This is a genomic window from Roseibium sp. AS2 (assembly GCF_038900065.1).
Classification (GTDB): Bacteria; Pseudomonadota; Alphaproteobacteria; order Rhizobiales; family Stappiaceae; genus Roseibium.
The window spans coordinates 344225-574910 of sequence record NZ_JBBMQN010000003.1 but is presented as its reverse complement, the minus strand read 5'-3'; the positions used below and the strand labels follow the sequence as shown (position 1 = coordinate 574910).

Sequence of the window (230686 nt, the reverse complement as noted above, 5' to 3'; positions counted from 1 at the left end):
CTTCTGGTCGTCGTCGCCGAACTGCTGATCGTGATCGGCCGGTTCGTGTTTTCCTACGAGCAGGCCTTCCTGGCGGATCTCGTCAGGTTCTGGTACGCGGCCCTGTTCCTGTTCGCCAGCGCGTATACGCTCCTGGAAGAGGGACATGTGCGGGTCGATGTTTTCTACGCAGCCCTGACGACCCGCACCAAGGGCTATATCAACGCCATCGGATCGGTGGTTCTCGGGATGAGCCTGTGCACGGTCATCCTGGTCATCGGCATGGGCGGCAAACAGAACATCATCAACAGTCCCATCCTGACCTATGAAGTCACGCAGGCCGGTTTCGGTCTGTACGTGAAGTATCTGATGGCGGGTTTCCTCGGCGTGTTCGCCGTTTCCATGATGGTTCAGTTCGTGGCCTATTTCCTGGACGCAATCGCCGACATTGTCGGTGAACCGGGCGGCCGGGATCACGAAAACCATTCTGTTCAATAGCGCCAGACTTTAGCGCCTGACGAGACCGTCCGATATGGAACTTTTCTTCCTTCTTCTCCTTGTTGTCCTGATGGCGTTCGCGCTGGGCTCAGGGTTCCCGGTCGCCTTCGCCCTGCCGGGATCGGCCATCCTGACCATCGGCATCGCCGCCGGGTCGGGGTATCTGTTCGCGGGGGACGCGGGCGCTTATTTTTCCCATGGCGGGCCGGGCCAATGGCTCAGCGCCGGGGTGACCAACTTCCGCGGCATCTACTGGGAGGCCGAACGCGATACGCTGATCGCGATCCCGCTGTTCGTCTTCATGGGCATCATGCTGCAGCGCTCCAAGATCGCCGAAGACCTGCTGGTGACGATGGCGCGGCTGTTCGGCCCGGTTCCGGGCGGTCTCGGGATCTCGGTCGTTTTCGTGGGCGCATTGCTGGCCGCGACCACGGGTATCGTCGGCGCCACCGTTGTGGCCATGGGGCTGATTTCCCTGCCGGCCATGCTGCGCAACAACTATTCGGTGCCTCTGGCGACGGGAACGATTGCGGCGTCGGGCACGCTCGGCCAGATCATTCCGCCCTCCATCGTCCTTATCATTCTGGCTGATCAGCTGGCCAGCGCGGTCGATCAGGCGGGCTCGCTGCGCCAGGCGCTGTTCAAGTCGAGCACCGGCGAACTGTCCATGCCGTCGGACTTTTCCGTCGTCTCGACAAGTGCCGGCGAAATGTTCCTGGGCGCGTTCCTGCCCGGCCTGGTCCTGGTCGGACTGTACATGCTGTTCATCCTGGGCTTCGCGCTGCTCAACCCGAAATCGGCTCCGGCTGTCCACGAGGAAGGCACGTTCACGCGCCAGTTCGCGGTCAAGGTCGTTCTCACGCTGGTGCCGCCGCTGGCGCTGATCTTTCTCGTGCTCGGCTCGATCATCGCCGGCGTCGCCACCGTCAACCAGGCCGGCGCGATCGGTGCTGTCGGTGCCATGGTGATGGCCGGATACCGGCTGCGGGACGGCAAACGGGGCGCCTATACGCCTGCGATCATGGTCATCCTGGCGCTGCTCGGCCTGGCCGTGATCATCAGCTTTCTCGGCGCGGTCAACATCAAGCTGATCCAGACCAGCGACGATCTTCTCGCGCTGGTGCTGGCACTCATCGCCGTCTCGCTGCTGGTGATCGCGATTTTCTGGTCCGGCTGGCGGACGCTGAAACTGGAAAACACCCTGCGCGGCGTCATGGTGGAAACCGCCAAGACCACGTCGCTGGTGTTCATCATCCTGCTCGGTGCCGCCATGCTGACATCCGCCTTCCGGGCGTTCGGCGGCGAGGACCTGGTAAAGGACTTCCTCCAGGGGCTTCCCGGCGGGTTCTGGGCCCAGTTCCTGATCGTCATGCTGGTGATCTTCATCCTCGGCTTTTTCCTCGATTTCATCGAGATCGCCGTGGTGGTGGTGCCGATCGTGGCGCCGATCCTGCTGGCGGATCCGTCCGCCAACGTCACTGCGGTCTGGCTCGGCGTGATGATCGGTCTCAACATCCAGACCTCGTTCCTGACCCCGCCCTTCGGCTTCGCGCTGTTCTACCTGCGCGGCGTGGCGCCGGCCGTGGTCAAGACGCTGGACATGTACAAGGGCGTGATCGCCTTCATCTGCCTGCAGCTTGTGGCACTGGGGATCGTCGGTCTTTACCCGCAGCTGGTGAACTACCTGCCGAACCGGTCGTCGCTGCTGTCGGAAACCGCACCGCCGCCGAAAAATCCGCGTCTGCAATACTGCATGGAAAAGCTCGTCAACGAGCAATACCAGGCGAATGGCAACGGCATTCTCTCCGCCATCGGGACGGCGGAAGCCATCGACATGAGCTATCTGCCGGAGGACCTGAGGGACGACATGTCCGAAGGGTTCGGAAAGGCCCGCGAAGCGCTGCCGCTGATGGAGGCGATCACGGAAGCCGAGGCCCAGGTCGCGGCGGCTGCAGGCGACTACAAGCCGGTCCATGTGCGCGTCAGGGCGCTGGAACGGGATGCCCGGCGGATCGATGAACAGATCGAGGAACTGAAGGTGATCGTTCAGCGATCCGGTGACAATGCGGTCTATACGGCGGAACAGGGCGCGCGCGCGCAGGCGCGCATCGAAGAACTGAACGTCGAGCACGATGCGATCCTGGCGCAGATCCCGGAGAGCTGGGAGGACACCTACCAGACGTTCTCCAAGATCCAGAAGGCCGAGAACACGGCCCGACTGACCTACCGCCGGACCGTCGATCAGGCCTATGAACCGGTCATCGAGCTGAAGGCCGTCCTGGCCGATGCGGACATCGTCGCCCAGTTCGGGCCGCAACTCGAAGCGTTGAAGGAACAGGTGCTTCAACTGGAGCCGGAGGCGGCGGTCGATGCCATCGCCGAAATGCGCTCCAGAATCGGCAGTGCCGAAGGCACCGGTGACATCCGCAAGGGATTGTCGGACGCGCGCAAGATCCTGCGCAGCCGGCAGCCGGATGCGCAGGAGGCGCTTGCGGAGATCGACAAGTCGATCGCCGCGCTCGAGGCCGATCTTGTCTGGCGTCAACGGGCCGCGGAAGAAATCCTGCCGCCGCTCGAAGCCTATGACGCTGCCGTCGGCACCACGATCGGCCTGCGCGCACAAGACCGCCTGCCGGACGACCTGGCACTGGACGTGGCGGGCTGCCTGTCCGGGCACAGGGATGTCAGCCTGAGTTTCTGACGGTGTCGGCCGAGATCATGGCCGAAAACGAGGATGAAAACGGGAGGAGCGATCCTCCCGTTTCTGCGTGCGGACCGGCACGCGGTCATCCCCTGTCGGTGAGCGTCGGTTTCTCCCCGACGGCAGCGAGGATCGCCGGACCGAGGACCGGAAGACACCCCCTTCACGGCGATCATCCATCTGCCAAGCGGACCAAGAGCCTGAGCGCCGCTCCAGCCTCGCTCCTCATGACGGCCGTTCTTCCAGATCACAATAGCTGCCCACCCCCCGGGCCTCCCCCGGCAAGCGCAGCGCGACCGGGGGTCCAATCGTTTGCAGAGCGGCCGGAAGGCTCGACGCGGTTACCGCCTGTGGGCACGATCGAACCTTGTGCCGGATGCGACGTGGGTTGGATCCCCGATCAAGTCGGGGAAGGCCGCCTGTGGGCGGGTGGCCCTTTGCTTGGAAGGCCGCGTTGGGAGTGGGGAAGTCTTTGCCTGGAAGGCCGCCTGGGGGTGGGGAGGCCTTTGGCCTAGAAGGCCCACTGGGGGGGAAGGCCTTTTGCCTGAAGACCGCCTCAGGGAGGGCGGGCGTGTGGGGGACTGCTGCAGAGTCCTGTCAGCTCCACTTCACCTCGCAGGCGAGCATGTAGCCGGAGCCGTAGATGGTGCGGATATGAGCCGGCTCGTTCTTGCGGTTGAGCTTCTTGCGGATGCGCGAGATACGCACGTCGATCGACCGGTCGAGACTTTCATCCCGGCCGCCGTGTTCCAGCAGGTAGTCCCGGGTCAGAACCCTTTTGGGGGCGCGCAGGAGCGCTTCCAGCAGCGTGGCCTCGCCCGTGGAAAGGAACGTTTCCTCACCTTCCGGAGAGGTCAGACAGTGGGAACACGGTTGATAGCACCAGCCCTCGAAACGGGCCATTTCCACGTGGGCCTGCGGTGGCGACGGGTCAGCCGAGCGGCGCAGGATGGAGCGGATCCGGGCGACGACCTCGCGCGGATCGAACGGCTTGACCACATAGTCGTCGGCCCCCAGTTCCAGCCCCATCACCCGGTCCGTCGAATGGCCCCGGGCGGAGAGCACGATGATCGGAACCGAAGACCGGCGCCGGATCTCGTTGATCAGGGCCATGCCTTCCATATCGGGCAATCCGAGATCGACAATGCAGGCGTCGGGGTCTTCGAGGTCGAGCGCCGCCAGCATCTGCGCAGCGGTCGAAAAAACCTTGCCCGCCATGTCGAACTGCAGCATGGCATCGAGCAGCAGATTGCCGATCTCCGGTTCATCGTCGACGATGAAGACGGTACGTTTTGCTGCTGTCGCGAGACGTGTCCGCAAGATCGTTGTTACCTTTTCGTTGCGAGAATGCGCTGCAGGGTGTCTGCAAGTTGATCATCAGCGAAGGGTTTCGCCAAGACCGGAAATTCACATGTACTGTCCTGACCGGCGAGGGCGGACCAGTCGGCATAGCCGGACATGAGGGCGATGCCGAGATCGGTTCGTTTGCGCCGGATCTCGCGGGCCAGTGCCAGGCCGTTGATCTGGCCGGGCATGATGATGTCGCTCAGGACGCCGCGCAGGTCCGGCAAGTCCAAGGCGAGCGCGCGGGCATCGTCGGCGCTTTCGGCCTGAAGCACGCTGTAGCCGAGGTTCTGCAACTGGTCTGTAACCGTGCTGGCGACATCGGGATCGTCCTCGACCAGAAGCAGAAGCTCGCCCCGGCCGCGTTTGACCGCCGCGGCGGCACCTGCCTCCGACCCGGTTGCCGCCGGAGCCGCGCGCGGGACAAGCGGCAGATGAAGCGTCAGGTAAGTGCCGACCCCGAGTGCGCTGCTGACCTGGATCGCACCACCGGACTGGCGGATGAAACCGTAGACCATCGACAGGCCCAGGCCACTGCCCGTGCCGAAATTCTTGGTGGTGAAGAATGGCTCGAACACTTTCAGCCGGGTGTCCTCGTCCATGCCGCTGCCGGTGTCGCCGACAGTGATGCGGGCATAGGCGCCGGGCGCTGTTCCCAGATCGTCCGCGTCCTGCGGCGGCAGTACGGTCTGGTCCAGTGACATCGTCAGCACGCCGCCTTCCGGCATTGCGTCGCGGGCGTTGAACGCCAGATTTATGAGCGCGGTCTCCATCTGGGTCGGGTCGATGCAGGCGGCGATGTCCGTGTCCGTTGCGCTCAGCTTCAGCTCGATCGAGGACGGCAGGGATCCCTCCAGCAGCCTGCCCGCACTGGCGATCACATCGGCAAGCGCCACTGTCTGCGGATCGATCGCCTTGCCGCGGCTGAACGCCAGCAGCCGCTGAATGAGGTCCGAGCCGCGTTTGGTCGCTTCCAGCATCGGCGACAGCTTGCCGTCCAGCGTGTCCTTGGCCACCGCTCCCTCCATCCGGCTCAGGCTGAGCAGGTTGCCCATCAGGATCGCGAGCAGGTTGTTGAAGTCATGGGCGAGGCCGCCGGTCAGCTTGCCGACCGCATCCATGCGTTGGGATTGCACCAGTGCGGCTTCCGCCTGCTTCTGGTCGGTGGCGTCCAGCGAAAGCACGAAGATGCCGAGCGTGCGGCCATCCTGGGTCATGTCGGGGATCAGGGTGGAACGCATGTAGGCACTGGTGCCGTCGGGCCGCTTGCGCTCGTATTCATAGCTGACCGCGTTGCCCTGAAAGGCCCGTTCGATATGCGGTTCCAGGATCTTGAAGAGGTCCGCGCCGACCACCTCGGAGGCCGGGCGTCCGGTGATGGAGGCGACGGACTGGCCGAACCAGTCGGCATAGCGGCGGTTGGCAAACCGGAACACCGGACCGGGCGACAGATAGGCGATCAGCGCGGGAATATTGTCGGTCACCAGGCGCAGCCAGTCCTCTGACTGGCGCAGCGCACGGGTGCGTTCCTCGACCGTGCGCTCCAGCTTCTCCTGACGATGCCGGTCCACGGTGACATCGGAATAGGTCGTGACGAAGCCGCCCCGGGGCAGGGGCGTGCCGGAGACCGCGATGACCTGGCCGTTAGGGCGGATGCGTTCGAAATAATGCGGCTCGAACAGTTTGGCCCGTTCCAGCCGGCGGGCGATCTTGCCCTCGATATCGCCGGGTCCGTATTCGCCGCGCTCGGCGTTCACCCGCAGGAAAGCTTCCAGATGGGTGCCGCGGCGTGCAAGCTTTTGCGGGAAATCGAGCATTTCCCACAGGCCGCGGTTCCAGGCAATAAGCTGGAGATCGGCGTCGAAAACCGAAAAGCCCTGATTGATGTGATCGAGCGCGGCCTGCATCAGGTCGAGCTGCGTTTTGAGCTGCTGTGTCTCCTCCATCGCGCAAGACTAGAACAAAACCGGAGTGGACTGAACTGGTTTGGCATAGTCCGAATGGAGACAGGCCGGTCGGTCAGGGAGCGTCAGGGAGCGTCCGGGGGCGACCGCAGCCGGCAGGGCTATTTCGCCGCGCTGATCGCGTAGCGGTGCTGGGCGGCGCGTTCGAGGCCTTTCAGGAACGAGAAGTCACGGGATTGGGCCCTGTGGATGGCGCGCAGGTTCGTGTCGACGCGAATGTCGGAGAAGCCCGCTTCCTGCAGCAGGCGGGCCACTGCGTCTGCCCGGGCACCTTTGGAAAAATACACCCGCGCCAGAATGCTGCGGTGGATCTCCCTCATGTCCGCAGGACCGGATTTGGGGCCGGAGGCGGGGTTGGCGGGCATGCGTTTTTCCAGAAAAGCTGCAAGACCTGCGGCGAGCCTTGAGACGAAACCGGCGTTCACGAAATCGCCGTCCACGATCAACAGCCGGCCACCCGGTTTCAGCACCCGGTGCCACTCTCTGAAGGCGGCGGGAGGATCGACCAGGGTCCAGACCAGATGACGGCAGACGAGTGCGTCGTAGTGATCCGCGGGTTCCATGGTCCGCTCGGCATCGCCGAGGACGAAGCGGATTGCACGCTGTCGGCTCTCTGCCTTGGTCCGGGCGCGCTCCAGCATCGGGCCGGCCCAATCCATCCCGGTGACCTGGAAACCGAGGTCGACCATGAGATGGGACAGGACGCCGGTGCCACAGGCCAGATCGAGTGCGGTGCGGCCTTCGCCCGCCCCCAGATGACGCCGCAGCAGTTTTTGCCAGGCGACCCGCTCGTTTTCAGAAAAAATTTCGTGGCCGGCCTGTGTGTCGAATGTTGCGGCCCGCTTGCCCCAGTAGTCCTTGATTTCCTCGCGTAAATCGAAATTCGACAGCATGTCCATTTCACTCGGTACGGGCCTGGCTGGAATGGTTCCAGAAGATAATTGTTGACTCAAATATTCAGCAAAAATAGGAAAAAACAAGAGTATAAAACTCAAGTTTAACAATCGATCCGAGGTTGATGTGAATTTCAAGTTCCAGATAGCCGCTGCCGCGCTTGCTGCTGCGGTTTTATTCCCGACGGGCCTGATGGCTGCCGACACCGTGACCGTGACCGACATCGCCGGGCGCAGTGTCGACGTGCAGGTGCCGGCTGAAAAGGTCATCCTCGGCGAAGGGCGCCAGATCTATTTCACCGCGGCGCTCGACACGGATGCGCCTTTCAAGCGGGTCGTCGGCTGGCGGGACGATTTCGAGAAAGCCGACAATGACGGCTATCACCAGTATCTGGAAAAATATCCGCAGATGGCCGACCTGCCGACCTTTGGCGGCATGAAGAACGGCACGTTCGATATCGAACAGGCGGTCGCGCTCGAGCCGGACGTGATCATTCTGAACATCGATGCCAAGGCCGCGACGGAAGACGGCGGTTACATCGAGAAGCTGGCGAAAGTCGGCATCCCGGTCGTCTATGTCGATTTCCGTGACAAGCCGATGGAAAATACCGAGCCGTCCATGCGCCTGATCGGCAAGATCTTCGGTGAGGAACAGAAGGCCGAGGACTTCATCGCGTTCCGCGCAGCGGAAATCGAAAAGGTCACCGGCAAGCTGGCGGAGCAGAGCAACCTGACGCGCCCGGTCGTATTCGTTGAGCGGGCCGGCGGCTATTCCGACGATTGCTGCATGTCCTTCGGCAACGAGAACTTCGGCAAGATGGTGGAAATCGCCGGCGGCGTGAACATGGCCGGAGACATCATCCCGGGTACGTTCGGCACGGTGAATCCGGAACAGATCATAGCGTCCAATCCGGCGCATGTCGTCGTCACCGGTGCCAACTGGGAACTCTATGTGCCCGGCGGCAACTGGGTGGGTGTCGGCAGCGGCGCGGATCCGGAAGTTTCGGCCACGAAACTGGCCAATCTCATGGAACGCCCGGGCTTCACCGGTATCCAGGCGGTCCAGGACAACAACGTCCATGCCATCTGGCACCAGTTCTACAACAGCCCCTACCAGTTCATCGCGATCCAGCAGATCGCCAAGTGGCTGCATCCGGACCTGTTTGAAGACATGGACCCGAATGCCACCTTCCAGGAACTGCATGAGCGTTTCCTGCCGGTCGACTACCGGCCCGGCTATTTCGTGTCGCTGAAAACGGATGGCTGACATGCCGGTGGCCGACACGGTTGCAGCCGGAACAGGGCGCGGTCTTTACCGCGCCCTTGCCTTTCGACGGGTACTGCTGATCTGCGGTCTGATGATCGCGCTGGCGACCACCTTCTGCGTCGATCTTGCGCTCGGGCCGGCGCGCTATCCGCTGAAGGAAGTGCTCGGCGCGCTGTTCTTTCCGGGGGAGGCTGCGCTGCAGACGCGGGTCGTGATCTGGGATATCCGCATGCCGATCGCGCTGATGGCGGTGTCCGTCGGCGGCTGCCTGTCGCTGGCCGGCGCGCAGATGCAGACGATCCTCGCCAACCCGCTCGCCAGCCCGTTCACACTCGGCATTTCGGCGGCAGCCGGTTTCGGCGCGGCCCTGGGGCTGGTGGCGGGCGTCGCGATCTTTCCGGCCGCCGTGCAGTACATGGTGCCCATCAACGCCTTCATCATGGCAATGGCCGCCTCGCTGTTCATCTATGCCTTTTCCACCTTCCGGGGTGTGAGCGTGCAGACCATCGTGCTGCTGGGCATTGCCCTGGTGTTCACGTTCAACGCGCTGCTGTCGCTGCTGGAATATCTGGCCTCCGAACAGGCGCTGGCGGCGGTGATCTTCTGGACCATGGGCTCGCTCACCAAGGCGACCTGGACCAAGGTCGGTGCCACTTTCGCTGTGCTGATCGTGTGCGTGCCCTTCTTCGCCCGCCATTCCTGGGCACTGACGGCCCTGCGGCTCGGTGACGTCAAGGCGGCGAGTTTCGGCGTCAACATCCGCTCGCTGCGCCTGAAGACCCTGATCGGCGTCAGCCTGCTGGCGGCCATTCCGGTGTCCTTCGTCGGCACCATCGGTTTCGTCGGCTTGGTCGGGCCGCATGTCGCGCGCATGCTGGTCGGCGAGGATCAACGTTTCTTTCTGCCCGCGGCGATCCTGTGCGGCTCGCTGATGCTGTCGGCAACGTCGGTTGTCTCCAAGATGCTGCTGCCGGGCGCGGTTCTGCCCATCGGCGTGATCACGGCCCTGGTCGGCGTGCCGTTCTTCTTCGCGCTTATCTTCGCCGACAGGAAAAACTCATGGTAGCGCTCCGCCTTGACGATCTCGGCGCGAAATACGGCGCACGGAACGGTTCCGGACTGGCTGTCGAAGGCATCTCGACGCCGGAGCTTGCCGGCGGTGAACTGACCGCCGTGATCGGCCCCAACGCGGCAGGCAAGTCGACCCTGTTCAAGCGCATCGCAGGTCTTTTGAACGGGCCGGGCACGGTGCATCTGGAAGGTGCGGGCTCAGCGCCCGGGGACGCCATCCGCTACATGCCCCAGGACACCAGCGCCAATGCGGTGCTGACGGTCTATGAATCGATCCTGCTGGCGGCCAAGCAGGGCGGCGGCTGGCGGGTGCAGGACCATGAACTGACCGCCATCGACCATCTGCTCACGTCGCTTCAGATCACCGATATCGCCTTTCGCAATCTCGGCGAGTTGTCCGGCGGGCAGCGCCAGCTCGTCTCCATCGCCCAGGCGCTGGTGCGGGACCCGGAAGTGCTGTTGATGGACGAGCCGACGTCGGCGCTGGATCTCTACCGGCAGGTGGAAGTGTTGAGCTACATGCGCGACCTCGCGCGGAGCAAGAACATGCTCGTGCTGATCGCCCTGCACGACCTCAACCACGCGCTGCGCTACTGCGCCAGCACATTGGTGATCGCCGGCGGCAAGCTGGTTGCGGCAGGCCCCAGCAGAGACGTGATCACACCTGAATTGATGCGCGACATCTACAGGGTCGAGGCGCGCATCGAGACCTGCTCGCGCGGCGAGGCGCATATCATCATCGACCGGTCGGCGGCGTGAGGCGGAAAGAGACAATCGCTTCCGCTGCGCGCTCTAATCGTTTCAGAAAGAAGGACATTCACCTCAAATGGACCGCCGCTTCCTTAAAGTGCTCTATCGCAAACGCGCCGTCGGGACACGACGGTTCCAAGGTGCCATGCGGAGGTATTGTCTGATGGCGTTGCTGCTGCCGGTGCCGGCGATCGCGGAGCCCGTACAAATCCCCGGCCCGCAGGGGCATCTCGAGGCGGAGATGATCGCCGTGAAGGGCGCGGAGCATGCCGTCGTCATCATCCCCGGATCGGGGCCGACGGACCGGGACGGCAATTCGGCATCGATGGGGCTGTTCTCCGACAGCTACAAGATGATTGCCGAAGACCTGTCCCGCCTCGGCGTGGCCTCCCTGCGCATCGACAAGCGCGGCTTTTTCGGCAGTGCGTCCGCCCTGTCCGATCCGAACGACGTGACCATCAAGGCTTATGCGGAAGATGCGCGGCGCTGGGTCGACAAGGCGTCCGGCCTTGCGCCCTGCGTCTGGCTGGCCGGTCATTCGGAAGGCGGTCTTGTCGCGCTGGTGGCGGCGCAGGCCGCGCCAGAATCCCTTTGCGGGCTGATACTGCTGGCCGCGCCGGGACGTCCGATCGGGCAACTGATGAGGGAGCAGTTTGAATCCAACCCCGCGAACGCGCCGCTCCTGCCGGAGATCGAGGCAGTCGTCACGGATCTGGAAGCAGGCCGTACCCGGGATCCGGCATCGTTGACACCGATCCTGCGGCCGCTTTTTTCCACCGGATTGCAGCGCTACATGATCGACCTGTTTTCCTATGATCCGGCGATTGCCGCAAAGGACTGGCACGGCCCCGTGCTGATCGTTCAGGGGGAGGCGGACATCCAGGTTCGGCCCGAAGACGCAGACCTCCTCCAAGAGGCTCTGCCGCAGGCGCGGCGCTTCGATCTGCCCGGCGGCACACATATGCTCAAGACCGATGTGGCGGGGCAACCTTTCGTCACCTACACGGACCGCACGCTGCCCCTGCACGACGATCTCGTGCCGGGCATCGTCCGGTTTCTGGAAGAGTTTTCGAAACCTTAGGGCGGGGTCCGTCAACGGTTCATTGCTGGGATCGGATCAGGTCAGCTCTTTCGCACCGGCCGGTGTATCGATCTGAGCCCGGTAGCGGATTTCGCGACCCTTCACGATCCTGGGCGGGTGATCGACCGCAAGGACGCGGTACAGTTTTTCGATGGTGGCGGGGTCCGGATGCTCGAGCGTGAGTGTACGAAGGCGTGCGCCCAATTCGGGTATGTCGTCCATCGACGTCGGGTTGCCGCGGTGGTCGATCAGCGATGGCAGGGCGCCGTCGGCAGGAAGTGTACCGTCTCCGGGGATGGTAAAGGCGAAGGCCGGATCTTCCGGCGGCAGGGGAACCTCGTTGCCGAAGACCGTGCCATGTGCGGCGACAATCGCTTGCAGATCATTCGTTGCTGCAACCCAACCCCGCAGCCGCCTTCCCTCGTCCCAGTCCTGCCTCACCGCGTCCTGATCGTCCAGACCGAACCAGCGCGCCCGTCCGGGTGTTTTGCCGTCCGGGTCGAGCGCGACTATCTCCAGATAGACCCCGTTGCCGAGCTGAAGCCGGTGATTGTGGGTGCCCATGTAGTGGTGGCGGGTTCCGAAGGGCACGTCGAGAGCCAGACAGTCGCGGACATGGGCGACTCCTTCACGGAGTGTCGGGGCAATCACGGTGATATGGTCAAGCTTGAGCATTCGCGGCGGGCTCCAGGGCGGCAGGGCAAGAAGATATGACCCCATTACAGCGCCTCTGGCCAGAGCGGAGACCGGCCTAATCTTCTGTAAATGCCGCTCCCACCCTTGCATTGTCCACTGCGGATGAATAGCTCCGGAGCAAGGAGCTTCTCATGAAACATTTCTCGCTGCTCGACCTGTCGCCGGTGCCGGAAGGCAAGACCGCCGCCGACGCGCTGACCAACACGGTCGATCTGGCCCGCGCGGCGGAGAAGGCCGGCTATCACCGCTACTGGCTGGCCGAACATCACAACATGCCGGGCATCGCCAGCGCGGCGACGGCTGTCGTGATCGGCCATGTCGCGGCGGCCACAAGCACACTGCGGGTCGGCGCGGGCGGGATCATGCTGCCCAACCATGCGCCGCTGGTGGTGGCCGAGCAGTTCGGAACGCTGGCGACGCTTTATCCCGGCCGGATCGACCTGGGGCTGGGCCGCGCGCCGGGCACCGACATGGCAACCGCCAGGGCGCTGCGCCGTCATATGGCCCCCGAGGATGGTTTCCCGCAGGATGTGGCCGAGCTGATCGGCTATTTCGGGGAGACGCAGGACGGCACTTCCGTGCGCGCCATTCCGGGTGAGGGGACCCATGTGCCGGTCTGGATCCTCGGCTCCAGCCTTTATGGTGCGCAGCTCGCCGCCTATCTCGGCCTGCCCTATGCCTTTGCCTCGCATTTCGCGCCGGACATGCTGGAAGAGGCGCTGGCGATCTATCGGTCCTCGTTCAAACCCTCCGAAACGCTGTCCGAACCCTATGCGATGATGGCGGCCGGGGTCTGCGCGGCGGAGACCGACGAAGAGGCTGTCTATCTGCGCTCCTCGCAGATCCTCGCCTTCGCCCGCCTGCGCACCGGCCGTCCCGGCAAGCTGCCCCTGCCGAGGGATGATCTTTCGGCCGAGATCCCCGCGCCGGTGATGGCGCAGGTCAACCACGCCCTGTCCTGCTCGGCGACCGGCTCTCCCGCCACGATCAGGGACAGGCTGCAGGGCCTGATCGAAAAACACAGGCCCGACGAACTGATGGTCACCGGCATGATCCACGATCCGGCGGCCCGGATACGCTCGTTCGAGATCGCATCGGAGGCGCTGACGGATTTGCGGAGCGTTTCAAAAGTGGCGTGAGCACCGGGTGCCGGCCGGCCGCGGACCTGACCAGCGATGTCGTTCCGGGGCCGGCTTAGGAAACCTCATGTTCAACCGCGAACGGGTCTGACGCGGGATCTTCGGTCCAGCTGTATTCCGCGCATCTTGCAACGTGTCTTGCGGTTTCCCGATCAAGAACGCGGGCAATCACGGCCAGGCTCATGTCCATGCCCGCGGACACTCCGGAGGACGTAAAAAACTTGCCGTCCTCGACCCAGCGCGCCTTGCCGATCCAGTCCACCTTCGGACCGAACTGTACCGCCCAATTGAATCTCATCTTGTTGGTTGTCGCTTTGCGGCCATCGAGAACACCCGTGCGCGCCAGAAGTGCGCTGCCCGTGCAGACGCTCATGACAATGTCCGCCTTTCCGGACGCCGCCCGGATCCAGTCATTGATGGCTTCGTTGACCTCTTCTACCGGCGTTCCCGGACCTCCGGGAACCAGAAGCAGATCATAGTCATCGCTTTCACCGACAAGGTGGTCGACCGCGACCCGCTGGCCGCTCCTGCAGGTGACGTAGCCAGCGGTGTCGCCGACCGTGCTGATGTTGAATTCATTTGGCAACCAGCCGAAAAATTCGAGTGGGCCGAACAGATCCAACGTCTCGAAACCCGGAAAAACGAGTGCGCCAATCGATTTCATCTTGTTTCTCACTTCAGGTCTGGAGGTGCGCGCATTCCGGGTGCGCTTTCAGGAAACGGTCGGTCGATGCCGGGTTCCTGACGAGGTGTTCAACAGGACGTATCGGGCGGCGCAACAGCTCTCCGCCGCAGTTCGGGCAGAGATTGTCGAAGTGGGTTTCCGCGCATTCCCTGCAGAATGTGCATTCGAACGAGCATGCGCGGGCGTCCAGGCTTTCCGGTGGCAGGTCGGTGTCGCAGCATTCGCAGTTGGGCTTCAGTTTCAGCATTTTCCTCTCCCTTGACCAGATGGAACATGCGTAGACTAACAGCCTGCTCTCTGGCATAAATGACAAGATGCCCTCAATTACTGCCAAATCGTCATGAAGACCTCCGCGCCCCGCACAGTCCTGTTTGTGGTGTTCCCGCATATCAAACTGCTGGATCTTGCCGGCCCGCTTCAGGTTTTCGCGGATGCGGTCGCGGAGCCCGAGCGTGATGTCTACAGGATTGAGGTCGTCTCGATGGACGGCCGGTGCATCAGGACCGATACGCCGGTTTCCATTGCCACAGCGGCGATGGCGTCCTGGGCCGACGCACAGATCGATACGCTGATCATCGTTGGTGGCAGTGGCGCGCGCGCGGCGGCCCTGGACCCTCTTGTCGTGGACGAAGTCCTGAGGCTCACGAAAAAGGCGGCGCGCATTGCATCGGTCTGCACGGGCGCTTTCATGCTGGCTGCCTGTGGTCTGCTCGACGGGCGCCGGGCTGTGACACACTGGCGCTCCTGCGATGCTCTCTTGCGGGCGCATCCGTCCGTGCAGGTCGAAACCGACCCGATCTACGTGAAAGACGAAAACATCTGGACATCTGCGGGCGTGACCGCTGGCATCGACATGGCCCTGGCCATGGTGGCCGAAGACCTTGGCCGGCGCGCTTGCCTCTCGTTGGCGCGCGAACTGGTGTCATTCGCGGTTCGTCCGGGCGGTCAATCCCAGTTCAGCACGACCCTCGACAGGCAGATGCTGGATGAAACCGGCCGGTTCGACAGCCTTCATGACTGGATCGCAAGCAATCTCGACAGGGACCTGCGGGTCGAGGCACTTGCTGCAAGAGCCGGCATGAGCCCGCGAAATTTCGCGCGATCATACACCCGGCAAACCGGCCAGACACCTGCCAAGGCCGTTGAAGGCTTGCGCGTCGAAGCGGCTTGCCGGTCGCTTGAGGAAAGCAGCCAGCCGGTGAGCGAGATTGCTCACCAGTGCGGGTTCGGGGACGACGAACGGATGCGCCGAAGCTTCATGCGTCTGCTTCATGTGACCCCCAGCGACTACCGCCAGCGCTTCGCACTTGACCGGATAACAGCCATTGGCGAGTGAGCCACTCAGGAGGGCGGAGGCTCCGGTTCCCGGGCAGGTCGGCATCGTGCCCCAGGCGTTCAGTCCGGTTGCCTGTAGATCCACCATGCCAATGGAACGATCGCGCATTCCAGTGCGGCGTAGAAAATCAGGAGAGGCGAAGGCAGGCCATCAAGGGCGAAGCTGAGCAGCCGCCCGGCGACCAGCCCGCCCGCAAACACCATTGTCGTCAGGATCGCAGCATTCCTGTGCCGGTCCGTGAGGGCGCAGAAGAGCCAGAAAGCCCCGAGCGCCAGATAAAGGCACATCACGGCTCTCAGGATGTGGGCGAAGTTCACACCCGGGTCGGGGACGCCCAGGAAGTTTCCGGCAAACCAGACCGGATCGATTCCATACAAAAGCGCGATCACTGCGACCATGGCGAAGGCCAAGATCAGAAAGCCTTTTTTCAAGTTCATCGTGCACCCCCACATCCCCAGCGAAAAGTCTTTTCGGCCACTATATACATTTTTGTACGCTTTCGGTCCGAACTGGAGCAAGCCGCTGATATGTACCGGCTGCTCGCGGGGTACAGCTGTTTGGTCACGAGGACGGCGCTGGCGGGCTTGCCGTTAGTATGCTGGTGGCGCGAGCCGGACTGCGTGGCGTAGCCTCGAGCTATCCGGATACAAGTGAAAAACAGAGGATGATCGATGGCTGAAACGCTCGGACTGAACCACCTGGGACTTGCAGTCGCGGACCTGAACAAGACCACGGCGTTTTTCGTCGATGTGCTTGGGTGGCGTGAGACTGCAAGGGACGAGAGCTACCCGCGCACCACGATCACCGACGACCAGATGCGGCTGACCCTCTGGCAGGTCGATACGGCCTGTCCTGTCAACGGCTTCGACCGCCGCGGGAACGTCGGCCTGCATCACCTGGCGCTGGAAGTCGCCAGTGAGGCCGATCTGCTAAAGCTCGCCGACAAGGTGGCCGCCTACCCGGAGGTCCGCGTCGAGTTCCTGCCGGAATTCATGGGTACGGGCCCGAGAAAACACATGATGTTTGCCGAGCCGGGCGGTATCCGGTTGGAACTGGTGTGGATGGGGACCTGACGGAGATCCGGGCATCTGTCCGGATCGGGGAGGCTCAGAACGCCAGTTTCAATCCGACCTCGAGACCGTGGTCCTGTGTGCTGGTCCCCATCAGGCCGTTGTAGTCGAGCGATACAGCGGCGCCTTCTCCGAAATCGAACGCCAATCCGGTTTGCAGGAAGGCGGTGTCCCGGTCGAGTGAGGCGCCCGTCGCGGCAAAGTCACTGCCACCTTCGAGGGCGAGGGTGGTCTGCGGGGCCGTGTCGCCAAAGGCATGGAGCGCGCCGACGGCTCCATGCGGACGGGCAAAGGCGTCGCCGGCCATGGCGAAGCGGGTTTGAGCCCGCAAGCCAAGGGTGGAGAGGCCGGCGACCTCGGAAATTGAAGATGCGGTCAGCGCCGCTGCGCCGCCGGTCTGTTCGATGCCGGCCGCATTGCCGTCGAATGGGCCGTGGATGCGTTCACCGACGGCATTCGGGCGCAATCCTGTTGACGGGGCATCGTGTTCGGTCAGGCGCTCGTCCTTTCGGCGCAAGGGCGCAGCCCCTTGCGAGGTTTCAAATCATCGAGCTATCTAAGAAACGAGCGGCGGGGCGAGCTATCCGATTCCGGCAAAGCGGTGCGAAATCAGGATGCTGCGGCAATCCGTCAACAACGAAGTGTCAGCGCCCGAGCGTTGCCGACGGTGTTTCGCCGAACATCCGCCTGTAGTCGCCGGAAAAACGGCCGAGATGGAGGAAACCGTGGCGCATCGCCACTTGCGTGACCGTGGTGTGCGCCGGATCGGACGCTGCAAGCACGGCGCGAACCTTGTTGAGCCGGCATGCGCGGAGATAGGCGACCGGCGAAAGCCCGACATACTCCTGAAAGGCGTAGCGCAGCGTCCGCTCGGAGACACCGAGCACTTCGCAGAGGTCGATGACGCTCGGCAACACGTCCTCATCGAGGCGATCGTCGACGAAGCGCCGGGCGTCTCGCCCGACCTGGAAGGCACGCATACGCTCGTTGTATGACGGCGCAGGGCTATCTTCTGTCGTTGTCGCGATCTCCAGAACGGTCTGCAGCAGATGACGGCGCAGGTGCGCATGGTTCCCGGTTTCACCGCGCGCGGTCGCTTCGCGCGCGGCTGTTAAACACAGGTCGACCACTGTCCTGAATTCACCGGACCGGCGGCTGGTCAACGGCGCCACCCCCATTGGCGGGCGCTCCCAGAAAGCCGGGTCGAGCACGCGTGCACTCATCAAAAATTCCTCCTGGCTGAATCCGATGTAGGCGGTTCCGCTTCCGCCGGGAACATGGACGTCGAATTCAGCATTGCCGGGCAGGAAAAAGATCGTTTCGGTCCGCTCGCCGCAGTGTTCGGAAAAGCGGGTTTTCGGATGTTCCGTGCTGACGGAAAGGGTACAGAAATCGGCCGGTGTCGCACCCAGCTTCTGGACGGACACGTCCTGTTCCTCCCGGACGAACTGCAGATTGCCGATTTCCAGCCTGTCGAGCTTTGCCACCCTGCAGCCGCCCGACAACTGGACGCATTCCATCTCGACCCAGGGCTGAAGCGAGGCCTGGACTGCGGGATTCTCGATTGTCGCCGAATGGTACCGCATGCTGCGCGGGCGGGAGCCGTCTTTCGTACCGTCCGCCATGTTCAGATAAAACCGAAAGCAATCAAGTTGGGGCTCCCAAGATCCGGATTGGTTCCCGGACTATTCTTGTAATTTCTACCATGTCTGCCGGAAATAAACGTGTTCGTCAAATTGGCGTGGACTTGCGACGGCGTGCATTGTCTGGCCACGTTGCACTGCGGTTGCCCGCCTTTCGCAGCTGCAACACGATTGCAACAATTCGACATGATTGAAACATACTGCTGCAAATCCGCAGACCTAGCCTCCTGTCGTCGGTCATGAGGCGGGCTGTAGCGCAATTTCCGGAAATTTCCGGTTGAAGGTTGCGGCGGCAGGGCGTTTCATAGGCGGCAGGGAATGATCCCGGAAAAACCGGGGCGCCTTCAAAGGATCAATCCGCCGTCACGGCATGACCGTGGCCGGGGTGATCCTCCAGAACAAAGATGGAGCATCTTGTCCGCGTTCCTTCGAACGCGGGATGCTCAAGATCAGCGCGCTTTCAGTTTCTGAAAGCGGCAAAGTTGATCGCATAAAAAAGGATGAAGCATCTTGTTCGCGTTCCTTCGAACGCGGGATGCTTCAGGGGAAGAAACGACATATGGTTGGGTCGGCCAGCGCTTCGTCGCGTGGGGAGGACACCTTTCCGAAGATCCTGATGCACAATGCACAGGTGTTCGGGTCCCGGACCGCGTTCCGGGAGAAGGATTTCGGGATCTGGCAGAGCTGGACCTGGTCCGAGGTGGCGGAGGAAATCCGCGCATTTTCCATCGGATTGCAGTCACTCGGGCTCAAGGCCGGAGACAAGATCGCCATTGTCGGCGCGAACCGGCCGCAGCTCTACTGGGCGATGGTCGCCGCGCAGGCGATCGGGGCGGTGCCGGTACCGGTGTATGCGGACAGCGTGGCCGAGGAAATGGCATATGTGCTCGGCCATGCGGAAGTGGTTTTCGCGGTTGTCGAGGACCAGGAGCAGGTCGACAAGCTGCTGTCCATGTCGGACGAGGTGCCGTCACTCAAACACGTCATCTATGACGAGGCGCGGGGCCTGCGGGACTACGACCACACCCACCTTCACCATTACGCATCGGTCCAGGACAAGGGACGGGCACTGCTGGGCCAGTCGGCCTCGCTTGCGGGCGAGTGGGAGCAGGGTTTCGCGTCCGGCAAGGGGGCGGACATCGCCGTGATGCTCTACACCTCGGGCACGACCGGGCGCCCCAAGGGCGTCATGCTGTCCTTCGACAATCTGGTGATCTCGGCGCGCAACGGCAATGTGTTCGACAACCTGAATGAAACCGAGGAAGTGCTCGCCTATCTGCCGATGGCGTGGATCGGCGATCACGTGTTCTCGCTCGCCCAGGCCTTCACGGCCGGCTATTGCGTCAACTGTCCGGAAAACATGGACACGATCGATGTAGACCGGCGCGAGATCGCGCCGACTTATTTCTTCGCGCCGCCGCGGGTCTTCGAGACCATGCTGACCATGATCATGGTCAACATGGAAGACGCCGGCCGCACCAAGCGCGCCATGTTCGACTTCTTCATGGATGTCGCGCGCAGGGCCGGCGAGAAGATCCTGAATGGCGAACAGGTCGGTCTCAAGGACCGGCTGCTTTACAAGCTCGGCGAGTTCTGCGTCTACGGCCCGTTGAAGAACCGCATGGGCCTGACCCGCATGAAGGTCGGCTATACGGCCGGCGAGGCCATCGGGCCGGAGATCTTCCAGTTCTACCGTTCGCTCGGCCTCAACCTGAAGCAGCTCTACGGCCAGACGGAAGCCAGCGTCTATATCACCCTGCAGCCTGATGGCGAGATCCATGGCGACACGGTCGGCAAACCGGCGCCGGATGTGGAGCTGAAGATCGCCGAAAACGGCGAGGTCATGTACCGCTCGCCGGGCGTGTTCGTCGGCTATTTCAAGAATGACGAGGCAACCGCCGACACCAAGACGCCGGACGGCTGGGTGCATACGGGCGACGCCGGCATCATCGCCGACAACGGTCACCTGAAGATCATCGACCGGGCCAAGGATGTCGGCAAGTTGACCGACGGAGCCCTGTTCGCGCCCAAATACATCGAGAACAAGCTGAAGTTCTTCCCAAACATCAAGGAGGCGGTGGCCTTCGGTCACGAGCGGGACCGGGTCGGGGTGTTCATCAACATCGACCTGACCGCCGTCGGCTCCTGGGCGGAGCGCAACAACGTCAATTACGCCTCGTATCAGGAACTGGCCGCACATCCGGATGTCTATGCCATGATCGAAAGCCATGTCGATCAGGTCAACCGGGATCTGTCGCGCGAGCCGATGATGGCGGGTGCCCAGGTCAGGCGGTTCCTGATCCTGCACAAGGAACTTGATGCGGATGACGGCGAACTGACACGGACCCAGAAAGTGCGCCGCAGCTTCATCGCCGACCGCTACGGGCCCCTGATCGAGGCGCTTTACGACGGTTCGGCCAAAAAATACGTCAAGACGGAAGTGACCTTCGAGGACGGCCGCAAGGGCGCGATCGAGGCGACGGTCGAGATCCGCGACATGGCCCGCCATGATGCCGGCCCGGCCACACGGGAGGCCGCCGAATGAATGCTTTTGTCGCCGACAAGGCGCAGACACCGGCAGGTCCGGATGCGGCCGCCGAGCCCGAGGTCCTGCTCAGGGTCGACAACGTGTCGCTGGCCTTTGGCGGGGTCAAGGCGATCACCGACATCTCCTTCGACATCCGCAAGGGAGAGATCCGGGCGATCATCGGCCCGAACGGTGCCGGCAAGACCTCGATGCTGAATGTCATCAACGGCTTTTATCATCCCCAGGAAGGCACCATCACCTGGCGCGGCCGGGAGCGGCGCAAGATGAAGCCTTACGAGGCAGCCAGCCAGGGCATCGCGCGCACGTTCCAGAACGTGGCGCTGTTCAAGGGCATGACGACGCTGGACAACATCATGTCCGGCCGGTCCCTGAAGATGCGCCGCAATTTCTTCTGGCAGGTGCTGTGGCACGGTCCGGCGGAGCGCGAGGAAATCGAACACCGCAGGAAGGTCGAGGACATCATCGATTTCCTCGAAATCCAGGCGATCCGCAAGACCCCGGTGGGGCGTCTGCCCTACGGCCTGCAGAAGCGGGTCGAACTCGGCCGGGCGCTCGCCATGGAACCGGAGCTGCTTCTTCTGGACGAGCCGATGGCCGGCATGAACCTGGAAGAAAAAGAAGACATGAGCCGGTTCATCATCGACGTGAACCAGGAATTCGGCACCACCATCGCCCTGATCGAACACGACATGGGCGTTGTCATGGATCTTTCGGACCGGGTGGTCGTGCTCGACTACGGCAAGAAGATCGCGGACGGTCCGCCGGAAGACGTTCAGGCCAGCCAGGCCGTCATTGACGCCTATCTTGGCGTCAGTCACTAACGAAGGGGGTAACGTGATGCTCTACGACATTTTCATAGATCCCTTCGTGCAGATGTACGACATGCCGGATTTCTTCCTGCAGGTTCTGTGGGAAGGCTTCGTCGCCGGGATCCTCTATGCGCTGATCGCGCTTGGGTTCGTGCTGATCTTCAAGGCCTCGGGCGTCTTCAATTTCGCGCAGGGCATCATGGTGGTGTTCGCCGGACTGACGCTGGTGGGCCTTCACGAGAACGGCGTGCCGGCTTTCCTGGCACTCATCCTGACCATCGCGGTGATGGGGGTTCTGGCCTACGGGGTGGAACGGGTGGTGATGCGGCCGCTGGTCAACCAGCCCGAAATCATCCTGCTGATGGCGACCATCGGGCTGACCTATTTCCTGGTCGGCTTCGGCGAGTTCGTGTTCGGCGGCGAGCCGAAACAGATGATTACCGAGGAACTCGGCCTGCCGACCGGCTCGACCGCGTTCGAGATGGGCGAGCGCGGGCTGATCATCCTGCAGCATATCGACATTGCCGCCGCCGTCATCGCGGTGATCATGGTGACGGCGCTCGGGATCTTCTTCAACAAGACCCGCATCGGCCGGGCGCTCAGGGCGGTGGCCGACGATCACCAGGCGGCCCTGTCCGTGGGGATTTCGCTCAACCAGATCTGGGCGATCGTCTGGTTCGCCGCCGGTCTGGTGGCGCTGGCGACCGGCATCATGTGGGGGGCGCGGTCCGATGTCTCCTTCGCACTGGAGATCGTCGCCTTCAAGGCGCTGCCGGTGCTGATCCTGGGCGGGTTCACATCGATCCCGGGCGCCATTGTCGGCGGCCTGATCATCGGTTTCGGCGAGAAGATCGGCGAGCTTTACTGGGGTGGTCTTGTCGGCGGCGGTATTGAATCCTGGCTCGCCTACATCATCGCCCTGATCTTCCTTCTGTTCCGGCCGCAGGGCCTGTTCGGCGAACGCATCATCGAGCGGATTTAGAGAGCCTTCCATGTTTTATCGCGAAGCGGGACAATTCAAGACCAGCTACAAGGCCGACCAGGCGCTGTTTCCGATCCTGCAGGACCGGATCGGCATGGCCGTCATCCTGATCATTGCTTTCGCGGTCATTCCCGCCTTTGCCAATGATTTCTTCCTGACCTCGATCATGATCCCGTTCCTGATATTCGCGCTGGCGGCGATCGGACTGAACATCCTGACCGGCTATTGCGGCCAGCTGTCTCTGGGAACCGGCGCCTTCATGGGTGTCGGCGCCTATGCGGCCTACAAGCTGACCTCGATCTTTCCGGACGCCAATGTCATCATCATGGTGCTGGTGTCGGGGGTGTTTTCCGCGGCCATCGGGGCGGTGTTCGGCCTGCCGAGCCTGCGCATCAAGGGGCTGTATCTGGCCGTGACGACGCTGGCGGCGCAGTTCTTCCTGGAATGGTGCTTCATCCGCATTCCCTGGCTCTACAACTACAATGCCTCCGGCGCCATCGAAGTGCCGCGCCGGGAAATGTTCGGCTTTATCGTCTCCGGTGCCGAGGCCTTGCCGATCACCCGTTATTTCGTCGTGCTGTGCATCACCGCCGGGCTGGCCCTGCTGATGGCCAACGTTCTGCGCGGACGGATCGGGCGCTCGTGGATGATGATCCGCGACATGGACATCGCCGCCGAACTGATGGGCATCCAGCCCCTGCGGACCAAGCTGATGGCCTTCGCGGTGTCGTCCTATATCTGCGGCGTCGCCGGGGCCATGATGGTGTTCTTCTGGCTGAATGCAGCGGAGCCGTCGTCCTATTCGATCCGGCTGTCCTTCCAGATCCTGTTCATGGTGATCCTGGGCGGGCTCGGCAGCCTTGGCGGCGCGTTCATGGGCGCGGCCTTCATCTGGATCCTGCCGGTGCTGCTGAAATTCGTTCCGGGTCTGTTGGGTATCGACATCGCGGCGGAGACCGTGGAGCATGCCACCTTCATGATCGTCGGCGCGCTGATCATCTTCTTTCTGATCGTCGAGCCGCACGGGTTCGCGCGGTTGTGGCAGATCGTGAAACAGAAACTCAGGGTCTGGCCGTTCCCCTACTAGGCTTGGGGCGACCAGTCTTTTCGTACGTCATCCGGACCCTGGACCAGGCCGGTGAGGAATGGCGCAACAGGTCCGGCGGCGTTTATCGACTTTCGCCGCATGGGAGGAAAAACATGAAAGACTTCAAGCAACTCGCGTTGGGAGCGGCTGTTGCCGTCGGCGTCGGACTGACCGGTCTCATGACACCGGCGGCCCAGGCCCAGGACAGCAACTATGTGCCGCTGCTGACCTACCGTACCGGTCCCTATGCCGGGTCCGGTATCCATATCGCCAACGGCATGCATGACTACCTGAAAATGCTGAACGAGCGTGACGGCGGCATCGGTGGCGTCAAGCTGGAGCTGGAAGAGTGCGAGACCGGCTACAATGCCCAGAAAGGCGTGGAGTGCTATGAAGCCACCAAGGGCAAGGGCGCCCTGGTCTACAACCCGTATTCCACCGGCATCACACTGCAGCTGATCCCGAAAGCCGGTGTCGACAAGATCCCGGTCCTGTCCATGGGCTACGGCCTGTCGGCGGCTGCGGACGGCAATGTCTTCCCGTGGGTCTTCAACGTACCGGACACCTACTGGGACGGCGCGTCGGTTGTGATCAAGTACATCGGCGAGCAGGAAGGCGGCCTGGACAACCTCAAGGGCAAGAAGATCGGTTACATCTTCCTGGATGCCGGCTACGGTCGCGAGCCGATCCCGCTCCTGGAGCAGCTGGCCGAGACATACGGCTTTGAACTGCTGCAGTATCCGGTGCCGGGCGCGGAAATGCAGAACCAGTCCTCGCAATGGCTGAACGTGCGGCGCGACCGTCCGGACTACATGGTCATGTGGGGTTGGGGTGCGATGAACCCGACCGCCATCAAGGAAGCCGTCAAGATCCGTTTCCCGATGGACAAGTTCATCGGCGTCTGGTGGTCAGCGGGCGACGATGACGCAGCGGCCGGCGGCGAAGGTGCCAAGGGCTACAAGGCGATGAACTTTTCCGGCGTCGGCAGCGACTTCCCGGCCCTCGCCGACATCCAGAAGCATGTCATCGACGCGGGCCTGAGCTCGACGGACGCGAAATCCATCGGCGGCACGCTCTACAACCGCGGCGTCCTGAACTCGGTCATCATCGCGGAAGGCATCCGCACCGCACAGGAGCTGACCGGCAAGAAGGTCATCACCGGCGCGGACATGCGCATGGGACTGGAAGCGCTCAATCTCGACGAGGCGCGCCTCGAGGAGCTGGGCCTGAAAGGCTTTGCGCATCCGATGAAGGTGACCTGCGAGGACCATGCCGGCAGCCATCCGGTCTTCATTCAGCAGTGGGACGGCAAGAAGTGGCAGCAGGCTTCGGACTGGATCGAGCCGATGACCGACATCGTCCGTCCGTTGCTGGAAGCAGCCGCAAAGGACTATGCCGAGAAGAACGCGCCTTGGCCGGCACGTACCGAACCCTGCCCGAACTGACGGCAGTCTGCTCCGCCGCGCGACCTGCGCGCGGCGGAGCCTCTCAGGAGAGCACGGAATGGCATTAGCGGATATGGAACAGAGCGGGACTGACACGGCAGCGGAAGCGGCCGAGACGATCCTTGCGGTCAACAATATCGAAGTCATCTACGATCACGTCATTCTGGTTCTGAAAGGTGTTTCGCTGACGGTTCCCAGGGGCGGCATCGTGGCGCTGCTCGGTGCCAACGGCGCGGGCAAGACGACGACCCTCAAGGCGGTGTCCAATCTGCTCGGCGCGGAACGGGGCGAGGTGACAAAAGGCAAGATCCTGTTCGAGGGAGACGAAGTCCAGGCCCTGTCGCCCAACGACCTGGTCCGCAGGGGCTGCATCCAGGTGATGGAGGGGCGGCACTGTTTCGGTCATCTGTCCATTGAAGAGAACCTGCTCACCGGCGCCTATACCCGCAAGGACGGGTACAGTGCGGTGAAGGCCGACCTTGAAATGGTCTACAATTATTTCCCGCGCCTGCGCGAACGGCGACAGAGCCAGGCCGGCTATACCTCTGGCGGCGAACAGCAGATGTGCGCCATCGGACGCGCTCTGATGAGCCGGCCGAAGATGATCCTGCTCGACGAACCGAGCATGGGTCTGGCGCCGCAACTGGTCGAGGAAATCTTCGAGATTGTGAGACAGCTCAACCAGAACGAGGGCGTGTCCTTCCTGCTGGCCGAACAGAACACCAACGTGGCGCTGAAATACGCGACCTACGGCTACATTCTGGAATCCGGCCGGATCGTGCTGGACGGGGATGCCAAGGCGCTGCGCGAGAACGAGGACGTCAAGGAATTCTATCTGGGCGTGGGCGGCGAGGGCCGCCGGTCGTTCCGGAACGTGAAACACTACAAACGACGGAAGCGCTGGCTGGCCTGATCGGCCATGACCCGGGGCCGGAAAGGCGGAAACGATCATGAGCGACACCCAGTTCGACGCGCGCGAGCGGCTTGATCCCGCCGAGCGCGAACAGCAGCTTTTTGCCAGATTGCCGGAGCTGATCGGCCACGCGGTCACCAGGGCTCCGGGCTGGGCGGCCCATCTGGCGGGGCATGATCCCGCCGTGGTCACGGACCGGCGCGCGCTCGCAGCCTTGCCCGTTCTGCGCAAGTCGGACCTTCTGGAGCGGCAGAAAGCCAACCCGCCCTTCGGCGGTTTTCTGGCCGGGGAGCTGACCGGTGCCGCACGGGTGTTCATGTCACCGGGACCGATCTGGGAGCCGCAGGCACCCGGGCCGGATCCCTGGAACGGTGCACGCGCGCTGGTTGCTGCCGGGTTCCGGAAGGGGGACGTCGTGTTCAACGCGTTTTCCTATCACCTGACACCGGGCGGGTTCATTCTGGATCAGGGAGCGATCGCGCTCGGGTGCACCGTCTTTCCGGCGGGGGTCGGCAACACCGACACGCAGGTGGAGGCGATCGAAGTGCTGAAGCCGTCCGGGTTCGTCGGCACGCCGGATTATCTCAAGGTCCTCCTGGACCGCGGCCGCGAACAGGGCAGGGATGTTGCCTCCATCAGGAAAGCCCTTGTGTCCGGTGGGGCCCTGTTTCCGTCCCTGCGGCAGAACTACGAAGACCAGGGCATCCAGGTCGGCCAGTGCTACGCCACAGCGGATCTCGGCGTGATCGCCTATGAAACGGAAGCGCGCGAGGGCATGGTCGTCAACGAGGACTATATTGTCGAAATCGTCCGCCCGGGAACGGGCGACCCGGTTGCGGAAGGCGAGGTCGGCGAACTGGTCGTGACCAACTTCAACAGTCTTTATCCGCTGATCCGGTTTGCAACGGGCGACCTGTCGCGAATTGTTCCCGGCCAGTCGGCGTGCGGGCGCACCAACATGCGGCTTGCCGGCTGGATGGGGCGCGCGGACCAGCGGACCAAGGTCAAGGGCATGTTTGTCGACCCGGCCCAGATCGCCCAGATCGTCGCCACACATCCGGAGATCTACAAGGCCCGCCTGGCGGTGGTCCGGCGCGGCGATGCGGACGCCATGACGCTGACCGTCGAGACCGAGACGCAGGAGAACGGTCTTGCCGACCGCGTCGCCGCGACCCTGCGCGATGTGACCCGCCTCAAGGGGGATGTCGAACTGGTCGCTCCCGGCGGACTGCCGAACGACGGCAAGGTGATTGCCGACGAACGGGAGTACGGTTGAACGCCAGGCGTTCGCTGTTCTCAAACGGTCTCCCGGCCGGCCCGGATTTGATCCCGCATGGCCCGGCATCAGGTGTCCCAGGCGTCGCTTGACGAGCAAGTCGGTTCCGGAACTCGGGCGTGCCCCGTCGTCTCTGGGGTCACCCCGGGCGAAGCGCAACGAAGACCCGGGGCCCATTCGCCTTTCCTCCTGGCGCAGGCTGCGCTTTCGACGGGCCGCTCTGCAAACGAGTAGGCCCCGGATCTCCGCTTACGCAGCGTCCGGGGTGACCGTGATGCGAGGAACGGAGCTGTAAGACACCTGAAGTCAGCGCATGGGGGACTGGATCCCGGGCCTTGACCTGGTTCAGGTTCAAGCCCGGAACGGCGCCGATTTTTATTTCTTCGGCTGACGGGTCGCCCGAAACTGATCCGGCCGCGTCAAGGAGCGTATGAAAAATGCCGCATTGGCCTTGATGGCCGCATGGCCTATGTAAAACCGCAGAGTGACAGAAGCCTCGAGGAATGTCTCCCATATGACCGTTCAACCGTCCGCTGCCCTGGCTGCCGACCAGGAAAAAGAATTCCGGAAAATACACCTGCCGAAGGACCATCCGTCCGTGAAAAGCGGCAAGGTTGGTGTGCTTCTGGTCAATCTGGGTACGCCGGATGCAACGGACTATTGGCCAATGCGCCGGTATCTGCGCGAATTCCTGTCCGATAAACGCGTGATCGAGTGGCCGCGGGCGCTCTGGTATCCGATCCTCTATGGCATCGTGCTGATGACCCGGCCGGGCAAGTCCGGCAAGGCCTATGAGGAAATCTGGAACCACGAGAAGAACGAGTCGCCGCTCAGGACGATCACCCGCAGCCAGTCCGACAAGCTCGCGGAGATCATGGGCGATGCCGGCGGGCAATTGAAGATCGACTGGGCGATGCGCTATGGCCAGCCGTCGATCCCGGACAAGCTGAAGGCGCTGAAAGACGATGGCTGCGACCGGATCCTGGTGTTTCCGCTCTATCCGCAGTATTCGGCGGCCACGACCGCGACCGTGAATGACGTCGTGTGCAAGACGCTGCTGGAACTGCGCTGGCAGCCGGCGATCCGCACGGTGCCGCCCTATCACGACGATCCGGTCTATGTCACCGCGCTGGCGAAATCGGTCGAGCAGCATGTTGCGGGTCTCGACTTCGAACCGGACGTGGTGCTGACCTCCTACCACGGGATCCCGCAGTCCTATTTCAAGCGCGGCGATCCCTACCACTGCCATTGCATGAAAACGACGCGGCTGATGCGCGAGGTGCTCGGCTGGGATACGGACAAGTTGCGGGTGACCTTCCAGTCGCGGTTCGGACCGGAGGAGTGGCTGCAGCCCTATACGGACAAGACCGTGGAACAACTGGCCAAGGACGGGGTCAGGAATGTTGCGGTGATGAACCCCGGTTTCGTCGCGGACTGTCTCGAGACCCTGGAGGAAATCGCAGGCGAAGCCGGCGAGATTTTCGAGGAGAACGGCGGCGAGAATTTCAGCCACATCCCGTGCCTCAACGACAGCGGTCTGGGCATGGACGTGCTGGAGCATATCGTCCGGCGTGAACTGGGCGGCTGGATCGGGACCGGCGGATAACCGGCCAGAGACGGTTGAAGGTCCAAAATCTGACCCATCCAAGGGCGTTGATGCACCGTGCGTGCGGTCACATGCGCGTGCAATATGCGCGGGGGATCCGGAAGACACTCCGGGCCGTCCCGACCGGCGAATAGGCTGGAACAGCTTGTTGATTCAGCGCATAGTGGCGGCGCTATCTGATTGCTTTACGGGAGACGTCCATGCCTATCGCAGGATTAGACATTGTCCTGATCGGCCTTTTGGTGCTGGTCATTCTGGTTTTCTTCGCCGGGGTGAAAACCGTGCCCCAGGGATTCAACTATACCATCGAACGCTTCGGCAAATTCCGGAAGACCCTGAAGCCGGGCCTCAATTTCATCATCCCGTTCATCGACCGGATCGGTCACAAGCTCAACATGATGGAGCAGGTTCTCGACGTGCCGTCGCAGGAAGTCATCACGCGTGACAACGCGACGGTGACCGCGGACGGGGTGACCTTCTACCAGGTGCTCGACGCCGCCCGGGCCAGCTATGAAGTCCTGGGCCTCCAGAACGCGATCCTGAACCTGACCATGACCAACATCCGGTCGGTCATGGGGTCGATGGACCTGGACAGTCTTCTGTCCAACCGCGACGAGATCAACGCCCAGATCCTGCGCGTGGTCGACGCGGCCGCCGAACCCTGGGGGATCAAGATCACCCGTATCGAGATCAAGGACATCAATCCGCCGCGCGATCTGGTGGATGCCATGGGACGGCAGATGAAAGCGGAGCGCGAGAAGCGCGCCTCCATTCTTGAGGCCGAGGGAAAACGGCAGTCCGAAATCCTGAAAGCCGAGGGCGAAAAACAGTCTCTCATCCTGGAAGCCGAAGGCCGCCGGGAATCCGCGTTCCGGGATGCGGAAGCCCGTGAGCGCGAGGCCGAGGCGGAAGCCAAGGCGACGCAGATGGTCAGCGCGGCGATCGCGGCCGGGGACATTCAGGCGATCAACTACTTTGTCGCCAACAAGTATGTCGAGGCGTTCAAGGCACTGGCAACCTCCCGCAACCAGAAAACCCTCATCCTGCCGATGGAATCGACCTCGCTGCTGGGCGCGCTGTCCGGCATCGGTGAAATCGCTAAGGAAGCGTTCGGCGATGACAAGAGGTCTGGCGGCACATCGTCCCGCATTCCGGATACCGGCGGGTCCGGCGGAGAAACCTCGTGAGCCTGACCGAAAACATCATTGCTCTGCTGGGGCCCTGGAGCTGGTTCGTTCTGGGCCTGCTCCTGCTGGGGCTGGAGATCCTGGTGCCCGGCACGATCTTCCTGTGGTTCGGCGTGTCGGCGCTGGTGGTCGGTGTGGTGGCGCTGGTGTTCGGCTTCAGCTGGCAGATCCTTGTCGGACTGTTCATGGTGCTGTCCGTGGTGAGCCTTCTCGCCGGCCGGCGGCTGATGTCCCGGCTGTCGTCGGAAAAGGGCGATCCGGGGCTGAACCAGCGCGGCAGCCGTTACATCAATCGGGAATTCACGCTCGCCGCTCCCTTGAGCGAAGGCGCCGGAAGTCTTTCCATCGACGATACGATCTGGCGGATCACCGGCCCGGATCTACCCGCGGGAACAAAGGTGCGGGTGGACTCCATCGACGGCGTCCGTCTGGTGGTTTCGCGCGCGGAGTGATCATGAGGGCGGGGAAGCCGGTCTGAAGAGCCTGGTCCCAGTCGCGGCTTCGCTCAGGGTTTGTGGCCGAGGGGAAGCGGCGGTTCTTCCGCCTTCAGCAGAATGCCGATCCGCCGGTTGGCGGCCAGATAGGGGTCGTTGGGAAACAGCGGTTCCGTATCCGACTTGCCGACAACCGCATAGAACTGATCCTCGGGCACGCCGTATTCGGAGAGGATCTGCCGGGCGATGTTGGCGCGTTCGCTGGACAGGTCCCAGCCGGTGTAGCTCGGGTTCGCGGACAACTGGCCGGCTGTCGTGTGGCCGGTGATCTCGACGCGGTTGGGCATTCGCGCAAGCACCGGCGCCATCTTGGCGATCAGGCGGCGGGTGGTCTCATAGGGGTATTTCGACCCTTCGCGGAACATCGATCGACCGTCCTGGTCGATCAGCATGATGTTCAGGCCCTCTTCGCTTTCTTCCAGAATGATGTTGTTGGAAATCTCGGTGATTTCCGGCATCTCCTGCCAGGCCTGCCGGAGGGACGCGGCCGCGGTCGCGAACTGGCGGGGCTTTTCGATATCGGCTTCCAGGGTGTCATGGGTGTTGGCTTCCGGTCCCTGCTTGCGCCGCTTTTCATGGCGCTCCTGGGAAAAGTCGGAATCCATTTCCTGCTCGACCTGGCTGATGTCCTTCATGTAGTCCCGGATGGGGATGCCCTCGACCTCGATGATGCCGGTCTTGCGGGAAGTGTCCTTCACGCCGAAGGCCTCCCGCATCGAGCCGGCTACCACCTGCAGCTTCTCCTTGTCCTGAATGGAGAAGGAGATGATCAGAACGAAGAAACACACGAGCAGGGACATCAGGTCGGCGAAGGTCACCAGCCAGTCGGGAGCGCCGCCTCCGCCTTGCGGTTTCTTTTTCTTAGCCATGCCGCGCGTCCGGTTCCGTCTTCATTCTAAGCCGCGTCAGCCAGTTCGGCGCGGGCCTTCTCCGGCAGATAGGCAATCAGCATTTCCTTGATCAGGGCCGGGCTCTTGGACTCCCGGATCTGGCAGACGCCGTCGATGATCAGCGTCTGGCTGAGGTCGTCGACGTCGAACTTGGCGTCGAGCTTGTCCACCAGCGGCAGACAGATGATGTTGGAGACAAGCGCGCCATAAAGGGTCGTCAACAGGGCGATGGCCATGGACGGGCCGATCGCTGCCGGATCGTCCATGTTGGCCAGCATCTGCACCAGGCCGACCAGCGTCCCGATCATGCCGAAGGCCGGGGCCGAATCGCCAAGCGCCTTGAAGACGCGCTTGCCTTCCGAAAGACGCGTCAGCTGCAGGTCGCGCTCGCGCTCCATGGATTCCTTGATGAACTCCAGTTCATAGCCGTCGGCGATATACTGCACGCCCTTGGCAAGAACCGGATCGGATACATCCACGTTTTCCAGGCCCAGGGGACCGGACTTGCGGACGATTTCGCCGAGATTGGTGATTTCCGAGATCAGGTCACGCGGGTTGGCGTTCTTGCCGGCGAGCGCCACCTTGAACCCGGTCACGAAGGCGGTGATGATATCGGAGAGCTGAAAACGGATGAGCGTTGCTGCAAAGCCGCCGCCGAGCACGATCAGCATCGACGGAACGTCGACAAACTGACCGAAACTGCCACCGAGAAAAATAGCAGTGATAACAACGCCGAACGCGCCGACAATGCCGATTAATGTCGCCAGATCCATTCTGTACACACACCAAGGTCTGTGGCTTTCAAGCCAGGGGAACTTGGATGCAGTGTACGGGACCTATGGCTAATCAATTCCTAATGTGGCGCGTGTTCTTCTCACGGACGTTAGGAAATGACCTTTCGTGAGGCGGATGTGACTTCGGCAGTGCCTCAGGCGGCGCCGATCCGCAGCAGATCGTGCAGATGCACGATGCCGACCGGACGCCCGTCCTCGATCACGAACACCGAGGTGATCGACAGGCTGTTCACCAGTTCCAGGATCGAGGCCGACAGCGTGTCGGGGCTGACCGTCTTCGGTGACCGGGTCATGATTTCGCCCGCGGTCTTGCTCAAAAGGTTGGAGCCGACATGGCGGCGCAGATCGCCGTCGGTGATGATGCCGATCAGTTGCCTGAGCTCATCCGTGACACCCAGAACACCGAAACCGCGCTGGGTCATCAACACGATGCCTTCGCTCATCAGCATTTCGGCGGGGACCACCGGGATCCGCTCGCCGGTATGCATGATGTCCCGGGCTGTCTTCAGGCTGGCGCCGAGACGGCCGCCCGGATGAAAGACGCGGAAATCCTGTGCCGTGAAACCACGGCCTTCCAGAAGCGCGACCGCGAGCGCATCGCCGATCGCAAGCTGGATCAGGGCGGATGTGGTCGGCGCGAGGCCGTGAGGACAGGCCTCGGCGACGCTCGGCAACTTCATGACGATATCCGCGGCCCGGCCCAGGGTGCTGTCCTGACGGGAGGTGATGGCGACCAGCGGCACCTTGAAGCGGCGGGTGTAGCTGACGATCCCGGCCAGTTCCTGGGTTTCCCCCGACCAGGACATGGCCAGGACGACGTCCTTGTCCGTGATCATGCCGAGATCGCCATGGCTGGCTTCGCTGGCATGAACGAAAAATGCCGGTGTTCCGGTGGAGGCCATGCTCGCGGCGATCTTGGTGCCGATATGGCCGCTCTTGCCGATGCCGGTGACGATGACGCGGCCGGTGCTCTTGCGGATCAGTTCGAAGGTCTGCCCGAAGGGACCCGAAAGCCCGTTCTTGAGAGCCGCCCGAACCGCGCTCAGACCGGCAATCTCGGTTTCAAGCGTCCGTTCGGCGGACACAAGACACTGGGACAGCTTGTCGATCTCTTCTTCGGACGGCAGGTCGGGCAGGGAATTGGGCATGGAACAGGTCTTTTTTGTTATTGACTGCCTAGCTCTATGCCAGACCTTCCGCCGGATCAAGAACCCGGGATTGTTTAAATGGATTAGATAATGCTCGGGCCGTTGTCCGCACTTTGTAACACCCATTTTGCAAAGAAGAAACGAAGCATTAACCATCCTTGGTCAGTTTGGAGAGGACACGATGTCGACTGGTCCCGGAATTTCATGCACCGTCTCTTGCAAACGCTTCTCTGTCTAGCCGTGTTGCAGACCGCTCCCGCGGCTGCGCAGACGGTTCCTGACGACCTGCGCGGTATCGGCGATCCGGAAGATGCGCTCGCGCCGGAAGAGGCCGCGGATCAGGCGGCGGAGACCGTGGCGCCCAATCCGACGCAAGCGGGGGTCTTCGCCCTGCGCTCCAGTCTCAATTCCGCTGCCGCGGAAACAGGTTCCAGCGGACTGGGCACCAATGGGCGGGTCACCCCGGTGCGGCCGTTCGCGGACAGGATCACCGCCGTTACCCGCGCCGTCCCGCTGTCGGAAACCGGCATAGACGACAGTGTCTTCGGGGGCGATACCACCTTCGATGCGGCGCAGGGCATCCGTCTGGGGAGTTTCACGCTCACGCCGCAACTGTCCGTGTCCACAGGCTGGACCGACAACACCTCGGGCTCGTCTTCGGGCACAGCCGGCGCGCTTTACCTGATCTCCCCGGATCTGTCGCTGACCTCCGACTGGTCCCGGCACGAGCTCGACGTCTCCCTGCGCGGCACCTATTCGGGCTATCCGTCCAATCCGGACGACGACGACACCTCCGTCTTTGCGGCAGCCAATCTGAGGCTGGACATCAGCGAAGCGACCCAGGTGACCACCAGCCTTGCCTATTCCTACACGCGCGAGGAGGACGGCAGCGCCGAGGCCTCGGCGTCCGGTACGGATCACAATCATGCGCTTTCAGCGGATGTGAGCGGGACACGCAGCGTTGGCCGGATCGCGGCGACGGCGGCGATCGGCGCGGACCGGAACCTTTATACAACCGACAGCGGGTCTGAAAGCGGGCGCAACAACACGCTCTATTCGGCCAGCCTGAGGCTCGACGGAAACACCGGCAGCGTGGTGTCGCCCTTCGTGGAAGGCGCCTTGCTGCTCAGGCGGTTCGACGAAACCTGCAGCGACAGCCTTTGCGAGAAACGCGATGCCAACGGCTACCAGCTCCGGGGCGGGGTGACGATCGCTTCCGGTCCCAAGCTGAGCGGCGAACTGGGGGCCGGCTGGCGCATCGAGGACATTGACGACAGCCGGCTGGAGGCTCTGTCCGGCTTTATCGTCGACGCGTCTCTGGTCTGGTCCCCCAGCCGCCTGACCACGGTGACTGCGGGCCTGGGGACCAGTTTCGAGGCAACCGACATCGATGGCGCCAGCGGCTCGATCATCTATTCCGGCGACCTGCGGGTCGCCCACGGCTTCAGCGACCGGGTGGTCGCCGAAACCGGGCTTGGATACAGCTACCGGACCTACGAGGGCGTTTCCATCGAAGAGCAGACGCTGACAGGCTTCGGCGGGGTCACTTTCGCCCTGACCCGGAACGTGGCGCTGACGGCGGATTACACGCACCGGCGGTTCGACAGTTCGCAGTCCGGTGGAGATTATACCGAAAACGCTGTTGAAGCAGGCCTCAGATTCCGGCATTAACTGTACGGTAACCAAATCAAGATCATTCATGGGTCGGGGGCAGACACTGATACGGACCTGGGCGTCAAGGAGGCCCTGATGCTGAGCCATGCACGGCGGATCGCGAAAGAAGTGATGCCTTTTCCCCGAACTGAACATTCCCGACGGCCCATCAACAGTCCGGGCAAAAGTCCGGGCAAGAAGCCGGGCGCCGCCCTGCTGGCGGTCCTGGTGATGTCCATGGTGACCCTGGCGCTTCCGGCCCGGGCCGACCAGGCCTTCGACCGCTTCGTCCGCGGCTTCTGGCCGAAGGCCGAGGCCGCCGGAATTTCCAGGCAGACCTACAATGCGGTGTTTTCCGGCATGCAGCCGGATGACGACACGCTGCGCCTGATGAGCAAGCAGTCCGAATTCGTCAAGCCGATCTGGGACTATCTGGACAGCGCCGTCTCCGACGACCGCGTCGAGAAAGGCCGCAAGCTGCTGAAGGAATACGGCACTGTGCTGCAACGGATCGAGGCCCGCTACGGCGTCGACCGGGAAGCCGTGCTGGCCATCTGGGGCATGGAAACCAACTATGGCGGCTACATGGGCCGTCACAATGTCATCCAGGCGCTGGCGACGCTCGCCTATGCCGCGCCGCGCCGCAAGAGCTTCTGGCAAAAGGAGCTGGTGACGGCCCTCGGCATCGTCCAGGCGGGCCATGTCCGTTTCAAGGACATGGAAGGCTCCTGGGCGGGCGCCATGGGGCACACCCAGTTCATGCCGTCGAGCTGGAAGGCCTATGCCGCCGATTATGACGGCGACGGCCGCCGCGACATCTGGACGTCGATCCCCGATGCGCTTGCCTCCACCGCCGCCTATCTGAAAAAACACGGCTGGCAGACGGGCAAGACCTGGGGCTACGAGGTCAAGCTGCCGGCGGGCTTCGACTATCATCTGGCCGATGGCGACAAGACACTGACGCTCGGCGAATGGCGCCGCTACGGCGTGCGCCGCTCCAACGGCCGGGATTTCCCGCGTCCGTCCGACAAGGGCATCCTGGTTCTGCCGGCGGGGGCCAGCGGTCCGGCTTTCCTGATGCTGCGCAATTTCTATGTCATCAAGCGCTACAACAACGCCACCGCCTACGCGCTCGCGGTCGGGCATCTGGCCGACCGACTCATCGGCGGCGGGCCGCTCGACGGCGACTGGTCCCGGGAGCATCTGCCGCTCAGCCGGTCGGAGACCGCCGAGTTGCAGGCGCTCCTGAACCGGCGCGGCTATCCGGTCGGCAGCGCCGACGGCAAGGTCGGCCCGGCGACCCGGCGCGGCATCCGGGCCTATCAGCAGGCGCGCGGCATGGTGCCGGACGGCTATGCCTCCATCGTCCTGCTGGCGCGTCTGAAGATGGACGGATAACATCCACCGCGGTCAAATGGGTTCCCAATGACCGCGGCTGGTATAGACTGGCTGCAAGGTCCCTTTCCATCCGGAGCCGAGTGTGCGCAGACACAAGCCGTATAGCCGACACATGAAGGCGCGTTGCCGTATCCCGGCAGCGGCGGCCGTCTGCATCGCGCTGCTGGCTGTCCCTGGCGGGCCGGTGAGCGCGCAATCGGCTCCCGACGCAGAGATCATCCTTGCGCAGAACGGCCCGTTTCGCGGGTTCAACCCGTTCGCGCCGCTGCAGCGCCTGTTCGGCGGCGGCGAGCGGCGCTCCAAGCGGCAGGCGCCCCAACAGCAGGCCCCGAAGGTGGTCCGGCCGGCCGGCACGCCGCCCAGGTTCGAGGTCGTGACCAAGGACCCGGATGCGGGCCTGATCCTGGTGGTCGGTGACCGGATGGCGCGCGGTGTCGCCGACGGGCTGAAATTCACGCTCGCGGAAAAACCGCAGATCCGCGTGGAACCTGTGACCGAGGACAAGGCGGGCTTCACCGGCGCGCCGCCGCCGGACTGGGCGACGCAGGTGCTGTCGAAAATCCGCGGCGCCGATGTCAAGGCCGTGGTGGTGATGATCGGGCAGCAGGACATCGGCAGGACCTTTCCGGGCGAGCCGCCCGTCGAGTTCATGACCGCCGAATGGCTGGACATCTATCGCGACAAGGTTGCGGCGCTGGTCCGGGTGGTCCGGCAGGAAAAGAAACCGCTGATCTGGGCCGGTCTTCCACCCAGCGACGACGAGCTCGTCAACGCGGATTTCACCCAGCTCAATTCCTTGTTCAAGGCGGGCGCGCAGGACCGGCGGGTGCGCTATGTGGATATCTGGGACATTTTCCTGGCAGAAGACGGCAGCTATTCGTCCTATGGCCCGGATGTGGACGGCAAGAACACGCGGCTGAGGACCGGTGATCGGATCGGCTTCACCTGGGCCGGGTATCGCAAGGTCGCGTTTTTCGTCGAGCGGGAACTGTCGCGTCTGCTTGGCGGTTACGGCGGACTGGCCTTCGAAGGCGTGGAGGACGATCCGAACTTCATCGTCCTGACCGGTCGCACGACCTCGCCGGAATCCCTGCTTCTGGGCGGCGAGGACGACAAGGCCATCGACCCGGCCAGCGGGACCTACGGTTTCTTCGTCCGGGGAGACCCCCTGCCGCCGATGACCGGCCGCGTCGACGACCCGCGCCTGCCGGCGGAAGGGGCTTCGGCGCTGGAGGAGGTGACGCCGGCCGAGAGCGCCACGGCTCCGCCGGCCGAAGACACCTTCGCTCCCGCCGCGCCCCCGGACCCCGGACTGCACGGCCTCCTGTCCGTCCCGACCGTCCGCGAAGACGACTCCCGGATCTCCGTCACGCTGCAGCCGGCAGGGCAGTGACGGGGGGGATGGGCTCCGGGCGGGGCTGCATGGGGGCATGTGCCGTTTAGCTGGGTGAAGGGGAATTGTTTCGGGCTGCACTGTCATGGGCACGGAAGACAGGTTTTGAGCGACGGTCTGTTGGCAACTTGGGGCGGGGACGTTCGTTGCAGCTTGACAAGCTACCGGAATGGGACCGGGCGCGGACTGGCGGGATTTGCCCACGGACAGGCAAAGCTGACGTTCACCTTGAACGGACCAGTGGCAAATTTCGGCCCATTACGGCCATCTGTTTGGTTTGCAGCGGAAGTCCGCTTCCCGCATCTCGACCATTAAATGTGGCGCGGAAAATAACCGCTTCGGGCTGAGCGCCAATATTCTCGATGTGCCTGCCACTGGCGTACTACATCGCGTTTAAAATCGCCGCTAGAATTGACTTTGCCAATCACAGCCGCTTGCCTCAAGTTTAGGGAAGAAGGTGTCTACGGATCTAGGGGCTATTCACCCCGCCCAATCTGTAAATTCACTGCGTCTGCGATGAAAGTCGGCTTTCAGGAGTGAGACGAAAACGGACGAACGTCCTAATCGGGGCCGCGAAGCGGAGTGACCCGAATTGATCTTCGATGTCCACCTAACGCCAAACCCAGCTCGGCTTCTACCCGAACTCCCAACCACTGACGCATCCCCGAACCCCGAAAGTCTCACGAGACCTGCGGGGCACGGCGTACTTCAAAGCCCTGCGGTCACGGTCGGTTCCTCGACCGGGCAAACCCGGCACGCCTGTTCCCGGATGCCCTTACCGCGGCAGGTCGGTCTCGCCGGTCAGGAATTCGTCGACCGAGCGGGCGGCCTGGCGGCCTTCGCGGATGGCCCAGACGACCAGGGACTGGCCCTTGCGGACGTCGCCGGCGGCAAAGACGTTGTCGATCGAGGTCTTGTAGTCGTCCGTGTTGGCCTTGACGTTGGTGCGGCCGTCGAGCTCCAGGGCATCGCCGGCCTCGGCGATGTAGGTCTCCAGCAGGGGGCCGGAGAAGCCGATGGCGGCCAGCACCAGATCGGCGCGCAGGATGAATTCGGTGCCTTCGATCGGATGGCGCTTCTCGTCGACACGGGCGCATTTGACGCCGGTGACCTTGCCGTCCTCGCCGACCAGCGCCAGCGTCGCGGCGGAGAATTCGCGTTCCGCGCCTTCCGCCTGGCTGGAGGAGGTGCGGAACTTGGTCGGCCAGTAGGGCCAGACCGCCATCTTGTCTTCCTTCAGCGGCGGGATCGGCCGGATGTCGAGCTGGGTGACGGAGAGCGCACCCTGGCGGAAGGCGGTGCCGACGCAGTCGGAAGCGGTGTCGCCGCCGCCGATGACGACAACATGCTTGCCGCCTGCCCAGATCGGCGCGTCGTCGCCGGCCGGCTCGCCGCCGACGCGGCGGTTCTGCTGAACCAGGTAGGGCATCGCCCAGTGGCAGCCTTCCAGCTCCATGCCGCCGACACCGGGGTCACGCGGACGTTCGGCGCCCGCGCACAGAATCACCGCGTCATGGCGCGCCGTGAGTTCTTCCAGGCTGACGGTCGCGCCGACATTGACGCCGTAGTGAAAGGTGACGCCCTCGGCTTCCATCTGGGTGACGCGGCGGTCGATGTAATGCTTTTCCATCTTGAAGTCGGGGATGCCGTAGCGCAGCAGACCGCCGGCCTTGGCTTCCCGCTCATAGACATGGACGGTGTGGCCAGCGCGCGCGAGCTGCTGGGCGGCAGCCATGCCGGCCGGGCCGGAGCCGATGATGGCAACGGCCTTGCCGGTCTTGGTCGCGGACGGCTCGGGCAGGATCCAGCCCTGTTCCCAGCCCTTGTCGGCGATGGCCTGTTCGACGCTCTTGATGTTCACCGGAACGTCTTCCAGGTTCAGCGTGCAGGCTTCCTCGCACGGGGCCGGGCAGATGCGGCCGGTAAATTCCGGAAAGTTGTTGGTGGAGTGCAGGTTGCGCAGGGCAATGTCCCAGTCGCCCTGATAGACGAGGTCGTTCCAGTCCGGGATCTGGTTGTTGACCGGACAGCCGTCGGGGCCGTGACAGAACGGAATGCCGCAATCCATGCAGCGCGCCGCCTGGTTGACGACTTCCGGTTCGTTCAGCGGAATGGTGAACTCACGGAAGTGACGGATACGGTCAGAAGCAGGCTGATACTTCTGTTCCTGCCGATCGATTTCCAAAAAACCGGTTACCTTGCCCAAGGCGACCTCCTTATAACTTTTCGCGTCCACAAGGCGGCTCGATCGGCCGCCGCTCGCGGCCGAGAGCCCTGTTGTTCCGATGCCGGGATTATTCGGCAGCGACCATTCCCAGGCGCTGCTCTTCCATTTCCCGCAGCGCGCGGCGGTATTCGACCGGCATGACCTTAACGAATTTCGGCCTGTAGGCGGTCCAGTCGTCAAGGATGGCGCCGGCCTTGGTCGAACCGGTCAGGTCCGCGTGTTTGGTCAGCATCTGGCGCAGACGCTCGTCGTCGTGCCGGGTCATGTCGCAGGAAAGATCGACGCGGCCCTTGTGCTCGATGTCGCCGCCATGGTGGTGCAGCTTCTCCAGAAGATCGTCTTCTTCGGTCACCGGCTCCAGTTCGACCATGGCCAGGTTGCAGCGGGAGCCGAACGTGCCGTCTTCGTCGAGCACATAGGCAATGCCGCCGGACATGCCGGCCGCGAAGTTGCGCCCGGTCTGGCCGATGACGACGACGACGCCGCCGGTCATGTATTCGCAGCCATGGTCGCCGACACCCTCGACGACAGCCAGGGCGCCGGAATTGCGGACGGCGAACCGTTCCCCGGCGACGCCGCGGAAGTAGCATTCGCCCTCGGTCGCGCCGTAGAGCACCGTGTTGCCGACGATGATCGACTCTTCAGGCACGATCCGGGCATTTTCCGGCGGCCGGACGATCAGCTTGCCGCCGGCAAGGCCCTTGCCGACATAATCGTTGGCGTCTCCGGAAAGGTTCATGGTGACGCCCCGGGCAACGAAGGCGCCGAAGGCCTGACCCGCGGTTCCCTTGAGGTTGACCGTCAGGGTGTCCGGTTTCTTCAGGCCCTTGTTGCCGTAGCGCCTGGCGATCTCGCCGGACAGCATCGCCCCGACGGACCGGTCGACCGAACAGATGGTTTCCTCGATGACCGTCGGCTCCTTGCTGTCCAGAGCCGGTTTGGCGGCGGCGATCAGGCGCCGGTCGAGGATGTCCGAGATCGGGTGATCCTGACGTTCGGTCCAGCGGGTTTTCTCCGGAGCGGCTTCCGGCTGGAAGAAGATCCGGGAGAAGTCGAGGCCCCTGGCCTTCCAGTGGTCCAGCGCGGCTTCCTTGTCGAGGAAGTCGGAGCGGCCGATCAGATCGTTCAAGTCGGCGATTCCGAGACCGGCCATCAGTTCGCGGACTTCCTCGGCAACGTAGAAGAAGTAGTTGATGACGTGCTCCGGCGTACCCTTGAAGCGCTTGCGCAGGACCGGATCCTGGGTGGCGATGCCGACCGGGCAGGTGTTCAGGTGACACTTGCGCATCATCAGACAGCCGGCCGCGATCAGGGGCGCGGTGGAGAAGCCGAATTCATCGGCGCCGAGCAGGGCGCCGACAATGACGTCGCGGCCGGTGCGCAGGCCGCCGTCGACCTGCAGCGCGATGCGCGAGCGCAATCCGTTCAGAACCAGCGTCTGCTGGGTTTCGGCAAGGCCGATTTCCCAGGGGCTGCCGGCATGCTTGATGGAGGTCAGCGGCGAGGCGCCGGTGCCGCCGTCGTAACCGGATACGGTGATGTGGTCGGCGCGGGCCTTGGCAACACCTGCCGCGACCGTGCCGACACCGACTTCGGAAACCAGCTTGACAGAGATGTCGGCCTGCGGATTGACGTTCTTCAGATCGTAGATCAGCTGTGCCAGATCCTCGATCGAATAGATGTCGTGGTGCGGCGGCGGCGAGATCAGGCCGACGCCGGGCGTGGAGTGACGCACCTTGGCGATGACCGCGTCCACCTTGTGACCGGGCAACTGGCCGCCTTCACCGGGCTTTGCGCCCTGGGCGACCTTGATCTGGATCATGTCGGAATTGACCAGATATTCGGTTGTCACTCCGAAACGGCCGGACGCCACCTGCTTGATGGCGGACCGCATCGGGTTCGATGAGCCGTCGGGCAGCGGGTTGAAACGCTCCGGTTCCTCACCGCCTTCACCGGTGTTCGACTTGCCGCCGATCCGGTTCATGGCGATGGCCAGCGTCGAGTGAGCCTCGCGGGAGATGGAGCCGAAGGACATGGCGCCGGTGACGAACCGCTTGACGATGCTTTCCGCCGGCTCGACCTGGTCCAGATCGATCGGCGCGCGGCCGATTTCCTCGGCCGACTTGATGCGGAACAGGCCGCGGATCGTGTAGCGGCCGCTTTCCTCGGTGACATGTTTGGCGAAGGCCCGGTACATGTCCGGCAGGTTCGAGCGTACCGCGTGCTGCAGGGTCGCGATGGAATCGGGCGTCCACATGTGGCTTTCGCCGCGGGTGCGGTAGGCGTATTCGCCGCCGATTTCCAGGGACCGGCGCAGGATCGCGACGTCGCCGAAAGCTTCCTCGTGACGCTGAACGGTTTCTTCCGCGACTTCGGCAAGGCCGATGCCCTCGATCATCGTGGCCGTGCCGAAGAAATACTTCTTCACCAGCTCCGATGACAGGCCGACCGCGTCGAAGATCTGGGCGCCGCAATAGGACTGATACGTCGAGATGCCCATCTTGGACATGACTTTCAGGATGCCCTTGTCGATCGACTTGATGTAGCGCGTGACCACCTCGAACTGGTCGACCTGCTCCGGGAAGTCCATTTCCATATGCATGGACAGCAGCGTCTCGAAGGCGAGATACGGATTGATCGCCTCGGCGCCGAACCCTGCCAGAACACAGAAGTGGTGAATCTCGCGGGCTTCGCCGGTTTCCACAACGAGACCGACCGAGGTCCTGAGGCCCTTGCGGATCAGGTGATGATGAACGGCGGCGGTTGCCAGCAGGGCAGGGATGGCAATCCGGGAGCGGTTTATCAGCCGGTCGGACAGGATGATGATGTTGTAGCCGTCGCGAACGGCTCTCTCGGCCCGCTGGCACAATTCCTCCAGCGCGCCTTCCATGCCGCCGGCACCCTTCTCGGCATTGTAGGTGGTGTCGAGCGTCTTGGCGGAGAACTGGTTGTCGGCGATGTCGCCGATGGCGCGGATCTTTTCCAGATCCTCGTTGGTGAGGATCGGCTGGCGCACTTCCAGACGCTTGGAGGTCGACATGCCTTCCAGGTCGAACAGGTTCGGACGCGGGCCGATGAAGGAGACCAGGCTCATCACCAGTTCCTCGCGGATCGGATCGATCGGCGGATTGGTGACCTGGGCGAAGTTCTGCTTGAAGTAGGTGTACAGCAGCTTGGACTTGTCCGACAGCGCCGAGATCGGCGTGTCGGTGCCCATGGAACCGATGGCTTCCTGGCCGACGGTGGCCATCGGCGTCATCAGAAGCTTGATGTCTTCCTGGGTGTAGCCGAAGGCCTGCTGACGGTCGAGCAGGCTTTCGCCCGCGACCGGTGCGCGCTGGCGCACGCCCGGAAGATCCTCAAGCACGATCTGGGAGCGGTGCAGCCAGTCCTTGTAGGGATTGGCGGTGGACAGCTGGCGCTTGATCTCGTCGTCCGAGACGATGCGGCCTTCTTCAAGGTCGATCAGCAGCATTCGGCCGGGCTGCAGGCGCCATTTGCGAATGATGCGCTTTTCCTCGACCGGCAGCACGCCGACTTCGGAGGACATGATGACAAAATCGTCGTCCGTGACGATGTAGCGGGCCGGCCGCAGGCCGTTGCGATCGAGCGTCGCGCCGATCTGGCGGCCATCCGTGAAGGCGACGGCGGCGGGGCCGTCCCACGGTTCCATCAGGGCGGCGTGATATTCGTAAAAGGCGCGGCGGTTGTCGTCCATCAGCGGATTGCCCGCCCAGGCTTCCGGGATCAGCATCATCGCCGCATGGGCCAGCGAGTAGCCGCCCATCACCAGGAATTCCAGCGCGTTGTCGAAACAGGCGGTGTCCGACTGGCCTTCGTAGGAGATCGGCCACAGTCTGGAGATGTCGTCGCCCAGGAGCACCGAGGACACGGACGCCTGACGGGCGGCCATCCAGTTGACGTTGCCGCGCAGGGTGTTGATCTCGCCGTTGTGGGCGACCATGCGGTAGGGGTGCGACAGGTCCCAGGACGGGAAGGTGTTGGTCGAAAAACGCTGGTGGACAAGCGCCAGCGCGGAGGTGAAGCGCGCGTCGCTGAGGTCGGCGTAATAGGCACCGAGCTGGTAGGCCAGGAACATACCCTTGTAGACGATGGTCCGGCTCGACAGCGAAACGATGTAAAAGCCCTTCGAGACCGCATCGGTTTCGGCGCGGACCGTGTTTGAAATCACCTTGCGCAGGACATAGAGGCGGCGCTCGAAATCGTCCTGGTCACCGCCGTCCTTCTTGATGAAGACCTGGCGGGAAACGGGTTCGGTCGCGGCAATGTCGGGGGCCTTGGACAGGGAGGAATTGTCCACCGGCACATCGCGCCAGCCGATCAGTTCCTTGTCCTCGTCGGCGATGATGCGCTCGATGATCTCTTCGCATCTCGCGCGCAGGGCATCGTCCTGGGGCATGAAGATGAAGCCGACGCCGTATTCGCCCGCTTCTGGAAGCGGCGATCCGGTCCGGGCCATTTCCTCGGCGAAGAAGGCATGGGGGATCTGGATCAGCATGCCGGCGCCATCGCCCATCAAGGGATCGGCACCGACCGCGCCGCGGTGGGTCAGGTTCTCAAGCACCTGGAGGCCGTCGGCGATGATCTTGTGGGATTTCTCGCCCTTCATGTGGGCGACGAAGCCGACACCGCAGGCATCGTGTTCGCGCGACGGATCGTAGAGCCCTTTGTCGGCGGCCGTGCCCAGTCGTTCTGCAAGCGGTGTAGGGATGGCGGGCGTCAGCGTCGCCCCCCCGGCCTGCATGGCTGTGCTGGTCGTCAGCTCTGTTCTCGTCATGTGCGCCCTCACTGTTTACCCCAGTGTCGTCGAGGTTCGAAGCGTCCGGTTTCGTTCGGGTCGCATTCCTTCAAGAATGCGGCTCGGCGAACCCTGGCTCATAATGCCCCGGCTCTGTAATTGTATCTACAGCGTCGGTCCGTGAAAACAAACCGCCGCATTGACGCAGCGGTTGCACCGCTGCCGAAACAAATCGTCTCGCCTTCGTCCGGATCCTCCCCGGATCCGCCGACTGGTCGGCCCGCCCGCCGCGCCTGCCGTGACCTCTTGGCCGCACCGGCATCGCGCAGCAATTGGGACAGTATCCCTGTCCTATTGCAAGCGGCGCGAACATGACAGATTTAACCGGCGTGGGCAAGTGTGTTTCTGCTTCGGCGTATTATAATAGTTTCGCGCGAAAAGTTCCATTCGTGCGTAACAGTCATTTCCGGCGGATTTTTGGTAAGATTGTTGCGTTTGTTAATCTTTGCATCCTTATGCTCGCAAAACAGTCACAGCCGTTTGATTTCCTATTTATCGGCGATACGCTCATTTAAAGTGCATGTCGCGCCGTCGGGAACGGGTGGCGGACGGCATCGAAAAGACAGTACGACCAGAGGAGTTGATTATGAAGCACAAGGCCATGTCCGCGGCGATCGTCGCAGGTGCTGTTGCCACCGCCGTCGCCGGAATCTCCACGACCGTGCCGGCGCACGCCCAGGCAAAGGAAAAATGCTACGGTGTGTCGCTGAAGGGCCAGAACGATTGTGCGGCGGGTCCGGGCACCACCTGTGCCGGAACCTCCACCATCGATTATCAGGGCAACGCCTGGACGCTGGTCCCCAAGGGCACCTGCACGACCATGGACGTGCCGGACGGCCGCCACGGCTCCCTGACCGCCCTCGACCGCGATCTGCCGAAGGCTTGATCCCGGCCGCTATCGCGGCCCGTTTTTCTGGCAGGCGGATCGATTGCCGCCTGCCCGACACCCCGCTTCCGCCCCGGAGCCCTCAAATGCATGCCGAGCCTCAGCCAGACACCGCGACACGCACCGCCGCGGCCATTGCCGCCAATGCGGGGGCGGGCCTGAAGGGCGAGCATGTCCGCGCTGTTCTGGAGACCCGGCCCGAGATCGGCTTCTTCGAAGTCCATGCGGAAAACTACATGGGTGCCGGCGGCGCGCCGCACCGCAATCTGGGGGCGATCCGCCGGGACTATCCGGTGTCCCTTCACGGCGTGGGCCTGTCGATCGGCGGCGTACAGCCGCTGGACAAGGCGCATCTTCAGCGGCTCGCGGCTTTGAACAAACGCTATGAGCCGGGCCTTTTTTCCGAGCATCTGGCCTGGTCCACACACGACACCACCTATTTTAACGACCTGCTGCCTGTCCCCTATGACGAGGCCACGCTCGAACGGGTGTGCGACCATGTCGACGAGGTTCAGGAAACGGTCGGCCGGCAAATGCTGCTGGAAAATCCGTCGACATATGTGGCCTTTGCACAAAGCACCATGAGCGAACTTGATTTCCTGAAGGAAATCGCGCGCCGGACCGGCTGCGGTCTGCTGCTGGACGTGAACAATGTTCACGTGTCCTGCACCAACCATGCCCGGTCGGCGGAAGATTATCTGGCGGAGTTTCCGATGCAGGCGGTCGGTGAAATCCACCTTGGCGGCCATGCCCCCGATACGGATGACGCGGGACGCCCCCTGCTGATCGACGCCCATGACCGGGAAGTCGACGCGGCCGTGTGGGCGCTCTATGACGGGCTCATCCGGCAGCACGGTCCGCTGCCGACCCTGATCGAATGGGACAATGACGTGCCCGCCTGGCCAGTGCTGCTGGCCGAAGTGCAGGCCGCGGAGCGCGTTCTTGCCGGTGCCGCCGACCGGCACCTGAAGCGCACGGGCTGACATGAGCGCGCTCAGGACCCTGCCAGGCGCCGATGCGTCCGGCTTCGCCGAGGCGCTGCTCGATCCCGACAGCGCGCCGCCGGACGGCGTGATCGGGCCGGACGGCATGCCGGCACCCAAACGGTTCAATGTTTACCGCAACAATGTGGTCGTCAGTTTGAGTGAGGCCCTGGGCAAGACCTATCCCGCGGTCAGATCGCTGCTGGGCGAGGATTATTTCAACGCGCTTGCGCGCGCGTTTCTGACCGAACATCCGCCGGTGTCGCCGGTGCTGATCTGGTACGGCGAAGCTTTTGCCGGCTTTCTGGCGGCGTTTCCACCGCTGGAAGCCTATCCCTATCTGGCGGATGTGGCACGGGTGGAGTGGGCCTGGCTGCAGGCCTATCACGCCGGGGACGCCGCGCCGCTCGACCCGTCCAGCCTGGCCGCAGTGCCGCCGGAGAGCATCGGGTCCGTCCGCTTCGCCAGGCATCCGGCCGCCTGTCTGATCGGCTCCGTCTGGCCGGTCGCGGACCTGCTGCGCGCCAACAGGCTCGAACCGGACTGCGATGTGTCCGTGGATCTGGGCAGGTCGCAACCGGTTCTGGTTGTCCGTCCGGACCTCGATGTCTCTCTTGTGGTACTGCGCGCGGGCGCGGATGTGTTCATAAGCGCGCTGTTCAACGGTGAGACGCTGGCGGAAGCGGCTGGAGCGGCCCAGAATGAACATGCAGAATTCTCATTGGCCGACTGTCTGTCGGACTGTCTTTCGAACGGTGCCTTCACGAGCCTGGCAGCGGATGTAACTGACTGACCCCGGAATGAGATCACGTCCGGGAAGGGGGAACAAATGGGTACGTTGATTGGATTTTTCGTGCGTTTGTACACGATGGTGTTCGGTGCTCTCGAGCGGCTGACGAATGGCTGGTTCCTGGGGCTTGCGGCCCGGTTCGTGTTCGCGGCGGTATTGCTTCAGTTCTTTCTGAATTCCGCGATGACCAAGATCGGCGGCAATTTCATGAATATCTTCACGCCGACGTCCGGCGCCTATGCGCAGATGCTGCCGAAGCTGATGGAACAGGTCAGCTATGACACCAGCCAGATCGCCTTTTTCCCCTATGGCCTGATTGTCCTGCTCGGGACCTGGGGGGAATTCATCCTGCCGGTGCTCGTCGTCGTCGGGCTGTTCACGCGCTTTGCCAGCATGGGCATGATCGTCTTCATCATCGTCATGACCTATGTCGACATCACCGGTCACGGCGTGGATGCCAAAACGATCGGCGCCCTGTTCGATGGCAACCCCTATGCGACGATCGCCGATGACCGGCTGCTCTGGATCTTCCTGCTGCTGGTGCCGACCCTGAAGGGGCCGGGGGTGGTATCGCTCGACTGGCTGCTCGGCCGGTCCTACCGCAGGCGTGAAATGTACTACGACTGAGACCGGCCCCGGCAGGTGCAAAATCATGTTGCCGGGCGACCGGCGACCTGATTAAACCGGGGTATGAATTTCGCAAGCGACAATTGGGCGGGGGCGGCGCCGGCGGTGATGTCCGCGCTCGCCCGCCACAATACCGGCTTCGTGCCGGCCTACGGCACGGATCCCCTGACAGCGTCGGTCTCTCGGACTTTCAGTGACATTTTCGACCGTGAGGTTTCCGTCTATTTCGTGGCGACCGGCACGGCGGCGAACGCGCTCGCCCTGACGGCCTATGCCAGGCCCGGTGGCGCCATTTTCTGCCACCGCACGGCGCATATCCAGCTGGATGAATGCAACTGCCCGGAATTCATGACCGGCGGTGGCAAACTGGTGGGTGTCGATGGCGCGGCCGGCAAGATCACCCCGGAAGGGCTGACAGATGCCATGGCCGGGTTCCCGGCGGGCGTGGTGCATCACGGCCAGGTGGCCTCGGTCTCCATCAGCCAGGCGAGCGAATGCGGCACTGTCTATACGCTCGACGAGATCGCCGCCATCAAGGACGTCTGCCGGACACGCTCCGTGCCGCTGCACATGGACGGAGCGCGCTTTGCCAATGCGCTGGTGACGCTGGGCTGCACGCCGGCCGACATGACCTGGAAGGCCGGGGTCGACGTGTTGTCGTTCGGGGCGACCAAGAACGGCTGCTGGTGCGCGGAAGCAGTCGTGTTCTTCGATCCGGATGCCGGCCGGGAGTTTGAATATTTCCGCAAACGCGGCGGACACCTGTTTTCCAAGAGCCGCTTCGTGGCGGCCCAGTTCGAGGGCTATTTCGAGGACAACGGCTGGCTTGTCACTGCCGCCCATGCCAACGCCATGGCCGGCGGACTTGCCGAGGGGATCCGCGGTCTGGGTGGACGGACGGCGTGGCCGGTCGAGGCCAATGAGTTGTTCCCGATCCTGAAGCGTGACCGGTTCAAAGCCCTTCAGGACGCGGGAGCGATGCTCTACGAATGGCCGGCCACCGATCTGCCGGCCGGCCATGCGCCTACATCCGATGAAGTCTGCCTGCGCATGGTCACCAGCTTCGCGACCACCGATGCGGACGTTGCGGCCTTCCTGAAAGTGTTGTCGGAGACGGTCTGAGCGGCGGGTTTCCGGTTCATCGTCCGGCGTGCCTACGGTGACCAGCTCAGGGATGTCTTTTGCTCGGAGAGCGACCAGAGCCTGGCAGCGGCATCCCTGTTCAACGCCAGATCTTCTACCGGGCGCTCCATGATGGGGCCAACCATCTCGAACCTTGTCGGGCCGCAATACATTTCCGGCTTCAACCCCTCCATGGTCGCGCACATGACCTCCGGCCAGGACCCTTTCTCGGCGGATTGCGCGAAGGGGGACATCAACGCCCACAGAACCTTCGTGGTGCGGCTGGTCTGGCCCTGGATCAGGCTCGTGCGTGACGCGCCGGGATGGCAGACACGGACCTGAACGCTCTTGCCCGCAGCCAGGATCCGGCGCTGCAACTCATAGGCAAATACCATCTGCGCCAGCTTGCTCTGGGCGTAGGCGTTCCAGGCGGAGTAATCGGCGTCGAAGTTGAGGTCTTCGAACCGGATTCTCTTCAGCCCCATCTTGTACGCATTGCTGCCGACGACCACGATGCGCCCCCGCGACTGCTCGATCCGGTCGAACAGCAATCCACACAGGAGGAAGTGAGCGAAATGGTTCACGCCGAGCTGGCTTTCAAAGCCGTCTACGGTGATCTGCTGTCTGGCAACCTGCGCGATCGCGGCGTTGCAGATGAGGGCGTCGATCCGGGGTGCGATCTTCGTGACCCCCGCCGCTGCGTCCCGCACTGACGCCAGTACCGCCAGGTCCATGTGCACGAAACTCACTTGGGCATCAGTGCCGAATTCCTGTTTCAGGCGCTCCATGGCGGATTGTGATTTCCCGGCGCTGCGGTTCATCATCACCACTTTCGCGCCCCTGGACAGAAACACCCGCGTGGCCTCGAACCCGATGCCGGCGTTGGCGCCGGTGATGACATAGGTCTTGCCCGCAAGGGAGCCGAGTTGCTCCGGGGTCCAGCCGCCAGATCCAGATGTGTTGTTGTTCATAGCCATGCTCCTGCCGCTGGCGACTGACGATCGTGCGACCGTCGCCTGGTTCATTCCTGAAGTGCAGATAGCTGTCGATGGCGCATGAAAACAGACTGATTAGTCGCAAAAACATGCCCAATCATATCAGTGTCGTTCAATTGCGTTATTTGCAGTGCTAAGTTGGCCGCATGAACAGACAAAAGATAAAACACCTGGTTGAAAACAGGGTCCGCGAGGACGGCATCACCGAAACCGGAGTGAAGGGGGTGCAGCTTTTTCGCGTGAGCAATCCGGTTCGCTGTCTTCCCGCGGTCTACGAGCCCTCCGTGGTGGCGATTGTGAACGGCGCCAAGGAAGCGATACTGGATGGTCAAAGATATGTATATGACAGCAATCAATACATGTGTTGCCCGATTTCCCTGCCGGTGGAAGCCGGAACTCCCGAGGCGTCGCCGGACAATCCGCTTCTGGGTGTGCTGATCTCACTGGACACGAGGGTGATGACGGAACTGGCCATCGAGATGGAAAGTGCGGCAGGTGCCATACGAACACCTTCGACTGGCCCGCTCCCGCAAGGATTGGCGCTCGCACACTGGGACGCGGCATTTACGGACGCGCTGTGGCGGCTGCTGCAGTTGGGCGAGAGCCAGGCTGATACGGCGGTCCTTGGGGATGGCCGGCTTCGCGAGGTATATTACGCCGTATTGAAAGGGGAGGCAGGGATCTCCGCGCGGCGTGCCTTCGGTGTGGGCAATGAAATTGCCCGCGCCATCGAATACCTGTCCATGCATCTGGATGAGACTGTCACCATCGAGGATATGGCCGCGCAGGTGGGGATGAGCCGGGCCGTGTTCCATCGCAAATTCAAACAGGCCACGACCATGTCTCCCATCCAGTTTGCGAAGTCCATGCGGCTGAACAGCGCCGCCACGAAGATCGCCGGGGGCATGACCGTGAACGCCGCGGCTCTTGCGGTGGGCTATGTGAGTTCCTCCCAGTTCAGCCGTGAGTTCAAACGCCTGTACGGGGAGTCTCCCCGGCAATGGAGCCACTCCAATCAGCTTCCTGCGGGCACGACGTGAGGGAGGGATCCGGCACTTGCAGGGACGGTTGGGGGAGGGTCGGTCGTTACCTTGCGAAAATTGCCCGGACAGCGGTCGGTCAGGCTCCGTGCCGAGGGGGATGATCAGAAGGGCCTGAGACCCTTGGATCTGGATTGCATCGAACCGGGCCGGTGACCGCTCAGGGCGTGAAGTGCTTCATCGATATCACCCCGGTCCGCCCCCTGGAGCCGAAACGTGGAGAGGCGCCTGGTTTCCCAGGCGCCTCGTGGGTCATGCCTTTGCCATTGAAGGCGAAAGCTTTACTGAACCGTCGATTCGATCTGCTTGGCCGAACCGGAGGTGATTTCGATCTTGCGCGGTTTCATCGCTTCGGGAATTTCCCGGACGAGATCGACATGAAGCAGGCCGTTCTCAAGGCTGGCGCCTTCCACACGGACATGCTCGGCGATCTGGAACCGGCGCTCGAAGGTGCGCGATGCAATGCCCCGGTACAGGATTTCCCGGTCGGCATCGTCCTCGGGTTTTTCGCCCTTGATTGCAAGAACGTTTTCCTTGGCTTCCACGGACAGCTCGGCTTCGTCAAAGCCGGCGACCGCCATGGTGATGCGGTAGGAATTCTCGCCCGTGCGCTCGATGTTGTAGGGCGGATAGCTCGGCGCGTCCGAGCCGGCGCTGTCGAGCATGTTGAAAAGACGGTCGAACCCGACGGTGGACCGGTAAAGCGGAGAAAAGTCCAAGTGACGCATGTGTCTGTCCTCTCTTTGAGCAACTGATACTTCACTGATAGGCGCAATCCCCTGTCCCCCATCATTGGCGGGACCGGACTGCGGCGCAGACCCGATTGGCGCCTGCAAGACTGAATCTGGGAATTGGGGATTTTCATTTCAAGGGGCAGCCGGGATGGGTGACCTGAACATGAATGTCACCTGAACGGTGCCTTCCGGTTGCGTTCAAGTGGCCCGGTGCATCTTCGGGACAACGTCAGCACGGGCTGGCGGATCAGACAGGAGAGACCCGCATGTTCACCAAAGTTTCGAAATTGTCCGCCCCGATCGCCGGCGCCATTCTGCTGGTTACAGTCGGGTTCGCCAATACGGCTTCCGCCGCTCCCCGGGCCGCCGATGCTCAGGTTCAGTCCGCGCAGGCCGAACTGGTCGTCAAGGTCGACCACCGCAAGGGCAACGGCCGCAAGGACTGGAAAGGCCATCGTGGCAAGCACGGAGACTGGAAAGGGCGTCGCGGCCGCGACGGGGGCTGGAGCGGGCGCCACGGCGGTCGTCACTTCGCCATGGAGCCGCGTCAGATCCGCCGCAGCCTGCGTCATCGCGGTTTCCACAAGATCCAAATCGTGGATCGCCGGGGTCCGGTCTATATCGTCAAGGCCCGGGCATGGGGCGGCCAGAAAATGCGGCTGGTGGTCGACTCGCGGACCGCGCATATCGTTCGCAGCCGTTCCATCGGTCATGGTCCGCGCCGGTATGGCCCGTGGTACTGAGTTCAACCCGCCATCCTCAAACCTTCAGTCCGGTTTCCCGGGGGAATGACCCCGATGGAGCCGGGCTGTGGCTATTGTGGGCAGGCGGCAAGCCCGCTATCACAGGATGGGTCAAACGGCTGCAGGCCGACCGGACGCCAGGCGCTGCCGAAGCCGGTCCGATGCCGGCCACTGCCGGTCAATGCGGCCAACGTCTGTGTTCAGGGAAACGGGTTACCGATTGAAGATCAAATCCTCCGCACTTCAGGAAGACAGCGCGCACGCGACCCTGGCCGATCATCCGGACAACCCGGTACCGGAAGGCGCGCGGGCCGGGTTCGTGACCACGCCGGACGGTATACGGATCCGCTATGCCCATTGGCCGGCAGGGGAAGGCCCGCGCAAGGGCACGGTGACCCTGTTGCAGGGGCGGGCGGAATTTATCGAAAAATATTTCGAGGTGATTGACGATCTCCGCAGACGGGGATTTGCCGTGGTGACGTTTGACTGGCGCGGCCAGGGCGGCTCCCAGCGGCTGACGCGCAATCCGAAACGCGGGCACGTTTCCGGCTTCAAGAAATATCGCGTGGATCTCAGAACCGTGCTGAAGGATGTTGCGCTGGCGACCTATCCCGGTCCGCATTTCGCCCTGGCGCATTCCACGGGCGCGCTCGTGCTGCTTTCCGACGCCGCCCGGCTGCGGACCATGCTGGATCGGGCGGTTCTGACAGCGCCGCTTCTGGGCCTGCCCCCCGGCGCGTGGCTGCCTGGTCTGAACGGCCTGCGCAGACGGGTCCTGCGGACGCTCTCTCTGGGTCTTCTGGGCCGTGTGCCGCTCAAGGCGAAAGCGCCCAGAACATCGTGGTTCATCGAAAGGATCGGCTATCCGGCCGCGCGGGCGCTGTCTCTGGCCGGTTTCGGCAGGGTGTTTGTTCCCGGTGGAAACAAGGACATCTTCGTGCCTTTCGAGACCAATCGGCAAACCTCGGACCGGACCCGGTTCGAACGCTTCAACAAGGTGCTCGAACAGGTGCCGGAACTCGGCGTCGGCGCGCCGACGCTCGGCTGGCTGGGCGCCGCCGGTCGAGCGATGACAGTCCTGAGGCGGCGGGAGGCCGGTCCGAACATGCACCTGCCCTGCCTGGTGATTGCGGCGGGCAAGGACCGGATCGTGTCGACACCGATGATCGAGGACTTCGTTGCCAGAACAAAGGCCGCGGCCTATCTGGAAATCGCCGGTGCGGAGCATGAACTGATGATGGAACGGGATGCCTACCGGGACCAGTTCTGGGCGGCCTTCGATGCGTTCGTTCCCGGTCTGGACGTGGAGCACGAGCTGGACCGCGCGGCACTCTAGGACACGGCCCTTTCAGCTCGTCTCAGGCCGGAACCGGCCGGATCTGGCCGGATCAGGCCTTGGCCAGTTCCCTGAGCAGGATGTCGTGAAACCGCGGGTCGCCGGAGGCCACGATCTGGCCGCCATCGGCCGGAGAACCGCCGGTCCAGGTGGTGACCACCCCGCCGGCGCCTTCGACGATCGGCACCAGTGCGACAATGTCGTAGGCCTGCAGGCCGGATTCGATCACCGCATCGCCAAGTCCGGCGGCCACCATGCAATAGGCATAACAATCGGTGCCATAACGGGAGAGCTGCACCTGTGCCTCGACACGGTCGAAGGCCTGCCGTTCCGTTTCGTTGAAGAGCGCCGGAGTCGTCGTGAAGATCGTCGCGTCATCCAGGCGGTCACGGGAGCGGCTGCCGAGTGTGCGCGACCCGAGCGGTCCGCGATACCAGGCCGTGTCACAATCCCCGAAGAAGCGTTCGCCGATATAGGGCTGGGCCATCATGCCGAGGCTCGGTTTTCCGTGCGTCCTCAGGCCGATCAAGGTGCCCCAGGTCGGCAGTCCGGTGATAAAGGCCCTGGTGCCGTCGATGGGATCCAGCACCCAGACCTGGTCGGCATCGAGGTTTTCCGGCCCGTGCTCCTCGCCGAGAATGCCGTGGTCCGCATAGGTGCGGTTGATCAGCTCGCGCATCGCCGTTTCGCCGTTCCTGTCGGCGATGGTGACCGGGTCGAACCCGGTGTCCCACTTGTTGTCGATGTCGAAGCTCTGGCGGAAATGGGGCATGATCGCACTGCCCGCCGCATCCGCGAGCTGCTCCAGAAACGGGGCGAGTTCATGGGAGCCGGAAACAGGCTGTGACGACATCGAGATCTCCATAAAACGGTCGGCCGCGCATCCGCGGATGTTGCGGCTTTTCGCCTGTATAGCGTGTTTTGCAAAAAAAAGTGTCGGTAAAACCGGCCTGAATGCTCATAGTTTGTTCAGTATGGCCCCATGTGCAGACTTGACCTTTGTGCGGTGCGATGCGATTTTATTGCAGTGCGATACGTTGTGTCGCGCCGCCCTCCTTGGGCGTTTCCTCCCTAGACTCGGGCCGCCTCATTCTTTGAGTGCGGCCTCTTTTTTTGGGATTTTTATTCCGTCTTGTCTATCGGCAGCGTCTATTCGGCGGCAATGGGTTCGGCGGGCAGTGCCGCGTCGGGGATGGACGTCAGTTCACGGGCGAAGCTGCGCAGATTGTGGAACAGATCGGCAAAGCCGGCGGACGGCTCCTGGGTCGTCTCGTCCATATAGAGGCCGCGGTTGATTTCTATCTGCAACGCGTGAAGGCCGCTGGAGGGTCTGCCGTAGTGCTCGGTGATGAAGCCGCCGGCATAGGGCTTGTTCCTGCTGACACTGTAGCCCATGTCCTTCAGCACCGCGCAGGCGAACTCGGTCAGGTCACTGCTGCAGCTGGTGCCGTAGCGGTCCCCGAGAATGAAATCCGGGCGGGTGTCGGTCGCCTGGCATTTGACGCTCGACGGCATGGAGTGACAATCGATCAGCACCGCGTAACCGAAGGTGACGTGAGTCTGGGCCAGCAGGCGCCGCAGGGTCGAATGGTACGGCTTGTAGATTTCCTCGACCCTGTGCAGGGCTTCCGCCACGGGAAGCTTGTGACGGTAGATCTCGTGATTCTCGCTGACGATCCGCGCCACGGTGCCAAGCCCGCCGGCGACCCGGATCGAGCGGACATTGGCATAGGCCGGCAGGCGTCCGTCGAACATTCTCGGGTCGAGTTCATAGGGTTCCCGATTGACGTCGAGATAGGCCCTGGGAAAATGCGCCCGCAGCAGCGGCGCGCCGAGCGGCACGACATGGGCAAACAGATCGTCGACAAAAGCGTCCTCTGACCGGCGGATGGATTTTTCATCCAGCCGGGAAGACGCCAGGAATCTTTTCGAATACTGGCGGCCGGAATGCGGGGAGTTGAAGACGAATGGAATCCTCTGATCGGCGGGACACAGGATATCGAACGCGGGCAGCCCGTTGAAGTCGGCTTCGAAGGGAGCTGTCGAAGAGGGCTGGTCGAGGTCCGTCAAATGGTGTTTCCCGTATGTCGTCCGGTTCGGACGAGCGCCTATGGTGCCAAGGAATCAACACGCAGTCCACAGTCACGGCCTCAAAACCTCAGGAGAACCAATTCTCCCTACCATTCTCTGGAATTCGAGCTATAACCGGCAGTCGGGAAACCCGTACCACAACCGATGATTAAGGGAATTGGTCGACAACGATGCCGCGTATCCTGCTTGCAGAAGATGATGATGACATGCGCCGCTTTCTGGCCAAGGCGCTGGAGAATGCCGGGCACGACGTGGTGTCGTTCGACAACGGCAAGAGCGCATACGAACGGCTGCGCGAGGAGCCGTTCTCGCTGCTTCTGACGGATATCGTGATGCCTGAAATGGACGGGATCGAACTGGCGCGGCGCGCAACCGAACTCGATCCCGACCTCAAGGTGATGTTCATCACCGGCTTTGCCGCCGTCGCTCTCAATCCCGAATCCGATGCACCGAAGGACGCAAAGGTGCTGTCCAAGCCCTTTCATCTGAAGGATCTGGTTCAGGAAGTGGAGCGCATGCTGGAGGATTGAGCCCCCGTTCCGACGGGAGCTGCCGGCACATTCGCAGGACACTCACAAGACTGGGGAATTTTTGACGGTTCGGTGAACAAGGGGGGTTGCACAGTTTGCTGAACCCCGTTATATCGCACTCCACCACGGCGTTGGGGCGCCGGGGACCGAGAAATTCGGGCGTGTAGCTCAGCGGGAGAGCACTTCGTTGACATCGAAGGGGTCACAGGTTCAATCCCTGTCACGCCCACCATTGTTTCGCTGGTTGATGGTTTCAGGCAGCGCGGATTGATCTGACAGACAGGCGCATCTGCTGCCGCTGCTTCCAGGCCGATCCACTCGAATGTGAGCGCCTCTGGCGCTCATTTGGTTTAAAGTAGCAGGACCCTCCGGGGGGACATTGACATGAAGATCAAAAACTCGCTCAAAGCGCTCATGACCCGCCACCGCGACAATCGCATGGTGCGCCGGAAAGGCCGCGTCTACATCATCAACAAGAAAAACCCGCGTTTCAAAGCACGCCAGGGCTGATCCTGTTGCTGCGCCGATCTGCGGCGTCGGTTTGAATTCGCCTTTTGTATCAGCTGCTTGTGTAGACTGATTGTGGAAGGTTCACCGAGCTGAGCAGTTGGCGCACGAAGATGTGTCAAATTCCCGGATTGACCGCCGCATGCAGCGACCCATAATCGCTGCATGCGTATTTTTGTGTTTACCCTTCTTGTCCTTCTCGGAGCGCCTTCTGCCGGCGCCCAGACCGTGCCGGACTTCGGCCCGGAAGCCGCGCCGCCGTCGGCGGAGGACTTCAGCCCGCTTCCGGAAGACCTGCCTGAAGAGGGCGGTCAGGTTGTTGTCGAGGACACCGATCCGGACGAGGAAAAATCGCGTCTGGACGAGCTCTTCACCGATCTTGCCGAAGTGGATACGCCCAAGTCGGCCGAGCGCATCGCCCGCGAGATCCAGTTGATCTGGATGGCGTCCGGCAGCGACACCGTCGACGTGCTGATGTCCCGGGCCGGCAAGGCGATCCAGGCGGAGGACCACGGACTTGCCCTTGACCTTCTGGACGCGGTCGTGATCTTGAAACCGTCCTATGCTGAAGGCTGGAACAGGCGGGCGACCGTTCACTACATGCGTGAGGATTTCGGCAAATCTCTCGTCGACATCGAGCGCACGCTGGCGCTGGAACCGCGGCACTGGGGCGCCCTGTCCGGACTTGCGATCATTCAGCGGCGTCTCGGGTTCGAAACCGAAGCGCTGACGACTTTCCGGCGTGCCCTGGAGGTCAATCCCGGTCTGGAGAACGCCGCCAAGGCGGTCGAAACCCTGGAAAAGGACGCGGAAGGTACGCCTGCATAAGTGCCGGGTGACCGGTCTGGCCCTCGATTGCCGCCTTCGGGGTGCTATGTCGCTCTCATGATGACGACTTTTCTTGTGGCTGTGGCCGGTCTGGCGCTGCTGGCCGCCTATACCCGCTTGCGGACCGGCCGGATCACGCGCCGGCTGACGCCGGACGGCGCCTTTGCAACCGTGGACGGTGTCCGGCTTCACTATCATTTCCTTCCGGGGGGCGGGGAAAAGCCGGGTGCGCCCATGCTGGTGTTCCTCCACGGTGCCAGCGGTAATGCCTATGACATGAGGCTTGCGTTCGAAGCGTCCTTCCGGGGCCGGGTCGCCGCCTTGTTCGTCGACCGGCCGGGCCTGGGCTTTTCCGAACGCGGGCGCGCCGTTCACCGCTCTCCGGACGGTCAGGCCCGGTTGATTGCCGGCCTCCTTGAGGAGCTTCGGATCGACAAGGCGGTGGTGGTGGGTCACTCGCTGGCGGGAGCAGTGACAGCGGCTCTCGGACTGGCGGCGCCGGACCGGGTCAGGGGCCTGGCGTTTCTGGCGCCTGTCACGCATGTCTGGCCGGGCGGTGTCACCTGGTACTACACGCTCGCCGCCTTGCCCGTTGTCGGCTGGTTGTTTGTCCGAACCCTGACGCTGCCGGTTGCCGAGCGGCTGGCGCCGGCGGCCATGACAAACGCCTTTTCTCCGGATCCGGCGCCTCACGGCTATGCCCGGTCGATTCGTCTCCCCCTGCTGTTCCGGCCGGAAAGTTTCCGCGCCAATGCCAGACACATACATGACCTGAAGGGGGCGCTCACAAGCCAGGCGCCGCGCTACCCCGGTCTGACCCGTCCGGCGCTTGTCGTCACGGGCACGGAGGATGCGGTGGTGTGGCCGTCCATCCATTGCGAGGGACTGCTCACCGATCTTCCCGATGCGGAACTCGTCGTTCTGGACAGGGCAGGGCACATGCTGCATCACACGCACACCCAGGCCATCGTCACGGCGCTCGACAGGCTGCTGCTGCGGGTTGAAGCGGACGGCCGGGAAGAGATGCAGGACCGGCCGGCGGCACTGCCGCAGCCGGCATGAAAAAGGCGGCCGGGTGGCCGCCTTTTCAATCTAATCGGTTAGAGCGTCAAATGCCGCCCTGGCCGTCCTTGCCGACAAAGGCAATCCGCAACATGTTGGTGGAGCCGGGCGTGCCGAAAGGGACGCCGGCCGTCACGATGATTCTCTGCCCCGGTTTCGCGAAATCCTCCGAATAGGAGATGCGGCAGGCACGATCGATCATGTCTTCCTCGTTGGCGGCATCCTCGCTGACAACGCAGTGAAGACCCCAGCCGAGGGACAGGCGGCGCGCTGTCGCCAGGACCGGGGACAGCACGATCACCGGACTGGCCGGCCGTTCACGCGATGCGCGCAGGCCCGTGGCACCGGACGTCGTGTAACACACCACAGCCGCGAGATTGAGCGTTTCGGCGATCTGCCGGGCGGCCGCGGAAATCGCATCGGCGCCGGTTGCTTCCGGCTCGGTCCGCTGAGAGTAGATGATGTTGCGGAAGTTGGTGTCCTGCTCCACCTCCCGGGCGATCCTGTCCATGGTGGACACGGCTTCGATCGGAAAGTCGCCGGCGGCGGATTCGGCCGACAGCATGACGGCGTCTGCGCCCTCGAAAACGGCAGTGGCGACGTCGGACACTTCGGCGCGTGTCGGAACCGGTGCCGTAATCATCGATTCCAGCATCTGGGTGGCGATCACGACAGGTTTGCCGGCTCGGCGGCAGGCGCGGGTGATCCGTTTCTGAAGTCCTGGAACCTGTTCCAGCGGCAACTCCACGCCCAGATCGCCGCGGGCGACCATGATGGCATCGGACAGCTCGATGATCTCGTCCAGCCGACCGATCGCCTGAGGCTTCTCGATCTTGGCGAGAACACCGGCGCGGCCGCGGACGATCTTGCGCACTTCGGCGATATCGTCGGCACGCTGCACGAAGGACAGCGCAACCCAGTCGACGTTCTGCTCGAGCGCGGCGATCAGGTCCTTGTGGTCCTTCTCGGTCATGGCGCTGGTTGCGATTTCCGAATCGGGAACACTGACGCCTTTGCGGTCCGACAGCTTGCCGCCGACGACGACTTTCGTGACCGCTCTGGTTGCGCTGGCTTCCGTGACGTTCAGCTGGACCTTGCCGTCATCGAGCAACAGGCGGTGACCCGGCTCCAGTGCCTTCAGGATTTCGGGGTGCGGCAGATGAACACGATTGATGTCGCCGCCGGACGTGTCGGCGTCGAGCGTGAAACTCGCGCCGTTTTCCAGCACGACCGGGCCGTTTGCGAAAGTGCCCACACGCAGCTTCGGTCCCTGCAGATCGGCCAGAATGCCGATCGGCCGTCCAATTTTCTCCTCGACAGAACGGATGCGCTCCACAAGCATCTTCAGACGATCATGATCGGTATGACTCATGTTGATGCGGAACACGTCCGCACCCGAGCGATACAGTTTTTCGATGATGTCTTGTTCTGAGGAGGAGGGTCCGAGAGTTGCCAGTATCTTGACTCGTCGGTTACGCCTCATCGCCCACCTGTCCCCTGCTGCACGGGTTCGGTCAGCTGGACCGTCCAGCTGCTCTGCTCACCCGTGTCTATTTCAAAGAAGCCTGTCCGCTCAAATCCGCGAGCCACGCAGTCCTCAATTCCGCGAATGGTGAATTCCTTTTCCCGGGTGCACATGAATGCCCGGCCACCCCATTCGCCGAATTGGTCATAATCAACTGCGTAGATGTAATAGTATCGTGACACCAGTGCGCCGGGCACCAGAGTCTCGCAGGAATTGGATGCCAGATTCCACCAGCCTTCGGTCACCCAATCGGTTTTGTCCTTGTAACCGATTGCGACCCCGACCTGGCTGTCCGTCTTGTTGCAAAGACGCAGATCAGCCCTGGCATCGTTGCTCGCGGCAGAAAGAAACAACATGGCGAGAGCCCCGGCGCAGGCAACCTTGGCGGGCGCGTTCATACGTGCCCGATCCCTGCCCTGGTACCGTTCCCCAACCTTAAACATATGCAGTCGTTCACTTTGCTGCTTCACAGACATTCGTTTTTTGCGTGGACAAGGGGGACTTGTCAACGTCGTTAACAGGATCAGGAAGCTTTCGCCCAAACTTGTTTTCCCGACCGTCTGAAAATACGCGCCCGATCAGACCATCCCAACCCTTTGTGGTTAGAAATGGGGCGGGAACATGACCGTTTGGTCCGCGAGCGATTTTCGCTGACAATAAAGCGTATACAGGGTTGTACGTTCCCAGGCAAAAGTGCCGGTGACCGGCGTGTGGATCTTTTCCCGCGGGCACCGGAATCTGCAGCCGCCGGCCCGCGGGGCGGTGATTTGGGTCTTGGTTCCGATGCCTGATTGCCGTACACCTGACGGCCTGCATATCGAGAGCCGCACGCATTTCCATGAAGCGAGAGATGAAAGAAACTGCAGCCGAACCCGGTGTGGCTTTTCAGCCAGTCGAATATATCAGCGGGGATCCCGATTCGGGTCTCCTGCTTCTGTGCGACCACGCGCGCAACACGGTGCCGCCCGGTTATGGCGACCTGGGGGTCCCGGCGGAGCAGTTCGAGCGCCATATCGGCTATGACATCGGCGCCCGCGCGGTCACGCTCGAACTGGCAAGGCGCCTGAACGCACCTGCCTGCCTGACCACATATTCCCGTCTGCTGATCGACCCCAACCGGGGAGAAGACGACCCGACCCTGATCATGCGCCTGTCCGACGGCGCGGTCGTGCCCGGCAACGCGCAGGTCGACGAGCGGGAGCGTGCCGGCCGGATCGAGGCGTTCCACAAGCCGTATCACGACCTGATCGACCGGTCGCTCAACACGATGATCGCCAAGGCGCCGCCTCCTGTCATTGTTTCGATTCACAGCTTCACGCCGGTCTGGCGCGGGGTGCCCCGGCCCTGGCACATCACGGTGCTTTGGGACAGCGATCCAAGAGCCGCCCGGCCGATGCTGGATGGTCTGAGAGCTCAGGAGGATCTTGTCGTGGGGGACAATGAACCTTACGACGGCGCTCTCAAAAACGACACAATGTACCGCCACGCAACCAGCCGCGGTCTGGCGCATGCCTTGCTGGAATTGCGCCAGGACCTGATCGCCGATCCGCACGGCGTTACAGAATGGGCCGACCGTCTGGAACCGGTCCTGCGAACCATAGTGACAAGTCTGGACTGCCGCCGCATCCAGCATTTCAAGTCGCGCAGTGACACGGACTGAGTGCCCTGCAAAGGGCGGCGAGACAAAACGAGGAGGCCGCAAGCCATGGATGAACAGACCAAACTGGAACTGGAAGCAGCCGTCTTCCGCCGCCTTGTAGCGCATTTGCAGGGACGAACGGACGTTCAAAACATCGACATGATGAACCTGGCCGGATTTTGCCGCAACTGCCTGTCCAACTGGTACCAGGACGCTGCCGGGGAAAAGGGGCTGGAACTCGACAAGGCGTCGGCCCGGGAAATCGTCTACGGCATGCCCTATGACGACTGGAAAGCCAGGTATCAGTCCGAGGCGACCGCCGATCAGAAGGCCGCTTTCGAGAAAAACAATCCGGCCCACTGAACCATCGCTCAAAATTGCAGGGCGGCAGCTTGACGGTCCCGGCCGACTCTGGCAGGGCACAACACGATTTCAAGAACCGCGGTCAGGGCTCGCCCGTCCGTGCCGTGCAATCCGACAGGTAATAAGAAACAACAAGGAGACTTTAGAACATGTCCGATCCGGGTGGAGTGGCAGCCGATCAGCTGCGGGCATTCGTCGAGCGCATCGAGCGTCTGGAAGAAGAAAAGAAGGTCATTTCCGACGACATCAAGGATGTCTATGCCGAGGCCAAGGGCAACGGTTATGATGTCAAGATCCTGCGCAAGGTCGTCTCGCTGCGCAAGAAACAGCCCCACGAGCGTGAAGAGGAAGAGGCCGTGCTCGACCTTTACCTGCATGCGCTTGGAATGGCCGCCGAAGTGCCGTCCGAAGGCTGAGCAAGAGTAAATCGTGCCAAGCGATCGAGCGGCTTTCGAGCCACTCCAGATAGCTGACAAACAGAGCCCGGCAGTGATGCCGGGCTTTATTGTTTTTGATGAAAGGGTCGTCTATCGGGCGAAGCGCACGGGAAGCACGATCACGGCCGGGCCGCCGTCGAACCGGTCGGTGCGCAGGCCGCCGTAGGGCGTGTGGTCGAAACTGGCCGCAACGAACCGGTTGCCGGGCAGCATGACGTTTTTCAAGGCACGCTGATCGGGGTGCTTGAGCCAGGCGAATGCCTGATGGCGCGTGGTCCCGGCGCCGGACAGGAGTGTCGGCTCCGACTTGTCAGGCAGGCTGGCAAAACCTGAAAGCGGATCGACGATCTGGTCCTGCGGGATCCGCCCGGAGACGGACGGACGCTTGGCCTGGTCCGAACCGGTGGTGGCCGTGCTGCCGGGCCGCGGCCCGGGAGTGTGTTTCTGCAATCCGGCGGAAGGACGCAGCGACCGGTTCAGGACAGGCGGTGTGGCCGCCGCCGATGCATAGGCAAGTGTCGCTCCCGGCCGGGGAGCGGGTGTCGGCGAGGGCACGGATGTTCCCGTCGCCGCGGCAATCGCCGCTACCGGATCCGTCACCGGAGCGGAAACAGGGGCCGGAGAAGAAACAGGATTTGGAACCGGCAATGCCGCGGTCACGGTTTCCGCTTGGCTGTCAGGCTCTGTAGCTGTCTGGCCAAGTGTCGCGGCCGCGGCCCGGGCCGCCGCGCTCAGGCCCGAATTCGGCTTTTGAGCCGGCGCGCGCGCAATCTGGAACCGGGAATTGATGGTCTGGCTCGGCGCTGCCGGCTGGCCTGTTTCCAGGGCCGTGCGTTGGGCGTCGAGCGTGTTTGCAGGTGGCAGAGGCGCCGCGCTGGCAACGGCAACAGGAGCCGCGGTCTGCGGTTGCAGGTCCGGTTCCGTGCCGGCAATGGCAAGCGGCGGCGCGCTGCTGCGAACCTTGCGGCCCGGGACCGGCGGATTGTCGACCACCGGGGATACGCTTGCCGTCTGGGTCGCCTTCGGAGCATTGCCGACCGCGCCGGGCCGGGCTGTTTCATTGCCGTCACGACCACCGCCTCCAAAGAGACGGGCGAACAGATTGCCGTCGCCGGCGCCGTCAGCAGCCGGCTTGACCGGGATCGGTGCGGCCGGGTTGGTCAGGCTCTGGTTGCGGGTGGTGGCTCTGGAAGGACTGTTCGAGGCGACAATCGTCGGCCGGGAGGTTCTCGAACTGCCGGACTTGCTTTGTGCCAGGGCGACCTTGTAGCCGCTGAGCGGCTTGCCGTCTGAAGGAATGTGCAAGGTCTTGCCGTCGGGGAAAACCCTGGCAAGCTGGGAACGGCTCATGCGTGGCCAATGCCGGATCCGTCCGGTATCCATGTGAACGAAAGGGGAGCCGGACCGCGGATAATAGCCAACGCCGCCCACTTCCTTGCGCAGGCCCGCTGCCCGCAGCTTGGACAGGTTCACGCCCGGGATATAAAAATCCATGGCCTTGCCCAGCGTGTGCTGGCTGTTCTTGGCGACGCCGGAAGAGCGCTTGCGGAGCATGTTGTTGGTCGCCGGGGAACGGTAACTGGAAACGACGTTGATGTGATCGCGTGCGCCGACCTTCTGGTAGACCTCCCAGACAAGATCGAGCAGCTCGGGGTCCATCTTGATGATTTCGTTGCGGCGCCAGTCGCGCAGGAAGCGGTTGGCCTCGCGCAGACCCTCGGGCAGGTAGCGTCCGTTCCTCTTGAAGGTGACGGACACACGTTCCTTGGTGTGGGTGTTGTACAATTTGAGCGTACGGGTTTCAGCCTGGGCCGCGGCTGTCAGACAGACCGACACGACCAGAAACGCGCTTGCCGTTGTCACGGCACGCTTCAGCCATCCGACGGCGTCGAAATCAACAAACCGGTTACGCAATCTCTTTCTCGCCGTTTCCGAGGGTTTTCACCCATCCCGTGCTCCCCAGCAGGGAACCAGTTTAGCTGCCGCAAGTTAAGAAGTTTTTACCCTAAATTCACTTGCCTGAAAATCGTGACGGAAATGCAACGCCGCATATTCATTCCGGTACTGCACCCCGGCGATGATGGATATCCGGAGAATGCGTCAAAATATCGTCAATTTCCACCCTGTCGCCTTGATCCTGCTCAAATCAGGCGGCGGCGTCCTTGCCATCGTCCTCGAGGCCGTATTCCTTCAGCTTGCGATAAAGTGTGGACCTTCCGATGCCGAGCCTGCGGGCAACTTCCGTCATGCGGCCTGAATAATGGTTGATCGCAGCCCGAATCAGTTCCTCCTCGATATCGGCAAGCTTGCGGATGTGCCCGTCCTGATCGAGGCTGCGCATGAAGCCGAAGGGAGCGGATTGTTCGAAACCGGCGGGCGCAGGGGCGGCCGGCATCACTCCACTCTGATTTCCGGCCTGACTTGCGCCCAGACTGGCGGCTGAATTATGGGCCTGGGCCGAGGCCGGCGCTGCCGGGCGGGGCGCCTCGGGCGTTGCTGCCGGAAGAGCATGCGCCACCGGCGCGGCCGAATGGGTCGCGGCGGCAACCTGGGGAAAGTCGTTGATCGTCAACTGGGGGCCGTCGCACAGGACGACCGCGCGGAAGACCGAATTTTCCAGCTGCCGGATATTGCCCGGCCAATGATACTCCTGAAGCATGGCAAGCGTGTCGGAGGAGATGGCCGAGACCTGGGGTTTGCCTTCTTCGGCGGTAAACCGCGCCAGAAAATGCCGGGCCAGTGCGGGAATGTCCTCGCGCCGGTCGCGCAGGGGCGGGATCCAGATCGGAAAAACGTTGAGACGGTAATAGAGGTCTTCCCGGAACGCACCTTCCTTGACCTGGTCGACCAGGCGCCGGTTCGTGGCCGAGATCAGGCGGAAATCCACTTTCACCGGACGCCTTGCGCCGATCGGGTCGATCTCGTTTTCCTGAATCGCCCGAAGCAGTTTCACTTGTACGTCCTGGGGCAACTCGCCGACCTCGTCGAGGAACAGCGTGCCGCCATGAGCCTCCTGGAACTTGCCCGCATGCTTGTCGACGGCGCCGGTGAAGGCGCCCTTTTCGTGGCCGAACAGGATCGATTCCACCAGATTGTCCGGAATGGCGCCGCAATTGACCGTGACCAAAGGCTTGGACTTGCGGTCGCTCGACCCCTGAATGGCGCTGGCGATCATTTCCTTGCCGACACCGCTTTCCCCCTCGATCAGGATCGGAATGTTGGAAGCGGCGGCACGCTTGCCGAGATTGATCACCCGTTCCATGGCGGGGGAGTGGGTGATGATGTCGTTGAATGTGAGCGTGCCGGAAGCCTGTTTGCGGATGCGCGTGATCTCGCCTTCCAGAGCGGAGGTCTTCAGCAGATTGCGGATCGACACATTGAGCCGTTCCGGGGCCACCGGCTTGACCACAAAATCCTGGGCGCCCGCATTCATGACGGTGACCACGGTGTCGATGCCGCCATGAGCGGTCTGCACGATCACAGGGGTTGCGTTCTTGTCGCCGCGCAGTTTTTCCAACACGCCGAGCCCGTCCAGTTCCGGCATGACCATGTCCAGAATGATCAGGTCGATTTCGCTGGCCTCGGGGCCGGACATGATACGCACGGCTTCGACGCCGTTTTCCGCGGTCTTCGACCGGTAGCCGAACTTCTTGACGGCTTCCTGCAGCAGCCTGCGCTGGATCGGGTCGTCGTCAACGATGAGAATTTTGCCGCTGATTGCCTGCATAACCTGTGTCACTCGTTCCGCAAATATGTCTCGTTTCGAACCATTCTGGTGGCAATTGGGTAAACAAATCGTCCAGGCGGGGTCAAAAAAGTTTGCCAAGCCTGATTGCGGCGGGACCGGACCAAGCCTACAAATTCAGAACCAGTTTCCTGCCGCAGCCTCCTGCCGGCCACCGTTCACCGGAGTTTACCGCACCGATGCCGCTTCCCGTATTCGCGCCTCAGTCGTCAGCATCCACGGAACTTGAAAATCTTCCGGAATGGGATCTCACCGATCTCTACCCGTCGGTTGACGCGCCCGAGGTGACGGCGGATCTCAAGGAGATTCTCGACCGGGCGAAAACCTTCGAGACCTCCTACAAGGGGCGCCTCGCGGACCTTGCCGGGGACAATGTCGCCGCTCTGGTCACGGCGGTCAGAGCCTATGAAGATCTTGAAGATGTCATGGGCCGGCTGATTTCGTTCGCGGGACTTGTGTATGCGGAAAACACCATTCGGCCCGAATCGCAGAAATTCTATGGCGACGTCCAGGAGCAGATCACCACGGCGGGATCGCATCTTCTGTTTTTCACCCTGGAGCTGAACAAGATCGACGACGCGGTCATGGAGGCGGCGCTCCAGGATGCGCAGTTCGCGCATTACCGGCCATGGGTGGAGGATCTGAGGAAAGGCAAGCCGTATCAGCTGGAAGACCGGGTGGAGCAGCTGTTTCACGAAAAGTCGGTCACCGGCGCGAGTGCCTGGAACCGTCTCTTCGACGAAACCATGGCCTCGCTGTCCTTCGATGTCGACGGCGAGGAGCTGGCGATCGAGCCGACGCTCAACATGCTGGTGAATCCGTCCGCGGAAAAGCGGCGCATGGCGTCCGAGGCGCTTGCGAAAACGTTCGGGGAAAATCTCAGAACCTTCACGCTGATCACCAACACGCTGGCGAAAGACAAGGAGATCTCCGACCGGTGGCGGAATTTCGCTGATATCGCGGACAGCCGTCACCTGTCGAACCGGGTCGAGCGCGAGGTGGTCGACGCCATGGTGGCCGCGGTGCGCGACGCCTACCCGCGCCTGTCGCACCGCTATTACAAGCTGAAGGCCAAATGGCTGGGCATGGACCAGCTCAACACCTGGGACCGGAACGCACCGCTGCCCGACGCGGATACGCGGGTGATCCCGTGGGACGAGGCCAGGCGGACCGTGCTGTCCGCCTATGAAGCCTTCTCCCCGGACATGGCGGAGATTGCCGGCCGGTTCTTCGAAAAAGGCTGGATCGACGCGCCCGCCCGCGCCGGCAAGGCACCGGGCGCCTTCGCGCATCCGACTGTCCCCAGCGCGCATCCCTATGTTCTGGTCAACTACCAGGGCAAGACCCGGGACGTGATGACGCTCGCCCACGAACTGGGCCACGGCGTCCATCAGGTCCTGGCCGCACCGAACGGACCGCTGATGGCGCCGACGCCGCTGACGCTGGCGGAAACCGCGAGTGTCTTCGGTGAGATGCTGACCTTCAAGTCGCTGCTGGCGACGGCGGACAATCCGCAGACCCGAAAGGTCATGCTGGCCTCCAAGGCGGAGGACATGATCAACACGGTGGTGCGCCAGATCGCGTTTTATACGTTCGAGCGCAAGGTGCACACGGAGCGACGCAACGGCGAGCTGACATCGGAGAAAATCGGCGAATTGTGGCTCTCGGTGCAGAGCGAGAGCCTGGGGCCGGCGATCAGTCTGAACGAAGGTTACGAAAGCTTCTGGACCTATATTCCGCATTTCATCCACTCGCCGTTCTACGTCTATGCCTATGCCTTCGGCGATTGCCTGGTGAATTCGCTCTATGCGGTCTACGAGGAAGCGGAAACCGGCTTTCAGGAAAAATACTTCGACCTTCTGAAGGCCGGTGGCACAAAGCATCATTCGGAACTTCTGGCGCCCTTCGGGCTGAGCGCATCGGATCCGGATTTCTGGAAGAAAGGCCTTGCCGTCATCGAGCGGCTGATCGACGAACTCGAAGCGCTCGAAACGGAGTAGCGCATGCAAAAGCCGGCATCGCCGCCGTTTCGGCACACGCCTTATGATGGCTCGAGCCAGCCTTTCACCGTCGGCCTGAAACCGGTGACGGAGGAGACGTGGCTGGAACCCGATCCCAACCTGACAAGGTATCTTGCGGAGAAGGAACACCTTTTCACAAATGCCCTGGAGACGGTGTTCCGGGCCGAACCGGCGACCGACGCCGCGCAGCGCGAGGTCCTGAACCTTGTTGCCGACAACCTCGAGCGCTTTCACACCGGCAGCCATCGGCTGTCCGGGGGGGCCGTCGAAGTGCTCGAAAGCGGGCAGCGTGTCGGCCTCGAGGAGACGCCGGCGCTTTTGACCGCCTCCCGGCTGGTGCAGGAAGACCTCATCCTCATGCGGCCCGGGCCGGACGGCTACCGTCTTGCCGCGGCTTCCCTGTGTTTTCCCTCCTCCTGGTCGCTGGCGGAAAAATTCGGCCAGTCGATGACGGGCATTCACGACAACGTGCCGGGCTTCAATGGCGGCCGCATGGGCCAGATGGTCGCGCGGATCTTCGACAACATGAAAACGGGGCAACTTGTGGGGCGCTTCAACTGGTCGGTCTACCCGGACGGAGACCTGCATCACCCGCGCCCGAAACAGATCCGTCCGGAAATCTCGGGGAGTGCGCTGGCCCGGTTGTTCCTGCGGGTGGAGCGCCAGACCCTGCGCAGGCTTCCCGGAAGCGGCGATATCCTGTTCACGATCAAGATCCATCATGATCCGCTGGCCGCGCTGGCCGCGTCCGAGGATCGCGCGGAACTCGCCCGGAACCTTCGCCGGCAGCTTCTCGATCTCGATGCGGACCAGCTCGCCTACAAGGGGCTGGTCAGCACGCGCGACGCGCTTGCGGAGGCACTCGACGGGCTTTTCGCCGCAGCGCAATAGCGCCGGCGGATCTGGATTTTACCGCGCTTGTGCATATTTAGGCGAAGAGACAGTTTCGGGTGGCCAAGCACGGCGCCCCGACGACGGAGCCCAGAATCGCATGCCGCAATCCAAAGACCGTGAAAGCAACCGGCTCAGCGCCCGCATGGGGCGTTATGCAAGGGTCGGAACCAATATGGGCGGGATCGCCGCCAAGGTGGCCGGGGCACGTCTGTTCGGGATGGAACTCGACAACGGAAAGAACGCGGCGGAACTGGCCGAAGCGCTGGGGGGGCTCAAGGGGCCGCTGATGAAGGTGGCGCAGCTTCTGTCGACCATTCCCGATGTGCTGCCGCCGGAATACACCACCGAACTCGCCAAACTGCAGGCCAATGCCCCACCGATGGGCTGGGCCTTCGTCAAGCGCCGGATGCGCGCGGAACTCGGCGCGGACTGGCAAGGCCGGTTCGAGGAGTTCGGCCGGGAACCGGCGGCGGCCGCCTCGCTGGGGCAGGTACACCGGGCCACCGGCCATGACGGCCGGGTTCTGGCCTGCAAGCTGCAATATCCGGACATGGCCTCCGCCGTCGAAGCCGATCTCAAGCAATTGCAGATGCTGTTCTCGCTGCACCGGCGCATGAGCCCGGCCATCGACACGCGCGAGATAGCCAAGGAGATCGGCGCCCGGGTCCGCGAAGAGCTGGATTATGTCCGCGAAGCGGCGCATATCGCCATGTACCGGCGTATCCTTGCCGATGCCGACCAGATCCGGGTGCCTGAAGTGGTCGAAGAACTGTCGACCAAACGGCTGCTCACCATGGGCTGGCTGACCGGCCAGCCGTTGCTGGACTACAAGGATCACAGCCAGGAAGACAGGAACCACCTGGCCAGGACGATGTTTCACGCCTGGTGGCATCCGTTCAGTCATTTCGGCGTCATTCACGGCGACCCGCACCTAGGCAATTACACGGTCTTCGAAACGGACGGGGCGCCTGCGGGGATCAATCTTCTGGACTACGGCTGCATCCGGATCTTTCCGGACGGGTTCGTCGAAGGGGTTGTCGATCTCTACCGCGGGCTTCTGGAGGGAGACGAGGCACGGGTGGTGTCCGCCTACGAACGGTGGGGCTTCAAGAACCTCAGCAAGGAAGTGATCGAAATCCTCAATATCTGGGCGCGGTTCATTTACGGACCTCTTCTCACAGACCGGGTGCGGTCGATCGCCGATGGCGTCTCGGCGGCCGAATACGGCCGCAAGGAAGCTTTCCGGGTTCATTCGGCGCTGAAGCAGCTCGGCCCGGTGACGGTGCCCCAGGAATTCGTCTTCATGGACCGGGCGGCCATCGGTCTGGGCGGGGTCTTCCTGCATCTGAGGGCAGAACTGAATTTCTTTCAGCTGTTCAACGAACAGATCGACGGCTTCGATGCGGCGGCCGTCCGCGACCGCCAGCATGAAGTGATGACCGCCGCCGGGCTTGCCGGAACCTCGAATGCTGCCTGAGGACGGACAGGCAGGCCGCAGAAATTGCGATGGCAGTCAAAACGTCGCGCGCGGACGGAGCGAAACGGCGAATCCGGTCATTGCCGAACCGGGGCTCTTTATTGTATGTAGGCTGCCGACTTTGGAATTTCCCTGGGGGACATGATGTCTGACGATAACGCACCCGCAATGGACTATGACGCTCACGAGCAGACCTATGAGGGGTTCATCAACTTCTCCAAGATCGGGACGATCGCGGTCCTGAACATTGTTCTGTGCCTGATCCTGTTCGCTTTTGGCGGCACGGCTGCCACCGTGTTCGGCTGGCTGATGCTGATCGCGACCCTGGTCACGACCGTCGTTGGCCTCGCGCTTGGCGCTTCCGGCTGGATCCCGCCGACGGTGGTGTTTGTCCTGACCGGTATCCTGACAATCCTGGCGGTCTGACAGCCGGGAAAACCGGCTGATTGCTGTCACCGGGACAAGGCGCGGCGCGAGCTGCGCCTTTTTGTTTTGCCTGGCCGTGAGAGATTTCGAAAACCACATGCCATGACCCAGTCCGCACCGTCCGAGTTCGTCTATGCGCCTCCGCTGGAGCCCTATCTTCAGGTTCTGCATGCCGATGACGATCTGCTCGTGGTGGACAAGCCGAGCGGATTGCTGAGTGTTCCGGGCAAGGCTGCCAAGCACGCGGACTGTATTGAATTGCGGGCGCAGCAGCGGTATCCGCAGGCGCGCATCGTGCACCGTCTGGACATGGACACGTCCGGTGTCATGGTGCTGGCCATGAACCCTGCGGCTCTGCGGCATCTGGGGTTGCAGTTCGAGCGCCGGAAAACGCGGAAATCCTATATTGCGGAGATCTGGGGACAGCTTGCAGAAGAAACAGGCGAGGTCGACCTGCCGCTGACCTGCGACTGGCCGAACCGTCCGAAACAGATGGTCAGTCACGAGACGGGAAGACCGGCGCTCACGCGCTGGCAGGTGCTTGAACGCAAGGACCACTGCACCCGGGTGAGGCTGTTTCCCCACACGGGGCGGTCGCATCAGTTGCGCGTTCACATGCTGGCCCTGGGCCATCCGATCCTCGGGGACCGGTTCTACGCCGAAGGCGCGGCCCTGTCGGCATGCGGACGGCTGGCCCTTCACGCGGAAAGCCTGGAACTGCACCATCCGGCGGATGGCGCAAGATGGACATTTGACGCTGAAGTTCCGTTCTGAGCGCCGTAAGAACCGGCGCGGAAACGGCCGTGTGTCTCCGTTCTATGGAGCCGGGGTTTCAAAACCCGGATAAAGCTCGTCCATGCGGCTGCCGCAAATAGTGGCGATGGTTCCGGCTTCCTCCTCGGTCAACGGCTCCGGTTCCTGGTAGGACACGACCGGGGTCATGTCCTCCCCCGATGCCGTGATCCAGGTGTTGACCTTGGTGTCCGCGACCGGAGGCTTGATGCCGCGCAGCCCGGAAAAGGCCTCGATTGCCTTGAGATTGCTGTCCAGGTTCCGGACGAGATCCTCATACTGGACGACATGCAGCATTGCAGGCTGGTTTTCTGGAAATCGTTTTTCTTCAAGGCGGCGATGACGTCCGTGTTCTTCACCCATTCCAGGCAGGATTCGATCACGTTTTGCCGGTTTGAAATCCAGCCCTTCGATTTCTGAGACCTGATGACGTCAAAGACGTTGCGGTAAATGTAGATGCATTTGAGGTCGTTGATCAGATCGGCGATCCTGACCACCCGGGTGAATTCGAGCTTCGGAAACTTGACGGCCCAGATCTCCTTGTTCACCAATCTGGTCGCTTCGTCATGGTGCTGTCTGTAAAACTGCACGGCGCCGACGAGCGCATGTTTGCTGAAGTCTCCCGGCAGATCGAGCCCGGCCATCCAGTAGTCCACGTCGCCGCTGAACACGTTCTTCCACTCAACGGCCTGCCTGTCTTCGTTCTTCTGAATGAGCAGCATTTCCTTGTGCGCGAAGTCGCACAGTTCGGCGATCCGGCGACCCGTGAATTCGTCATAACAAATGCCGTTGTCCGAACTGGTGATCAGACGTTGTAGAAATGTGGTACCGGAGCGGGTGGTCGGGGAAGCAACAAAAAGGGGCGCTGACATGGGACCGTGCTGGCTATGGTCACAGAACCGCGCGACCGGATTCGGGAATCGGGTCTGCGGATGCTAGCACGTTTGGTTCAGGCGATCAGCCGCGGCTGAGGCGGCCCAGACCTTCGCGGGCAATCTGGTTGGAATTGTCCAGCGTCATGGCGCGGGTGTAGTTGCGGCGTGCATCCGTCTTTTTTTCCAGCATTTCCAGCGCAAGGCCCCGGTTGGCCCAGGCAACCGAGGAATCCCGGTCGAGATTGACGGCCATGGACAGGTCGGAGAAGGCGGCATTGGGATCGTTCACGGCCAGATAGGAGATCCCGCGGGCTATGTAGGGCGCGCTGGCCTTCGGATTGAGACCGATGGCGGTGGCGAAATCCTCGATCGCGCGCTGATCCTGTTTCTGGGCCTGATAGATCAGGCCGCGATTGTAGAAGGCGCGCGCGTCGCTGCTGTCACGGGTGATGACGGAATTGAAATCCGCAAGAGCGGCACTGTAGTTGCCCTGCTGGCGATAGATGTTGCCGCGGCCGACATAAGCCACGTCATAATCGGGCTTGATGTTGATCGCGCGGGTGTAATCGGAAACAGCCTGGGGGTTCTGGCCAAGGCGCCGGTAAACCAGAGCCCGGTTGGCGTAGGTCTGATAGGACTGCGGGTTGAGCTGCAGAGCGCGGTTGAAATCTTCCACGGCCTTGTCGAGCTTGCCGGCCTGTCCGTAGGCAATACCGCGCGTGCTGTAGGCGGTCGCGTCCGAAGGATTGGCCTCGATCACCGCTGTCAGCGAAGCAATGTTGGTGGAGGAACCTGCGGAGGTGTTGACCGGGACGTCATTGTAGACCCCCGTCGAATTGCAGGCAGCCAGCATTGTTGCCAGGCCCAGCCCAGTGGCGAGCGGCAGAATTTTGCGCATGCGGCCCATTCGATCCCCTACAGTCAAGCGCTCAGACATGCCGTTCCTCTGCCTTCAATAGGGCGGTAATGTGACTATGCGCCGGCAGCATGGGCCATATCCCTAGCATTCTCCGCAAAACGCCAAAAGCCGACCGGGACTTCGGTCGGCCTGATGACAGTCTTGTCGAGAGTGGCGGCCGGAGCCGCCAGACCCGCTCTAGCCGGATTAACGGCGAGCGGCGGGCTTGCCCGGAAGCAGGCCTTCGCGCTGTGCCCGCTTGCGAGCCAGCTTGCGTGCGCGGCGGATGGCTTCAGCCTTCTCGCGCGCCTTCTTTTCGGACGGCTTTTCAAAATGACCGCGAAGCTTCATTTCACGGAAGATGCCTTCGCGTTGCATCTTTTTTTTCAGCGCCTTCAGCGCCTGATCGACATTGTTGTCGCGAACCAAAACCTGCACGCGTTTTTTCCCGTTCTTAATGTGCCGCGGCCAATCCGCAGCTGGAATGGACTATGATTTAAGCGAGGTCTGCCCGACAAACTTATGTGACTGCTCTGGAAACATGCAGTCAACACTCACCGATGCACCGAGCACTTGCCCGTGTACAGTAACCTGATCGCCGCTGACGCGTCGCTCACTTTGGCCAGCTTGATACCAGAGCAGTTGTGATGTGTCCACAGCCATTCGAAAAGAAACAGGCGAAATCGGGCAATGCCGGGCCGGAACGGTGCGCCGGCACGCTGCCAAGGACGGGGCGCAGATGAGTGTGGACACCACTTCGTATCAGGACTAGAGGTGACTGTCTTACCAGAAGAACCTTTCACACAGAATCCGGCGCGGCCCCGGCTGCATTCCTGGAGGAAACAATGGCGCGACAGCTGTCCAGGGTGTCCGAACCGGCAAAGAACGTTTCGCTGTGGCGCAGCGATATTCTGCCGACCCTGTCGCTCGGGCTGCCGCTCGCGGGTGCCCAACTGGCACAGATGGCCATCAATGCGACCGACGTCCTCATGATCGGACGGTTGGGCGCAGAGGAGCTGGCAGCTTCGGTGCTGGCATTCAACTTCTTCACCTTGCTGTGGTTCTTCGGCATGGGGCTGCTTCAGGCGGTCATCCCCATCGCGGCCCATGCGCGCGGACAGCGCAAGCCGCGAGATCTTCGCCGCGTCGTGCGCATGGGGTTCTGGGTGTCGGTTCTGTTCTGCATTCCGGTCTGGGGAATCCTGTTCTTCATCGAACCCATCCTCCTGATGCTCGGACAGAAACCGGAGCTGGCCGCGCTCGCCGAAGACTACATGCGCTATCTGCAATGGACCATGCTGCCGGGGCTGCTGATCATGGCGATTCGCGGGTTTCTGACCGTGATGGAGCGGACGCAGATCGTGCTGTGGGCGACGATCGCCGGCGCCGTCGTGAACGCGATCCTCGACTATCTGCTGATCTTCGGCGAATTCGGATTTCCAAGACTGGGACTGGCCGGGGCGGGGATCGCCTCTGTCTTCAGTGCCTCCGCAACCTTCCTGTTCCTGATGGGCTACGCGCTGCTGCATCCAAAGCTCAGGCGCTACAACATCATGGGAAGGATCTGGCGGTCGGATTGGCCGGTCATTCTGCGGATCGTCCGGCTCGGCACGCCCATCGCGCTGACGATTGTCGCGGAAGGCTCGTTGTTCACCGCTTCGTCGATCATGATCGGCTGGCTGGGGACCCTGCCGCTCGCCGGTCATGGTATCGCCCTGCAAATCGCGTCGCTTACCTTCATGGTGCCTGTCGGCTTTTCGGTCGCCGCAATGACCCGGGTCAGCCTTGCCGCCGGGCGCGGGGACCATCGGGGTATCGGCCGGGCCGGCTGGGCCGCGCTCTTCGTCACCATGGTGTTCATGAGCTGTTTTGCGGTTCTGTTCTGGACGATCCCCGAAATGCTTGTCGGATTTTATCTGGACCTGGACGATCCGCAGGCCCGCGACGTGCTGCGCTATGGTGTTTCGTTTCTTCTGGTGGCGGCGCTGTTTCAACTGGCCGACGGCGGCCAGATCATCGGTGTCAACAACCTGCGCGGCCTCGGCGACACCACCATCCCGATGTTCTATGCGCTGTTCGGCTATTGGGTGGTCGGCATAAGCCTGTCGCTTGGCCTTGGTTTCGCCGCCGGCTGGGGTGGCGTCGGCGTCTGGTGCGGCCTGGCCGGCGGTCTGGCCTCGGTTGCGGTCCTTGCCAATCTGCGTTTCGCGCGCCGGGAAAAACTGGGGCTGATTATGAGCTGAGTGTGCTCAGCCGGTCTTCGCCGAAACCTGGGCCGAAATCCGGGTCGAAATCCGGTTCACATGGCCCATCTTGCGGCCGGCGCGCGTTTGCGACTTGCCGTAGAGATGCAGCCGCGCTGAAGGATCGGCCAGGACAGCTTCCCAGCCGTCCACGTCGGCACCGATCAGGTTTTCCATGACAGCGTCCGAATGGCGCTCGGCGGTGCCGAGCGGCCAGCCGGCCACCGCGCGGACATGCTGGTCGAATTGTGAACACAGGCATGCATCCTGGGTCCAGTGGCCGGAATTGTGCACCCGTGGCGCGATTTCGTTGACCAGCAGCTTCTCGCCGGTGGCGTCCTTGACGAGAAACATTTCCACGCCCATGACGCCGACATAGTCCAGTCCGGAGACAATCCGCTCGGCCATCGATCGGGCCGCGTGTGCCGTTTCCCGCGAAACGCCGGCGGGCACGGTCGAGGTCTTGAGGATGTGGTCTTCATGATGATTGCGGGCAAGATCGTAGCAGGCCGTGTCGCCGTTGACATCGCGCGCGGCGATCACCGAGACCTCGCAGTCGAAGGAAACGAGATCTTCCAGAACGGCCGGAACGGCGCCCAGCCTGTCGAAGGCTCCCGCCGCGTCGGCAGGCGTGCGGATCATCTGCTGGCCCTTGCCGTCGTAGCCGAAACGCCGGGTCTTCAGAACACCCTTTCCGCCAAAGTCCGCAAGGGCCGTTTCCAGATCCGCCTGGGATGCGATTTCGGCGAATCGGGCGATCGGGACGCCGGCGCCGGACAGGAACCGTTTTTCGAACAGGCGGTCCTGGGCGATTTCCAGCGCGCGCGCACCGGGCCGGACAGGGACCCTGGCATCAAGATATGCCGCCGTCTCTCCGGGGACGTTCTCGAATTCATAGGTGACAACGCCGACCGAGCCCGCAAAGAGATCGAGCGCCTCCATGTCGTCATAGGCCGCGACCGTAAAAGTGGTACAGACCTCGAAGGCTGGGCTGTCGGGATCGGGGCACAATACATGGGTCTTCAGCCCAAGACTGGCGGCCGATTGCGCCAGCATGCGGCCAAGCTGCCCGCCGCCGAGGATCCCGATCGTGTCGCCGGGGCGCAATCGTGACATTTCGCTCATGCCGGACCTTCCTGTTCGAACGGGGACACCTTAGCTGAAGATTCTAGTCGGTGTCCGAAGGGGTTTCCGCAACCGCGGCGGTGCGCTCGGCGCGATACGCGTCCAGGGCGGTCGAGATGTCGGGGTCTGTCAGTGCCAGGACGGCCGCGGCCAGGAGCGCGGCATTGGTGGCGCCGGCCTTGCCGATTGCCAGGGTTCCGACAGGAATCCCGGCCGGCATCTGGACGATCGACAGAAGACTGTCCTCGCCCGACAGGGCCCGGCTCTCGACGGGAACACCGAATACGGGGAGGGAGGTCAGGGCCGCCGTCATTCCCGGGAGGTGGGCGGCACCGCCGGCTCCGGCAATGATGAGCTTGAAACCCTGCGCCTTCGCCCCCTTGGCGAATTCATACATTCTGTCCGGGGTCCGGTGGGCCGACACGATGCGGGACTCGTAGCCGATGCCAAGCTGGGCGAGCGTATCCGCCGCGTGTTTCATTGTCGGCCAGTCCGACTGACTGCCCATGAGGATTGCGACATCCGCTTGTGCCATAGTGCGCTCCATTTATCGGCCGGCCCGGAAGAGCCGCGGAGTATAGGCAGGAGACCGCGCATCGCAAGCGCGAATCTCGGCGGAACCGGCAATTGCGGTTTCGCTTGCGGCGGCGTCCGGTTTTCCGCGTGAACGGAGGGGCGTCAGGCGATGATGTCGGGGAACAACTGGTCTTCGAGAACCGAAATCCGGTCCTTGATCATCAGCTTTCGCTTTTTCAGCCGCTGCAGTTGCAAGGCGTCAAGGTTGGCTGTGGCGGCCAGCGCTTCCACGGCCACGTCAAGATCCCGGTGTTCCTGACGAAGCTGGGCGAGTTCCACCCGCAATGCCTCACTGTCCTGTCGCGCCATTCAAGTTCCCCAAAGCAGGACATCAGTCCTAATGCATTTCAGCGATACCGGGCAAGATAACATCTTTGGCAAGCCTGCGGTTGGTTACCGCCCGGGGCGGTGGATTACAAGCCGGGTAATCACCTGAAAAGTTTCGCCTTGGGAGAAGTTGTGAACTGGCAAATCTTTCATGGGAAATTTTTGAGAGATTTGAGCCTGTTAGCCCGGGGCATTTTTTCAGGGTTTCGTAAGGATAATCGCGGGAATGCATAATTCGTCGACAAATCGCCCGGACTATGTGGAATCAACAATCGACAAGCCCGGAATTTCTATGGCAGCATGATCGTGTTGAGCCAACAGACAGGAGGTTTTTCCATGTCAATGCAGTCGCATCTCTCAGAACTCGAGCGCCGTCACGCGGAAATGGAACGCAGGATTGAAGACGCTCTGTTGCATCCGAGTACTGACTCGCTGGAATTGGCTAACATGAAACGAAAGAAGCTCAAGATCAAGGACGAGATCGAGCGAATACGGCAAGACGTGACGCTTCACTAGGCGGACGGACCTGAGGTTTTTTGAAACGCCGCGCAATGCGCGGCGTCTTTTTGTTTATAGACCCTAAAGCGCCCTGGCCTGTTCGCGCAGCGCGAATTTCTGGATCTTGCCGGTCGACGTCTTGGGCAGGTCGCAGAACACGATCTTCCTGGGGGTCTTGAAGCCCGCGAGATGCTCCCTGCAGAATGCGATGAGATCGTTCTCGCCGGTCTTCGCGTCCTGTCTCAATTCGACAAAGGCGCAGGGTGTCTCGCCCCATTTCTCGTCCGGCCGGGCGACGACCGCCACGGCCTGGACGTCGGGGTGCTTGTAAAGAACCTCCTCTATCTCGATCGAGGAGATGTTTTCGCCGCCGGATATGATGATGTCCTTGGACCGGTCCTTGAGCTGAATGTATCCATCTGGATAGATGACCCCCAGGTCGCCCGAATGAAACCAGCCGCCCCGGAAGGCCTTTTCGGTCGCTTCCGGATTGTTCAGATATCCCTTCATGACCACATTGCCGCGGAACATCACCTCACCGAGGGTCTCGCCGTCCGCCGGGACCGGTTCCAGCGTTTCCGGATCGAGCACGGCCAGGTCTTCCAGCGCGACATAGCGCACGCCCTGCCGTGCCTTCTTCTGTGCCTGCCGGTCGGGCGGAAGATCGTTCCACTCGCGCTTCCAGTCGTTGACGACGGCTGGACCGTAGACCTCGGTCAAACCGTAAAGATGGGTGACGTTGAAGCCGGCGGTCTTCATGGCGGCCAGGACGCTCTCGGGGGGTGGTGCTGCGGCGGTGTAGAATTCCACCACGTGGTCAAGCGTCCGTTTCTGGTCCGCCGGGGCGTTCAGCAGGGTGGACATGATGATCGGTGCGCCGCACAGATGCGTGACCGTTTCGTCCGCGATCAGGTCCCACATGGTTTGCGGGCGGACCCAGCGCAGGCAGACATGGGTCCCGGCCACCAGGGACAGCGACCAGGGAAAGCACCAGCCGTTGCAGTGGAACATCGGCAGGGTCCACAGATAGACCGGATGTTTGGGCATCGCCGCGGTGATCACGTTCGCCTGGGCCAGCAGATAGGCGCCGCGATGATGATAGACCACTCCCTTCGGATTTCCGGTGGTGCCGGACGTGTAATTGAGGGTGATGGCGTCCCATTCGTCGTCCGGAAGCGACCAGGAGAAGTCCGGGTCGCCGGATTGCACGACGTCCTCGTAGTCGAGCGCGCCAAGGCGCTCTCCGTCCTGCGGGAACTCGGGATCCGAATAATCGATCACTTTCGGCGACACCGTTGCGAGCGCCAGGGCTTCCTTGACCACCTTCGCGTATTCCCGGTCGGTGATCAGCACCTTGCAATCGGCATGGTCAAGCTGGAAGGCGATGACCGCCGCGTCGAGACGCGTGTTCATGGAATGCAGCACCGCGCCGGCCATGGGCACGCCGTAGTGCGCCTCCAGCATGGGCGGCACGTTGGACAGCATGACGCTGACCGTATCGTTCCGGGCGATGCCGAGGCTGGCGAGCGCCGACGCGAGCCGGCGCGCCCTGCGGTAAAAAGTGCCGTAGTCGGTCCGTTGGGTGCCGTGCACGATCGCCGTCGTCTCGGGAAAGACATCCGCCGCGCGCGCCAGGAAACTCAGCGGGCTCAACGCGGCATAATTGGCCGTGGTCTTGGCAAGGCCCCGTGTGAAAGGGCTGACTGCGGCATCCATGATCATCCTCCCGAGTGTGTCGCTCCGGTATGAAAACCGGAAATGCCCGCCTTCGCAATTCCTCATTGCGAACAGCGCTGTCGCTGGCCGTTTGTGCCAGAGCGTTTTGATCGTGCCTCATCCGGCCTGGCGGCGCGCCGCCGGGAGCGACCGCGGCAGCGGGGAACGGGTCGTCAGATGGGACCTGATCAACACTCTCTGGCCGTGTTACAGCAGCCCGACCGCGCCGTCATAGGTCAGTTTGGCGCCGATCAGGCCCATGAAGACATAGATGATGGCGTAGAAGGTCTTCACATTGACGATTCGCACCAGCCTGACGCCGATGAGGGTCGCAACGAGAGCGACCGGAAACAGGGTCACGGATGTGGACAGATTGGTCGTGTCGAACTGGCCCAGGTAGAAATAGGGCACGAGCTTGATCGCGTTCACCGTGGCAAAAAAGATCACCGCCGTCCCGGCAAAGAGCACAGGCGCCATCCGCAGCGGCAGTGTGTACATCTGGTAGGGCGGGCCGCCGGTGTGGCTGATGAAACTGGTGAAACCGGCGACGGTTCCCCAGAACAGGCCCTTCGGCACGTTGTGGCTGCTGGCGTGCACGGCCTTGCGCTGCTTGAAGACGTAATCCGCGACAAAGGCGAGCGACATCAAGCCGATCAGGAAGAGCACAACGGTATCGCGGACATAGGCGGCGGTTGCCCAGCCGATGCTGATGCCCAGGACGGCGGCGGGCAGCAACAGGGAAAGGCATTTCCAGTCGGCTTGTCCGCGGTAGGCGAGAAGGGCGACCACGTCCATCACGATCAGGATCGGCAGCATGATGCCGGCTGCCTGCAGCGGTGAGATGACCAGGGCCATGATGGGAACGCCCAGCATGGCGAAGGTGCCGCCGAACCCGCCCTTCGACAGGCCGACGAAAAAGACCGCCGGAATGGCGGCTGCGTAAAACCAGGGATCGGTAATGGGGGTCATGGCCGGAATGGGTGTGAGGGGACACTGGGAAGACCGGCAGACAATCACGTTGCAAGGTTTACGTAAAGTCCCGACCTCCTAATTGCCTAAGGCGGGAGGCTTGCTTTTTCAGGTTCGCTTACAGCACTCTATGCAGCAAAAGTCTGGACGGCGTACGGGAGACGCCCGGTGGACGTCCGCGCGGTGATTGGGAGGATTGGTCATGGCAAGCCGGTATCGCGAGACCTATGAGAGCTGGAAGCAGGATCCATCGGGATTCTGGGAGTCGGCCGCCGACGAAATCGACTGGATTTCGACAACCGACAAGGTGTTCGATCCGGATCAGGGCCGATACGGCAGCTGGTTCCCGGACTGGGAATGCAACACCTGCTACAATTGCCTCGACCGGCACGTGGAGCGGGGACGGCCCGGACAGCCCGCCCTGATCTACGACAGCCCGATCACCGGCAAGACCGCAACCTACACCTATTTTGAGCTTCTGGAAGAAGTCGAAGCCCTGGCCTGTGTCCTCGATGACCTCGGGCTGCGCAGGGGCGACCGCGCGATCATCTACATGCCGATGATCCCGCAGGCGGTGATGGCCATGCTGGCCTGCGCCCGGCTTGGCATCATCCATTCCGTGGTGTTCGGCGGGTTCGCCGCGAACGAGCTGGCCACCCGCATCGACGACGCGACACCGAAGGCGATCATCGCCGCTTCCTGCGGCATCGAACCGGGCCGGGTGATTGCCTACAAGCCGCTGATCGACCGGGCGATCGAGCTGGCGTCGCACAAGCCGGAAAGCTGTCTTGTGTTTCAGCGCGAAGAGCAGCTTGCGGATCTGGTGGCCGGCCGGGACCACGATCTCGGCGCCCTGCAGGCGGACGCGATCGCCGCGGGCCGGAGGATCGCACCGGTCCCGGTCAGGGCGACGGACCCGCTCTATATTCTCTACACCTCCGGAACGACCGGTCAGCCCAAAGGCGTCGTGCGCGACAATGGCGGCCATATGGTCGCGCTGAAATGGTCGATGAAGAACCTTTACGACGTCCAGCCGGGCGAGGTGTTCTGGGCTGCTTCCGATGTCGGCTGGGTGGTCGGCCATTCCTATATCTGCTACGCGCCGCTGCTGCATGGCTGCACCACGATCCTGTTCGAGGGCAAGCCCGTCGGCACGCCGGACGCCGGTGTGTTCTGGCGTGTGATCGCCGATCACAACGTGGTGTCGCTGTTCACGGCGCCGACCGCCTTCCGGGCGATTCGCAAGGAGGATCCGACGGGCGCGTTGATCGGCCAATACGATCTCTCCCAGCTCCGTTCGCTGTTCCTGGCGGGCGAGCGCGCGGATCCCGAAACGGTCAACTGGGCGATCGAGCAACTGCAGGTGCCGGTCATCGACCACTGGTGGCAGACGGAGACCGGCTGGTGCATTGTCGGCAATCCGCTCGGTCTCGGCCAGTTGCCGGTGAAGCCCGGCTCGCCGACAGTGCCGATGCCCGGCTACGATGTGCAGGTGCTGGACGATGCCGGCCATCCGCTGGGGCCGAACACGCTCGGCAACATCGTGATCAAGCTGCCGCTGCCGCCGGGGGCGCTGCCGACACTTTGGAATGCGGACGAGCGGTTCTTCGAATCCTATCTCGCCGACTTCCCGGGCTACTACAAGACCGCGGACGCGGGGATCATCGACGACGACGGCTATCTCTCGATCATGGCCCGGACCGACGACATCATCAATGTCGCCGGTCACCGTCTGTCGACCGGGGGCATGGAGGAAGTGCTGGCCACCCATCCGGACGTGGCGGAATGTGCCGTGATCGGCATCGCCGACAAGCTCAAGGGGCAGCTTCCCTGTGGATTCGTCGTGTTGAAGTCGGGCGCGGAACGATCCCATGAGGATATCGAGAAGGAACTGGTGAGACTGGTGCGCGAGAAGATCGGCCCGGTGGCCGCCTTCAAGATCGCGATCACGGTCGACCGCTTGCCGAAAACCCGGTCGGGCAAGATCCTGCGGGGCACGATGCGTCAGATAGCCGACGGCGAGACCTACAAGATGCCTGCCACGATCGACGACCCTGCGATCCTCGATGAAATCAGCGATGCCTTGAAAACACACGGAATTTTCGTCTGATAAATGACGTGACCCTGCCGGTGGCCGATATCGGCCATCGACATGGCGGGTTTTGCAAATTAATGTCGGGCCGCCGCAGCGCGGCCCGTGCCAATGGCGCGGCACGTTCATAATCCAGCAGCCGTGAGGGTTCCGTGTCTTTGGAGAATAAGGTCGCCATCATTACCGGCGCAGCCCGTGGAATCGGGTTTGCCGTTGCCAGGCGTTTCGTCGAGGACGGCGCGAAAGTCGTCATTGCCGATGTGGACGATGACGCCGGTGAGGCCGCTGCCGCGGATCTGAAAGGCCTGGGCGAGGCCATGTATGTGCATTGCAATGTCGCCGAGCGCCTTGACGTGCGCAATCTGGTTGCCGCGACCCTGAACGCCCATGGCGACATCGACGTTCTGGTCAACAATGCCGGTATCGTCGCGGGCGCCGACTTTCTGGACCTCGAGGAAGAGGATTTCGATCGAGTCCTGTCCGTCAATCTCAAGGGCGCCTTCCTGTGCTCGCAGGCGGTCGCGCGGCACATGGTCGAGAAGGTGGAGGGCGGCGGCGAGCCGGGCTGCATCATCAACATGTCCTCGATCAATTCGGTGCTCGCCATCCCGAATCAAATTCCGTACTGCGTCTCCAAGGGCGGGATGTCGCAATTGACCAAGACAAGCGCGCTGTCGCTGGCGCAATACGGCATCCGCGTGAATGCCATCGGTCCGGGTTCGATCATGACGGACATGCTGGCCTCGGTGAACAGCGACCCGGCCGCGAAGAACCGGATCATGTCGCGCACTCCGATGCTGCGGATCGGCGAGCCGGCCGAAATTGCCGGCGTGGCCGCGTTCCTGGCGTCAAGCGACGCCAGCTACGTCACCGGGCAGACGATTTTTGCCGATGGCGGCCGCATGCCGCTCAACTACACGGTCGCGGTTCCCGACGAGGACTGAGTTCGCGGTTGCCGCGTTCCGCGGGCCGTTGCCCCGGCTTCACGCCGGGGATGCCGGTTCAGACCGTCTCGGCCGCCTGTTCGGCGCCGAACTGAAGCCGGGCGAGCTTGGCATAAAGCCCGCCGGCGGCGCTGAGTTCGGCGTGGGTGCCGGTTTCGGCGATCCGGCCATCTTCCATGACGACGATCCTGTCCGCCTTGAGGACGGTTGCCAGCCGGTGGGCGATCACCAGCGTGGTGCGGCCTTCCATCAGCTGATCGAGAGCGGATTGGACAAGCCGCTCGCTTTCCGCGTCCAGGGCGCTGGTGGCCTCGTCAAGCAGCAGGACGGGTGCATCCTTCAAAACGGCGCGGGCGATCGCGATCCGCTGACGCTGGCCGCCGGACAGGGTGATGCCGCGTTCGCCGACCATCGTGTCGTAGCCGTTCGCCATCGCTTCGATGAACGGGGCGGCGAGCGCGGCGCGGGCGGCGGCAACAATCTCGTCGCGGCTTGCGTCGGGCCGCCCGTAGGCGATGTTCTCGGCAATGCTGGCGCCGAAGATCGCGGTGTCCTGGGGAACGATGGCGATATGCCGGCGCAGGTCCCGGGGATCGAGCCGGGTCAGGCCGACGCCGTTCAGGCGGATCTCGCCGGTGTCGGGATCGTAGTAGCGCAGCAGCAGGCTGAACAGGGTCGACTTGCCGGCGCCGGAGGGACCGACAACCGCGACGGTCTCTCCCGGAGCTACGGTCAGGTCCAGCTCCTGCACCACCGGCATGTGCCGGGCGTTGCGATAGGCGAAGGAAACGCGGTCGAAGACGATTTCACCGCGCGGCTTTTCCGGCAAGGGGGCCGGAGAAGCCGGCGCGCCGATTTCCGGCTGGATCTCGAGGAGTTCGGACAGGCGTTCCGCGGCGCCCGCCGCCTGGGACAGCTCGCCCCAGACCTCGGACAGGGCGGCAAGGGACCCGGCGGCCAGAATGGAATAGAGCAGGAACTGGCTGAGTTCGCCGCCGGTGATGCGGCCGGCGAACACGTCGCTCGCGCCGATCCACAGAACCGCGACGATGCTGCCGCCGATGACCATGAGCGCAAAGCCGGTCAGGGCGGCGCGGGCGACGATCGCCTTGCGCGCGGCCTGGAAGGCTTGCTCGACGGCGCTGGCGTAGTGGCCCGCACTTCTGGCCTCATGGGTGAAGGCCTGAAGGGTTCTGACCGAACCCAACATCTCGCTGGCATAGGCGGATGCGTCGGCAAGGGTGTCCTGCGCGAAGCGGGACCGTTTGCGTACCTGCCGGCCGAAACCCAGAATGGGAACAAGAATGACCGGGATCGCGGCCAGAACGATCACGGACAGGCGCGGGCTCGTGACGACCATCATGACCGCCGCGCCGGCGAACATGATCAGGTTGCGCATCGCCAGCGAGGCGCTGGCGCCGAAGGCGGCCTTGATCTGGGTCGTGTCCGCGGTCAGCCGGGACAGGATCTCTCCGGACCGGGCGCTGTCGTAGAAGGCCGGGCTGAGCTGGGTCATGTGGGCGAAAACGTCGGTCCGGACTTCGGAGACCACCCGTTCGCCGAGCCACATGACCAGGAAATAGCGGATCGAGCTGGCCAGCGCGAGGGCGCAGACGACCACGATCAGCACGGCGAAATAGGAATTCACCAGTGCGGGATCGTCGGCGCCGAAGCCGTAGTCGATCATTCTGCGGACGGCCGCCGGCAGCAACAGGGTTATGATCGCAGCGGAAAACAGTGCGGCGATGGCGGCTGCCACCATGAGCTTGTGCCGGAGCAGGTAGGGCAGCAGCCGGGTCAGCGGCCGCAGCGATCCGCGTGCCGGGTTCGGGGTGGACGGCTGATCTGATAGTGGGGCGTCGGCCACAGGGCTCTCCTCGTCGTTCTTTCTCCGTCTTTAGCACGTTCATGTCCGCACTCAATGGCCGAGGCAGGCCTGCGTTCAATTGTCCGCTGACCGGACGCTCTACGCCTGAGCGCGAACAGCCAGGGCCAGTCCGGTCGCCGGAGCGGGCGCTGCAGAGACCGCTTCCGCCCGCCTGCGGGCCTGTCATGTTCCACCGAGGCGGCGGCCCTTGGCCCGACCCTGGTTCGTCTGCCGAGGACAGGTCCAAATTGGAGGATTTAGCCCCTTGTCTTGCCCGCTTCCTTGGGGTATATCCCCGCCTCATGTTTCTGAAGGCGGCGTCCGTGCGCGGACCGGCGGCCTTCATTTCGTTTCGCGTTGACCTGACGGTTTTTCCGGATTTTCGGAAAGCCGCTGTGAAGCGCCTGAGAGGACCGGCCATGAAAGCGGATATCCATCCCGACTACCACACCATCAAGGTCGTCATGACCGATGGGACCGAATACACCACCCGCTCCACCTATGGATCGGAAGGCGACACCCTGACGCTCGACATCGATCCGACGTCCCATCCGGCATGGACCGGCGGTGACCGTCAGTTGATGGACCGCGGCGGCCGCGTGTCCCGCTTCAAGAACAAGTTCGCAGGCTTCCTGGGTTCCTGAACCTTCGAAACGCGACAGTTCAACACGAAAGACCCGGCCTCGCGGCCGGGTTTTTTGTTTGACGGCGACGGGCTTCAGTTCTCTCCCAGCGGCCATGGCCGGTCGTCCCTGCTGGCGTCATGGACGGGACGATTGACCTCCCGCACCGCAGAGATCAGGCACGGGTGTGATGTATCCGTCCGATGACAGCCCGCCTTTCGTCTCGAATGGCGCTGCTTTGCAGGAAAAAGGCGCGGGACCCGGCAAGCAAAAAGCCGCCCGGGGGGCGGCTCAGCTTGCTGACAAACTCTCAGTTGGTCCTTCCGGACAAGTGCAGCGACGCTGCGCGCTGATCCGGGACCCAGCGTGTCAGCGCGAGCGCAAGCGAGCACAAAACCAAACAAGGCTCTGAAATTTTGGATAAAGACGCGCCTGCGGCGCGAAGTAACCGCTGGATCCCGGCTCTGGCCATGCAGCTTTCGCTGCAGACCGGCCGGAATAACCCGGTGAGTTTGTCTGCAGTCAGAGCCGCCCGGGGGCGGCTTCGCAATTCGATGACCCGGTCAGCTCAGGCGAGCTTGCCGAAAGCTGCGTGCAGCTTGCTGATCTGGGAGGCCACCGGATTGTCGTTGTTGGCCTCTTCCACCGGTTCCTCGGACTTGCGGTACAGCATCGTGTCGAGATGAACAATGCGCTCCTGAAGCCGGGTGGACCGTTCGATCAGCTCGCGCAGGTTTTCCGGAAGCTCGTCCCAGGACGGACCGCCTGTTGCGCTTGAGAGCTTGTCGAGGCGCACCTTGTTCTTGTCGCTGCCTGCCTGTTCACGCGACATCTCGCCTTCGTTCACCGCGCGCTGCAGCAGCAGCCATGAGGCAAGCTGCATCAGGCGCGTCGTCAGGCGCATGGACTCGGTTGCATAGGAGAGCGAGGCGGGCCGCGGAAGTTGCTTGGCCTCGTCCCGGCCGCCGCCATCCAGGTACATCGCGGTTTCCTCAACCAGCGACATACCTTCCTGAAACAGGGTCTGGAAGTTGTCGGAGCTGGCAAGATGGTGCGCGATATGCACTGCGCCAATGGGTTCGCCGGCTTTTTTTGTGTCTTCCGTCATTGGATTGCTACGCCTCAGTTACACTTTCCGGTTGACCCGCATCTCTTCCTGAGCTGTCCCGGGATATGACACCCCGTTTCAAGTGTTCCTTTTTGGAACGATGCCGGTCTTCATGCCTGTTATCCAGCAAGGCGCGTGCCAGTCGGATGGAATATGGCGGTTAACCAGAACCCGGACAGGATACTATGAGGCGGGAGCAAAAAAAAGAGCCGCGAAGGGCGGCTCTGAGTCTTTAACAGGGAGGCGTCAAACAGAGTGGACAGGAGCCACTCACATCCAGATGACTGGATATGAAAATTTATACTTTGGAAAGATTAACAAGAAGTAAATGATTAAATTCAGAGCTATGATATTTACCATAGTTGCCGTGTGGATACTGAAATTTCCGCAGATATTGGAATAATTTGGGAGCCTACTTGTCAAAAATGGCGTTCGCCGCATGGCGAATAGTGCCGCGTTGCTCCAGCTCCCCTTGCGTACGTTTAATTTCTCCGGTCAGAGCCTCGATGCGATCTCTCAGGTCGGCCTCTGATAATTGCGAGAGATCTTCTCCGACGGAGATCGCGCCCGTGCCGGGTTTTCTGGGGACATCGTCATCAAATAAGCCCATTGTCTCATTCCCTGGCATGTGTCAGTCAGGTCCCTGACGGGGATGCCTGGTCGCGCCGCCGCCCGGCACACACGCCGGGGCCGGTTTACCTTAAGCCAGGCACAGTTGACCTAGCCAGTCCCAAAATGAACCACGAAGGAAGGTTCCCATGCAGAAACTGCCGGACAGCATGACGGTTGTCGCCATCCAGGAACCCGGTGGCCCGGATGTTCTGCGCATGGAGGAACGGCCCGTTCCCGAACCGGGACCGGGCGAGATCCTGATCCGTGTCGCGGCGGCGGGCGTGAACCGGCCGGATGTGCTGCAGCGCAAGGGCGCCTACCCGCCGCCCGCCGGCGCCTCGGATCTGCCAGGCCTGGAGGTGTCCGGAGAGGTGGTGGCGCGCGGGGAGGGCGCCGGACGGCATGAAATCGGCGCCAGGGTCACCGCCCTGGCTCCCGGTGGCGGATATGCGGCCTATTGCAAGGTCCCGGAAGGACATGCCCTGCCTGTACCGGAGGGCCTGACCATGGTGGAGGCCGCCGCGCTGCCGGAAACCTTCTTCACCGTCTGGTCCAATGTCTTCGACAGGTGCGGACTTGCGACAGGCGAACGCTTCCTCGTTCATGGCGGCACGTCCGGAATTGGCACAACGGCCATCCAGCTCGCCAAGGCTTTCGAGGCCGAGGTCTTCACCACGGTCGGCTCCGGGGAAAAGGCGGACGCCGCGCGCAAGCTTGGCGCGGACCATGTGATCAACTACAAAGAGCAGGCCTTCGAGAAGGCCATTCTGGAGATCTCCGGCGGCGAGGGCGTCAACGTGATCCTGGACATGGTGGGCGGTGAGTACGTGGAGCGCAACTGGAAAGCGGCGGCCGTGGAAGGACGCATCTGCCAGATCGCGACGCTGAACGGCGTGTCGGAGAGCGTGAACTTTTCCCGTCTCATGGTGAAGCGGCTGACCCATACCGGATCGACATTGCGGCCGCGCAGTGATTCCTTCAAATCGGCGATTGCCGACACCCTGCTGGAGAGGGTCTGGCCGCTGATCGGGCCCGGCCGGATCGGGCCCGTGATGGATTCGGTGTTTCCGCTGGGGCAAGCGGCGGAGGCGCACAGACGCATGGAAAGCTCTGGCCACATTGGCAAAATCGTCCTGACCGTTGAGGACTGAATGCGGGGGCGATCGTGGCGGTGCGCAGGTGCGGTGTTCCCGATTGCGTTTCAACCCGAATTCTCCTATATTCCCGCCACTTCCCAGGAAACCTAGTTAGGACACCGCTTTTTTGCCCCGCCGGGCGAGGGAGCAGACGAGAGGAATTTATCCGATGGCGAACACGCCGCTGATGCCGAAGGCAACCGCCGTCTGGCTCGTGGACAACACCGCGCTGAGCTTCACGCAGATCGCATCCTTCTGCAGGCTGCACCCGCTTGAGGTCAAGGCGATTGCCGACGGCGAAGCCGCTCAGGGGATCAAGGGCCTGGACCCGATCCTGACCGGTCAGCTCACGCGCGAAGAAGTCGAGAATGCTCAGAAAGATCCCAACTATCAGCTGAAGCTGCAGGGATCCAAGGTGGTCGTGCCCGAAACCAAGCGCAAGGGCCCCAGGTACACGCCGGTGTCCCGCCGCCAGGACCGCCCGAACGCCATCTTGTGGCTGGTCCGCAATCATCCCGAACTCAAGGACGCGCAGATCATGCGTCTCGTCGGCACCACGAAGCCGACCATCGGGGCGATTCGCGACCGGACGCACTGGAACTCGGCGAACCTCACGCCGTCCGATCCGGTTACCCTTGGCCTGTGCAGCCAGCTTGAACTGGATATCGAAGTCGAAAAGGGTGCCAAGAACGCGCCGCAGGCGGTCGTCGGCGGTCCTGTCGAGACGTTGATGCCGGTTGAGGACAGCACCAGCGACGATGCAATTGCCGCGGCCTTCTCGTTTGATACGAGCAAGCCGATCAAGCGCGAGGAAGAAGAGGAAATCGACGCGGAAGCGGTCTTCGCAAACATCGGCCTGCCGAAAAACGTGAGTGTCGAGGCGGAGGAAGCTGCCGACGCCGAAGTCACGTTTGACGCCCCCGTTGATGCTCCCGTTGAAGACCCGGCTGAGGCGGAGACGGCATCCGGTGAAGGTGTCGACGCCGACGACGTGATCGAGGCTGTCGAAGCCGTGGAATCGGGTGAAGTGCTCGAAGCTGACGGCGATGTTGAAGCCGGCGACGCGTCTGAAGCGGACGAAGCCACGGACCCCGTGGAAAAATAAGCGTTCGATCGCTCGCCTGACGAATTGCCCGACCGCCGGCTGGCCACAGCCGGCGGTTTTGCGTTGCGCGTCCCGGAAATCCTGTTCGGGAGACGAATACGCGTTGTCAGGTCGCGGCGGACGACATAGTCTTCCGGCCTTTTCTGGGAGTATAAAAATGTCGAACAAACTGACAAGGCTGGGCTTGACCCTGGCGCTCGCCCTCGGTGTCACACAGGCACAGGCCGAAACGCGCATTACCTACAAATCCGCGAAATCCACCTCATCCTACTACCAGATGGGTGTTCAGATCGCAGAGGCGGTGAAGGCCGGCAGCGACGGCGGGATCATCGTGACCGTCGAGGAAAGCCAGGGCTCCGTCCAGAACGTGATGGAAGCCCGCGTGCGGGGCGGCGACTATGTCTTCACCACGCCGCCGGTGCTCGTCGCCCTGGCCCAGGGTGGCAAGGCGATGTTCGAAGGCAAGGGCGATCCGAAATTCGACGAAATCCGTGCTCTGTTTCCGATCCCGTCGCTGACCATGCATTTCGTGATGTCGGCCAAGAGCGGCGTGACCGACTTCGCCGATCTTGAAGGCAAGACCCTGTTGCTCGGCAAGGGGTCGTTCGGTGCCAATGAAGGCGCGAAATACCTCAAGTTGTTCGGCCTTGACGGCAAGGTCGATCTTGCCGAAGTGGAACTTTCGAACGCCGTCGCAGCCTTGAAAAACGGTCAGATCGACGGTTTCGTGACCGCCGGTTCGTGGCCGGCGCCGAATGTCATCGAGGCGGCGGCTTCCTCCGACGTCCAGGTGCTGTCGCTGAACGATGACCAGATTGCACAGACGAAACGCGCGAAACTGGTGATTCCGGCAGGCACATACGCGGGTCAGGAAGAGGACATCGTGACCACGTCGCTTCCGGTCGCCGCCTTCACGACCACGGCGATGGACGACGACACCGCCTATGCTCTGACCAAGACCTTCTGGGACGAGAAGGCCGCTATGGGGGCCGACGCGCCGTGGTGGAACGGTGTCGACGAGGCGCTGATGGCAAACATCACCGGCAAGCTGCATCCGGGAGCGGTCCGCTATTACACCGAAGCGGGTTTTGACCTGACCGACGCGCAGAAGTAAACGCCGCAGCGGTCGATACCGGTCGGCGCCGGCCCCCGTCAGAGGGGCCGGCGCCGGTCCCTTTTCATTCAAATACCGTCACACGAGCACTCCATGATTTCCAGCGAACAGGCCGCCACGCCGCCATGGCGCGCGGCGATGCTCCTTTTGGCCATCGCGCTCGTCGCCTTTCACCTCGGACTGATCTTTTCGGGTCTCGTTCCCAATCTGGTCAGCCGTCCGGTGCATCTTGCGCTCGCGCTGCCCTGGATCTTCCTGTTCGCAGGCGGTGGCGGTCTTCAAAGGGCAAGCGGCGTGGTGTTTTGCTGCGCGGGCATCGCGGCCTGCCTCTGGGTCGCCGTCAACCAGTCGGCCCTGTCCGATCAGTACGGATTTCTGGAAGGCAGCTTCCAGCGGGTGGTTGCGGTCGTCCTGCTGGTGACCGTTCTGGAAGGTGCCCGGCGGGCCATCGGCTGGCCGCTGCCGATCGTTGCCGCGCTTTCACTGGCCTACGGCCTTCTGGGCCAGCACATACCGGGCGAGTTCGGCCATTCCGGAACGCCGGTCGCAAGCTTTCTGGGAACGCTGACCATCGCGGAAGGCGGCATCTGGGGCAGTCTGACCGGGGTTTCGGTCAATGTGGTCGCGATCTTCGTGATCTTCGGGGCGGTCCTGAATGCGGGTGAGGCCGGGCAGGGGTTCATGAATGTTGCCGCTGCCGCGGCCGGCCGGTTGAAGGGCGGTGCCGCCAAGGTCTCCGTGCTGTCCTCGGCGCTGTTCGGATCGATTTCCGGGTCGGCGTCCGCCAATGTGGCGTCCACCGGGGCGATCACCCTGCCGGCGATGACCCGGCTCGGCTATCCAAAGAGGCTGGCCGGGGCGGTTGAGGCCGTGGCCTCATCAGGCGGGCAAATCATGCCACCGCTGATGGGCGCGGGCGCGTTTGTCATGGTCGAGCTGACACGGGTTCCCTACACACAGATCATGGCGGCCGCGCTGCTTCCCGCCGTCCTGTATTTCTTTGCCGTCTGGGTCGGGATCAATGCCTATGCGCGCCGCTACGACCTTGCCTCGATCGCCCGCGAGGACCGGCCGCAGATGAAGCAGGTCGCCATCACGTCCGCTTTTTTCCTGGTGCCGTTTCTGGTCCTGCTCTATGGCATGTTCGTCGTGCGTTACACGCCGCAATACGCGGCCTGCCTCGCCATTCTGGCCGGGTTCGTGCTGCTGTTCTTCAACGCGAAAGGCACGTTCGATCCCGCCGAGATCCTGCGCCGGATGGAAGGCGCATTCCTGACCGCAGCGCGTCAGGTCTCCGTCATCGCCGCGATCATTGTCTGTGCCTCGATCATCATCGGCGTTCTCGCGATCACGGGCCTGGGCGTGAAGATCACGTCGCTGATCCTGTCGGGGTCGGGCGGGTATCTGTGGCCGTCGCTGTTCCTGACCGCGCTGGCCTGTCTGTTTCTGGGCATGGAAGTGCCGACGACCGCCGCGTATGTCATTTGTGTCTCCGTTGCCGGTCCCGCATTGATGCAGCAGGGGCTGGAGCCGTTGCAGGCGCATCTGTTCGTGTTCTGGTTCGCCCTGATCTCCACCATCACGCCGCCGGTGTGCGGCGCCGTCTTCATCGCCGCAGGCATGGTCGGCGAGAACTGGCTCAAGGTCGCGGGAACGGCAATGGCACTTGGCGTCGGCCTCTATGTCATTCCGCTGGCCATGATCGCCAATCCGTCTGTCATCGGGTTGGCGTCCTCGCCGGTCGCTGCGGTCGGGTCCGCAGTCAAGATCGGTGCTGGTCTCGGTCTCGTCTCCTTCGGCATCATCGGCTTCAGGAAGCCCTGGAAACGGCTCCTGTCCGTCGGGGTTGGTCTGGCCGTAATGTTCCTGGGTGGCACGCTTATTTAGGCTGGAGCGAAGCTGCCGGGAGCCCTGCTTGAAAGCGACATGCTGCCGATCCTCGGACCCTACGGCGCGTCCGTTCGGCAAACCGGAAACGGACGCTGTTCCGCGATCGCTTCCATGGCGAAGTAGGAGGTGACATTTTCCAGTTCAACCTGTGAAATAAGGTGCTGGTAGATCGCGTCATAGCTGGTCATGTCGCGTGTCACGACCTTGATAAGGTAGTCGTAGTCCCCGCCGATCCGGTAGAAATCGACGACGTTGGGGATCGAGGAGACATGCTCTCGGAACGTTGCCAGCCAGCTCGAGGAGTGATGCCGCGTCCGGATCATCATGATGACCACAAGCCCGGCCCCCAGTTTCTCCCGGTTCAACAGGACTGTCTGGTTGCGGATCGCGCCGGCGGTTTCCAGCGCCTTGAGGCGCCGCCAGCAAGCGTTCTGGGACAGGCCGACCCGGTTTGCCAGTTCCCGTTGCGACTGGGCCGCGTCCCGTTGCAGTTCCTCAAGAATCCGGCAATCGATTTGATCTAGTTTAATCATGTTTGTTCGATTCAATGACCCAATATGAAAGCGATATTGCTAAAAATATGTGATGAATTCATTCATTCCGAATGTCAAGATTGCATTCATGAACGAAATTTTACACACCCCGGAAACAAGGTCCGCCATCCTGCACCGAGAGGATGTCCTGGATGGGTTTCGGCGCACGCTTTGTGACCCGAACCTCATCGAGTCGCTTCGGGAAGGCCTGATTGGGGACAATGCCCTCGTCCCAGGTCTCGGTGGTCCGAAGAAACTCGTCTACGCGGATTATGTCGCCTCTGGCCGTGCTCTGGGCCAGGTTGAGGACTTCATTCGCGACAGGGTGCTTCCCTACTATGCCAACAGCCATACGCAGGCTTCCTTTTGCGGCGCGTTTGTCACGCAATTGAGGGCTGGGATTCGGGCGGAAATCGCGCGCATCACCGGGGCAGGCGAGGGCTATTCCGTCGTCTTCACGGGGGCTGGATCAACCGCTGGGCTGAACCGGATCGTCATGCTCCTGGACATTCCGAAGATCGTTGCGTCCGGCAAGCGCGCCGTGGTTCTGATCGGCCCCTATGAACATCACTCCAACCTGTTGCCCTGGCGCGAAAGCGGGGCAGAGGTGGTCGAAGTTCCGGAGGGTCCCGGTGGCGGTGTGGATCTGGAGGCTCTTGAAATCCGTTTGCGCGAGAATGTCGGCTCCGAACTCATTGTCGGTGCGTTCGGGGCCGCCTCAAACGTTACCGGAATACTGACCGACGACCTTGCTGTCACCCGTTTGCTGAAGGCACACGGGGCTCTGGCGGTCTGGGACTATGGCTGTGCGGCCCCCTATGTGCCGATGCGCATGGAGGCGGGCTCGGATGCCGCCAAAGACGCGATCGTGTTCTCGCCGCACAAGTTTCCGGGCGGTCCGGGCGGGTCCGGCGTGATGATCATTCGCGATGCAATCGCGCGGCGCCTGACACCGACTCTGCCGGGCGGCGGTACCGTGTCCTTCGTGTCTCCCTGGGACCACATCTACTCCACCAGCCTGGTGCACCGCGAGGAAGGCGGTACGCCAAATGTTCTGGGAGACATCCGGGCGGGCCTTGCCCTGATGGTCAAGGATGCGATCGACCCGGCGTGGCTGGCCGAACGTCAGCAAGAAATGCGCGTGCGTGCGTTGTCCGTCTGGCGCAACAATCCGCATCTCGACCTGCTTGGCCATCAGAATGCGAAGGCCTTGCCCATTTTTTCTTTCCAGGTGCGCGATGCGAACGGGGAGCTGGTGCATCATCAGTTGTTCACGCGGATGCTTTCAGATGTTTACGGGATCCAGGCGCGCGGCGGATGCGCCTGCGCCGGGTCCTATGCCCATGCGCTCCTCGACATCGACCTGGAGGCCTCCGTCGCAATCAGGGCGTCCCTGGATGCGGGTGAAGAGATTGAAAAGCCGGGATGGGTCCGGTTAAACTTGTCGCCGTTGATGTGCGATGAAAAAGTCGATTTCGTCATTGCATCGGTGGATCGGCTGGCCCGGGAACAGGCAGCGTTCTCCAAATACTATGTGGCCGACATCTCAAACGGCCGGTTTTCCGCGACGCTGCTTGAAAAGGCCGGGCCCTGACATGCTGAACCCGCTCCGTCACACCACTTTCCGCTTCCTCTTCGCATCACAGGTCTTGTCTCTTACGGGCGTGGGACTGATGACGGCGGGATTGTCGCTGGCGGCGTGGCAGATCGGCGGAGCGAGTCATGCCGGACCGATACTCGGGCTGATCTTCGCCCTCAAGATGATTGCCTATGTCGGCTTTTCGCCCCTGGCTCAGGCCGCGCTGGCGCGGCTGCCGCGAGTGCGCGCCCTGATCGGTCTGGACGCCGCCCGGCTCTTGTTCATGGTGCCACTGGCCTTCGTGTCGTCCTGGTGGACGATCGCGGTGCTGGCTTTTCTGTTCTTCGCGGTTTCCTCCGCCTTCACGCCGCTTTTTCAGGCCCTGATTCCCTCTGTTCTGCCGGACAAGGAAACCTATTCGGAGGCGCTTTCCCTCTCCCGGATTGCCTATACGCTGGAGAGTATTCTGACGCCCATACTGGTTGGAGCGGCGCTGATGTTCATGCACACGGAATACCTGTTCGTCCTTGCGGCGATGGGTTTCGCCGGATCCGCGCTCTGTCTGCTGCTGTCTCGCCGCGGTGGCCATGACGTGCATGCCCAGAACCAGGACCCGTTCCTGACGCGGGCGGTGCGCGGTCTTTGGATCTATGCCGGGACGCCGCGGCTGCGCGGCCTGTTCGTCATGAATTTCGGATTGTCCCTGGTCATGGCCTGGATACTGGTCAACACCATCGTCTATGCCGGCACCCGGTTCGAAAATGCCGAGCAGGTCTTCCCCTGGCTGATGGGAGGCTATGGCGTTGGCGCCGCCCTGGCGGCCGTCGCGCTGCCGTCCCTGCTGCGCGCTTTTCCGGAGCGGCGGGTCATGGCGGCGGGAACCTTCACCTTTGCCATACTGTCGCCGCTTATCCTGCTGCAACCGTCCCTTCCCGGACTGGTGGTGCTCTGGGCGTCATTCGGGGCTGCCTGTACATTGACCCTGACCCCCGGCGGGCTGGTGCTGACGCGTTCGGCCTCAGATGCCGACCGGCCGGCCGTGTTCGCGGCACAGTTTTCCCTGTCTCATGCCGGCTGGCTTGTGGCCTATCCCCTCGCGGGCTGGCTGGGTGCGGTGTTTGCTCCCGCGACTGCCCTGGTCATGCTGGCGATCCTGGCCACACTGGTGACAATCGCCGGTCTGGCGGTGTGGCCGGCAAAGGATCCGGATCTGCGTGAACACAGCCACCCGAATCTTCCGCAGGATCATCCGCATATCGTGAGTTCTCACCGGGGCGTCCACGCCCATCCCTTTTATATCGACGAACTGCATCCGCGTTGGGATGCCTGAAAACCACGCCTTTCGGCGTATTGAAGGATTGATTGATGTCTGAATCGAGTTCCGCGTTTCCCCTGGACGGTGCCGGCCTCACGGTGCTGGAAGAACGCTTGCGGGAAAACCTGGAATACCTGTGCTGGCCGGGCAAGTCCTGGGTGCCACCGAAACAGGTGGACGGTGAGCGGGTGCAAGATGTGGTCGTCATCGGCGGCGGAATGTGCGGAATGGTGGCATGGCTGGCGCTGCGCACCGGTGGTGTGGCCAACATACGGATTCTGGACCGCAATCCGGAAGGGTTCGAGGGCCCCTGGCTGAACTATGCCCGGATGGAAACGCTGCGTTCGCCCAAGACACTTACAGGCCCGGCCTTCGGCCACGGCATGCTCACCTTCCAAGCCTGGTACAGGGCGCAATTCGGTACGGCGGCCTGGGACACTCTGGACAAGGCGCCGCGTCCCATGTGGATGGACTACCTCAAATGGTACCGGAAAGCCCTCCGTATTCCTGTTGAAAACGGGATTGCCCTGAACCGCGTGGAACCGGAAGGGGACCTGCTGCGCCTTCACCTGGGCGGTGCCGAGACGGCCTCGATCCTGACCCGCAAGCTCGTCATGGCGACGGGCCGGGACGGCACCGGCGTTCCGAACATCCCGGTGTTCATGGACGGGATCTCCCGGGGGCTGTGGGCCCACAGCGCCGACGAGATCGATTTTCCGGCACTCAAGGGAAAAAAGGTGGCGGTGATCGGTGTCGGCGCATCGGCCGTGGACAATGCCGCCGAGGCTCTCGAGCATGGCGCCGCAGAGGTGCGTCACCTGGTTCGCCGCAAGGAGATGCCTACCATCAACAAAATGATGGGCATCGGCAGCTTCGGGTTCACGGCCGGCTATGGCGCCATGCCGGACGAATGGCGCTGGCGCTTCATGAATTACTCCTTCGTCACCCAGACGCCTCCTCCGCACGGGTCAACCTTGCGGGTTTCCCGCCACGAGAACGCGCATTTCCATTTCGACTTGCCGGTGCGCAAGGTGGAGGAAGAAGGCGGTGGCCTGAAGCTGAGTCTCGGCAAGAATTCCGTCTACCATGCGGATTATCTGATCCTCGGGACCGGGTTTTGCGTCGATCCCATGGCACGCGCCGAATTCGGTCCCGCAGCCGGCGAAATCGCGCTTTGGCGCGATGTCTATCAGCCCCCTCCCGGGGAAGAAAACCGGGATCTGGGAATGTTCCCCTATCTGAACCCGGACTTCACCTTCCAGGAAAAGAAACCGGGCAATGCGCCCTGGCTGTCCGGCGTCTACTGCTTCAACTACGGTGCGACGGCGAGCCTCGGCAAGGTGTCCGGTGACATTCCGGGCATATCGGAAGGAGCCGCCTGGCTGGCCAAAACCATCGCCGCCGAACTCTATCGCGAGGATATCGGCGCGCACTGGCAGGCATTTCAGGACTATGACACTCCGGAACTGACCGGCGAGGAATGGACACCCGAGCCCTTGCCGCAACTCGAACCGGAAGCCGCAGAGGCCCTATCGTGAGCAGTGAGACATTGACGAAAAGCAGCATTCTGGAAGTGTCGGGCATACCGGCAGGCAGTCCGGTCGCGGAGGCCATCGACGGGCGCGCCAACATCATCGCCTTGTCCCAGACGACCGAGGACGCGGTGCTCAAACCGCTGGAGACGGGGGCATGGTCCCACGATATCCGCGCCGCGCTTGCCGCGCGTATCGCGGCATTGAATGGCGAGACCGCCCTGGTCGACCGCTATTGCTCGCTTATTGAAGATGCCAGCTTCGCCGATCTGGCGGATCCTCTTCGTTCCGGCAAAGCGCAGGGCCTCGAAACGATATGTGATTTCATGGACAAGGTGGCGGTGCAGACACGCGACGTCGACGCGCCCGACATCAAGTCGCTGCAAGAATCAGGCGTGTCGGACGCCGATATTGTCCGGCTCTGCGAAATCAACGCCTTCATGGCCTATCAGGTTCGTGTCCTGGCCGGCATCCGGCTGATGAAGGGGGCCCGGGCATGAGCGATGTCATCCGCAAATTCACCCGCTCCGTTCCCGACTGGCGGCCGAGGGTCGAACCGATCAAGCTGGAGGATGCGACACCGGAACAGCTGGATGCGCTTCAGGTGACACCCTCAAACACGAAAATCTCCGCCTATGTGCTGACACTGGCTCATGACGTGGAGACCCTGAAGGTGCGTTCGCCGCTGTTCAACGGCATCATGTACGACAAGGGTGGACTGTCCCGCGAGGAACGCGAGCTTGGTGCATTGGCGGCCTCGATGGTCAATCACTGCATCTATTGCGCGGCGGTTCACGCCAGCCGGCATGCTCAGATCGCCAAGGAGACGACCGTTACGGACGAGCTCTTTGCGAAGGGAACGAAAGCCGACCTTTCGCCGCGCAACCGGGCGATTTTCGATTTCGCCCATGCCCTGTCCCAGACGCCGTCCGAGGCGAGCCCGGAGCAGATGTCGGCGTTGCGGGAGGCGGGACTGGACGATGCGGAAATTCTCGACCTGATCCTGTCCGCCGCCCTGTTCGGCTGGGCCAACAGGCTCATGCATGTTCTCGGCGATCCCGTCCGGAAAGGCGGAACCTGATGGCAGACACGTCTTTGAAGGTGGGAATCGCCGGCGCGGGTTCCATCGCATTCGGTACGGCAGCGCTGCTGCACAAGATGGGGCATGCGTCCATGCTCTGGTCGCCGTCGGGCGCGGGAACCGCGGCGTTGCGCGCGGGCGGACCGCTCAAGGCGACAGGTGCCATCGAAGCGACGTTCACACCCGCCTTGGCCGGGGATGCCAAGGAGCTTGCGTCGGCAAACGACGTGATCGTGCTGGCCATCCCGGGCTACGGCCACAAAGCTGTCATGGACGCCCTGGTGCCGCATCTGCGCGATGGACAGGCCGTCATCATTTCCTCGCATGCCTCCTTCGGTGCGCTCTACCTCGCCGACAGGCTGCGGGCAAGAGGCGTCCATCTGCCGATTACCGCATGGGGCACCACGGTCGTGACGGGCCGCAAACAGGCGGGCGATCAGGTTCAGGTCAATACGGTGAGGTCCCTTGTCGACCTGTGTACGGTTCCGGCGGCGGAAAGTGACGCCGGCAAGGCCTTGTGCGAGCAGCTGTTCGGAGAGCGCTTCAATCTCCGCGACGGGCTGCTGGCGATCACGCTTTCCAACCTCAATCCTCAAAACCACATGGGCATCGCCCTGGCGAATGCCACACGGATGGAAAAGGGTGAAACCTGGGGCCAGGGAGACCACGTGACGCCGAACGTCGGGCGTCTTCTGGAAGCTCTGGACCGGGAACGGCTTGCCATCGCAGACAAGCTTGGCCTGTCCGTCAGGACCATCTTCGAGCACTTTCACCTGTCGTTTCACGTGCCGGTGGCGTCCATCAGCGAAATGAACCGGCAAATGCATGAAGAGGGCCGCGGGGGCATGGGCCCGTCGACGGCGGACAGCCGCTACGTGACCGAAGACGTTCCCTTCGGATTGGCGGTCACGGTCGCAATGGGTCGGATGGCGGGTTGTCCCGCGGTGCTGCACCAGGCGGGGGTTGAAATTTTTTCGGCCATGTACGGGCGAGACTTTTTTGGAGAGAATGACCTGCTTCCGGCCATCGGCCTGGAGCACATGAATCTGGACGACTTGTGTCAGGCGGCCTTGACCGGCCACCTGTCGGAAGCGGGCGAGCGGGCATAGTTCGTTTCGGCCATTAGAGGGGATCGGTCCACAAAATATAAAAGATCATCACGTGGACAAACAGTGGAGAAACTGCATGAAAAAGTTGATATTAAATCGTAGAGCATTCCTTGGTACAGCGGCTGCAACGGGAGCCACTCTGGCTTCTCCGGCCTATCTGCGCAGCTCCTATGCCGCAGGCGGGGAAGTGAATATCTGGACCTATGCCAACTTCGTTCCGGACGCGTTCAAGGAGCAGTTCGAGAGCGAAACCGGGATCAAGGTCAATGTTCGGCTGGTCGACGATCAGGGCAAGCAGTTCAACCTGCTGGCCGCGGAAGCCGACAATCCCACCGTCGACATCATGACGGTCGCCGGCCACCGGTTCCTTCAGTTCATCGACAGCGATCTTCTGGCGCCGATGGACCCGACCCGCCTGTCGAACTGGGGCAACATCAATCCGGTTTACTCGGAAAGCGACTGGTCGACGATTAACGGCAACAAGTGGGGCGCGCCGATCCTTTCGGGCATGGAAGTGTTCGCCTATAACACCGAACTGGTCTCGGCCGAGGAAGCGACCACCTGGGACACGCTTTTCTCTGAAAAATATGCCGGTCAGACGGCCTATGTCCTTCAGGACATGTTGTCCATCGTCATGCTGATGAAGGGCTACGACGGCAACATGGTCGCCTATCTGGACGATCCGGAAAAAGCCGCGGCGATCGTGGCCGAAGCCCGGGACTTCCTGATCGAGAAAAAGCCACTCGTGCGCAAATACTATGACGGCGGCGCCGAAGTGCAGCAGATGTTCGTCAACCAGGACATCGCTCTTGCCTGTGCCTGGAACGGTCCGATCGCGGCGCTCATGAACGACGGCTTCCCGGTCGCCATGTCCATTCCCAAGGAAGGCAGCTACGGTTTTGTCTATACCTACAACATCGCCAACAACGCTCCCAACCAGGACAACGCCTATACCTTCCTGAACGCCATTCTCGCATCGGGAGAGATTGGCGCGTCCATGAGCCGGGCGTCCGGTTTCATATCCACCTACAAGGACGCCTCCCAGCACCTTACGGATGCGGAAAAGGCTTCGACCAGCTTCCCGGAAGAAGAACTTGCGAACATGAAGTTCTTCCGTGCGGAAGCCAACAAGATGAAATACGAGCTTGTTGACCCGGCGGTGGAAGAGATCAAGGCTGCCTGATTGCCGGCAAACGGCTATCAGGTTGTCAACACACAAGTGCACCGTCCCGGTCATCTGATCGAGACTGTCCGGGGCGGGGTGCCGGCAGGACGGGCATCCGGAGGCGCGTTTCGCGTCCCCGGATGTCATCGCCGGCAGGCACCCCGGTGCCGTTGCGTTCAGCCTTCGAGGGGAAGGCGCCGCGCAATCGGTTACGGCAATTTTCGAAATCCGGATAAAATTGAAACAACCGTGGCACCGACCGGGTGCCGCAGTCTTGTTCGAAGGAAAAACGATGTCTGGAAAGGTTCAAACCAGCGCTGCGATACTGGCGGGAGAGCGCAGCGCCGGGGACCGGGCGGGTGAGCGGGGCGGGCGATCCTTCTGGGGAGCGGTAGCGGCCTCGCAGCTCTATCAAGCGTTCTCGAACGCGCTCCTGAGTTCGCCGCGGCGCCAGTTCGCCATACTGCTTGCGTTTCCCGTGCTCTGGGTCCTGACCCAGCATCTGGGTCCCATGCTGCAGATGTTCTACGTCAGTTTTGTCGATGCCTATCCGGTGTCGCGCGGCTATGAAAATGAGTTCACGCTCGACAACTACGGGCGCTTCTTCGGCAGCTCCATCTTCATCATGCCGTTTTTCCGGACGCTGGCCTTCGCCGCCACACTGACCCTGGCGACGCTTGTGCTGACCTATCCGGTTGCCTATTTTCTGGCCCGCCACGTCAAACGCTCGAACCAGATGGTCTTTCTGCTGCTGCTGCTGATTCCATTCTGGGTCGGCGAGATCGTGCGGACTTACGCGATCATGATCCTTCTGGGCAACAATGGCGCGGTGAACCTCGCTCTCAAGTGGCTGGGCCTGATCGACCGGCCGATTCCCTTCATGTATACGGGCTTTTCCCTGTCGGTCGGGATCATCTATCTCAGTGCGCTCTACATGCTGTTGCCGCTCTATTCGGCCCTCGAGAAGCTGCCGCGCAGCTACACGGAAGCCGCGGCCGACCTGGGTGCCGGACCCTGGACGCGCTTCTGGAAGGTGACGTTGCCGCTGTCGCTGGAGGGCGTGTCCTCCGGAGCGACGCTCGTCTTCCTGATCTCGACGGGATATTACGCCACGCCGGTTCTTCTGGGTGGCCCCTCGACGACGGTTTTTGCCGAAACCATTGCAGGCTTCTTCCATACGGCCGGCGACGAGTGGCCGACCGGTGCGGCCTTCGCGTGCCTGATGTTCGTGACGGCGCTGGCGATCAGCCTGGCCTTCGGGCGTTTGATGACCCGCTTGCAGAAGGGAGTGCGCAAATGACTCGTCATACACGTCTCGTGATGTCGATGATCTATTGGGCGTTCGTTCTTTACATCTTCATTCCCCTGATCCTCATGGTCACGATGGGATTCAAGGATTCCAAATTCATCGGCTTCCCGATCCGCTCCTGGACCCTGGACTGGTACCTTGAAGTGTTCGAGAACACGGAAGTCCTGTCGGCCTTCGGCTATTCCATGCTGATCGGCATCTCGTCGACGCTCGTTTCCCTGGCTGTCGGCGTGTGGATCGCCGTGCTTCTCAACGGACGCGGCTTCATCGGCAAGGGCCTCATTTACGGACTGACGCTGCTGCCGGCGCTCATTCCCGGCATCATTTCGGCGATTTCCTTCCGCATCTATGCGCAGCTTTGGGGCATTCCGCCGGGAACCGGCGCCATCATCTGGTGCCATGCGGTGCACAATGTTCCGTTCGTGGTGCTGATCGTCGCGGCCCGGCTGAGCACTCTGCCCAGGAGCCATCTCGACGCGGCCCAGGATCTCGGCGCCGATCCGATCATTGCCTTCATGCGGGTGACGTTGCCCTATCTGCGGCCGGCTCTCATCGGCGGCGGCGTGTTCTGCATGCTGATCAGTTTCGATGACTTCGTCCGGTCCTTCTTCCTGGGAGGTTACCAGCCGACACTTCCGGTGCTCATCTTCGCCAAGCTCCGCTCGGGCATGTCGCCGGAAATAAACGCAATAGCGACCGTGGTTCTGGTTCTGACGGGCCTCCTCGGCATCTGGGCCGAACGGACCACGCGCCGGATGAAACAAGGGAAATTACAATCATGAAAGACTCCCAAGAAAACGGTGCCGGGGAGATTGTTCGCCTGGAAGCGGTCAACAAGCGCTTTGGCGACACGGAGGCTCTGAAAAGCTTGACGATGACGATCAGGGAGGGCGAATTCGTCACCTTCCTGGGGCCGTCCGGCTGCGGCAAGTCGACCACCTTGAGGATTCTCGGGGGCTTCGAGACTCCCACCTCCGGACGGGTGATCGTCAACGGCGAAGACGTCACCAGGCTTCCGCCCAACCGGCGCAAGGTTAATATGGTGTTTCAGGATTATGCGCTGTTCCCGCATATGACGGTCCGCCGCAATATCTCCTTCGGCCTGGAACTGAAAGGGCTCAGCAAGGGGGACATCGTGCGGCGCTGCAACGAACTGATGGAGTTTCTCGAACTCTCGGCCCTTGCAGATCGTCTCCCCGACCAGCTTTCGGGCGGGCAGCGCCAGCGCGTGGCCCTTGCCCGGGCGCTGGCTCCCGACCCGGCGCTGCTGCTGCTTGACGAGCCGCTTGGCGCGCTGGACGCCAAGCTGCGCGGGCAGGTTCAGGCGGAGCTGAAGTCGATCCAGCGCCGGACGTCAAAGACCTTCTTTTTCGTGACCCACGACCAGGACGAAGCACTGACCATGTCGGACCGGATCGTGGTCATGAACAACGGGATGGTCGAACAGGACGGAACGCCGGAAGAATTGTATTTCCATCCCACATCGCGCTTTGTCGCCGAGTTCGTGGGAGAGACCAACCTGATCGAGGGGCGTGTCGACGCGGTCAGTGGTTCTGATGTCATGCTTGACTGGCAGGGCTTGAAGCTGGCGGGACGACCGCCCGTGACCGGTGGTTTGCAGCCCGGCAAGCAGGTCGCAGCCTCAATCCGTCTCGAAGGCCTCAAGCTGTCCCTCGAGAGGCCCGGGGACCTGCCCAACTCGATCGCAGTGCGGGTTGCGGGACGGACCTTCAAGGGCAGCCGGACCGAGCTGGACCTGCGTGCGGAAGACGCTCCCGATTTCGCCATGCGCGCCTATGTGGAAACGGCGCTGGCAACTGAACTGGGCGAAGCGCCGGTCTGGGCCAGCTGGTCGCAGGAAGCTATGGCAGTCCTGCGGGACTGATCCAATCTCGGTAAGTCGGGCCCATTTGAATTTGTGGGTCCGTACCCCAGGCCAATCCAGCCGTGCACCGGGCAAACGCGAGTCGAACGGTGCGCGGCAAGCAGCAAGCAGGGCAGCCGGCGCTGTCAGGTCTTTCGAAAGCTTATGTTGCTGGCCTGGCCAAGGCCGTGGCGCAGGGCAAAAACGATCACCGCGAGACTGATGATCAACCAGAGGCCGCCCCAGAAGATCGTCGGGCCGCCGAATTCCTCCGCCAGCATATAGGCGTCCGAGCGGGCTCCCGAGCGGCGGATGGTGTCGTCGAAAATGTCGTAGGGGACATAGAGGATACTCGCCAGACCGATCACCCTCAGCACCATGTCGCTGACAGAATGATCGAGATAGCGGGCGATGCCAAGCATGGCGAGGCCCATGGCGATGCAGAAGGCCAGCGCGAACAGATCCCGGACGTAAAACACGGCCACCAGCAGGGTGACCACGGCGAATGCCCCCAGCACCAGCCGGTCGGCTTCGGTGCGCAGTGCGATCAGCAGCAGCGCGAGGCCCAGAAGCAGCGAGCCGAGATATCCGGCCGTCAGCGTCAGAAAGCGGCTGCCGCCACGGGTGATGGCGTGGCCGCCCTGTTGCGGCGACAGCGAAATTTCAACGATGGAGCCGCCTGTGAGGACGGCGGCCAGTCCGTGTGCGAGTTCATGCAGATAGACGATCAGGATCTTGAGCGGGATCGCGACCGGCGTGTTCCACAACAGGAACAGCACCGAGAGGATCACGATGAGCTGCCAGTGGCCTTTCAGAAAGGTCATTCGGGGTCCTGTCTCTCCGGGTCCGTCCGGCTCATGCGCTGTCGTCGCGCTCCGGCCGGTCCGCATTGTTTGTCCGGGCAAGCTGTTCCGCCCAGGTTCCGGAGACACGGGAGAGCGGCAGCAGGGCCTGGTAGACCTCGCGCCCCAGGTCCGTCACCTGATAGCCGCCCGGGCCCTGGCAAACGAACTCCGCGCTTTTCAGTTCTTTCAGCCGGGCGTTCAGGACAGCTGGAGAAATTGTCTCGCAGGCGTCCTGGAGCGCGCGGAATGTAAACGGACCCCTTTCGGCGAGCGTCCACAGCACGCCCATGGCCCAGCGGCGGCCGAGCAGGTCGAACATCGCCATGATCGGACTGCCGCTGCGCGATCCGCGCACAGCTGTTCCGGGGACGGGAATGCCTGCCACTGCCTCTCCTGTTGCTATGTTTTTCATAGCTTGCTATTGAAGTCATAGCAATCCTGATTGTCCACAGACCCTAGGAGGGCGCGAGTGTGAGTGCAAAGGAATTCGGGCTCTGGACGGTGCTCACACTCCTGTGGGGGTGTTCCTATCTGGCCATCGAGGTCGCCCTGCGGGGCTTCGAGCCCCTGCCGCTGGTCACAGGGCGCATGATCATCGGCGCGCTCCTGCTGCTGGCCGTTGTCTTCGTGAAGGACGGCGGGCTCCGGCTGGGAGCGGCGGGTTGGGGGATCGCTGCCGTTGTCGGGCTGACCGGCAATGTCTTTCCCTTTCTTCTGATCAGCTATGCCGAGCAGGAGGTCACTTCGGGCCTGGCCGCGCTGATCATGGGAATCGCACCGATTGTCACGGTGGCGGTGGCGCCGTTGATCCATGCGCAGGAGACGCTGGGACCCTTGAAGGTGGCCGGCGCGGCGGCCGGTTTCGCCGGCGTGGGCATGCTGGTCGGACCGGAAGCGGCTCAGGGCTTCTCAGGCAGCCTTCAGGCACAGCTCGCGCTTGTGCTGGCCGCCCTGTGCTATGCCTTCACCACGCTTTTTTCGCGCAAATTCGCCTATCCCAGGCCTCTCCAGATCGCGGCGGCGTCCGTTCTCGTCGGAGCGATTGCCGTGTCGTGTCTGCTTGCGGGCGGATCAGGGGAAAGCGGCCTCGGGGACCTGTCCACCGCGCCGGTCGTTGCGGTGATCTATCTGGGTGTCGGCTCGACAGGTCTTGCCGCCATCATCTATTTCTACCTTGTGCCGCGTATCGGCGCGGGCCGCATGCAGCAGGTGAATTATGTCGTTCCGGTTCTGGGCACGCTGCTCGGCATCGCGTTCCTGGGAGAGAAACCGGGCTGGAACACCTGGATCGCGATCCCGACGATCCTTCTCGGCGTCTATCTTGTCACGCGTAATTCCGGAGGAAAGCCCGCCCGAAATCTCGGGCGAAAGCCAAGTGGTTGCTCCGGTTGAACTCGTGCCGGGGCATGGCCCCGGGACACCCTGCATCGGCTCACTGCCGGAGAAAACCGGCGGCCCGGTCACGGACGGCCTTTGCCGAAGTCAGATCCAGGACCTCCGCCGCCAGGCCGCGGCACGCCGGCAGCGACAGGCCCCGCAGTGTCAGCTTGAATTCGGCGATGTCGGCAGGTGTCATGCTGAATTCGTCCAGCCCGAGGCCGACAAGGATGGGCGCGGCCACCGGATCGCCGGCCATGGCGCCGCACATGCCTGTCCAGATGCCTGCTGCGCGGGCGGCTTTGATCGTGCGGGCAATCATGCGCAGCACGGCGGGATTGAACGGATCGAAGAGATCCTGAACCTTTTGGTTGGCGCGATCCGAAGCCATGACGTATTGGGTCAGATCGTTGGTGCCGATGCTGAAGAAATCGACATGCGGGGCAAGGACATCGGCCATTTCGGCCGCCGCCGGAACCTCGATCATGAGCCCGATTTCGAGACCTTCGTCAAAGGCAAGGCCGCGCGCGCGCAGATGGTCCATGACACGGCGAACGTGCATCTTCGCCGCCAGCACCTCGTCGAGCGTGCTGACGAGGGGAAACATGATCCGCACCGGGCCAAACGCGCTGGCGCGCAGGATCGCGGCAAGCTGGGGATCGAAAAACTCCGGAACGCCCAGGCTGTAGCGCAGACCGCGCCAGCCGAGATTGGGATTGGCCTCCGGAGGCCGGTCCAGGTAGGCAACCGGCTTGTCGCCGCCGATATCGGCGGTTCGCACGGTCAGGGGGCGTCCGTCGAGGCCGTTGACGACGGCCCGGTAGACCCCAAACTGGTCGTCTTCCGTCGGTGCCGTGTCGCGGGTCATGAACAGGAATTCGGTGCGCAGCAGGCCGACTTCCCGGGCGCCGCTGCCGGCAACGGCATCCAGTTCCTCCAGTGACGCCATGTTGGCGGCGGCCCGGACACGGTGGCCGTCCGATGTCTCGGCCGGAAGCGTTCTGACCACCTCGGCCCGGGCACGGCGATCTGCCAGTGTCTTGCGGTCCTGTTCCATGGCCGCGACGATTTCGGCGTCCGGTGCCACGATGATCTTTCCCGCGGTGCCGTCCAGCAGCACCCGGGTGCCTTCCGCGACACCCGCGAGCGCCGGGCCGAGGGCGAAGACAACCGGAAAGCTGAGGGCCCCGGCGAGGATGGCCGCGTGAGAGGTCTTGCCGCCGGCGCTTGAACAGATGCCCAGGACGTTGTCTTCGTCGAGGGTGAGGATGTCCGACGGACGCAGATCCTCAAACGCCAGGATCGCGGGCCCGGACGGATGGTCGGCCGACAGGCCGTCGCCGGTCAGGAGGCTCAGGACCCGCTGGCCGACATCGATCACGTCGTCCGCCCTGGCCTTGAACATGGGGTCCTCGAGGGACGCGTAGGTCCTGGCAAGGTCCGCGACGACATCACGCCAGGCCGCTTGCGCGCAAATGCGGTCATCGGTAATGCGCGCCGCCACGGTGTCAATGATCTCGGGGTCCTGGAGATAGGTGACATGGGCATCGAAGATCTTGCGGTCATAGGCGCTGATCCGTGTGCCGGCGGATGCAAGGGAGTCCACGATCTGCTTTTTTGCATCTGACAGGCTTGTCTTGAAGCGATCGATCTCGGCAGCGGGATCGGAGATCCGCAGCGGCTCGACTGCCGGAAGATCGCGCCGGACATGATGCACCGGGCCGAGGGCATATCCGCCGGCGATCGGGATGCCGGCAAACGCGCCGGGGCCCGCAGGCGCGGCGGGATGGGCCGGTCGTGAGGGCGGCGGGGGGGCGGCCGGGGCGGTTCGTTGCACCGGCACCGGGGCGGCCGGCGCGGAACCTTCCTCGCCGAAATTGGAGGCAATCAGGTCCTCGATTGCGGCGAACACGGCGTCGGCCTCGGCAGGGTCCGCGGTCACGGCAATCCGCTCGCCCCCGGCGACCTCGGACAGCATGATGCCGTTGATGCCCTTGGCATTGACCGGCTGCCGACCCTTGCTGAGATTGGCCAGACGGATCTCGCCGGTGAACCGGTTCATCGCGGTGACCAGAAGCGCGGCCGGCCGGGCATGCAGGCCGAGCTGATTGGAAATTGTGAACTCGCGGGTGACACCGTCGCTTTCGGCGGTCCCGGCGGTCTCTGGCTGGTCTTCGCCCGGTGCCGTTTGCAGCGCTGCCTGGCGGGCTTCCCGCAGGACGGTCTCAAGGGAGCTGCCCGCGCCGATCTGGACCGTGGCGGCCAGAACACCCTCGACAAGTGGGGCGTCGCAGAACCGGACCTTTTCCTGTTCGTCAGGCTCAAGCAGGTCGATGGCCATCTCGGCATTCAGTCGCGCCGAACCGATGTCGGCGAAAACCAGGACGCCGTCATCCGACAGGACCTCGCGGATGGCCTCCAGTACCCGGATGCCATCGGTGCCAAGCGACTGTTCGGGATCGTCGAGGCCGCCGGCCGCGGCGATCGGCACCGGCTGCCCGCTCATGGCGTCGGCGAGGTCCTTCAGGCCCTCGGCCAGCTTGCCGCTATGGGAGACGATAACCAGTCCGATCACTTCGCCGCCTCTTCAACAGCGTCGGAAAAGGCCTGAAGGATCAGGTAGCTTGAGGTGGCGCCCGGGTCCTGATGGCCGATGCTGCGTTCGCCGAGATAGCTTGCGCGCCCGCGCTGGGCCAGCATCGGGATGGTGGCCTCCATGCCCTGTTTGGCCGCCTCCGCCGCAGCCTTGAGGGCGTCCGCGATGTTGTCGGTCTTGGCGATTTCCGCCTTGAAGGCTTCCGAAGCGGGAACAAGTGCGTCGAGCATCGTTTTCATGCCGGCCTCCGAGCGGCCGCGCTTCATGACGCCGGCGACCGCGTTATCGAAGAATTGCGCCAGGTCCTCTCCGGTCAGGCAAGTCTTGCCGACCAGGGGTTTGGCACCGTCGAGAAACATGGTGCCGTAGAGCGGTCCGGCGGCGCCGCCGACCTTGGAAATAAGGCTCATCGCCACCGATTTGAGCAGGGCACCGATATCATCGCCTGCGGGCAGTTTTTGGACCACGGCCTTGAAGCCGCGATCCATGTTGTTGCCATGGTCGGAATCTCCGATCGGCCCATCGAGCTCGGTGAGGTGTGCGCGGTTGTCCGCGAGCACCCCTGCCGATTTTTCGATCCATGCCCGCACCATCGGGCCGGTCACTGTTCCGGCCTCGTCAAGCGGATCCGTCATGATCAAACTCCCCACCGAAGCGCCGGCGTTTTCACCGGGGCATCATAAAGACGCAGGATTTCCTCATCCGTTTTCACAAGCGTGATGGAGACGCCGGCCATCTCGAGCGAGGTGATGTAGTTGCCCACCAGATTGCGGACGATCTTCACGCCGCGCTGTGCCGTCAGTTCGGCCAGCCTGGCGTAGACGGTATAGAGCTCCGAAAGGGGCGTGCCGCCCATGCCGTTGACGATGGCGATGACCTCGTCTCCCTTTTGCAGGGTGATGTCGGTCACTTCGACATCGACCCAGTCGCCTTTTTCCGGATCCCATTCACTTAAGGAGCGCTTGTAGGCCTCGTCATCCAGTATATGGTCCGTCAGTATCCCGGTGACTTCATCCGCACTCCTGATCTTGTCGCGCATGATGCCAGGCTCGCCGTGAATGCCGACGCCGATCTCCATCTCGTCCTCCGGCAGGTCGAAGCTCGGCGTTCCGTTCTGCGGCGTGGTGCAGGACGTCAGGGCCATGCCCATGCTCTTGCCGTGGATGTTGACCTTCTTGCAGAGCGCGGCCAGCCGGTCGAGATCATAACCTTCGCGGGCGGCCGCCCCGCAGACCTTTTCGGCGATCACCGTGGTGCCGAGACCGCGGCGGCCCGCAGTGTAAAGGGAATCCTTGAGCGCCACATCGTCGTCGATGATGACATTGCGCACCTCTATTCCCTCATCGCGCAGCATGTCTGCCGCCATCTGGAAGTTCAGGACATCGCCGGTGTAGTTCTTGACGATCTGCAAGATGCCCTTGCCGCCGTTCACGGCCTTGCCCGCCTCGAGCATCTGGTCGGGGGTCGGCGAGGTGAACACCTGGCCGGGGCAGGCCGCGTCCAGCATGCCCATGCCGACATATCCGCCGTGCAGCGGTTCGTGTCCGGATCCGCCGCCGGACATGATGGCGACACGGTCCTGCACGCCGCCGGCCACTCGAACGTAGTTCGGGTCGAAATTCACGTCGATGTCGTCATGGGCGAGCCCGAAGCCCCTGAGCTGTTCGACGGTGACGTCCTCGGCATTGTTGATCAGCTTTTTCATGGCGTCTTCTCCCATTCGGGTGTTTCCGTGTCGTAGGTCTGGAAGACCGCGCGGTAGTAGCCGCGATAGAACCCTCCGCCGACGAGACCGCCTGCAACAGATGCAACGGCAGGGATCCACCAGCCGCCCCGGGGGCCGGGAATGGCCATCTCACCCCAGCCGAAGATGAACGAGATGAAACGCGGACCGAGATCTCTTGCCGGGTTCATGGCGGTCATGGAGATCGGCGCCTCATAGGCAACCAGCGCCGCAACAAGCAGGCCGATGAAGAACGGGGCCAGATTGGCCGACGGCGCGGATGTGTTGTGCTGGTCGGTCAGGAACAGCACGCCGAACACGAGAATCGACGTGGTGAAGGCCTCGGAGAGGAACCATTTCGTCAGAGAGACCTGGGCGAAGGCTTCTTCCGTGGTGCCGAAGAAGGCGGGGTTCGGCGCATAGGTGCCGAAACCCATGGCGCTCAACTGGCTGCCCGGAGCACCGCGCACCAGACCGGCGCCGAGTTCATAATGCTCGATGATGCCGGAATAAAAGCCGTAGATGGCTGCGGAAGCGAGCATGGCGCCAATGAACTGCGCGACGATGTAAGGCGCGACCTTGGCCCATGGAAAGCCGGTGAAGACGGCCAGGGCGAGCGTGACCGCCGGATTGATGTGGCCGCCGGAGATTTTGCCCGAGGCATAGACGCCGAGAGCCACGCCAAGCGCGAACATCATCGATACCGGCCAAAGACTGAGGCCGCCGGTCCACACGGACACCGCGACCGATCCCACGCCGAAGAGAACGAGAATGAACGTTCCTATGCCCTCGGCAACCATTTCAGGAATGATACCCTTGCTCATTGCTTCCTGCTCCCAATGACTATGAAATTCGTGTTCTGGGGCCGAATGTTTCGGCCGGGAGCAGCCGCTTCTGATGGAAGCAATGCTGCTCGCAGAAACAGTAACAGGCGGGCCGGGCAGCGAGTTGATCCCGATCAACACTGTAAAAATTTCTTAGTTTTGGGGGCGGTGGGCCCTGCGATCCCTGGCGCGGCCGCCGGCGCTCTCCCAGCAGGACAAGGGTGGGCGCCGCAGGCGGCGGGTGCTTGATCAGGGATGAGACTGCCACCTGACCGGTCAGCAGCGGGTCATGCCATGGCAGGGCGGCGAAGGATGGGCATCAGGTGGGCAGCGGGCGGGGGCGGGGGCGACTCGCGTCAGCGTTCCGTCAGTTTCAGCTCGATGCGCCGGTTCTTGGCCAGCACCTCGGGCGTCTCGCCGTCTTCCAGAGGCTGGAATTCACCGAAACCGGCGGCGACGAGGCGCTTGGGGTCGACCCCCTTTTCGATCAGGTAGCGGACAACGGAGATGGCACGGGCTGCCGACAGTTCCCAGTTGTTGCGCAGGCGGCCGGTGCCGGAAAGGGGCCGGGCATCGGTGTGGCCATCGACCCGGAGCACCCAGTTGATCTCGTCCGGGATCTGGGCGCTGAGTTCCTGGATCGCGGCGGCGAGCTTGTCGAGTTCCTGCTCGCCGTCCGGATTGATGTCCTCCTGGCCGCTGTCGAACAGCACCTCGGACTGGAACACGAAGCGGTCGCCGACCACGGAAATGTCGGAGCGCTGGGACAGGATCTCGCGCAGCCGGCCGAAGAAGTCGGACCGGTAGCGCGACAGTTCCTGGACCCGTTGCACCAGGGCCGCATTGAGGCGCTTGCCCAGGCTGGCGATCTTGGACTGGCTGTCGGCTTCCTTGGCTTCCGAGGCTTCGAGGGCGGCGTTGGCGGCGGCGATCTGACGGCGCAGGGCGGCGATCTGCTGGTTGAGCAGTTCGACCTGCGCCAGTGCTTCCTGGCTGATCTGGCGTTCGTCGTCGAGCAGATTGTCCAGACGGGTCGCCCGCCCGCCCGCGGCATCGGCCGCTCCGGCGCTGTTTTCCAGCAGGCCGAGCAGGCGGGTCTGTTCGGACTGGGCATCGCTGAGGCTTGCCTGAAGACCGAGAATGGTGTCTTCCAGCTCGCCGGAATTGGCGCGCTCGAGCGCCAGCAACTCGGTCAGTTCGCTGATCTGGATGTTGAGACGGTTGAGCACCGTGTCACGGCCGGAGAGCTGCTGGGACAGGAAAAACTGGGCGATCATGAAGATCGACAGCAGAAAGATGATGACGAGCAGCAGCGTTGCCATGGCATCGACAAAGCCGGGCCAGTAGTCGGTCGTCTGTCCCCGGCGTCGGGCGCGCAGTCCTCCAGCCATTCAATCCGCTCCCTGATCAGCCTGAGACACCGCGCCTACTCCTTGGCCCGGTCGAAGGCTGCCGAAATCGACGTCAGCAGGCTCTCGATCCGCTTCTGCTGTTCGCCCTGGGACTCGGCCCAGTCACGCATCATCTGCTGTTCGGAGCGCACATGCTTGACGAGGCCCTGGATGCCCTCGGCGAGATTGGCCATGGCCTGCGAGGCGTTCTTGCTGCCGCCTTCCTCGACGCTCTTTTGAAGCGAGCTCAGGGAGGCCCGGATCTGTTCGACGCCGGAAGATTCCGACCCGCCGAGCAGGCCTTCTTCCGGATCGATGTCGGTAACCGTTGACAGCCAGTCCTCCAGTTCGTTGTAGAACCGGTTCTGCGCCTGCCCCGCCTGAAGGTCGAGGAAGCCCAGGACCAGCGAGCCGGTCAGACCGAACAGCGAGGACGAAAACGCGGTGCCCATGCCCGAGAGCGGGGCTTCCAGCCCGGCTTTCAGATCCTCGAAGATCACGTTGGCATCGCCCGAGCCGACATCCAGCGACTGGATGGTGGCGCCGACCGAGCTGACGGTCTGCAACAGGCCCCAGAAGGTGCCGAGCAGGCCGAGGAACACCAGCAGGCCGGTCAGGTAGCGCGACATCTCGCGACTTTCCTCAAGGCGCATGCCGATACTGTCGAGGATCGAGCGGGCGGTGGTCGGGGTCAGCGCCATGTCGCCGGCCTTGTTGCCGAGGAGAGCTGCCATCGGGGCCAGAAGAACGGGCGCGCGCGTGTCCAGCGCCGGATCGCCGATCCGGAAGGAATTGACCCAGGTGATTTCCGGGAACAGCCGGATCACCCGTCCGAACAGCAGCAGCACGCCGAAAACACCAACCAGAACGATCAGACCGTTGAGGCCCGGATTGCTCATGAAGGCGGTGGAGATCTGCGGAAACAGAATGAAGGCGATGAAGGCGACGATCACCAGGAAGATGATCATGAAGGTCAGATACGCCCGCGGGCTGGACAGGCTGTAGGGGTCGAATTCACGGGCCATATTGCGCAATCAGTCACCTGTTTCAGACGTAACCGATTGATAGCGTGATTTTTAACCCCTTGGAAACCTCTTATCGGAGGGAAAGCGGGAATAAGGGTGGGAAAGGGCCGGGGAGGGTGCCAAAAAGGGGGGGAACCGGAGGGCGCTGGCGGGCTTCGGTCCCTTACTCGCCTAGGGGGCATTCACTTTGCACGGGCACGGATCTCCCGCCCATGGTCTGCATGCGGCTGCAAGTGGAAGGATCGGGGTAAGCGGAGGCCGGGCAGCAATTCAGCGCTGCTCGCTTGGCAAATGTCCGAAGCGCTCCTTGTAGAAGCTGGAGAACCGGCCAAGATGGGAGAAGCCGCAGGAATAGGCCGCTTCGCTCACGCTGGGTGGATGCCGCCGCGCCGCCAGCAGGTAATGCGCCGTATCCAGCCGTGCATTGCGCAGGACCTGCATCGGGCTTTGGCCGTAAATGCGCTGGAAGCCCTTTTGAAGTGTGCGCACATTCATGCGCGCCGCCTTCGAGATGTCGGCCAGGGTGATGGGTTCTGCCAGATTGGCGTGAATATACTCAAGCGCGATCCGGATCTCCCTGAGATTGGCGCGACGGTCCGAGCGCGCGATGATGTGCGAGATGTTGCTTGGCTGAAGGGTCAGCAACGCGTGCGCCAGATCCTCCTCCGCCCTGAGGTCCCGTGCCGCCAGTTGACCCTGGAACAGGTCGCCGTTCTCAATGCCCTGGGCGCAGGCCATGACCAACCGCTTCAGCTGGCGTCCCGCTCCATTGGTCAGATCGACCTGCATTTCAAAGCGTATGGGGCCGGGCAGGGGCGCACCCGTTATCGACCGGGCAACCGCTTCCAGCTGGTTCTTGTCGACCTGGAGCAAAAGCTTGCTGCAGTCGCGCGTCCAATGCAGCAGCGCGCCCCGATCCGGGTTCAAAATGGTGCCCATCTGGGTGGTGGCCGTCATTTCTTCGCCCCGGTGCCGGATTTTCGCACATCCGGACAGCGGCACCTGAAACAGATAGAAAGAGCCCAGCTGTCCCGGATTGACCGTCACATCGGCTCCATAGTGCAGGTAGTTCGCGGAGATGCTCTGCCCGCGTACCGCATTGTGGCGGACGAAGAGATCGGACCGGCCGCCGACGAGCTCGAGCTTGTGATCACAGAGCTTTGCGGACGTGATGTGCCGCGCTTCATCCAGGTCGCGGGTTCGAACCACCGGATTCAGCGCAAAAAATTCTTTCGTTGGCAAAGCCTCGTGTGGGGCCATCGATTTCCCTGCAGGGCGGTTCAAGGTTGATCCAACTCGATTTAGTGCATGACTGCCAATTTGCTTCAAGCTTAAAATTTGTACCGGAAGACGGGTTCGTTTTTCGGATAACTGATTGAGCTAAATCATTGCAGTGTAGTCCGGGCATCAAGTCCCGAACTGGAACAACAGGAACCCGGACAATGGAAAAAGGCGTCTTGAAGGCCGATGTCGGCATGAACGGTCTGACATGGAACGTCGTGGGGCAGACCTATGTCCCCAAGCTCCTGACGGAGGATGCGTTCGTCTGGCACGCGACCCTTCCCGAGGGCACGTTCGTGCCGCCGCATATCCACCCGACACAGGATGAGTGGATCTATCTCCTGGAAGGCGAACTGGAAATCGAATTTCCCGATGAGCATTGCAAGGCCAGGCCAGGCGACACGATCAGGATGCCGCGAGGCATCGCCCATGGCATCTTCAACCGTTCCGGCGCGACTGCGGCATGTATGTTCGGGGTGTCGCCGGCGCGTGAACTCTACAAGCTGTTCACCGAACTGGATGGGGTGAGCGATCCGCAGGAACTGGTGCGTCTTTCCGCATTGCGCGAAGTCAACTTCCTGCCGCCCCCGGATGCCGGCTGATCCCGGTCACTCTTTCAACACCGGCGCCGGGCGTGAAATTGGGCCGGGCGCCTTGCGGTTGGTCAACCGTGCGAAACACAAGAACAAGGCCGCGCGCCCGGCAGGAAGGCCAGAATGAGTTTGTCACCTCTGTGCGATTGGGACGACGCCTTCGCAAACATGAAGCATGTGAAAAATTCCGCAGAGTTGCCAGACTTCTGGGCCGCGCGCGCCGCTGGTTACAGGGCAGACCTGACGAGGAGCGGACACCGGCTGGACCTGGATATCGCCTACGGCAGTCATCCGCGGGAAAAGTTCGACATTGTCTGGCCGGACGGCACACCGAAGGGACTTGCGGTCTTCATACACGGCGGCTACTGGATGCGGCTGGAGAAGGCACACTGGACGGATTTCGCCGAAGGCGCGCGAGCGAAAGGCTGGGCCGTCTGCGTGCCCAGCTACACCCTGGCGCCGGAGGCGCGCATCCATGAGATCACCGCGCAGATCGGCCAGGCCATATCGACTGCGGCCGGACTGGTGGACGGCCCCATCCGCCTGTCCGGGCACTCCGCAGGCGGTCATCTGGTAACGCGCATGCTTTGCTCCGACAGCCCGCTGTCGGGCAGCGTTTCCATGCGCATCGCCCATACCCTGTCAATCAGCGGTCTTCACGACCTGCGGCCGCTGATGCATACCGGGATGAACCGGACACTCAACCTGGATCTGGAAGAGGCCCGCGCTGAAAGCGCGGTTCTGGCGCAGCCGGCGGCAGCCGCGCCGCTGACCTGCTGGGTCGGGGGCGGTGAACGGCCCGAATTCATCCGCCAGGCACGCCTCCTGAGCGACATGTGGACGGGACTGGACGTGCCTGTGCGTTGCGAAATTGACGGCAATCACAACCACTTCACGATTCTTGAAGGCCTCAAGCAACCGGGCTCGCCGATCACGACCGCCTTTGTCGGTCCTGTTCCGCAAGAGGGACCGTGACGGTAAGCTTGCGTGAGCGCTCGAATTTCAACCTGCAGCCGGTCGAGAGACGGAGGAAACAGAATGACAGCCATGGCTCCCGGGATCGTCAAGTCCCGTCACGGTCTCGATGAGATCAGCTGGAACATCCTGGGCCAGACTTATGTGCCCAAGCAGATGACCGAGGAGTGCTTTTCTTGGCATGCGACCCTGCCTCCGGGAACCTTCGTGCCGCCGCATATCCATCCGGACCAGGACGAATTTCTCTATATTCTGGAAGGCCGTTTCGACTTCCTTCTGGACGGGCAGGAAGCCATAGGTGAGCCTGGAGACCTGGTGAAACTGCCGCGCGGTATTCCGCATGGCATCTTCAACAAATCCGGGAACACGATAAAAACGCTGTTCTGGGTGACGCCGTCCGCCCAGCTCTATGACCTGTTCTGGGCGTTGCACAATCTGGGGCCCGAGGCAGATCCCGCCGAGATCGTGGCCGTCTCCGCGGCCCATGCCATCGACTTTCTGCCGCCCGAAGACGAGACGGCGCAATGACCGTGCTGATCGCGGGTGCCGGGATCGGCGGGCTGGCCACGGCCCTGATGCTGCACAAGCGCGGTATCAAGGTCAGGGTTGTGGAACAGGCTCCGGAGGTTCGCGAAGTCGGGGTCGGCATCAACACGCTGCCTCATTCGATCGCCGAACTTGCCGAACTCGGCCTGCTGGAGCGGTTGGACGAAGTGGGGTTGCGGACCCGTGAACTGAGGTATCTGACCCGCATCGGTCAGGAGGTCTGGCGTGAGCCGCGCGGCCTTCATGCCGGGCACGAACACCCTCAGTTCTCCATTCATCGCGGCCGGCTGCAGAAGGTGTTGTTCGATGCAGCGGTCGAACGCATGGGGCCGGATGCCGTTCTGACGGGTCTGCGCCTGTCCGGCTTCATTCAGGATGAGGCCGGTGTCACGGCGCATTTCACCAACACGGTTGACGGGCTCGATTCGACAACGATACGCAGTGAAGTGCTGATCTGCGCGGATGGCATTCACAGCGTTGGCCGTCGCCAGTTCTATCCGGACGAGGGCGTGCCGAGCTGGGCCGGTGTCGTGATGTGGCGCGGCGCAGCGGAGTGGCCGGTCTGGGAGGATGGCGAGACGATGGCCATCGCCGGGGGCCTGAGCGGGAAACTGGTGCTCTATCCGATCGCGCCCGCAAGGGACGGACGGCAGTTGATGAACTGGGTGGTGAACGTGCGCATGGCCGACGCTTCGGTTTCGCCGCCACCGCCGGAAAGCTGGTCGAAACAGGCGTCTCTTGCCAAGGTGCTGCCTTACGCCAGGCGTTTCAACGTGCCCGGCATGGACCTTGAGGCGCTCGTACGCGCCAGCGGGCCGATCTACGAATACCCGATGGCCGACCGCGATCCCTTGCCGCGCTGGACCCATGGGCGGGTCACGCTGCTGGGAGACGCGGCGCACCCGATGTATCCGGTTGGCTCCAACGGCGCAGCGCAGGCGATTCTGGATGCACGCTGTCTGGCCGACGAACTGGCCGCCGCGGAACATCCGCGCGAAGCACTCTATCGGTACGAACGGGACCGCCTGCCCAAAACCGCCGAAGTCGTGCGCACCAACCGGATCGGCGGGCCCGAACGGGTGATCGACGAGGTCGAGAAGCTGAGCCCGCGCCGTTTTGAGAACGTGGACGACGTTTTGGGATATGAAGACCGCAAGGCGATAGTAAAAGGGTACGCGAAGATGGCCGGTTTCGCCACGAAGGAAGACGCCTGAGGCATGACCGCTTAATGGTATAAGGACGCCCGTCCGGGACCAGGGGAAAACAAAAACAAACCGGTCCCGACAATTGCCTATCCGCACTCAACCAGCCCCGGAGGGGGGCAGAAAAGGAAAAATGATCATGAAAGCAAACTCGAAATTCACGATTGCAAGCCTTGCGGCCATGCTGGCGATGAATACGGCATTGTGTTCGGCGGCCCTTGCCGAGGATGTCAAGATCGGGATGGTCGTGACACTGTCCGGTCCGCCGGCCGCGCTTGGCCAGCAGATCGTGGACGGTTTCCAGCTCGCACTGGACCAGAACGGCGGCAAACTGGGCGGCCAGTCCGTTTCCCTGATCGTCGAGGACGACGAACTCAAGCCGGACGTGGCGCTGCTCAAGGCAAAGTCGCTGGTCGAGCGTGACGAGGTCGATTTTGTCGTCGGGACCGTCTTCTCGAACATGCTGCAGGCGATCTTCAAGCCGATCGTCCAATCCGACACCTTCCTGATCAGCCCGAATGCAGGGCCGTCGACCTTCGCCGGAAAGAACTGCAATCCCTATTTCTTTGTCACCTCTTACCAAAACAACCAGAACGCCGAAGTGAGCGGCATGATCGCCAATGAGGAGGGCTTCGAGAACGTCGTCCTGATGGTGCCCAACTATCAAGCCGGGCGCGACAACATCGCCGGGTACAAGCAGACCTTCAAGGGCACGGTCGCGGACGAGATTTTCACCCCCCTCGGCCATCAGGATTTCTCGTCCGAGCTGGCACAGATCTCCACCTCGGGCGCAGATGCGCTCTTCACTTTCATGCCGGGTGGCATGGGCGTGCGCCTCGTCAAGCAGTTCGAAGCTGCGGGCCTTGATGAAAGCGTCAAGTTCACGTCTGTCTTCACAACCGACGAGACCACGCTGCCGGGCCAAAAGGATGCGGCTGTCGGCTTCCTGTCGGCCGGTGCCTGGGCTCCGGACATGAAGAACGACGCCAATCTTGCCTTTGTCTCGGCCTTCGAGGAAAAATACGGCTATGTGCCGGGGTCCTATGCCGCCCAGGCCTTTGATACGGCCAACCTGATTGCCAGCGCGCTGGAAAAGACCGGCGGCGACATGGGCGACAAGGACGCAACGCGGGCAGCCCTCGAGGCCGCGGACTTCACCTCCGTTCGCGGATCCTTCGCCTTCAGCAACAACCATTATCCGGTTCAGGATTTCCATCTGCTGGAAGTGGCGAAACGCGACGACGGCAAGTTCTGGACCACGGCCAAGCAGACCATCGTCACCGACTACGCCGACAGCTTCCATTCCGAGTGCAAAATGTAGGATCCGGATTGCGCCCGCTCCGTCAGGGAGCGGGCGCGTTCGATGTATGGAAAGGCAGACGCGGTGTCCTTGACCCTCTTTCTGATCCAGTGCCTGAACGGGCTTCAGTACGGAACGCTCCTGTTTCTGATCGCAGCCGGATTGACGCTTGTCTTCGGGGTCATGGGGTTCATCAACCTGGCCCATGGCGTGCAGTACATGGTGGGAGCCTATCTGGTCTTTGCCTTTCAGCAACTGACAGGCAACTTTTTCGTTGCGGTTGTCCTGTCACTGGTCGCCGCGCTGTTGCTCGGGCTGCTGCTGGAGTATTTTGTTTTCCGGCATCTTTACGGGCGCGATCACCTGGATCAGGTGCTGGCGACTTTCGGCATCATCATCTTTCTCAACGAGCTGGCCAAGGTCATCTTCGGGCCTGGAACGCTGTCGATCGAACCGCCCGAGGTTCTCTCCGGGTCTGTCCAGTTGACAGAGCAATTGCGCTATCCCGTGTACCGCTTCGTCACGATCCTGGCCGGCCTCGCCGTTGCCGTCCTGCTGTACATCACGGTGACCCGGACACGGGTGGGAATGCTGATCCGTGCCGGCGCAACAACGCCGGAGATGGTTTCCGCGCTTGGTGTCAACATCCAGAGACTGTTCATGATTGTCTTCGGCGTCGGCGCGATGCTTGCCGGCTTTGCCGGCGTGATCGCCGCCCCGATTTTTGCGATCGAGCCGGGCATGGGAGACAATATCCTGATCATCGCCTTCGTGGTCATCATCATTGGCGGTGTCGGATCGATCCGGGGCGCTTTCCTGGGCGCCCTGATGGTTGGCCTGTTCGACACGGTCGGGCGCACACTCCTGACCGAGGGGCTGGAGGTCGTCTTCCCGCCGTCCTTCTCCAATCAGGTGGGGCCTGCGCTGGCGTCGATGCTGATCTACATCCTGATGGCCGCCGTGCTGGTTGTCCGTCCGCAAGGTCTGCTGCCGGCGAAGGGAGCTCATTGATGCGGATGGATCGCAGCCTCCTGGTGATGGCGCTTGTCTTCGTGCTGTTGCTGGCCGCTCCGTTCGTCCTGCCGCCGTTGGGCCAAAGCTACCTGTTGAGCCTGTTGATCAAGGCCATGCTGCTGGCGATCGCCGCAATATCGCTCGATCTGCTGGTCGGCCACGGCGGGATGATCAGTCTGGGCCATGCGGCCTTCGTCGCGATTGGCGCGTATACGGCGGCCATCGGTCTGGAAAGCGGCATCGAGAACATCCTGGTTCTGCTGCTGCTGGCGCTATTGGTCTCCGGGCTCTGTGCTCTGGTCACCGGTGCACTGGCGCTCAGAACAACCGGGGTCTACTTTCTCATGATAACGCTGGCCTTTGGCCAGATGATCTATTTCACGCTGACGTCCCTTGCCCCTTACGGCGGAGACGACGGCTTGACGCTCTGGTCCCTGGCAACCTTTTTTGGCAGCGATGTGGTCCAAGGCAGCGGTCAGCTTTACCTGATTATCCTGCTGACGCTGCTGGCCAGCTGGTGGGGCGTTCACCGCTTGAGCAATGCCCGGTTCGGACGGGTGCTGCGCGCAGCGCGCGACAATCCCGACCGCACGGAGATCATGGGCTTTTCGATCTTCCGCTTCCGCCTGACCGCATATGTCATCGCCGGGATGATCGCCGCCGTCTCCGGCCTTCTGACAATGCAGCATGCGGAGTTCGTCAGCCCCGCGATGGCGGCCTGGCAGCGCTCGGGCGACCTCCTTGTGATCGTGGTTCTGGGAGGGCTGGGCACGCGCAACGGTGCGCTGCTCGGTGCGTTGTTCCTTGTCATCGTCGAAGAAGTCCTTGGTTCGTTCCTTCACGAGTGGCGGCTGATCTATGGCCCGCTGCTGGTGCTCATGGCACTCCACGCCAAGGGTGGGTTGAGCCACCTGCTTTTTCCGGCGAACAGAACCGAAAAGGCAGGCGTGACCCGGGTGAACGGGGAGCAGGCGTGATGAATGTTCTGGAAATCCGCAATCTGAACAAGCACTTCGGCGCGGTGCATGTGAGTCGGAACATTTCGCTGTCTGTTCCGGATGGTCAGTGCCACGCACTCATCGGGCCGAACGGCGCGGGCAAGACAACGCTGATCCACCAGATCTCCGGCGTCCTGCAGCCGGACGCAGGCGATGTCATTCTTGCAGGACAGAACATCACGACCAAGAAGACATGGCAGCGCGCGCAAGCCGGTCTCGGTCGCACATTTCAGCTGACCTCTGTTCTGCCGTCGTTCTCCGTTCTGGAAAACGTGGCGCTGGCGGCCCAGGCGAAGTCCGGATCAAGTTTCCGCTTTTTCCGCCCGGCCGCGCGGGAAAAGGACCTGAACGAAACAGCCATGGCGATGCTGGAGCGCCTTGGAATGAAAGAGCGGGCATTTGTGCCCGCCACCGATCTTTCGCACGGCGAAAGGCGGCTTCTGGAGCTGGCCATCGCACTGGCGGGGGCTCCGAGGTTCCTGCTCCTGGACGAACCCATGGCCGGCCTGGGGCGGGTGGAAAGTGTCATGTTGATCGACATTCTGGCCGATCTTCGCCGCAGCGTTCCGATGCTTCTGGTGGAACATGACATGGATGCGATCTTTCAGCTGGCGGATACGGTTTCGGTGCTGGTCGACGGAAAGGTCGTGGCACAGGGGGCCCCGGATCACGTGCGAAACGACCCTGCGGCCCGGGCGGCCTATCTCGGAGACACGGCACAATGAGCGCGCTCGTGACCGTTACGAACCTGCATGCCGGATACGGCAATGCCGAAGTCCTTTTCGGAATGGATCTCGACCTGACCGAAGGCCAGGTGACCACGCTCATGGGCCGCAACGGCATGGGCAAGTCGACCACGGTGCGATGCCTGATGGGTCTTTTAAAGCCCAGCGAAGGCAGGATCCTCGTGAAGGGCGAAGACCTGACGGGCGAACCTCCCTATCGGATTGCCCAGGCGGGGCTGGGACTGGTGCCGGAGGGGCGGCTGGTCTTTCCCTCGCTCTCCGTCGTTGAAAACCTGCTGGCAACCGCGCGTCCCACACCGGGCGGCTGGACGGTAGAGAAGGTTTTCGAAGCCTTTCCGCGCCTTGCGGAGCGCAGACGCAATCTCGGTTTCCAGTTGTCGGGCGGCGAGCAACAGATGCTGGCCATCGGGCGGGCTCTGATGACCAACCCGAACCTTCTGATCCTCGACGAGGCCACAGAAGGACTGGCGCCGCTCATCCGCGAGGAGATCTGGTCCATGCTTGCCCGCTTGAAGGCAGGCGGCCTGTCCATCCTGCTGATCGACAAGAACCTGGACGAACTCTCACGGATCTCTGACCGGTACTACGTTGTCGAAAAGGGCGAGATCGTCTGGAGCGGCACGGCCGAGGAGTTTGACGCCAATCGGGCGCATGTGGAGACGTATCTGCATTTTTGATGTGGAAGGGCACAGTGCGGACCTTGCGGCCCAGGTGGATGCTGGTCCCCCGATGCCGGCGACGACGTCGCTGCCTTTTTAAAATCGACAGTCCCTTTGCAGGCGCGCATCGTCGCCTGGGACCCGGAAATCCGCTCGGTGCTTCCGCCTGCGCCGGCGGCTTCCTGAAGGGCGGCGTCACCCCTCCGCCGGGGCCTCGGCCTTCTTCAGCAGCCGCAGGAGATGCTTGTGGGCGTCTTCGTTGCCGGCGACGACGTCGCCGCTTTCCAGCATCTTGGCTCTGCCCTGAAGATCGCTGACATAACCGCCGGCCTCGCGGACCATCAGAAGGCCCGCTGCGATGTCCCAGGAATTGAGATTGCGCTCCCAGTAGCCGTCGAAGCGGCCGGAGGCGGTCCAGGCAAGGTCGAGCGAGGCGGCACCGGCGCGGCGGATGCCGGCGACTTCCGGCATGATGTAGCGCAATTCGCGCAAGGAGCGGCCATGGTCGCCCTGGCCGATGAAGGGCAGGCCGGTTGCGAACACCATGTCAGGCAAGTTGGCGCGGCCGGCGACCCGCAAGCGGCGGTCGTTGAGAAAGGCGCCCCGGCCGCGTTCGGCGGTGTAAAGCTCGTCCATGACCGGGTTGAAGATCACCCCGGCGACGATCTCGCCGGAACGTTCAAGCGCAATGGACGTGGAGAAGATCGGAATGCCGTGCAGGAAGTTGGTGGTGCCGTCGAGTGGATCGATATGCCAGCGGTGCTGGCCGTCGGTACCCTTGACCTCGCCGCTTTCTTCCATCACGAGACCGAAGGTCGGCCGCGCCCTCGTCAATTCGGCGCTCACGATTTCCTCGGCGCGGCGGTCGGCGGCGGAGACGAAATCTCCGGGCCCCTTGCGCGAGACCTGCAGGTTTTCCACTTCGCCGAAATCGCGCACCAGAGACCGGCCGGCCTTGATCGCTGCTTGTACCATCACATTGAGGATTGCCGTGCGGGCCATCGATTGTCTCTTGTTGTTGGGCGGGTCCCGAAGGTGTCCGGGTGCGCCAAATTGATTTTTTCAGTGCCGCGGATCAGTCCGCGCGGCGCACATATTCCAGCGTGCCGGTGTCGACGATGATTTTCTCGTCGGCCTTGATGAACGGCGGCACCATGACGCGCACGCCGTTTTCCATCAGCGCCGGCTTGTAGGACGAGGACTGGGTCTGTCCCTTGACGACCGCATCGGCTTCGCTGATCTGCAAGGTGACGAATTGCGGCAGGGTGATGCCGATCGGCCGGTCCTCGTGCATTTCCACGGTGACCATCATGCCGTCCTGCAGGAAGGCGGCGCGGTCGCCGACGAAGTCCGCCTGCAATTCAAGCTGCTCGTAGGTTTCCGTGTCCATGAAGATCAGCATGTCGTCCTGGGTGTAGAGGTACTGGAAGTCCTTCTGTTCCAGGCGGACGCGCTCGACCTTGTCCTCGGAGCGGAAACGCTCGTTGAGCTTGCGGCCGTCAATCAGGTTCTTCATCTCGACCTGCGCGAAGGCACCGCCCTTGCCCGGCTTGACATGCTGGACCTTGACAACCGCCCAGAGCGTATCCTGATGCTGAAGCACGTTACCGGGTTTGATTTCGTTTCCGTTGATTTTCATGGAACGACCGACTTTTGATTGGTTTGGATCACAAGCGGCGCGGATGCCTGCAAAGGCCGGAGCGCCGGAAATTTGTTCGCGCCTGTCCACCACAAATGTCCGGAAGTTTCAAGGAAAAAGGCGATTCAGTGCGCAAATAGGGCTGCCGCCGGGAAGCTGCTGCCGCCGTTCCAGGAACGCTGATCGTCAGGAACGGTCTGGATCCACCGGTCGCAGCGACCGGAAGTGATCTGCAGCGAACTTAGGGACTTTCCCGTTCAGGATCCTCTGTCGGTGCCATCAGGGTGGCCGAATATTGCTCGGCGAGCTTGCGCGCCTCGGCCAGGGTGGTCTCGTCGAGGCTCTCCACGATCCGGTCGAGATTGTGGTCCGAGACGCCGAGGGTTCTGGCGATCAGGTGCCAGCCGGCGGCCGCGGCAAAGTCCTGCGGCCGGCCGCGCCCATAGGCGTAGATCCGCGCCAGCCGGTTCATGGCGACAGGATTGCCCGCCGTCGCGGCCCGCTCGAACCAGTCGGACGCTTCGGCCTCGTCCGGATCGACCCCCTTGCCCTGGAACCTCAGAATTCCGTAATAGACCTGCGCGGACGTATGCCCGCGCCGGGCCGCGCGGCCCATCCAGAAGGCCCCCTGACCGGGATCGTTCAATCCGGTCTGGGCTTCGATATAGGACAAGCCGAGCGCATATTGGGCTTCCGGATCATTGAGACCGGCTGCTTCCTCCAGAAGCTCCCGGGCCTTTTTCTCGTCAAACGGCCGGCCTTCGCCTTCCTGGTACAGCAGCGCGAGATTGTAGAGCGCGGATGGATTGCCGGTTTCGGCGGCCTGTTCGAAATAGTCGGCGGCCTTTTTCTTGTCCGCCTCGATCCCCGTGCCCAGCAGGTAAAGTTGTGCGAGCTGCATCGCGGAGCCCGCGTCGCCCTTGGCGGCGGCAAGCGCGTACCAGTCGGCCGCCTTGGTCTTGTCCTGAACGATGCCGAGCCCGGCCTCGTGCAGGACACCCATCAGGGCCTGCGCCGCCATGTCACCGTTTTCCGCCAGGGGCGTGGCAAGGCCCAAAGCCGTCAGGAACCAGCCGCGCTGAAAAGCGGCATAGGCGATGTCGGACCCGGCCTCCTCGCCGTCCGCCAGTCTGGGCGGACCGGCGTCGACGATGCTGCGGAGCGTCTTGTCATGAGTGGTGGCGTCAACCAGCGCCGGCACGGGGGCGGCGAGACTGCTTGCCGCAGCAGGGGCAACAGGCTCACTGGCGGCATCCGCTTCCTGCGCCACGACGGGACCCGCCGCGACAGTGGCGACAATCGCGGCGGTCAGGCGCAAGGCGGTCCGCGTGTTCTGTCGCAGGCTAATCATAAGTTAGTCGGCCTCGGGGAACGGGTAAGTCTCCAGAATACGGTTTGCTTCGGCGATCGTAGCAGAAATTTCCGGTCCGGACTGCCAGACGGCATCTTTCAATGCAACGAAATCCACGCCGGTCGCCGCGACCTCGCCCAGGGTGTCCAGCGTGTTGCCGGCCATCGCCACGCAGGGGGTCTCGAACAGCTCGGCCCACCAGGCGGCTCCGGTCAGGGTCTTGGCATGCGCGTTTTCCTTCTCGGCGAGATCGAGCTTGCCGAAAAAAATGTAGTCCACCCCGGTTTCCGCAAGTTCCATGGCGTCGTGCTTGAGCTTGGTGCCGCCCGAACCGACAATCCGCTCGGGCTGGAAGCTCTCGATTGCCAGTTTCAGGTCTTCCAGCGAGGTGTCGACATGAACGCCATCGGCGTTGCATCGGCCGGTGGCCTGGGTGTCCTGATAGACGATGGCCGCGGCCCCGCCTTCCTGGATGACCGGCACCAGCACGCTCGCGGCGGCCTGAATGTCCTTCGTCGCCGCGCCGGGCATGTAGATCAGCACACAGGCGACATCGCCGCCGGCAAAAGCCAGTTTCAGCTTTTCGGCCAAGTCGCCCGGAGCGAATTCCGGCGGTGTCACGAGAAAGAGGCGGGGGCGATTCACGGCGGCGGTCCTGATCTTCGGAAATAAGGGTTCTTGTCCCTAAAGACGGCGAAAGAGGGACGCAAGGCCCCTCTTTCAAGAAAATGAAGAAAGTCGGAACGCGCCGGCGCCGCCCCGGTGCTGCCCTGGCTGGCCGGGATCAGGCGATCCTGGGGTCGAGATCGCCCGACTGGTAGCGGGCGGCCATGTCGGACAAGGTGACGATTTTCTTGATCCTGGATGCCTGGCCGGCGGTGTTGAAGGCCTCCAGACGCTCGATGCAGAGCTTCTGCATGGCATCGCGGGCCGGCTTGAGATATTTGCGCGGATCGAATTCGCCCGGATTCTCGCTCAGGATCTTCCGGATCTGCCCGGTCATGGCCATGCGGTTGTCCGTGTCGATATTGACCTTGCGCACGCCGTTCTTGATGCCGCGCTGGATTTCCTCGACCGGGACGCCCCAGGTCTGCGGCATTTCCCCGCCATACCGGTTGATGATGTCCTGGAGATCCTGCGGCACGGAGGACGACCCGTGCATCACCAGATGGGTCTCGGGCAGGCGGCGGTGGATTTCCTCGATCACGTGCATGGCCAGAATGTCGCCGTCCGGCTTGCGGGTGAACTTGTAGGCGCCGTGGCTGGTGCCCATGGCGATCGCCAGGGCATCGACCTTCGTTTCCCTGACGAACTTGACCGCTTCTTCCGGGTCGGTCAGCAACTGGTCCTGGCTGAGCTTGCCTTCCGCGCCGTGGCCGTCTTCCTTGTCGCCCATGCCAGTTTCGAGAGAGCCGAGCACGCCAAGCTCGCCTTCCACGGAGATGCCGCCGAGATGGGCCATGTCGGTGACCGTTTTGGTGACGCCGACATTGTAGTCCCAGTCGGCCGGGGTCTTGCCGTCGCCTTCCAGGGAACCGTCCATCATGACCGACGTGAAGCCGGCCTGGATGGCGGTCATGCAGGTCTGCGGGGCATTGCCGTGGTCCAGATGAACGCAAACCGGGATGTGCGGGTAGATTTCGACGACCGCATCCATCATGTGCTTGAGCATGATGTCATTGGCGTAGGCGCGGGCACCGCGCGAGGCCTGGATGATCACCGGAGCATCGGTCTGATCCGCGGCCGCCATGATCGCCAGCGCCTGTTCCATGTTGTTGATGTTGAACGCCGGGACGCCGTAGTCGTGCTCAGCGGCGTGATCAAGCAACTGGCGAAGGGTAATGCGTGCCATTAAGTCTCTCCCGAGTGTCCGTATTCGTGTAGCCGTGGAAGCTAGCAAAAAATCGCGCGGCCGGTGTTGCTGTGCGTCAATCCACGGTGGTTCTAGCAAGATTTTCGGACATGGAAAGAGGGTAGTGACCGCCTAAATCAATTTAAATACAAGGGTTTTCGTCAAATTCACAGGTAGAGATTAATTCGATCTGCGAATTAATTCAGGCGGATATCCCGAGAGACAGGCTGCTGCCCCGGCCTTGAACCGGGGCCCCTGCTCCGGAAGGGACAGGTCCCGGCGCAAGGCCGGCACGGCGTGGAAAGCAAGGCGGCCGGGCGAGGGAAAGCGGCCGAGGAGACGGCCGGCTTGCCGCCTGCGCCTATCAGGCTTCCAGTGCTTTCACGCCCGGCAGGTCCTTGCCTTCCAGCCATTCCAGGAAGGCGCCGCCGGCGGTGGAGACGTAGGAAAAGTCGTCTGTTGCCCCGGCGTGGTTCAGCGCCGCGACCGTATCGCCGCCACCGGCGACGGAATTGAGTTTGCCGGCCTTCGTGTTTTCGGCTGCGTGCTGCGCCGCGGCGACGGTGGCCTTGTCGAAGGGGGCGATTTCAAAGGCGCCGAGCGGGCCGTTCCAGACCAGCGTTCTTGCGGCGTCGATCTTGGTCCTGACGGTGTCAATGGACGCCGCACCGACGTCCAGGATCATGGCATCTTCCGGAATGGCATCGAGGGAAACGGTCTCGTTGGCGGCGCCCGCCTTGAATTCCCGGGCGACGACGGCGTCGACGGGCAGCACGATTTCGCAACCGGCCTTGTCGGCCGCGGCCATGATCGTCTTCGCGGTCTCCGCAAGGTCATGCTCGCAAAGGGACTTGCCGACGTTGATGCCCTTGGCGGCGAGGAACGTGTTGGCCATGCCGCCGCCGATCACCAGCATGTCGACCCGGGTGACGAGGTTCTCCAGAAGATCGATCTTCGAAGAAACCTTGGCGCCGCCGACAACGGCCAGGACCGGGCGGACCGGTGCGCCGAGGGCCGAGCCGAGGGCTTCGAGTTCGGCCTGCATGGTCCGGCCGGCATAGGCCGGCAGAAGCTTCGCGATGCCTTCGGTGGAGCCGTGGGCCCGGTGGGCGGCGGAAAAGGCGTCGTTGACATAGATGTCGCCATTGGCGGCCAGCGCTGTTGCGAAGTCCGGGTCGTTGTTTTCCTCGCCCTTGTGATAGCGGGTGTTTTCCAGAAGGAGCACATCGCCGCCGGCCATGGCCGCTACTGCATCGGCGGCAGGCTGGCCGATGCAATCGTCGGCGAAGGCAACCGGCTTGCCGAGCAGGGCGGCAACGGCCGAGGCAACCGGGGCAAGGGACATGTCCGCAACGCGTTCGCCCTTGGGGCGGCCGAAATGGGCGAGCAAGATCACTTTCGAACCCTTGCCGGACAGCTCGGTGATGGTCGGCAGAACACGTTCGATGCGCGTGGTGTCGCTCACCTTGCCGCCGCTCATCGGAACATTCAGGTCGACACGCACCAGAACGCGTTTGCCGGCGATGTCAGTCAGGTCATCGAGTGTTTTGAAAGCCATGGAAACACCTGTTGTCAGGAACGGGACGAATTGGTTGAGACGGCGATGCCGATGCCGAACAGGGTCAGCAGAACACCGAAGGAGCGCTCAATCCAGAGCTTGAGGCGCATGAACCGGAGCCGGACGGCGGGCAGGGTGAAGAACAGGGTCACCAGCACGAACCACACGAACACGCCGCTCGCCATGATCACGCCATAGCCGATCTGGGTCCAGAGCGGGGTTGCCGGGGATGTGACCTGCAGGAACACCGAGAGCGCGAACATGGTGGCCTTGGGGTTGGTCACATTTGTGAAAAAGCCCCACCGTAGCGCCTTCAGCGGCGGCATGCCGGTGAGCGCATCTTCAGCAGGCATTTCCCGCGAGGCGGTCCGGTACATGGTCACGCCGAGGAAGATCAGATAGGCGGCGCCGATCAGCTTGAGCGCGTTGAACAGGAAAATGGACTGGGACACGATCAGGCCGATGCCGGCCAGGGCGTAGGTGACGTGCACGCCAAGCGCCAGGGCGATGCCGAGTGCGGTCATGATGCCGGCAAGTCGGCCGCCGATCAGCGCGTTGCGCAGGACCACGGCGAAGTCCGGCCCCGGCACGACCGCGACGACAACGGTCAGGGAAATGACAGTGAGAAGCTCGAGCACGAAGTCTCCGATGTTCTGGAAGCAGGCTGATCAGCGGTCCGGGGGCGTTTCGAGGTTCTTCATGATCTCGGCCCTGGTCTTGTCGACATCCGGTTGCCAATGGCGATGGCTCCGGTTCTTGTTGCGCTCGATGTATCGATCGAGGACATAAAAGCCGACGCCCAGGAGGACGACAAACCCGAATATCATGGCCAACGAAGTCATGCTTTCCTCCGGCCCGCTCGCATTGAAAGGGCGGATGCAGCTCTGCCGCAACCGCCCTTGAGGTCAACAGGGATGTTCGGTCATCCGACCCATCAGATCAGCTTTGCCATCGCGATGGCGGTGTCGGCCATGCGGTTGGAGAAGCCCCACTCGTTGTCGTACCAGGACAGGATGCGCACGAAGGTGCCGTCCAGAACCTTGGTCTGATCGGTGTGGAACACGGACGAATGGCTGTCGTGGTTGAAGTCCATGGAGACCAGATTGTCGTCGGTGTAGCCGAGGATGCCCTTCAGCTTGCCGTCGGCCGCGCTCCGGATCGCGGCGTTGATTTCCTCAACGGTGGTCTCGCGGCTGGCGATGAAGTTGAGGTCGACCACCGAGACGTTCGGGGTCGGGACGCGGATGGCGACACCGTCCAGCTTGCCGTTCAGTTCCGGCAGCACCAGACCGACGGCCTTGGCGGCGCCGGTCGAGGTCGGGATCATCGACATCGCCGCTGCGCGGGCGCGGTAGAGATCCTTGTGCATGGTGTCCAGCGTCGGCTGGTCGCCGGTGTAGGAATGGATCGTCGTCATGAAGCCCTTTTCGATGCCGATGGCCTCATTGAGGACATAAGCGACCGGAGCCAGGCAGTTGGTGGTGCAGGAGGCGTTGGAGACGACCAGGTCGCCGGCCGTCAGCGCGTCGTCGTTGACACCGTAGACGATGGTCTTGTCGGCACCGGCTGCGGGGGCGGAAACAAGGACGCGCTTGGCGCCGGCTTCCAGGTGCAAGGACGCCTTGTCCTTGGCGGTGAAGATGCCGGTGCATTCCAGCGCGACTTCGACGCCGAGCTCGCCCCAGGGCAGGTCCTTCGGGTCCCGGATCGCGGTGACCTTGATCGGCTTGCCGCCGTCGACGGAGATGGCGTCACCGTCCACCGTGACCGTGGCCGGGAACCGGCCGTGAACGCTGTCGTAGCGCAGCAGATGCGCGTTGGTTTCCACCGGACCGAGATCGTTGATCGCGACGACCTCGATGTCGGTGCGGCCCGATTCGACGATGGCGCGCAGAACATTGCGGCCGATGCGTCCAAATCCGTTGATTGCTACCTTGGTTACCATAGTCCACTCCCGCAATCTTCGGCGTGCCGTCGCAGGCTCCCGCCGATCTGAAAACCACATGCCGTGGTGTTTTTAAGAGCACACCCGTGCCCGGGGTCCGGCAACATAAAAGGAAATCATGCTGCCGGGTATTGATCTCGATTAAGCTTCGAGCCTTTCCTTCGCAGCCGCCACGACGGCTTCGCTGGTGATGCCGAAATGTTCGTAGAGCTCCTTGTAGGGAGCGCTTGCACCAAAGCCGGTCATGCCGACAAAGGCGCCGTCGTTGCCGATGAAGCGGTCCCAGCCCATGCGGATGCCGGCTTCCACCGCGATCTTGACCGGGCTGGTGCCGATGACGTCTGCCTTGTAGTCGTCGGACTGGGCCTCGAACAGTTCGAAAGACGGAACGGAAACGACCCGTGCCGCGATACCCGCCTCGGCGAGAGCCGCGTGGGCATTCACGGCGATCTCGACCTCGGAGCCCGAAGCGAAGATCGTGACGGCTGCATCCTCGTCGCTGTCGATGAGCGCATAGGCGCCCCTGGCGCACAGATTGTCTTCCTCGAAGGTCTTGCGCAGCGACGGCAGGTTCTGGCGGGTAAGGGCCAGGACTGACGGGCCGGCGCGGTTTTCCAGGGACAGCTGCCAGCATTCCAGCGTCTCGGTGATGTCGCCGGGACGGAAGAAGGTCAGATTCGGGATCGCCCTGAGGGCGGCGAAATGCTCGACCGGCTGGTGGGTCGGGCCGTCTTCGCCGAGGCCGATCGAATCATGGGTCATCACATGAATGACCCGCTGGCCCATCAGTGCGGCAAGGCGGATCGACGGGCGGCAGTAGTCGGAGAAGATCAGGAAGCCGCCGGAATAGGGAATGAGGCCGCCATGCAGGGCGATGCCGTTCATGGCCGCAGCCATGCCGTGCTCGCGAATGCCGTAATGGATGTAACGGCCGGAGAAGTCGTCCGGCGTGACCGGCAATGTCTGTTTGGTCTTGGTGTTGTTCGAACCGGTCAGATCCGCGGAACCACCGATGGTTTCCGGCACGACCTCGTTGATGACACCCAGCACGGCCTCGGAGGCCTTTCGGGTCGCCATGGTCGGCTGCTCTTCGGCGAGTTTCTTCTTGTAGTCCATCATGGCCGTGGCATAGGCCGCCGGAAGATCACCGCGGTTGCGGCGTTCGAACTCGGCCCGGGTTTCCGCGTCGGCCTCGGCGAAGCGCTTCTGCCAGTCCTTGTGGGCGTGGGCGGATCTGAGGCCGGCGATGCGCCAGGCGTCCAGGATCTCGCTCGGAACCTCGAAGGGTTCGTATGGCCAGTTGAGTGCCGCGCGGGTGCCGGAGATTTCCTCGGCGCCGAGCGGGGCGCCGTGCACCTTGGCCGTACCGGACTTGGTCGGGGCACCGAAGCCGATGGTGGTCTTGGCGGCGATCAGCGTCGGACGGTCGCTTGCCTGGGCCTGTCGGATGGTGGCGGAAATCGCAACCGGATCATGGCCGTCGACGCTGAGTGTGTTCCAGCCCGATGCGGCGAAACGGGCCAGCTGATCGGTGCTGTCGGTGAGTTCGACCTTGCCGTCGATGGAAATGCCGTTGTCGTCCCAGATGACGATCAGCTTGTTCAGCTTCAGGTGCCCGGCCATGGACAGGGCTTCCTGGCTGATGCCTTCCATGAGGCAGCCGTCGCCGGCCAGCACATAGGTGTAGTGATCGACCAGCTTCTCGCTGAAGCGCGCCGACTGGAGCCGTTCGGCAATGGCCATGCCGACGGCATTGCCGAGCCCCTGGCCGAGCGGACCGGTGGTCGTCTCGATGCCGGCGCCGTGGCCGTATTCCGGATGGCCGGCGGTGCGCGAACCGAGCTGGCGGAAGTTCTTGATCTCGTCGAGCGAGAAGTCCTCGTAGCCGAGAAGATACAGCAGGCTGTAAAGCAGCATCGAGCCGTGACCGGCGGACAGGACGAACCGGTCGCGGTCGGCCCAGTTCGGGGCGGTCGGGTCGAATTTCAGGAACTCGGTGAACAGCACTGTCGCGATATCCGCAGCGCCCATTGGCAGTCCGGGATGACCGGACTTGGCCTTTTCGACCGCATCGATGGCAAGGAAGCGGATCGCATTTGCCATGCGCTGGTGTTTATCAAGATCGGTCATCTTCTTCCCGTTGCTTGCTTTGAAGCCTCCCTTGGCCAGGGCGGAGCGCCCGGCAAGGCAAATTTGAGGTACGTTGCTCAAAAGTTAACTGTCGTCAGTTTCGATCAGGCGCCAGACAAATATCAGGAACCGTCAACGAGTCAACAAAGCTGGTTGGGGACGTGAACGGGCCGCATCGGCAGAAAAATATCCGGCGAGGGGTTACAGAGTTGAGGATTCTGCCGAAGGCGGCATTGACTGGAAGAAGTTGCGGTGCCTAAGCTTGATCGCCTGATAAAGATTTGCTTTTTCGTCGTTGGACATGCGCCGTGAAGCTTCGTTCTGTTTGTGTTTTGTTTATGCAGCGGTTGCGGAGTTTGAAACGGCGGCTCTCCGGCAGGATGTTTGAAAGGCCAGTCTGATATTTGAAAGGAATGCGCGGACCGCCGCAAAAAAACACTTGGGACAATGAAATTTATGGCGGATGTCGACTGCATTGAAAAAACCAGCCTCACCGACGCGGTCAGGCGCCTGGATCAGGCGGTCGGCCATCTGGAAACCTCCATTCAGCGCAGAATGGACGCCGACCGGTCGCTGAACGCCCTCCAGGACGATCTGCAAAGACTGGGCGAGGACCGCTCCCAGCTCGCCGTGACGCTGGATGAAAGCGAAGCGCGTGCGTCCCGGCTCGAAGAGGCCAACAAGGATGTTTCCCGGCGTCTCGTCTCGGCCATGGAAACCATTCGCAGCGTGCTCGACGCGCACGGAGGCTGATTTCCCATGGCGCAGATCACGGTCACCATCAACGGCAAATCCTTCCGCATGGCATGCGACGACGGCGAGGAGGAGCGGCTCACCGGGCTGGCCGCGCGATTCGACAACTGGATCTCGGACCTTCGGGGCTCGTTCGGCGAGATCGGTGACCAGCGGCTCACGGTCATGGCGGGCATCATGGCAACCGACCAGGTCTCCGAACTGGAGCGCAAGGTTGCCAGGCTGGAAGGGGAACTGGCCGATGCACAAAACCAGCAAGTGGCTGCCCTGGACGACATGAGCCAGAACGAGGAACAGCTTTCCCGGGCTGTCAACACGGCCGCCGCGCGAATCGAAAGCCTCGCCGACAGCCTTTCCAAGAGCCTCAGGAACCCCGATGTTTCCTGAAGTCGGGCCGAAGCGCCGAGGTTTTTCCCAATTCGTTTGCGATGAAATCCGGGCCGCTCTGGAAATTGCGCCCACATCCGACTATATGCGGTAGCTGTGGCTGCCCGACACGTCAGGACCATTATCCCCGGGGCCTTACGCATTCCTAAGGGAGCTGTCCCTGCTTTGGGCCGTGGTCCTCGGCATACGGCGCCCACCTACATTGTAGGTTCTCCGGGATTGCAGATCCAACGATCGGGCGGCTGCGCTTCTGATTTTTCCGCTTCACTGGTCGATGTATTTGTCGTCGATATCACTGTCGTCGCGGGCCTGGTTTTATGGCCCGGTTGTTGAGGTCCCATGATCGACCTGTCTTCTCCTGCCACTGAAAAAAACATTCTCCGCAAGCAGGCGCTCGCCAAACGGGCGGCGATGGGCGAACTCGAGCGGATCGAAAAAAGTCTCGCGCTGGCAGATCATGCCGGCACCCTGCCGATCCCGGCAGGCGCCATTGTCTCGGGATTCTGGCCCATCCGCGACGAGATCGACCCGAGACCGCTGTTGGACAGTCTGCGCCGGAAAGGCCATCCGCTGTGCCTGCCGGTCGTCGCCGACCCTCACCTGGTGTTCAGAACGCTGGAGCCCGGCGCCGAGCTTGTCGACGCCGGCTTCGGAACCGTCGCGCCGGGACCGGCAGCGGCCACCGTGCAGCCACGGGTCCTGCTGATGCCCCTGGCCGGGTTCGACGATGCGGGAAACCGGATCGGATACGGCAAGGGCCATTATGACACGGCGATTACCGCGCTGGAAAAGACGGGTCCTCTCCTGTGTATCGGACTGGCCTTTGCCGCGCAGGAGGTTGACCGCGTGCCGACGGAAGCGCATGACAAACCATTGGATGGAATTTTGACCGAACTTGGCTACCGGGCGTTCGGCTGAAAGGCAGCGAGGCCACGGCCGTTCGTTCAGTGAGGATTTGATGCGTATTCTGTTTCTGGGCGATCTCGTCGGGCGTGTGGGCCGGACCGCGGTGATTGAAAAGCTTCCTGAACTGGTGGAGGCCAACCAGCTTGATTTCGTGATCGTCAACGGCGAGAACGCGGCGTCCGGATTCGGGATCACCGAAGCCATTGTCCAGGATGTCCTGGACGCGGGCGCCGATGTGGTGACCACGGGCAACCATGCCTGGGACCAGCGCGATACGCTCGTCTATATCGAGCGGCAGGACAGGTTGTTGCGACCGGTCAACTACCCGTCCGGAACGCCGGGCCGGGGCGCGCATCTATTCACCGCCCGCAACGGCGCGCAGGTCATGGTCGCGAATGTGATGGGACGGGTCTACATGGATGCGCTGGACGATCCGTTCGCCGCCATCGACAAGGTGGTCGACAATTGTCCGCTCGGACAGGTCGCCGATGCCATCATCGTTGACATGCATGCGGAAGCGACCAGCGAAAAGCAGGCCATGGGCCATTTCCTGGACGGACGTGTCAGCCTCGTCGTCGGCACGCATACCCACGTTCCGACCGCCGATCACCAGGTTCTCGAAAACGGGACCGCCTATATGTCCGACGCGGGCATGTGCGGCGCTTATGACAGCGTTCTGGGAATGGACAAGGAGGAACCGGTCAACCGGTTCCAGCGCAAGATACCGGGCGGCAGGTTCACGCCGGCGACGGGCGAGGCGACCATCAGCGGCGTTGCCATTGAAACGGATGACCGGACCGGGCTGGCCGAGCGAATTGCCCCTGTCAGGATCGGCGGGCGGCTGGAGCCCGTGCTCCCGCAGTTCTGGCCCTCAGACGGCTGAGCCGCGAGCCCCGAAATTCACAGATCTGGATTTTCCACGCCAACTTGCCTATAAGCGGCGCAGTTTTTCATCGAATTCATCCGCAGAGAACCGGAAAGAGCCATGGCAGGCCATTCAAAATTCAAGAACATCATGCACCGCAAGGGACGCCAGGACGCCGTCCGCTCCAAGATGTTCTCCAAGCTGTCCAAGGAAATCACCGTCGCCGCCAAGATGGGCGACCCGGACCCTGACGCCAATCCGCGCCTGCGCCTTGCCGTGCAGAACGCGAAGGGGCAGTCGATGCCCAAGGACAACATCCAGCGGGCGATCAACAAGTCGCAGACCGGGGATGCCGAGAACTACGAAGAAATCCGCTATGAGGGCTACGGTCCGGCAGGCATCGCCGTGGTGGTCGAGGCGCTGACCGACAACCGGAACCGCACCGCGTCCAACGTGCGCTCCTATTTTACCAAATGCGGCGGATCTCTCGGCGAGACCGGATCGGTGTCTTTCATGTTCGACCGGGTCGGAGAGGTCGTCTACAAGCCTGAAGCCGGTGAAGCGGAAGCCGTCCTGGAAGCGGCAATCGAGGCCGGTGCCGAAGACGTGCAATCCGATGAAAACGGTCATACGATCTACACGGCCTTTGAAGACCTCAACGAGGTTGCCAAGGCGCTGGAAGATGCCCTGGGCGAAGCCGAGTCGACCCGGATCATCTGGAAACCGCAGACCCTGACGCCGGTCAACGCGGACAAGGCCCAGACACTGATGAAACTCATCGACATGCTGGAAGACGACGACGACGTCCAGACCGTCTATTCCAACTTCGACGTCGACGAGGAAACCATGGCGGCGCTGGCGTCCTGACCGGACTAGAGGAATTGTGAATTGGAAACCCCGGTTCGGCCGGGGTTTTTTGTTTGTAATGCGGGCCCCCCACCGCTAACCCCTCCCCACAAGGGGGAGGGGGACCGGCTCATCGTTTTCCGGATATCTCTGCCTTGTCGAGGCGTCGCGAAATCGGGGCCTTGACGACGGCACGGCACTAATCCCCTCCCCCTCGTGAGGAGGGTTAGGGTGGGGGAACGGCCTTGCCGCGTGTACAGGAGATGCAGCGATGTTCGATATCTACGACCTCACCCAAAAGGATCCGAAGTCTCTCCAGGAGCGCGCGTTGAAGCTGGCGGAGGAGGCCGGGGAGCTGGCGCAGGCGGTGCTCTCGGTCACGAAGGCGCCGGGCAGCGAATACAAGGCCCATTCGCTTGGCGATGTGCGCGAGGAGGCCGTGGACGCGGCCATCGTGGCGCTGAGCATCCTGGCGCAGGCGTCTTCGAGCCGCGAGGATTTCGATGCCGAGCTTGATCGCCTGATGGTGTTGAAATGCTCCAAATGGCAGGAAAAACTATCGGAATAGAAAATCGAGCGCGGGCATGCTGGTGAGTGCCGCCAGGCCGATCAGCCCGTAGGCGAGCTTGCGGTAATGCGCGGGGCTGGCGACCTTGAAACCGTTCGAGCCGATATAGATTGCAAGGGCATAGACCGGGATTGCGATCAACAAAAGGTGGAAGACCTGGAGCGTGAAAAAGCCGTTGAGGATATAGGCGGCAAAGGTGCCGATGCTGGCGAGCGCAAAAAACACGATCAGGTTGGCCCTGACGATGGCCGGTTCGCTGGCGCTGGAAAGCCAGAACGCGACAACCGGGGGCCCGGAGACCTGTGAAATCCCGCCGAGAACGCCGGCGACCGCGCCGATCCCGAAGGACACCGGCCGGGTGGGTTTTTTGTGGTAGCGCCAACCGGACACGAGCAGCAGCAGCAAGCCGCTGACGATGGCGAAGATGACCCAGCGCAGCAGCAGGACATCGGTATTGGCCAGCAGCCACGCGCCGGAGTGAACGAAAATCACCGCGCCCAGGACCGCGGGAAGCACCGTGGCCCAGTTGCACAGGCGCAGCGCCCGGACGACCAGCGGCAACGCCACGATGCCGTCTATGAACAGAAATGCGGCGGCTGCCGTCGATGGCAGCATCACGCTGGTTGCCACAGGCATGAAGATCATGCCGGCGCCGAAGCCGGCAAATCCGCGCACGCATCCGGCGACGAAGAGCACTGCGGCCAGGAACATCAGCAGGTTCGGCGGATAGGAACTGAAAATCTCGAACATGGAACTCACGGTGTGCGCATCGGGGAAAACGGCGAACGGGGGGAAGAAACAGCGAAATTTTATTGTGCGATGGGCGGAACGGCTCCCGGACAGCGGCTTCCGGGTCGAATTCGACAGGCTTCCTGCTCGTAAGCCGTGCTTTGGCTGGCGTCAACGATCAAGTTTTGTTACCGATTTGTTCCATGACACATGCGATTCGATTGCTGGGCATCGACCCCGGACTGCGGCGCACCGGCTGGGGCATGATCGAGGCGGCGGGCAACCGCCTGTCCTTCATCGCGTCCGGCACGGTCACTTCAGACAACAAGAAGAGCCTCGCCGAACGGCTGGTGCAGTTGCACGACGGCCTGAGCGAGGTCGTGCGCCTGCAGGATCCGATGGAAGCCGCGGTCGAACTCACCTTCGTCAACAAGGACGCCGGGGCGACGCTGAAGCTGGGCCAGGCGCGCGGGGTCGCGCTGCTGGTGCCGTCGCTCGCCGGCCTGCCGGTGGCCGAATACGCACCGAACCTGGTCAAGAAGACCGTGGTCGGCACGGGGCATGCGGAAAAGGACCAGATCCGGGCGATGGTGAAGGTGCTGATGCCGCGTGCCACATTCAATTCCGACGATGCTGCGGACGCGCTGGCGATCGCCATCTGCCACGCGCAGCACCGGGCGAGCACAGCGGCAAGACTGGCGGCGATGGGGGCGGCATGATCGGAAAACTCAAGGGCACGATCGACAGCTACGGCGAGGATCACGTCATTCTGGACGTTCACGGGGTCGGCTATCAGGTTCATTGCCCCTCCCGGATCCTTCAGGGATTGCCGCGGGCAGGCGAGGCGGCGGTCCTGTTCATCGAGACCATTGTCCGCGAGGACATGATCCGGCTCTATGGTTTTTCAGCGGAAGCGGAGCGGGAATGGTTCCGCATGCTGATGACGGTGCAGGGCGTCGGTGCCAAGGTCGCGCTCGGCATCCTGGGCATCCTGAAGGCGGGCGAAGTGGCAAACGCCATCGCGCTCGGCGACAAGGCGTCGATCACCCGGGCCCCGGGTGTGGGCAAGCGGGTGGCGGAGCGAATTCTCGCGGAACTGAAAGACAAGGCGCCGGGCCTTGCGACCGTCGACGAGGGCACGATTTCGGTTTCGCAGACGGTGGCCGACAATGTCGCCGCGCGTCCGGTTGCCGAAGCGGTGTCCGCGCTGACCAATCTGGGCTACGCTCCCGCACAGGCAAGCGCGGCGGTCGCCAGGGCAATGCAGTCCGCGGGCGATGACGCGAAGACGGAAACACTGATCCGCCTCGGCCTTAAGGAACTCGCCGGATGATTGTATTTGCCTACGCAGTCCTTGCGATCGTTTTTGTCGCTCTCGGCATCGGCGGGATCATGTATCTCGATCACCGGTTCTCCCTGTCCGTGGGCGACCGGCCCTTTGCCATGAAGGGCAGGCGGATCGAGACCGACGATCCTTTCGTGCGCCGCCAGTACAGAAAATTCTATGCGATCAGGGTGGCTTACTCCGCCGCCCTGCTGGTGCTCCTGTTCGTGGTCGTAAGCCATGTCGGATGACAGCCGGATCGTGACGCCGGAAATCCGCGGCGATGAGATCGACAGCACCATGCGGCCGCAGGTGCTGGACGATTTTGTCGGCCAGGCCCAGGCCCGCGCCAATCTGAAGGTCTTCATCGGAGCGGCCAAGGCGCGCGGCGAGGCGCTCGATCATGTCCTGTTCGTCGGCCCGCCGGGCCTCGGCAAGACCACGCTTGCCCAGATCATGGCGCGCGAGCTCGGCGTGAACTTCCGGGCCACCTCCGGGCCTGTGATCGCCAAGGCGGGCGACCTCGCCGCATTGCTTACCAACCTGGAAGAGCGGGACGTGCTTTTCATCGACGAGATCCACCGGCTCAGTCCGGCTGTCGAGGAAGTGCTTTATCCGGCCATGGAGGATTTCCAGCTCGATCTGATCATCGGCGAGGGGCCGGCGGCCCGGTCGGTGAAGATCGACCTGGCCAAGTTCACGCTTGTCGCTGCAACCACCCGACTGGGTCTTCTGACCACGCCGCTCAGGGACCGGTTCGGCATTCCGGTCCGGTTGCAGTTCTATACGGTCGCGGAGCTGGAACACATCGTCAAACGGGGCGCGGCCATCCTGGGTATCGGTATCGCGGAGGATGGTGCCCGCGAGATCGCCAGGCGCTCGCGCGGAACACCGCGCATCGCGGGCCGCCTGCTGCGGCGGGTGCGGGACTTCGCGATTGTCGCGGGTATCGAACGCGTCGACCGGGCGCTGGCGGACAAGGCGCTGTTGCAGCTGGAAGTCGACAGCGCCGGCCTGGACAGTCTCGACCGGCGCTATCTCACCCAGATCGCCACCAATTTCGGCGGCGGACCTGTCGGGATCGAGACGATCGCGGCGGCGCTGTCGGAGCCCAGAGACGCGATCGAGGAGATCGTCGAACCTTATCTGATCCAGAACGGTTTTCTGCAGAGGACGCCGCGCGGCCGGGTGCTGGCGCCGATGGCGTTCGAGCATCTCGGCCTGGCGGCTCCGGCAAGGGCTGACTTGCGGCAGATAGGTCTGTTCCAGGATCCTGACTAGAGTTTCCTGCCTTCCATCTGACCCGCTTCGACCCTTTGTCGAAAAGCAGAGGCCGTCCAAGGGGACGGCCTCGTTGCCTCTGTTTCGGGTCGACGGTGAGCCGGGTTAAGGGTCAGGCCGCCTCGCTTGCGGAGTTTTCCTTGATGCCGGACAGGAACGTTCCGACACTCGAGCGCAGTTCCCTGGCTTCCCGGTCAAGGCTTTGGGCGGCAGCATTGACCATGTCGGCGGCCTCGTTGGTGACGCCGGCGGCAGACGATACGCCGCCTATATTGGCAGTCACTTCCTGCGTACCGGCGGCAGCCTGCTGGATGTTGCAGGCAATCTCGTTGGTGGCGACGCCCTGCTGCTCCACCGCAGCCGAAATGCCGCTGGTGATCTCGTTGATCTTGCTTATCGTGCCCGTGATGGCGCCGATGGCTTCGACCGCGTGACTGGTTTCGCCCTGAATGCTCGAAATATGCGAGGAAATCTCCTCCGTTGCCTTGGAGGTCTGTGTCGCCAGTTCCTTTACTTCGGCCGCGACAACCGCGAAGCCCTTGCCGGCCTCACCGGCACGGGCGGCCTCGATGGTGGCATTGAGTGCCAGCAGATTGGTCTGCTCGGCAATCGCCTGGATGAGCGTGACGACTTCACCGATCTTTGCGGCGGCTTCGGACAGGCCCTGGATGCGTTCGTTCGTGGAGGAGGCCTGCTCCGTGGCCTGCGAGGCGATTTCGCTGGAAGCGGATACCTGGCGGCTGATTTCGGCAACCGACGCGGCGAGTTCCTCTGCGGCGGCTGCAACCGTCTCCGTGTTTGCGGAAGCGGTCGAGGCTGCGGACGCGACGGCTTCGCTCTGATCCGTCGTCTGTTGGGCTCCCGAATTCAGATTGGTGGAGGCATGCTGCAGGCTTTCCACCGATCCGGTGATCGTGTTCAGCAGACCTGTGATCTGGATGTCGAATTTCGAGGAAAGATCCTGGATGTTGTCCGAGCGTTGCAGATCCAGTTGCTGGCGTTCGTTCTGTTTGTGCTCCAGCTCCCGGCGTGCGTTTTCGTTGGCAACGAAGGTTTCCATGGTTTCCGCCATTTCGCCGATCTCGTCGCCGCGCCGCATGCCGGTGATTTCGACTGCGGTGTCGCCGTCAGCCAGTGTCTTCATGCTGCGTGTCAGGCCTTTCAGCGGCACAACGATGTTGCGGATCGTCGCGATGGCGATGATGCCGGCGATGATGCCGGCCACGGCCAGGAAGCCGAGCATCGTGCTGGCCTTGGTCCAAAAAGCTTTCGAGACGTCGTCAACATAAACGCCCGCGGCCGTTACCCAGCCCCAGGGTTCGAAGGCTGCCGACCAGGTGGACTTCGGGCTCAGCGCTTCCTCTCCCTTGCGGTTCCACGTGTAGGTCACGACGCCACCGCCGTTGCGGGCAACCTCGATGATCTCGCGCACATGGTACTTGCCGCTCTTGTCCTGCGAATCCCATGCGCTTGTTCCTTCACTGGCCTTGTTGGCGCTGACCATGCGCGTTCCGTCATAGCTCTGAACGAAAGCGTAGTTGTTGCCATCGAACTGGATCGCACGAACGACGTTGCGCGCCCACTCCTGGGCTTCTTCCCTGCTCAACTCTCCGGAAGTTTCCAGCTTGTGGAAATAATTCAGAACCGAGTTGGTGATCTCCACAACCGTCTGGGTTTTTGCGGTGCGTTCCCCGTAGAGGATCGATCGCAGCGAAAAGAGATCATATGTGACGAGCGCAAGTGTGAAGACGGCCAGACTGACGACCGGGATCCAGATCTTGAATCCGATACGGAATTTATCGAGGAGCATGTCGAAGGTCCTAATGGTGATGGCGTTTTCATTATAGTCGTTTGATATTGTTAATTTAATTTGAACTAGTGAATAAATTTGGATGATTGGTTTTTCTACTTTCTCCTCGTTTGTCCGGGGTGCCGAAAAAACAGTTTCCTGATGTAGCTTGTGGGTGAATTTTTCTGAAATTGAATGCAAATGGTCTTCTGTCTTCAGGTTCCTTTTGGTCGGTTTCGAAACGTTGCTGACAGTTTATTTCGCAGATGCACAAAAGCCTCGGGACTTGTTGAGGAAGGGCCGATAAAACTTCGGAATCGGCACCTCACCTTGCTGGACCTGACCGCCTGACCGCCTGACCCAACCGCCGGAGCCGGGCCTGCTCGGGAGAGAGGGGCCGAGCAACGCAGGCTTTCACCGCGCCTGTCTCAAGTCGAAAACGGAGAACTATTTCCGTTACTGTCATTTTCGTCATGGTCAACGCTACTATTAAGCATTTATTCTTTCCTGTCGGCCTATCGTCCCGTTAACCACGCGGGGGGATTCATGCGTAAGAGACTTTCTTCTAAATTGGTGCTGATGTTTCTGGCAGGCGCGCTGACCATGTGCGTTGCCATTGTCACCGTGACATCGACGATTTCGCGGGATGTGGCGAACGGTCAGGCCGATGCCGGTTTGCAGAGCGCGACCAGGGCCAAGCAGAAGGTGCTGGAACTGGCGCTGGATCAGGTCACGACGAGCGCAACGTTCTTCGTCTCGCTGGAAGAGGCCAAGGACAGTCTCATGAAGACCCTGGTCGGGTGGAAGAACCTGAAGGAGGGCCAGAAAGAGACCCTGCGGAAGATCTTCGTGACCGACAATCCGCATCCGGCGCATGAACGGTACCTGCTGGTCGAGCCGGCCGAGTCCAACTACTACGTGAACAATCACAAGGCGGTCCATCCGATCTATCAGGACGTGGTCGGGCAGGGCCTGTTCTCCGATGCCGCGCTGACGAATCCCGACGGTTTCATCACCTATACCTACGGCAAGGGCGCGGAGTTTGCGTTTCATGTCGACGACGCCGACATCAGGGGCCTGCCGATCCAGATCGCACTCGGCAAGCTGTTCGATGCCTCCCGAGACGAGACGCTCGCCGCCGGACAGATCTTTTCTTCCGGTTTCATTGCGGGACAGGACGGCAAGGTGTCCCTGGTTCTGGCGGCTCCGGTCTTTTATCTCGACCGGTTTTTCGGCGCGGTCGCCTTTTCGGCCAACATGGAACGACTGGCGGCTCTGCTGAACGAACCGGCCGGACTGGGCGACAGCGAACAGGTGTTCCTGATGGAGGCCGGCGGCCAGCTCGCCGCTCTTGATGCCAGGGGAGATGCCGGCAGCCTGCATTCGCTCGAGAGCATTTCCGCGGGCGACAGCCAGATCGTGCTTGACGGCGACAACTACCGGTATGCCGAGGCTTCCGGCAGCTTCCAGGAAACGCCCTATGGTGTCGTGCAGGCGCTTCGGCAGACGGAGCTGTCGGCGGCAGCGGACCGTATCACCTTCGGTGCGATCCTTTCCGGCTTTCTCTGCCTGATCCCGATTGTCGGCCTGATCTGGTTCGTCACGCGGCGCATGTTCGCACCGCTGGAACGGCTGGCGGGCGCGGCGCGAAAGATCGCCGACGGCGATCTCGAGGTCGAGGTCGAGGCGACCGGGCGACCGGACGAGATCGGGCGCATGGCGCGCTGCATCGAGGTCTTCAAGGACAATTCCGTCGAGCGCGAGCGCCTGGCGGCCGAGCGCAAGGTGGGGCATATCGCCCGTATGGATCGGGAAAAACTGATCGATTCCCTGATCGCGGCGTTCCGGGCCGAGTCCCAGACCGTGCTCGAACTCGTGGAAACCAACATTGCCCGTGTCGAAGCGGTGTCCTCGTCGCTCAACGACCGGTCCGCTTCCGCTTCCGAACAGGGGCAGGCGGCCGTTTCCACTTCCGAAAACGCGTCCTCGAACGTGCAGGCGGTTGCCTCCGCGACCGAGGAACTGAATGCCTCCATCTCCGAAATCTCCCGGCAGGTCGAGACGACCGCCTCCATCGTGGAAAAGACCACGGAAGCGGCACAAAGCTCGAACTCCAAGATTTCCGGTCTTGAAGACGCCGCAAACAAGATCGGCGACGTGGTCTCGCTGATTTCCGAGATCGCCGAACAGACCAACCTGCTGGCTCTCAACGCGACCATCGAGGCGGCCCGGGCCGGCGATGCGGGCAAGGGCTTCGCTGTTGTTGCCTCCGAAGTGAAATCCCTGGCGGGTCAGACCGCCAAGGCCACCGAGGAAATCTCGACACAGATCGCCGCGATCCAGGCCTCCACCTCGGAAGCGGTGAAGGAGATCGCCCGGGTGTCGGACTCCGTCGAGGAGGTCAATTCCTATACGACGACCATCGCCGGTGCCGTCCAGGAGCAGGGATCGGCGACCAGCGAGATCTCGCGCAACGTGGCGGAGGCAGCCGACGGCACGCGCAGCGTCGCCGCGACGGTGGCTTCCCTCAACGAGGGCGTTGCCGAAAACTCGCAAGCGGTGGGCGACATGCTCACGGCGACGCTGGAGATGAAACAGCAGGCAGAACAGCTGCGCGGCTCGGTCGAGAAATTCCTTTCCGAGGTTGCGGCGGCCTGATTGCGGCGATAGGTAGGACGAGGTGCCGTCCGGTCGGCTGACCGGGCGGCATTTTTTTGAACGGGAACAGGAGTTCATTGTGTCGGATTGGCCGGACCTTGCAGGCCGCCTCGAAGCGGGCGGACATGTTCTTCCCGTCAGGGTCTACTACGAGGACACCGATTTCACGGGCATCGTCTATCACGGCGCCTACGTGCGGTTCTTCGAGCGGGCCCGGTCCGATTTCCTGCGCCTGATCGGTATTCATCACAAGGAAATGGCATCCGGCAGCCATGGGGCCGTGCTGGCGTTCGCCGTGCGCTCGATGACGCTGGATTTTCAAAAGCCGGCCCGCATCGACGATGTTCTGGAGGTGCGCACCAGCCTTGCCGAATGCAAGGGCGCCCGTATCCGGCTCGATCAGCTGATCTACCGGGATGAAGAGCTTCTCGTATCGGCCGCGGTGACGGTCGCCGTGATCACGATGGAAGGGCGTCCGGCCCGCCTGCCGAAGACACTGGCGGAAAAGCTTCTTGAGCATTCGCCCGGCGAATCTGGACGTGATTGAAAGCCCTTGCGGGTTTCTTTCGTGTCCGGGCCATTGACGCGGCCAAAAAATAACTTTCAATACAAAACACTGCGTTAATCTGGCAGTAACCTTAATTGATTCCTTTAGAGCGGGACTTCCTTTGGCCGGAAAAGTCCCAGTTTTGACAAAATCGAACGTCAGAGAGGCGGCTGGTCACATGAACCGGTCGATCGTTCCCGGTTCCTCGCTGCCGTTTTCGGAACCATGAACGCATCACAGCGACAGACGACCCAGGGGTCATTGAATTTATGGAAACACTCGTCCAATCGACATTGGCAACGCCGGACAGCGGCATTTCGTTCTTCTCGCTGTTCTGGCAGGCGCATATCGTCGTCAAGATCGTGATGGTCGGCCTGTTGGGCGCTTCCGTCTGGTGTTGGGCGATCGTCGTCGACAAGCTCATGCTGGTCGGCCGGACCCGGCGGCAGATGAACCGGTTCGAGACCGTGTTCTGGTCGGGCCAGTCTCTGGAAGAGCTCTACAACACGCTTCACAACCGTGTGAACCATTCCATGGCGGCGATCTTCGTGGCCGCGATGCGCGAATGGAAACGCAGCCACGAGGGCGCGCGTCCGGCCATCGGCAGTCTGCAGCAGCGGATCGACCGGGTCATGGACGTCACCATCCAGCGTGAGGCGGAGCGGCTTGAAAACCGGCTGCTGATCCTGGCGACGGTCGGCTCTGCCGCACCCTTCATCGGCCTGTTCGGTACGGTCTGGGGCATCATGACGGCGTTTCAGGCGATCGCGGCGTCAGAAAGCACGAACCTTGCGGTCGTCGCACCGGGCATTGCGGAAGCATTGTTTGCGACCGCTCTCGGCCTGCTGGCCGCGATTCCGGCGGTGATTGCCTACAACAAGTTCAATTCGGACGTGGGCAAGGCGGTCGCGCGGATGGAAGGCTTTGCCGACGAATTCTCCGCCATCCTGTCCCGCCAGATCGATGAGAGGGCCTGACCATGGCCATGCAGGTCGGTTCCGGACAGTCTGGAGGGCGGCGCGGCCGCCGCAGGGCCAGACATGCGCCCATGAGCGAGATCAACGTGACCCCCTTCGTGGATGTCATGCTGGTTCTGCTGATCATCTTCATGGTTGCCGCTCCGCTGTTGACGGTCGGCGTTCCGATCGACTTGCCCGAAACCCGGGCCAAGGCGCTTGAAGGCGACACGGAGCCGATAACGATATCGGTGAACTCGGCCGGAGAATTCTTCATTCAGGACACGCCGATCACCATCGACGAGATCGTGCCGAAGCTGGAGGCGATCGCGGCCAACGGCTACGAGGAGCGCATCTATGTGCGCGGCGATAAGGATGCGGACTACGGGACCATGATGCAACTCATGGCCCGGATAAGCGCGGCCGGGTTCAAACGGCTCGGTCTGGTCACTCTGGAAGAACGGGACTCGTAACGCGTCATGCGCGCTGGTCTCATCGCGTCTCTGGCCGGTCATTCGGCAATTTTGCTCTGGGGCCTGATCGCCTTGCCGGACGCGGAGAGCTTTTCCGTTCCGCAAGTGGAATCCCTGCCGGTGGACCTGGTTCCGGTGGAGGAGTTCACCCGGCTCCGGATCGGCGAGAAGACCGCCGAAGTCAGGGAGGTGGCCGCCGTTCAGCCCAGCGAGACGCCTGCGGAAGATCCACCGCAGCCGGCGGACAAACCGGGCGAAAGCCAGGAGCAGCAGCCGACCCCGCCGACGCCATCGCCGACGCCGGCTCCCGCCCCGGAACCCGAGCCTGAACCGGTTGCGGAGCCGGAACCCGAGCCCGCGCCGGCCCCGGAACCGGCCCCCGCTGCCGAGGCGGTGCCGGCCGCCGAGCCGGAACCGGCGCCCGAGCCCGAGCCCGAGCCCGAGCCGCAGCAGGAGGCCGCCCCGGCACCGCAGCCGATCGTCACCAGCGTCGCGCCGAGGTCGAAGCCGACACCGCCGCGCCGGACGCCCGAGCCGCCCAGTGACGATTTCAACAGCAACCAGATCGCGGCGCTGCTCAACAAGGTGGAACCCGCGCAGCAGACTGGCCAGGCCTCCGAGCAGCCAGCCTCTTTGGGTTCGCGCACAGGCGCGCAGGATGTGCGCATGAGCCAGTCCGAACTCGACGCGCTGCGCGGTCAGGTGGCGCAATGCTGGAGCCCGCCGGTCGGGGCCGTCGGCGCGGATGAACTCAAGGTCCGGGTGCGCTTCAGCCTGTCGCAAAGCGGCGAGGTATCCAGCTCGCCGGAAATCCTCAACTCAAGCGGCAATCCGGCCTTCCGGGCCGCCGCGAGCAGCGCCGTTCGTGCGATCATGCGCTGTCAGCCATATTCTCTGCCAATTGCCAAGTATGACGCGTGGCAGGAAGTCATCATCAATTTCGACCCGAGAGAAATGCTCGGGGGATAGTCCGGCCGGGCCGGATTTCAAATCAATGAGGGAGCTGTACTGCTCATGCGCGAAATTCTGAAAAGACTTTCTGTTCTTGCCGGCCGGAAGGCCCTGGGGCTCGCATTTGTCGCAACAGCCCTGGCCGTGATGGGGCCACTGCCGGCCGCCGCGCTTGTGGAGATCGATATCACCCAGGGCAACATCGAGCCGTTGCCGATCGCGCTGCCATCCTTTTCCGCGGAAGGCGGCGACAACAGGCTTGCCGGCGACATGACCAACGTCATTGCCGCCGATCTGAAACGGTCCGGCCTGTTCCAGCCGCTCGACCCGGCCAGTTTTATCCAGAAGAACATGAGCGTGAACTCCACGCCGCGTTTCGGGGACTGGCGCCAGATCAGCGCCCAGGCCCTGGTGACCGGCACCGTGATCAAGCAGGCGGACGGCCGCCTGAAAGCCGAATTCCGTCTCTGGGACGTGTTCGCGCAGGAGCAGATGCTCGGTCAGCAGTTCTACACCACGCCGGAAAACTGGCGCCGGCTGGCACATATCATCGCGGACGCGATCTATGAGCGGCTGACGGGTGAAAAAGGCTATTTCGATACCCGTATCGTTTATGTCGACGAGACCGGTCCGAAGGACAAGCGCGTCAAGCGTCTGGCCCTCATGGACCAGGACGGCGCCAATGTGCGCTACCTGACGCGCGGCGATGACCTTGTGCTGACACCGCGCTTCTCGCCGACCAGCCAGGAAGTCACCTACATGTCGTATGGCGGCAGCGATCCGAGCGTCTACCTGCTCAACATCGAGACGGGACAGCGTGAAATCGTCGGCAATTTCCCGGGCATGACCTTTGCCCCCAGGTTCTCGCCCGACGGGCAGAGCGTCGTCATGAGCCTGCAGCAGGGCGGCAACGCGAATATCTACAAGATGGACCTGCGCTCGCGCCGCACCACCCGCCTGACCAACACCGCGGCGATCGACACCAGCCCGTCCTATTCGCCGGACAGCGGACGGATCGTGTTCGAATCGGACCGGGGCGGCACCCAGCAGCTCTATGTCATGAGCGCGGGCGGCGGCGAGGCACAGCGCATTTCCTTCGGCCCGGGCCGGTATTCCACGCCGGTCTGGTCGCCGCGCGGCGACCTGATCGCCTTCACCAAGCAGCATCAGGGCCGGTTCATGATCGGTGTCATCCGGCCGGACGGAAAGGGCGAGCGGATCCTGACCGAGGGCTATCACAACGAGGGGCCGGCCTGGTCGCCCAACGGCCGTGTCCTGGTGTTCTTCCGCGACACGCCGGGCGCCAACGGCGGGCCGCAGGTCTGGACCGTGGACCTGACCGGCTACAACGAACAGCGCGTCGAGACACCGGCATTTGCATCGGATCCGTCCTGGTCGCCGCTGATCGACTGAAGAAGAGGTTCGGCCTGCAGGAGCAGGTCGTGTTAAGTTTTCACTAACCACGTTTGAAAAGACGTTTTTTACCGGTTTTGGCTAGAAAGCGTTTACCAAGAACCGGGTGGTCCCGGGCCGAGGTTCTCAAAAAACGAGGTTTTCGGGGTTGGGGCTTAGGAGACTGGAATGATCAAAAGTGTAATCGCCACACAGGGCGCGCGCTGGCTGGCTGTCTGTTTTGCCGTGATGTTCGCGGCGGCATGTGCCCAGACGAAGCCGGACGGACTGTCGAGCAATGTGAAGCCGGGCACGGGGCAGGATTTTGTGGTCAATGTCGGCGACCGCGTGTTCTTCGAGGAAGACCAGTCGGTCGTGAACTCCCAGGCGCAGGCCACGCTGGCGAACCAGGCCAAATGGCTGAGCAAGTATTCGCAGTACACGATTACCGTCGAGGGCCATGCGGACGAACGCGGCACCCGCCAGTACAACATCGCGCTGGGCGCACGCCGTGCGCAGGCCGCGCGTGACTATCTGGTTTCGCAAGGCGTGAACGCGTCGCGGATCAAGACGATTTCCTACGGCAAGGAACGGCCGGTCGCGGTCTGCAACGACAACAGCTGCTGGTCCCAGAACCGCCGCGCTGTGACGGTCCTGAACAACGCCACCAACTGACGGCGCAGTTTTGCGAACGCGAAGGCCGGGCCGACAGCCCGGCCTTTTTCGTTGCGGCCGGTGAAATTGACGGAAAACTCCGCCCGGGAGGCCGCCTTGGTCAAAATTTAGCCGAAGTCGGGGCGCTGTGTGCCCTTGAGTACGAAGCCGGTCATGATAAGACATCATGCGGAAGGAACCGTGGGCCGACCGGACAGCCGCCGATGACGGTTGCGGACCGGCCGCTCTTATATTTCCCAACCGGAGGAGCGAATGCGACATTTCAAGGGACTGACAGGTCTCCTTTTGGCGATGGTGATGATCGCCGCTGCCACACCGTCCGAAGCCCAGTTGTTCGGACGCAAGAACAACGATTCATCAGTGCGGATCGGCCAACTGGAAGAACGCATCCGGGTGCTGACCGGGCAGATCGAGCAATTGTCCTTTCAGATGCGGGAGCTGCAGGACCAGATGCGCCGCATGCAGGAGGACAACGAATACCGCTTCCAGCAGCTCGAAACCGGCACGCCGGGCAAACGATCCGACATCGCGCCCGGTTCGACGGCTCCGGGCCTTGACCGGGATGGCGTGCCGCAGAGCGGCGCGCTGGTTGCCCCGGGAGGAGACCTGGCGACGCTGCCCGCAAGCGGTTCGGGAGATGGTGGCTGGGACCAGACGGGCGGTTATGAGACAGGCCTGCCCACCGACGGGCCGATCGACCTGTCCGCGCTGGCCAACGGCCTGGAAAATCTTCCGGGCACCGGCCGGGACATCGCACCCGATCCGGGCCTGGCGACCGATGACGACCAGATCGCGAATGTCATCGGCGGCGGTGATCCCCAACTGGACTACAATGCGGCCTACTCCCTTGCGGTGAACGGCGATTATGCCGGCGCCGAGCGCGGGTTTCGCGAATTTCTGGAGAGCTACCCGGACAGCGGACTTTCGGCCAATGCGCAATACTGGCTGGGCGAGAGCCTGCTGGCGCAAAAGGACTACCGGGAAGCGGCGGATGCTTTCCTGAAGACCTATACCGACCATCCCGGGAACGACAAGAGTCCGGACAGCCTGCTGAAACTTGGCATGTCGCTGCATGGCCTGGGCGAATCCGAAGCTGCCTGCGCGACGTTTTCCGAGCTCCTGAACAAGTATCCGAATGCCGCTCCCGCAGTCCTGTCACAGGCCCGGGATGAGCGTCGCCGTGCCCAATGCGCCTGACGCACCGGTCGAGCCCGCCTGGCTCCCGGACGATCAAGTCGATGCCCTTTTTTCCCGGCTGATTCCTTTTTCAAATCTTGCGGTTGCCGTTTCCGGCGGCGCGGATTCCCTGTGCCTGATGACCCTGCTGAGCGAATGGAAACGGCGCAGCGGCTGGCGCGGCACGCTGGAGGTTCTCTGCGTCGATCACGGACTGCGTCCGGAAAGTGGCGCGGAGGCTGCCTTCGTGGCGAAATGCGCCGGCGCGCGAAATCTTTCCTGCACCATCCTGCACTGGACCGGTGACAGGCCCGGACGCAACATTCAGGAGCAGGCGCGGCTTGCGCGCTACCGGCTCATGGCGGCGCATATGGGCCGATCCGGTGCGCAGGCGCTGTTGCTGGCGCATCATCTGGACGACCAGGCGGAGACCTTTCTGGACCGGCTCACACGCGGCAGCGGTGTCGTCGGCCTGAGCGCTATGGCGGACGACGAACCGGCAGGTCCGGAAGGCCTGCGGCTGCTGCGGCCGTTCCTGAGTGTGCCCAGGGCCCGGCTCGAGGCCAGTCTTGCCGAGCGCGGTCTGATCTGGTGCACCGATCCTGCCAACACGGACACAAAATACAAGAGAAGCCGCCTGAGGGCGATCATGGCACTTCTTGAGGACGAGGGTCTCACCGTGGAACGCATCGCCCGGACCGCCGGAAATATCCGCCGGGCCGGAGACGCTCTTGACCGGGCTGTCGGTGATGTTTTCAGGCGGCTGGTCACCGATCATCCGGCCGGGCCGCTCAAACTTGAGCGTGCGGCGTTCCGCGGGCTTGCCGAGGAACTCCGGCTGAGGCTGCTGTCGGCGCTGATTGGCCGGGCGACGGGCGCCGCGCCGCGGCTACGATTGCGCAAGCTGGCGGCCCTGGACCGTGTGCTCAAGACGGATGGCGCCTGCCGCCACACCCTTGCGGGGGTGCTTTTTCATGGTGACGCGGAAACGCTGTTCTGCTGGAGAGAGCCGGGGCGCACTCCCCCCGAAACGCTGGCCGGCGTGACCGGTGAGGGGGTCTGGGACAACCGGTTCCGTTACCGTGTGCCCCAGCGGGCGGACGGCGGCCCGCCGCTGCCGGCGCTGTGTCTCGGGCCGCTGCTTGCGGCGCCAGGCAGTGTCCGGCAGGTTGTCCGGCCGGATGGCTGGCCGAAAGCCGCGTTCGATTGCGTGCCTGTCGTCTGGACGGAGACCGGAGATCTCTGCTCGTCCTGCCTGCCGGCGGCAGATGGCATCGGTAATTTTAACGGGTTCGAAGGCGCGCAACTGGAGCGCTTGCCCTTTCAGGAGCGCCTGACGGCCAGTTTTGCGGATGACGGCGACGATGAGGGCGAAAACTGACGTTTTCTCGGCGCCGATCATCTGATAGACCTGCCGGCTTAATAAAATAGTCAGTGCATCTGCGCAACAATGGCGCACCGCCTTGGCAGCGGGCATCGGGCGACCTATGTTCGCTGTAAAGAAATGTGACCGCGTGAGTTAAGTCGCGTCGGGCGGTTAAGGAAACGAAATGAACGCACATTTTCGCAACTTTGCTCTTTGGGTGATCATCGCGCTGCTGCTGATCGCACTGTTTCAGCTGTTCCAGAGCCCTGCTCAGCACAGCGCAACCAATGACATTGCCTATTCGGACTTCATGAAGCAGGTCGATAACGGCGAGGTCAGGTCGGTCACGATCCAGGAGCAGAAGATCACCGGTGCCTACAACAGCGGCGGTGCCTTCCAGACCTATGCTCCGGACGGCGCGCAGTATGTGGACGAACTTCGCAACAACGGCGTGCTGATCAACGCGCGGCCGCCTGCGGAAAGCTCGCCGCTGCTCGGCGCCCTGTTCTCCTGGCTGCCGATGCTGATCATTCTGGGTATCTGGATTTTCGTCATGCGCCAGATGCAGGGCTCCGGTGGCAAGGCCATGGGGTTCGGCAAGTCCAAGGCGAAGCTCCTCACCGAGGCCCATGGCCGGGTGACCTTCGAGGACGTTGCCGGCATCGACGAAGCCAAGGAAGATCTGCAGGAGATCGTAGAGTTCCTGCGCGATCCGCAGAAATTCCAGCGCCTCGGCGGTCGCATTCCACGCGGCGTTCTGCTGGTCGGTCCTCCGGGCACCGGTAAGACGCTGACGGCCCGTGCCGTCGCCGGTGAGGCCAATGTGCCGTTTTTCACCATCTCCGGCTCCGACTTCGTTGAAATGTTCGTCGGTGTGGGCGCTTCCCGTGTCCGCGACATGTTCGAACAGGCGAAGAAAAACTCGCCCTGCATCATCTTCATCGATGAAATCGACGCGGTCGGCCGTCATCGCGGCGCCGGTCTTGGCGGCGGCAATGACGAGCGCGAGCAGACGCTCAACCAGTTGCTCGTGGAGATGGACGGTTTCGAGCCGAATGAAGGCGTCATCATCATCGCGGCGACCAACCGTCCCGACGTGCTCGATCCCGCGCTGCTGCGTCCGGGCCGCTTCGATCGCCAGATCGTTGTGCCCAACCCGGATGTGACCGGCCGCGAGAAAATCCTCAAGGTGCACATGCGCAAGGTGCCGCTGGCACCGGATGTCGATGTGAGAACCCTGGCACGCGGCACTCCGGGCTTTTCCGGCGCGGATCTGATGAACCTGGTCAACGAGGCGGCACTGCTTGCCGCGCGGCGGTCCAAGCGTCTCGTCACCATGGCCGAATTCGAAGATGCCAAGGACAAGGTGATGATGGGTGCGGAACGGCGCACGCTGGTCATGACCGAGGAAGAAAAGAAACTGACGGCCTATCACGAGGCAGGCCACGCCCTGGTCGCTCTGCATCAGGAAGCGTCCGATCCGATCCACAAGGCCACGATCATTCCACGCGGGCGCGCGCTGGGCATGGTCATGCGCCTTCCGGAGAAGGATCAGGTGTCCCTGACCCGGGCCAAGTGCAAGGCCGATCTTGCGGTAGCCATGGGTGGACGCGTCGCCGAGGAAATGATCTTCGGTTACGAGAAGGTCACATCCGGGGCTTCCGGTGACATCCAGATGGCGACGAAACTGGCCCGCGCCATGGCGACCCAGTTCGGCATGTCCGACAAGCTGGGGCCGTTGCTCTATGGCGAGAATCAGGAAGAGGTGTTCCTGGGCCATTCGGTCGCCAAGAACCAGAATGTCGCCGACGAGACCCAGAAGATCGTCGACGCGGAAATCAAGTCCTTCGTAAATCAGGGCTATGAGACCGCGAAGAAAATCCTGGGCGATTTCGAGGACCAGCTCCACACGATCGCCAAGGGTCTCCTGGAATACGAGACCCTCTCCGGGGACGAGATCAAGGGGCTGCTGGATGGCAAGCCGCCGGTGCGCGACACCGACGACGATCAGCCGGTCGGACGTTCCTCTGCGGTTCCGACCGCCGGAGCCAAACGCGGCGGCGACGAAGCCAGCGGCGGCATGGAGCCTCAGCCGCAGTCCTGACCGGACCCGGCAAACCGAACAACTGGATGCCCGGCGTTGCCGGGCATCTTGCATTGCGGGCGGCCGCAGGGGCGCATTTGGTAACAATCACAAATATTTTTTGAATCGTTTTCCGGCCCGATTGAGCTAATAAGGGCGCACGACAACCTCTCAGACAGGCATCATGCATGCGTAAATTTTTCGGCACCGACGGCATTCGCGGACGCGCGAACCGATATCCGATGACCGCCGAGATGGCGCTCAAGATTGGCATGGCCGCGGGGCTGGTGTTCAAGAACGGGGGCCACCGGCACCGGGTCGTGATCGGCAAGGACACCCGCCTGTCCGGCTACATGCTGGAAACGGCGCTGGTTGCCGGCTTCACGTCCGTGGGCATGGATGTATTCCTGCTCGGCCCGATGCCAACGCCGGCGGTTGCCATGCTGACCCGGTCGCTGAGGTCCGATCTCGGCGTGATGATCTCCGCCTCGCACAACCCCTTCGAGGACAACGGCATCAAGTTTTTCGGTCCGGACGGTTTCAAGCTCAGCGACGAGATTGAAAAAACCATCGAGAAGCTGATCGAGACAGACCTGACGTCGCGGCTTCCCGGGGCGAGCGACCTGGGCCGGGCGAAACGCATTGACGGTGCCCAGCAACGCTACATCGAGTTTGCCAAGCGCACGCTGCCGCGGGAGATGAACCTGGAAGGCCTGCGTGTCGTCATCGATTGCGCCAATGGCGCCGCCTACAAGGTGGCCCCCGAAGCGCTCTGGGAGCTTGGAGCCGATGTCATTTCGATGGGGGTGTCCCCAGACGGCTTCAACATCAACAAGGACTGCGGTTCGACCTCGACCGACGCCCTGTCGGCGAAGGTTCATGAAACGCGTGCCGATATCGGCATTGCGCTCGACGGCGACGCCGACCGGGTCATCATCGTCGATGAAAACGGCGCGGTGGTCGACGGCGACCAGCTGATGGCGGTCGTGGCCCAGTCCTGGCAGGCCAACAACCGGCTGTCGGCACCGGGCATCGTCGCGACGGTGATGTCGAACCTCGGGCTGGAGCGCTATCTGCAAAGCCTGGATCTGGGACTGGCCCGGACCAAGGTCGGCGACCGCTACGTGGTCGAGCACATGCGGGCAAACGGCTACAATGTCGGCGGCGAGCAGTCCGGCCATATCGTTCTGTCCGATTTCGCCACCACGGGGGACGGCCTGATCGCAGCCCTGCAGGTGATGGCCTGCGTCAAGGATCAGGACAAGCCCGTGTCGGAAGTCTGCCGCCGTTTCGAACCGGTGCCCCAGATCCTGAAGAATGTGCGTTTCCAGGGCGGTGCGCCGCTTGAGCTGGATCGTGTCAAGTCGGCGATCGTGGACGGCGAAGCGCGCCTGGGCACATCCGGCCGACTGGTCATCAGGGCGTCCGGCACGGAGCCGCTGATCAGGGTGATGGCGGAAGGCGACGACGCCGAGCTTGTGAAGCAGGTCGTCAACGACATTGCCGGGGTGGTGGCCACTGCCGCGGCCTGATCCGGGGCGGTCTTCACCAGATGGTCTGCAAGAGCTCAAACAGCGCAGCAATGGCGGGCGTTTTCCTTCGGCGTTTCAAGGTCACAAAACTCAGGCATGCCGGGACCGAGACCGCGTTGCAGACCGCAAGGCCGAAGGACTGTCTTTGATGCAAAGCGATGGACTCGCGGGCAAGACTCAGGCCGACGCTTGAGCGCACCATCTCCAGCATGGAGGCCTCCTGGTCGACCAGCGCGACCACGTTCTGCTTGCAGCCGTGTTTTTCGAAAATCGCGCCAAGCAGACGGTGGTGAACCGAGACCTCGGGTGTGCCGATCCAGGGCATCTGGGCCAGCTCCGGCCATCCCGCATGTTCAATCCGGTTCTGCCAGCCCACAGGTGCGATGACCTTGTAGTCGAAATCGGCCAGCTTCACGGCGTGGATCTGGTCTTCGCCCTCCTGGCCCAGCTGGTCGATCTCATCCCGGCCGCTGAGATAAAATCCGGCGTCGATCTGACCACGCTTGGTTCTGACAAGCACATTGCCGCTGACACCGTGAACCAGCTCGGCTTCGATGTCCGGATATTCGACCCGCAATTCATTCAGCAATTTCCCCAGACGAATGAATTCGGGATCCACGATGGTGCCGATCCTCAGCCTTCCGCTGATCCGGCCGGCGCGCTGACGGGCACTGCGACGAAACTCGGCCATTGCCTCCAGGACAAGCTCTGCCTTCTGCAAGAGCGCCGCGCCGTCCCGGGTGATCCGAAGCCCGGTCGCCGTGCGCGCGAACAGGTCGATGCCGGTGTCGATGCTGAGACGCTTGATCTGATGGCTTATGGCCGGCTGCGTCAGATTGAGAACCTCGGCCGCACGCGAGACGCTGCCCTCGCGGGCAACCGTTACAAAGGCCAGCAGTATGTTCGTGTTCGGGAAACGATCCATATTAAAAATTCTAATATAGCTCTGTGAGATTCGTCATTAGCTTTGTGCAGCTCTTGTGCCTAAGACTTCGAAAAACGCGTCCTGGGAGGATCGCATCGACCTGGGCCACGCGCGCCGAAAGAGGCAGACCTTCTTTCATGCGGGCCTCCGGTGCTTTTTCAAGCTCTTGCAGACGCGTCCAACCGCAGCAAGGTGAGAGCTTATGGCCATTGGCTCAAAGAGTGACGGGGCGTTCGATTACATCGTGGTGGGCGGCGGCTCGGCCGGGTGCCTGCTCGCCAACAGACTGAGCCAGAACCCGGTAACGCGCGTGCTTCTGCTTGAAGCGGGCAAGTCCGACAGCTATCCATGGATCCATATTCCTGTCGGTTACCTTTACTGCATCGGCAATCCGCGCACCGACTGGATGTATCAGACCGAACCGGACAAGGGCCTGAACGGGCGCACCTTGCGCTATCCGAGAGGAAAGACGCTCGGTGGCTGCTCGTCGATCAACGGCATGATCTACATGCGCGGCCAGGCGCGGGACTATGACAATTGGGCGAGGCTCACCGGCGAGGATGCCTGGTCCTGGGAGAATTCCCTCAGGGATTTCAAGGCCCATGAACACCACTACAAACTGGATGACGGCGCGGATCCGCAAACGGGCGGCAACAGCCGCTTTTCCGACATGCACGGACATGGCGGCGAATGGCGCATTGAGAAACAGCGCCTGCGCTGGGACGTGCTCGACAGCTTTGCCGAGGCCGCGGAACAGATCGGTATCGAGAAAAGCGATGATTTCAACAGCGGTGACAATGCCGGCGTCGGGTATTTCGAGGTCAATCAAAGGTCCGGATGGCGCTGGAATACGTCGAAGGCATTTTTGCGCCCGGCGAAGTCACGTCCCAATCTGACGATCTGGACCGAGGCGCAGGTTGAAAGACTGACCTTCGAGACCGTGTCCGACGGCTATCCGCGCTGCACGGGTGCGCGTGTGAACCTCAAAGGCAATTCGGTGACCGTTTCGGCCAGGAGCGAAGTGGTGCTGTCGGCAGGCGCGGTCAATTCTCCGCAGATCCTCCAGCTTTCGGGGATCGGTCCGGCGGATCTTCTCAAGTCCCATGGCATCGATGTCGTGCTTGATGCCCCCGGCGTCGGCGACAATCTTCAGGACCATCTGCAGATCCGGGCGGTTTACAAGGTGACCGGAACCCGCACGCTCAATACACTGGCGAACTCGCTGACCGGCAAGGCAAAGATCGGGCTGGAATATGTGCTCAGACGCTCCGGGCCCATGAGCATGGCCCCCAGCCAACTGGGGGCATTCGCCCGCTCCGATCCGGACCGGGCCCACGCCAATCTCGAGTACCATGTTCAGCCGCTCAGCCTCGAGGCCTTCGGGGAAGACCTGCACGACTTTCCCGCCATGACGGTGAGTGTGTGCAATCTCAACCCGACCAGCCGCGGATCCGTGCGGATAGGCTCGGCGGATTTCCGGGACGCGCCGAAGATTTCACCTAATTACCTTGCAACGGAAGAAGACCGGAAGATCGCGGCAGACAGCTTGCGGCAGGTGCGCGAAATCATGTCCCAGGACGCCCTGAAGGCTTATCAGCCGGAGGAATTCAAGCCGGGTGTGCAGTTCCGGAGTGACGAGGATCTTGCCAAGCTTGCAGGCGACATCGCCAATACGATTTTCCATCCCGTGGGCACCGTCAAGATGGGCCGGGAGGATGACCCGGACGCAGTTCTCGATCCGCAGTTGCGCCTGAAAGGCGTGGCCGGCCTGCGTGTGGTGGATGCCAGTATCATGCCGGAAATCACCAGCGGAAACACCAATTCACCGACGTTGATGATTGCCGAGAAAGCCGCCGGCTGGATCCTGGCCGACCGGTCGCAGGACGCCTTGAAGACGCAGAGCAACAGGGCATGAGCCCGTTCGTTTTTCTGGAGAAAAAATGACCCGTTCCTTTTCAAACCTACCTCTGACAGGGGTCAAGGTCGTCGATTTCGGGCAGTATATTGCCGGGCCGGCGGTTGCGATGCTGCTGGGCGACCTCGGGGCGACAGTTGTCCATATCGATCCGCCGGCAGGGGCAATGTGGGACAGTCCGGCCAATGCGACGCTGAACCGCAACAAGGTGATCGTCAACCTTGACCTCAAGTCCGATGACGGCCTGGAAAAAGCACTTGCGCTATGCGCCGAAGCGGACATTGTCATCGAGAACTTCCGGCCGGGCAAGCTTGCGAAGCTGGGCATCGATTTTACGGCGATGCGCCAGGATCGTCCGGAACTGATCACCCTGTCGATCCCCGGATTTGCCTCCAATGACGAACAGCGCCGTGAATTGCGGGCCTTCGAAAGCATCGTGTCGGCGACGTCGGGTGTGTTTACCGATATGGGGCTGAACCGGGTTCTCATGGGGCTCAATCCGTCCTTTTCCCCCCTGCCTCTGTCTTCGGCCTATGCCTCCCAGATCGCGGCCTCCTCGGTGGTTCTGGCGCTGCAGTCGCGGCAGGTAACGGGCCTTGGCGATCAGATCGAGGTGCCTCTGGCCGCTGCCGTGATGGAGGGGCTCTGCTACAATTCGATCAAGATCAACGATATGCCCGCGCGCTATCTGACGCAGCGCGAGATCGAGATCGAGCGCCGGCGCATCGAAGGTCTGCCGATGAACGTCAGCTACGAGGATCTGCAGGAACTCCTCGATCCGTTCTTCCGCAGCTACATGTGCAAGGACGGCCGCATGTTCTACGTCGTCTGCCCGAGCCACAAGCATCACGCGCGCCGCTGCCTTGAAGTGCTCAACCTCTACGACGAGTTCGTCGAGGAAGGCCTGACGGAGGAAGACGATACCTACAAGCCTTACGCCGAGTGGAGCAGCGATACCTCGCTTGGTGTCTATCCCATGCCGAAGGAATGGGCCGACAGGATTGCCGCGCGGATGAAAGAGGTCTTCATCACCCGTACATCTCATGAATGGAAGAAGCTGTTCGGCCGTAGCGGCATCCCGGGAGCTCCGCAGCGCTGGCTGCAGGAGTGGATCCATGACGAGTATGCGGAAACCTCCGGCCTGATGATCGACGTTTGGGACCCGGTCTATGGCGACATGACCCAGCCCGGGCCGGTCGTCTGGATGGAAGAAAGCGGCGAGGAGGCCCTGCGGCCCGAACCGCGCCGCTGGATCGAATTCGATGAGGCGCTGAAGATCCTCAAGAAGCTCCGGACAGAGATTCCCGAGCCCTCCGAGGACACTGCCCAGGAAGCCTGGCTATCGGGGGTCAAGGTCCTCGATCTTTGCAATGTGATCGCCGGCCCGCACTCTGCAAGCTATCTGAGCCGCTTCGGTGCGGAAGTGATCAAGCTGGACCCGTCCAAGCCGCTCTACGACAGCTGGAACACCGTGGTCTATGGCATGTCGCAAATGCGCGGCAAACGGTCGATCCTGGCGGACATCAAGGCGGAACACGGCCGCAAGGTGTTCGAGGATATCGTGAAATCCGTGGACGTCATCGTCTGGAACGCGCCGGACACACAGATCAAACGGGTGGGGCTCGATGCGGAGCGTTTGCGCAAGCTGAACCCCAATGCGCTGTTCTGCAAGCTGGATTGCTTCAGTGGCGTTCAGCGTGGCACACGCACGGACTACATCGGCTATGACGATCTGGTCCAGGCGATCACCGGCATCATGCTGCGCTTCGGCGGTGCTATGGATACGCCGGAAGAGCACGCGCATGTCGGCACCATCGATGTGATGTGCGGCTTCGGTGGAGCGCTTGCCGTGGCGACCGCACTTTACCAGAAGCACCGTTTCGGCCGGATCGGGCGCGGGCGCACGTCGCTCGCGGCCAACAGCGGGTTGCTGCAGATCCCGTACTGCTACGATTACCGCGGCCGGGGTCTGTTTGACGAGCCGTCGGGTCCGGAAGCCAATGGCCATGATGACCTGAGCCGTTTCTACAGCACGGCATCGGGTGTCTATGTGCTGCTCAGTGCCTACGAGAGCGACTTGCCCCGGTTCCGCAATGTCGAGGGCATGGAGGACCTGCCGGACGTGCCGGCGGAAGAGCGCGCCGCCTATCTTGCGACCGCGTTCCAGACATTCCCGGCAACCGAGTGGGTCGAGCGGCTTCGTGCTGCCGATATCGGTGTCGCGATCTGCGACAACATCGATGCATTGCGCGCTGAAAATTCACGCATCGCCGATGGAACGTCGGGCGTTGAAAACGGAAGTTTTTCCTTCTCGATCTACCCCGATCATCCCAGCGGGCACGAGATCACACAACTGGACCCGTACGCGGTGCGCACGGTGAGAGGCAAGGTCTGTTCCGTGTCTCCGGCAGAAAAGTTCGGGGCGTCGACCCGCGTCATTCTCAAGGAACTCGGCTACGCGGATCAGGCCATTGAGACCATGCTCAAATCCGGCGATCTCAGTGTTTCCTGGAGCGATGAATATTTGCCAAGTTGATATTTGAGCGGGGCGGATCGCTGGAGGGCGGTCCGCCCCGAGCCCTGCGGGCGTGCATCAGAACATCAGAAAACGCGCGCCTTCCCAACGACACGAGACAGCCGGCAGCTCCCTGCGGGGGGCAACGGATCCTGTTTGTCTCGTGCTTACCAGCCATATGGGAGGAACCATGGCGAAGAAACCCCCTTTGATGCACCTGTCCATCGAAACCGCGGACAGCGGATTTTACTCGGGCTTCAGCAAGAATGTCGCGATTACATCCAAGGTGCTGGTCAGTGCACTGATTGTCTGGGCGATTTCCGTGCCGGAAAATGCGGCTGCCGTTCTCAATGCGCTCAACGGCCTGCTGCTCAAGAATTTTGCCAGCTGGTACATCTATACCGTTGCCTTCTTTCTTGTTCTTTGTTTCATCCTGGCGCTGATACCGAGCACAGGAAAGTTGAAACTCGGGCAAGCCGGGGACAAGCCGGAGTTTTCGAATTTCTCCTGGTTCTCGATGATGTTCGGAGCAGGGATCGGCATCGGCATGCTGACCTTTGCAACGGCGGAGCCGATGTATCACTTCGCCACCAATCCAAATGTGATCCTGGGTGAAGCGGAAGGATTTTCGGCAAACAATGTCACGCCCGCCTATGTCTGGTCTTTCCTGCATTGGGGCTTTTCGGCCTGGGCCTGCTATGCCCTGGTCGGGCTTTCGCTTGCCTACTTCTCGTATCGGCGGAACCTGCCGCTTACCATTCGCTCCGGTCTGACACCCATTTTCGGGGAACGTCTGTCAGGAACCATCGGCCACGTGGTCGATGTTGTTGCAGTCGTCGCGACAATCCTGGGCGTCGCGCAGACCCTCGGGTTTGGCGTGGAGCAATTCGTGTCCGGTCTCAGCCGGATCGGACTTGGTGACTGGATCATCCAGCCTGACGGCAAGCCGACGGCAGCGGGCGTGATCCTTGCGCTGCTTGTCATCATGGGGGCCTCGACGTTGTCCGCCTTGTCAGGCGTCGGAAAAGGCATCAAATGGCTGTCCAACCTGAATATGGGGCTGAGCTTCTTTCTGCTCGCGTTCTTCCTGCTATTCGGGTCGACTTTCTTCGGTATGAACGCACTGCTGAGCGGTCTGATCGACTACGTGATCTCACTGCCTCAACTTCTTGTCACCGTCTGGCGTCCGGATGGAACCGAAACCGGCGACGCACTTGCCGCCTGGCAGGGCGGCTGGTCAGTGTTCTACTGGGCCTGGTGGATTGCCTTCGCACCGTTTGTCGGGGTTTTTCTTGCCCGTATTTCACGCGGCAGATCGTTGCGCGAATACATTGTCGGCTCGATTGTCGTTCCGTCGCTGATGTGTTTCGTCTGGTTCACGGTCGTGGGCGGGACCGCGATTGACCTGACCCTGAACGGATCTGCAGGCGACGCGATTTCGAGTGCTGGGCAGGAAAGCCAGCTCTTCGTAATGCTGGACCTGATCCTGTCAGGCGGTGTTGCCTGGCTGATGGCGATGATCGTTGTCGTGCTGTTGCTGACCTACCTGGTGACAACGGCAGATTCCGCAATCCTCATCGTCAACACGATCAATGCGGCAGGCGCAGAAAATCCAAGCGGACGTCCGCATATCATCTTCTGGGGCTCCGCCCTCAGTCTGGTGGTTGGTGGGCTGTTGATCGTTGGAGGCCTTGGCGCGATCAAGACCGCCATGGTGATCGGAGCCCTGCCTTTCAGCCTGGTGATGGTGTTGATGGCGTTTGCGCTCGTCAAAGCGGTCATTCGCGACGGCATACGAGAGAAAAATGGCGTGCAGAGCGTTCACGTCGCGCCATGAGCTCAAGAGCGGGGGAGGCTGCACGGCCTCTCCCGTTTCAAAGCGTCGATACCTGAATTTCGGGCACGCCGGACTTTTTGCAATTTATCCTTCCTGATCCGGCTTTTGAAAGAGCGCTCCGGATTTGAAATCCGGCGTCATGGTCGTAAATGAACCGAACCGAAACGCCTGCCGGAAACACGTCGGGCCGGGCCTCTTCGACGATGCTGCGCAGTCTCCTGCCAAATTGGTCCGTGACCGGCGCAGCGGTGATCAGAATCTGATTCATTCTGTCCTGACCGGGGCTCTCGGCAGGTGGATCTGTTCCTTCACGGAAACCAAGGTCTTCATCTGTAAGCAAGGTTTGCTGCCATTAAGGTTTTCTTAAGGTAAAAAAACGCGGTTAATTAACAGAGTTAAGGCACAATTAATGAATTCGCCTCAGTATGCTTTCAAGTTTGATGTGTCCGAATAATAGATGAGGCGGACGCTCACTGGAAGAGGACGAGGACATGGACAATTTCATCAAGCGTTTGTCTTTGACCGGGTTTGCTGTTGTGCTTTCCACTGCGGGCTTCGCTGCGGACTTGCCAACTCCGGTTATCGAGCACGTGCCGGAAATTCCGGCAGTCGGCGGGTGGTACCTGCGCGGCGACATCGGTTACAAGTTTTACAATGATCCGAGCGGAAGCTTTAACGACCCCGTGATCGGCGACCTGCGCTTTCAGCGCGAGTCGATGGACAACGCCTGGATGATCGGCGTGGGTGTCGGCTACAAGTTCAACGACTATTTCCGCACGGATGTGACGCTGGACTACGAGACCGCAGCTCAGGCCAAGGGCTATGCAGTCTGCGGCACCTGCGCCGGCGGCTTCTCGACCGAAGCCACAGACATTGACGTCTGGACCATGATGCTGAACGGCTATGTCGATCTGGGCACCTGGCACAAGATCACGCCTTATGTCGGCGCGGGTATCGGCGCGTCCTACGTGACCACCAACAGCACCTACTCGATCAACCCGGGTGGTGGCGGCCGCACCAACTATGACGGCAAGAACAGCGAATGGAATTTCGCCTGGGCCCTGATGGCCGGTGCGTCCTATGCGGTGACCGACAACTGGGCGCTTGATGCGGGCTACCAGTACCGCGATCTCGGCGATGCCGCGACCGTGAAACTGCATGATGCCGGCACCGGTGAGACCCGCGTCAAGTGGGAAGACCTGACCGCTCACGAAATCCGCCTCGGTGTGCGCTACAGCTTCGGCAGCACCGGTGCACCGGCATCGGGTCCGGTCTACTACGAGCCGCAGGGCCCGATCACAAGCAACTTCTGATCCACCGATCAGCAGTCTTCAAGAGGCCGGTCTTCTGACCGGCCTTTTTTGTGTCCGGGCCGGCACCGCCGTGGCCGCCGCCAGAGACGGGCGGCAATTCTTCGGGAGGCGCGCGCGGTTCCCGAAGATGCGGAAGCCGGTCTCGCGCGCAGTCCTCCTTCGTGAATTGAATTGACCCCGGGTCGCTATCGTCTTATCCCCATAGGTGGGCCACCCCTCCCCAACGAGGGGCTCCTATCTGAAAGGGTAGACTGATATGACCAAGCTTACCGTCAAGCCGGACGTGCGTCCGGCCAATCCCAATTTTTCGTCCGGTCCCTGTGCCAAACGTCCCGGCTGGTCGCTCGACCAGCTTGGCGACGCGCCGCTTGGCCGGTCCCACCGCGCCAAGCCGGGCAAGGCGAAACTCGCCGAAGCCATCGCGCTGACCCGCAAGGTGCTGCAGGTGCCCGAAGGTTACCGGATCGGCATCGTTCCGGCCTCCGATACGGGCGCCGTCGAGATGGCGCTCTGGTCGCTGCTCGGTGCACGCGGCGTCGACATGCTGGCGTGGGAAAGCTTCGGCTCCGGTTGGGTCACGGATGTGATCAAGCAGCTCAGGCTGGACAACGCCCGGACCCTGGAGTCGCCTTACGGCCAGCTACCCGACCTGTCCGCCGTCAACTTTTCCAACGATGTTGTCTTCACCTGGAACGGCACTACATCCGGCGTGCGGGTGCCGGATGGCGACTGGATTCCGGCGGACCGGGACGGCCTGACCATCTGCGACGCGACGTCGGCGGCCTTCGCCCAGGACCTTCCCTTCGACAAGCTCGATGTGGTCACTTTTTCCTGGCAGAAAGTGCTCGGCGGGGAGGCGGCCCATGGTGTGCTGATCCTGAGCCCGCGTGCCGTCGAACGGCTGGAAAGCCATACGCCGGCCTGGCCGCTGCCGAAGATCTTCCGCCTGACCAAGGGCGGCAAGCTGATCGAGGGCATCTTCAAGGGCGAGACCATCAACACGCCCTCCATGCTGTGCGTGGAAGACTATCTCGATGCACTGAAATGGGCGGACGGTCTCGGCGGTCTCGAGGCCTTGCGCGGACGGGCCGATGCCAATCTCAAGGTTCTGGCCGACTGGGTTGCTGCAACAGGATGGGTGGACTTTCTTGCCGCCGATCCGGCGACACGATCCAACACGTCCGTCTGTCTCAAGGTGACCGATCCGGAAGTCCAGGCGCTTGCCGCCGACGCTCAGGCCGCCTTTGCCAAGGGCATCGTCAGCGCGCTGGACGGCGAAGGTGTCGCCCATGACATCGGCGCCTACCGCGATGCGCCGTCCGGTCTCAGGATCTGGGCCGGAGCGACCATCGAGACCTCGGACCTCGCCGCGCTGACGGCCTGGCTCGACTGGGCCTACCAGAGCGAAAAAGCGAAACTGGCTCAGGCCGCCTGAGTTTTTCTCCAAACGTGAAGATCTTTCCGGGCGGTGCGCTGCCCGGACGTGTTCCCTGTTCAAGGAGAAGCTCACATGGCTCCCAAGGTTTTGATTTCAGACAAGTTGTCCGACGCTGCCGTTCAGATCTTCAAGGATCGTGGCGTTGAAGTGGATTTCCTGCCCGATGTCGGCAAGGACAAGGAAAAGCTTCTGGAGATCATCGGCCGTTATGACGGTCTTGCGATCCGCTCCGCCACCAAGGTGACCGAAAAGGTCATTGCGGCGGCGGAAAACCTCAAGGTTATCGGCCGGGCGGGCATCGGCGTCGACAACGTCGATATCCAGAAGGCGACGGCCCGTGGCATCATTGTCATGAACACGCCTTTCGGCAATGCGATCACGACGGCGGAACACGCGATCTCCATGATGATGGCGGTGGCCCGGCAGATCCCGGCTGCGGATGCCTCGACCCAGGCCGGCAAGTGGGAAAAGTCCCGCTTCATGGGCCGGGAACTGACCGGCAAGACCCTCGGACTGGTCGGCTGCGGCAATATCGGCTCGATCGTTGCCGCACGGGCGATCGGCCTGAAGATGAAGGTGATCGCCTATGATCCGTTCCTGACGCCGGAACGGGCGGTCGAACTGGGTGTCGAAAAGGTGGAACTGGACGGGCTTCTGGGCCGGTCGGATTTCATCACCCTGCACACGCCGCTGACCGACAAGACGCGGCATATCATCGACGCGGACGCCATCGCGAAAATGCGCAGGGGTGCGTTCCTGATCAATTGTGCGCGCGGCGGGCTGGCCGATGAGGAGGCCGTGCGGGCTGCGCTCGACGCGGGCACGCTGGCCGGCGCTGCTTTCGACGTGTTCGCCGAGGAACCCGCAAAGGACAACGCGCTGTTCGGTGCGCCCAATTTCGTGTGCACGCCGCACCTGGGCGCGTCGACGACGGAAGCCCAGGAGAATGTCGCGCTGCAGGTTGCCGAGCAGATGTGCGACTATCTTCTTCAGGGCGCGGTGCGCAACGCGCTCAACATGCCGTCGATTTCTGCCGAGGAAGCCCCCAAGCTGGCGCCCTTCGTGCGTCTGGCCGAGCAACTCGGATCGTTTGCCGGGCAATTGACCGAAACGGGTATCGAGGGCGTCCGGCTGGAGTATGCCGGCGCGGTTGCGGCAATGAACGTTCAGGCGCTCACCGCCGCCGCCCTGACCGGGCTGCTGACGCCGCTCCTGCAGACGGTCAACATGGTGTCCGCACCGATCCTGGCCAAGGAACGGGGCATCAAGGTCGAGGAGCTTCGGCGCGAGAAGCAGGGCGCCTATGAAACCTATATGCGCCTGAGCGTGATCACCGAGCGTCAGGAACGTTCGGTCGCCGGGACGGTGTTCGGTGACGGCAAACCGCGCATCATTCAGGTGAAGGGTATCAACATGGAAGCCGAACTTGGGCCGCACATGCTCTATATCACCAATGAAGACAAGCCGGGCTTCATCGGTCAGCTCGGCATGGAACTCGGCAACAGCGGCGTCAATATCGCCACTTTCCACCTTGGCCGGCTGGCGGCGGGAGACGATGCCATCTGTCTTGTCGAAGTGGACGGCGAAGTGTCGCGGGACGTCATGAGCCGCCTGGAGGCGGTTTCGCATGTCAAACAGGTCAAGTTGCTGAAGTTCTGACTTTGCCTACCGGAAACCCGGCGGCGCTCTTGCGCCGCCGGTCGCCTCACTGGCCCGGTGTGGCTGCCTTGCGCCGCAGGATCCTGCCGTCCAGGACGATCAGTCCGCACAATAGCACGGCGAAACCACCCAGCTGGAGCGGACCGAGACTTTCCCCCAGAACCAGCCAGCCCAGCAGGAGCGCGCTCGCGGGAACCAGCAGCGTGACGAGAGAGGCGTTGGTCGCCCCGGCCTCCGCGAGCAAACGGAAATAGATCAGATAGGCAATCGCGGTTCCCAGCACGCCGAGCGCGACAACATTGAGCCACGTGGTCAGGCCGGCGTCCGCGGGCATCCAGCCGCCGGCAAAGACCAGCGCGACCGGCAACATGAGGGTGCTGGAGCCCATGAGCTGACCCGTTGCGGCGACCTGGGGCGGCAGCGACCTGAAACGTCTGGCGAAGGTCGCGGCGCAGGCATAAGACACGGCCGCGCCCAGGCAGCACAGCTGCGCCCAGACCGGGTCGGTGGCCAGCCCTGTCAGGCTGCTCCACAACATGATGGCGACGCCGGCAACACCCAGGGCGACCCCGGCGATCCGATGAGCGCGCAATTCTTCCTGCTTGACCAGCAGGCTGGCGACAATGACGGTGAAGATCGGCGTGGTCGCGTTCAGGATCGATGCGAGTCCGGCGCCGATCACCGTCTGTCCGGCAAACAGAAGCGAGAACGGAACGGCGTTGTTCAGGAAACCCATGATCAGGAACGGCACCGCCAGGCGCGGTTCCAGATGGTGCAGCAGCCGTTGATGCCAGAGCACGGCCAGCAGAACGCAACAGGCGATAGCGACCCGCAGGAACACCAGCACCAGCGGCGGTATTTCGGCGACGGCAACCTTGGCGAACAGGAACGCCCCGCCCCATATGGCGCCGAGAACGGCCAGCATGATCCAGTTGCGCAAGGGCATTCCGACAGTCTTTCTGCTTGTGTGTCCCGGACTGGCCTATCACGCGGGCCGGCGGCGGAATACCCGAAAAGCGAGCCATGGCGAAGCAGTCTTCACAATCCGGCTGATGGGTCTTGCGTGACGCAGCGGACCTCACCTTTTGCGCAGCTTTTTCGCCGACCCCAAAAAAGCCAAACTGCCCTGATTGAACGAGGTCTGAAAAAGCGGCCGGAGGGGCGCGAAATTTCCTTTCGGAGACTCGCGCGCTCAGCGAAACCTGTCTATAGTCCGCGCCGTTTGCCCCGGTCGCTAGATCAACGGATAACCAGCCGGACGCTATTGGTCATCCAGACATTGATCGATCCAAAAATGGTAGAGCATCCGGTCCGCTTTCGAGCGAACGCGGGATGCCCTTGCCGGGGACGTATCATATTGACATCCCGAATCCGTTCAGGGGATGCAGAGAAGCTGCTTCAGGAGAGCAAAGTCTAGATGGCGAATGTGGTTGTTGTCGGTTCGCAATGGGGTGACGAAGGCAAGGGCAAGATTGTCGACTGGTTGTCGGAACAGGCCGATGTCATCGTGAGGTTCCAGGGCGGACACAACGCCGGCCACACGCTGGTGATCGACGGGGTCAGCTACAAGCTGTCGCTGTTGCCGTCCGGGGTGGCCCGCGAGGGCAAGCTCTCGGTGATCGGCAATGGTGTGGTGCTGGATCCGCATGCGCTGGCAGAGGAAGTCGAGCGCCTGAGCCAGCAGGGTGTCGTGGTCACTCCCGAGAACCTGCGCGTGGCGGAGAACGTGACGCTCATCCTTTCGCTGCACCGCGAACTCGATGCGCTCCGTGAAAACTCGAACACCGGGACACGGATCGGCACGACAAAGCGGGGCATCGGCCCGGCTTACGAGGACAAGGTCGGGCGCCGCGCAATCCGGCTCATGGATCTGAAGAACCTGACCACGCTGCCCGCCAAGATCGACCGTCTTCTGACCCATCACAATGCCCTGCGCCGCGGGCTTGGCCAGGAAGAGATCTCCGCTCAGGCCATCTACGACGAACTGGCCAGCATCGCCGGCAAGGTTCTGCCCTACATGGACAAGGTCTGGTATCTGCTGGACGACTTGCGCCGTCAGGGCAAGCGCATCCTGTTCGAGGGCGCCCAGGGCGCGCTGCTGGACATCGACCACGGAACCTACCCGTTCGTGACCTCCTCCAATACGGTTGCCGGGCAGGCGGCTGCCGGTTGCGGCCTGGGGCCGGGATCGATCAACTATGTTCTCGGCATCACCAAGGCCTACACGACGCGCGTCGGCGAAGGTCCGTTCCCGACCGAACAGCACAACGAAGTCGGCGAGTTTCTTGGAACCCGCGGTCACGAGTTCGGCACGGTCACCGGGCGCCGCCGGCGCTGCGGCTGGTTCGACGCGGTGCTTGTGCGCCAGACGGTCTGCACTTCCGGCATCAACGGCATCGCGCTGACCAAGCTGGACGTTCTGGACGGTCTCGACGAGATCAAGATCTGCATCGCCTATGAACTCGATGGCGAAAGGATCGATTATCTTCCGGCGTCCCAGGGGGCTCAGGAGCGGGTCAAGCCGATTTACGAAACGCTGTCGGGCTGGAAGGAATCCACCGAAGGGGCCCGGACCTGGGCGGATCTGCCGGCCCAGGCGATCAAATACGTGCGTCATGTGGAAGAGCTGATCGGGGCTCCGGTGGCCCTGTTGTCGACCAGTCCGGAGCGGGATGACACAATTCTTGTGCAGAATCCCTTCCAGGATTGAGATCAGTGGCGTTAAAAGCACACAATTGAGGTCCATGAAAACGCGCCGCGAATCACCCCGGCGTGTTTTCACCGGGCCGGCGGCCCGCTCTCGTGTGCCGTTCGTTCGGATTTATGGTTGAAAAAGAGTGCTGTAAGGATAGCTGGCGGTGTGCATCTGCCGAAGAATTGGCGCCGCACATTAAAAACTTGTTATAAGCCTGAGACGGATCCTCGGGCCGCAAACAGATCCTTGCAGTCGGCCGGTAGGCGGGAAGATGGCTGATTACTATTCGATACTGAAGAAAACGATCGCGTCTTTGCCTGAAAACAATGGTGCCGCGCGCCGCAGCGTCTACAGCCGCGCGCGCAACGCCATTGTCAATCAGCTGAAAGCCTATGAGCCTCCGCTGGCGCCATCCGAAATCACGGCCGAGCAGTTGCGCCTGGAAGAAGCCATCCGGAAGGTCGAGGCCGAAGCCGCGCGCGAGAGCCTTGGCCTGAATACGCCTGCTGCGAAGGCCGCGCCTCCGGTCCCGCCATCGGCCCCGGTTTCGCAACCGGCGGCTACGGCACATGTGTCAGCCCCGGAAAACGGGCCGGCCGCAACCGAAACGCACCAGGCAGCCGCAGCCGCGCCGCTTGACGAGGCTCCGGCGGTGGAGCCCGCGGCGGCCGAAATTCCGTCGCCGCTGCAGGAAACACTGACGGACGCCGGGGCGCTCGGATCTGCCGCCGGTCAGGCGGTACAAGGCGCCAGGGACGTTGCCGACCCGATTGCCGCGGACCCGATCGTCGCCGACCCGGCTTCCGGGCGGCAGGACCCTGCTTTCAACACGCAGACGGCGTCCGATGACGGCCTGTTCGAACCTGCACCAGACACCGACACAGGCCGGGAGCGGCGGCCGGAAGAAGGCGACGGGAACCGGGCCGCGCCGGAGACCGCAACCTTCAGGAACGGTCGGGACAAGCGGTCGAAGCCGAGTGCCTCGGAGGCCTTGCGGGGTGTTGGCGCCACGAACCGGATTGTGCCGATTGCGGCCGCGGGCGTTCTGGCACTGCTGCTTGCCGCCGGGGCGGGATACTTTTTCCTCGGGTCGAATGACCCGACCGCCGATGGCGCCGGCCAGACGCAGACCGCAGAGACGCAAAGCGTGCCGGATGCCCAGCCGGAGCCGGTCGTGGTGGAACCAGCCGAGCCTGAAGCCGCTGCCGACGAGGATACCTCGAAAATCGCAGACCGGCTGCTGAATGACGGTGATGGCGCCGATGTCGTGGCGCCGGATGCCCGCACTGTCACCACAACGACGATCACCCCCCAGACCGAGGCGCCCGATCCCGAGCAGCCGTCCATCGTGACTACTGCCGAGAACGATCGCGTGCCCACGGCACCGGAAGAGGCACCGGTGCCCGTTCCCGAAGACAATCTGGCCGCCATTTCACCGGAAGACAGCGCACCTTCGGATCCGGCCGTTGTTGCTGAAGACAGCGTACAGCGCTCGATCCTCTACGAGGAAGGCGAGGAGACCGGTGGTGCGGGAACTGCGGCACAGGGAGCCGTGGTCTGGAATGTCGAGGAGGAAACCAATCTCGACGGCCAGGCCCAGGCTGTTCTGAGTGCGGCCGTCGAGATTCCGGAACGGGATGTGAAGGTGGAAATCCGCATCAAGCCGAATGACGACAATTCGCTGCCGGCAAGCCACCTCGTCGAGATAAAATACGAATTCCCGGAGAGCTTTGCCGCCGGCGATGTCGTCAATGTGCCCGGTCTGGTGATGAAACCGACCGAGGAGGCACGCGGCGATGCCCTCATCGGGGCATCCGTCAAGGTGTCGCCCGGGTTCTTCTGGATCGCGCTGTCGAGCCTTCCGAACGAACAGCAGCGCAATCTGGCCTTGCTGCGCGAACGCGGCTGGATCGACATTCCGATGCTCTATGAAAACGGCAAGAGGGGCATCCTGACCCTGGAAAAGGGCACGCCCGGATCGGAAGCGGTCGAACAGGCGATCTCCGCCTGGCAGGCCGGCTGACGGCCACCGCTTGTCGGCAACTGATGAGGTTGCCTCAGCCCTGGCGGCATGTCGCCGATGTCTTTTGCCTGCAAGTCGTTCTGCTTAAAAAGCGGTGCGCAGTGTCTTGCCTTTTTCCGTCCTAGAGGGCATGGTCCGTCCTGGTCCGAGGGGTGTTCCGGTTTCCGGAACTGAGATGGCGAACAGCCGAACCCTTAGAACCTGATCCGGGTCATGCCGGCGAAGGGACGGAAACCTTAGCCTTTCCCGGATCTCCAATGTCATTTTCGGCATGTCCGAAGACGGGAGATCCTATGTGTATTTGTCTGCCAACGCGGCAGGTATCATCGTCGTTCATGCCGGTCCCGGCCAGCCCGACCCCGTTGGGGCGACAGAGCGGGGATTGCCCCGCATGATATCCTTCCTGACATCGCTGATCAGGTCGCTGCTGGGCATCGCTCTCGCGGTGGGCGTCTGGGCGGCGATCGTGGTGGTGTTCGACACCCAGCACTATATTCTGCCGGGGCCGGTCCGGGTGTTCGAGGCCTTCGCCGGAAATGCCGGCTTCCTGCTGAGCCATGCGGGCATCACGGCCTATGAGACGGTGCTCGGCTTTGTGCTCGGTGCCGCGGCCGGTGCCGCGCTTTCCGTTCTACTGTGGCTGTTTCCGGCCGCTGCAAGGCTGGCGATGCCCCCCATTCTCGTCACTCAGGCTTTGCCTGTCTTTGCCATTGCGCCGATCCTGGTGCTGTGGCTCGGATTCGGTCTTGCCTCCAAGATCGTCGTGGTCATTCTGGTGATCTTCTTCACCGTGACATCGACCTTTTTTGACGGGCTGCAACGGCTTGACCAGGGCCTGTGTGACCTGGCCAGGCTCTACCGGCTGTCGCGGCTGCGCGAATTGTGGCTGTTCCGCCTGCCGGCCGGTCTGCCGGCCTTCGCGTCCGGACTGCGGGTGGCCGCGGTGTTCGCACCCATGGGCGCCATCATCGGCGAGTGGGCCGGTGCCAAGGGCGGCCTCGCTTTCATCATGCTTCAAAGCAGCAACCGAATGCAGGCGGATCTGATGTTCGCCGCCCTGATCCTGCTGGCGGCGATGGTGCTGATCATGCGTTTCGCCGTAAATCGACTCACCCAGTTTTTAGTGCCCTGGCAGCCTGTGAGCTGAAGTTCAGGCTGCCACAACGGAGAATCCGAATGAGAAAACAACTTCTGTTCATTGCCCTGACCGCGGGCCTGCTCGCATCCGCACCGGCACAGGCCGGCGAAAAGCTGACCCTGCTGCTGGACTGGTTCATCAATCCGGATCATGCGCCGCTGATCACGGCGCAGACGAAAGGCTTCTTCGAAGCCGAGGGCCTTGAAGTTGAAATCATCGAGCCGGCCGATCCGGCCATGCCGCCCAAGCTTGTGGCGGCAGGACGCGGCGATATCGCCGTTTCCTATCAGCCGACGCTTCATGCCCAGATCGAGGAAGAGCTGCCGCTGACACGGATCGGGACCCTGGTGGAGACGCCCCTCAATTCGCTGATCGTGCTGAAGGACGGCCCGATCAGGACCCTGGCGGATCTCAAGGGAAAGACCGTCGGGTTTTCCGTGTCCGGGTTCGAGGACGCCATGCTGGGCCAGATGCTGCGCTCGGTGGATCTGTCGATCGACGACGTAGAGCTGGTCAATGTCAATTTCGCGCTGTCCGGGTCGCTGCTGTCCGGCCAGGTCGATGCCGTGATCGGCGCCTACCGCAATTTCGAGCTGACCCAGATCGAAATCGAGGGCAAGGAAGGCACCGCCTTCTACCCGGAGGAAAACGGCGTTCCGGTCTTTGACGAGCTGATCTATGTGGTCAACAACGAAAAGACCGAGGACCCGCGCTTCGTCAGCTTTCTCGCCGCGGTGGAAGCGGCGACGATCTATCTGACCAACCACCCCGACGAGGCCTGGGAGGCGTTCATCGAGGCCTATCCACATCTCGATGACGAACTCAACAAGCGCGCCTGGAGCGATACGCTGCCGCGTTTCGCCAAACGTCCGGCCGCTCTGGATGCAGGCCGCTACCAGCGCTTCGCGGAATTCATGGCCGAAGCCGGCCTGATCGGCAAGGTGGTTCCGGTGGAGACCTACGCGGTCGAAATCCGCTGACACTGGTCCGCTGAAACAAGGTCTGAACCAAAAAAAAACGCCGGGGCAGCAGCTCCGGCGTTTTTGTCGGTGGGGTTCCAGCGGGTATCAGGCAGCCGGTTGCTGATCGGCCGAGCGGGCGCTGTTGCGCACCGCCTTCTGAACCTTTTCAAAGGCACGAACCTCGATCTGGCGGACGCGCTCCCGACTGACGCCGAATTCTCCGGAGAGATCCTCCAGCGTCATCGGATCCTCGGACAGGCGTCTTGCCTGGAAGATGCGCCGTTCGCGGTCGTTGAGGACGTCCATCGCCTCGCTCAGCATCTTGCGCCGCATGTCCAGCTCTTCCTGGTTGGCGAGCAGGGTCTCCTGACTTTCGCTCTCGTCAACGAGCCAGTCCTGCCATTCGCCGGCATCGGCTTCCGCGCGCACCGGCGCGTTCAGGCTGGCATCGCCGCCGAGGCGGCGGTTCATGGAGATCACTTCCTCCTCGCTGACACCCAGACGCGTGGCGATTTCCGAAACATGTTCCGGCTTCAGATCACCCTCGTCCAGAGCCTGGATCTTGCCTTTCAGGCGGCGCAGGTTGAAGAACAGGCGCTTCTGGTTGGCCGTGGTGCCCATTTTGACCAGGGACCACGAGCGCAGGATGTATTCCTGGATCGCGGCCTTGATCCACCACATGGCGTAAGTCGCGAGCCGGAATCCCTTGTCCGGCTCAAAGCGCTTGACCGCCTGCATCAGGCCGACATTGCCCTCCGAAACGACCTCACCGATCGGCAGGCCGTAGCCGCGGTAGCCCATAGCGATCTTGGCGACGAGACGCAGGTGGGAATTCACCAGGCGTTCGGCTGCCGCCGGGTCCTCATGCTCCTTGTAGCGCTTGGCGAGCATGTACTCTTCCTGCGGCTGCAGCATGGGAAACTTGCGAATCTCGTCCAGATAGCGGCTGAGGCCGCCTTCTCCGGCTGTGAGCATCGGTACGTTCTGGGCCATGGCATGCACCCCCTTTTGTCAGGTTTGCGTCCCTTGTCCTCCTGCTGCCCCGCAGATTTACGCAAGCAAGCCATGTCGGAGGAAAGATGGACGCACATAAGTGTCCGTTCAGGCACACATGAATTGTAGATATAGGTTTGAATTTGGCCGATTGCATGGTCGCAAGCCGGAAATGCATCCTAAAATTTTTGTAATCCGGATAATAGTTTTGCGAAGTCAGCGGGATACGGGCTCTCGAAACGCAAGGTTTCGCCGGTGGAAGGGTGTTCGAAGGCCAGCAGGCCGGCGTGGAGGGCCTGCCTTCCGAAGTCACGGATGAGGCTTTTCAACGGGTCTTCCAGGCGGTTGATCTTGGTCTTGAAACCGGAGCCGTAATCATCATCGCCGATCAGCGGATGACCGATATGGGTCATGTGCACGCGAATCTGGTGGGTGCGGCCCGTTTCCAGCCGGCATTCGATCAGCGAGGCAAGGTCGGGTTCGCCGGTGTGGCGAAAGCGTTCCTTGACCTGCCAGTGGGTGATGGCGGTCCGGCCGCTGGTCTTGACCACCGCCATCTTCTGGCGGTTGTTGTGGGAGCGGGCCAGATTGGCATCGATGGTGCCTTTCAGGCCGGAGGGAGCGCCCCAGACGAGCGCGGAATAGGCGCGTTCAAGCGGGCCGGTCCTGCCGTGGTCGGCAAACTGCGCGGACAGGCCCTGGTGGGTCCGATCCGTCTTGGCGATCACAAGCAGGCCGGAGGTGTCCTTGTCGATCCGGTGGACAATGCCGGGGCGCTTGATCCCGCCGATGCCCGACAGGGTGTCGCCGCAATGGTGGATCAGGGCGTTGACCAGCGTCCCGGTCCAGTTGCCGGCCCCGGGATGGACAACGAGGCCGACCGGCTTGTCGATCACGATGAGGTGGTCATCCTCGAAAACCACGTTCAGGGGAATGTCCTCGCCCCTGGGTTCCGGATCTTCCGGCTCGGGCAAAGTGAGATTGAGTTCATCACCTTCATTGACCCGGTATTTCGGCTCCACTACTTTCGCGCCGCCGACGGTGACGTCTCCCGATTTGATCAGAGACTGAACCCTGTTACGGCTAAGGGCTTCAAGATGAGCCGCCAGAACCGCATCCAGCCGCTTTCCGGCATCGGCTGCATCAACCGTTAAACTGAAATCCTGGTCCTGTCCGGCCGGATCTTGGAGGGAATTGTCTGTCATGTCACAACCTGATTTTCGGGATGAAGGACCGGGTGAGGCGCCGCTTGATCCGGATGCCCAACGCATCCAGGCGAAACTGAAGCGCTTGCTGCTCGGCTCGTCCCTCGTCATGATTGCCGGCTTCATCGCTGTCTTTGCAGCAATTGTCTACAAGATCAATACCAACTCGGCCGATCCGTCCGACACACCCTTCGCGGCAACCATTTCCGTCGGCGCAGATGCGCAGATCGTTCAGACCAGCCTTGAAGACGGAATGCTGCTGGTTCTGGTTCGCGAGGGCAGCAAGACGGCGCTGCTGCGCTTCGATCCGGTGACCGGCCGGCAACTGGGCCGGACCGACTTCGTTGCGCGCCAGCCGTGAGCTGTTCTGCGGCGTTGTTTTCCGGCGGCGGACCCGCCTGTGCGAAACCCGGACGATCGTCGGAAAAATGAAAAATAACGCTTGCGTCTTCGCTCATGCAGCCTTAATACGCTCGGACCTTGGCTAGAGGCTCTTGCCTCCATGCACCGCGCGCCCATCGTCTAGCGGTCTAGGACGCCGCCCTTTCACGGCGGAAACACGGGTTCGAGTCCCGTTGGGCGTACCAGTTCTCCCTGAGAACTGCACAAACCTTCCACACAATTTGAACAGACTTGCCACACCCTGCCCCCAGGGGTGCGCGCTGGGGTGACCGCCGTCACCGCCAGCCGGATCCGTGTCGTTTCAACGCCCGATACTGCAGCATCCGTATGCCGGCGCCCCCGCAGTATACAGGCCGAGCAGCAGGGCTTCGAAATCATATGTCAGGTCTGACATATCGTCGGAGCATGCTTCGGTGTAACGGACGACGACCGTCAGGGAATATGCGCCGTCTGCGCTGTCCAGATAGTGTGCCCAAAGGTCTGTCCGTCCGATGCCGGGCGCAAGGCGCAAGTAGTCAAGTTCGATCGGGCTTTCCAGGTCCTGCGAAATGAACGTGCTGTCGTCGTCATCGATTGCGACGTTCCAGAACGGCTCCGTACCTGAGCATTGCAACGCTTCGGGGCGCTCCAACAACATGTTGGTGGGCGTCAGGTAACGTGCGTTTACCCATCCCACGGTGCCGTCATACCTGATTTCACGCCACTGCGTGTCGCCGATGTACACCGAGAGTCCCGTTACCATGACATCGGAGGCGTCGTGCGGAATTGTTCCAACAATATCAGAACTGCCGACATCCAGTGTCAGATCGATATCCGCCCGGATATTCAGGACATCGTCCGCATTTACGCCTGATACGGAATGGGGTTGCGACCAGGCGGGCACGGCGATCAGAGTTGTCAGCAAGATGGCCGCCCGCGAGAGCTTTCTGAAAACCTTCTCCTGAAAAAAAATCCGGCATTGCCGATGACGTTCGAGGTGCATGTCCTGACCCTCCGATCCCGGTGTCCTGAGCGAAGCAGCAGGGAGCTTGCAGCCCCCCATAGCAGTTGGCGCTGATCATACACCGGCAGCGCCGGCGTCCTGCCTGCCGGTCTGGATCAGCTCCACCTCCGCCTCGGCGGCGATGCGTTCAAAATCCGGATTGGGGCAATAATCGGTGACGAAAGTGTCGATCTGCGACAGATGCGCGACCCGCACCGGGGCCGTGCGCTCGAACTTGGTGCTGTCGGCGGCCAGGATGACATGACGGGCATTGTCCATGATCGTCTTGGTGACCTTGACTTCGCGGTAGTCGTAGTCGAGCAGGGAGCCGTCCGGATCGATCGCGGATGCGCCGATAACGGCAAAGTCGACCTTGAACTGACGCATGAAATCCACGGCGGCTTCACCGACGATGCCACCGTCCGAGTGACGCAGCACGCCCCCGGCAATGACGACCTCGATCTGCGAATAGCCGCGCATCAGACTGGCGACGTTGATGTTGTTGGTAATCACCATCAGCCCGCGGTGCTGCAGCAGGGCCTGGGCGACGGCCTCGGTGGTGGTGCCGATGTTGATGAAGATCGAGGCGTTGTCGGGAATGAGACCGGCGACCTGTTCGCCGATATCCGCTTTTTCCCTGCTGGAGATGATCCTGCGCGCCTCGTAGCCGACATTCTCGATGCCCGAAGACAAGAGCGCGCCGCCATGGGTCCTGGCGAGCAGGCGCCGCTCGCACAACTCGTTCAGATCCTTGCGGATGGTCTGGGGGCTGACATCAAAGCGCCTGGCGAGATCGTCGACGCTGACCCGGCCCAGCTGGCGAGCCAGCTCCAGGATGGAATTGTGGCGTTCAATCAACATTCAGCATTGTCTTGTCGGAACCCGTCCGATCAGGCGGAAATGCCGGTCGGGATCAGGCGACATCCTTCTTTTTCGGCTTGGCCGTCTTGGACTTCGGCGCGGTGCCCGTACCGCGCTTGGGAGCGGACTTCTGTCGCGAGGCAGGGGGCGTCACGGTGCCATCAGGCTCATCGCCGGATTTTGCCCGGCTGGACGCAACGATGCGGCTGACAAGCGCTTCGGCTGCCGAGGCGATGTCCGCGGTCCTGGCGGAAGATGCGGCGGGGCCGCCGGCGCTATTGCCTGTTTCTCCCGGCGCCCGCGCTGTCCCGGAGCGGCTGCCGCTGCCGTTGGCGCGCGTGCCGGTGGCAGATGCAGGGGGCGGGGGGCCGGCCTCGGGTGCGGCGTTCGCATCGTCCCGGGATGTCCGCCGCGCGGGGGAGGCGGCCGCCGGCTTGATCGCAATGGAGCCGTCCTGCGCCAATTGCCTGGCGAGGGCGCGGAAGTCCTTGCGCAGTTCCGTCAGTTCGGGGGCGGAGGCCAGATCGCTGCGGAGTGTCTGCATCTGTCCAGTCAGGCGCCGCAGCTTGCGCTCCCGGTCCTGGAGTTCGGCGCGCTGCGCCGCGATTTCGCCGGTCATTTTTTCAAGCTGCTTTTGCAGCCTCTCGTCGGAGCCGGTGTCTGCGACATTGGACGCTTCCAGCATCAGGGACAAGCGGGTCACTTCCGCCTGGGCGGACACATATTGGGCTTCGGTATCGACAAGCTGCGCCTCCAGCTCGGCATGGCGGGTCTTTGCCGCTTCATTGAGCGCGCTCTCGATTTCGCCGGCAACCGTAGGTTCGTATTTCGCAAGCTTTGCCTTGAGTGTGGCGACTTCGGCCTCCAGGCCGGTGATGGCCGCAAGCTCCATCGTCGCCGTGGCAGGCAGCCAGCCACTGGCGTCTTCCTGATTGGGGTCTTCCTGGCTGGCGCCGGTCGCCTCTTCGTCCGCAGCGGGACCTTCGGATGTCCTTGCCCAGCTTTCGCTCAGGGCCTTTTCGGTGTCCGAGAGTTTCTGTTTCAGCGTCTTGACTTCCGCCGACAGCATGTCGACTGCATGGCGGTCGCTGTCCTGTTCGGCCAGCTTGCCTTCAAGTTCGGCAATGCTTTCCTGATGGGACTTCCTGAGAGCTTCGATCTCGGTCAGCGTCCGCGTTGTCTCCTGATGGAACTTCGCCGCTTTCTCGCGTTCCTTGTCCAGCCGTATCTCCACGCGCCGGAGTTCAACCGCATACCGCGCGCGTTCCTGGTCCTGCGAGGCTCTGACTTCCGCATAGCTGGCCGGGTTGACGGCGCGCAGGGCTTCCTCGGTGAGGCGGGCAGCCCGGCGATAGAATGCGGGCAGGATCGCCAGGCCGATCAGGCCGGCTGTGCAAAACCCCAGTGCCACATACATCGCTGCTTCAATCAAATCCGGCTCCCGGTCAACTCTCAAAGCCAACATGACATCAATAGACGAGACCTGGACCGGCGCCAAGTCTCGTCATTTGTCACGATTGCAACTTCCCGTGTCCGCCCGGTTGAACCCGTGACCTAGAAAGGGTTCCAGGTCGGTTTCTGGGTGAACTTCAGATATCCCAGATTCAGGCCCAGGCGTGCGCCGAGGCCGGCGCGGACCGGAACCAGGACCACATCGTCCTTCACCAGCACGGTCATGCCGACGCCGCCCACCAGATAAGCCGATCCGTTGACACCGCCGAAGCGCTGATAGACCGAATTCACTGTCGGCAGATTGTAAACGAGCATCATCACCCGGGCGCCGTCCGCGCCGAAATCCCATCCGACGGAGGGGCCTTGCCAGTAGATCTTGTGATTGCCGGCATTGCGGGTGTAGAGGTGGCCTTCGCCGTAGCGTGCCCCGGCAACAAAGGCGCCGGAGCCTTCCTCGCCGAGAATGTAGCCGTTCGGCTCGCCATAGCGGGAAAAGGCCTTTTCGACCACCGACGCGAGACCTCCGGAAACGGACCCGAAAAACTGGTGGCCGGTCTTGACGATTTCATCTTCGCCGTAGGTCGATCCGGGCGGGATCGGCTCGTTGCCGTTTGCCTGGGCGAAGGACGGGTGCGGGAAGGCAATCAAACAATAGATGAAAAACGCGGCGGATATCTGCGACGCAACGCGCCAGGATCTTTTTGCCATTCAAGAAACTCCCGATAATCAGGTCCGGAATTGCGGGCTGTTGCGGTACGGTCAGACCGCAATGCTAAACTGACGCGATATCATGCTGATTCGCATGCCCTCGTGCACCTTACTTAAGCCGACTCGATGAAAAGCTGGCCTGAAAAAAAGACAAGGATGTGTCTTTCCGCAGTTTTGCTGCTGCTCACGTGTGTTTGGGCGGGAAAAGTCAGCGCGCGGCAAAAGGCGTTCGTTCCGGATCCGATCACGGGGTACGCCATCGGCGGACACGATCCGGTTAGCTTTTTTGTTGACGGCTATCCCCGCAAGGGACAGCGGAAGCATCAATACAAATGGGGCGGCGCGGAATGGATCTTCGTCAACGAAGGCAACAAGGCCGCCTTCGAACGCGATCCGGAAGCCTATGCCCCGCTTTTCGCGGGCTGCGGTGGCTATGCCTTGTCGGAAGGGTTCGCCACTGCCGGAAATCCCTTCATCTACGCGGTCGTTGACGGCCGGCTCGTGTTTTTTCATTCGGTCGTGAACCGTTTCCTTTTTGTCGTCAACAAGAGCCATCTCCTGAAGGCTGCCAGCGAAAACGCCGGAAACGTCGGCTGTGTTCCCCTGAACTAGGTCAGGTTGCTTGGTCCACCGGAGCAACGGCGCAAGGCAGCCGCTGTCTTCCGCAAGCCGCCGTGAGCCTTGCCGCAGGCGCGGCAGCGCCAACTTTCATCTGGATGACACGCTTTGCCGCGCCTGCTCGTCTTGGCAGGGGCTTTGAGGATGTGTAACTTTTGCGCACACTATTGCGAATCAATTCCCGTGATCTTCAAAAGAGCCCAAAAACACCATGTCCGCACTCAAAGAGCTGTCCTCTCTTGACCTTGCCGCCCTGGTGGCCAGTCGTGTCTGTCACGATATCATCTCCCCGGTCGGTGCAATCACCAACGGGCTTGAGGTGCTCGACGAGGAAGGCTCGGAGGACATGCGCGAATTCGCGATGGACCTGATCCGCAAGAGCGCGCGTCAGGCATCCGCGAAGCTTCAGTTCGCCAGGCTGGCCTTCGGCGCGGCGGGGTCCGCCGGCGCCGAGATCGATCTGGGCGACGCTCAAGTCGTCGCCACGGGCTTTATGGAAAATGAAAAATCTGATCTGAACTGGCAACTTGCCCGGCACCTGATGCCGAAGAACTATGTAAAACTTCTACTTAATCTTATCTTAATCGCCAATCAGTGCGTTCCGCGTGGCGGAGAGATCAAGGTTGAAATGACAGGTGAACCACAATCGCCGTCATTCACGCTTCACGCAAGCGGCCTGAACCCGCGAATCCCTCTGGGAATGAGGGAAACTCTGGGCGGTGAGGAGCCCGAACGGGTGGATGCGCATTCCGTTCAGCCGATTTACACACTGCTGCTTGCTCGTGAAAGTGGTATGGTCTTAACAATAGATAAACTCGAAGAATTGGTAAAAATAACGGCCCTGCCAACAGAATAAAATTGGCCGACAAAAGATACCGTTGGCTTCAGCGTATCTTAACTGTTTGACGCCAACCTAGCTCTCATGGACTTCTCGGTCCAGACATCCTTTGCGGGATGCGGAACCAGTAACAAGTCGGGTGAGAGCGGGCCATGGACGACCTCCTCAGGGAATTTATTACCGAGACCAATGAAAGTCTCGACGTTGTTGATGTTGAGCTCGTGAAGTTCGAGCAGGAACCGAACAACGCCACCATACTAGATAACGTTTTCCGTCTGGTGCATACGATCAAGGGCACCTGTGGCTTCCTCGGCCTTCCCCGGCTGGAAGGAATTGCCCACGCTGCGGAAACCCTCATGGGCAAGTTCCGTGACGGCGCGCCCGTTACGCAGGAAGCCGTGTCGCTCATTCTGACGTCAATCGATCAGATCAAGGCCATTCTCGGTGAACTTGAAGCCGGTGAAGGTGACGAACCCGCGGGTGACGACAGCGTTCTGATCAGCGAGCTCGAAGACATGTCGGCAAAGGCCGACAAGGCGATGGCCGGTGGTACAGCCGAACCCGACGCCGCGGCCGAGGAGGAAACTCCCGCCGAAGAGAGCGACGAAGTCGACCAGTCGATTGAACGACCCCTGCGTCCGGGCGAAGTTTCGCTCGACGAACTGGAGCGCGCATTCCGCGAGACGGAAAGCGAAGTCGAAGGTGCGGAAGCGGAAGCCCCGGAGCCCGAAGAAGCGGTTGCTGAAGTCGAAGCACCTGCTCCGGTTCCCGAGGCTCCGAAGGTTGAAGCCAAGGCCCCCGAGAAGAAAAAAGCGAGCGGCGACGGCGAGAAGAAATCCCAGAGTGGCGGAAGCATCCGCGTCGCGGTCGATACACTCGAACACCTGATGACGATGGTGTCCGAGCTTGTGCTCACCCGCAACCAGCTTCTTGAAATCGTGCGCCGTCACGAAGACAGTGAATTCAAGGTTCCGCTGCAGCGGCTGTCCAATGTGACCGCCGAATTGCAGGAAGGCGTCATGGCGACGCGCATGCAGCCGATCGGCAATGCCTGGCAGAAGCTGCCGCGTATTGTCCGTGACCTGAGCCAGGAACTCGAAAAGCCGATCGAACTGGAAATGATCGGCGCCGAGACCGAACTGGATCGTCAGGTCCTTGAGATGATCAAGGATCCGCTGACCCACATGGTCCGGAATTCTGCCGACCACGGCCTGGAGCGTCCTGAAGATCGCCGGGCGGCCGGCAAGGCCGACAAGGGTACGATCACCCTTGCCGCGTATCACGAAGGCGGCCATATCATCATCGAGGTCCGCGACGACGGTGCGGGCATCAATGTCGACAGGGTGAAGGCCAAGGTTGTCGAGCGCGGCCTGGCCACCGAGGCCGAAGTCGACAAGATGACGGACGCCCAGATCCACAAGTTCATCTTCGCTGCCGGTTTCTCGACCGCGGCGCAGGTGACCAGTGTGTCCGGCCGTGGTGTCGGCATGGACGTGGTCCGCAACAACATCGAGTTGATCGGCGGCACCGTCGACCTGCGCTCCACGCAGGGCAAGGGTTCCAGCTTCATCATCAAGATCCCGCTGACCCTGGCCATCGTTTCGACGCTGATCGTCGAGGCGGCCGGCGACCGGTTCGCGATCCCGCAGCTTTCCGTGGTCGAATTGGTCCGCGTACAGACCAACTCGGAACACCGCATCGAGCGGATCAAGGACACACCGGTCCTGCGTTTGCGCAACAAGTTGCTGCCCCTGGTTCACATGTCCCAGTTGCTGGGCATCTACGAGGGCGAAGACGTCGAGAAGGCGATCGACTCCGACAACGGCTTCATTGTCGTCATGCAGGTCGGCAGCCAGACATTCGGTGTTGTTGTCGACGGTGTCTTCCATACGGAAGAAATCGTGGTCAAGCCGATGTCGACCATGCTGCGCAACCTCGACATGTTCTCGGGCAACACCATCCTGGGCGACGGCTCGGTGATCATGATCATCGATCCGAACGGCATTGCCGGAGCCATGGCAAGCTACGCTTCCAGCGCGGTTGCCGAGAACCAGGAAGAAGAGCAAGAGGATCTGCAACGCAAGGCGATGTCCGGTCAGAGTTCGATTTCGCTCCTGCTGTTCCGTGCGGGTGCTGCGGAACCGAAGGCCGTGCCGCTTTCGCTGGTCACGCGTCTCGAGGAGTTCGAAGTCTCCAAGATCGAACGGTCCAACGGCCGCGATCTTGTTCAATACCGCGGCGCGCTGATGCCGCTGGTCTATGTCAACGAAGGCGACCGTCACAAGACGGAAGGCACGCAGCCGATGCTGGTGTTCTCCGACGCGGGCCGGTCCATGGGCCTCGTGGTCGACGAGATCGTCGACATTGTCGAGGACAAGATGGACATCGAAGTCGGTTCGGAACGCCCTGGCGTTCTGGGGTCCGCGATCGTCAAGGAACGCGCAACGGAAATCATCGACCTCGGCTTCTATCTGCCGCAGGCCTTCGAGGACTGGTTCATGCGCAAGGAAATGGACATCGCGTCCCTGACGAAGAAGGTTCTCTTCGTCGATGACTCGTCCTTCTTCCGCAACATGCTGACGCCGGTTCTGAAGGCGGCAGGATATGACGTGACCACCTGTATCGGTCCGCAGCAGGCCCTCGACCTTCTGGAAAACGGCGACAAGTTCCACGCGATCGTCAGCGACATCGAGATGCCGCAGATCAACGGCTTCGAGTTCTGTGAAACGCTGCGCCGTGATCCGAGGTTCCGCAGCATTCCGATCCTCGCCCTGTCGTCCATGGTGACGCCGGCCTCGATCGAACGCGGGCGCCAGGCCGGTTTCGACGACTATGTCGCGAAGTTCGACCGTCCGGGCCTGATTGCCGCCCTGAAAGATGTCTTCTCCGGTGAAATGGGAGTTGCAGCATGAGTGTTCTGGAGCACAAACTGTCCGAAGATCAGGGCGCTGCCAGTGACATGATCCAATATGTCACCGTGGTGATCGGGGGCCAGTTGTTCGGCCTGCCGATCTCCCAGGTCCACGACGTTTTCGTACCCGAGAGCGTTACTAGGGTGCCGATGTCGGCACCCGAAGTGGCTGGCGTGCTCAATCTGCGCGGCCGTATCGTCACGGCGATCAACATGCGCCGCCGCCTGCATCTGCCGCCGCTCAAGGACGGGCAGATGATGGCCGTCGGGATCGAGTACAAGCACGAAAGTTACGGGCTTGTCATCGACACCGTCGGTGAGGTTCTGACGTTGTCGCAGGCTTCGGCTGAAGCCAATCCGTCGAACCTGGACCGGCGCTGGGCCGAGATCTCCGGAGGCGTGCACCGTCTGGACGGGCAGCTGATGGTCATTCTGGATGTCGATCGCCTGCTTGGCTCGATGTTCACCGAGCCCCAGGTCGCAGCATAAGTGGGCCGCTCCTGGCCGACTAATTGGAGTTACGTCCGATGAAACAGTGCCTAGTAGTTGATGACTCGAGTGTCATCCGAAAGGTCGCCCGCCGCATTCTCGAAGATATGGAATTCGAGATCAGGGAAGCCGAGGACGGCCAGCAGGCGCTTGACGAATGCAGAAAGACCATGCCGGATGCAATCCTCCTCGACTGGAACATGCCGGTCATGGATGGCCTGGAATTCCTGACCAGTCTGCGGGCGGAAGAAGGCGGCGAAAATCCCATTGTCGTCTTCTGCACAACCGAGAATGACGTCGCGCACATCGCGCGCGCCATCCGTGCGGGTGCAAACGAGTACATCATGAAACCTTTCGACAGAGAAATTGTCGAAGCGAAGTTTCAGGAAGTCGGTCTTATCTAGTATTGAGTTGGGCGGTTCCCCATGGCGTTTGCGCAAAGAAGCATCACTGCGGGCACAAGCCCGGGCAGTGACCCGATCAAAGTGATGGTCGTCGACGACGCTGTGGTGATCCGCGGCCTGTTGACCCGATGGCTCGGTGAAGACAAGAGCCTGACCGTTGTCGGTTCCCACAGGAACGGCAAGCTGGCTGTCGAAGACATAGAAAAAAGCAATCCGGACGTGGTCGTTCTCGATATCGAGATGCCGGAGATGGACGGAATGACGGCACTGCCGCTCATGCTGGCCAAGAAACGCGACCTGATCGTGATCATGGCGTCGACGCTGACGCGCCGGAACGCGGAAATCAGCCTGAAGGCCCTGTCGCTGGGTGCAGCCGACTACGTGCCCAAGCCTGAATCGAACTCCGAGGTCACGACGTCCATCGATTTTCGCCGTGAACTTGTCGAAAAGGTCAAGGCGCTGGGTGCGCGGGCAATCCGCATGCGCGGTCCGGCACGCACGATGCGTGCTGAAACCAATGCGGGCCGCACGACACAGCCGGTAACACCGGTCTCCCCGCGTCCGGCCACCGACACACGTGCGTCCTTTCGCGGCGCGGCGCCCGCGGCGGTTGCCGTCGGCACGCCCAAGCTTCAGACCAAGCCCTATTCCGCAGCCCGTCCGCGCATCCTCGCGATCGGCTCTTCCACGGGCGGCCCCCAGGCGCTGCAGGAAGTCATGAAGGAAATCGGAACGGCCATCAACGACGTTCCGGTCGTCATCACGCAGCACATGCCGCCGACGTTTACCGCGATCCTGGCCGAACATATGGGCAAGGCAGCGCTTCGGCCGGCCAAGGAAGGCGAGGACGGCGAGGTTCTGAAGCCTGGAAACATCTACGTCGCACCAGGCGGCAAGCACATGGTGCTGGAAAAGGACGCCGGGGCGGTAAAGATACGCCTCACGGACGGTCCGCCGGTGAATTTCTGCAAGCCTGCGGTCGATCCGCTGTTCGACAGCGTTGCCAAGGCTTACGGGTCCGCCACTCTGGGCGTCATCCTGACCGGGATGGGGCATGACGGCGCGGACGGCGTGAAGACGATCTCCGCCGGTGGCGGCAGCATCATCACGCAGGACGAGGCGACGAGTGTGGTCTGGGGCATGCCGGGCGCGGCAGCGCAAACCGGCGTGTGCAGTGACATTCTGCCGCTCAAGGATATCGGGCCCAAGATTGCGCGCATATTGAAGGGGAACACACGATGACCCCGAGCGAATTCGAATTCCTGAAGAACTTCCTGAAAACGCGGTCCGGTCTGGTCCTTTCCAACGACAAGCAATATCTGGTGGAGAGCCGGCTGTTGCCAATCGCGCGGAACGCGAAACTGGAAACGCTGAGCGCGGTGATCCAGCAGCTTCAGCGGTCCGGGAACCGGGCGCTGGAAACGGATGTCATCGAAGCGATGACAACCAACGAGTCGTTTTTCTTTCGCGACAAGACACCGTTCGACCACTTCAACGAAACCATGCTGCCCGCGCTTCTGGAGAGCAGAGGCATGCGTAAGCAGCTCAAGGTCTGGTGCGCGGCGGCATCGACCGGCCAGGAGCCCTATTCGCTTGCCATCTGCCTGAAGGAACAGGCAGCCAAAATAGGTGGCTGGAGATTGAAGATCCTGGGAACCGATCTTTCCCAGGAAGTGCTCGAGAAAGCCAAGACCGGTCTCTACAGCCAGTTCGAGGTTCAGCGCGGGCTGCCGATCCAGATGCTCTTGAAGTATTTCGAGCAGAAAGGCGACATCTGGCAAATCAATGCCGGCATGCGGGCGATGATCGAGTGGAAGAAGCTCAACCTGCTTGAAAACTTCAACCATCTCGGTGAATTCGACATCATTTTCTGCCGGAACGTGCTGATCTATTTCGACCAGGCTACCAAGAGCGATATCCTCGGCCGGCTGGCGAAGTCGATGCCCGACGACGGTTTCCTGGTGCTGGGTGCCGCGGAAACGGTTGTCGGCCTGACGGATGCTTTCAAGCCGGTGCCGGGCAAGCGCGGACTGTTCCAGAAAAAACAGGCCGTGCAGGCAGGTACGGGCACCGTGGACAGACCGAGACTCGCCGTCGGCGCGGGCATCGGGACACGCTAGGCGCGGCTTCGAGCGAAGAACAAGTTCAAGGCGGCTCCGGCCGCCTTTTTCATTTTCACGAGATAGTGATCTGGCGATTCCGGTCGTTCCTGATCAGGTGGTTCTTTCAACATATTGAAATTGTTTGTATTTTCTTCGCTTCCGGATTTGTTCCCGGTCAGCTTAGAAAAGCACTTGCCCAGGCTGCCTTCCATCCCATTTTCACCTGCGTAAGATGCGTCAGACCTCGAAAAATCGATATTTTTCACGCTGAGGTCTGCTTCGACCATGAGAATTGGCAGGGAACGGGAATATGAGCGAGATCAAAGTTGAATTGACGCGGCGCGCCGCGCTTCTGGGGGCGGGCGGCGCGCTTGCGGGCGCGAGCCTGGCCGGGTCGGGTGCCGCACTGGCCGCCGCGGAGCCGCAGGGCGCCCTGCCGGCAGCTGCCGCGCGGTATGCCGTTGGCGGGTTCGAGGTGACCACGCTGCATGATGGCGTTGTGGCGCTTCAGGATCCGCAGAAAACCTTCGCGATGAATGTCGATGCCGACACGTTTTCAGCCGCCAATGCGGAAAATTTCCTGCCTGACGACGGATTTCAGATCAGCTTCACGCCGACGCTCGTGAACACGGGAACGGAACTGGTGCTGTTCGACACCGGGAATGGCGAAGGCGCCCGTCCGGGGCGCGGCACCATGCGCGCCGCGCTGGAAAATGCGGGATATTCGCCGGAACAGGTGGATGTGGTGGTGCTGACCCACATGCATCCGGACCATATTGGCGGCCTGATGGAAGGCGGTGCGCCGACTTTTGCCAATGCGCGCTACGTGACCGGTCAGAAGGAATATGATTTCTGGGCGGCGATGGATCCGGAAGCCAACGGCGTGACCAAGCTGCTGGCGAAAAACGTCAAGCCGCTTGCCGAGAAAACGTCCTTCCTTGCGGACGGCGGGTCGGTGGCCGGGGGCATTACCGCCATGGCCGCCAACGGCCACACGCCCGGGCACATGATCTACATGATCGAGAGCGACGGAAAGCAACTGGTGCTGGCCGCGGACACGGCCAACCATTATGTCTGGTCTCTGGCGCACCCTGAATGGGAAGTCCGGTTCGACATGGACAAGGCAGCGGCTGCGGCCACGCGGAAGTCCGTTTTTGGAATGCTGGCCAGCGACAAGATCCCGTTTGTCGGCTACCACATGCCTTTCCCGGCTGTCGGCTATGTCGAAACCCGTGGCGATGGCTTCCACTACGTTCCGGCGTCCTATCAGCTGCAACTCTGAGGGGCTTATACATAGCGTAGTTCCGCTATGTATTACGGGCCTGCCTCAGCGAGGGCCGGCGGGGGAGGACCTCCCGCCGGGCTGCGGCCCGGTTCCTTGCCACAGGGGCGGATCAACGAAAAAAGCCCCGGTGGTGCCGGGGCTTTTTCTGGTCGATCGGGAGGCTGCCGCTCAGGCGGCGGCTTCCACTTCGGGTTCGCGCAGGACGTAGCCGCGGCCCCAAACCGTTTCAATGTAGTTCTTGCCCGAAGTCGCGGCTGCCAGCTTCTTGCGCAGCTTGCAGATGAAGACGTCGATGATCTTCAGCTCCGGCTCGTCCATGCCGCCATAAAGGTGATTCAGGAACATTTCCTTGGTGAGCGTCGTGCCCTTGCGCAGCGAGAGCAGCTCGAGCATCTGGTATTCCTTGCCCGTCAGGTGAACGCGCTGGCCGCCGACCTCGACGGTCTTGGTGTCCAGGTTGACCTTCAGGTCGCCGGTGACGATCACCGACTGTGCATGGCCTTTCGAGCGACGGACGATCGCGTGGATACGCGCAACCAGCTCGTCCTTGTGGAACGGCTTGGTCATGTAGTCGTCTGCGCCAAAACCGAGGCCGCGAACCTTGTCCTCTATGCCGGCATTTCCGGAAAGGATCAGGATCGGTGTCTTGACCTTTGAAACGCGAAGCGTCCGGAGAACCTCGTAACCGGACATGTCCGGCAGGTTCAAATCCAACATGATTATGTCGTAATCGTACAGCTTGCCGAGGTCGATGCCTTCCTCGCCAAGATCTGTCGTGTAGACGTTGAAGTTCTCGGACTTCAGCATCAATTCGATGCTCTGCGCCGTGGCGCTGTCATCCTCAATCAACAATACACGCATGCCAATCCCCTTATTCTGCCTTTTCTGGGCAAGTCGCAACGGCTCTGTCGGTGTGCGCTACGAAGGACTGCTTGTTAACCCCGACACAAAGCTACCGGTTAATGGTTAACAACATATGATTCGTAGCGGCAAGCTCCGAAGAAACGAATCTGTGAACAACGGCCAACTTGTTGAATCCCCAGAAATAATCCGGATTCACAAAGCTTAATGTTGAACATTAAGAAACGGGTCTAACCGATTCCGTTCAGATTCCTTTCGACAAAGCCGGTTTGACTTCGAAATGGCCCTCGCTTGTCAGCCTTCCAAAGGTTAAGATTAACCAGAGTCGTAAACGATAGGTTACCAAAACCGTTAACGAGCGAAGGAATCTTCCGTGAAGGCGCTTTTTGCAGAGATTGATTCGCTTATGCACACCGAAATTTACGGTCGTGTTACCGCGGTTCAGGGCCTTCTCGTGGAAATTGCCGGTCCGATTCACGAAATGAGCGTCGGTTCGCGTCTTCTGATCGACAGCGGCGAGGACAATCCGAAAGTGCCGGCGGAAGTTGTCGGGTTCCGGGACGGACACGCCCTGTGCATGCCCTTTTCCGGGCTCGAAGGCGTGCGCATGGGCTGCAAGGCGGTCATCCTGGCGCGCGACAGCGTGGTGCATCCCGGCAACGCCTGGCTGGGCAGAGTCATTAACGCACTTGGTGAACCGATTGATGGTAAAGGAGATCTTCCCAATGGCGGTGTGCCTCGCAAATTGCGAAGTTCGCCACCGCCGGCGTCCGAACGTAAACGGGTCGGGCCACCGCTCGACCTCGGCGTCAGGGCTCTCAACACCTTCGTGACCTGTTGCGAGGGCCAGCGCATGGGGATCTTCGCCGGCTCGGGTGTCGGCAAGTCGGTGCTGATGTCCATGCTGGCGCGCAACACCAACTGCGATGTCGCGGTGATCGGCCTGATCGGCGAACGGGGCAGGGAAGTTCAGGAGTTCATCGAGGACGATCTGGGCGAGGCGGGTCTGGAACGGTCGGTCGTCGTTGTGGCGACCTCGGACGAAAGCGTGCTGATGCGCCGCCAGGCGGCCTATCTGACAATGACGGTTGCCGAGCATTTTCGCGATGAGGGCAGCAACGTGCTGTGCATGATGGATTCGATCACCCGATTCGCCATGGCCCAGCGGGAGATCGGCCTGTCCGTCGGCGAGCCGCCAACATCCAAAGGGTACACGCCGACCGTCTTCACCGAATTGCCGAGGCTGCTGGAACGGGCCGGCCCCGGGAAGGCCGACAGCGGTTCGATCACGGGGCTGTTCACGGTTCTGGTCGAGGGCGACAACCACAATGAACCGGTCGCCGACGCGGTGCGCGGCATTCTCGACGGCCATATCGTGATGGAGCGCACCATTGCCGAGCGCGGCCGCTATCCGGCCATCAACGTGCTGAAGTCCGTTTCCCGAACCATGCCGCGCTGCGTGCCCGCCGAAGAGCTTCCGGCTCTGCGCAAGGCCCGGCAATTGCTGGCGACCTATACGGACATGGAAGAACTCATCCGGTTGGGCGCCTACCGCAAGGGGTCGGACCCGACCGTTGACGAGGCCATTCACCGTTTCGCGCTGATCGACGATTTCCTGAATCAGGGAAAGGACGAAGCGACGTCGCTTTCCGACGGGTATCGGCAACTTGCCAACCTTTTGGAAATGACTCCGGGGTAGACTGCCCGAGTTAGGGGAGTATTGAGTAATGAAAACCCGAGACAGTTTGATCCGCTTGAAGCGGTTTCAGGTTGATGAAAAGCGGCGCCAGCTTGCTCAGATCGAGAGCATGATCGCCGAATTCAACCGTATGGCCGACGAACTGGACGATCAGATCAAGTCCGAACAGGAGCGGGTCGGCATCACTGATGTCACCCATTTCGCCTATCCGACCTTTGCCAAGGCCGCCGCTGACCGGCGCGACAACCTGCGCAATTCCGCGCATGAACTGGACGACCAGTTGCAGCGTGCCCAGGACGAACTGGGCGAGGCGATCGAGGAACTGAAAAAGTTCGAACAGCTGGAGGAACGCGACCAGCAACGCGAGCGGACTGCTCAGGAAATGGCGGAACAGGATCTGCTTGACGAGGTTGCCGCCCGGGCCAGGCTGCGCTAGGCGACGCGCACCGTTGCGGCAGCGGCAGGTCCTGCTGACCGGATACGTGTGCCCGATCGTTGCTGCCGGCGATCTGGTTTTGTGCTTTCCGGCTATGGTGGTATAGGGACGGCAAGCGCCGACATGTGCGCCGACCGTGACCAATCCACCCGAAAGCCAGCTCCCGGCACATTTCATGCGACTTTTTCTGGCTCTCCTGCTTCCCTTCGCCACTTTTTCCTTCGCCCTTGGCCTGACGCAGCCGCTGATGCGCTTCGAAAGGCTGTATTTTCTGGAAGACCGGCCTTCCCTTCTGGAGATGGTGCTGGGTTTGTGGCGCGAAGGGAATGCCGTGCTTGCGGCGATCGTGGCGCTGTTTTCCATCGGCTTTCCAGCGCTCAAGATCCTGCTCATACACGTTGCGGTGCTGAGCGGCGTCAAGACCCGGTCGCTCGCGCTGCTGTCGATGGTCAGCAAATGGTCGATGCTGGACGTGATGCTGGTGGCGCTGGTGCTGTTCGCGGCGAAGACCAGCGGCCTGGCCGCGGCCGCGATCCTGCCGGGCCTGTGGTTTTATGCCGGTGCGACCCTTTCGACGGCACTCGCCGCCGCGCTCTGTTCCAGGAACTGAGCGAAGCGACCTTTGCGCCCGTTGTTCAGAGCGCAGGCGAGCGCGTGTTCCGTTCGCCTGCGGGCCGGGACTTGCGGGGACCGCGATTGGCCTGAAAATCGCCGCAGCGGGACTGTTTCGCCGTTGAATTGCTTTCGAGATGTTTCCTGTAGGCCGCCGTCCATTCGGACACCTGGGTGGTCGGTATCTTCATGTGGTCGCAGCGGACCTTCGCGAGCAAGGAGAAGGTGGCAGGGTCGAGCCCCGCCTTGGCGGCCGTTCTCATGACCAGATCCAGCTTGTCGTTGAAGATGGCATCCCTGAGCGGTGTCAGCGCGGTCCTGCCGCGCGCGCAGAGCAGTTCGATCGCGTGTGTCAGGCGGCCGTCCTGCAACAGCATGATCATCAGCTCGTTGACGGTGATGTCCGCCTGCTCGGCTTCCTGCCACAACTCGATCATGTCGGAAGTCTTCAGCGTGGTGCCGAATTCCTGGCGCAAGACCTTCAGTCTGGCAATCTGATTGAGCTGCTCCTCGGAGAGCGCGCCTTCGATGATGCGATGCAGCCGTTTCCGGGTCTCGCCGTCGACGAGAGGCAGCAGCATCCGGCATACCGCAGGAGACAGGTCCGACCGCAAGGCGAGGTCCTCTCTCAACACCAGGTCTTCCGCCGCGTGCCTGACCAGCGTGAGCATTGTCTCGCGGGACAGTCTGACGTCACGGTTGCCGGCCAGACTTCGATGCACGGGGAGGTCGCCCTTTTCGGCAATGACGTCGGACACATCCTGTGACAGATCGGTGCGTTTTGCGATGGCCTGAAGATGGGCGGTGCCGAGGCACTCGACGAAACCGAGAAGATCTTCCTGGGTGTAGACCGGGGAACTGGCGAGCATCGGCGCGGCGACCGTGATGTCGTCATCGGCAATCCTGCGTGCCAGCTCGATCGGCGTGTTGCCCTGCGAGGCGAGCTTCTGGGCTAGCCTGGCACGGTCGTTGGGCGATCCGTCACTGTAGAGCCTGATGATCACCTCGGCGAAAATGCCGAGTTCGCGGTCGGTCCGCTGATCGAGGTCCTTGATCACAAACTCGCTCACCCGCGCGAACAAACGTTCGCGCGCCTCGCTCGTGCCTTCGAGGGCAAGTTTGATCAAGGATCTCGTCATCCAGTCTCCGTTCGAGTATAAATTGCAACCCATATTGTTATTATTACGTTACTTGTTTGGGTGTTGGGGTGTTAAAGCATTGCAGTAAATTGCAGATCGGGGCGATAATAGTGCTTTTCCTGTGAATAACGATGGCGCGCGGCAGTTTTTTCGAGACTTTTTCTTTTCCGATATTTGTGCAGTGCAAAATCAGGTGAACTTGTCCGTTGCCACTTTCCATCGGGCAGTTTTGTTTTCTATTGTCCTGGCCAGGGCGGACAGCTCGCCAGACAGAAAACCGGATCGAGTTCGACATGATGACATTGCGCTGCAGCCTTTTTGCCCTGGTGACGCTGTTTCTCGCGAGCATGGCCCCCGCACTCGCCCAGCAGTCGGTCGTTCCGGGGGTGGCCAGTCAGAGTGAAGCCAGTCGGGATTCGGGTGGCCAGGAAACGGCTTCGCAGGAGGTCGAGCAGGCAAACGAGGCCTTGATCAAGGTTCTGAACGATCCGGACAGCCGGGCGGCCTTCATCGAACTTCTCAAGAAGAGCGCTCCGAGCGGGCAGGCCACCGCAAACGATGCCCCGGCATCCGCTCCGGATCCGTCTGCGGAGGCGGGCTCCGCGCAGCGGGACGAGAATTTCGCGCTTCGCGTGGGCGAATACACCCGGGTCCTCGCGGATGACGCGGGACTGCTGGTCGGACAGGCGTTGCGCTCGCTGAAGGGGCTCGTGCTGATCGCGCGCGGCGAAATCCCGATCAAATGGGAGCGGGTCTGGGAGAGCGCGGTTCAGGTCGGGGTCGTATTGCTGGCCGCCTATGCCGGATTTCTGCTGAGCCAGGCCGTCACAAGGCGGTTTTATCCCCGCTTCGCTGTTCATGCCCGTTACGGCGGCGGCCTGATGCGCAGTTTCATTCTTGTGCTGTCCTCGCTTGCGGACGCGGTCACGGTCGGCATCGGCTGGGCCGTCGGCAACGCCGCCGCGCTTGCCACTTATGGCGGGTTCGAAGCCGGTGTCACGCTTGAGGAGAGCCTGGCGCTGAATGCATTTTTTCTTGTCGGAACGGCCAATGTGGCGCTGCGGTTCATCTTCGCGCCGGGCCGTCCCGAATTGCGCCTGCTGCCGTTTGCGGACGGCAGCGCGGCCTATTGGTACCGCCGTCTCCGCCTGTTCATGTACTGGATGATCTACGGCGTGTTCCTGGTGGTTCCGCTGGCGAACCTGGCTGTCTCCTTTGTTCTCGGCAATGCGTTGCGCTTCCTGTTCGCCGTGGCCGGCCTGGTCTATCTGCTGGCGCTGGTGCACAGGAACCGGGGCAGGGTGAAACGGGGTGCGGACGACTACGCGCAGACCCTGCAGAGCCTGCTGGCTCGCAAGGCGCTGTCCGTGGTGGGCCGGATCTGGCACCTGGCGGCCTTCGGTTATGTTCTGGCGGTCTTCTTCATCTGGGTGATGCGTCCGTTCGATGCAACGACCATCATCCTGCGCGCGACAGGCCTGTCCATCCTGACGATCATGGCGGGCATCGCCATCTCCCTGGTCATGACAAGGGCCATCAAGGGCGGGATCCGGCTGCCTGATGATCTTTATGCCAGGCTGCCGGCGCTGCAATCCAGACTGAACGCCTTTGTCCCGCGCCTGCTCAAGATAATGCGGTTCGCGGTTTTCGTCGCGACCGTGCTGCTGTTGCTGGAAATCTGGGGCGTCCTGTCCGTGCTGGACTGGCTCGCCAGCGAAGCGGGCGTGCGGATGCTGAGCGATTACGGTTCGGCCTTCATGGTGGTTCTGGTCGCGTTCATGGTCTGGCTGGCGGTGATGTCCTGGGTGGATCTGCGGCTACAGTCCCGGTCCGGCTACATCGTCACCGCCCGCGAACGCACGCTGTTCCAGCTGTTCCGCAATGCCTCTACCGTCGTCATCATCGTCATGGGCGTTTTGTTGTCCCTGTCGGAGATCGGCGTCGATATCGGCCCCCTGATCGCCGGTGCCGGTGTTGTCGGCCTGGCGATCTCCTTCGGCGCGCAGACGCTGGTGAAGGACATCATCACCGGCGCTTTCATCCAGATCGAGAATGCCATCAACGAGGGCGATGTGGTCACGGTCGCCGGCATAACCGGGACGGTCGAGGGCATCACCGTGCGCTCCGTGCGCATGCGCGATCTCAACGGCACCACCCACATCATCCCGTTCTCGTCGGTCGACATGGTTTCCAACTTCATGCGCGGCTTCTCCTATCATGTCGCCATCATCGGCGTTGCCTACGACACGGACATCGCCTTTGCCAAGGAAGCCATGTTCGAGGCCTTCCGCAGGCTTCAGGAGACGGATTTCAATTCCAAGATCCACGGCGATCTGGAGATGCACGGTGTCATCAATTTCGGCGCGAGTTCCATTGATATCCGCGCCCGGATCAAGACCACGCCGGGGGATCAGTGGTCCGTCGGCCGGGCCTACAACGAGTTCGTCAAACAGGTCTTCGACGAGCGCGACATCGAAATCCCGTTCCCGCAGGTCACCTACCATAGCGCGACCCCGGGCCAGCCGGACACCGGCCCCAAAGGCAAGCAGCGCAGGGCCTTGCCCGGCGAGGCGGACGAAGCCACCGATGATGCGCCGGCGGACGACGGGGAGCACTAGGGTCTTGCGACAATCAGGATTCGGGGAGCGGTCGCAAAAAGGGCGTTCACTCAGGCGTATTGCGCGCCTGCCCGCAAAGGTGCAATCAATTCACCTGACGACTCGAAACTGCCAGAAGGATCGCGCGGCATGATTGCCTATGTCACCGTCGGTGCTGATGACATCGCTCGTGCGAAACGGTTTTACTCAGCGTTTCTGCCAGCCCTTGGTTACGAACTGGAGGAGGGACCGGAGGGTCTCAGCTACGCGCTGCCCGTTCAACCGGGGCAGTCATCCGCTCTGCCGGATTTCTACGTCAAACCTCCCTTCGACGGGCGCCCGGCCTCGGCCGGCAACGGTGCCATGACCGCTTTCGAGGCGCGCAGTCAACAGCAGGTTCGGGATCTTCACGCCGCTGCGCTTGCCGCAGGTGGCTCTGACGAGGGGCGGCCGGGTTTTCGGGATTCGTATGGGCCCCGTTTTTATGTCGGCTATCTTCGCGACCCTCAAGGCAACAAGATCGCATTGTTCTCCTGCAATCCGGACGAACCCGGGCGCGACGGATGACGCGTGCTGCAAGGGCGGTCGCCCGGGTCCGCGTCTCACCGTCGACCTGACGGGTGCGGCAGTCCGTTTTCACGACTTGAATCGCCAGGACCGGCACGGCCCGTGTCTCCGCTCCGCTCATTGGTCCGCCCCGGAAGGGGACGAAGGGATTTGAACACGGATCGTACCCCGCACGGCTCATTCGCGAGCGGCGTCATGTCCTGTCCGCAGTGTCTCTCCCGCTTGCCTCCGGGCTGCGGGGCGTTGGTCTCGCATGTTTCCGGACCTCTCCGCACAATGCTGATTGAATTTCGGTAAGTTTCGTTTTATTTTCACTTCATGTCGAAACGCGCAATTTCATTTAGCCGGAGTCCGGATCATGGCGGCTGATTACGATCTTCTGGTCATCGGTGGGGGCATCAACGGAACGGGCATCGCCCGGGATGCGGTCGGGCGCGGGGCGTCGGTGCTGCTTGTGGAGATGGGCGACCTGGCAGGCGCCACGTCCTCTGCTTCGACCAAGCTCATTCACGGCGGCCTGCGGTATCTGGAATATTACGAGTTCAACCTGGTCCGCAAGGCGTTGAAAGAGCGCGAAGTGCTCTGGCGCAACGCACCGCATATCGCCTGGCCGCTGCGGTTTATCCTGCCGCATCACAAGGACCTGCGTCCGGCCTGGCTGCTGCGCATGGGCCTGTTCCTCTATGACCATCTGGGCGGACGCAAGCTGTTGCCCGCAACGAAGACCGTCCGGCTCGACCAGCCGCCGTTTTCGCAAGGGCTGAAGAAGCTGTTTCGCAAGGGGTTCGAGTATTCCGACTGCTGGGTGGACGATGCCCGGCTCGTCGTACTGAATGCCCGCGATGCCGCGGACCGCGGCGCGGATATCCGCACCCGGACCAGATGCATTTCGGCGCGCCGGGACGGCGGGGTGTGGCGGGCCGTGCTGAAGGATCTGGCGAGCGGCGAGGAAAAGACGGTCACGGCAAATGTGGTCGTGAATGCCGCCGGCCCGTGGGTCGCCGACATGCTCAACGGTGTGGTCGGCTCCAACAGCAGTTCGCGGGTGCGCCTGGTCAAGGGCAGCCACATCATCGTGCCGCGCCGGTTCGAGCACGACCGCTGTTTCATCTTCCAGAACGGCGACGGCCGGATCGTTTTCGCCATTCCCTACGAGACCGACTTCACCCTGATCGGCACGACCGACGTCGATTATCAGGACGACCTGGGCAAAGTGGAGATTTCGCAGGACGAAATCGACTACCTGTGCAGGGCCGCCAGCGAGTACCTGGAAACTCCTGTCACGCCCACCGACGTGGTGCACACCTATTCGGGGGTGCGGCCGCTCTATGACGACGGGGCGGAGGACGCGAAGGCCGCGACCCGGGATTATGTGCTGGAACTGGATGGCGGCGAAGACACGCCGGTGGTCCTGTCGGTTTTCGGCGGCAAGATCACAACCTACCGCAAGCTGGCCGAGCAGGTTCTGGAAAAGCTGGAACCGTTCCTGCCGTTCAAGCGCGGTGTGTGGACGGCCGCTGCGCCCCTGCCGGGAGGCGATTTCAAGGTGGACGCGGTCGATGCGGAGGTCGCGCGGCTTGAAACGGACTATCCGTTCCTTGACACTGCCTTCGCAACCCGGCTGATCCGCCACTATGGAACGGACGCGCGGAATCTGCTCGGTGACGCGCAAAAGCTTTCGGACCTCGGACGCCAGTTCGGGCACACTCTTTTCGAACGCGAAGTCAGGTGGCTGATGAAACGTGAATGGGCGCGGACGGCGGAGGATGTCTTGTGGCGGCGCACCAAGCTGGGCCTGCGGCTCAGCCGGGAGGACGCCGGGGAGCTGGACACTTTCATGGCCGGCTGCCTTGCCGGGCAGGCCGGCGCTGCGGCATAGTTTTCTCAAACCGGCGCACATGAGCTTGTGCGAAACCCGCCGGGCATCATCGGTGGTTTCCTCGGATTGAACAAGAATAACGGGAGGTGCGGCCATGGCCGGAAGCGTGTTGGCGATTGACCAGGGCACAACGTCAAGCCGGGCCATTGTGTTCGGCGGCGATTTTCAACCCCTCAGCGCGGGGCAGCAGGAATTCCAGCAGCATTTTCCGAAATCGGGATGGGTGGAACATGTGCCCGCCGATATCTGGACCAGCACGCTCAGGGTCTGCCGGGAAGCGTTGGAAAAGGCTCCGGACGGTGGCGCGGATGTGGTGGCGATCGGCATAACAAACCAGCGCGAAACCACGCTGATCTGGGACCGGTCCACGGGCGAGCCGGTCTATAACGCCATTGTCTGGCAGGACAGGCGAACCTCGGATTTCTGCGCGGCGCTGCGGGCAGACGGTCTTGAAGAGGCCTTCAGCGCCAGCACCGGCCTGCTGCTGGATCCTTATTTTTCCGGAACGAAGATCGCCTGGATCCTCGACAATGTCGATGGGGTGCGCGCGCGCGCCGAACGGGGCGAGCTGGTCTTCGGCACGGTCGACACCTGGTTGATCTGGCAGCTCACGGGCGGCCGGGTCCATGCGACGGATGCCACCAATGCGGCTCGAACGCTGATCTACAACATCCACGACAACGCCTGGGACGCGGCGCTGTGCGCTCATCTGAACATTCCGTTGAGCCTGCTGCCGGAGGTCAAGGACAGCGCCGATGAATTCGGCGAGACCGACCCCGAGCTGTTCGGCCGGGCGATCCCGATCACGGGTGTGGCGGGTGACCAGCAGGCGGCGACGGTGGGCCAGGCCTGTTTCAAGCCGGGCATGGTCAAGTCCACCTATGGCACGGGCTGCTTTGCCCTGATGAACACCGGCAAGACGCCGGTCAGGTCCCGCAACCGGATGCTGACCACGATCGCCTACCGGCTGAACGGCGAGACAACCTACGCCCTGGAAGGGTCGATCTTCATCGCCGGGGCGGCGGTGCAATGGCTGCGCGACGGCCTCGGCCTCATCGAGAATGCAGGCGACACGCAGTCTCTCGCCGAGCAGGCGGATCCGAATCAGGAAGTCTATCTGGTGCCGGCCTTTGTCGGGCTCGGTGCCCCCTACTGGGACGCGGACGCCCGTGGCGCCCTGTTCGGCCTGACCCGCAACACCGGTCCGAAGGAGATTGCCCGGGCCGTGCTGCAAAGTGTCGGCTACCAGACCAGCGACCTGATCGAGGCGATGCATGCCGACTGGCCGGACGCCGGGCGTCCGGTGCTCAGGGTCGATGGCGGCATGACCGCGTCCGACTGGACCATGCAGTTTCTGGCCGACATTCTGGGGGCGCCGGTCGACCGTCCGACAGTTGCCGAGACAACCGCGCTCGGGGCTGCGTGGCTGGCCGGGTTCAAGGCCGGAATCTGGCCGGGTCCCGAGGCCTTTTCAGCGGAATGGAAGCTGGAGAAACGGTTCGAACCGCACTTACAGGAAAGTGATCGGTCCCGGTTGCTGACCGGTTGGCAGGACGCGGTAAGAAGAACGCGATCAACGCAGGACTGACGCCGACCAGAAGCTCTCTCGCAAGAGAGAGCTTTTTGTTTTCAACTGGTTACATAAATCCCCAAAATCAGTTCCGTGGCAGTATCAGTTTCCATTCCAAAGCGCCTGCGGTGTTAAAAAATTACGGCAGCAACTCTTACCTAGCAAAAAAATTTCAAAAAACGACATAAATTAGAAATATGCTGGCGGTTGATTTTCTGCCAAAAAAACGCCTTAGTTTGCGCTGGCTTGGGCTTAACTCCTTTGCACGTTCAATGATGCAAGGCCCTCGCACTTCATCAAGGGGAGAACAGTTTGATGAATTTCCAAAAAACCTTGAAGGCAACCCTTCTTGGTGCCAGTCTCGCCGTGATCGCGGCAACCGGTGCTTCCGCAAAAAACCTGGTTTATTGCTCGGAAGGATCGCCTGAAGGCTTCGATACCGCTCTCTACACCGCCGGGACCACGTTCGATGCTTCTTCCAAGCCGCTCTACAACCGGCTTGTCGAGTTCAAGCGCGGCACGACCGAAGTGCTGCCGGGCCTCGCCGAAAGCTGGGAAGTTTCCGAGGACGGTCAGGAATACACCTTCACGCTGCGCAAGGGCGTCAAGTTCCACACAACGGAATTCTTCACGCCGACCCGTGATTTCAACGCCGACGACGTGATCTTTTCCTTCGAGCGTCAGCTGAAGAAAGACAGCCCCTGGCACGAGTATACGCCGGGCACCGCCTGGGAATACTTCAACGGCATGTCCATGCCGGACCTGATCAAGGAAATCGTCAAGGTTGACGATTACACCGTGAAGTTCGTTCTGAACCGTCCGGAAGCGCCGATGATCGCCAACCTGGCGATGGACTTCGCTTCCGTTCTGTCGGCCGAGTATGCGGCCCAGCTCGAAGCAGCCGGTACCAAGGAACAGCTGAACCAGGAGCCGGTCGGCACCGGCCCGTTCTCCTTCGTCGGTTACCAGAAGGATGCCGTGATCCGCTACAAGGCGCATCCGGACTACTGGAACGGCCAGCAAAAGATCGACAACCTGATCTTCGCCATCACCCCGGATGCCGCCGTCCGCCTGCAGAAGCTGAAGGCCGGCGAATGTCATGTCATGCCGTATCCGGCGCCGGCTGATGTTGCCGATATCCAGGCCGACAGCAATCTGACCCTGATGGAACAGCAGGGCCTGAATGTCGGTTACCTCGCCTACAACACCAAGGTGGCTCCGTTCGACAAGGCGGATGTCCGCAAGGCACTGAACCACGCGATCAACAAGCAGGCGATCCTCGACGCCGTGTTCCAGGGCTCCGGCCAGGCGGCGAAGAATCCGATTCCGCCGACCATGTGGTCCTACAACGATGCGATCGAGGACGACGACTACAACCCGGAGCTGGCCAAGGAAATGCTGGCAGCCGCCGGTGTCGAAGACCTGTCCATGAAAGTCTGGGCGATGCCGGTGCAGCGTCCGTACAACCCGAACGCACGGCGTATGGCGGAAGTCATTCAGGCCGACTTCGCGAAGGTCGGTGTGAACGTGGAGATCGTCTCCTACGAATGGGGTGAATACCTGTCCCGTTCCAAGGATGTCGACCGCGACGGTGCCGTCCTGCTCGGCTGGACCGGCGACAACGGCGACCCCGACAACTTCCTGGCCGTTCTGCTCGGCTGTGACGGTGTCGGCGGTTCCAACCGTGCCCAGTGGTGCAACGACGAGTTCGAAGCACTGATCCAGAAGGCCAAGACCGTGACCGACAAGGCGGAGCGCACCAAGCTCTACGAAGAGGCACAGGTCGTGTTCAAGGACCAGGCTCCGTGGGCAACCATCGCGCACTCCGTCGTCTTCATGCCGATGTCCTCCAAGGTCACCGGTTACGTCATGGATCCGCTCGGCGGCCACTGGTTTGACGGCGTCGACGTTGCGGAGTAAATCCGCCTGATCTCAGGGAGGCGCTGGCAGCGATGCCAGCGCCTTCAGTCATTCTGACCGGGGGATGCCTCATGGCTCATGACGGTATCCGCCGGTTCTTCGTATCTGGAACCTGACATGCTGCGCTTTCTTCTAGGTCGTCTGGGCCTGCTGATACCGACATTCATCGGTGTCACCCTGGTCGCCTTCTCCTTCATTCGATTGCTGCCAGGTGATCCGCTCGACCTTCTGGCGGGCGAGCGCGGAATCTCCGATGAGCGCAAAGCCGAACTCATGGCGCAGATGGGCTTCGACAAGCCGCTGTGGCAACAGTATTTCGACTATGTTCTCGGCGTCTTTCAGGGCGATCTCGGCACCTCCTTTGCCTCGAAGAAGCCCGTTCTCGACGAATTCATGACGCTGTTCCCGGCGACCGCCGAACTGGCACTTTGTGCCATCATTCTTGCGGTCTGCATCGGTATTCCCGCCGGTATCTTCGCGGCCGTGAAGCGCGGCTCGGTCGCCGATCAGGCGATCATGGGCACCGCGCTGATCGGCTATTCGATGCCGATCTTCTGGTGGGGCCTGCTGCTGATCATCCTGTTTTCCGGCATCCTGCAATGGACCCCGGTCTCGGGCCGCATCTCGCTGATGTATTTCTTTCCCTCGGTGACCGGCTTCATGCTGATCGACAGCCTGCTGTCGGGGGAAAAGGGCGCGTTCCTGTCCGCGGTCCGTCACCTGATCCTGCCCTCGATCGTGCTGGCGACCATCCCGCTGGCCGTGATCGCACGCCAGACCCGGTCTGCAATGCTTGAGGTTCTGGGCGAAGATTACGTGCGGACGGCCCGTGCCAAGGGCCTCACTCCAAAGTCAGTGATCGGATTGCACGCACTCAGAAATGCGCTGATCCCCGTGGTGACGACAATCGGTCTTCAGGTTGGAGTTCTTCTGGGCGGCGCCATCCTGACCGAGACGATCTTCTCCTGGCCCGGCATCGGCAAGTGGATGCTCGACAGCATTTCGCGACGGGACTATTTCGTCGTGCAGGGCGGTCTCCTGCTGATTGCCGGGATCGTCATGCTGGTCAATCTGATCGTGGATATTCTTTACGGCCTGATCAATCCGCGTATCCGCTATAATTGAGCCGAGGGACCAGACATGACGAATACCTCCCCGGCCGCCAAGGCCGACACTGCCAAACTCGAAGAAGAAAGCCGCAATGCCGTCAAGGCGCGGATGACCGAGTTCTGGTACTATTTCTCGCAGAACAAGGGCGCCGTGGTCGGTCTTGTTGTGTTCACCCTGCTGGTGCTGATGGCGGTGTTCGCGCCCCTGATCGCCCCGCATGATCCCGACGTCCAGTATCGCGACAGCTTCCTTGTGCCGCCGGTCTGGGAAGACGGCGGCAAGTCCGCGTTCCTTCTGGGAACCGACGCGGTCGGCCGCGACATGCTCTCCCGCCTGATTTTCGGCGCCCGGTTCTCGCTGTTCATCGGTGTGGTCGTCGTCACCATCGCGCTGGTCGGCGGCATCGTGCTCGGGCTGATCGCGGGCTACGTGCGCGGGGCAGTGGATACCTTCATCATGCGGGTGATGGATATCATCCTTGCGTTTCCCTCGCTGTTGCTCGCGCTGGTGCTGGTGGCGATCCTGGGCCCGGGGCTGACCAATGCGATGATCGCGATCGCCCTTGTCCTGCAACCGCATTTCGTGCGCCTGACCCGCGCCGCCGTGCTGTCGGAGCGCTCCCGCGACTATGTGGTCGCGGCGAAGGTCGCGGGTGCCGGGCACGTGCGGCTGATGTTCAAGACCATCCTGCCGAACTGCCTTGCGCCGCTGATCGTTCAGGGGACCCTGTCGTTTTCCAACGCCATCCTGGATGCGGCGGCTCTCGGCTTTCTGGGCATGGGCGCACAGCCGCCCACGCCCGAATGGGGCACCATGCTGGCCGAAGCACGCGAGTTCATCCTGCGCGCCTGGTGGGTCGTTACCTTCCCGGGTCTTGCCATCCTGATCACCGTTATTGCCATCAATCTGGTCGGCGACGGCCTGCGCGATGCGCTCGATCCGAAACTGAAGAGGAGCTGAGGCAATGCCGCTTCTTGAAATCAGGAACCTGAAAGTCGAGTTCGACACGGCCAGGGGATCGTTCAAGGCACTGGACGGTGTCGACTACACGGTCGATGCCGGTGAAGTTCTGGCGATCGTGGGCGAGAGCGGATCGGGCAAGTCCGTCGCCATGCTGGCGGCCATGGGGCTGTTGCCGGGCACCGCGACGATCACCGCGGACAAGATGGACTTCGAAGGGCTCGACCTCAGGACCCTGTCGGCCAGGGAACGCCGGAAGGTGATCGGCAAGGATATCTCGATGATTTTCCAGGAGCCGATCGCGAGCCTCAATCCATGTTTCACCATCGGTTTCCAGCTCGGTGAAACCCTTAAGGCGCACACGCAGCTGAAGGGACGGCAGATCAAGGAGCGGGTGATCGAACTGATGACCTCGGTCGGCATTCCCGACCCGGCGAGCCGGTACAATGCCTTCCCGCACCAGATGTCGGGCGGCCAGTGCCAGCGGGTGATGATCGCCATGGCGATTGCCTGTTCGCCGAAGCTGCTGATCGCCGACGAGCCGACGACCGCGCTCGATGTGACCATCCAGAAACAGATCCTGGATCTTCTGGTCACGTTGCAGCAGGACAGCGGCATGGGCCTCATCATGATCACACATGACATGGGCGTCGTGGCTGAAACCGCCGACCGGGTGATCGTTCAGTACCAGGGCCGCAAGATGGAGGAAGCCGACGTGCTGTCTCTCTTCGAGAACCCACAGAACCCCTACACCAGGGCATTGCTTTCGGCATTGCCGGAAAATGCCACCGGCGACCGGTTGCCGACCGTGAGCGACTTTGCCGAAGCGGGAGGGTTCTGAGACATGTCCGACGACGTTATTCTCAAGGTCCGCGATCTCTACCGGACCTATGACATCAAGGGCGGCCTGTTCAGGAAGCCGACCACGCTGACGGCCGTCAAGGGCGTCAATCTCGATGTGGCGCGCGGCAGCACACTGGCGGTTGTCGGTGAGAGCGGCTGCGGCAAGTCCACACTTGCGCGCATGCTGACCATGATCGACGCACAGACGTCGGGGACCATCGAGATCGACGGCCTGCCGATCGACATTTCCCGGACCGGGATCTCCAGGGAAATGCGCCAGAAGGTGCAGATCGTGTTCCAGAACCCCTACGGTTCGCTCAACCCGCGCCAGAAGATCGGCCACGTGCTGGAAGAGCCGCTGCTCCTGAACACCGACACGCCGTCGGCGGAGCGGCGTGACCTTGCGCTGGAAATGCTGCAGAAGGTCGGCTTGCAGCCGGAGCATTACGGCCGCTATCCGCACATGTTCTCCGGCGGCCAGCGCCAGCGCATCGCGATTGCGCGCGCGATCATGATGAAACCGAAGCTGCTGGTGCTCGACGAACCTGTCTCCGCGCTCGATCTGTCGGTGCAGGCACAGATCCTCAACCTGCTGGCCGACCTGCAGGAAGAGATGGGCCTGACCTACGTGTTCATCTCCCACGATCTGTCCGTGGTCCGTTACATCGCCGACAAGGTCATGGTGATGTATTTCGGTGAGGTGGTGGAATACGGCACGCGGGAGGAGGTCTTCGAGACCCCTCAGCACGCGTACACCAGGACCCTGTTCGCGGCGACACCGAAGGCGGACGTGGACAGCATCCGGAAACGCCTGGCCACCAAGGCGGCGTGAACGGGGCTGTCGTCGCCGGACAGGTTCATCGTTTCTCGGCTTCAAGCAGGCTCCCGGAGATTTCCGGGAGCCTTTTTTCAGATGATCACCGCATTCAACCGTAAAGGCCGTGGGCGAGCGGACAAAAGAACAGCGCCTTGCGAAAACCGGCGGTAGAGGATTGATTTGTTCGATATTTCGGGTATTCTCGAATTATGAAAAAAGAAGATGCCCTGAACGCATTGGCGGCGCTCGGCCAGGAAACACGCCTCGACGTCTTTCGCCTGCTGGTGAAGGCCGGACAGGAGGGCATGTCCGCGGGCGCGATCTCCGATGCGCTCGAGGTACGACCGAACACCCTGTCGACCCACCTGGGTGCCCTGTCCCGCTCCGGTCTTGTGCGCGCCGAACGGGACGGTCGCTCGATCTGTTACCGGGCGAACCTGGAGACCATGGAAGTTCTGGTGACCTACCTGCTGCAGGACTGCTGCGGCGGCAATCCGGAGCTCTGTGCTCCTTTCGTCAACATGGCGAACCCGGTGTCGGATGACGATGCCAAGGGGCGCTGAATTTCCGACATGGTGCGCTTGTGAAAAAACGTAGTGTCCTGTTCGTCTGCACGGCGAACTCCGCCCGTTCGATCCTGGGCGAGGCAATCCTGCGCCACGCGGGGCAAGGCCGTTTCGAGACATTCTCGGCCGGTTCGACACCGACAGGCACGGTCAATCCCTACGCTCTGGACTGTCTTGAGCGCAAGGGGCTCCCCACCGGCGGTTTCCGTTCCAAGAGCTGGGAAGAATTCGCAGGGGCGGGCGCAGCCGAAATGGATCAGATCATCACCGTTTGCGACAGCGCCGCAGGAGAGGCCTGCCCCGTCTGGCCGGGACATCCCGCCGTGCTTCACTGGAGCATACCCGATCCGGCAAACGCCAGGGGAGCCGAGAGCGACATCAGGGCTGCCTTTGACGAAGCCTATAGCCTGCTTGAAAGCCGTATTGAGAAAGAGTTGTTATGAGCCAGGAAACCTCCTCACCCATGGGCCTCTTCGAGCGATATCTGTCGCTCTGGGTTGCCCTGTGCATTGCCGCCGGCGTCGGTCTCGGCGCTGTCTTTCCGGAAATTTTCCAGACGATCGCGTCGATCGAATATGCCAGCGTCAACCTCGTCGTCGCCGTCCTCATCTGGGTCATGATCTATCCCATGATGGTGAACGTGGACTTTGCGTCCCTGAAGGACGTCGGCAAGAAGCCGAAAGGCCTGTGCATCACCATCGTCGTCAACTGGCTGATCAAGCCGTTCACGATGGCGGCGCTCGGGATCCTGTTTTTCGAGCATGTCTTTGCCGGCCTCGTCGATCCGCAGACCGCGAAGGAATATATCGCGGGCATGATCCTGCTCGGCGTCGCGCCCTGTACGGCCATGGTGTTCGTCTGGAGCCAGCTGGTCCGCGGCGATGCCAATTACACGCTGGTGCAGGTCTCGATCAACGACATCATCATGGTGTTCGCCTTCGCGCCGATCGCGGCACTGCTGCTTGGTGTGACCGACATCGTTGTTCCGTGGCAGACCCTGCTTCTGTCGGTGGTTCTTTATGTGATCATTCCGCTTATCGCCGGGTACTTCACACGCAAGGCGCTGGATGGAACGGGCAATGACGCGCGCATTGCCGAGTTCACGGCGAAGATCAAACCGTTTTCCGTGATCGGCCTGCTGGCGACGGTCGTTCTGCTGTTCGGATTTCAGGCGCAGACGATCCTCGAAAAACCGATGGTCATCGTGCTGATCGCGGTGCCGCTGCTGATCCAGAGCTATGGCATCTTCTTCATTGCGTATGCCTGGGGGTATTTCTGGCGTGTGCCGTTCAATACCGCTGCTCCGGCTGCGCTCATCGGAACCTCGAACTTCTTCGAGCTCGCGGTTGCGGTCGCCATCAGCCTGTTCGGGCTGAATTCAGGCGCGGCGCTGGCAACGGTCGTGGGCGTGCTGGTGGAAGTGCCGGTGATGCTGTCCCTCGTGGCCTTTGCCAACAGGACGCGCTCTCATTTTCCGGCGGCCGCATAGGCGGCGCTGACGCACCGGTCCAGGCTGAACATTGCGCGGGCAGTGTTCAGCCTCTCGATTGGTTCCATTCGGGTACCTGAATTGATGACGCGGTATTTTCCCTGCTTCCCGGGCCATTGCTTCGCTTTGCGTATCGGATGCGATTGACACCACGCCCCACTTGACCAAAAACTCCCCGGCCGGGGAAGGACGCTGACCCGGATTTCGATTTCAGGCAGGGGCGGGCATCAAAGTTCATGAGCAAGGCAAAGGTCCATGTGGTCGGCGCCGGGATTGTCGGACTGGCAACAGCGGCAAGCCTGGTGCAGCGCGGCTACGAGGTCACGATCATCGACCGGGAAGGGCCGGCGGCCGGTGCCAGCCAGGGCAATGCGGCGGCGATCGCCTGGACGGACGTGGCGCCCATGGCCTCGCCGGGACTGTGGAAGCAGGCACTCAAATGGCTTGCCGATCCGCTCGGACCCCTGACGGTGCGGCCCGCCTATGCGCTGAAAATTCTTCCCTGGATGCTGCGGTTCATGGCCGCCTCGAACCCGCGGCGCGTGGCCCGCAGCACCGAGGCGCTGGTGGACCTGAACAGCGCGGTGGTGCCCGCGTGGGAGCGATTGTGGCGCGTGTCCGGCACCCACAACCAGGTCCGCAGGGACGGCTGCCTGCAGCTTTTCGATGCGTTGTCGAGCCTTGAAAGGGCGCGGGGCCGCTGGGCGGAACAGCGTCTCTACGGGATCGAGGTCGAGGAACTTGATGCGGGGGCCTTGCGGGCACTGGAGCCGGATCTGTCCGAACGGGTCGTCGGGGGCGCGCTGGTGCCGGGCTGGATGCAGGTCGACGAGCCGAAGCAGCTTTGCCTTGCACTCGCGGACTGGCTGCGCGGCCAGGGCGTGGCTTTCGCGGTCGGCGAGGTGGCTGGCCTTCAGCCGAACGCGGCAGGGTGCGATCTGGTGCTGAAGGACGGCGGCCGGATCGCGTCGGAGCGGGTTGTCATTGCCTGCGGCGCCTGGTCGAAAACCCTTGCGTCCCGGCTGGGTGACAAGATCCCGCTCGATACCGAACGCGGCTACAACATCACCGTGCCGGAACCGGGTGTTTTGGTGAAGCGCATGATCATGCTGCCCGGCCACGGTTTCGTGATGACCCCGCTGTCGACAGGTCTGCGCGTCGGCGGCGCGGTGGAGTTCGGCGGTCTCGATCTGCCGCCGAACTGGAACCGCGTCGAGGCCATGACCGCGAAAGCGCGGTTGTTTTTCCCGAATCTCGATACGGCGGGCGGCAAGCGCTGGATGGGGTTCCGTCCATCCCTTCCCGACAGCCTGCCGGTGATCTCCCGGGCCAGCCGCCACGACCGCATCTTCTATGCCTTCGGCCATGCTCACCACGGACTGACCCAGTCTGCGATCACCGGCGAGATGATCGCCGACATGATCGAGGGCAAGACACCGGCGGTCGATCCGGCGCCGTTCGCGGCGAACAGGTTCTAACGGAAGGGTTTCCCGAGACTTGCCCCCACCCCTAACCCCTCCCCACAGGGGGGAGGGGGATTTGGCCGGGAACCTTCGTCACCACATTGATTTTCAGCGGCGTTCAATTTGTGAAATTGCCAAGGCGGTTCAGCGCGCACCCCCACTCCCCCTTGTGGGTTGGGGGTGGGGAGGGGGTGGGGTGGGGTGACTGCCGTGCCGGAGACGGAAGTGCAAGGGGAGTTGCACCAGACTACTTCTTCTTGTTCATCGCCGCCGCCAGGGCCGCAGCCATGGCATTGTTGCCGCCGTCGCTGCCGGAAGCTTTCGGCGGGCTACCTTTCCCGCCGCCGGGGCCGCCACGGGGAGCATTGCCGCCGGGGCTTTTTCCGCCCGGACCGCGTCCGCCGTCACCTCGTCCTCCCGGACCGCCCCGGTTCTGCGGGGTGCGTTCGCGCTGCTCCTGGTAATCGGCCTGGGACTTCATGGTCATGGAAATGCGCTTGCGCGGCACGTCGACGTCCAGAATGGTCACCTTGACGATGTCGCCGGCCTTGACGACCTTGTGCGGGTCGTCGACGAAGCGGTCGGCGAGCTGGGAGACGTGCACCAGACCGTCCTGATGAACGCCGACATCGACGAAGGCGCCGAAGTTGGTGACATTGGTGACCGTGCCTTCCAGCTTCATGCCCGGTTTCAGGTCCGCGATTTCCTCGACGCCGTCCTGCAGGGCCGCGGTCTTGAATTCCGGACGCGGATCGCGGCCGGGCTTTTCAAGCTCCGAGAGGATGTCCTTCACCGTCGGCAGGCCGAATTTCTCGTCCGTGAACTCCACCGGATCGAGGCCACTCAGCAGAGACGCATCGCCCATGATCTGGCGCACATCGCGGCCACAGGCCTTCACGATGCGCTTGGCCAGTGGATAGGCTTCCGGATGCACGGAAGAAGCGTCGAGCGGTTCCTTGCCGTCATTGATGCGCAGGAAGCCGGCGCAGAGTTCAAAGGCCTTGGCGCCGAGACGCGGCACCTTCTTGAGCTGGGACCGGCTGTCGAAACGGCCAATCTCTTCGCGGTGTTCCACGACGGCTCGGGCAAGGCTGTCCGACAGGCCGGAAATGCGCGACAGCAGAGCCGGGGAGGCGGTGTTGAGATCGACGCCGACGGCGTTCACCGCATCCTCGACAACCGCGTCGAGGGCGCGGGCAAGCCGGGTCTGGTTGACGTCGTGCTGGTACTGGCCGACGCCGATTGATTTCGGCTCGATCTTGACGAGTTCGGCGAGCGGGTCCTGCAGGCGACGGGCGATCGACGCCGCGCCGCGCAGGGAGACATCGACATCCGGCATTTCGGCAGACGCGAGCTCGGAGGCGGAATAGACCGATGCGCCGGCCTCGTTGACGATCACCTTGACCGGCCTTTGCGCCGCGGGAATGTCGGCCAGCACATCGGTGGTCAGCTTGTCGGTCTCCCGGCTGGCGGTGCCGTTGCCGATGGCGATCAGGCCGATCTTGTGTTTGGCGATGAGCGCCTGAAGCACCGCGCGGGAGCCGGAGATATCGTTGCGCGGCTGGAACGGATAGATGGTGGTGGTGTCGACCAGACGGCCCGTGTCATCGACCACGGCCACCTTGACGCCGGTGCGGATGCCCGGATCGAGGCCGAGCGTCGAGGTGGCGCCGGCCGGGGCGGCCAGAAGCAGATCCTTCAGGTTGCGCGCGAACACCTGGATCGCCTCTTCCTCGGCCTTGTCGCGCAGCACGCCCATCAGGTCGAGTTCCAGATGCAGGGCCAGCTTTACTTTCCAGGCGAAGCGCGCGACCTCCATCAGCCACTTGTCGGCGGGGCGGCCCCGATCGGCGATGGCATAGGTGTCGGCGACCATCCTGACGGCGGGCAGAACCGGAGAGACGTCGTCGGCGTCGACGGTCAGATCGACGGAAAGTATGCCTTCATTGCGGCCGCGGAACAGGGCCAGTGCCCGGTGGCTCGGGATCTTCGACCATTTTTCCGAATAGTCGAAATAGTCGGCGAACTTGGCGCCCTTGTCGGCCATGCCGTCGATCAGCTTCGACTGGACGATGCCGCGCTCTTCGATATGCCTGCGCAGGCGTCCGACCAGTCCGGCATTTTCCGCAAAGCGCTCCATCAGGATCTGGCGCGCGCCGTCCAGCGCGGCCTTGGTGTCGGCAATACCGGCGGTTTCGTTGAAAAAAGCGGCAGCTTCGGCTTCCGGGTCCCTGGACGGATCCGACAGCAACAGGTCAGCCAGGGGTTCCAGTCCCGCCTCGCGGGCGATCTGGGCCTTGGTGCGGCGCTTCTTCTTGTAGGGAAGATAGATGTCCTCGAGCTGGGACTTGGTTTCCGCCGCCTGAATGGCCTGCTTCAGTGCGTCGGTCAGCTTGCCCTGTTCATCGATGGACTTGGCGATGGCGACGCGCCGGTCTTCCAGTTCACGCAGATAGATCAGCCGTTCTTCCAGCTTGCGCAACTGGGTGTCGTCGAGGCCTCCGGTCGCCTCCTTGCGGTAGCGTGCGATGAACGGCACGGTCGCGCCTTCGTCGATCAGCTGGACGGTGGCATTGACCTGTCCACTCTTGCAGCCGATTTCATCGGCGATCCGCTGCGCGATGCGCAAGGCGGTCTCATCGGGGGAAACGGATCGCTTGGGTTCGGATGCTGTGACGATGTCCATGGACGCAGATGCTTTCAGGTTTGAAATCCGGACCGCAGAAGATACGCCTCCTCAAGGAGACGGGAAAGGCAAGCGCGGGTCCCGTCCACTGACAAATTTCGCAGCTTTTCAGGCCGCTCGGCCGCATTGGGTGACCTGCGTGAACCGGGTGCAAACATGTTCCCGTATCGATGCCGCGGCTTCCCGGAAGGAATTTTGCCTCCTATGGTTGAATTTTCCGGAATCTTGTACGCACTGCAACGAAAAATGTGTTCACAGTCGCGAAAACGTCGTTATTGTTGAGTTCCAACTTCACGATTTCACTTGGTTTCTGACACCCGGACCCAAGGCATCCATTCGACAGCGCGCCGTTGTTCAAACGGTTTGCTGACAGGAGACACGACGCATGGCACGGGGACGACCCAGAAAAATCGACCCGAGTGATGCACTCCATGACGTGATGATCGCGTTCTGGCAGAACGGATATGCCGCAACGTCGATGACGGATCTTTCCGAGGCGTCCGGCATGGCCAAGCCGGGTCTCTATGCGGCTTTCGGTGACAAGGAAGCCTTGTTCGAAAAGGCCCTGATGCATTATTTCCACGCCTATGGCGGCCCGATCTTCGAAAAGCTTGGACCGGGCGGCGGGCATGTGGTCGATGATCTCAGGGCGTTCTTCGGAGCGGTCGCCGATCTGACGCTGGACGAGACCACGCCGACGGGGTGCTTTCTGGTCAATACCGTGATCGACAGCCGGTATGGCTCGGAGCGTCACAAGGAAGTGGTGCAGGGATTGGTCGAGTCGCGTCTGGAAGCGATCCGCACACGTCTGCTCAAGGCTGTTGCGGCGGGGGACGTGCCGGCCGATGCCGAGATCGATCGGCTGGCAATCTTTCTGGACGGGCAGTTTTCGGCAATCGCCATTCTGGGGCGCAGCGGTATCAGCGAACCGGACATGAAAGCCTTCATCGATACCTGCCTCGGGGTCATTCCGACCTGTAACGCCGTGCTGCCGGAAGAGACCCAGGCACAGGCCAAGCCTATCTTACGACAATGATCTGTTCCGCTGCCCGGGTCACGGCCGTGTAAAGCCAGCGGCTCTTGTGTTCGCGGAAGGCCCAGCTCTCGTCAAACAGCACGACGCTGTCCCATTGCGAGCCCTGGGCCTTGTGCACCGTCAGCGCGTAGCCGTAGTCGAACTCGTCCGCCTTGCGGCGAATGGCATAGGGGATGCTTTCGGCACCGTCCTCGAACATCGACGGCAACACCTTCACCTTGACGGCGGTTCGTGACAATTCGTCCTCGGAAACGATGTCGAACCGGAGCGTGTTGCCGCGCGGCGGGCGCAGGCGCTTGACCGTCCACAGGCCGCCGTTCAGGAGCCCCTTGGTCTTGTCGTTCCTGAGGCAGACCAGCTTGTCGCCGACGGCGGGCATCGGGGTCGCGAATTCCTTCAGTTCGCGGATGCGGCCGTTGTACAGGCGCCGTGTCTTGTTGGTGCCGACCAGAACCTGGTCGGCGGCCAGGATCTGGTCCTTGTCGATGTCCCTGCGCTGAATGACCTTGCTTTCGCCGAAGGTGCCATAATCCAGCTGGCCACCGTCGCGGATGGTCATGGACATGCGCACGATCGGGTTGTCCTGGGCCTGACGGTGAACTTCCGTCAGCATCACGTCCGGTTCGGCTTCGGTGAAATAGCCGCCGCCCTTGACCGGGGGCAGCTGTGCCGGGTCGCCCAGCACCAGCACAGGCGTTCCGAAGGACAGAAGGTCCTTGCCCAGATCCTCGTCGACCATGGAGCATTCGTCGATCACGATGAGGCTGGCGGTCGCCGCCGCGCTGTCGCGCTTGATGGCGAACTGGGGACCGGTGTCCTCTTCGTCGTCGCCGCGGTCTTCCTCTTCCTTGGCGGAGCGTGGACGGTAGATCAGCGAATGGATCGTGCCGGCGTCGGCGCAGCCCTTCTGGCGCAGGACATGGGCGGCCTTGCCCGTGAAGGCACCAAAACAGACGTCGCCGTCGATGCCTTCAGCCAGATGACGCGCGAGTGTGGTCTTGCCCGTTCCGGCATAGCCGAACAGACGAAACACTTGCCGGTCGCCGCGCTTGAGCCAGGCGGCGGTTTCCTTCAGGGCGTCGTCTTGTTGAGGGGACCAGGCCACGGAAAAGCTCCTTTGGGACGTTCCCCGGTTGCTTACCCCGATTTGTGCGATTCGACCAAGAGGCAATCGGGCCGGGGCTCACCCCAGCACGGAGAATGAACTCTGCCTGGTCAGCTCCCGTTTTCTGGAGAATGTGGCGGTGTCGAGCGTGTGGTCCACATGGCGCAGCCGGAATTGCAGCGGATCCCGGTCGTGGTCGCCACCGTCTTCGCACCGGGTAATCAGATCGGCCATCAGGCGGCCCGCGACCGGTGCGTTTTTGAACTGGTTGCCGCTGGTGCCGATGGCCAGGTAATAGCCGTCGATGTCGCTGCGATCGTAGATCGGCAGCCAGTCGTCGGTGGCGTCATAGAGATCGGCGATGCCGACGGGATGCTGGGACACGCCGAGGCCGGGCAGGCGCTGCGAAAACCGGTAGGCATAGGTCAGGGCGCGGTCGGTCAGGTCCCTGGAAAAGTCGTCGGGGTCCATTTCCAGGTGGGGATCGCAGGGCGGGTTCTGGCTGCCGATCATGAGCTGGCCGCCGCTGCCGGGCTTGACGTAGCAGCCGATGTCGTTGTCCGAGACGATCAGGCCCTGGCGCGAGTACCCGAGACTTTCGGGCGGCCTGATCTGGACCACTTCCTGGCGCAGGGGCCGGTGCCCGATCCTGATGCCGGGAGCGCCCTCCACCAGGGCATTGATCCTACCCGAATGAGGTCCGCCGACGTTGATCACGATGCCGGCCCTGATCGTCTCGCCACTCTCGCAGACCACACCGGTGACGCGGTTGGCCGTGACCGGGATGCTCACAACCCTGGTGTTGAAGCGGAAATCCGCGCCGCGCCGGGCTGCGGCGTCCTTCAGGTTGCGCGCTGCAAGCTGCGGGTCGTCGACATAGCCGCCAAGGGGGAAAAACACGCCGCCCTGAAGTGCGCCGCCCGTCGGCGTGCCGAAGGCATCGTCGTCCATGGTTCTGGCGGGGGCGAAGCAGGTCAGATCATAGCCCGGCAAGGCATTCCGGATGTCGTCGGCGGTCCAGTGCCTGTAGGGGATTTTCAGGGTGTCGGCATGTTCAAGGACCTGTTTCTGGTGATTGTCCGCCGGGGTTTTCATGACCAGGGTGCCGGTCTCGATGAAACGCGCCAGTCCGTCTTCCTCTTCCGCCGAAGCCTCCAGGCAAGAGCGCCAGTCGGACCAGTCGTGATAGCCCTCCAGAGCCATCGCGGTGCCGTCCAGGGTGGAGTAATAGGTCCGGATCACGGCCGCGGATGAAGATGTCGAGCCGTAGCCCGCGGCGGGCAGCGCGTCGATGTTGAGGGTCCGGTAGCCCTTGCGTGTCATCGACAGGGCAATGGCGCAACCGATGATCCCGGCGCCGATGATGATGGCGTCGTAGGGGCGGTCGGGCTCGGTCGGCAGGGGCATGGAGACTGTCCTTGTTCACAAGGGTCCCAGAACAGGAGACAAGGTCGGGTTTGTCCAGAACCAAAAACGCCAGTCGATGTCGTGTTCCGGTCATCGCCGTTTGATCAAAGGCCATATTTGGGGGCGAAAAGCATCATCTGTTTAGGAAATTAGTCAAATGGATGAACTTGGTATCATTTGTGGAATTTGTTCCCAAGGTTCCCTTTGCGCTCTGCCGGCAGGACGCCCATAGTCGCGACACCATTCGGTTTTCGCCGTGTTTTCAAATATTTGGAGAAATATGTGCCACGCGCAAATGCTTGCGAATGGCCGACGCTGGCTCTTGTCCTGGCCACGTCGGCCACCTGGATTCTGGTGATTGGCTTTTATACGGAGTTGGGAGGGTGGATTGTCTGTCCCCTGGCCGCCCTGGCGGTCACGCTGCAATCTTCCCTGCAGCACGAGGTGCTTCACGGCCATCCGACCCGTTCGCCGGCCATGAACGAGGCGCTGGTCTATTGTTCGTTCGGTCTCTGGATCCCGTACCGCCGCTTCAAGTCCCTGCACCTGCGCCACCACAACAACGACCGCCTGACGGATCCTTACGACGACCCGGAAAGCTTCTATCTCGCCTGGGCGGACTGGCAGAAGCTGCCGCGGCCGATCCGGGCAGTGCTGACGCTCAACAATGTGCTGCTCGGGCGCCTGCTGCTCGGGCCCGTCGTTTCGATGGTCGGCTTTCTGGGCGCCGAGATCCGGATGGTCCTGGCCGGTGACCGGGCCGTGCTGCGGGCCTGGCTGCATCACCTTGCGGGCGCCTTGCCTGTGCTGGTGTTCGTCACCCTTGTCGCGGAGATGCCGCTGTGGCTTTATCTGGCCGGTGTTTCCTATCCGGCCATGAGCCTGCTGATGCTGCGGACCTTTGCCGAACACCGTGCTCACGAGCGTGCCGAGGCGCGTTCCATCATCGTGGAGTTCTGCCCGCTGTTCTCGCTCCTGTTCCTCAACAACAATCTTCATGTGGTCCACCACGCCTATCCGAGGACGCCGTGGTACCGCTTGCCGGCACTCTACCGCGCGGCGCGCGATGACTGGCAGCAGCGCAATGGCGGCTACGTCTATGCCACCTATTTCGAGCTGGCGAGACACTTCCTCTTCAAGGTGAAGGAGCCGGTGGTCCATCCGATCCGGCACAGGCAGGACCGCGATCCCCGGGATGCGGCGAAGGCCGCGTCTTGACCGGCAGGAGGTTCCTGCCGGTCCGGCTGCCGATGTATGACTGGCCGGAAGTCAAGGCGGAGACCTTGCGGCTCGAGCGCGCGCTGCAAGGCGCGCTCTGCGCCGTTCTGGATCTTGATCCTTCCGGATTTCGCGAGCGGCCGGAAAACGCCGAGCTGGTCGAGGTCTGGACTGACCCGGATCTCCTGCTGACCCAGACCTGCGGCTACCCGCTAACTCATGCCCTTGCCGGCAGGGTCCGATTGCTCGGGGCGCCGCATTATTCTGCGCCCGGCTGTGACGGGGTCACCTATTGCAGCCAGCTTGTGGTTTTCGCCGAAAGTTCTCACCGGTGCCTTGAGGACCTGCGCGGCCGGCGCGCCGTCTACAACGGGGCAGACAGCCAGTCGGGCATGAATGCGTTCCGGCATGCGGTCGCCGGGCTCCGGGGACGGGATGGGGGCGGGAGCGAGAACGAGAACAGGTTTTTCTCGGACGTGGTCGCAAGCGGCAGTCATCTGGGATCGATGCGGGCGGTGGCGGCTCAGGAAGCGGACGTCGCCTGTATAGACGCCATCTGCTGGTGGCTTGCCTGCCGGGAGGTGCCGGATCTGACGGCGCGGCTCCGGCCGATTGGCCGGACGGCCTCCGTGCCGGGCTTGCCGCTGATCACCTCGCTCCGTTTTACCGACCGGGAAGCTGATCTGATCGCCGACACCATCGACGCGGTCCTGACCGGGCCTGAGACGCAAGAAAGCCGCGAACGCCTGGGCATTCGCGGCTTCTCGAAACTTGACGTCGGCGACTATACCGGCCTCCTCTCCATGGAGAGGGAGGCCGCAGGCCTGGGATATCCCGTCCTGGCCTAGATCGCGGGAACTCCGCCTATCAGCGGGCGGAACCCTGTTTTCTGACGCCTTCGCGCAGACGAAGAGCCTCTTCCATGCGGGCCAGATGCGCGGCACTGTTGCCGTGCACCAGCCCCATGAGGTTTGTGCCGAGCGCTTGTGCAAGATAGGTCATGGCGTTTCCAATCCTGAGTTTTCTGATTTGTTGACAGGCGGGCCACTGCTGTTCGATCAGGCCCCTTGCCACCCATATGTGTCTATCTTGCCTTTCAATCAAACGAATAGTATTCATCTATTCGATCAAAAAAATTGAACTCACCTTCCGTAAGGCCATTTCATGGAAAAACTGCCCGGTACCGGAATGCCGCTGATCGATCTCGAGCTGTACCGCACATTTGTGGTGATCTCGGAAACGTCCAGCTTTTCAAAGGCTTCCGAGCTCGTGAGCCGGACACCTTCGGCGGTGTCGATGCAGGTTAAGAAATTGGAAACCATGTTGGGAGTTGCCGTTTTCGTCCGGGAAGGCCGGTCCGTGCGGATGACGCCCGAGGGGGAAGCCCTGCTTGGGTATGCAAGACGCATCCTGATGCTGAACGAAGAGGCGGTGTCTCTGTTCCTGTCACCCGAGGTGGAGGGTGAGGTGCGTTTCGGTGCGCCGTCCGACTTCGGCACCCGTCTTCTGCCCAACATCCTGTCGCGTTTCGCGCGGTCCCATCCGGGGGTCAATGTGGATGTGCATCTGGACGGCAGCCCGATGCTCGACGAAAAGGCGAAGAAGGGAGAGCTGGATCTGGTGCTGTTCACCGCGCGTCCGGGAACCGGACTTTCGCGCGGTGGCGAAATCGTCTTCACCGAACCCCTGGTCTGGGTGGGTCTGGAAGGCGGCATTGCCCATGAACGCGACCCGCTGCCGCTGGCCGTGTCGACGCCAGGCTGCCCGTGGCGGCGCGCGGCACGCGTTGCACTGGACGATGTCCAGAAGCCCTACAGGGTTTCCTACACCAGTTTTCACAGTGCCGGTCAGGAAGCCGCGCTGCTGGCCGACCTCGCGGTTGCGCCCTTTCCCGCCAGCGTCGTCCAGCCGCCCTTGCAGGTTCTGGACGCGCGTCACGGGCTGCCGGAAATCGGCGACTATCACATCGTCATGCGCGAACGCGCGAAAGCCGGCAAGGCGACCCACGCGTTTGCGCAGCATGTCGAAGAGTGTTTCCGGGAACTGGGTCTGGGCACATCCTTCGGAACTGCCTGAACTGCCTGAACTGCCTGAACTGCCTGAACTGCCTGAACTGCCTGAACTGCATGAACTGCATGACGCGCCGTTGCGGAGGTCTGTGCCGGTCCGGGGCCTCTCCCGGCATTAACCATAATTCGCCTTTCAACAGCGCAAAACCGCCAGGCGGCTGGCGCAATGGTTAACGAGCGGTTACGATTCATGGTAAATGAAACGTTAACAGCGAGACGTGCCATGAGACTGGTCCTGAAATCCCTGATCGCCGCTGCCGGGTTCACTCTGGCGGCAGGTGTCGCCGCTCAGGCGGAAAGCGGAACGGTCCGCATTCTCCATGACGAGGCTTATGGTGCCATCGTCACCAAGGAGGCCGGCGTGCTGGTGTTCCGCGGCCTGCCGCCTACACGCAAGGTGATCGTCAATCCGGACGGCAAGACGCCGCTTGAACTGAAGCAGACCGAGGTGCGTGAAACCAACGTGGTGGTGATCGCCAACCAGGACGACTACATTCGTCACCTTGGTGCAAAGATCATCCGGCTGAAATAGGCAGATCGTGCAGGCTGAACGGTTTCTGCTCGCTGTGTCTGCCCTCTTGAGCGGGCAAAAGCCCGCCCTGCAAACACTTACCTGCAAGATTTCGCAATAGTTGTTGCCGTTTCCTTTTCATTTATGAGTCTGTGACCTTCAGTAAACCGGCATTCCGTCCGCGGCGTAAGTCCTGTGATGCAACACAGGAGTCAGGCCATGAAGATCAGAGAACGGATCGAGTATCTTTCCAAACCCCAGCCCTTTACCGCAGGACCTGACCAGACAGTCCTGGAGGCCGCGCGTGAAATGGCGTCCCGGAACATCGGGTCCGTCATCATCACGGATACGGAAAACAAGGTCGTCGGGCTGGTTACCGAGCGCGATCTCATGCGCAGGATCGTGGCTGACAACAAAAAACCGGATGAGACCAAACTTTCTGAAATCATGACAACCAATCTGCGTATGGCACGCGAAGACGACAACGTCATCGACTGGTTGCGGGTGATGTCGAACGAGCGGTTCCGCCGTCTCCCGGTCGTGGACGATGCGGGAAAACTCGTGTCGATCATGACTCAGGGTGATTTCGTCTCCTACACGTGGCCCGAACTCCTGAAGCTGTTTTCGGACCGGGTGGAGAAGAAACTCGGTTTCAACAATCAGCATCTTTGGATCATCGGTGGCGTGCTGGCCTATGGCATCGCGATGGCTGTGATCCTGGTGGCGTCGACCTGATCTACTCGGCCAGCAAAGCATGCAAAAGCTGTTGGCCCGAAGGAGTAGATGCCCGCACGTCCCTGGCCGCATGAGCTTTCCGGAGATGTTCAGCGGGTTGACGCGGTGGCGGCGGCCAGGCTTCCTGAAGGCAACAACTACATCCGCATGCGTTCCGCCTTCGGGTCGAACGGTGGTTCGGTCAGAATGGTCGCCTTGCGGCGTTCGCCCAGGATCTCGATCTGGAAAGCGCCTTCGCCGAGGTCCTTGGCGATGTCTGCCGGTATGTAGCCTTGTGCCAGCGATTTTTCGACAAAGTGGGCATAGCCGCCTGACGTGACCCAGCCGATCACCTTGCCCTCGTGCCAGACCGGCTCGTCTCCCATGACATCGGCATCCGCGGCATCGACTGCGAAGCTGACCCGCAGGCGCTTCGGGCCTTCCTCGAATTCCTTGCGGGCGGCGTCCTTGCCGATGAAGTCGGCCTTGTCGAGTTTCACGAAGCGGCCGAGATCGGCCTCGAATGGGCCGTAGATCGGGCGGAATTCGCGGAACCAGGTGCCGAAGTTCTTTTCAAGCCGCAGGGACAGAAGCGCGCGCATGCCGAAATTGCGGATGCCGAATTCGGTGCCGGCGGCCATCAGCGCCTCATAGACCTGGCGCTCGTATTCCGGCGTCATCCAGATCTCAAAGCCGAGATCGCCGGTGTAGGAGATGCGGTTGACCTTGCAGGGGGCGCTGGCGACGTCCATCTCGCGAAAATCCATGAAGCGGAAGGCGTCGCCCGAGACGTCGTCGCCGGTGACCTTGGCCAGCACCTTGCGGGCGTTGGGCCCGGCAATCGACAGCCCGACCCAACCCAGATTGATGGCGCGCAGTGTCACCGAGCCGTCGCCTGGAAGATGCTGCTCGAACCAGCGCATGTGGGTGATTTCGGCCTGGGACGAGCCGAACATGAAGAATTTTTCCCTGTCCGCGCGGGCGATGGTGAAATCGCCGATCAGCTTGCCGTTTTCGTTCAGCATCGGCGTCAGCACGATGCGGCCCACTTTCGGCATGGTGTTGGTCATCAGGTGAGACAGATAGCTTTCCGCACCTGGCCCGGTGATCTCGTATTTCGCGAAGTTGGCGATCTCGGTGATGCCGACGCTGTCGCGAACGGCGCGGCATTCGGCGCCGACAGGATCGAAGTCGTTGGACCGGCGGAAGGAGACGATGTCTTTCTGCGCGACGCCTTCCGGCGCGAACCAGAGCGGTGTTTCCAATCCCCAGCTGTCGCCCATGACGGCGCCCTGCGCCAGCATGCGATCGTAGAGCGGGGTGGTCTGGTGCGGCCGGCCGGCGGGCAGTTCCTCGTTGGGAAAGCGGATGCGGAAGCGGCGACGATAGTTCTCCCGCACCTTGGCGTTGGTGTAGGAAAGCGTCGCCCAGGAGCCGTAGCGGGCGACGTCCATGCCCCAGATGTCATAGCCCGGATCGCCGTTGATCATCCAGTTGGCGAGCGTCAGGCCGACGCCGCCGCCCTGGCTGAAGCCGGCCATGACGCCGCAGGCAACCCAGTAGTTCCTGAGACCCCGGACCGGCCCGACCAGCGGGTTGCCGTCGGGCGCGAAGGTGAAGGGACCGTTGATGATCTGCTTGATGCCGGTGTTCTGCAGCGCGGGAAAATGTTCGAAGCCGACTTCCAGTTCCGGCGCGATGCGGTCGAGATCGGGCGGCAGCAGCTCGTGGCCGAAATCCCAGGGCGTCTCGCGCGGGCTCCAGGGGCGGCAGTTCTGCTCATAGGTGCCCAGCAGCACGCCCTTGCCCTCCTGCCGGGTGTAGATCTCGCCGCCGAAGTCGAGCACGCCGATCAGTTCCTTGCCGGTCGCCTCGTTGTGAGCGGTCACTTCCGGCATTTCGTCGGTCAGCAGATACATGTGCTCCATGGCCAGCACGGGCAGCTCGATACCGACCATGCGGCCGCATTCGCGCGCCCAAAGGCCGCCGGCATTGACCACATGCTCGGCGCGGATGGTGCCCTTGTCGGTGATCACGTCCCAGGTGCCGTCCGGCGTCTGCACCAGTTCCTCCACCTTGGTGTGGCGAAGGACCGTGGCACCGTTGACGCGGGCCGCCTTGGCATAGGCATGGGTGGTGCCCGACGGATCGAGGTGGCCCTCGACGGGATCCCAGAGGGCGCCGATGAAATGTTTCTCGTCGAGGATCGGGAACATGGTCTTGGCTTCGGCAACCGAGATCAGCTCCAGGTCCATGCCGAGATAGCGGCCCTTGGCCTGGGCGAGGCGCAGGAAATCCATGCGTTCCGGCGTATCTGCCAGCATGACGCCGCCGGTGAGGTGCAGACTGCAGGACTGGCCGGAGACCTCCTCCAGCTCCTTGTAGAGATCGACGGTGTAGCTCTGCAACTGGGCGACGTTCGGGTCACCGTTGAGGGTGTGAAAGCCGCCGGCCGCATGCCAGGACGAGCCGGAGGTCAGCTCGTCACGCTCGACCAGGGTGACATCCTTCCAGCCGAGCTTGGTCAGATGGTAAAGCACGCTGCAGCCGACAACACCGCCGCCAATGACAACAACCTGCGTATGGGTCTTCATGAAATGCGCTCCGGAAATCCCGTTTTCTGAAAGACGGGTCTGTTCGTTCTTCTGCCTGAAAGTCAGAAATCGGTGGGGGCGCCGCCTTCGGCCTTGCGCCGGTCGACGAAGGCGGTGATCTCCTCGTCGATGGCCGGGTCAAGGGCGGGGGGCTGATAGGCCTCGAGCGCCTTCTTGTAGAGCCTGTTGGCCTTGTCGTGGGCGGTCGGGCTGCCGGCTTCGGCCCAGGTCTCGTAATTGCGCCAGTCGGACACGATCGGCGCGTAAAACGCCTCCTTGTAGCGATCCTGGGTGTGCTGGGTGCCGAAGAAGTGCCCGCCGGGGCCCACGTCCCGGATCGCCTCCACGGCCAGAGCTTCCTCCGAAACGTCAAGCGGCATCAGGTACTCGGCGATCTTCTGCAGGAGGTCGATGTCGGTGATGAATTTCTCGAAGCCTGCGCTGAGGCCACCTTCCAGCCAGCCGGCAGCGTGCTTGATGATGTTGGCGCCACCGTTGATCGCACCCCATTCCGACAGGGTTGTCTCGAGCGCGGCCTGATAGTCGACGGTGTTGGCCGCGCAGACCCCGGAGGACCGGTAGGGCAGATGGTAGCGCCTGGCCAGTTGTCCGCCCGCAATGGCCGCCTTCATGTATTCCGGGGTGCCGAAGGCGGGCGCGCCGGACTTCATGTCGACATTGGAGGTGAAACCGCCATAGACGACAGGGGCGCCGGGGTGGACGATCTGGGCAAAGGCGATGCCGGCGAGGGCTTCCGCATTCTGCAAGGCGAGCGCTCCGGCGACCGTCACCGGGGCCATGGCGCCTGCCAGGGTGAACGGGGTCACGATGGAGACCTGTCCGGCCCTGGCCATCTCGATCAGGCCCTGCAGCATCGGGGTGTCGAGGCGCAGTGGCGAGGAGGTGTTGATGACCGTCGCCACGCACGGCGTCTCGACGAACTCCTCGGGGGAAAGGCCGTAGCCGATCCGGGTCAGCTCGAGGCCGTCCAGATTACGCTCGCGGCCCAGCGAATAGATGTGAAAGACCTTGTCGGTCAGGCGCAGCATGTCGGCGATGCAGTCGAGATGGCGGACGGACGCGTGGATGTCGACCGGCTCGACCGGGTAACCCATCACGCAATGGATGATGTTGAAGAACTGGGCGAGCTTCAGGAAGTTGCGATAATCCTCCTGGTTGCCGGGCCGCCGTCCAGCGTCCCGGTCGACCGCGTTGGGGGCACTGGCGACGCAGGAAAAGGCGATGGCGTTACCACCGATCTGCAGATCATGGGCGCGGTTGCGCGCTCGCAGGGTGAACTCGGCGGGGGCCTTCGCCACAAGCTCCGCGACCATGGCGCGGTCCATGCGGACGCGGTCCTCGCCCGGCTTCACGTCCGCACCCGCGGCTTTCAGCATGGCTTTGGCGTCGTCATGCAGGAAATCGATGCCGATCTCTTCCAGAACGCGCATGGAGGCATCGTGAATGGCCTCGAGTTCGTCCGCGGAGACGGCTTCCAGCGGTTTGAAAAGGTGGCGCGGCTGTCTGAACGGTTTTTGCGGAAACAGTTCAGGGCCCGGCTTGTCGCCCCCCCTGCGCCGACGGCCGCGGCGTGCGGGTTGCGTTTCCGCTGCCGCTCTCAGGGATGCTGTCTCCATGTCCGTCATTGTCTGGTCCGCCATGTTGCATCAGGGCCAGGCCTGGCCGCTGAACACGGGCCCGGCCCGGTAACCCACACCCTAGCGGAAGCAGACGATTTTCCGGGTGGTCCCAGAACGACCAGCAGTGCTCCGTCTCCGACATCTGCGCCAGTGGGGGCCGCGGGCACCGGAGCATTGCAAAGTTTGGCTTGACGGACAGGCCTGCCGGGGTGATCAGAACAGGAGAAACGACACTTGAGGATCTGGCGTGAACGCACAGCTTTCGGATGCAGACCTGTTCGATTTTCTGAAAGTGCGGCTGCCGGTGCCGGATTGGTCAGGGGCCCGTCTGCGCCCGTTGCCGGTGGCCTACACCTGCCGGTTCTGGCGCCTTGACGTTCCCGGGCGCAGTTATGTCGTCAAGGAGTTCTTTCCCGAAAGCGAGAACAATCCGCTTTACCCGACCTTGCCCCGGCAGGAAGCCGACGCGCTCGCCGTGCTGGCCCGGTACGACCTGTCTCCCGACCTGGAACTGTTCGAGGAAAGCCCGGCCGGAACGCCGCTTCTGGTCTATGGCTATCCAAGTCCGCTGGACAACGAGATCGACATCGGCGAGGTCGCCGACCTGATCGGCCGGTTCGCCGCGCTGTCGGAGCCGGTGCCCGGTCACCAGACCACGCCTGCCGGCTATCACGAGGTCCTGAAGCGCGGCGATGCCATGCTGGCGGCCATCCCCGACAGCCGCAAGGCGGCTAACCTGAAACGGTTGCGGCCTGCCGAAGCCGCAGTAATGCGCAGGCAGGTCGCGCGCGCGCTGGTGCACCGCAGTTTCTGCCTCGGGACCATTCAGGCAACGGCGGACGGTGCGCGCCTGATCGACTGGCAGTTCGCCGGACTGGGCGATCCGGTCGAGGACATCGCCTGTTTCGTGTCTCCCGGTCTTGCCACCTTGTACGGCCTGCATCCGCTCGTCGCCCACGTAGAGGACCTGTTCCTGCAAAACTATCCGGATCAGACGACGGTCGGGCGGTTTGTTGAGGAGCGCGGCGCCTATCACTGGTGCTTCGCCGCCTATTGCCTGTTCCGGCACGAGACCCTGATGCACAGCAACGCGCCGGCAGCGCGCGCCTATGGCCGGGCGCTGGAAGAGGAAGTCGATCTGCTGTTGCGCCTGCGATGAATGTGTTTATCGTAAATTGTGACAATGTAATGAAGCTGTCACAGGAGGGCGCTACCGGAAAGCATGTCCATCCAGCTTGCCTCCGTATCCAAATCTTTCGGTCCGCACAGGGCGTTGAACGGCATTTCCCTGTCGATCGAGGAGGGCAGTTTCTTTGTCGTTCTGGGGCCGTCGGGCTGTGGCAAGTCCACGTTGCTCAGGGCAATCGCCGGGCTGGAGCCGATCGATCAGGGTGAAATCCTGCTGGACGGATTGCCGGTCGCCCGTGACGGATTTCACCTGGCTCCCGAAGACCGGCAGGTCGGCGTCGTGTTCCAGTCCTATGCGCTGTGGCCGCACATGAGCGTTGCCGGCAATGTCGCCTTTCCCCTGGAAACCCTGGGCAAGCGGCGGTCCGCTGTCTCAGCCCGGGTGGCCGAGTGCCTGGAGACCGTCGCGCTGACACCGTTCGTGCAGCGCAAGCCGGCGGAGCTGTCCGGCGGTCAGCGCCAGCGGGTGGCTCTGGCGCGTTGCCTGGCGCAAGGGGCCGCCACCGTGCTCATGGACGAACCGCTCGCCAATCTGGACCCGCATCTCAGAAGTGCCATGGAAGAGGAACTCGCCTCCTTTCACAAGGCCAGCGGCGCAACCACGCTGTTCATCACCCATGATCAGCGCGAGGCGATGGCGCTGGCCGATCAGGTCGCCGTCATGTGGGACGGCGAGATCCTGCAGGTGAGCGATCCCGACACGCTCTATCGCCGGCCGAACTCGAAACGGGTGGCCGGGTTCATCGGGCGCAGTTCGCTGGTTCCGGTCACGGTGGAGCAGGTGGATGGCGGCAATGCGGTGATCCGCTTCGGTGACGTCACCGTGGAGGTGGATTGCCCGGACGGGACCGCACCCGGTCCGGCCACGCTGCTTCTGCGTCCCGAACATGTGGTGCCGGCCACCGGAGCGACCGGCTTTGAAGGGCGGGTTGCGCGGATCATCTATCGCGGCGGCCACTGGGAGGTTTTCGTCTCGGTCGAGGGCCTCGATCAGCCCCTGATGATGACAATGCCTCGCAAGGCAGCGCCGGGTGACTTGCTGCGGCTCACCGTTCTGCGCGGGTGGGTGCTGCCGAGGTAGGGACACACTCCAATGTGTCATCTCCGCAAAAGCGGAGACCCGGGACTCCGGGGAGGAATGAGATTATCGAATTGCACCGGACAAGAAATACAGCGCACGGAGTCCTGGGTCCCGCATCTCCGCTTCGCTGCGTGCGGGATGACACCGGTTGTCTACCGCTGCTTTTCAATCCTTCCAGGGAACCGTTCCCGCCGGAACCCGTCCGGCCAGGGTGTTCATCGCCAGCATGATCAGGACCGTCGCGGCAACCACCACGACGGACATGGCCGCTGCCAGTGTGGTGTAGCCGCCGTCCTCGTAGTTGAAGATGGTGGTGCCGATGGTCTCGTTGCCGGTGGACCACAACAGGGCCGACACGGTGATCTCGTTATAGGCTGTCAGGAAGACCAGAATGGCGCCGGATGTGGCCGACGGTGCGACCAGCGGTGCGAAGATTGTCCGCATGCGGCGGAAAAAGCCGGCGCCGGAGACCCTGGCGGCGTCCTCCAGGGCGCCGTCCATCTGCAGGAAGGCGGCGGCGACCGGCTTCAGGCCGACGGCCATGAATACCGACAGATAGGCCAGCCCGATGATACAGAGGGTGCCGTAGAGCGAGACATTCAGCACGGGCAGCGGCCGGATGAAGGCCAGGATGAAGGCGATCGACATGACCAGGCCGGGCACGGCGAAGGCGATTTCGGCCTGGGTCAGCACCAGTCCCGCCCAGCGCCGGTGACCGGCACGCCGGTGCGAAAGAAAGTAGCCCAGGAACAGGCTGGCGAGGGCGATGACACCGGCGGCGAGACCGGCGATGAAGGTGGAATTGGCGAAGGCGCGCAAGGTGACCGA

At 62.3% G+C, this 230686-nt stretch carries 208 protein-coding genes, 2 tRNA genes, 1 other RNA gene, 2 pseudogenes and 1 riboswitch (2 of these 214 cut by a window edge); of the genes and pseudogenes, 139 read left to right on the top strand and 74 right to left on the bottom strand.

Features of this window, described 5'->3' with window-relative positions:
- A protein-coding gene (locus tag WNZ15_RS11575; protein WP_342893121.1) for a TRAP transporter small permease subunit crosses the window boundary here: on the top strand, positions 1-477 show its 3' portion. The gene continues 558 nt to the left of window position 1, outside the view; the window shows 477 of its 1035 coding nt (coding positions 559-1035); its start codon lies beyond the left edge, outside the window; it ends in the stop codon at positions 475-477.
- A gap of 34 nt (positions 478-511) precedes the next feature.
- On the top strand, positions 512-3178 hold the full coding sequence (locus tag WNZ15_RS11570) for a TRAP transporter large permease subunit (RefSeq protein WP_342893120.1): 2667 nt from the start codon (positions 512-514) through the stop codon (positions 3176-3178).
- 597 nt (positions 3179-3775) lie between these two features.
- Here WNZ15_RS11570 and WNZ15_RS11565 read toward each other — a convergent pair.
- From WNZ15_RS11565 to WNZ15_RS11555, 3 genes are all read right to left on the bottom strand, one after another.
- Positions 3776-4498: a response regulator transcription factor gene (locus WNZ15_RS11565; protein WP_342893119.1), complete on the bottom strand. Its 723-nt coding sequence runs from the start codon at positions 4496-4498 to the stop codon at positions 3776-3778.
- 8 nt (positions 4499-4506) lie between these two features.
- A complete protein-coding gene (locus WNZ15_RS11560) occupies positions 4507-6468 on the bottom strand; it encodes a PAS-domain containing protein (protein ID WP_342893118.1) in 1962 nt (653 codons plus the stop codon).
- Between the two features lie 119 nt (positions 6469-6587).
- On the bottom strand, positions 6588-7385 hold the full coding sequence (locus WNZ15_RS11555; protein ID WP_342893204.1) for a methyltransferase domain-containing protein: 798 nt from the start codon (positions 7383-7385) through the stop codon (positions 6588-6590).
- Between the two features lie 187 nt (positions 7386-7572).
- Between WNZ15_RS11555 and WNZ15_RS11550 the strand changes: the two genes are divergently transcribed.
- From WNZ15_RS11550 to WNZ15_RS11535, 4 genes are all read left to right on the top strand, one after another.
- Positions 7573-8646 carry an ABC transporter substrate-binding protein gene (locus tag WNZ15_RS11550; RefSeq protein WP_342893117.1) on the top strand — a complete coding sequence of 358 codons (1074 nt, stop codon included), beginning with the start codon at positions 7573-7575 and terminating at the stop codon, positions 8644-8646.
- Entirely contained in the window at positions 8639-9712 is a 1074-nt protein-coding gene (locus tag WNZ15_RS11545) for an iron ABC transporter permease (protein WP_342893116.1), read from the top strand. The genes WNZ15_RS11550 and WNZ15_RS11545 overlap by 8 nt, the downstream gene beginning before the upstream one ends.
- On the top strand, positions 9706-10476 hold the full coding sequence (locus WNZ15_RS11540) for an ABC transporter ATP-binding protein (RefSeq protein ID WP_342893115.1): 771 nt from the start codon (positions 9706-9708) through the stop codon (positions 10474-10476). Before WNZ15_RS11545 ends, WNZ15_RS11540 begins: the two co-directional genes overlap by 7 nt.
- Before the next feature lie 154 nt (positions 10477-10630).
- The gene (locus WNZ15_RS11535) at positions 10631-11548 is read left to right on the top strand and encodes an alpha/beta fold hydrolase (RefSeq protein ID WP_342893114.1); all 918 of its coding nucleotides are present in this window, start codon (positions 10631-10633) and stop codon (positions 11546-11548) included.
- 36 nt (positions 11549-11584) lie between these two features.
- Here WNZ15_RS11535 and WNZ15_RS11530 read toward each other — a convergent pair whose 3' ends face one another.
- Positions 11585-12223, bottom strand: coding sequence for a VOC family protein (locus WNZ15_RS11530; protein ID WP_342893113.1), 639 nt, complete (start codon positions 12221-12223; stop codon positions 11585-11587).
- 152 nt (positions 12224-12375) lie between these two features.
- On the opposite strand from WNZ15_RS11530, the gene WNZ15_RS11525 reads away from it, so the two are divergent.
- On the top strand, positions 12376-13383 hold the full coding sequence (locus tag WNZ15_RS11525) for an LLM class flavin-dependent oxidoreductase (protein WP_342893112.1): 1008 nt from the start codon (positions 12376-12378) through the stop codon (positions 13381-13383).
- Positions 13384-13438: 55 nt separating this feature from the next.
- Here the strand turns inward: WNZ15_RS11525 and WNZ15_RS11520 are convergent, their stop codons facing one another.
- Together WNZ15_RS11520 and WNZ15_RS11515 are read right to left on the bottom strand one after the other, a co-directional pair.
- Positions 13439-14047, bottom strand: a complete 609-nt coding sequence (locus WNZ15_RS11520) for a DJ-1/PfpI family protein (RefSeq protein ID WP_342893111.1) — start codon at positions 14045-14047, stop codon at positions 13439-13441.
- 13 nt (positions 14048-14060) lie between these two features.
- Complete coding sequence (locus WNZ15_RS11515) at positions 14061-14315, bottom strand: DUF1272 domain-containing protein (RefSeq protein ID WP_342893110.1); 255 nt, start codon at positions 14313-14315, stop codon at positions 14061-14063.
- A gap of 93 nt (positions 14316-14408) precedes the next feature.
- On the opposite strand from WNZ15_RS11515, the gene WNZ15_RS11510 reads away from it, so the two are divergent.
- Entirely contained in the window at positions 14409-15404 is a 996-nt protein-coding gene (locus WNZ15_RS11510; protein ID WP_342893109.1) for a DJ-1/PfpI family protein, read from the top strand.
- A 59-nt stretch (positions 15405-15463) separates the two neighbouring features.
- Here the strand turns inward: WNZ15_RS11510 and WNZ15_RS11505 are convergent, their stop codons facing one another.
- Positions 15464-15841 (bottom strand): DUF4345 domain-containing protein, encoded by a 378-nt coding sequence (locus WNZ15_RS11505; RefSeq protein WP_342893108.1) that lies wholly within the window; start codon positions 15839-15841, stop codon positions 15464-15466.
- Positions 15842-16075: 234 nt separating this feature from the next.
- Between WNZ15_RS11505 and WNZ15_RS11500 the strand changes: the two genes are divergently transcribed.
- Positions 16076-16477, top strand: coding sequence for a VOC family protein (locus tag WNZ15_RS11500; RefSeq protein WP_342893107.1), 402 nt, complete (start codon positions 16076-16078; stop codon positions 16475-16477).
- 34 nt (positions 16478-16511) lie between these two features.
- Here WNZ15_RS11500 and WNZ15_RS11495 read toward each other — a convergent pair whose 3' ends face one another.
- Together WNZ15_RS11495 and WNZ15_RS11490 are read right to left on the bottom strand one after the other, a co-directional pair.
- The gene (locus WNZ15_RS11495) at positions 16512-16991 is read right to left on the bottom strand and encodes an autotransporter outer membrane beta-barrel domain-containing protein (protein WP_342893106.1); all 480 of its coding nucleotides are present in this window, start codon (positions 16989-16991) and stop codon (positions 16512-16514) included.
- 127 nt (positions 16992-17118) lie between these two features.
- Entirely contained in the window at positions 17119-18099 is a 981-nt protein-coding gene (locus WNZ15_RS11490; RefSeq protein ID WP_342893105.1) for a helix-turn-helix domain-containing protein, read from the bottom strand.
- A 634-nt stretch (positions 18100-18733) separates the two neighbouring features.
- Between WNZ15_RS11490 and WNZ15_RS11485 the strand changes: the two genes are divergently transcribed.
- From WNZ15_RS11485 to WNZ15_RS11440, 10 genes are all read left to right on the top strand, one after another.
- Complete coding sequence (locus WNZ15_RS11485; protein WP_342893104.1) at positions 18734-20662, top strand: AMP-binding protein; 1929 nt, start codon at positions 18734-18736, stop codon at positions 20660-20662.
- Complete coding sequence (locus WNZ15_RS11480) at positions 20659-21486, top strand: ABC transporter ATP-binding protein (protein ID WP_342893103.1); 828 nt, start codon at positions 20659-20661, stop codon at positions 21484-21486. The genes WNZ15_RS11485 and WNZ15_RS11480 overlap by 4 nt, the downstream gene beginning before the upstream one ends.
- 16 nt (positions 21487-21502) lie before the next feature.
- Positions 21503-22456, top strand: a complete 954-nt coding sequence (locus WNZ15_RS11475; protein WP_342893102.1) for a branched-chain amino acid ABC transporter permease — start codon at positions 21503-21505, stop codon at positions 22454-22456.
- 10 nt (positions 22457-22466) lie between these two features.
- Complete coding sequence (locus WNZ15_RS11470) at positions 22467-23543, top strand: branched-chain amino acid ABC transporter permease (protein ID WP_342893101.1); 1077 nt, start codon at positions 22467-22469, stop codon at positions 23541-23543.
- Between the two features lie 113 nt (positions 23544-23656).
- On the top strand, positions 23657-24988 hold the full coding sequence (locus tag WNZ15_RS11465; RefSeq protein ID WP_342893100.1) for an ABC transporter substrate-binding protein: 1332 nt from the start codon (positions 23657-23659) through the stop codon (positions 24986-24988).
- A 58-nt stretch (positions 24989-25046) separates the two neighbouring features.
- The gene (locus WNZ15_RS11460; RefSeq protein ID WP_342893099.1) at positions 25047-25901 is read left to right on the top strand and encodes an ABC transporter ATP-binding protein; all 855 of its coding nucleotides are present in this window, start codon (positions 25047-25049) and stop codon (positions 25899-25901) included.
- A gap of 37 nt (positions 25902-25938) precedes the next feature.
- Positions 25939-27177, top strand: a complete 1239-nt coding sequence (locus tag WNZ15_RS11455; RefSeq protein WP_342893098.1) for an AMP-binding protein — start codon at positions 25939-25941, stop codon at positions 27175-27177.
- 514 nt (positions 27178-27691) lie between these two features.
- Positions 27692-28783 (top strand): ferrochelatase, encoded by a 1092-nt coding sequence (hemH, locus tag WNZ15_RS11450; protein ID WP_342893097.1) that lies wholly within the window; start codon positions 27692-27694, stop codon positions 28781-28783.
- Between the two features lie 200 nt (positions 28784-28983).
- Positions 28984-29970 (top strand): SPFH domain-containing protein, encoded by a 987-nt coding sequence (locus WNZ15_RS11445; protein ID WP_342893096.1) that lies wholly within the window; start codon positions 28984-28986, stop codon positions 29968-29970.
- Entirely contained in the window at positions 29967-30422 is a 456-nt protein-coding gene (locus tag WNZ15_RS11440) for an NfeD family protein (RefSeq protein ID WP_342893095.1), read from the top strand. Before WNZ15_RS11445 ends, WNZ15_RS11440 begins: the two co-directional genes overlap by 4 nt.
- A 53-nt stretch (positions 30423-30475) precedes the next feature.
- Here WNZ15_RS11440 and WNZ15_RS11435 read toward each other — a convergent pair whose 3' ends face one another.
- The 3 genes from WNZ15_RS11435 to WNZ15_RS11425 all read right to left on the bottom strand — a co-directional run bounded on the left by WNZ15_RS11435 (position 30476) and on the right by WNZ15_RS11425 (position 33296).
- Positions 30476-31333, bottom strand: a complete 858-nt coding sequence (locus WNZ15_RS11435; RefSeq protein WP_342893094.1) for a flagellar motor protein MotB — start codon at positions 31331-31333, stop codon at positions 30476-30478.
- A gap of 26 nt (positions 31334-31359) precedes the next feature.
- Positions 31360-32127 (bottom strand): MotA/TolQ/ExbB proton channel family protein, encoded by a 768-nt coding sequence (locus WNZ15_RS11430; RefSeq protein WP_342893093.1) that lies wholly within the window; start codon positions 32125-32127, stop codon positions 31360-31362.
- Positions 32128-32282: 155 nt separating this feature from the next.
- Positions 32283-33296, bottom strand: a complete 1014-nt coding sequence (locus WNZ15_RS11425; RefSeq protein ID WP_342893092.1) for a KpsF/GutQ family sugar-phosphate isomerase — start codon at positions 33294-33296, stop codon at positions 32283-32285.
- 204 nt (positions 33297-33500) lie between these two features.
- On the opposite strand from WNZ15_RS11425, the gene WNZ15_RS11420 reads away from it, so the two are divergent.
- The 3 genes from WNZ15_RS11420 (at position 33501) to WNZ15_RS11410 (ending at position 37740) form a co-directional block, all read left to right on the top strand.
- Complete coding sequence (locus tag WNZ15_RS11420) at positions 33501-34967, top strand: outer membrane beta-barrel protein (protein WP_342893091.1); 1467 nt, start codon at positions 33501-33503, stop codon at positions 34965-34967.
- A gap of 78 nt (positions 34968-35045) precedes the next feature.
- Positions 35046-36347, top strand: coding sequence for a lytic murein transglycosylase (locus WNZ15_RS11415; RefSeq protein WP_342893090.1), 1302 nt, complete (start codon positions 35046-35048; stop codon positions 36345-36347).
- A 112-nt stretch (positions 36348-36459) separates the two neighbouring features.
- Complete coding sequence (locus WNZ15_RS11410; protein ID WP_342893089.1) at positions 36460-37740, top strand: GDSL-type esterase/lipase family protein; 1281 nt, start codon at positions 36460-36462, stop codon at positions 37738-37740.
- 775 nt (positions 37741-38515) lie between these two features.
- Here WNZ15_RS11410 and WNZ15_RS11405 read toward each other — a convergent pair.
- Positions 38516-39946: a glutamate synthase subunit beta gene (locus WNZ15_RS11405; protein WP_342893088.1), complete on the bottom strand. Its 1431-nt coding sequence runs from the start codon at positions 39944-39946 to the stop codon at positions 38516-38518.
- A gap of 88 nt (positions 39947-40034) precedes the next feature.
- Entirely contained in the window at positions 40035-44765 is a 4731-nt protein-coding gene (gene gltB / locus WNZ15_RS11400; protein ID WP_342893087.1) for a glutamate synthase large subunit, read from the bottom strand.
- A 607-nt stretch (positions 44766-45372) separates the two neighbouring features.
- On the opposite strand from gltB, the gene WNZ15_RS11395 reads away from it, so the two are divergent.
- The 5 genes from WNZ15_RS11395 (at position 45373) to WNZ15_RS11375 (ending at position 49194) form a co-directional block, all read left to right on the top strand.
- Entirely contained in the window at positions 45373-45672 is a 300-nt protein-coding gene (locus WNZ15_RS11395) for a DUF2282 domain-containing protein (protein WP_342893086.1), read from the top strand.
- 86 nt (positions 45673-45758) lie between these two features.
- Complete coding sequence (locus WNZ15_RS11390; protein WP_342893085.1) at positions 45759-46655, top strand: DUF692 domain-containing protein; 897 nt, start codon at positions 45759-45761, stop codon at positions 46653-46655.
- Between the two features lies 1 nt (position 46656).
- Positions 46657-47448, top strand: coding sequence for a DNA-binding domain-containing protein (locus WNZ15_RS11385; protein ID WP_342893084.1), 792 nt, complete (start codon positions 46657-46659; stop codon positions 47446-47448).
- Positions 47449-47484: 36 nt separating this feature from the next.
- Complete coding sequence (locus WNZ15_RS11380; protein ID WP_342893083.1) at positions 47485-48072, top strand: DoxX family protein; 588 nt, start codon at positions 47485-47487, stop codon at positions 48070-48072.
- Positions 48073-48135: 63 nt separating this feature from the next.
- Positions 48136-49194 (top strand): low specificity L-threonine aldolase, encoded by a 1059-nt coding sequence (locus WNZ15_RS11375; protein ID WP_342893082.1) that lies wholly within the window; start codon positions 48136-48138, stop codon positions 49192-49194.
- A gap of 32 nt (positions 49195-49226) precedes the next feature.
- Here WNZ15_RS11375 and WNZ15_RS11370 read toward each other — a convergent pair whose 3' ends face one another.
- Positions 49227-50165, bottom strand: a complete 939-nt coding sequence (locus WNZ15_RS11370) for an SDR family oxidoreductase (protein ID WP_342893081.1) — start codon at positions 50163-50165, stop codon at positions 49227-49229.
- A 170-nt stretch (positions 50166-50335) separates the two neighbouring features.
- On the opposite strand from WNZ15_RS11370, the gene WNZ15_RS11365 reads away from it, so the two are divergent.
- Positions 50336-51229, top strand: coding sequence for an AraC family transcriptional regulator (locus WNZ15_RS11365; RefSeq protein WP_342893080.1), 894 nt, complete (start codon positions 50336-50338; stop codon positions 51227-51229).
- 281 nt (positions 51230-51510) lie between these two features.
- On the opposite strand, the gene WNZ15_RS11360 is transcribed toward WNZ15_RS11365, so the two are convergent.
- Positions 51511-51957: an Hsp20 family protein gene (locus WNZ15_RS11360; protein ID WP_342893079.1), complete on the bottom strand. Its 447-nt coding sequence runs from the start codon at positions 51955-51957 to the stop codon at positions 51511-51513.
- 272 nt (positions 51958-52229) lie between these two features.
- Here WNZ15_RS11360 and WNZ15_RS11355 point away from each other — a divergent pair, with 272 nt between their 5' ends.
- Both WNZ15_RS11355 and WNZ15_RS11350 read left to right on the top strand, forming a co-directional pair.
- On the top strand, positions 52230-52706 hold the full coding sequence (locus WNZ15_RS11355) for a hypothetical protein (protein WP_342893078.1): 477 nt from the start codon (positions 52230-52232) through the stop codon (positions 52704-52706).
- Between the two features lie 220 nt (positions 52707-52926).
- On the top strand, positions 52927-54042 hold the full coding sequence (locus WNZ15_RS11350; RefSeq protein WP_342893077.1) for an alpha/beta hydrolase: 1116 nt from the start codon (positions 52927-52929) through the stop codon (positions 54040-54042).
- Positions 54043-54094: 52 nt separating this feature from the next.
- On the opposite strand, the gene hisN is transcribed toward WNZ15_RS11350, so the two are convergent.
- Positions 54095-54895 (bottom strand): histidinol-phosphatase, encoded by an 801-nt coding sequence (hisN, locus tag WNZ15_RS11345; RefSeq protein ID WP_342893076.1) that lies wholly within the window; start codon positions 54893-54895, stop codon positions 54095-54097.
- A 296-nt stretch (positions 54896-55191) separates the two neighbouring features.
- The gene (locus WNZ15_RS11340; protein ID WP_342893203.1) at positions 55192-56055 is read right to left on the bottom strand and encodes an N-formylglutamate amidohydrolase; all 864 of its coding nucleotides are present in this window, start codon (positions 56053-56055) and stop codon (positions 55192-55194) included.
- Between the two features lie 248 nt (positions 56056-56303).
- On the opposite strand from WNZ15_RS11340, the gene WNZ15_RS11335 reads away from it, so the two are divergent.
- From WNZ15_RS11335 to WNZ15_RS11315, 5 genes are all read left to right on the top strand, one after another.
- Positions 56304-56663, top strand: coding sequence for a response regulator (locus WNZ15_RS11335; RefSeq protein ID WP_342893075.1), 360 nt, complete (start codon positions 56304-56306; stop codon positions 56661-56663).
- A gap of 157 nt (positions 56664-56820) precedes the next feature.
- Positions 56821-56895 (top strand) — tRNA-Val (locus WNZ15_RS11330).
- 152 nt (positions 56896-57047) lie between these two features.
- Positions 57048-57173 (top strand): type B 50S ribosomal protein L36, encoded by a 126-nt coding sequence (ykgO, locus tag WNZ15_RS11325; protein ID WP_006932207.1) that lies wholly within the window; start codon positions 57048-57050, stop codon positions 57171-57173.
- A gap of 162 nt (positions 57174-57335) precedes the next feature.
- Positions 57336-57998, top strand: coding sequence for a tetratricopeptide repeat protein (locus WNZ15_RS11320; RefSeq protein ID WP_342893074.1), 663 nt, complete (start codon positions 57336-57338; stop codon positions 57996-57998).
- Positions 57999-58055: 57 nt separating this feature from the next.
- Positions 58056-59060: an alpha/beta hydrolase gene (locus tag WNZ15_RS11315; protein ID WP_342893073.1), complete on the top strand. Its 1005-nt coding sequence runs from the start codon at positions 58056-58058 to the stop codon at positions 59058-59060.
- Positions 59061-59106: 46 nt separating this feature from the next.
- Here the strand turns inward: WNZ15_RS11315 and pyk are convergent, their stop codons facing one another.
- Together pyk and WNZ15_RS11305 are read right to left on the bottom strand one after the other, a co-directional pair.
- Complete coding sequence (pyk, locus tag WNZ15_RS11310) at positions 59107-60543, bottom strand: pyruvate kinase (RefSeq protein ID WP_342893072.1); 1437 nt, start codon at positions 60541-60543, stop codon at positions 59107-59109.
- On the bottom strand, positions 60540-60941 hold the full coding sequence (locus WNZ15_RS11305; RefSeq protein WP_342893202.1) for a DUF1036 domain-containing protein: 402 nt from the start codon (positions 60939-60941) through the stop codon (positions 60540-60542). The genes pyk and WNZ15_RS11305 overlap by 4 nt, the downstream gene beginning before the upstream one ends.
- Before the next feature lie 494 nt (positions 60942-61435).
- On the opposite strand from WNZ15_RS11305, the gene WNZ15_RS11300 reads away from it, so the two are divergent.
- The 3 genes from WNZ15_RS11300 (at position 61436) to WNZ15_RS11290 (ending at position 63003) form a co-directional block, all read left to right on the top strand.
- On the top strand, positions 61436-62245 hold the full coding sequence (locus tag WNZ15_RS11300; RefSeq protein ID WP_342893071.1) for an N-formylglutamate amidohydrolase: 810 nt from the start codon (positions 61436-61438) through the stop codon (positions 62243-62245).
- A 45-nt stretch (positions 62246-62290) separates the two neighbouring features.
- Positions 62291-62587 carry a DUF1244 domain-containing protein gene (locus WNZ15_RS11295; protein ID WP_342893070.1) on the top strand — a complete coding sequence of 99 codons (297 nt, stop codon included), beginning with the start codon at positions 62291-62293 and terminating at the stop codon, positions 62585-62587.
- 149 nt (positions 62588-62736) lie between these two features.
- Positions 62737-63003: a DUF2312 domain-containing protein gene (locus WNZ15_RS11290; protein ID WP_342893069.1), complete on the top strand. Its 267-nt coding sequence runs from the start codon at positions 62737-62739 to the stop codon at positions 63001-63003.
- Positions 63004-63114: 111 nt separating this feature from the next.
- Here the strand turns inward: WNZ15_RS11290 and WNZ15_RS11285 are convergent, their stop codons facing one another.
- Together WNZ15_RS11285 and WNZ15_RS11280 are read right to left on the bottom strand one after the other, a co-directional pair.
- Positions 63115-64938: a DUF882 domain-containing protein gene (locus WNZ15_RS11285; protein ID WP_342893068.1), complete on the bottom strand. Its 1824-nt coding sequence runs from the start codon at positions 64936-64938 to the stop codon at positions 63115-63117.
- 232 nt (positions 64939-65170) lie between these two features.
- Positions 65171-66751, bottom strand: a complete 1581-nt coding sequence (locus WNZ15_RS11280; RefSeq protein WP_342893067.1) for a sigma-54 dependent transcriptional regulator — start codon at positions 66749-66751, stop codon at positions 65171-65173.
- Positions 66752-66948: 197 nt separating this feature from the next.
- Here WNZ15_RS11280 and WNZ15_RS11275 point away from each other — a divergent pair, with 197 nt between their 5' ends.
- The 5 genes from WNZ15_RS11275 to WNZ15_RS11255 all read left to right on the top strand — a co-directional run bounded on the left by WNZ15_RS11275 (position 66949) and on the right by WNZ15_RS11255 (position 72361).
- Positions 66949-68769 (top strand): M3 family oligoendopeptidase, encoded by a 1821-nt coding sequence (locus WNZ15_RS11275; protein WP_342893066.1) that lies wholly within the window; start codon positions 66949-66951, stop codon positions 68767-68769.
- A gap of 3 nt (positions 68770-68772) precedes the next feature.
- On the top strand, positions 68773-69681 hold the full coding sequence (locus WNZ15_RS11270) for a DUF3445 domain-containing protein (RefSeq protein WP_342893065.1): 909 nt from the start codon (positions 68773-68775) through the stop codon (positions 69679-69681).
- A gap of 100 nt (positions 69682-69781) precedes the next feature.
- The gene (locus WNZ15_RS11265; protein ID WP_342893064.1) at positions 69782-71161 is read left to right on the top strand and encodes an AarF/ABC1/UbiB kinase family protein; all 1380 of its coding nucleotides are present in this window, start codon (positions 69782-69784) and stop codon (positions 71159-71161) included.
- 144 nt (positions 71162-71305) lie between these two features.
- Positions 71306-71587, top strand: a complete 282-nt coding sequence (locus WNZ15_RS11260; protein WP_342893063.1) for an aa3-type cytochrome c oxidase subunit IV — start codon at positions 71306-71308, stop codon at positions 71585-71587.
- Between the two features lie 102 nt (positions 71588-71689).
- Positions 71690-72361 carry an RluA family pseudouridine synthase gene (locus WNZ15_RS11255; protein ID WP_342893062.1) on the top strand — a complete coding sequence of 224 codons (672 nt, stop codon included), beginning with the start codon at positions 71690-71692 and terminating at the stop codon, positions 72359-72361.
- 42 nt (positions 72362-72403) lie between these two features.
- Here WNZ15_RS11255 and WNZ15_RS11250 read toward each other — a convergent pair whose 3' ends face one another.
- Entirely contained in the window at positions 72404-72676 is a 273-nt protein-coding gene (locus WNZ15_RS11250; protein WP_342893061.1) for a hypothetical protein, read from the bottom strand.
- 269 nt (positions 72677-72945) lie between these two features.
- On the opposite strand from WNZ15_RS11250, the gene WNZ15_RS11245 reads away from it, so the two are divergent.
- Positions 72946-73197, top strand: coding sequence for a hypothetical protein (locus WNZ15_RS11245; RefSeq protein WP_342893060.1), 252 nt, complete (start codon positions 72946-72948; stop codon positions 73195-73197).
- Positions 73198-73336: 139 nt separating this feature from the next.
- Here WNZ15_RS11245 and WNZ15_RS11240 read toward each other — a convergent pair whose 3' ends face one another.
- Positions 73337-74152, bottom strand: coding sequence for a tetratricopeptide repeat protein (locus WNZ15_RS11240; RefSeq protein WP_342893059.1), 816 nt, complete (start codon positions 74150-74152; stop codon positions 73337-73339).
- Positions 74153-74359: 207 nt separating this feature from the next.
- Positions 74360-74590 (bottom strand): 30S ribosomal protein S21, encoded by a 231-nt coding sequence (rpsU, locus tag WNZ15_RS11235; protein WP_068409696.1) that lies wholly within the window; start codon positions 74588-74590, stop codon positions 74360-74362.
- A 407-nt stretch (positions 74591-74997) separates the two neighbouring features.
- On the opposite strand from rpsU, the gene WNZ15_RS11230 reads away from it, so the two are divergent.
- On the top strand, positions 74998-76395 hold the full coding sequence (locus WNZ15_RS11230; protein ID WP_342893058.1) for an MATE family efflux transporter: 1398 nt from the start codon (positions 74998-75000) through the stop codon (positions 76393-76395).
- Positions 76396-76401: 6 nt separating this feature from the next.
- Here WNZ15_RS11230 and WNZ15_RS11225 read toward each other — a convergent pair whose 3' ends face one another.
- The 3 genes from WNZ15_RS11225 to WNZ15_RS11215 all read right to left on the bottom strand — a co-directional run bounded on the left by WNZ15_RS11225 (position 76402) and on the right by WNZ15_RS11215 (position 78405).
- Positions 76402-77520, bottom strand: a complete 1119-nt coding sequence (locus WNZ15_RS11225; RefSeq protein ID WP_342893057.1) for a 5-(carboxyamino)imidazole ribonucleotide synthase — start codon at positions 77518-77520, stop codon at positions 76402-76404.
- Positions 77521-77563: 43 nt separating this feature from the next.
- The gene (purE, locus tag WNZ15_RS11220; protein ID WP_342893056.1) at positions 77564-78055 is read right to left on the bottom strand and encodes a 5-(carboxyamino)imidazole ribonucleotide mutase; all 492 of its coding nucleotides are present in this window, start codon (positions 78053-78055) and stop codon (positions 77564-77566) included.
- Between the two features lie 143 nt (positions 78056-78198).
- The gene (locus tag WNZ15_RS11215) at positions 78199-78405 is read right to left on the bottom strand and encodes a DUF465 domain-containing protein (RefSeq protein WP_342893055.1); all 207 of its coding nucleotides are present in this window, start codon (positions 78403-78405) and stop codon (positions 78199-78201) included.
- Positions 78406-78759: 354 nt separating this feature from the next.
- Here WNZ15_RS11215 and WNZ15_RS11210 point away from each other — a divergent pair, with 354 nt between their 5' ends.
- The gene (locus tag WNZ15_RS11210; RefSeq protein ID WP_342893054.1) at positions 78760-78939 is read left to right on the top strand and encodes a DUF465 domain-containing protein; all 180 of its coding nucleotides are present in this window, start codon (positions 78760-78762) and stop codon (positions 78937-78939) included.
- Between the two features lie 63 nt (positions 78940-79002).
- On the opposite strand, the gene WNZ15_RS11205 is transcribed toward WNZ15_RS11210, so the two are convergent.
- Positions 79003-80637: an acyl-CoA synthetase gene (locus WNZ15_RS11205; RefSeq protein ID WP_342893053.1), complete on the bottom strand. Its 1635-nt coding sequence runs from the start codon at positions 80635-80637 to the stop codon at positions 79003-79005.
- Positions 80638-80844: 207 nt separating this feature from the next.
- Positions 80845-81606, bottom strand: coding sequence for a sulfite exporter TauE/SafE family protein (locus tag WNZ15_RS11200; RefSeq protein WP_342893052.1), 762 nt, complete (start codon positions 81604-81606; stop codon positions 80845-80847).
- Positions 81607-81808: 202 nt separating this feature from the next.
- Here WNZ15_RS11200 and WNZ15_RS11195 point away from each other — a divergent pair, with 202 nt between their 5' ends.
- On the top strand, positions 81809-83716 hold the full coding sequence (locus tag WNZ15_RS11195) for a propionyl-CoA synthetase (RefSeq protein WP_342893051.1): 1908 nt from the start codon (positions 81809-81811) through the stop codon (positions 83714-83716).
- 134 nt (positions 83717-83850) lie between these two features.
- A complete protein-coding gene (locus tag WNZ15_RS11190) occupies positions 83851-84642 on the top strand; it encodes a 3-oxoacyl-ACP reductase family protein (RefSeq protein ID WP_342893050.1) in 792 nt (263 codons plus the stop codon).
- Between the two features lie 58 nt (positions 84643-84700).
- Here the strand turns inward: WNZ15_RS11190 and WNZ15_RS11185 are convergent, their stop codons facing one another.
- Positions 84701-86509 (bottom strand): ABC transporter transmembrane domain-containing protein, encoded by a 1809-nt coding sequence (locus WNZ15_RS11185; RefSeq protein WP_342893049.1) that lies wholly within the window; start codon positions 86507-86509, stop codon positions 84701-84703.
- A 419-nt stretch (positions 86510-86928) separates the two neighbouring features.
- Here WNZ15_RS11185 and rpmE point away from each other — a divergent pair, with 419 nt between their 5' ends.
- Positions 86929-87153, top strand: a complete 225-nt coding sequence (gene rpmE, locus WNZ15_RS11180; protein WP_094074805.1) for a 50S ribosomal protein L31 — start codon at positions 86929-86931, stop codon at positions 87151-87153.
- A 547-nt stretch (positions 87154-87700) separates the two neighbouring features.
- On the opposite strand, the gene WNZ15_RS11175 is transcribed toward rpmE, so the two are convergent.
- On the bottom strand, positions 87701-88240 hold the full coding sequence (locus WNZ15_RS11175) for a DUF1465 family protein (RefSeq protein ID WP_342893048.1): 540 nt from the start codon (positions 88238-88240) through the stop codon (positions 87701-87703).
- A gap of 412 nt (positions 88241-88652) precedes the next feature.
- Positions 88653-88850 (bottom strand): DUF1192 domain-containing protein, encoded by a 198-nt coding sequence (locus WNZ15_RS11170; RefSeq protein WP_342893047.1) that lies wholly within the window; start codon positions 88848-88850, stop codon positions 88653-88655.
- Between the two features lie 148 nt (positions 88851-88998).
- Here WNZ15_RS11170 and WNZ15_RS11165 point away from each other — a divergent pair, with 148 nt between their 5' ends.
- From WNZ15_RS11165 to WNZ15_RS11150, 4 genes and pseudogenes are all read left to right on the top strand, one after another.
- The gene (locus tag WNZ15_RS11165; RefSeq protein WP_342893046.1) at positions 88999-90003 is read left to right on the top strand and encodes an NAD(P)H-quinone oxidoreductase; all 1005 of its coding nucleotides are present in this window, start codon (positions 88999-89001) and stop codon (positions 90001-90003) included.
- A 154-nt stretch (positions 90004-90157) separates the two neighbouring features.
- Positions 90158-90841, top strand: a pseudogene (locus tag WNZ15_RS11160) (cell cycle transcriptional regulator TrcR); the annotation flags it as partial.
- Between the two features lie 409 nt (positions 90842-91250).
- Positions 91251-92207, top strand: coding sequence for a TAXI family TRAP transporter solute-binding subunit (locus WNZ15_RS11155; RefSeq protein ID WP_342893045.1), 957 nt, complete (start codon positions 91251-91253; stop codon positions 92205-92207).
- 93 nt (positions 92208-92300) lie between these two features.
- Positions 92301-94094: a TRAP transporter fused permease subunit gene (locus WNZ15_RS11150; protein WP_342893044.1), complete on the top strand. Its 1794-nt coding sequence runs from the start codon at positions 92301-92303 to the stop codon at positions 94092-94094.
- A gap of 59 nt (positions 94095-94153) precedes the next feature.
- On the opposite strand, the gene WNZ15_RS11145 is transcribed toward WNZ15_RS11150, so the two are convergent.
- Complete coding sequence (locus WNZ15_RS11145; RefSeq protein ID WP_342893043.1) at positions 94154-94630, bottom strand: Lrp/AsnC family transcriptional regulator; 477 nt, start codon at positions 94628-94630, stop codon at positions 94154-94156.
- Between the two features lie 88 nt (positions 94631-94718).
- Between WNZ15_RS11145 and WNZ15_RS11140 the strand changes: the two genes are divergently transcribed.
- The 10 genes from WNZ15_RS11140 to WNZ15_RS11095 all read left to right on the top strand — a co-directional run bounded on the left by WNZ15_RS11140 (position 94719) and on the right by WNZ15_RS11095 (position 105605).
- On the top strand, positions 94719-96224 hold the full coding sequence (locus WNZ15_RS11140) for an aminotransferase class V-fold PLP-dependent enzyme (protein WP_342893042.1): 1506 nt from the start codon (positions 94719-94721) through the stop codon (positions 96222-96224).
- Complete coding sequence (locus tag WNZ15_RS11135; protein ID WP_342893041.1) at positions 96163-97539, top strand: MFS transporter; 1377 nt, start codon at positions 96163-96165, stop codon at positions 97537-97539. The genes WNZ15_RS11140 and WNZ15_RS11135 overlap by 62 nt, the downstream gene beginning before the upstream one ends.
- Positions 97540-97574: 35 nt before the next feature.
- Entirely contained in the window at positions 97575-99062 is a 1488-nt protein-coding gene (locus WNZ15_RS11130; RefSeq protein ID WP_342893040.1) for an NAD(P)/FAD-dependent oxidoreductase, read from the top strand.
- Positions 99059-99556, top strand: a complete 498-nt coding sequence (locus WNZ15_RS11125) for a hypothetical protein (protein ID WP_342893039.1) — start codon at positions 99059-99061, stop codon at positions 99554-99556. The genes WNZ15_RS11130 and WNZ15_RS11125 overlap by 4 nt, the downstream gene beginning before the upstream one ends.
- Entirely contained in the window at positions 99553-100137 is a 585-nt protein-coding gene (locus WNZ15_RS11120) for a peroxidase-related enzyme (RefSeq protein ID WP_342893038.1), read from the top strand. Before WNZ15_RS11125 ends, WNZ15_RS11120 begins: the two co-directional genes overlap by 4 nt.
- A gap of 14 nt (positions 100138-100151) precedes the next feature.
- Positions 100152-101246: an NAD/NADP octopine/nopaline dehydrogenase family protein gene (locus tag WNZ15_RS11115; RefSeq protein WP_342893201.1), complete on the top strand. Its 1095-nt coding sequence runs from the start codon at positions 100152-100154 to the stop codon at positions 101244-101246.
- 76 nt (positions 101247-101322) lie between these two features.
- The gene (locus WNZ15_RS11110) at positions 101323-102429 is read left to right on the top strand and encodes an extracellular solute-binding protein (protein ID WP_342893037.1); all 1107 of its coding nucleotides are present in this window, start codon (positions 101323-101325) and stop codon (positions 102427-102429) included.
- A 274-nt stretch (positions 102430-102703) separates the two neighbouring features.
- Entirely contained in the window at positions 102704-103711 is a 1008-nt protein-coding gene (locus tag WNZ15_RS11105) for an ABC transporter permease (RefSeq protein ID WP_342893036.1), read from the top strand.
- Positions 103708-104502 (top strand): ABC transporter permease, encoded by a 795-nt coding sequence (locus WNZ15_RS11100; RefSeq protein ID WP_342893035.1) that lies wholly within the window; start codon positions 103708-103710, stop codon positions 104500-104502. The genes WNZ15_RS11105 and WNZ15_RS11100 overlap by 4 nt, the downstream gene beginning before the upstream one ends.
- Entirely contained in the window at positions 104499-105605 is a 1107-nt protein-coding gene (locus WNZ15_RS11095; protein ID WP_342893034.1) for an ABC transporter ATP-binding protein, read from the top strand. Before WNZ15_RS11100 ends, WNZ15_RS11095 begins: the two co-directional genes overlap by 4 nt.
- 125 nt (positions 105606-105730) lie before the next feature.
- Here WNZ15_RS11095 and WNZ15_RS11090 read toward each other — a convergent pair whose 3' ends face one another.
- Both WNZ15_RS11090 and WNZ15_RS11085 read right to left on the bottom strand, forming a co-directional pair.
- Positions 105731-106408 (bottom strand): M50 family metallopeptidase, encoded by a 678-nt coding sequence (locus WNZ15_RS11090; RefSeq protein ID WP_342893033.1) that lies wholly within the window; start codon positions 106406-106408, stop codon positions 105731-105733.
- Positions 106409-106439: 31 nt separating this feature from the next.
- On the bottom strand, positions 106440-106754 hold the full coding sequence (locus WNZ15_RS11085; protein WP_342893200.1) for a winged helix-turn-helix transcriptional regulator: 315 nt from the start codon (positions 106752-106754) through the stop codon (positions 106440-106442).
- A 146-nt stretch (positions 106755-106900) separates the two neighbouring features.
- Between WNZ15_RS11085 and WNZ15_RS11080 the strand changes: the two genes are divergently transcribed.
- On the top strand, positions 106901-107821 hold the full coding sequence (locus tag WNZ15_RS11080) for a DMT family transporter (RefSeq protein WP_342893032.1): 921 nt from the start codon (positions 106901-106903) through the stop codon (positions 107819-107821).
- Between the two features lie 40 nt (positions 107822-107861).
- On the opposite strand, the gene ptsP is transcribed toward WNZ15_RS11080, so the two are convergent.
- The 7 genes from ptsP to WNZ15_RS11045 form a co-directional block, all read right to left on the bottom strand.
- On the bottom strand, positions 107862-110381 hold the full coding sequence (ptsP, locus tag WNZ15_RS11075; protein ID WP_342893031.1) for a phosphoenolpyruvate--protein phosphotransferase: 2520 nt from the start codon (positions 110379-110381) through the stop codon (positions 107862-107864).
- Positions 110378-111037, bottom strand: coding sequence for a dihydroxyacetone kinase subunit DhaL (gene dhaL, locus WNZ15_RS11070; RefSeq protein ID WP_342893030.1), 660 nt, complete (start codon positions 111035-111037; stop codon positions 110378-110380). Before dhaL ends, ptsP begins: the two co-directional genes overlap by 4 nt.
- A gap of 2 nt (positions 111038-111039) precedes the next feature.
- Positions 111040-112107, bottom strand: coding sequence for a dihydroxyacetone kinase subunit DhaK (dhaK, locus tag WNZ15_RS11065; protein WP_342893029.1), 1068 nt, complete (start codon positions 112105-112107; stop codon positions 111040-111042).
- Positions 112104-112949 (bottom strand): MIP/aquaporin family protein, encoded by an 846-nt coding sequence (locus tag WNZ15_RS11060; protein ID WP_342893028.1) that lies wholly within the window; start codon positions 112947-112949, stop codon positions 112104-112106. Before WNZ15_RS11060 ends, dhaK begins: the two co-directional genes overlap by 4 nt.
- 356 nt (positions 112950-113305) lie before the next feature.
- Positions 113306-114340, bottom strand: a complete 1035-nt coding sequence (locus WNZ15_RS11055; RefSeq protein ID WP_342893027.1) for a peptidoglycan -binding protein — start codon at positions 114338-114340, stop codon at positions 113306-113308.
- 35 nt (positions 114341-114375) lie between these two features.
- Positions 114376-115365, bottom strand: a complete 990-nt coding sequence (locus WNZ15_RS11050; RefSeq protein ID WP_342893199.1) for a flagellar motor protein MotA — start codon at positions 115363-115365, stop codon at positions 114376-114378.
- Positions 115366-115635: 270 nt separating this feature from the next.
- Positions 115636-116694 (bottom strand): AraC family transcriptional regulator, encoded by a 1059-nt coding sequence (locus WNZ15_RS11045; RefSeq protein ID WP_342893026.1) that lies wholly within the window; start codon positions 116692-116694, stop codon positions 115636-115638.
- A 113-nt stretch (positions 116695-116807) separates the two neighbouring features.
- On the opposite strand from WNZ15_RS11045, the gene WNZ15_RS11040 reads away from it, so the two are divergent.
- The 9 genes from WNZ15_RS11040 to WNZ15_RS11000 all read left to right on the top strand — a co-directional run bounded on the left by WNZ15_RS11040 (position 116808) and on the right by WNZ15_RS11000 (position 124697).
- Entirely contained in the window at positions 116808-117248 is a 441-nt protein-coding gene (locus tag WNZ15_RS11040; protein WP_342893025.1) for a cupin domain-containing protein, read from the top strand.
- Positions 117249-117362: 114 nt separating this feature from the next.
- Complete coding sequence (locus WNZ15_RS11035) at positions 117363-118214, top strand: alpha/beta hydrolase (RefSeq protein WP_342893024.1); 852 nt, start codon at positions 117363-117365, stop codon at positions 118212-118214.
- A 63-nt stretch (positions 118215-118277) separates the two neighbouring features.
- Complete coding sequence (locus WNZ15_RS11030) at positions 118278-118742, top strand: cupin domain-containing protein (RefSeq protein WP_342893023.1); 465 nt, start codon at positions 118278-118280, stop codon at positions 118740-118742.
- Complete coding sequence (locus WNZ15_RS11025; RefSeq protein WP_342893022.1) at positions 118739-119974, top strand: flavin-dependent oxidoreductase; 1236 nt, start codon at positions 118739-118741, stop codon at positions 119972-119974. The genes WNZ15_RS11030 and WNZ15_RS11025 overlap by 4 nt, the downstream gene beginning before the upstream one ends.
- A gap of 127 nt (positions 119975-120101) precedes the next feature.
- The gene (locus WNZ15_RS11020) at positions 120102-121283 is read left to right on the top strand and encodes an ABC transporter substrate-binding protein (protein ID WP_342893021.1); all 1182 of its coding nucleotides are present in this window, start codon (positions 120102-120104) and stop codon (positions 121281-121283) included.
- Between the two features lie 42 nt (positions 121284-121325).
- Positions 121326-122273 (top strand): branched-chain amino acid ABC transporter permease, encoded by a 948-nt coding sequence (locus tag WNZ15_RS11015; RefSeq protein WP_342893020.1) that lies wholly within the window; start codon positions 121326-121328, stop codon positions 122271-122273.
- A gap of 5 nt (positions 122274-122278) precedes the next feature.
- Positions 122279-123253, top strand: a complete 975-nt coding sequence (locus WNZ15_RS11010) for a branched-chain amino acid ABC transporter permease (RefSeq protein WP_342893019.1) — start codon at positions 122279-122281, stop codon at positions 123251-123253.
- The gene (locus WNZ15_RS11005) at positions 123253-123999 is read left to right on the top strand and encodes an ABC transporter ATP-binding protein (RefSeq protein WP_342893018.1); all 747 of its coding nucleotides are present in this window, start codon (positions 123253-123255) and stop codon (positions 123997-123999) included. The genes WNZ15_RS11010 and WNZ15_RS11005 overlap by 1 nt, the downstream gene beginning before the upstream one ends.
- Entirely contained in the window at positions 123996-124697 is a 702-nt protein-coding gene (locus WNZ15_RS11000) for an ABC transporter ATP-binding protein (RefSeq protein ID WP_342893017.1), read from the top strand. Before WNZ15_RS11005 ends, WNZ15_RS11000 begins: the two co-directional genes overlap by 4 nt.
- Before the next feature lie 177 nt (positions 124698-124874).
- Here the strand turns inward: WNZ15_RS11000 and WNZ15_RS10995 are convergent, their stop codons facing one another.
- The 10 genes from WNZ15_RS10995 to tkt all read right to left on the bottom strand — a co-directional run bounded on the left by WNZ15_RS10995 (position 124875) and on the right by tkt (position 135154).
- The gene (locus WNZ15_RS10995; RefSeq protein WP_342893016.1) at positions 124875-125681 is read right to left on the bottom strand and encodes an inositol monophosphatase family protein; all 807 of its coding nucleotides are present in this window, start codon (positions 125679-125681) and stop codon (positions 124875-124877) included.
- 73 nt (positions 125682-125754) lie between these two features.
- On the bottom strand, positions 125755-126318 hold the full coding sequence (gene efp, locus WNZ15_RS10990) for an elongation factor P (protein ID WP_342893015.1): 564 nt from the start codon (positions 126316-126318) through the stop codon (positions 125755-125757).
- A 241-nt stretch (positions 126319-126559) separates the two neighbouring features.
- Complete coding sequence (locus WNZ15_RS10985) at positions 126560-127669, bottom strand: tetratricopeptide repeat protein (RefSeq protein ID WP_342893014.1); 1110 nt, start codon at positions 127667-127669, stop codon at positions 126560-126562.
- 3 nt (positions 127670-127672) lie between these two features.
- Positions 127673-128314 carry a thiamine phosphate synthase gene (locus WNZ15_RS10980; RefSeq protein WP_342893013.1) on the bottom strand — a complete coding sequence of 214 codons (642 nt, stop codon included), beginning with the start codon at positions 128312-128314 and terminating at the stop codon, positions 127673-127675.
- A gap of 139 nt (positions 128315-128453) precedes the next feature.
- The gene (gene fba, locus WNZ15_RS10975; protein WP_342893012.1) at positions 128454-129521 is read right to left on the bottom strand and encodes a class II fructose-bisphosphate aldolase; all 1068 of its coding nucleotides are present in this window, start codon (positions 129519-129521) and stop codon (positions 128454-128456) included.
- Between the two features lie 364 nt (positions 129522-129885).
- On the bottom strand, positions 129886-131079 hold the full coding sequence (locus tag WNZ15_RS10970) for a phosphoglycerate kinase (RefSeq protein ID WP_342893011.1): 1194 nt from the start codon (positions 131077-131079) through the stop codon (positions 129886-129888).
- A gap of 14 nt (positions 131080-131093) precedes the next feature.
- Positions 131094-131717: a LysE family transporter gene (locus tag WNZ15_RS10965; protein WP_342893010.1), complete on the bottom strand. Its 624-nt coding sequence runs from the start codon at positions 131715-131717 to the stop codon at positions 131094-131096.
- Between the two features lie 30 nt (positions 131718-131747).
- Positions 131748-131921 (bottom strand): hypothetical protein, encoded by a 174-nt coding sequence (locus WNZ15_RS10960; RefSeq protein ID WP_342893009.1) that lies wholly within the window; start codon positions 131919-131921, stop codon positions 131748-131750.
- Between the two features lie 92 nt (positions 131922-132013).
- Entirely contained in the window at positions 132014-133024 is a 1011-nt protein-coding gene (gene gap, locus WNZ15_RS10955; protein ID WP_342893008.1) for a type I glyceraldehyde-3-phosphate dehydrogenase, read from the bottom strand.
- A 141-nt stretch (positions 133025-133165) separates the two neighbouring features.
- Entirely contained in the window at positions 133166-135154 is a 1989-nt protein-coding gene (tkt, locus tag WNZ15_RS10950) for a transketolase (protein WP_342893007.1), read from the bottom strand.
- Between the two features lie 456 nt (positions 135155-135610).
- Here tkt and WNZ15_RS10945 point away from each other — a divergent pair, with 456 nt between their 5' ends.
- The 7 genes from WNZ15_RS10945 (at position 135611) to WNZ15_RS10915 (ending at position 139479) form a co-directional block, all read left to right on the top strand.
- Positions 135611-135907, top strand: a complete 297-nt coding sequence (locus WNZ15_RS10945; RefSeq protein WP_342893006.1) for a DUF4164 domain-containing protein — start codon at positions 135611-135613, stop codon at positions 135905-135907.
- A gap of 6 nt (positions 135908-135913) precedes the next feature.
- Positions 135914-136294, top strand: coding sequence for a cell division protein ZapA (locus WNZ15_RS10940; protein WP_342893005.1), 381 nt, complete (start codon positions 135914-135916; stop codon positions 136292-136294).
- A gap of 94 nt (positions 136295-136388) precedes the next feature.
- Positions 136389-136543, top strand: a non-coding RNA gene (ssrS, locus tag WNZ15_RS10935) — 6S RNA.
- Positions 136544-136633: 90 nt separating this feature from the next.
- Complete coding sequence (locus tag WNZ15_RS10930; RefSeq protein ID WP_342893004.1) at positions 136634-137212, top strand: 5-formyltetrahydrofolate cyclo-ligase; 579 nt, start codon at positions 136634-136636, stop codon at positions 137210-137212.
- 40 nt (positions 137213-137252) lie between these two features.
- Positions 137253-138083, top strand: coding sequence for a TIGR00282 family metallophosphoesterase (locus WNZ15_RS10925; protein ID WP_342893003.1), 831 nt, complete (start codon positions 137253-137255; stop codon positions 138081-138083).
- Positions 138084-138185: 102 nt separating this feature from the next.
- On the top strand, positions 138186-138932 hold the full coding sequence (locus WNZ15_RS10920; RefSeq protein ID WP_342893002.1) for a YebC/PmpR family DNA-binding transcriptional regulator: 747 nt from the start codon (positions 138186-138188) through the stop codon (positions 138930-138932).
- 250 nt (positions 138933-139182) lie between these two features.
- Positions 139183-139479: a MazG-like family protein gene (locus WNZ15_RS10915; protein ID WP_342893001.1), complete on the top strand. Its 297-nt coding sequence runs from the start codon at positions 139183-139185 to the stop codon at positions 139477-139479.
- Here the strand turns inward: WNZ15_RS10915 and WNZ15_RS10910 are convergent.
- Positions 139468-140229: a sulfite exporter TauE/SafE family protein gene (locus WNZ15_RS10910; RefSeq protein WP_342893000.1), complete on the bottom strand. Its 762-nt coding sequence runs from the start codon at positions 140227-140229 to the stop codon at positions 139468-139470. The genes WNZ15_RS10915 and WNZ15_RS10910 overlap by 12 nt on opposite strands.
- Before the next feature lie 182 nt (positions 140230-140411).
- On the opposite strand from WNZ15_RS10910, the gene ruvC reads away from it, so the two are divergent.
- From ruvC to ruvB, 4 genes are read left to right on the top strand one after another with little or no spacing between them, the layout of a single operon-like run.
- Positions 140412-140927 (top strand): crossover junction endodeoxyribonuclease RuvC, encoded by a 516-nt coding sequence (gene ruvC / locus WNZ15_RS10905; protein ID WP_342892999.1) that lies wholly within the window; start codon positions 140412-140414, stop codon positions 140925-140927.
- Positions 140924-141541, top strand: a complete 618-nt coding sequence (gene ruvA, locus WNZ15_RS10900; protein WP_342892998.1) for a Holliday junction branch migration protein RuvA — start codon at positions 140924-140926, stop codon at positions 141539-141541. The genes ruvC and ruvA overlap by 4 nt, the downstream gene beginning before the upstream one ends.
- On the top strand, positions 141538-141783 hold the full coding sequence (locus WNZ15_RS10895; protein ID WP_342892997.1) for an endonuclease: 246 nt from the start codon (positions 141538-141540) through the stop codon (positions 141781-141783). Before ruvA ends, WNZ15_RS10895 begins: the two co-directional genes overlap by 4 nt.
- Positions 141773-142813, top strand: coding sequence for a Holliday junction branch migration DNA helicase RuvB (gene ruvB, locus WNZ15_RS10890; RefSeq protein WP_342892996.1), 1041 nt, complete (start codon positions 141773-141775; stop codon positions 142811-142813). Before WNZ15_RS10895 ends, ruvB begins: the two co-directional genes overlap by 11 nt.
- A gap of 112 nt (positions 142814-142925) precedes the next feature.
- Here ruvB and WNZ15_RS10885 read toward each other — a convergent pair whose 3' ends face one another.
- On the bottom strand, positions 142926-144623 hold the full coding sequence (locus tag WNZ15_RS10885) for a cache domain-containing protein (RefSeq protein ID WP_342892995.1): 1698 nt from the start codon (positions 144621-144623) through the stop codon (positions 142926-142928).
- A gap of 525 nt (positions 144624-145148) precedes the next feature.
- Between WNZ15_RS10885 and WNZ15_RS10880 the strand changes: the two genes are divergently transcribed.
- From WNZ15_RS10880 to glmM, 11 genes are all read left to right on the top strand, one after another.
- On the top strand, positions 145149-147260 hold the full coding sequence (locus tag WNZ15_RS10880; protein WP_342892994.1) for a methyl-accepting chemotaxis protein: 2112 nt from the start codon (positions 145149-145151) through the stop codon (positions 147258-147260).
- Positions 147261-147339: 79 nt separating this feature from the next.
- Complete coding sequence (ybgC, locus tag WNZ15_RS10875; protein WP_342892993.1) at positions 147340-147807, top strand: tol-pal system-associated acyl-CoA thioesterase; 468 nt, start codon at positions 147340-147342, stop codon at positions 147805-147807.
- 269 nt (positions 147808-148076) lie between these two features.
- Positions 148077-148784: a protein TolQ gene (gene tolQ, locus WNZ15_RS10870; protein ID WP_342892992.1), complete on the top strand. Its 708-nt coding sequence runs from the start codon at positions 148077-148079 to the stop codon at positions 148782-148784.
- A 2-nt stretch (positions 148785-148786) separates the two neighbouring features.
- Positions 148787-149236 carry a protein TolR gene (gene tolR, locus WNZ15_RS10865; RefSeq protein WP_342892991.1) on the top strand — a complete coding sequence of 150 codons (450 nt, stop codon included), beginning with the start codon at positions 148787-148789 and terminating at the stop codon, positions 149234-149236.
- A 6-nt stretch (positions 149237-149242) separates the two neighbouring features.
- A complete protein-coding gene (locus WNZ15_RS10860; RefSeq protein ID WP_342892990.1) occupies positions 149243-150205 on the top strand; it encodes a TonB C-terminal domain-containing protein in 963 nt (320 codons plus the stop codon).
- A 45-nt stretch (positions 150206-150250) separates the two neighbouring features.
- Positions 150251-151600 carry a Tol-Pal system beta propeller repeat protein TolB gene (gene tolB / locus WNZ15_RS10855; RefSeq protein ID WP_342892989.1) on the top strand — a complete coding sequence of 450 codons (1350 nt, stop codon included), beginning with the start codon at positions 150251-150253 and terminating at the stop codon, positions 151598-151600.
- A gap of 168 nt (positions 151601-151768) precedes the next feature.
- Positions 151769-152254 (top strand): peptidoglycan-associated lipoprotein Pal, encoded by a 486-nt coding sequence (gene pal, locus WNZ15_RS10850; RefSeq protein WP_342892988.1) that lies wholly within the window; start codon positions 151769-151771, stop codon positions 152252-152254.
- Positions 152255-152506: 252 nt separating this feature from the next.
- The gene (gene ybgF, locus WNZ15_RS10845) at positions 152507-153451 is read left to right on the top strand and encodes a tol-pal system protein YbgF (protein WP_342892987.1); all 945 of its coding nucleotides are present in this window, start codon (positions 152507-152509) and stop codon (positions 153449-153451) included.
- The gene (tilS, locus tag WNZ15_RS10840) at positions 153435-154811 is read left to right on the top strand and encodes a tRNA lysidine(34) synthetase TilS (protein ID WP_342892986.1); all 1377 of its coding nucleotides are present in this window, start codon (positions 153435-153437) and stop codon (positions 154809-154811) included. The genes ybgF and tilS overlap by 17 nt, the downstream gene beginning before the upstream one ends.
- 169 nt (positions 154812-154980) lie before the next feature.
- On the top strand, positions 154981-156900 hold the full coding sequence (gene ftsH / locus WNZ15_RS10835; protein WP_342892985.1) for an ATP-dependent zinc metalloprotease FtsH: 1920 nt from the start codon (positions 154981-154983) through the stop codon (positions 156898-156900).
- 167 nt (positions 156901-157067) lie between these two features.
- Complete coding sequence (gene glmM / locus WNZ15_RS10830) at positions 157068-158411, top strand: phosphoglucosamine mutase (protein ID WP_342892984.1); 1344 nt, start codon at positions 157068-157070, stop codon at positions 158409-158411.
- 13 nt (positions 158412-158424) lie between these two features.
- On the opposite strand, the gene WNZ15_RS10825 is transcribed toward glmM, so the two are convergent.
- On the bottom strand, positions 158425-159336 hold the full coding sequence (locus WNZ15_RS10825) for a LysR family transcriptional regulator (protein WP_342892983.1): 912 nt from the start codon (positions 159334-159336) through the stop codon (positions 158425-158427).
- 202 nt (positions 159337-159538) lie between these two features.
- On the opposite strand from WNZ15_RS10825, the gene WNZ15_RS10820 reads away from it, so the two are divergent.
- The 3 genes from WNZ15_RS10820 to WNZ15_RS10810 all read left to right on the top strand — a co-directional run bounded on the left by WNZ15_RS10820 (position 159539) and on the right by WNZ15_RS10810 (position 165603).
- Positions 159539-161251: a GMC family oxidoreductase N-terminal domain-containing protein gene (locus tag WNZ15_RS10820; protein WP_342892982.1), complete on the top strand. Its 1713-nt coding sequence runs from the start codon at positions 159539-159541 to the stop codon at positions 161249-161251.
- Between the two features lie 25 nt (positions 161252-161276).
- Positions 161277-163787, top strand: a complete 2511-nt coding sequence (locus tag WNZ15_RS10815; RefSeq protein WP_342892981.1) for a CoA transferase — start codon at positions 161277-161279, stop codon at positions 163785-163787.
- A gap of 169 nt (positions 163788-163956) precedes the next feature.
- A complete protein-coding gene (locus tag WNZ15_RS10810; protein ID WP_342892980.1) occupies positions 163957-165603 on the top strand; it encodes a BCCT family transporter in 1647 nt (548 codons plus the stop codon).
- Positions 165604-165640: 37 nt separating this feature from the next.
- On the opposite strand, the gene WNZ15_RS10805 is transcribed toward WNZ15_RS10810, so the two are convergent.
- On the bottom strand, positions 165641-165943 hold the full coding sequence (locus tag WNZ15_RS10805) for a hypothetical protein (protein WP_342892979.1): 303 nt from the start codon (positions 165941-165943) through the stop codon (positions 165641-165643).
- Positions 165944-166094: 151 nt separating this feature from the next.
- On the opposite strand from WNZ15_RS10805, the gene WNZ15_RS10800 reads away from it, so the two are divergent.
- The 3 genes from WNZ15_RS10800 (at position 166095) to serA (ending at position 170013) form a co-directional block, all read left to right on the top strand.
- Positions 166095-166916 carry an outer membrane protein gene (locus tag WNZ15_RS10800; RefSeq protein WP_342892978.1) on the top strand — a complete coding sequence of 274 codons (822 nt, stop codon included), beginning with the start codon at positions 166095-166097 and terminating at the stop codon, positions 166914-166916.
- A 256-nt stretch (positions 166917-167172) separates the two neighbouring features.
- Positions 167173-168351 (top strand): phosphoserine transaminase, encoded by a 1179-nt coding sequence (locus WNZ15_RS10795; protein ID WP_342892977.1) that lies wholly within the window; start codon positions 167173-167175, stop codon positions 168349-168351.
- A 75-nt stretch (positions 168352-168426) separates the two neighbouring features.
- Positions 168427-170013, top strand: a complete 1587-nt coding sequence (gene serA, locus WNZ15_RS10790; RefSeq protein ID WP_342892976.1) for a phosphoglycerate dehydrogenase — start codon at positions 168427-168429, stop codon at positions 170011-170013.
- Positions 170014-170059: 46 nt separating this feature from the next.
- Here the strand turns inward: serA and WNZ15_RS10785 are convergent, their stop codons facing one another.
- Positions 170060-170959 (bottom strand): DMT family transporter, encoded by a 900-nt coding sequence (locus WNZ15_RS10785; RefSeq protein ID WP_342892975.1) that lies wholly within the window; start codon positions 170957-170959, stop codon positions 170060-170062.
- 471 nt (positions 170960-171430) lie between these two features.
- Between WNZ15_RS10785 and WNZ15_RS10780 the strand changes: the two genes are divergently transcribed.
- The 4 genes from WNZ15_RS10780 to WNZ15_RS10765 all read left to right on the top strand — a co-directional run bounded on the left by WNZ15_RS10780 (position 171431) and on the right by WNZ15_RS10765 (position 176849).
- Positions 171431-172723, top strand: a complete 1293-nt coding sequence (locus WNZ15_RS10780; RefSeq protein ID WP_342892974.1) for an adenylosuccinate synthase — start codon at positions 171431-171433, stop codon at positions 172721-172723.
- Positions 172724-172979: 256 nt separating this feature from the next.
- Positions 172980-174731 (top strand): hypothetical protein, encoded by a 1752-nt coding sequence (locus WNZ15_RS10775; RefSeq protein ID WP_342892973.1) that lies wholly within the window; start codon positions 172980-172982, stop codon positions 174729-174731.
- Between the two features lie 138 nt (positions 174732-174869).
- Positions 174870-174976: riboswitch (TPP riboswitch) on the top strand.
- 50 nt (positions 174977-175026) lie between these two features.
- Positions 175027-175878 carry an ABC transporter permease gene (locus tag WNZ15_RS10770; protein WP_342892972.1) on the top strand — a complete coding sequence of 284 codons (852 nt, stop codon included), beginning with the start codon at positions 175027-175029 and terminating at the stop codon, positions 175876-175878.
- A 29-nt stretch (positions 175879-175907) separates the two neighbouring features.
- Entirely contained in the window at positions 175908-176849 is a 942-nt protein-coding gene (locus WNZ15_RS10765) for an ABC transporter substrate-binding protein (protein ID WP_342892971.1), read from the top strand.
- A gap of 87 nt (positions 176850-176936) precedes the next feature.
- Here WNZ15_RS10765 and rpoH read toward each other — a convergent pair whose 3' ends face one another.
- Together rpoH and WNZ15_RS10755 are read right to left on the bottom strand one after the other, a co-directional pair.
- A complete protein-coding gene (gene rpoH, locus WNZ15_RS10760) occupies positions 176937-177824 on the bottom strand; it encodes an RNA polymerase sigma factor RpoH (protein ID WP_342892970.1) in 888 nt (295 codons plus the stop codon).
- A gap of 179 nt (positions 177825-178003) precedes the next feature.
- Positions 178004-179029 (bottom strand): RluA family pseudouridine synthase, encoded by a 1026-nt coding sequence (locus WNZ15_RS10755; RefSeq protein WP_342892969.1) that lies wholly within the window; start codon positions 179027-179029, stop codon positions 178004-178006.
- Here WNZ15_RS10755 and WNZ15_RS10750 point away from each other — a divergent pair.
- Positions 179028-179390, top strand: a complete 363-nt coding sequence (locus tag WNZ15_RS10750) for a hypothetical protein (protein WP_342892968.1) — start codon at positions 179028-179030, stop codon at positions 179388-179390. The genes WNZ15_RS10755 and WNZ15_RS10750 overlap by 2 nt on opposite strands.
- Positions 179391-179540: 150 nt before the next feature.
- Positions 179541-179616 (top strand) — tRNA-Glu (locus tag WNZ15_RS10745).
- A gap of 116 nt (positions 179617-179732) precedes the next feature.
- Here WNZ15_RS10745 and WNZ15_RS10740 read toward each other — a convergent pair.
- From WNZ15_RS10740 to WNZ15_RS10725, 4 genes are all read right to left on the bottom strand, one after another.
- Complete coding sequence (locus tag WNZ15_RS10740; RefSeq protein ID WP_342892967.1) at positions 179733-180413, bottom strand: hypothetical protein; 681 nt, start codon at positions 180411-180413, stop codon at positions 179733-179735.
- Positions 180414-180488: 75 nt separating this feature from the next.
- Positions 180489-181274: a DeoR/GlpR family DNA-binding transcription regulator gene (locus tag WNZ15_RS10735; protein ID WP_342892966.1), complete on the bottom strand. Its 786-nt coding sequence runs from the start codon at positions 181272-181274 to the stop codon at positions 180489-180491.
- Positions 181275-181326: 52 nt separating this feature from the next.
- On the bottom strand, positions 181327-182706 hold the full coding sequence (locus tag WNZ15_RS10730; protein WP_342892965.1) for a hypothetical protein: 1380 nt from the start codon (positions 182704-182706) through the stop codon (positions 181327-181329).
- Positions 182707-182828: 122 nt separating this feature from the next.
- Positions 182829-183434: a DUF1134 domain-containing protein gene (locus tag WNZ15_RS10725; protein ID WP_342892964.1), complete on the bottom strand. Its 606-nt coding sequence runs from the start codon at positions 183432-183434 to the stop codon at positions 182829-182831.
- 156 nt (positions 183435-183590) lie between these two features.
- Here WNZ15_RS10725 and WNZ15_RS10720 point away from each other — a divergent pair, with 156 nt between their 5' ends.
- The 7 genes from WNZ15_RS10720 to WNZ15_RS10690 all read left to right on the top strand — a co-directional run bounded on the left by WNZ15_RS10720 (position 183591) and on the right by WNZ15_RS10690 (position 190814).
- Positions 183591-184046 (top strand): YHS domain-containing (seleno)protein, encoded by a 456-nt coding sequence (locus WNZ15_RS10720; RefSeq protein WP_342892963.1) that lies wholly within the window; start codon positions 183591-183593, stop codon positions 184044-184046.
- Positions 184047-184263: 217 nt separating this feature from the next.
- Entirely contained in the window at positions 184264-184908 is a 645-nt protein-coding gene (locus WNZ15_RS10715) for a histidine phosphotransferase family protein (protein WP_342892962.1), read from the top strand.
- Between the two features lie 134 nt (positions 184909-185042).
- On the top strand, positions 185043-187802 hold the full coding sequence (locus WNZ15_RS10710; RefSeq protein WP_342892961.1) for a chemotaxis protein CheW: 2760 nt from the start codon (positions 185043-185045) through the stop codon (positions 187800-187802).
- The gene (locus tag WNZ15_RS10705) at positions 187799-188290 is read left to right on the top strand and encodes a chemotaxis protein CheW (RefSeq protein ID WP_342892960.1); all 492 of its coding nucleotides are present in this window, start codon (positions 187799-187801) and stop codon (positions 188288-188290) included. Before WNZ15_RS10710 ends, WNZ15_RS10705 begins: the two co-directional genes overlap by 4 nt.
- Positions 188291-188328: 38 nt before the next feature.
- The gene (locus WNZ15_RS10700) at positions 188329-188694 is read left to right on the top strand and encodes a response regulator (protein ID WP_342892959.1); all 366 of its coding nucleotides are present in this window, start codon (positions 188329-188331) and stop codon (positions 188692-188694) included.
- A 21-nt stretch (positions 188695-188715) separates the two neighbouring features.
- Positions 188716-189936, top strand: a complete 1221-nt coding sequence (locus WNZ15_RS10695; RefSeq protein WP_342892958.1) for a chemotaxis response regulator protein-glutamate methylesterase — start codon at positions 188716-188718, stop codon at positions 189934-189936.
- Positions 189933-190814 carry a protein-glutamate O-methyltransferase CheR gene (locus WNZ15_RS10690; protein WP_342892957.1) on the top strand — a complete coding sequence of 294 codons (882 nt, stop codon included), beginning with the start codon at positions 189933-189935 and terminating at the stop codon, positions 190812-190814. Before WNZ15_RS10695 ends, WNZ15_RS10690 begins: the two co-directional genes overlap by 4 nt.
- On the opposite strand, the gene WNZ15_RS10685 is transcribed toward WNZ15_RS10690, so the two are convergent.
- Positions 190811-191062 carry a hypothetical protein gene (locus WNZ15_RS10685; RefSeq protein WP_342892956.1) on the bottom strand — a complete coding sequence of 84 codons (252 nt, stop codon included), beginning with the start codon at positions 191060-191062 and terminating at the stop codon, positions 190811-190813. The genes WNZ15_RS10690 and WNZ15_RS10685 overlap by 4 nt on opposite strands.
- 44 nt (positions 191063-191106) lie before the next feature.
- On the opposite strand from WNZ15_RS10685, the gene WNZ15_RS10680 reads away from it, so the two are divergent.
- Positions 191107-192078: an MBL fold metallo-hydrolase gene (locus WNZ15_RS10680; protein WP_342892955.1), complete on the top strand. Its 972-nt coding sequence runs from the start codon at positions 191107-191109 to the stop codon at positions 192076-192078.
- 171 nt (positions 192079-192249) lie between these two features.
- Here WNZ15_RS10680 and ctrA read toward each other — a convergent pair whose 3' ends face one another.
- On the bottom strand, positions 192250-192942 hold the full coding sequence (ctrA, locus tag WNZ15_RS10675; RefSeq protein WP_297588982.1) for a cell cycle two-component system response regulator CtrA: 693 nt from the start codon (positions 192940-192942) through the stop codon (positions 192250-192252).
- A gap of 373 nt (positions 192943-193315) precedes the next feature.
- On the opposite strand from ctrA, the gene fliI reads away from it, so the two are divergent.
- The 3 genes from fliI (at position 193316) to WNZ15_RS10660 (ending at position 195687) form a co-directional block, all read left to right on the top strand.
- Positions 193316-194641 (top strand): flagellar protein export ATPase FliI, encoded by a 1326-nt coding sequence (gene fliI, locus WNZ15_RS10670; RefSeq protein WP_342892954.1) that lies wholly within the window; start codon positions 193316-193318, stop codon positions 194639-194641.
- Positions 194642-194669: 28 nt separating this feature from the next.
- Positions 194670-195077 (top strand): flagellar export protein FliJ, encoded by a 408-nt coding sequence (fliJ, locus tag WNZ15_RS10665; RefSeq protein WP_342892953.1) that lies wholly within the window; start codon positions 194670-194672, stop codon positions 195075-195077.
- 175 nt (positions 195078-195252) lie between these two features.
- Positions 195253-195687, top strand: coding sequence for a paraquat-inducible protein A (locus tag WNZ15_RS10660; protein WP_342892952.1), 435 nt, complete (start codon positions 195253-195255; stop codon positions 195685-195687).
- Between the two features lie 25 nt (positions 195688-195712).
- On the opposite strand, the gene WNZ15_RS10655 is transcribed toward WNZ15_RS10660, so the two are convergent.
- Positions 195713-196828 (bottom strand): DUF2336 domain-containing protein, encoded by a 1116-nt coding sequence (locus tag WNZ15_RS10655; RefSeq protein ID WP_342892951.1) that lies wholly within the window; start codon positions 196826-196828, stop codon positions 195713-195715.
- A gap of 293 nt (positions 196829-197121) precedes the next feature.
- Here WNZ15_RS10655 and WNZ15_RS10650 point away from each other — a divergent pair, with 293 nt between their 5' ends.
- From WNZ15_RS10650 to WNZ15_RS10590, 13 genes and pseudogenes are all read left to right on the top strand, one after another.
- Positions 197122-199446: a mechanosensitive ion channel domain-containing protein gene (locus WNZ15_RS10650; protein WP_342892950.1), complete on the top strand. Its 2325-nt coding sequence runs from the start codon at positions 197122-197124 to the stop codon at positions 199444-199446.
- A 129-nt stretch (positions 199447-199575) separates the two neighbouring features.
- Positions 199576-199992 (top strand): VOC family protein, encoded by a 417-nt coding sequence (locus tag WNZ15_RS10645; RefSeq protein ID WP_342892949.1) that lies wholly within the window; start codon positions 199576-199578, stop codon positions 199990-199992.
- Positions 199993-200350: 358 nt separating this feature from the next.
- A complete protein-coding gene (gene glpD, locus WNZ15_RS10640; RefSeq protein WP_342892948.1) occupies positions 200351-201871 on the top strand; it encodes a glycerol-3-phosphate dehydrogenase in 1521 nt (506 codons plus the stop codon).
- 94 nt (positions 201872-201965) lie between these two features.
- The gene (gene glpK / locus WNZ15_RS10635) at positions 201966-203459 is read left to right on the top strand and encodes a glycerol kinase GlpK (protein ID WP_342892947.1); all 1494 of its coding nucleotides are present in this window, start codon (positions 201966-201968) and stop codon (positions 203457-203459) included.
- 297 nt (positions 203460-203756) lie between these two features.
- A complete protein-coding gene (locus tag WNZ15_RS10630) occupies positions 203757-205361 on the top strand; it encodes an ABC transporter substrate-binding protein (protein ID WP_342892946.1) in 1605 nt (534 codons plus the stop codon).
- A gap of 117 nt (positions 205362-205478) precedes the next feature.
- Positions 205479-206486: an ABC transporter permease subunit gene (locus WNZ15_RS10625; RefSeq protein WP_342892945.1), complete on the top strand. Its 1008-nt coding sequence runs from the start codon at positions 205479-205481 to the stop codon at positions 206484-206486.
- A gap of 93 nt (positions 206487-206579) precedes the next feature.
- Positions 206580-207431 (top strand): ABC transporter permease subunit, encoded by an 852-nt coding sequence (locus WNZ15_RS10620; protein WP_342893198.1) that lies wholly within the window; start codon positions 206580-206582, stop codon positions 207429-207431.
- Positions 207432-207435: 4 nt separating this feature from the next.
- Positions 207436-208272, top strand: a complete 837-nt coding sequence (locus tag WNZ15_RS10615; protein ID WP_342892944.1) for an ABC transporter ATP-binding protein — start codon at positions 207436-207438, stop codon at positions 208270-208272.
- Between the two features lie 3 nt (positions 208273-208275).
- Positions 208276-209106 carry a dipeptide ABC transporter ATP-binding protein gene (locus WNZ15_RS10610; RefSeq protein WP_342892943.1) on the top strand — a complete coding sequence of 277 codons (831 nt, stop codon included), beginning with the start codon at positions 208276-208278 and terminating at the stop codon, positions 209104-209106.
- A 194-nt stretch (positions 209107-209300) separates the two neighbouring features.
- On the top strand, positions 209301-209654 hold the full coding sequence (locus WNZ15_RS10605) for a metalloregulator ArsR/SmtB family transcription factor (protein ID WP_342892942.1): 354 nt from the start codon (positions 209301-209303) through the stop codon (positions 209652-209654).
- 20 nt (positions 209655-209674) lie between these two features.
- Positions 209675-210082 (top strand): annotated as a pseudogene (locus tag WNZ15_RS10600) (arsenate reductase ArsC); the annotation flags it as partial.
- Positions 210083-210096: 14 nt separating this feature from the next.
- On the top strand, positions 210097-211146 hold the full coding sequence (gene arsB, locus WNZ15_RS10595) for an ACR3 family arsenite efflux transporter (protein ID WP_342892941.1): 1050 nt from the start codon (positions 210097-210099) through the stop codon (positions 211144-211146).
- Positions 211147-211382: 236 nt separating this feature from the next.
- Positions 211383-212624, top strand: coding sequence for an FAD-dependent oxidoreductase (locus WNZ15_RS10590; protein ID WP_342892940.1), 1242 nt, complete (start codon positions 211383-211385; stop codon positions 212622-212624).
- Positions 212625-212856: 232 nt separating this feature from the next.
- Here the strand turns inward: WNZ15_RS10590 and WNZ15_RS10585 are convergent, their stop codons facing one another.
- A complete protein-coding gene (locus WNZ15_RS10585) occupies positions 212857-215295 on the bottom strand; it encodes a Tex family protein (protein ID WP_342892939.1) in 2439 nt (812 codons plus the stop codon).
- 385 nt (positions 215296-215680) lie between these two features.
- On the opposite strand from WNZ15_RS10585, the gene WNZ15_RS10580 reads away from it, so the two are divergent.
- Positions 215681-216331 carry a TetR/AcrR family transcriptional regulator gene (locus WNZ15_RS10580; protein WP_342892938.1) on the top strand — a complete coding sequence of 217 codons (651 nt, stop codon included), beginning with the start codon at positions 215681-215683 and terminating at the stop codon, positions 216329-216331.
- On the opposite strand, the gene WNZ15_RS10575 is transcribed toward WNZ15_RS10580, so the two are convergent.
- Both WNZ15_RS10575 and WNZ15_RS10570 read right to left on the bottom strand, forming a co-directional pair.
- Positions 216315-217436: an AAA family ATPase gene (locus tag WNZ15_RS10575; RefSeq protein ID WP_342892937.1), complete on the bottom strand. Its 1122-nt coding sequence runs from the start codon at positions 217434-217436 to the stop codon at positions 216315-216317. The genes WNZ15_RS10580 and WNZ15_RS10575 overlap by 17 nt on opposite strands.
- Positions 217437-217514: 78 nt before the next feature.
- Positions 217515-218843, bottom strand: a complete 1329-nt coding sequence (locus WNZ15_RS10570; RefSeq protein WP_342892936.1) for an FAD-dependent oxidoreductase — start codon at positions 218841-218843, stop codon at positions 217515-217517.
- A gap of 282 nt (positions 218844-219125) precedes the next feature.
- Here WNZ15_RS10570 and WNZ15_RS10565 point away from each other — a divergent pair, with 282 nt between their 5' ends.
- Together WNZ15_RS10565 and WNZ15_RS10560 are read left to right on the top strand one after the other, a co-directional pair.
- Complete coding sequence (locus WNZ15_RS10565) at positions 219126-220061, top strand: fatty acid desaturase (RefSeq protein WP_342892935.1); 936 nt, start codon at positions 219126-219128, stop codon at positions 220059-220061.
- A complete protein-coding gene (locus WNZ15_RS10560; protein ID WP_342892934.1) occupies positions 220058-220909 on the top strand; it encodes a PhnD/SsuA/transferrin family substrate-binding protein in 852 nt (283 codons plus the stop codon). The genes WNZ15_RS10565 and WNZ15_RS10560 overlap by 4 nt, the downstream gene beginning before the upstream one ends.
- Positions 220910-220928: 19 nt before the next feature.
- On the opposite strand, the gene WNZ15_RS10555 is transcribed toward WNZ15_RS10560, so the two are convergent.
- A complete protein-coding gene (locus tag WNZ15_RS10555; protein ID WP_342892933.1) occupies positions 220929-221063 on the bottom strand; it encodes a hypothetical protein in 135 nt (44 codons plus the stop codon).
- Positions 221064-221225: 162 nt separating this feature from the next.
- Between WNZ15_RS10555 and WNZ15_RS10550 the strand changes: the two genes are divergently transcribed.
- From WNZ15_RS10550 to WNZ15_RS10540, 3 genes are all read left to right on the top strand, one after another.
- Positions 221226-222137 carry a LysR substrate-binding domain-containing protein gene (locus tag WNZ15_RS10550; RefSeq protein WP_342892932.1) on the top strand — a complete coding sequence of 304 codons (912 nt, stop codon included), beginning with the start codon at positions 221226-221228 and terminating at the stop codon, positions 222135-222137.
- Between the two features lie 216 nt (positions 222138-222353).
- Positions 222354-222662, top strand: coding sequence for a hypothetical protein (locus tag WNZ15_RS10545; protein WP_342892931.1), 309 nt, complete (start codon positions 222354-222356; stop codon positions 222660-222662).
- Positions 222663-222860: 198 nt separating this feature from the next.
- On the top strand, positions 222861-223376 hold the full coding sequence (locus tag WNZ15_RS10540; RefSeq protein ID WP_342892930.1) for a CBS domain-containing protein: 516 nt from the start codon (positions 222861-222863) through the stop codon (positions 223374-223376).
- 137 nt (positions 223377-223513) lie between these two features.
- On the opposite strand, the gene WNZ15_RS10535 is transcribed toward WNZ15_RS10540, so the two are convergent.
- Both WNZ15_RS10535 and WNZ15_RS10530 read right to left on the bottom strand, forming a co-directional pair.
- Positions 223514-225949: an FAD-dependent oxidoreductase gene (locus WNZ15_RS10535; protein ID WP_342892929.1), complete on the bottom strand. Its 2436-nt coding sequence runs from the start codon at positions 225947-225949 to the stop codon at positions 223514-223516.
- Positions 225950-226011: 62 nt separating this feature from the next.
- Complete coding sequence (locus WNZ15_RS10530) at positions 226012-227610, bottom strand: trimethylamine methyltransferase family protein (RefSeq protein ID WP_342892928.1); 1599 nt, start codon at positions 227608-227610, stop codon at positions 226012-226014.
- A gap of 226 nt (positions 227611-227836) precedes the next feature.
- On the opposite strand from WNZ15_RS10530, the gene WNZ15_RS10525 reads away from it, so the two are divergent.
- A complete protein-coding gene (locus WNZ15_RS10525) occupies positions 227837-228748 on the top strand; it encodes a phosphotransferase (RefSeq protein WP_342892927.1) in 912 nt (303 codons plus the stop codon).
- Between the two features lie 63 nt (positions 228749-228811).
- A complete protein-coding gene (locus WNZ15_RS10520; RefSeq protein WP_342892926.1) occupies positions 228812-229858 on the top strand; it encodes an ABC transporter ATP-binding protein in 1047 nt (348 codons plus the stop codon).
- 165 nt (positions 229859-230023) lie between these two features.
- On the opposite strand, the gene WNZ15_RS10515 is transcribed toward WNZ15_RS10520, so the two are convergent.
- A protein-coding gene (locus WNZ15_RS10515) for an iron ABC transporter permease (protein WP_342892925.1) crosses the window boundary here: on the bottom strand, positions 230024-230686 show its 3' end. Its footprint extends 1038 nt past the window's final position; the window shows 663 of its 1701 coding nt (coding positions 1039-1701); its start codon lies off the right edge, out of view — the gene reads right to left on this strand; it ends in the stop codon at positions 230024-230026.

Coding starts and splice junctions, on each gene's coding strand:
- WNZ15_RS11570 (WP_342893120.1), top strand. CDS start 512: ATGGAACTTTTCTTCCTTCTTCTCCTTGTTGTCCTGATGGCGTTCGCG.
- WNZ15_RS11560 (WP_342893118.1), bottom strand. CDS start 6,468: ATGGAGGAGACACAGCAGCTCAAAACGCAGCTCGACCTGATGCAGGCC.
- WNZ15_RS11555 (WP_342893204.1), bottom strand. CDS start 7,385: ATGGACATGCTGTCGAATTTCGATTTACGCGAGGAAATCAAGGACTAC.
- WNZ15_RS11550 (WP_342893117.1), top strand. CDS start 7,573: ATGGCTGCCGACACCGTGACCGTGACCGACATCGCCGGGCGCAGTGTC.
- WNZ15_RS11545 (WP_342893116.1), top strand. CDS start 8,639: ATGGCTGACATGCCGGTGGCCGACACGGTTGCAGCCGGAACAGGGCGC.
- WNZ15_RS11540 (WP_342893115.1), top strand. CDS start 9,706: ATGGTAGCGCTCCGCCTTGACGATCTCGGCGCGAAATACGGCGCACGG.
- WNZ15_RS11535 (WP_342893114.1), top strand. CDS start 10,631: ATGGCGTTGCTGCTGCCGGTGCCGGCGATCGCGGAGCCCGTACAAATC.
- WNZ15_RS11530 (WP_342893113.1), bottom strand. CDS start 12,223: ATGCTCAAGCTTGACCATATCACCGTGATTGCCCCGACACTCCGTGAA.
- WNZ15_RS11525 (WP_342893112.1), top strand. CDS start 12,376: ATGAAACATTTCTCGCTGCTCGACCTGTCGCCGGTGCCGGAAGGCAAG.
- WNZ15_RS11520 (WP_342893111.1), bottom strand. CDS start 14,047: ATGAAATCGATTGGCGCACTCGTTTTTCCGGGTTTCGAGACGTTGGAT.
- WNZ15_RS11515 (WP_342893110.1), bottom strand. CDS start 14,315: ATGCTGAAACTGAAGCCCAACTGCGAATGCTGCGACACCGACCTGCCA.
- WNZ15_RS11510 (WP_342893109.1), top strand. CDS start 14,409: ATGAAGACCTCCGCGCCCCGCACAGTCCTGTTTGTGGTGTTCCCGCAT.
- WNZ15_RS11505 (WP_342893108.1), bottom strand. CDS start 15,841: ATGAACTTGAAAAAAGGCTTTCTGATCTTGGCCTTCGCCATGGTCGCA.
- WNZ15_RS11500 (WP_342893107.1), top strand. CDS start 16,076: ATGGCTGAAACGCTCGGACTGAACCACCTGGGACTTGCAGTCGCGGAC.
- WNZ15_RS11490 (WP_342893105.1), bottom strand. CDS start 18,099: ATGGCGGACGGTACGAAAGACGGCTCCCGCCCGCGCAGCATGCGGTAC.
- WNZ15_RS11485 (WP_342893104.1), top strand. CDS start 18,734: ATGCACAATGCACAGGTGTTCGGGTCCCGGACCGCGTTCCGGGAGAAG.
- WNZ15_RS11480 (WP_342893103.1), top strand. CDS start 20,659: ATGAATGCTTTTGTCGCCGACAAGGCGCAGACACCGGCAGGTCCGGAT.
- WNZ15_RS11475 (WP_342893102.1), top strand. CDS start 21,503: ATGCTCTACGACATTTTCATAGATCCCTTCGTGCAGATGTACGACATG.
- WNZ15_RS11470 (WP_342893101.1), top strand. CDS start 22,467: ATGTTTTATCGCGAAGCGGGACAATTCAAGACCAGCTACAAGGCCGAC.
- WNZ15_RS11465 (WP_342893100.1), top strand. CDS start 23,657: ATGAAAGACTTCAAGCAACTCGCGTTGGGAGCGGCTGTTGCCGTCGGC.
- WNZ15_RS11460 (WP_342893099.1), top strand. CDS start 25,047: ATGGCATTAGCGGATATGGAACAGAGCGGGACTGACACGGCAGCGGAA.
- WNZ15_RS11455 (WP_342893098.1), top strand. CDS start 25,939: ATGAGCGACACCCAGTTCGACGCGCGCGAGCGGCTTGATCCCGCCGAG.
- hemH (WP_342893097.1), top strand. CDS start 27,692: ATGACCGTTCAACCGTCCGCTGCCCTGGCTGCCGACCAGGAAAAAGAA.
- WNZ15_RS11445 (WP_342893096.1), top strand. CDS start 28,984: ATGCCTATCGCAGGATTAGACATTGTCCTGATCGGCCTTTTGGTGCTG.
- WNZ15_RS11435 (WP_342893094.1), bottom strand. CDS start 31,333: ATGGCTAAGAAAAAGAAACCGCAAGGCGGAGGCGGCGCTCCCGACTGG.
- WNZ15_RS11430 (WP_342893093.1), bottom strand. CDS start 32,127: ATGGATCTGGCGACATTAATCGGCATTGTCGGCGCGTTCGGCGTTGTT.
- WNZ15_RS11425 (WP_342893092.1), bottom strand. CDS start 33,296: ATGCCCAATTCCCTGCCCGACCTGCCGTCCGAAGAAGAGATCGACAAG.
- WNZ15_RS11420 (WP_342893091.1), top strand. CDS start 33,501: ATGCACCGTCTCTTGCAAACGCTTCTCTGTCTAGCCGTGTTGCAGACC.
- WNZ15_RS11415 (WP_342893090.1), top strand. CDS start 35,046: ATGCTGAGCCATGCACGGCGGATCGCGAAAGAAGTGATGCCTTTTCCC.
- WNZ15_RS11410 (WP_342893089.1), top strand. CDS start 36,460: ATGAAGGCGCGTTGCCGTATCCCGGCAGCGGCGGCCGTCTGCATCGCG.
- gltB (WP_342893087.1), bottom strand. CDS start 44,765: ATGACGAGAACAGAGCTGACGACCAGCACAGCCATGCAGGCCGGGGGG.
- WNZ15_RS11395 (WP_342893086.1), top strand. CDS start 45,373: ATGAAGCACAAGGCCATGTCCGCGGCGATCGTCGCAGGTGCTGTTGCC.
- WNZ15_RS11390 (WP_342893085.1), top strand. CDS start 45,759: ATGCATGCCGAGCCTCAGCCAGACACCGCGACACGCACCGCCGCGGCC.
- WNZ15_RS11385 (WP_342893084.1), top strand. CDS start 46,657: ATGAGCGCGCTCAGGACCCTGCCAGGCGCCGATGCGTCCGGCTTCGCC.
- WNZ15_RS11380 (WP_342893083.1), top strand. CDS start 47,485: ATGGGTACGTTGATTGGATTTTTCGTGCGTTTGTACACGATGGTGTTC.
- WNZ15_RS11375 (WP_342893082.1), top strand. CDS start 48,136: ATGAATTTCGCAAGCGACAATTGGGCGGGGGCGGCGCCGGCGGTGATG.
- WNZ15_RS11370 (WP_342893081.1), bottom strand. CDS start 50,165: ATGAACAACAACACATCTGGATCTGGCGGCTGGACCCCGGAGCAACTC.
- WNZ15_RS11365 (WP_342893080.1), top strand. CDS start 50,336: ATGAACAGACAAAAGATAAAACACCTGGTTGAAAACAGGGTCCGCGAG.
- WNZ15_RS11360 (WP_342893079.1), bottom strand. CDS start 51,957: ATGCGTCACTTGGACTTTTCTCCGCTTTACCGGTCCACCGTCGGGTTC.
- WNZ15_RS11355 (WP_342893078.1), top strand. CDS start 52,230: ATGTTCACCAAAGTTTCGAAATTGTCCGCCCCGATCGCCGGCGCCATT.
- hisN (WP_342893076.1), bottom strand. CDS start 54,895: ATGTCGTCACAGCCTGTTTCCGGCTCCCATGAACTCGCCCCGTTTCTG.
- WNZ15_RS11335 (WP_342893075.1), top strand. CDS start 56,304: ATGCCGCGTATCCTGCTTGCAGAAGATGATGATGACATGCGCCGCTTT.
- ykgO (WP_006932207.1), top strand. CDS start 57,048: ATGAAGATCAAAAACTCGCTCAAAGCGCTCATGACCCGCCACCGCGAC.
- WNZ15_RS11320 (WP_342893074.1), top strand. CDS start 57,336: ATGCGTATTTTTGTGTTTACCCTTCTTGTCCTTCTCGGAGCGCCTTCT.
- WNZ15_RS11315 (WP_342893073.1), top strand. CDS start 58,056: ATGATGACGACTTTTCTTGTGGCTGTGGCCGGTCTGGCGCTGCTGGCC.
- pyk (WP_342893072.1), bottom strand. CDS start 60,543: ATGAGGCGTAACCGACGAGTCAAGATACTGGCAACTCTCGGACCCTCC.
- WNZ15_RS11305 (WP_342893202.1), bottom strand. CDS start 60,941: ATGTTGTTTCTTTCTGCCGCGAGCAACGATGCCAGGGCTGATCTGCGT.
- WNZ15_RS11300 (WP_342893071.1), top strand. CDS start 61,436: ATGAAAGAAACTGCAGCCGAACCCGGTGTGGCTTTTCAGCCAGTCGAA.
- WNZ15_RS11295 (WP_342893070.1), top strand. CDS start 62,291: ATGGATGAACAGACCAAACTGGAACTGGAAGCAGCCGTCTTCCGCCGC.
- WNZ15_RS11290 (WP_342893069.1), top strand. CDS start 62,737: ATGTCCGATCCGGGTGGAGTGGCAGCCGATCAGCTGCGGGCATTCGTC.
- WNZ15_RS11280 (WP_342893067.1), bottom strand. CDS start 66,751: ATGCAGGCAATCAGCGGCAAAATTCTCATCGTTGACGACGACCCGATC.
- WNZ15_RS11275 (WP_342893066.1), top strand. CDS start 66,949: ATGCCGCTTCCCGTATTCGCGCCTCAGTCGTCAGCATCCACGGAACTT.
- WNZ15_RS11270 (WP_342893065.1), top strand. CDS start 68,773: ATGCAAAAGCCGGCATCGCCGCCGTTTCGGCACACGCCTTATGATGGC.
- WNZ15_RS11265 (WP_342893064.1), top strand. CDS start 69,782: ATGCCGCAATCCAAAGACCGTGAAAGCAACCGGCTCAGCGCCCGCATG.
- WNZ15_RS11260 (WP_342893063.1), top strand. CDS start 71,306: ATGTCTGACGATAACGCACCCGCAATGGACTATGACGCTCACGAGCAG.
- WNZ15_RS11255 (WP_342893062.1), top strand. CDS start 71,690: ATGACCCAGTCCGCACCGTCCGAGTTCGTCTATGCGCCTCCGCTGGAG.
- WNZ15_RS11250 (WP_342893061.1), bottom strand. CDS start 72,676: ATGCTGCATGTCGTCCAGTATGAGGATCTCGTCCGGAACCTGGACAGC.
- WNZ15_RS11245 (WP_342893060.1), top strand. CDS start 72,946: ATGGTGCTGTCTGTAAAACTGCACGGCGCCGACGAGCGCATGTTTGCT.
- WNZ15_RS11240 (WP_342893059.1), bottom strand. CDS start 74,152: ATGCGCAAAATTCTGCCGCTCGCCACTGGGCTGGGCCTGGCAACAATG.
- WNZ15_RS11230 (WP_342893058.1), top strand. CDS start 74,998: ATGGCGCGACAGCTGTCCAGGGTGTCCGAACCGGCAAAGAACGTTTCG.
- WNZ15_RS11225 (WP_342893057.1), bottom strand. CDS start 77,520: ATGAGCGAAATGTCACGATTGCGCCCCGGCGACACGATCGGGATCCTC.
- purE (WP_342893056.1), bottom strand. CDS start 78,055: ATGGCACAAGCGGATGTCGCAATCCTCATGGGCAGTCAGTCGGACTGG.
- WNZ15_RS11215 (WP_342893055.1), bottom strand. CDS start 78,405: ATGGCGCGACAGGACAGTGAGGCATTGCGGGTGGAACTCGCCCAGCTT.
- WNZ15_RS11210 (WP_342893054.1), top strand. CDS start 78,760: ATGTCAATGCAGTCGCATCTCTCAGAACTCGAGCGCCGTCACGCGGAA.
- WNZ15_RS11205 (WP_342893053.1), bottom strand. CDS start 80,637: ATGGATGCCGCAGTCAGCCCTTTCACACGGGGCCTTGCCAAGACCACG.
- WNZ15_RS11200 (WP_342893052.1), bottom strand. CDS start 81,606: ATGACCCCCATTACCGATCCCTGGTTTTACGCAGCCGCCATTCCGGCG.
- WNZ15_RS11195 (WP_342893051.1), top strand. CDS start 81,809: ATGGCAAGCCGGTATCGCGAGACCTATGAGAGCTGGAAGCAGGATCCA.
- rpmE (WP_094074805.1), top strand. CDS start 86,929: ATGAAAGCGGATATCCATCCCGACTACCACACCATCAAGGTCGTCATG.
- WNZ15_RS11175 (WP_342893048.1), bottom strand. CDS start 88,240: ATGACGGAAGACACAAAAAAAGCCGGCGAACCCATTGGCGCAGTGCAT.
- WNZ15_RS11170 (WP_342893047.1), bottom strand. CDS start 88,850: ATGGGCTTATTTGATGACGATGTCCCCAGAAAACCCGGCACGGGCGCG.
- WNZ15_RS11165 (WP_342893046.1), top strand. CDS start 88,999: ATGCAGAAACTGCCGGACAGCATGACGGTTGTCGCCATCCAGGAACCC.
- WNZ15_RS11155 (WP_342893045.1), top strand. CDS start 91,251: ATGTCGAACAAACTGACAAGGCTGGGCTTGACCCTGGCGCTCGCCCTC.
- WNZ15_RS11150 (WP_342893044.1), top strand. CDS start 92,301: ATGATTTCCAGCGAACAGGCCGCCACGCCGCCATGGCGCGCGGCGATG.
- WNZ15_RS11145 (WP_342893043.1), bottom strand. CDS start 94,630: ATGATTAAACTAGATCAAATCGATTGCCGGATTCTTGAGGAACTGCAA.
- WNZ15_RS11140 (WP_342893042.1), top strand. CDS start 94,719: ATGAACGAAATTTTACACACCCCGGAAACAAGGTCCGCCATCCTGCAC.
- WNZ15_RS11135 (WP_342893041.1), top strand. CDS start 96,163: ATGTGGCCGACATCTCAAACGGCCGGTTTTCCGCGACGCTGCTTGAAA.
- WNZ15_RS11130 (WP_342893040.1), top strand. CDS start 97,575: ATGTCTGAATCGAGTTCCGCGTTTCCCCTGGACGGTGCCGGCCTCACG.
- WNZ15_RS11120 (WP_342893038.1), top strand. CDS start 99,553: ATGAGCGATGTCATCCGCAAATTCACCCGCTCCGTTCCCGACTGGCGG.
- WNZ15_RS11110 (WP_342893037.1), top strand. CDS start 101,323: ATGAAAAAGTTGATATTAAATCGTAGAGCATTCCTTGGTACAGCGGCT.
- WNZ15_RS11105 (WP_342893036.1), top strand. CDS start 102,704: ATGTCTGGAAAGGTTCAAACCAGCGCTGCGATACTGGCGGGAGAGCGC.
- WNZ15_RS11100 (WP_342893035.1), top strand. CDS start 103,708: ATGACTCGTCATACACGTCTCGTGATGTCGATGATCTATTGGGCGTTC.
- WNZ15_RS11095 (WP_342893034.1), top strand. CDS start 104,499: ATGAAAGACTCCCAAGAAAACGGTGCCGGGGAGATTGTTCGCCTGGAA.
- WNZ15_RS11090 (WP_342893033.1), bottom strand. CDS start 106,408: ATGACCTTTCTGAAAGGCCACTGGCAGCTCATCGTGATCCTCTCGGTG.
- WNZ15_RS11085 (WP_342893200.1), bottom strand. CDS start 106,754: ATGGCGATGTTCGACCTGCTCGGCCGCCGCTGGGCCATGGGCGTGCTG.
- dhaL (WP_342893030.1), bottom strand. CDS start 111,037: ATGACGGATCCGCTTGACGAGGCCGGAACAGTGACCGGCCCGATGGTG.
- dhaK (WP_342893029.1), bottom strand. CDS start 112,107: ATGAAAAAGCTGATCAACAATGCCGAGGACGTCACCGTCGAACAGCTC.
- WNZ15_RS11060 (WP_342893028.1), bottom strand. CDS start 112,949: ATGAGCAAGGGTATCATTCCTGAAATGGTTGCCGAGGGCATAGGAACG.
- WNZ15_RS11055 (WP_342893027.1), bottom strand. CDS start 114,340: ATGGCTGGAGGACTGCGCGCCCGACGCCGGGGACAGACGACCGACTAC.
- WNZ15_RS11050 (WP_342893199.1), bottom strand. CDS start 115,365: ATGGCCCGTGAATTCGACCCCTACAGCCTGTCCAGCCCGCGGGCGTAT.
- WNZ15_RS11040 (WP_342893025.1), top strand. CDS start 116,808: ATGGAAAAAGGCGTCTTGAAGGCCGATGTCGGCATGAACGGTCTGACA.
- WNZ15_RS11035 (WP_342893024.1), top strand. CDS start 117,363: ATGAGTTTGTCACCTCTGTGCGATTGGGACGACGCCTTCGCAAACATG.
- WNZ15_RS11030 (WP_342893023.1), top strand. CDS start 118,278: ATGACAGCCATGGCTCCCGGGATCGTCAAGTCCCGTCACGGTCTCGAT.
- WNZ15_RS11025 (WP_342893022.1), top strand. CDS start 118,739: ATGACCGTGCTGATCGCGGGTGCCGGGATCGGCGGGCTGGCCACGGCC.
- WNZ15_RS11020 (WP_342893021.1), top strand. CDS start 120,102: ATGAAAGCAAACTCGAAATTCACGATTGCAAGCCTTGCGGCCATGCTG.
- WNZ15_RS11015 (WP_342893020.1), top strand. CDS start 121,326: ATGTATGGAAAGGCAGACGCGGTGTCCTTGACCCTCTTTCTGATCCAG.
- WNZ15_RS11010 (WP_342893019.1), top strand. CDS start 122,279: ATGGATCGCAGCCTCCTGGTGATGGCGCTTGTCTTCGTGCTGTTGCTG.
- WNZ15_RS11005 (WP_342893018.1), top strand. CDS start 123,253: ATGAATGTTCTGGAAATCCGCAATCTGAACAAGCACTTCGGCGCGGTG.
- WNZ15_RS11000 (WP_342893017.1), top strand. CDS start 123,996: ATGAGCGCGCTCGTGACCGTTACGAACCTGCATGCCGGATACGGCAAT.
- WNZ15_RS10995 (WP_342893016.1), bottom strand. CDS start 125,681: ATGGCCCGCACGGCAATCCTCAATGTGATGGTACAAGCAGCGATCAAG.
- efp (WP_342893015.1), bottom strand. CDS start 126,318: ATGAAAATCAACGGAAACGAAATCAAACCCGGTAACGTGCTTCAGCAT.
- WNZ15_RS10985 (WP_342893014.1), bottom strand. CDS start 127,669: ATGATTAGCCTGCGACAGAACACGCGGACCGCCTTGCGCCTGACCGCC.
- fba (WP_342893012.1), bottom strand. CDS start 129,521: ATGGCACGCATTACCCTTCGCCAGTTGCTTGATCACGCCGCTGAGCAC.
- WNZ15_RS10970 (WP_342893011.1), bottom strand. CDS start 131,079: ATGGCTTTCAAAACACTCGATGACCTGACTGACATCGCCGGCAAACGC.
- WNZ15_RS10960 (WP_342893009.1), bottom strand. CDS start 131,921: ATGACTTCGTTGGCCATGATATTCGGGTTTGTCGTCCTCCTGGGCGTC.
- gap (WP_342893008.1), bottom strand. CDS start 133,024: ATGGTAACCAAGGTAGCAATCAACGGATTTGGACGCATCGGCCGCAAT.
- tkt (WP_342893007.1), bottom strand. CDS start 135,154: ATGACCGATCTTGATAAACACCAGCGCATGGCAAATGCGATCCGCTTC.
- WNZ15_RS10945 (WP_342893006.1), top strand. CDS start 135,611: ATGGCGGATGTCGACTGCATTGAAAAAACCAGCCTCACCGACGCGGTC.
- WNZ15_RS10940 (WP_342893005.1), top strand. CDS start 135,914: ATGGCGCAGATCACGGTCACCATCAACGGCAAATCCTTCCGCATGGCA.
- WNZ15_RS10930 (WP_342893004.1), top strand. CDS start 136,634: ATGATCGACCTGTCTTCTCCTGCCACTGAAAAAAACATTCTCCGCAAG.
- WNZ15_RS10925 (WP_342893003.1), top strand. CDS start 137,253: ATGCGTATTCTGTTTCTGGGCGATCTCGTCGGGCGTGTGGGCCGGACC.
- WNZ15_RS10920 (WP_342893002.1), top strand. CDS start 138,186: ATGGCAGGCCATTCAAAATTCAAGAACATCATGCACCGCAAGGGACGC.
- WNZ15_RS10915 (WP_342893001.1), top strand. CDS start 139,183: ATGTTCGATATCTACGACCTCACCCAAAAGGATCCGAAGTCTCTCCAG.
- WNZ15_RS10910 (WP_342893000.1), bottom strand. CDS start 140,229: ATGTTCGAGATTTTCAGTTCCTATCCGCCGAACCTGCTGATGTTCCTG.
- ruvC (WP_342892999.1), top strand. CDS start 140,412: ATGACACATGCGATTCGATTGCTGGGCATCGACCCCGGACTGCGGCGC.
- ruvA (WP_342892998.1), top strand. CDS start 140,924: ATGATCGGAAAACTCAAGGGCACGATCGACAGCTACGGCGAGGATCAC.
- WNZ15_RS10895 (WP_342892997.1), top strand. CDS start 141,538: ATGATTGTATTTGCCTACGCAGTCCTTGCGATCGTTTTTGTCGCTCTC.
- ruvB (WP_342892996.1), top strand. CDS start 141,773: ATGTCGGATGACAGCCGGATCGTGACGCCGGAAATCCGCGGCGATGAG.
- WNZ15_RS10885 (WP_342892995.1), bottom strand. CDS start 144,623: ATGCTCCTCGATAAATTCCGTATCGGATTCAAGATCTGGATCCCGGTC.
- WNZ15_RS10880 (WP_342892994.1), top strand. CDS start 145,149: ATGCGTAAGAGACTTTCTTCTAAATTGGTGCTGATGTTTCTGGCAGGC.
- tolQ (WP_342892992.1), top strand. CDS start 148,077: ATGGAAACACTCGTCCAATCGACATTGGCAACGCCGGACAGCGGCATT.
- tolR (WP_342892991.1), top strand. CDS start 148,787: ATGGCCATGCAGGTCGGTTCCGGACAGTCTGGAGGGCGGCGCGGCCGC.
- WNZ15_RS10860 (WP_342892990.1), top strand. CDS start 149,243: ATGCGCGCTGGTCTCATCGCGTCTCTGGCCGGTCATTCGGCAATTTTG.
- tolB (WP_342892989.1), top strand. CDS start 150,251: ATGCGCGAAATTCTGAAAAGACTTTCTGTTCTTGCCGGCCGGAAGGCC.
- pal (WP_342892988.1), top strand. CDS start 151,769: ATGATCAAAAGTGTAATCGCCACACAGGGCGCGCGCTGGCTGGCTGTC.
- ybgF (WP_342892987.1), top strand. CDS start 152,507: ATGCGACATTTCAAGGGACTGACAGGTCTCCTTTTGGCGATGGTGATG.
- ftsH (WP_342892985.1), top strand. CDS start 154,981: ATGAACGCACATTTTCGCAACTTTGCTCTTTGGGTGATCATCGCGCTG.
- glmM (WP_342892984.1), top strand. CDS start 157,068: ATGCGTAAATTTTTCGGCACCGACGGCATTCGCGGACGCGCGAACCGA.
- WNZ15_RS10825 (WP_342892983.1), bottom strand. CDS start 159,336: ATGGATCGTTTCCCGAACACGAACATACTGCTGGCCTTTGTAACGGTT.
- WNZ15_RS10820 (WP_342892982.1), top strand. CDS start 159,539: ATGGCCATTGGCTCAAAGAGTGACGGGGCGTTCGATTACATCGTGGTG.
- WNZ15_RS10815 (WP_342892981.1), top strand. CDS start 161,277: ATGACCCGTTCCTTTTCAAACCTACCTCTGACAGGGGTCAAGGTCGTC.
- WNZ15_RS10810 (WP_342892980.1), top strand. CDS start 163,957: ATGGCGAAGAAACCCCCTTTGATGCACCTGTCCATCGAAACCGCGGAC.
- WNZ15_RS10800 (WP_342892978.1), top strand. CDS start 166,095: ATGGACAATTTCATCAAGCGTTTGTCTTTGACCGGGTTTGCTGTTGTG.
- WNZ15_RS10795 (WP_342892977.1), top strand. CDS start 167,173: ATGACCAAGCTTACCGTCAAGCCGGACGTGCGTCCGGCCAATCCCAAT.
- serA (WP_342892976.1), top strand. CDS start 168,427: ATGGCTCCCAAGGTTTTGATTTCAGACAAGTTGTCCGACGCTGCCGTT.
- WNZ15_RS10785 (WP_342892975.1), bottom strand. CDS start 170,959: ATGCCCTTGCGCAACTGGATCATGCTGGCCGTTCTCGGCGCCATATGG.
- WNZ15_RS10780 (WP_342892974.1), top strand. CDS start 171,431: ATGGCGAATGTGGTTGTTGTCGGTTCGCAATGGGGTGACGAAGGCAAG.
- WNZ15_RS10775 (WP_342892973.1), top strand. CDS start 172,980: ATGGCTGATTACTATTCGATACTGAAGAAAACGATCGCGTCTTTGCCT.
- WNZ15_RS10765 (WP_342892971.1), top strand. CDS start 175,908: ATGAGAAAACAACTTCTGTTCATTGCCCTGACCGCGGGCCTGCTCGCA.
- rpoH (WP_342892970.1), bottom strand. CDS start 177,824: ATGGCCCAGAACGTACCGATGCTCACAGCCGGAGAAGGCGGCCTCAGC.
- WNZ15_RS10750 (WP_342892968.1), top strand. CDS start 179,028: ATGTCACAACCTGATTTTCGGGATGAAGGACCGGGTGAGGCGCCGCTT.
- WNZ15_RS10755 (WP_342892969.1), bottom strand. CDS start 179,029: ATGACAGACAATTCCCTCCAAGATCCGGCCGGACAGGACCAGGATTTC.
- WNZ15_RS10740 (WP_342892967.1), bottom strand. CDS start 180,413: ATGCACCTCGAACGTCATCGGCAATGCCGGATTTTTTTTCAGGAGAAG.
- WNZ15_RS10735 (WP_342892966.1), bottom strand. CDS start 181,274: ATGTTGATTGAACGCCACAATTCCATCCTGGAGCTGGCTCGCCAGCTG.
- WNZ15_RS10725 (WP_342892964.1), bottom strand. CDS start 183,434: ATGGCAAAAAGATCCTGGCGCGTTGCGTCGCAGATATCCGCCGCGTTT.
- WNZ15_RS10720 (WP_342892963.1), top strand. CDS start 183,591: ATGTGTCTTTCCGCAGTTTTGCTGCTGCTCACGTGTGTTTGGGCGGGA.
- WNZ15_RS10715 (WP_342892962.1), top strand. CDS start 184,264: ATGTCCGCACTCAAAGAGCTGTCCTCTCTTGACCTTGCCGCCCTGGTG.
- WNZ15_RS10710 (WP_342892961.1), top strand. CDS start 185,043: ATGGACGACCTCCTCAGGGAATTTATTACCGAGACCAATGAAAGTCTC.
- WNZ15_RS10705 (WP_342892960.1), top strand. CDS start 187,799: ATGAGTGTTCTGGAGCACAAACTGTCCGAAGATCAGGGCGCTGCCAGT.
- WNZ15_RS10700 (WP_342892959.1), top strand. CDS start 188,329: ATGAAACAGTGCCTAGTAGTTGATGACTCGAGTGTCATCCGAAAGGTC.
- WNZ15_RS10695 (WP_342892958.1), top strand. CDS start 188,716: ATGGCGTTTGCGCAAAGAAGCATCACTGCGGGCACAAGCCCGGGCAGT.
- WNZ15_RS10690 (WP_342892957.1), top strand. CDS start 189,933: ATGACCCCGAGCGAATTCGAATTCCTGAAGAACTTCCTGAAAACGCGG.
- WNZ15_RS10680 (WP_342892955.1), top strand. CDS start 191,107: ATGAGCGAGATCAAAGTTGAATTGACGCGGCGCGCCGCGCTTCTGGGG.
- ctrA (WP_297588982.1), bottom strand. CDS start 192,942: ATGCGTGTATTGTTGATTGAGGATGACAGCGCCACGGCGCAGAGCATC.
- fliJ (WP_342892953.1), top strand. CDS start 194,670: ATGAAAACCCGAGACAGTTTGATCCGCTTGAAGCGGTTTCAGGTTGAT.
- WNZ15_RS10660 (WP_342892952.1), top strand. CDS start 195,253: ATGCGACTTTTTCTGGCTCTCCTGCTTCCCTTCGCCACTTTTTCCTTC.
- WNZ15_RS10655 (WP_342892951.1), bottom strand. CDS start 196,828: ATGACGAGATCCTTGATCAAACTTGCCCTCGAAGGCACGAGCGAGGCG.
- WNZ15_RS10650 (WP_342892950.1), top strand. CDS start 197,122: ATGATGACATTGCGCTGCAGCCTTTTTGCCCTGGTGACGCTGTTTCTC.
- WNZ15_RS10645 (WP_342892949.1), top strand. CDS start 199,576: ATGATTGCCTATGTCACCGTCGGTGCTGATGACATCGCTCGTGCGAAA.
- glpD (WP_342892948.1), top strand. CDS start 200,351: ATGGCGGCTGATTACGATCTTCTGGTCATCGGTGGGGGCATCAACGGA.
- glpK (WP_342892947.1), top strand. CDS start 201,966: ATGGCCGGAAGCGTGTTGGCGATTGACCAGGGCACAACGTCAAGCCGG.
- WNZ15_RS10630 (WP_342892946.1), top strand. CDS start 203,757: ATGAATTTCCAAAAAACCTTGAAGGCAACCCTTCTTGGTGCCAGTCTC.
- WNZ15_RS10625 (WP_342892945.1), top strand. CDS start 205,479: ATGCTGCGCTTTCTTCTAGGTCGTCTGGGCCTGCTGATACCGACATTC.
- WNZ15_RS10620 (WP_342893198.1), top strand. CDS start 206,580: ATGACCGAGTTCTGGTACTATTTCTCGCAGAACAAGGGCGCCGTGGTC.
- WNZ15_RS10615 (WP_342892944.1), top strand. CDS start 207,436: ATGCCGCTTCTTGAAATCAGGAACCTGAAAGTCGAGTTCGACACGGCC.
- WNZ15_RS10610 (WP_342892943.1), top strand. CDS start 208,276: ATGTCCGACGACGTTATTCTCAAGGTCCGCGATCTCTACCGGACCTAT.
- WNZ15_RS10605 (WP_342892942.1), top strand. CDS start 209,301: ATGAAAAAAGAAGATGCCCTGAACGCATTGGCGGCGCTCGGCCAGGAA.
- arsB (WP_342892941.1), top strand. CDS start 210,097: ATGAGCCAGGAAACCTCCTCACCCATGGGCCTCTTCGAGCGATATCTG.
- WNZ15_RS10590 (WP_342892940.1), top strand. CDS start 211,383: ATGAGCAAGGCAAAGGTCCATGTGGTCGGCGCCGGGATTGTCGGACTG.
- WNZ15_RS10585 (WP_342892939.1), bottom strand. CDS start 215,295: ATGGACATCGTCACAGCATCCGAACCCAAGCGATCCGTTTCCCCCGAT.
- WNZ15_RS10580 (WP_342892938.1), top strand. CDS start 215,681: ATGGCACGGGGACGACCCAGAAAAATCGACCCGAGTGATGCACTCCAT.
- WNZ15_RS10570 (WP_342892936.1), bottom strand. CDS start 218,843: ATGCCCCTGCCGACCGAGCCCGACCGCCCCTACGACGCCATCATCATC.
- WNZ15_RS10555 (WP_342892933.1), bottom strand. CDS start 221,063: ATGACCTATCTTGCACAAGCGCTCGGCACAAACCTCATGGGGCTGGTG.
- WNZ15_RS10550 (WP_342892932.1), top strand. CDS start 221,226: ATGGAAAAACTGCCCGGTACCGGAATGCCGCTGATCGATCTCGAGCTG.
- WNZ15_RS10545 (WP_342892931.1), top strand. CDS start 222,354: ATGAGACTGGTCCTGAAATCCCTGATCGCCGCTGCCGGGTTCACTCTG.
- WNZ15_RS10540 (WP_342892930.1), top strand. CDS start 222,861: ATGAAGATCAGAGAACGGATCGAGTATCTTTCCAAACCCCAGCCCTTT.
- WNZ15_RS10535 (WP_342892929.1), bottom strand. CDS start 225,949: ATGAAGACCCATACGCAGGTTGTTGTCATTGGCGGCGGTGTTGTCGGC.
- WNZ15_RS10530 (WP_342892928.1), bottom strand. CDS start 227,610: ATGGCGGACCAGACAATGACGGACATGGAGACAGCATCCCTGAGAGCG.
- WNZ15_RS10520 (WP_342892926.1), top strand. CDS start 228,812: ATGTCCATCCAGCTTGCCTCCGTATCCAAATCTTTCGGTCCGCACAGG.